Below are 230,686 nucleotides of genomic sequence, written 5' to 3' on the forward strand. Positions count from 1 at the left end.
GACGAAGCCGTCAACAGCCTCGTCGCCAGCTTCGTCATCGCCAGCAGGGCGGCGCATCGATCACGGGGACGGTGAGGCGAACCCCGCAACGACCTGACGGTCCGATCGACGGTGCGGTCACCGTGACCGCCACCGGTGAACCCACGATCAGTTGCGCCCCGGGAGTGCCCGCCCCGGGGCGCAACGTCCGTTCGGACCGTTTCAGGATTGCTCAGGCAGTGACAACGGCCAGCGCGAAGCCGTCGTACCCCTTGCTGCCGACGGTCTGGACGGCCGTGGCATCCAACGCTGGCTCGTCCGCCATCACGCGCAGCGCGCGCTGGATGCCCTGCACCCGCGGATCGCTGGACGACTCGTCGGCGATCTCGCCCCGCCGGACGACGTTGTCGACCACGATGACGCTACCGGCGCAGGCCAGCTTCAATCCCCACCGCACGTACTCCGGGGTGTTCTCCTTGTCCGCGTCGATGAAGACGACGTCGAAGGGCCCGGCGCCCTCGGTGGCGAGCGCTTCCAGCGTCTCAAGCGCCGCACCGATACGGACGTCCACCAGATCGGCAAAGCCTGCCCGGGCAATGTTGGCGCGGGCCACCTCGGCGTGGTGTGGCTCGGACTCCAGTGTCACCAGGTGCCCGTCCGGCGGAAGCGCTCGCGCGAGCCAGATCGTGCTGTACCCGCCGAGGGTGCCGACTTCCAGGATGGAGCGCGCACCGCGAAGCTGGGCCAGCAGCTGCAGCATCTTGCCCTGGTTGGGTGCGACGTGAATGGCTGGCAGCCCCGCGTCGGCGCTCGCTTTCAAGGCGGCGTCGAGCACGTCGTCGCTCGGGACGAGATGCTCACACAGATACGCGTCGACGTCGTCCCACGGTGTCTGGCTCATCGCTATGCTCCGGAATGAGTGGCCCGATATTTCCGTGATCGACACTATCCCGGAGGTTCGAACGATCGAGCCCGGACGTCAACGCCAGCCGTCCGGAAGAGCCGCGCGGACGATCAACATCTCGGCGTCATCTCGATAAGAAGAGCTACGGTCACGGGTCTCACCGACCGCATATAGCGTGCCGTCGTCTAGCGCGACCTTGCTGACGTGGGCCATGGCTGTTGCCGCCATGCCGTCGTGCATGACGACGGCGACCTGCCCGTACCGTGTCCTCTCGCTGTCGAGATCGAACGAGCCATCCGCCCCGGACGGCCGCCGAATGATCTTCTCGGCTACACGTTGCGCGCGATCACCGAAGTCACCCGACCACTCGAAGGCGTTCACGTCCACGGTGTCGTTCTCGAACGTCGAATCCAACACAACCAGGACGCCTCCGGACACATCCATACTCGAGAACGTCCAGGGGCCGCCGAATTCCGAGGCGTCGCGCTCGTCGTCAAACGGCTCTTCCGGAGCTTCCCTGTTGCCGGGGCGGACGGCGACACTCATCGTCCCGTCCGCGTCCACCGCCAGAATCGATGGTCGGGTACCGATGTAGACGGTGCCGTCTTCACCAGCCGCCAGAGCACCACCGGCACCGGCGTCCCGCAACGGCAGATCCACCGCCGCCAGATCGCGAGGGGGCGAGGCTTGTGTCTCGAACAGCTCGTCACCGGTCATGTCGAGCGTCGATGCACCCGCGACATGCTCGATCTCGCCGTCTTCCACACGCCGAGCGCGCGCCATGACGAGATCCTCCCCGTCTGAGTTCGCGCCGAAGAAGCTTTCCGTCCACACCACACGGCCCGCTCCATCGACAGCAAGGCTCTCGATCGAGCCCAACCCAGTCACCACGTCGCCCGATCCCCCTGAATAGTCCTCGGTGACGACCACCGGCTCAAGATCATCTTCGATCACGTGGTGAATTGCTTCGTCCTCGGCGACATAAATCTCGCCTCCTGGGCCGACAGGAGCTCCCTGTTAGACCGCCGATCAGCACTGGTCGGCGCCCACGTCTGGCATGGCGGAGAATGGGGTCATGCGCGTCGCACTCGTCCAGATGGCCGCCAGCACGGACCCAAATGCCAACCTGACGACGATCGAGAAACTCACGTCCGGCATCGAGGCCGACCTCGTCGTCCTTCCCGAAGCCGTCATGCACGATTTCGGCAATCCCGACACGCCCCTCGGTCCAGCAGCGCAGCCGCTCGATGGGCCGTTCGTATCCGCGATCGCCGGTCTCGCTCGCCAGCTCGACGCGACGGTGATCGCCGGAATGTTCGAGGTTTCCGGCGATCCGGACCGGCCCCACAACACGCTGGTCGCCCTCGCCCCGGACGGCACGCTGGCCGGCACCTATCGCAAGGCCCACCTGTACGATTCGTTCGGCTACCGCGAATCCGATCGGCTGCTGCGCGGCCCGGCCGAACCCGCGGTCCTGACCGTGAACGGCCACTCCCTGGGCCTGCTCACCTGCTACGATCTTCGATTCCCCGAACACGCCCGGGCACTCGTGGACGCCGGAGCCGACAACCTCGTCGTCCCCGCAGCCTGGGTGCGCGGCCCGCTCAAGGAAGACCACTGGGAGACGCTCGTACGGGCACGAGCCATCGAGAACACCGTCTACGTCGCCGCTGCCGCGCAGTGCGGGCGTGCCTACTGCGGGCGCAGCATGCTCGTCGACCCGCTCGGTGTCGCCGTCTCTGCCGCAGGAGAGGCCGAGGGCGTGATCGGCGGTGAGATCGACCTCCACCGCCTGGCTTCGGTTCGCGAACGCAACCCCGCACTACAGCACCGGCGCGCCTGGCCGACGTCGACGACGCACCACGAGCATGCCCAGCAGGATGGCTGACCACCGCAGCTCCACCGAACCCGGCGCATCCAGCACACGTGCGGATCGCGGAGCGGTGATCGTCGCCGGCGGGTCCGGAGCGCGGATGGGCGGCACCGACAAGCCCGGACTCGTTGCCGGTGGGCACACGCTTCTCGACATCGCTCTCCACGCGTGCGCGTCCTGCGCGGAGATCGTCGTCGTCGGCCCGCACCGGCCGACGACACGGCAGGTGACCTGGACTCGGGAAGAGCCGGCAGGAAGCGGTCCACTCGCCGCCGTCGACGCGGGGATGCGGCTCCTGTCCGAGCACATCACCACCGTGACGATCCTCGCCGCCGACCTTCCCTTCATCTCCGGCCGCGCCGTCGACCGCCTTCACGACGCCCTCAACTCCACCGGGGCCGACGGTGCCGTGCTCGTCGACGAGAACGGACGCCGCCAGTTCCTGACCACCGTCGTCGACCGCGGCGCGCTCGCCACCGCCCTCCACGCGCTCGGCGACGTGCACGATCGGCCACTGCGCCACCTCTTCGACCGCCTGCGCCTCGTGGATCTGCCCGACACGCGCACCGCCAAGGATGTGGACGTGCCCGCTGACCTGGCACTGTTGACCGCAAAGCCGCACGGAGGGACATCGATGACCATGGACACGTTTATCGCCGAGCTGTGCGAGAGACTCGGCGTTCCCGTCGACGACGTCGACGTCAATGCCATCCTGGATCTGGCCAAGGACGTGGCTCGCGGCGTCGAGCGGCCTGCCGCGCCGGTCGCCACGTTCGTCGCCGGATACGCCGCCGCCATCAAGGGTGGTGGGACCGAAGCTCTCGAGGAGGCCGTCGACACGATCGCGGCTCTCGCCGGGGAATGGGCCGACGCGACCGGCGAACCGCCACCCGAGCAGGCCCCACCGCTGCACGACGCGGCCGACGCCGAGACCCGGAACGCGGGGGCCTGATGCACGCCGTCGTCATCACCGAACCAGGAGAACCCGGCGTCCTGGCCTGGCACGAGGTTCCCGAGCCCGAATGTGGCTCCGACGAGGTCATCCTCGACGTCGCGGCGTCGGCGGTCAATCGGGCGGACCTCCTCCAGCGGCAAGGGTTCTACCCGCCGCCTCCCGGAACGCCGGAGTGGCCGGGTCTGGAGTGCAGCGGCACGATCAGCGCGGTCGGTCGTGACGTGACTGGCTGGTCGGTCGGCGATCGCGCCTGTGCCCTTCTCGCCGGGGGTGGGTACGCCGAACGGGTCGCCGTACCAGCGGGCCAGCTACTTCCCGTTCCGGCAGGAGTCGACCTCGTCACCGCGGCGGCGCTGCCGGAGGTCATGTGCACCGTGTGGTCGAACGTCGTCATGACGGCCGGCCTGTCGGCAGGCGACGTGCTGCTCGTCCACGGGGGCAGCAGCGGCATCGGCACCACGGCCATCCAGGTCGGGGTGGCGCTGGGTGCCACGGTCGCCGTCACCGCGGGAACGGCGAGCAAGCTGGAGCGCTGCGCCCAGCTCGGAGCATCCGTCCTGGTCAACTATCGTGAACAGGATTTCGTCCAGACAGTGCGCGAGGCGACCGGCGGACACGGCGCCGACATCGTCCTCGACATCATCGGTGCCAAGTATCTCGATTCGAACCTCGACGTCCTGGCCACCGGTGGCCGTATCGTCGTCATCGGCCTCCAGGGAGGTCGCAAGGCCGAGATAGATCTGCGCGCCCTGATGGGCAAGCGCGCTTCGCTCATCGGGAGCACGTTGCGAGCCAGGCCGAGCCGGGAGAAGGCCGCCATCATCGACGAGGTCCGGCACCATCTGTGGCCACTGATCGAGCGTGGTGCGGTGGTACCGGTCATCGACTCCACCGTGCCGATGCACGACGCCGCCACGGCTCATCAGCGAGTCCAGGACAGCGCCCATATCGGCAAGGTTCTGCTGACGCTCTGATCGGCTCCCTGCGGACGATCACGCCCGGCGTGTCCGGGCATTCCAACATGATCATTCTGAACCGGAGTGTCAATGTTGGCTGTGTCTGCGTCAAGATGGACGTATGACGGAGTCGAATGAAAACGCCGGGCAGTCGGACGAGCAGCAGTCCGGCGACAAGCCGCGAGTGCTCGTAGTTGGACCTGAGGGCATGGCCATGGGTTCTCCCGACGAAGGCAACGAAAACGAACAGAGCGAATTGACCGATCTCGTCGAACAGCCAGCGAAGGTCATGCGAATCGGCAGCATGATCAAGCAGTTGCTCGACGAGGTGAAAGCCGCGCCGCTCGACGAAGCGAGCCGACGCCGGCTGGGCGAGATCCACCGGAGGTCGATCGAGGAGCTCGAAGACGGTCTCGCGCCGGAACTCGTGTCCGAGCTCGAGCGCCTGGCCCTCCCGTTCGACCAAGACGCCGTGCCCAGCGAGTCCGAGCTGCGGGTCGCCAAGGCTCAACTGGTCGGCTGGCTCGAGGGATTGTTCCACGGCATCCAGACGACCCTGTTCGCTCAGCAGATGGCGGCCCGTGCCCAGCTCGAACAGATGCGCAAGGCGTTGCCGCCCGGTGTCCAGCTAGGCGGCCAGGGCGGCGCCCCCGGTGGCCAGCAGCAACAGCCCGGCGAGGGAGATCAGCGCAGCGGCATGTATCTCTAAGCCGAGCGGGACCGGGCCCGCCATCGGCGGAGCACCGGTCCCGCAGGTCGCTCACCAGCGAGGCGACATCCGAGATGCTTGCTGTCCCGTGCTCCGGGCTCAGCCAGACTGCACGGCCGACATGTGCCGTTCGATGAGGTCGCCCAGCCTGGGCAGGGCATCCTCGACATGCTTCTTGGCCTGCGGCCGTAGCCTCGCGTATGCCTTCTTGACGCTCTCCCGGCGCGAGTTCTCGGCGCGGTCGTCCGTCACGCCCAGCAGGGCATCGGCTACGTCCGACGAGTTGGCCACGAGATGGTCGGCAAACGAGCCCTCCCCCGAAGCTTGATGCTGAGCGTAGAACGGTTCGACACTGTCGACGAAGCGATCGAGCATGCTGTCCACGGCCTCAGAAACGAACGTCGAGTTCATCTTCTTGACGACCGCGTAGCCGCTCTTCACGGCCATACCGCCGACACCGTTCTTCTCTGCCACCTCGGCGTCGATGAGTTGCTCGATGTCCTTGATGACCGTTGCCCGCCGATCGGGAGCGAGCAAGGCTTCCTTCAGCACTTCTGTCATGTGTTGACGTCCTTCGCGTGTGGAGAATGACCTCGTTGCCCCCGTTCGTGGCAACTTTAAAGCACGCGCCTGAGCGACCATCGCCCGGGGAGGAACGTACGTGCGCGGTGCTGACCTCGAACAGGGCGGCCACGACAGCAGGCGGGGACGCGCTCGGACCGGAAACCTACCGATCGCCGAAAATGCCGTTGAGCAGCAGCGCCAGCCCGTCGTCGTCGACGCTTGCACACACGGCGTCGGCTATCGCCTTCACGTCATCGGGTGCCTGCCCCATCGAGACGCCCACGCCGGCCCACTGCAACATCTCCATGTCGTTGTAGCCGTCACCGATGGCCAGCGTGTCCGATGCGGGGCATCCGAGCCGTTCCGCGACCGTCACCAGGCCGGTCGCCTTGGAGATTCCCAGGGGCATGATGTCGAGCCACGCGGTGTAGCCGATCGCATAGTCGACACTGGGCAGCCCCGACGCGTGCGCCAGCTCGCGCAGCCGCGCGCGGTCACCGTTCGGCCACCGGACGACGACGCGCGTCACCGGGCCATCCAGCAGCGCGTCGTGGTCGACCACCGTCACCTCGCCGTCGAGCTCGCCCGCCGGGAAATCACCGGTGACCCGGAAGCCCACGCCGAGCTCCTCCACGGCGAGAAGGGCGTCGGGAATCGCTTCCGTGAAATACCGCACCGGGTCGCTGGCGTCGAATGTCACGACGTCGATGGGAGCCCGGATCGACATGTCCGCCACGACCGCCCCGTTCGAGCAGATGGCATACCCGTCGTGCAGGTCCAGCCAGTCCACCACACGCGTCGTGGAGTGCCACGAGCGTCCGGTCGCCACCACGATGTTCGCTCCCGCGGCGTGCGCGCGGCGCACCGCTTCCACGACGGCCGGCCGGGGCGGGACGTCGACACCCTCGTACGTCACCAACGTGCCGTCAACATCGAGCGCGATCGTGGACGGACGCCAGCCGTTCAGCCCGTGCACCTCCTACACCTCACGGCTCCGGGGTTCGAGCAGCTCCCGACCGCCGAGGTACGGACGCAACGCGGTAGGCACCGCCACCGTGCCGTCGGCACGCTGATGGTTCTCCAGGATCGCCACGATCCACCGCGTCGTGGCCAGGGTGCCGTTGAGCGTGGCAACGGGACGCGTCCCTCGCTCCGTGCGCTCACGTACACCGAGACGCCGCGCCTGGAACGTCGTGCAGTTCGACGTCGACGTGACCTCCATCCAGCGCGACTGCGACGGCAGCCACGCTTCGCAGTCGAACTTGCGGGCCGCGCTGGAGCCGAGATCACCGGCGGCGACGTCGATCACCCGGTAGGGAAGCTCCACCGCGGCGAGCATCTGCTCTTCCCACGCCAGCAGGCGCTCGTGCTCGGCTTCGGACTCCTCCACCGAACAGTAGGAAAACATCTCCACCTTGTGGAACTGGTGGACGCGGATGATGCCGCGCGTGTCCTTCCCGTGCGAGCCGGCTTCCCGGCGGTAGCAGGCCGACCAGCCGGCATAGCGCAACGGCCCGGCCGACACGTCGACGATCTCGTCCGAGTGGTAGCCAGCCAGCGAGACCTCGCTCGTGCCCACCAGGTAGAGGTCGTCGCGTTCGAGCCGGTACACCTCGTCGGCATGCGCCCCGAGAAAACCCGTGCCCGACATCACCTCCGGGCGGACGAGTGTCGGTGTGATCATGGGCACGAACCCGGCCTCGATGGCGGTGTTCATGGCCAGGTTGAGCAGGCCGAGCTCCAGTTGCGCCCCGGGTCCGGTGAGAAAGTAGAAACGCGACCCGGACACCTTCGCCCCGCGCGCGCTGTCGATCGCGCCCAGCGACTCGCCGAGGTCGAGATGGTCCCGAACCTGATCGAGTTGCGGCCGATCCCCCACCTCGCGGAAGACGACGTAGTCGTCCTCGCCACCGGCCGGCACGCCGTCGATGACGATGTTGGACGGCACCATCGCGAGCTCGTCGAGCCGGGCCTGGGCCTCGTCCGCAGCAGCCTCGGCCGACTTGACCTCGGCCGCCAGCTCCTTCGCCTTGTCCAGAAGGGCCTGCTTATCGTCGCCGGATGCCTGGGCGATCTCCTTGCTCAGGTTCTTCTGCTCGGCACGCAACCGCTCGAACTCGGCCAGGGCACCACGGCGCGCCTCGTCGGCGGCCAGAAGGTCGTCGACGACGTCCGGGCTCTCTCCGCGCGCTCGCTGGGAGGCACGCAGACGGTCAGGGTCCTCACGGATCGCACGAATGTCAAGCACGCACAAGAGCGTATCCGGCCACGAACCCCCGCCGACAACCGATTACCGGATCACCCGGTGTGCCGAACGGGCGATCGTCCCGAATGCCGTACTAGCTGCCGTTCCGCAGCGACTCCAGCCATTCCGCCGCGTGGCGGAAATCGTCGTTCGTCATGCCCCGTCCGATGGGCGGACGGACGCCGTCGGCACGCGGATACGAGCCCAGGTATCGCACCTCGGCACATACCCGGCGCAGGCCCATCAGCGCCTCACCGACGCGCGCATCGTTCACGTGTCCTTCGAAGTCGACGACGAAACAGTATCGGCCCATACCGTTGCCCGTCGGGCGAGACTCGATCCGGGTCAGGTTGACACCGCGAGTGGCGAACTGCTCCAGGATCTCCAGGAGCGCTCCGGGGTGATCGTCACGGATGTATGCGACCGTGCTCGTCTTATCCGATCCCGTCGCCCGTGGCGGTCGGCCGGCCTGGGTGAGCAGGACGAAACGGGTCATTGCCTCGTGATCGTCACCGATGTCGTCCGCCAGCGCCACCAGGCCATAGTGCTCGGCGGCAATCGGAGCTGCGATCGCGGCGTCGTACGGCGTGCCGTCGAGACTCGCTGACTGCGTGGCCACGGCCTCGGCGGCAGCCGACGTCGAGGAGCCGAGGCTTACCGGGACGTCCGGGAGGTTCTTGCTGAGCCACGTCCGGCACTGGGCCTCGGCCACCGGATGGGTGATCACGTGCCGCACCGCAGCGAGCTCGGTGCCCGGCCGGCTCATGAGCGTAAACGTCACGGGCAACAACAGCTCGGCCGAAATCAGTACCGGCTCGCCGCGAATCAGCTCGTCGAGCGTGGTATTGACCGATCCCTCGACCGAGTTCTCCAACGGCACCACCGCGCCGGCCACGTCACCCGAACGCACCGCGTCGATCGCCGCGTGCACGGTGCTGTGCGGTTCCAGCTCGGCATTCACCAGGCTGGGCAGGCGGCGGGCCGCCGCCTCGGCGAAACTTCCCTGGGGGCCGAGATACGCATAACGGTCGCTGCTAACAGGCACTCCAATACCCTATCGCTCCGTGCCCGGTCCCGCCCGGCAATCTCGCACCGCCCGGCACCACGCCCGATCCGCCACTCAGCGCAGCAACGATGGCGTCTCCCAGTCCTTGCCCAGAACGTGATGTTCGAGAAACGCCAGGATGGTCTCGTACCAGATCTTGGCGTGCTGCGGGGTGAGGATCCAGTGGTTCTCGTCCGGGAAGTACAGGAACTTGTGCGGCAGCGAATCGTCCTCGAACTGGTACGCCAGCTCGAACCACAACCGCAATGCCTGCCCGACGGGCACGCGATAGTCCTTGTCACCGTGGATCACCAGCATCGGTGTTTCGATCGCGCTGACGTGATGATGCGGCGAATTCGCCTCCGCCATCTGCGGTGTCATCTCGCGCACCCAGTACCAGGCGGCGTCCGTCGTCGGACCGAAGTCGTCCAGTGCCCAGAGGCTGGCATGGGTCACGATGGCGTCGAACCGGTCGGTCTGGCCAGCCACCCAGTTGGCCATGTAGCCACCGAACGAGCCGCCCATCGCCGCCGTGCGGTTGTCGTCGATGTCGCGGCGCGCCACCGTCGCATCCGTGATCGCCATGAGGTCGGTGAACGGCGCCTGACCCCAGGCGCCCCAGCCGCGCCGGATGAAGTCCAGCCCGTACCCGGTGGACAGCGCGGGATCGGGCAGGAGGACGGCATAGCCATGGGCGACCATGATCCACGGATTCCACCGCCACGACCACGCGTTCCACGAGTTCATCGGGCCACCGTGGATCCACAGCAGCATCGGCGCCGGAGCCTCGGGAGATGTGCCCTCCGGCAACGCGAGCCACGCCCGGATCCGCGTGCCGTCGTCGGCCGCCGTTTCGATCTCTTCCAGAGTGCCCGGCAGTTCCGGTACCGGCGCCGGTCCCCGCAGCGATTCGGAGTTCTGATCAGCCACATCCACCGCCAGCCGCACCGGGGCCATCGGCTCCACGTACGACGTGCGCAACGCGTAGACCCACTGCCCATCCGGTGCGACACAGACGTCGCTGTACGTGTAGTCGTCGGCGGTGAGGCGAGTCACCTGCTCGGTAGCCACATCGAGACGGAACACCGGTCCACGCCCGTTCTGATCCGCGGTGACGATCAGCGCGGTCCCGTCCGGTGTCCACTGCGGAGCGCTTCCTGGCCACAGGTCCCACGCCGCGGTCAGCTCGCGCACCGAGCCGTCGGCAACCGAGACCACGGCGATGTTACGATCACCCGGATCGTCAGAGGTACTGGACCGCTGCCGGATGACGGCCACGGTGGTCCCGTCCGGGCTGATCTGCGGTTCGCCGTACTCATAGTCGGCCTCGTCGGCGAGCATCCGCCGCTCGCCGGTCGTGGCGTCGAACGCCACGAGGGCCTGCCGGTAGCCGCCTCGTCGCGGCACGTTCCACGTCGAGACGATCAGCGTACCGTCGGCGCTGATGTCATAGCTGGCACGTTCGAATGCCCGTCCGGCATCCGGCGTGAGATCGCGCAGCTCGACCGCCCGCTCGTCGGCCGCGTCGTTGCCCGGTTCGAGCTGGCCAGCCAACAGCCGGGGGCGATCCGGGCCGAGATCGTGATCCCAGTACCGCACCGGATAACTCTCGTGCAGCACGGCCGAGACCTTCTTCTCCTTGCGCTCCTTGCGCTTCGCCTCATCGGACTCCGCATCCGTGGCCGAGGGGAACGTGTCCGAGGAGACCACGACCGTACCGGCCTCGCGAGCCACGGCGACGCCGCCTACGCCGCCCGGCCGCTTGGCCACGACACGCGCCTCGCCCCCGTCGGCCGGAAGGAGCCACAACATCGGCACTTCGTCATCGTCGGAGGACTCCGGATCGGGCCGAGCCGAACAGAAGAGGAGCGACCCGTCGGGCAGGTAGGCGGCGCCGCTCTCTCCTTTGGCACTACGGGTGAGCCTGCGCGCGGGTCGCTCACCGGCCGGGTCGACCTCCCACAGGGAGGTGACGTACCTGGTCTCCTCCGGGTTCAACGTCGCCACACCGGTGACGAGCCGGCGGCCGTCTGGTGACAGCGTGAGGCCACTCACGCGGGGCATGGCGACGTACGCATCGAGGTCGTGAAACGGCGTTGGGGGCGGCGAGGTCTCCGCGTCATTGTCGGTCATCTTCCTTGCTTATCACGACCAGCGGCCCGGCCCTCCGCCAGAACCACGCGAACACGGGCCAGACGGCTTGATGATCACCCCACGGGTCGACGTGCTCGAACCGTGGGGTCGAATCGATCGAGGGGATGTGCGCATATGGAGAGTGCCCCGGCGGGTAGGGACACGTCGGGGCCGTATGAACACTACGCCGAACATCCGGGGGTTAGCACTCACGGCAAGAGAGTGCTAATATGTGAGTAGCAACCACTGGTCGCCAGGACGACACCGCAGGCGACGGTGGCATCCACACCCAAGGTGGTTCCGCACAAGGCGTGGAACGAAAGATGTCAGGAGGTGGTTGGTGTGGTGACGCGCTTCGACCCGTTCCGCGAGATGGACCGTCTCGCCGAACAACTTCTCGGCTCCGCCCGCAACGTGGCGACGATGCCGATGGACCTCTACCGTGAGCAGGACCGGTACGTCATGCATTTCGACCTGCCGGGAGTGGACCCCGGCTCGATCGACGTCAACATCGAGGGCCGGTCACTGACCGTCAAGGCTCACCGGACGGGACGTTCGGAGGAGAACGTGCAGTGGCTCGCCCGGGAACGCCCCGTCGGAACCTACGCACGGCAGCTCAACCTCGGCGACGGACTCTCCCCGGATCAGATCGATGCTACGTACGCCGACGGCGTGTTGACGCTGACCATTCCGGTCGCGGAGGAAGCCAAGCCCCGCCGCATCGATGTCACGCGGGTCGATTCGACCCAGTCGGTGGGTAGTGGCAGTTCCGAACGTCAGGAGATCCAAACCTGAGACGGCGAAGCCGCTCAGTCAACGAGTCGAGTGCCGGCGGTGCGGATCCGGACATCGCGGGTCCGCACCGTCGTCTTTTCACCCCCTCCGTCGAGAGCTTCGAGCCGTCGGGGCAGGTCGATGTGCGCGAGCTCGCCTGCCGGCGACGGCGTTCGCGCGCGAAGACGCCTGGGAGACAACTGATGCTCGGACGGCCGAGCACTTGTGTGCTCACGTCATCCGAACCGGCTCGATGTTGTCGAGCTCGACGACGCTTCTGCGGCCCACTTCACGGCAGGCTGGGAACCAGGTTGCCGCTGTGTCGACGTCAGCAGCCCATGCGGTAAGCCAAACCGTGATGCCGTGGGTATTCACACGATCCCCCCGGACACGGGTACCGTGTGCGTAGCAGCATCGTGACAGACGTCACGGACGACACCGCCGGAGCGCCGGGGCCCCACCCCACGCCCCGTTGATCCGACGGTGACAACACGGCCAGGCTGGCGCGGCAATCCCGCGGAGCCGATGACGTGAAGGAGAGACATGACTGTCGACACGGCGGTTACCTCGGCGAGCGGAACAGCAGCCGACACCGAACTCGTCCAGCTGCTCACCCCCGAGGGCGAGCGAGTTCCCCACGAGCACTACGACACGCTGATCGACGACATCACGGCGGACGAGATCCGGGATCTGTATCGCGATCTCACCATGTCCCGGCGGATCGACAGCGAAGCCATCGCACTCCAACGTCAGGGCGAACTCGGCTTGTGGGCCAGCTTGCTCGGGCAGGAAGCAGCGCAAGTGGGCTCCGCCCGCGCCTTGCGGCCACAAGACCACGTCTTCCCCACCTATCGCGAACACGGTGTCGCCTGGTGCCGGGGTGTCGATCCGGCCCAGTTGCTCGGGCTGTTCCGGGGTGTGGATCAGGGGAGCTGGGATCCGAAGGAGAACAACTTCCATCTCTACACGATCGTGATCGGCGCCCAGACGCTGCACGCCACCGGATACGCGATGGGCGTACAGCGAGACGGCGCCATCGGCACCGGCGATCCCGAGCGCGACGCTGCCGTACTCGCTTACTTCGGCGACGGCGCCACCAGCCAGGGCGACGTCAACGAGGCGTTCATCTGGGCCGGCGTCAACAACGCCCCGGTGGTGTTCTTCTGCCAGAACAACCAGTGGGCCATCTCCGAACCACTGGAGCGCCAGACGCGGGTGCCGCTGTATCGGCGCGCGCACGGGTTCGGATTCCCCGGGCTACGCGTCGACGGCAACGACGTGCTCGCCTGCCTGGCAGTCAGCCGGGAGGCACTCCAGCGTGCCCGTGACGGCGAAGGACCGTCGTTGATCGAGGCTTTCACGTACCGGATGGGGGCCCATACCACCAGCGACGACGCGTCACGTTACCGGCTCGATTCGGAGCTGGAGAGCTGGCGCCTGAAGGATCCCGTCGAACGCGTCAAGGCTTACATGACGCGGGAGAAGATGGCCGACCAGGCGTTCTTCGACGGCGTGGAGGCCGAAGCGGAGCAGCTGGCCGAGCATTTGCGCACTACCTGCCGCTCCATGCCGGATCCACATCCCACCACGATCTTCGATCACGTCTACGTGGACACTCCTCCCACCCTGCGCGCACAGCAGGAGGAGATGGCCCGCTACCTGGACTCCTTCGTCGACGAGAAGGAGGCGCAATGACTGCGCTCACCATCGCCAAGTCCATCAACGCCGGCCTGCGTCGTGCCATGGACGCCGACGCCAAGGTGCTGGTCATGGGCGAAGACGTGGGCCGTCTCGGTGGAGTTTTCCGCGTCACGGACGGGCTGCAAAAAGACTTCGGAGAAGACCGGGTCTTCGACACGCCACTCGCCGAGGCCGGCATCATCGGCACCGCTATCGGGCTTGCCCTGCGGGGGTACCGCCCGGTCTGCGAGATCCAGTTCGACGGGTTCGTGTTTCCCGGCTATGACCAGATCGTCAGCCAGGTCGCGAAGATGCACTTCCGTTCGGGCGGGCGGCTGCGGCTGCCCATCACCATACGGATTCCCTACGGCGGTGGCATCGGCGCCGTCGAGCACCACAGCGAGAGCCCGGAAGGATACTTCGCCCACACCCCAGGGTTGAAGGTCGTCTCCTGCGCCAGCCCGGCGGATGCCTACTGGATGATCCAGCAGGCGATCGCGAGCGACGACCCCATCATCTTCTTCGAGCCGAAGCGCCGTTACTACGAGAAGGCCGAGTTCGATCTCGATCAGGAGCCCGATCTCCCGCTGAACGCTTCCCGCGTCGTCGCCGAAGGATCCGATGCCACGCTCGCGGCGTACGGGCCGATGGTGAAGACCTGCCTCGAGGCAGCCACGGCCGCGACCGACGACGGCCGCTCGCTCGAGGTCATCGACTTGCGCACGCTCTCCCCGCTGGATCTCGAGCCGGTCTACGCCTCGGTGCGGCGCACCGGAAGGCTCGTCGTCGTACACGAGGCCCAGCGCACACTCGGCGTGGGCACCGAGGTCGCCGCCCGGGTCACCGAAGAATGCTTCTACTCGCTCGAAGCGCCCGTCGTCCGGGTCACCGGCTACGACACGCCCTATCCACCGGCTCGGGTCGAGGAGGACTACCTCCCCGACCTCGACCGGGTGCTCGACGGCGTCGAGCGCGCCCTGAGCTACTGAAGGAGCGACGAGGTGACGAGCAGCAACGACAACGACGACCCCATGATCATGAACATTTATCGCCCTCATGGGGCGATAAATGTTCATGATCAGCGGATAGGGAGGGTGCAGGCGTGAGCGTGTCGCAGTTCAATCTGCCCGATGTAGGCGAGGGCCTCACCGAGGCCGAGATCGTTTCGTGGAAGGTCAAGCCGGGCGACGCGGTGAAGGTCAACGACATCATCGTGGAGATCGAGACGGCCAAGTCCGCCGTCGAACTCCCCAGCCCGTATGCCGGTGTCGTCGACAGCCTGCTCGTCGAGGAGGGCCAGACGGTGCCGGTCGGGACACCGATCATCGCCGTGAACACCGGCACCGAAACTCCCGTGTCCGACGTCGCCACCCCCGGCGCGGATCTCGGGGCCGAATCGAGCGGCAGTGACGCTGCCGCTCCCACCGGCACCGGCGCTGACGAGAAGGGCGCCACGGACACCGGCGCGGACACGCCAGCAGCCGAGGACGAACGCCAGCCCGTCCTCGTCGGCTACGGTCCCCGCTCCAGCTCACCCGGCCGGCGCCAGCGCAAACGGCCCGCGGCTGCCAGCGAGCCACCGCCGGATCAGCAGCGAGCCCAGCAGAGCGCGCATGCCGGGTCGGCGCAGGCTCCGGCGAGCGGCGACGGGCGGGCACGCGTCCTGGCCAAGCCGCCGGTGCGCAAGCTGGCCAAGGATCTCGGCATCGATATCTCCACGGTGACACCCACCGGACCCAATGGCACGGTCACCCGCGAGGACGTCCAGGCCGCCGCGGCTCCAGTGGCGGACACGGCCGACGAGGCGGTGCGCGAGCCGGCCGGCGTTTCCAGCGAGCTGGGCTGGAACGGCCAGCCTCGCACCGAGCGGATTCCCGTCCGGTCGGTGCGGCGCAAGACCGCGCAGGCCATGGTCGAGTCGGCATTTACAGCCCCACATGTCACGGAGTTCATCACCGTCGATGTGTCGCGTTCCGTGAAACTCGCCGAGCGGCTACGCGAGAAGCGCGAGTTCCGGGACGTGAAGCTGACCCCACTCGCACTGCTCGCCCGCGCGATGTGCCTGGCCATCCCGCGCACGCCGGAGGTCAACGCGCGCTGGGACGAGGACGCGGGCGAGATCGTCATGCAGCGCTATGTCAACCTGGGCATCGCGGCAGCCACCCCCCGAGGTCTCGTCGTGCCGAACATCAAGGAGGCTCACCAGCTGTCGTTGCGTGACCTTGCCGTGGCCATCAACGATCTGGCGTCGACGGCACGTGAGGGCAAGACCCCACCGGCCGACATGCAAGGCGGGACGATCTCCATCACCAACGTCGGGGTCTTCGGTGTCGACACCGGCACGCCGATCATCAACCCGGGCGAGGCCGCGATCCTCGCGTTCGGTGCGATACGCGAGCAGCCGTGGGTACACAAGGGCAAGATCAAGCCCCGATCGATCACCACGCTCGCGTTGTCGTTCGACCACCGGCTCGTCGACGGCGAGCAAGGGTCGCGGTTCCTCTCCGATGTCGCGTCGCTCCTGGAAGACCCCGCGAACGCGCTCGCCTGGAGCATGACCTAACCCACGCCACCACATCCGAATGATCATGTTTGGTACGTTTTCTCGGGCCATAACACGGCTGTAGACGTAGTACGGCCCGAGAAATCGTGTCACGGTACCCGACGCAAACGGCGGGCCGGAAATCCACTCGGGGATTCCGGCCCGCCGTTGTTTCGTCAACCGTGATCGATCAGCTTTGCTGCCGATCGGTCTTGCTGCCAGCCACTGGTGTCAGCCGCCGGTCAGCCGCGAGCGCGGAGCAGACCGCGACGCTGCAGGAACATCGCCGCAGCACCACCGAACATCGCGAGGATTCCCGTCCCGAGCAGCGTCGTCGATGCGACACCGGTGTCGGGCAGGTCTTCGTCTTCGTCTTCATCCTCTTCTGGTGTCTCGGTCGGCTCCGGGGTGTCCGTGGGCTCCGGCGTCTCGGTCGGTTCCGGAGTATCCGTGGGCTCCGGGGTCTCGGTCGGTTCCGGGGTCTCGGTGGGTTCCGGAGTATCCGTCGGTTCCGGGGTCTCGGTCGGCTCCGGCTCCGTGGCCGTCCAGGACACCTCACCGGTGACGTTCAGCTTCGAGTTCTCCGCCGAGGCGAGGATCAGCGACTGGGTGGGCGTGTTCTCGTAGTCGGCACCGATGAACAGCCGGCCCAGGCTCATGGTCACGTTGGCCGATAGATCGAAGGTGCCCGACCCCTCGGCGGCGTCTTCCGGCACGTCCGCGAAGATTTCCGCGCCGTCGCCGACCTCGGCGCCCAGCGGCTCGCCATCCTCATCCGCGAGCGTCACGCCTTCCGGAAGCGAGGAGGTGACCTGCACGGTCTCAGCCGTCGTGCCCACCTCGAACGGGCCGATCAGAGTGCCCGCCTCACCTTCGCGAGCGCCCGGGGTCAGTGACAGCTCCGGTTCGGGCTGATCCTCGATACCCTCGTTCGCATCTCCGGTCAGGTACTCGTACAGCGCGACGACATCTTCCCTCGATGCAGGATTGCCCGGCGTCTGGTTGTTACGCGCCAGCTCGGCGCCGTCGCTGAAGTGCCAGACCGCTGCCTGGGTGGCGGCGATCGCCTCCTTCTCGGCCAGGCCGTCACGGAACTCGTGGTCGATCTCGGCCTCGATGCCGCCGAGATCCACGGCCGGGTAGGAGTGGTGCAGGATCCAGTTGACCTTGTCCCGGTTCTGGTGGAACGGCGATTCCGGATCGGGATACGAATCCCAGTCCACCTCTTCCATGTCCGGGTGGTCGTAGTCGATCGGCATGTGCAGCTCGACACAGTAGGTCCGCAGCGACGCGCCGTCGGAGGTCGAAAGCCCGATCAGCTTGGTGGACTGCGAGTCATCTCGGTCATGCCGGGCCAGCCTGACCGGCAGACCCGACACGTCGTTGTCCTTCTCCAGCTTGGCGTTTATCCGAGCTTCCACGGTCTCGCCCTCGGCTGCTCCGGCCGACACCGCAGTGGCAGTGACACCGAAACCGACCATGCTGAGCGCGAGACCACCGGCTATAGCGGTAGTCCGGCGAGATGGGGGTGGCATGGTTCTCCTTTTCTGTTCCACCTGCCCACCTCGAGGGCGAGCAGGGTCATTGTTGTAAGATCACTCCCCCGCCGAGGGCAGATCTTACCGAACCACCCCAAGTAACGCGCTAGGGGATGTGCCGTGGTAATTCAGGCATCCTTTTCTTTGCCGAAATCTCGCCCGTGACCAGGCATAAAGTGCGTAGTTGACAGAACGTGCCTATGCAGCCACTGATCGTTAGCATAAGGTCGGGCTCGTGGCCGACTTCAACGAAGCGACGACCGTGAAGAACGTGGAGCCCGGCATCTACGAGGTCGAGATCGACAGCTCGTGGTCCGTCGGTGATGTCGCGAACGGTGGTTACCTTGTCGCGCTGATCCTCAAGGCGGTGGTTTCCGAATCACCGCATCCGCACCCGCTGAGCACGAGTTCCCATTTCGTGGCTCCGCCCTCGTCCGGCCCGGCCCGCGTCCGTGTCGATCTCCTCCGGGCCGGTCGCACCACCGCCACGCTACGGGCGACGCTCGTGCAGGATGACATCCCCCGCGTCGAGGCATTGGTCACGACCAGCACCTTGAGCCACGACGCCGACGTCGAGTGGGCCGGCCCGCCGCCCGAGCCGGTCGCCCCGGTGGACGAGTGCATCCCGACGGTTGTCGACCTTCCCGACGGCACGCACGTCGGCGTTCTCGATCATGTCGATCTGCGGCTCGATCCCCAGACGCTCGGCTGGTTCTCGGGACGTCCCGCCGGGCAGTTGTCCATGCGTGGACATGTCCGGCTAGCCGATGGCACGGAACCCGATCCGATCGTGCTGCCGCTGGCCGTCGATTCGCTGCCGCCTACGGTTTTCGGGCTCGGCCGGCTGGGGTGGGCACCGACGGTGGAGCTCACGGTGCTGACGCGCAGCCTCCCGGCGCCGGGCTGGCTGACGGTTCACCTGCGCGGCAGGTTGGTCCGGGACGGTTGGTTCGACGAGGAGGCGGAGGTCTACGACGTCACCGGCGCCCTCGTAGCACAGTCCCGCCAGCTCGCACGTGTCCGGGTGAGCTGATCACGGCAACGAGCTACGTGCGAGCACCGCTCGCTTGAGCATGGGCGCGAGCACGGCACGCCGAGCACCAGCGAGCTGGTCATGAGCGCTCCCGCACCACCCAGAGCGCCGCGGCGGCGACATCGGTGAGTTCGAGCTCGCCCGAACGTGGCTCCGTTCCCACCCGGAGCGTCGACGAGCCAGCGTAGGGGCGTCGGCGCAGGACTTCGATCCGCTGATCGAGAGTGATCTCATGGGCCGTGAAATAGCGGAGAAGCTCGGGCTCGTCGTCGCAGATGCGCGCGACGTATCCGGCGTCACCCGCCGACAGGGTGGACAGCCGCACCGCTTCGGGACGGTGGACCGTCCCGTCAGCAGCGGGGATGGGATCGCCGTGCGGGTCGCGCACCGGGTGGCCCAGCCGCTCGGACATCCGTTCCAGCAGCCGATCGGAGACGACGTGCTCCAGGTTCTCCGCTTCGTCGTGCACCTCGTCCCAGCCATAGCCCAGCTGCGCGACGAGGTAGGTTTCGACGAGCCGGTGCCGGCGCAGCATCCGCAGGGCAAGCCGCGTTCCGCTCTCGGTCAGCGCCACCGGGCCGTAACGCTCGTGGGTCACCAGGCCCTGATCGTGCAGGCGGCGCACCATTTCCGAGATCGCCGGGGCGCCGACGCCGAGGCGCGCCTTGAGATACGACGCGGTCACCGCGACGTCGTCCCATTCTTGCGCCGCGTAGATCACCTTGATGCAGTCCTCCGCGGCGACGGACACCCTGCCCGGGGAGGGGCGTTCATCGATCACGCCTCTCAGCCTAGCTAGCTGTCCTCACCACCGCTGTGCTGTCGTCTCCACATTCCTGTCATCGCGCGGCGTGCACGGCGAGGAGCAGGGCTGTGACGATCTCCGGATCGTCCAGCCGGTGCCCGAGCAGGGCCTCAGCCCGCTGCAACCGTTGATGCAGCGACTGCCGCCGCACGTGCAGCACGTCGGCGGCCCGTGTCGGGCTGCGACCGTGCCGGAGATAGACGTCGACGGTGCGTATCAGGTCACTACCGTGGGCGCTGTCCCAGCGACGCAGCGGCCCGAGAAGATCGTCGATCAGGTGCTCACGCGCCGTCCGGTCGAGCATGCCGACCAGCCGCTGCGCCACTGTCTCTCGCCACGTCCGCATTCCTGGCCGGGCGCACTCCACCGACGCCTGCGCTTCCCGCAAGGAACGGCCGGCCTCGGCCAGCGTCACGGGCGGGCCGACGACGCACGTCAGCTCCGGCCCCGTGTCGTAGTGCTCGGTCAGCGCCGCGACCACGTCCCCTGCCGGATCAGCATGCGTCTTGGCCGCGGCCACCACGGCCAAGACCTGTCCACCCACGCGACCGACCAGCGCACCACCCGTACGCGACCCGGCTGCCCGAACGGCCGCGATGATGCTCACCGGGTCGGGTGCGTTCGCCGCGATGCCCAAGACGGCGGCACCCTCCGGGGTGTGCAGGCCAGCCAGCCCGGCGCGCACGACGAGCTCGTGCTCGCTGACGGCGCTTCCGGCGAGCAGGTCTTCCAGGAGGGCGACGGCGGCCGATCCGGATTCCGCGGTGGAATCCCCGAGATGTGCGACGGCGACGGCCGCAGCCGCGGCGATCCGGCGCGCCACCTGCTGCGGTGCGCCTGCCGGGAGATGCGCGTCTGCAGCCGGTTCGCCGGTGAAGACATGCCCCCACACGTGCTCGTCGACGATCACCGGCGCATGAGCCGCAGCGGCAGCGATCACGTTGTCCAGCACGCGCTTCGAGGGCACTCCCGCCACGGCGACGGCTTGCCCGGCCGCCGTCGCGATGACCACGGGCTGACCGAGCTGCTCGGTCGCGGCCCGGGCGACGGCTGCGAGGCCGCCCTTGGCCAGTGCCGCGAGAAGCCTGTCGCTCAGCTGATCGGCTATCCGGAGGGCGGCGCCGTCCTGATCGACCAGGACGGTGTTGACGTCTCGGCATATCCGCTCGAACGGCACGACCTCGTCGAGGCGGACCAACGGCAGATCGCACCGCTCGGCCTCGTCGACGAGTTCCTCGGGCAGCGCTGGAAGTGAGCGTCCCACCTCGATCGCTATCGCGACGACACCGCGGTGTGTCAGTTCACGGATCCAGTGCCGCCGAGCGCCGGCGTCGGCGCCGGAGAGACCGAGGCCGGTGGTCAAGAGCAGCTCGCCGCCCGCCAGCAGTGGTCCGATCTCGAAGATCTCGCTCGAGTGCGCCCACGTAACGGCCCGATCGAGCCCCTCCGGACGGGTCATGAGCCGGGGCTCGGCGGCACGCACGGCAGGGAGGGCAAGAATGTCTCGAACCGTCATCGCCATACGCCGACGGTGCCCCGGATATGTGCAATCGTCAACGACGATCCGTCAGGAGACGTGTGAACGAATACTGACGATACGTCCGTTGTGGCTGCGTGTGCCGCGCCGCCAAGCTGTGGGGAATCAACCTCGCACCGGCCGGCCGCTAGACAGCATCACAGGTCAGCACCACCAACCGGCACCATCAACAACTCAGAAGGAGCGTGCGGATGCTCGACGACGCGACCATGCAGGCGTGGCTGCGCGTGGCCCTGGACGAAGCTCGTACCGGCCTGGCCGAGGGTGGGATACCTATCGGTGCTGCGCTCATCGGTCCCGACGGTCACGTTCTCGGCCACGGTCACAACCGTCGCGTCCAGGAGGGCGATCCCACGTTGCACGCCGAAACCGTCGCCTTCCGCAACGCGGGGCGGCGACGCTCGTACGACGGAACGACGATGGTGACGACCCTGTCACCGTGCTGGTACTGCAGCGGCCTGGTCCGCCAGTTCGGCATCTCCCGCGTCGTCATCGGAGAGGCCACCACGTTCACCGGTGGCCACGATTGGCTGGCCGAAAACGGCGTGGAGATCGTCATGCTCGACGACGCCGAGTGCGTCGAGCTGATGGAGCAATTCATCGCGGCCAACCCCACATTGTGGATGGAGGACATTGGCGATGACGGCGAACAGCCCTGACGGATCCGAAGCCAGAACGCACGCTGACTCCCACGTCGACCCCGACTATCCCATCGAGCCCGTTCCCGGGCACGCCCGCAAGTCTCTCTTCTCGCTCTCGATCGTGCTGCTGGGCTTCACATTCTTCACGCCCACGATGCTGGCCGGCGCACAGGTCGGTGCGGCATTCGAATTCTGGCCGCTCATGGGTGTACTGGCGCTGGGCAGCGTCGTTCTCGGTACGTACGTAGCGGTGATCAGCGGGATCGGCGCCCGCACGGGGCTAACCACGGTCATGATGTGCCGCTACGCGTTCGGCAACAGGGGCTCGAAACTGAGCTCACTGCTTCTCGGAGGCACCCAGGTCGGCTGGTATGGCGTCACGGTCGCCACGTTGGCCCAGCTCACCGCGAACGCGTTCGAGTGGGAGGGCGACGGCGTCGAGCGGCTGCTCATGGTGATCGGCGGCTTTCTCATGGGCGTGACCGCCTACTACGGCTACCGCGGCATGTACGGCCTGTCTCTCGTCTCCGTCCCGCTGCTTCTCATCCTGGTCGCATGGATCACGATGCGCTCGTTCGACGAGGTCGGCGGCATGTCGGGCATGCTCGATCAGGAGCCGACGACGACGATGGGTCTGGCACTCGCCGTGACGATCATCGTCGGCACCTTCGCGTCCGGAGGTACACAGGCACCGAACTGGACACGCTTCGCCCGCTCGCCAGGTCAGGGCTTCGGGGCCGCGCTGATCGCCTTCGTCGTCGGGCAGTTCCTCATGCTGTTCTGCGGCGCCATCGGCGCCATCGCCTTCGGGGAACCGGACTTCGTGCTGGTGCTGTTCCAGCTGGGCCTGGTCTTCTGGGGCCTGGTCTTCTTGCTCAGCAACCTCTGGACGACCAACGACAACGCCGCGTACAACTTCGGTGTCGCCGGCGCCGAGATCGCCAACTCACGCTCGAAGAAGCCGTTCGTCGTGATCGGCGTCGTGATCGGAACCGTGCTGGCCATCACCGGGATCTACGACAACTTGATCACTTACTTGAACTGGTTAGGCATCTTGATCCCGCCGATCGGGGGCGTGATCATCGGTGATTGGTGGTCCCGCTGGCGCCACAGCCTTCCCGCCCCGTCCACGCATGTGTTCCCGGCAGTGCGCTGGGAGAACGTGGCCGCATACGGGCTGGGGGCAGCGGTGGCCTGGATCTCCGACGAATGGACGTGGGGGATCCCGCCCATCAACGGGATCGTCGTCGCGCTCCTCGCCGCCGCCCTCGCCGCGCGTGTCCGCCGCTCCGAACCCGTCACACGGTGACGTCCAGCGCACCCACGATCGCGACGATCACCACGTGTCGCCGAGAAGAGCGAGGCGCATGGAACGTGCGCCTCGCTCATTGGCGGCCAGCCGCCACTCGAAGGCGGCGCACCAGTCCCCGGCGCGGCGCCACGAGATACAGGACGAAGAAGAGCGAACCCTGCGCCAGCACGACGGCGCCGCCGGGAGACACGTCCGCGTAGTAGGACACGTACAGTCCGGCCACCGAACATGCCACCGCCAGCAGCGGAGCGATCACCAGCATCCGTTCCATCCGGTTGGTCAGGAGGTATGCCGTGGCACCCGGAATGATCACCATGGCCACCGCCAAGATGACGCCGACGGCTTGCAAGGCGACGACGACGGTCAGCGCCAGCAGGACGAGCAGCAGCACCTGCAGCCGTCGTGGACTGATTCCGATCGCATGCGCGTGGTCCGGGTCGAACGCGTACAGGGTCAGGTCGCGATTCTTCACCAACAGCGCGCTGCCCGTCACGGCACCAATGATCACCACCTGCCACAGGTCCGTGTCCGAGACGCCAAGCACGTTGCCGAACAGGATGTGGTTGAAATCGACCTGGCTGGGCGTGGCCGAGATGAGCACGAGACCCAGCGCGAACAACGTCGTGAACACGACACCGATCGAGGTGTCCTCTTTCACCCGGGACGTCGAATGCACCGTTCCGATCAGCCACACGGCGACGCAGCCGAACACGAACGCGCCGATCGCGAACGGGAGACCTGCCATGTAGGCGAGCACGACGCCGGGAAGGACGGCATGCGAGACCGCGTCGCCCATGAGCGACCACCCGATAAGTACCAGCCAGCAGGACAGGACCGCACAGACCAGGCTGGCGACCACGGTCACAAGCAGCGCACGGCGCATTACCTCGAACTGCCACGGGCCGACGACGACATCGACGACGAACTCGAAAAGACTCACGCCACCACCTCAGGCTCCGTCGCTCCGTTCGGTCTCGGCGGGCATGAACGCCAGGGCGAGGTTCTCCGGCCGCAGCACCGTCTGCGGCGTGGAATGCAGCAAGACACGCTTGTGTAAGAGCACAGCTTCGTCGGCGATCTCCGGCAACACGTCGAAATCGTGAGTGGCGATGAGCACGGCGCAGCCAGCCGCGGCGCGGCTGCGCAACAGCTGGCAGATCGTCTCCACGGAACGCGCGTCCACGCCGGAGAAGGGCTCGTCGAGCAGCAACAACCTGGCGTCTTGCGCGATCGCGCGAGCGACGAATACGCGCTTGCGCTGCCCACCGGACAGCTCACCGATCTGGCGGGATGCGAGCCCGGTCAGATCTACCTGTTCGAGGGCGTCGTCGACAGCGGCACGGTCGACACCACGCGATCGCCGCAGCATGGACATCGTGCCGTAACGGCCCATCATCACGACGTCACGCACCCGCAAGGGAAACGACCAGTCGACGTTCTCTGCCTGCGGCACGTACGCGACCTCGCCGCGTCGTCGTCCGTGAGCGGGATCGCTCCCGAAGAGCCGCACCGTACCGGCCTGTGGACGGATCAACCCCATCATGGTCTTGAACAGCGTGGACTTCCCCGAGCCGTTCATGCCGATCAGGCCACACACGCGGCTCGATCCCACCGTGAGCGACACGTCGTGCAGCGCGAGCACATCGTCGTAGCGAACCGTGACGCCAGCGATATCAACGACGGGTCCATGATCGGCGACGTCCCCGGTGGCGGGGTCGCTGGCGTTCCCGATCGTCGTCCCGGTCATCGCTGTTCGCCTGCCACCTGCGCGTCGACCAGCCCTTCGATGATCGTCTCCGCGTCGTGCCGGATCAAATCGATGTACGTGGGAACCGGGCCACCGGCCTCGGACAGGGAGTCGACGTACAGCAGACCACCGAACTCGGCGCCCGACTCCCGGGCGACCTGCCGCTGCAGCCGATCGCTCACGGTTGACTCACAGAACACCGCCGGGACCCGCTTCTCACGGACGATCGTGATCGTTTCCGTGACCTGCCGCGGGGTGCCCGCTTCGTCACTGTTGACCGGCCAGAGATACCGCTCCTGCAGTCCCGCATCACGCGCCAGATACGAGAACGCCCCCTCACACGTCACGAGAACTCGTTGCTGCTCGGGCAGCTCCGCGACGGCCTCGACCAGCTCCTCGTGCACCTCACGGAGCTCGTCCGCGAAAGCGTCGGCGTTGCTCTCGAAAAGCTCGGCGTTGTCCGGATCGAGTTCGGCAAAGGCCTCCGCGATGTTCTCGGCATAGATGGCGACGTTGAGCGGCGACATCCACGCGTGCGGATTGGCCTCGCCCTCATACGTGCCGGACTCGATCGGGATGGTGTCGACGCCCTTGCTGACGACGACGCGTGGTGCGTCCACCTGTGCCATGAAATCCTCGAACCACAGTTCCAGGCCGAGGCCGTTCTCGAGCACCAGGTCTGCGCCGTCGACACGGCGAGTGTCGCTGGGTGTGGGCTCGTATCCGTGGACCTCGGCACCGGGCTTGACGATGGACTCGACGTTTATGGCGTCCCCTCCGACATTCCGGGCGATGTCGGCCAGAACCGTGAACGACGTCATCACCGTGGGCCGTTCGTCGTCGGAAGCGGAATCGGAGCCGAGTGCGAGCGCGCCGTCGCCGCACGCTGCGACGGCGATGGCGACGAGCCCCAGCAGTACGAGCCGTATTCGCGACATCAGAATCCGGACGGCGACACCTGGCGTGCGGCGGCCTCGTATTCCGAGATGATTGGCACGCGGCGATGAGCTATTTACGCGTAGCCGAATCAAATAGTTCGGCCAACCGAACTTCGCCGGAGACACGTACGCCCTTCCTCATCGCCCGAGATGCCTGATCTGGAACCAGGTTACCGCGCCCATGAGAACACACGGTGAGCGGCTGATAGCTGCCTCCCACGCGCGGGCGGCAGCTACCTCACCATGCACCCGCGTCATACCCGCACACACGCCATGCCCGCGGAGGTTCGTGTGCGCACGCCACGTCCCGGAACCCCGTCGAGGGGTCGAACGTCGCGTGCACACACGAACCTCAGGACGCGCCGCCCTCGGCTGCGTCCACGACCGCATCCACGAAAAGGAGCGCACGTGACATACCGAGCGGGTGCGGGGTGAAAGCCCGGTCAGCTGATCGCCAACTCGCGCTCCTGCGCCGCCGGCGCATCGAGAACGACACCCGCACCCACCGAGTGCGTGATGTGCATCGAGTGCAACGCCCGGTCAAACGCCTGCAGGGCTTCGTCAGTCCGCCCCAGATCCCGGTAGAGATCACCGAGTTCGCGCCACGCCGCGGCCGCGCGCCGGGAAGCTCCCATCGCCTCCAGCATGGACGCGGCCAGCGCACCCTCGCGTGCGCTCTGATCGACGTCTCCCTCGGCGCGCAGGACACGGGCCAGCACCAACCGGGCCCGCGCGGACTCCATGCGTGGCTGATCACCGAGATCCCGCAGCGCCTCCACGGCGGCCTCGTGCGCCTCGTCGAGACGGCCCAAGGCCAGAAGAGCGTCGGCCCGGGTGCTCTCGTAATGCCGGACGTCGTCCACTCCGCCGTGCATGGAGACCTCACCACGGACGGACTCGAGAAGGTCGAGCGCATCTGTCGGCCGTGGGTCCTCTCCCTGGAGGAGAAGCCACGCGTAGGCCATCCGCAGGCGAGCAAGGTTCCGGCGATCGTCACCCTCACCGAAGAGGGCCAGCGCACGATCGACGAGACTCAGTGCCTGCGCGAGATCACCACGAGACTCCGCGATCACCGAAGCGTTCCAGTATGCAGCGCCCCTCGTGTGTGGCGCGCCCATCTCGTCAGCGGCTCGGACCAGGTCAGAAGCCAACGTCCGCGACCGGACGATGTCGCCACGGCCGTGGTAGGCACTCAGCACCGTGCAGCCGAGCCGGACGTACTCATCGGTCCGCTCCAAGCCGAGCTCGGCGGCATCCCGCATCGCCTTCTCCCCGACCTGGATCGCCATGTCGAGATCGCCGGCGTTCTGGTAGCACCGCGACATCGCAAGAGCAATGTCGAGCCATGGCTGGACATCAGGCCGCTGCCGGGCTTCCTCCGCGAGTTCGTTGAGAAGCCCGATCGCACCTTCGATGTCGCCTTTGCGCTCCAATGCCTGCGCTTGGCCCAGACGCGCGCGACGAGCTTGTTCATCGTTGAGACCGGGGTCGCCAACCAATGTGGTGAACTCGTCATACGCGTCGGCCGCACGGCCGTCGTACAAGGCCTTCTCCGCACGGCCCAAGGCGAGGCGAGCCCGCGTACGCACTGAGGCGTCAACACCATCACGCAGGTACTCGACGTCAATGCGCAGCCGTTCCGCGATGTGCGCCAATGCCGCCGCTGCCGGCTGGCGCCGGCCGCTCTCCACAAGCGAGACATAGCTGGGAGACAGCATTCCCTCAGCGATATCTGCCTGTGAAAGGCCCAGCTCCAACCTGCGCGACCGGATACGCTGCCCGACGGGCGTCGGTTCCGGCGCCTCGTCAGCTGTTGCTAGTGGCTGCTCTGTCATGACACTATTGCACAACACGTAGTCATTTTTTGCTAGTCCTACTGAGTTTCGGAGGTCGATCGCAGTGGCTCGTCTGAGGCGCGTTCTGGCTGTCACGTTCACCGCTATTGTTCTGTCGGCCGGTGCAGCTACGGTCGCCGCTCCGGCTTCTGCCGATGAAATCCAGCCACAGTGGCCAGGTATGTGCTGCTGACAGCATTTGCATGGCGCGAATCGACCGGGCGCAGTAGGCTGTGACATGCGTGGACGATGTCCTGCGTCTCGCCCCCCGAACGCAGTGACGTCGTCCACGTCTTCGTGTCACGCGATCTTTGTGTCATAGGTCATAGTTGCCCACAGTCACCACACGACGCGGCGTGTTGTTGTCGTGACATTCTTCACCCACGCCATTCTGCGGCAATCCGGATCAAAAGATCATTTGCCTCTGGCTCGGCAACGCTGATCCGGCATCCCTCACCGCCGAAGGGTCGGACGATAAGTCCGGCCTCACCACATTTTTCGGCGAAATGATCCGTTTCTTCGCCGAGTTCCAACCAGATGAAGTTCGCCTCGGTATGCGGGATTCGCCATCCCTGTGCCCGCAGGGCCTCCTGCACCCGAGATCGTTCCTTCACCAGGCTCTCCACCCGCTGCATGAGCTCCGCTTCCCGATTCAACGACTCCACCGCAGCGGCCTGGGCCACACCCGAGACACCAAAGGGAACGGCCGTCTTGCGCAACGCGTCCGCCACGTCGTCGTGCGCGAACGCGAACCCGACCCGGAGGCCGGCAAGCCCGTAAGCCTTCGAGAACGTCCGCAGCACACAGATGTTGGGGTAACGCCGGTACAGCGCGAGCCCGTCAACGGCGCGCGCATCGCGGACGAACTCCCGGTAGGCTTCGTCGACCACCACCAGGACGTCGTCCGGCACGTCCTTCAGGAACTCGACCATCTCGTCGTGGTGGACGGCGGGACCGGTCGGGTTGTTCGGGCTGCACACCAACACCAACCTGGTCCGCTCGGTGATCGCATCACGCATCGCTTCGAGGTCGTGACGCGCATCCACAGTCAGCGGAACCCGCACCGAGCGTGCTCCCGAGATGCCCACAACGATCGGATATGCCTCGAACGAACGCCACGGGTAGATCACCTCGTCGCCCTCCGCCGCGCACGCCTGGATGACCTGCTGCAGCACGCCCACGCTGCCGGTACCCGTGGCGACATGTGCGGCGGGCACGTCGAACCGTCGAGCGATCGCATCCACGAGCCCGGTCGCAAACATGTCGGGATACCTGTTCATCGACCTCGAGGCCTCCTCTACGACCTCGAGGACGCCAGGCAGCGGTGGGTACGGATTCTCGTTCGAGGAAACCTTGAAGACCGGACCGGCGTCGGCCGACGACGAACCGGCTGCGGAACGTCCGGGCTTGTAAGAAGGTAGGTTCGCCAGCGCCTCGCGCAGGCGAACACGGCTGGTGTGCGGGTGTGGATCGCGGTCGTCTCGATCATGCGATGGCGTCATGTCGATGCACCATATACGCTCAGCCTTCGTGGTCTCTCTAATCGTACGAATCATCGTCAACGGACTGGCACTGTGGGTTGCGACCGAGCTGGTCAGCGGGGTCAACGTCACCGACACCGACACGGCGACCGGTCAAGTGATCACCCTGCTCGTGGTCGCGCTGATCTTCGCGATCGTCAACGCGATCATCAAGCCGATCGTCAAGTTGTTCACGTTCCCGCTGTTCATCCTGACGCTCGGGCTGTTCACGTTCATCGTCAACGCCTTGATGCTGTCCCTCACGGGATGGATCGCCGACGTGCTGAACGTGCCGTTCCAGGTCGACAGCTTCTTCTGGGATGCCGTCCTGGGTGCGTTGGTCGTGTCGCTGGTCAGCTGGATTCTCAATCTTTTGCTGCCAAAATAGATCCGAACGGCCGATCCGAGGTCTTCCGCTACCCTGTAGTGGTGCCGTATCTTAGGTCCGAATACGCACGACGATAGGCGGATCTTCAAGGGTCCCACGGGGGTCGTAGTGCTCAAGTTCTCAGCCCCTATGAGAATGTGGTGGACAACGACATGACGATCGGCCATGGTCCGGTAACGTCGCTCTTGGATGAAAGGCCGCCTGAAGGGCACCTCATCAACGACCTGCCCCGTCAGCACCGTTCTGCTGACTCGTCGCAGGGCTCCTCGTCGCAGGGCTCTTCGCCGCTTCATCAGCAGTATGAAGTGGTGTATGAGGATGTCACAGGTAATCCGCTGTTGGCCTTCTCCGACGGTCAATGGTGGGACGTCGCGGGCACGTCGCCACGTCCCGTATCGGTTCGATTTGCCTTGCGCCGCGATCCGTCCTGGGCGGGAGCCGTCGTACAGACCGTATGCCTGTGGATGCGCAGCAACCCGCAACACGAGCGCTCGTTCGATCTCGCGACCGAACTCGCGCTTGCCGTTGGCGAGCTCGCACGCCAGCTCGAGGATGACTGAACCCCGATACGGCGCGCATCCGGCATGAAAGTTTGTATCGTCTGCGCGGGCAACATCTGCCGCTCGCCCATGGCGGAGGTCGTCTTCCGCAGCCGCTTGGCCGATGTCGGCCTGCAGGACATGGTGGAGATCGAATCGGCGGGGACGGGCGCGTGGCACGTCGGCGAGCCTGCTGACCCACGAGCCGTCGACACGCTTCGGGCGCACGGTTACGAGCCAGGCCACCATCGTGCTCGGCAGTTCCAGAAGTCGTGGTTCGACGACGTGGACCTCGTGCTCGCCCTCGACAGTGCCAACGTCACGAACCTGCACCGGCTAGCACCGAACGAAGAGGCGCGAGCGAAGATCCGGATGCTGCGCGACGTCGGCTCCGAGGGACGAGACGGCGGAGACGCGGAGGTGGACGTCCCGGATCCGTACTACGGCGGTGACGGCGGATTCGAACTCGTCCTCCAGCTGGTCGAGCAAGCCGCCGATGACTTCCTGGACGCGATCCGTGACACGCGTGACGGACAGGTGCGTACGCCGAGCCGTTCATGAGCGTGATCAATTCTGGACAGCTCGCCGAGCTCCTGGGCATCTCCGTGTCCAGTACCACACCGATCGGTGGCGGCGATATCTGCGACGCCTATCGAGTCGAGACGAGCGACGGCCGCCAGCTGTTCGTCAAGACGCTGGCCGACCCACCCGACGGCTTCTTCGACATCGAGTCCCATGGCCTCCGCCGGCTGCGCGACGTGCCAGATGGTGTCGCGGTACCCGAGGTACTCGCCGCCAGCCGACATTGGCTCGCGCTGGAGTGGATCACTCAGACCGCCCCCTCGCGCAAGGCCGCCGAACGATTCGGCCGGGATCTCGCCACCACGCACCGCCGGGGCTACGAGGTCTTCGGCTCGTCGGCCGGCGACGGCTGGGTCGGCACTCTCCCCCTTCCAGGTGGACCATGGCCGGATTGGCCCACGATGTGGGCCGAAGGCCGGCTCGCGCCGTACCTGCGCCGGGCACGTGACCTCGGCGCCATCAACAACCGCGACATGTCCGACGTCGAGCGAGTCATGGATGTGCTTCCGGATCTCACCGGTCCGGCCGAACCCCCGTCGCTCCTGCACGGTGACCTGTGGGCCGGAAACGTCATGTGGGGCGACGACGGCCGGAACTGGCTCATCGACCCGGCGACGCACGGCGGACATCGCGAAACCGACCTCGCGATGCTTTCCTTGTTCGGCCTGCCCTATCTGGATCACGTGCTCGCCAACTACCACGACGCCTGGCCGCTGGCCGACGGCTGGCAACAACGTGTGCCCCTGCACCAGCTGCATCCCATCCTGGTGCATGCGGTGCTGTTCGGCGGGTCATACGGAGCCCGCGCGGGCCACCTCGCGCGCCAGGTTCTGTCGACCTTAGGGTGAAACCCCGATACCCCTGATGGTCTCCCAGGGGCCGGGTCCACCCTGCGCCGGAGGCGAAAGTTCATTTCCTAGAACGACCACATGGAGCTTGTCGGCACGATAAGTTCTGCGAGGAACATCAACCGGCGCTATCATCGCCAAACGCAGGAGACCATATGATCACCGCAGAAGGACTGCGAAAACGCTACGGGTCGAAAGTCGCTGTCGACGATCTCTCGTTCAACGTCCGTCCCGGCGTCGTCACCGGCTTTCTCGGCCCCAACGGTGCCGGCAAGTCGACGACGATGCGGCTGATGCTCGATCTGGATAACGGTGAAGGAGAGACACGGTTCGACGGACGCCGGTTCGCCGAGATCCGCCACCCGATGACCGAGATCGGAGCCGTACTCGAAGCGAAATCCTTCCACCCGACGAGGACCGCACGCAATCACTTGCGCATGCTCGCGGCAGGAAGCCGGCTCCCGAAGAAGCGGGCTGACGAGGTCCTGGAGTTCGTCGGCCTGACAGAGGTACGGAACAAGAAGCCCAAAGGCTTCTCGCTCGGTATGGCGCAACGCCTCGGTCTCGCCCAGGCGTTGCTGGGCGACCCCAACACGCTCATCCTCGACGAGCCCGCGAACGGTCTCGACCCACACGGCATCCACTGGCTACGCGACATGTTGAAGGCTCTGGCGGCCGAGGGCCGCTGCGTTCTCGTGTCCAGCCACCTGCTCTCGGAGATGTCGTTGATGGCCGATGAGTTGGTGGTGATCGGCCGAGGTCAGATGATCTTCAATGGCGATGTCGACGAGTTCGTCAAGAAGTTCACGCAGACCACCGTGCTCGTCAAGTCGCCCTCGGCTACGCAACTGACCGAGACGTTGCAGCAGATGGGCGCCGAGGTCGAACCGAACCCGGAGGGCGGACTGCTGGTCAGTGGCGCCGACGCGTCGGTCATCGGCGAGATCGCCCATCGCGACGGCATCATCCTGCACGAGCTCGCCACCCAGAGCGCCTCGCTGGAAGACGCGTTCATCAGCGCCACCGGCGCATCCGAGGAGTACGTCGCCCATGACGTCCGCGAAGAGGCCGCGTCCCTCGTCGACGGGCAAGGCGCCCACAACGAGACCGCGGGAGGTGCCGCATGATCGACGCACTGCGCTTCGAGTCGACCCGGATCCGCACGCTGCGGTCCACGTACTGGCTCATCGGCCTCGGCCTGCTCATCACGGCGGGGATCGCGGGCATCGTGGCGATCGCCTCCAGTGACGAACCGCTCGACGACACGTTGATCATGACCGTGCTCACGGGTGGCGGCGAATTCGCGACCTTCATTCCGATCTTCATGGCCATCATCGGCATCTTCGCGGTCGGCCACGAGTACCGGCACGGAACCATCCAGCCGACCTTGCTGGCCATTCCCCAGCGCTCCACGGTGCTGCTGTCCAAGATCGTGATTGTCTTGTTCACGTCGGCCGTGGTCGCCATCGTCTCGGTCGCGATCAACTTCGGGGTCGGGACGCTCTTCTGGGGCGAGGCACCCGACCTGACCGCTAGCCCGCTGAACGAGGCGGTCCCCGGCTACATCGTCATGGTCATGATCTATAGCCTGCTGGGAATCGCACTCGCCCAGTTGTTCCGCGGCATTCCCGCAGCGCTCGTCATCCTGCTGATCACGCCACTGTTGGTCGAGGGGCTCATCGCTGGTCTGTCGATGGTGCCAGCCCTCGACTGGTTGCAGCCCATCCTGAAGTTCCTGCCATTTGGAGCCGGTCAGCGGCTGCTCGCCGTGACCCCATACGATCCGCAAGGTGGCCCGGAGTTCGACTACCTGGACCGTTGGGCCTCCGGCGGGGTGTTCGCGGCGTTCACCGTGATCCTCCTCGCCGTCGCCTGGTACCTGTTCAAGAAACGCGACGCCTAACCCTTTCCGAATGATCATGTTTGGTACGTTTTCTCGGGCGGTGACACGTCTGCAGGCGTGTCACCGCCCGAGAAATCCTGTTACCGCAACCCTCGTCGGGCCGAACGACGTGTCCGTTCGAACGCCGCGCGGAATCGCTCACGTACCGTCGCGTCGTCGTTGAGGTCCTTCCAGACGAGCCGAGCGACGCCGTATCCCATGTCGCGCAGCATGTCCTCGCGTCGCTTCTCCCTCCACACGACCTCCGCCGGATCCTCTCCCGGGCCGAGATACGCGAAATACTTCGAGCGGCCATCGAACTCACCCAACGTATGCTCGGCTTCGAAGTAGAAGTCCGGCCGGAACGTCTCTCCGTTCGGCGCCTGGATCACGTACTGCAGGCGCGGTCGGGGCAGCCCGATCCTTTCGAACTGGACTCGAGCCCGCGACTCACCTACCGACTCGGCGTTGCCGTCAGCGAACTCCACGACGCGACCAGCTCCGCGTGCCCCACTCCAGGTCCGCATCCGCTCGAACGTCGCGAACAGCCCATCTCGGTCCTTGCCCGACCGTGCAAGCGCGCCGTCGGCTACCACGACACTCTGTTCGAACGGCGCCGTGCGCGCGATATCGACAGCCGTCCGCAACGGGCCGGTGACCGTGATGCCGTCGACGACGCACAGGTCACTCGGCGGGAGACGTGCCGCGTGATGCATCACGCCCGCCTCGAAACGCGACGCATGCCGATCTTGACGCGTGACATGTACGACGGTCAGGTCCAGGTCCCACACGGCCATCCCCAGCATGACCGCAGCCGACACGTGACTCGGTACGGCCGGCACTTTCAGCTGCTTCACCACTGCAATCGTCAGCACTCGATGTCGCTGGACGGCGTCCAGCGAATCCCACACGTGCGTCTCGACGTACGCACCGCGCCGGATGGCCGTCCAGTCGTTGCGTCGTATCCGTCGAGAGATCTCGTCGTCGGAGTATCCGGCAGCCAGAAGCTGTGAACGGAAGAGGATCGAGTGTTGCGCTGCGGCAAGGGGCTCTAGCCGAGATTCCATGCATGCGATCGTCGTGCGAGTGCGTAGTGAAAGGGAAGGCCGCTTCGAACGAATGTGGATAACTCACGACGACGCGGCGCCGAGCCTGTAGATAGTCCGCGTCGGCCCAGAACCGCTCTGACGGACACGGCTGATTTGGCCACTGAGCCCCGTGCCCTAACACGCCTTCTCGGGCCGTACTACGTCTACAGTCGTGTCACGGCCCGAGAAGGCGTACCAAACATGATCATTCGGACTCAGGTTAGATGGTGATGAGGTCCATCTCCGTGCGGAAGGTCACCGCCTGGAGACCTGGTTGGCCGTTCGGATTGATCCACGCCACTTCCACATCCTCAAGCGGATCCGATTCGGGTTCCCCCAGCCATTCGGCCACCCGGCGCGGATCGCCCGCGATCTCCAGACCGGTGAGCTGCACGCCACGGCCGCCCTTGGATGGGTGCTCGGCCGGTTCCGACTCCCACCGGACGAAGAACGGCAATTGGGGATCGTTGATCAACCCTTTGACACCGATCTGCTTCCACCGGAGCTCGAAGCCATCTGGTCGCTTCCGGTTGCCCTGTACCGCCGATCTGCCCAGCCGCTGCTCGATGGGCGCGAGATCGTCAACGGCCACCACCCAACCGAGCCAGCCGCCACCGGTCTCCGATCGGGCTTTGACGGCCTGGCCGAATGGCACCTGATCGGCAGCGGGATGGTCGAGGACGGCCACGACCTCCACATAGTGACCGCCCGCCAGAGGCAGCACCCGGTTGCGCGTACCGAACCGTGGATGCAGGCCGCCGTCGATGAACTGGACGCCAAGCTGGTCGGAAAGCCGCTGGGCGGTGGCGTCAAGGCCGTCCGGTCCCGCAGCGTAAGAGACATGATCGAGCCGCATGTCCGCATGTTCCCAGCTCTGATAACGATCTTGCAGGTCAGGCTGCCCTAACTTCCGGGTGACTCGATGTCCGACCTCCCGTCGCGATCATCCTCGCCTCTCGGGGATACGACATGTGATCGTCACTGGCGGCATAATAGTGACGGGACAGAATGGCGGTAGCGGTCAGGAGCCAAAAATGCACCATCCGGCGACCGGAACGACCCGCGAGGAGATCACCATCGGAGTCGTCGGCGCCGACGAAGTCGTGCGCAGGACCATGGCGGTCGCCCGGGAGAGCGGCAACACTTCGTGGCGGCTTGTCGCCGCGGTGTACGACGACGAACAGGAGGCGCACACGCAGGCGATGAAGATCGCCTCACGCGTCGATGTGTGCCTGTTTGCGGGTCCGCTGCCGTACGACGTCGCCACAAGCCGCGGAGACCTTCCCGTTCCCGCCACCTATGTACCGGTCGGAGGTTCCGCGTTCTACGCCACCCTTCTCCGCGGCGCGCTGAACGACACCTTTGACCCCCGATACCTCAGCGTTGACTCCGTGTCCGCCACCGACGTGCACACTGCCTATCGCGAGATCGACGTCGATTCGAGTCACGTTCACGTCCAGGAGTATGTCCGGCCCGAGTCGGCGAGCGAGTTCCTCGGGTTCCACCGCGATCTCTACGAGCGTGGAGAGACCACCGGTGCCATCACCACGGTGCCGACGGTCGCAACCGGGCTGGCCGACGCGGGCATACCGTCGCTGAAGATGACTCCGGCCGGCGTCACACTCCGCCATGCCCTGCAGACTGCCGCATTGATCGGAAGTGGCGCCAAGCTCGAGGAATCGCGGATCGTCACCATGATCGTGCGGGTGCCGAGCGGGGCACTTCCCGCACACGCCAGTCCGAGCAACTACTGGTACCAGGAGCTCAAACTCTCCTTACATCGTGAGCTGCTGCGCGACGCACGCCCCATGGACGCGGCGGTACTCGTGCGCGACGAGCACAGCTACCTCATCGTCACCACCATGGGCTCGCTGACCCTGGCGACCGACGACCTCACGGTAGCGCCGTTTCTGGGGCGGATCTCCGCTGAACTCGGCCTCCAGCTCGAGGTGGGGATCGGACTGGGGAGATCGACTCGGGAGGCAGAGCTCAACGCCCAGGCTGCGGTCGACAGGGCGGCGGCCGCCGGGGGCAAGAATGCGTACCTGGTCGGCCCCAGCGACACGACGTTGCAGCTCCCCGCCGCCCGACATGGCGAGGCGGCACCCGCGCCGCCACAACCGGCCAAGGATGCGAAGGCTGTCGAGATGCTCAGCCGGCTCGCCGAGAGACTCGAGTCCGACGAGGACGGCGAACGCATCGTGGATGCGGAGAAGGTGGCGGAGCTGCTCGGCGTGACGTTGCGAACGGCACGCCGGATGCTGCACACGCTCGTCGACGAGGGACTCGCCTGGCCGATGCCGCCCGCCCGGTCAAGCAAGGTTGGCCGGCCCCCGCGTCCTTACCAGTTGCTGATCGAAAAGATCCCGGACGAGCGCGGCTAGCCGATCCGGAACACGACGTCCGCGAGTACGCCGCGGCGCCTCGCGAGACTGTCGATTCCAGCAATAGGGGCGGCTGATGCCCGGGGGTTTCGGCCCGTGGCTAACCTACCCGCGATCGGATCGCCGCCACCGACAGGGCCTGCGACACCAACCATGCGTACGGCCTGCCATGCGACGCCAGCCAACGCGACCTGCCATGCGGCACCAGCCGTGCTTTGCGGTCGCCGGCGCGCCGGACGCACCGGCGCGTCCCGGTTTACGAACGAGAGCGACTATTATGGATAGAACTGAAATTGACTTATGGACGTTCTTAAATCAGACTGATGGCTGTCGGGCAGGTCACGTCGAGTACGCGCCGAACGGCAAGGGCGGCGACCGCGGCTTCCCCTGTCCGAAACCCGGAGTTGGTGCCCGACGGCGAGCGGGGAAGGTACATCGTGCGAACTGTCGAAGAACTCGAAGAGTGGCTGTCGCGTCCACGGCCGCCACTTGTGGATGATCTGCACCGGCTCGACGGAGACATCGTCGTGCTGGGAGCGGCCGGAAAGATGGGACCGAGTCTGGTGCGCTTGGTCAGCCGGGCACTGCGTGAGGCCGGAAGCGACGCTCGAGTCATAGCCGTGTCGCGCTTCTCCCAGCCCGGATCGGCCGATCCCATCCGTGCGGCCGGCGCCGAGATCCATCGTGCGGACCTCAACGACGACGACGCGATCGCCGCCCTTCCCGATGCCCGCAATGTGATCTTCCTCGTCGGCGCCAAGTTCGGAACCGCCGGCGACGAGGCGGCAACCTGGGCCACCAACACCTACCTCCCCGGACGCATCGCACAGCGCTACGCCGGGTCGAGAATCGTGGCCCTGTCCACGGGCAATGTCTATCCGCTGACTCCTACCGGCGGTGGCGGACCCAGCGAGGAGCATCCCGTCGACCCGGTGGGCGAGTATGCCATGTCATGCCTGGGACGCGAACGGATCTTCACCCATTTCGCCGGCGTTCACGCCAGCCCGACCGCACTGATCCGGTTGAACTATGCCGTCGAGCCGCGATATGGCGTCTTGGTCGACATCGCCAGCCAGGTTCGCGCCGGCCAACCCGTCGACGTCACCACCGGATACGTCAACGTCGTCTGGCAGCGGTACGCGAACGAGGTCATCGTGCGCAGTCTCCTGCACGCTGACGTTCCGCCGTTCGTCCTGAACCTCACGGGCCCGGAGACGGCATCCGTACGCGACATCGCGCACCGCTTCGCCCGTTCCTTCGACACCGTCGCCGAATTCACCGGGGCAGAAGCGCCGACCGCCCTGCTGTCGAACGGCAGGCGGTGTCACGGCATCTTCGGATATCCCGACGTCCCGCTCGACCAACTGATCGACATCACAGCCAACTGGATCGATGCCGATCTTCCACTGCTTGGAAAACCGACGAAGTTCGACGTACGGGATGGTCAGTTCTGATGACGGAGACGTCGCCCCACCCGATGACCAGCGACGAAGGACTCGAGGCATTCCGGACCGGCACGGTGATCCCCGCGCATCCGCTCGCTCTCGACGCCTCACGGCGCCTGGATGAACGGCGCCAGCGAGCGCTCACCCGCTACTACCTCGAAGCGGGTGCCGGTGGCCTCGCCGTCGCCGTGCACACCACACAGTTCGCGATTCACGAACCCGAACGGGGGCTGCTCGCTCCCGTGCTCGAACTGGCCGCCAGCACCGCCGCGGAGTACACCGACCGCTCCCCGGTACTGGTCGCCGGCGTCTGCGGCCCGACCGAGCAGGCCGTGGCCGAAGCCGAGCTCGCGGCATCGCTGGGCTACCACCTCACGCTGCTCGCGCCGTACGGCGCCACCGATTTGAGCGAGGAGGAGCTGCTCGATCGCACGCGCGCCGTCGGGGAGGTACTGCCCGTCATCGGCTTCTATCTGCAGCCGGCGGTCGGCGGGCGGACGTTGCCCCGGCCGTTCTGGCGGCAGCTCGCCGAGATCCCCTCGGTGGTGGGGGTCAAGGTGGCGCCGTTCGATCGGTACGCGACGCTCGACGTCGTGCACGGCATCGCCGACTCCGACCGCCACTCCGATGTCGCCTTCTACACCGGAAACGATGATCACATCGTGGGCGATCTGCTCGCGACGTACTCGACCGGCGCGGAATTCGTCGGTGGCCTGCTCGGCCAGTGGGCAGTGTGGACGCGCGGGGCGGTGCGGCTGCTCGAGCTCGCCCGCCGCGCGAAGAACGGAGACGACCAGGCGTTGCGCCAGGTCATGGACCTCGACACGGCCCTGACGGATGCCAACGCCGCCATCTTCGACGCGCTCAATAACTTCCGGGGCTGTGTACCCGGGATACACGAGGTCCTCCGCCGGCAGGGTCTACTGGAGGGGACATGGTGCCTGGACGAGAAGGAAACGCTGGGCCCGGGGCAGATGGCCGAGATCGATCGGGTCTGGCGCACCTATCCGTACCTGCGCGACGACGATTTCGTCGCGGAGCGGATCGATCGATGGCTCGCCTAGTCGCCTCGGGGAGCCCCGCATGACCGGAGGCATGACCCGCCCGATCTCCGTGGGGATCATCGGCCTGGGCCGCAGTGGATGGGACATCCACGCCGCGGGAGTGGCACGGCTGGACGCGTACGAGATCGTCGCCACCGCCGATCCCGTCCCCGAACGGCGCGCCGAGGCGATCGAGCGCTACGGCTGCACGGCGTACGGAACGCCCGAGGAACTCGTCGCCGATCCGTCCGTCGACGTGGTCGTGGTCGCCACGCCAAGCCATACACACCTGCCCCTGACGGTCAGCGCACTCGAAGCCGGCAAGCACGTCGTGGTCGAGAAGCCCATGGCACAGAGCACGGCCGAGGTCGACGCCATGGTCGACGCCGCCAGCAGCGCCGGGCGAGTGGTCACGTGTTTTCACAATCGCCGGTTCGACCCGTCGTTCCTGACCGTCCGTGACATCCTCGCATCCGGACGGCTCGGCGAGCTGATCTCGATTCGCCGCACGCTGCACCGCTTCGTGCGGCGGGCCGACTGGCAGACCCTCCGCGAGCTCGGCGGAGGGGAGCTGTCCAACACCGCCTCGCACCTGCTCGACCAGGTGTTGCTCCTCCTCGACGGCGAGCCCACCGACCTGTTCGCAGATCTGCGACGCACCGTGTCGGCCGGCGATGCGGAAGATCATGTCAAGTTGTGCTTCAAGACGACCACCGGACCGGTGGCCGATATCGAGTGCAGCACCGCCGTGGCCATCCCCCAGCCGGAATGGGCGATCACCGGAACGACCGGCAGCCTGACCGTCAGCGACGATCACCTCACGGTCCGCTGGTTCGACCCTTCCGGACTACCCGAGCCGACGCCCGATGCCGGAGCCGCCGCCGGACGTCGATACGGCAGTGACGAGCGGATCGAATGGTTCGAGGAGTCCGTCGACATCGACCCTCCCAGCGGTGAGCGAACGCTGCGTTTCTACGAGGCACTCGCCGACACGCTCCTGCATGGAGCGGAACTGGTGGTGTCCCCGCAGAGCGTGCGGCGCCGGATTGCCCTGCTCGAACACGCCCGGCAACGGGCTCATCGACCGTGATGGGATGACGTCCTCGACTCCTGGGTGAACTGCTCGATCAGAACGGGATAGCTCTGTTCTGCTTGGCCAGCAGTGATCGCCCGGTCCACCAGCGACTTGAACAGCCTCGGGAGCTCCGCGTTGACGCCTAACCGCTCGCTCTCCTCAACGAGGTGGGCCATGCCACCTGCATGGGTGGCGAGCGTCGCGTCGTCGGGCGGGTAGATGCCACTGTCGACCTGGTCGGCATAACCTGCCAGCCACCCGGCCGTTCCCTGCGCTATCTGCACCGCGAACGACGTGTAGGTGGACGCGTCGATGCCGGCGGTGCGGAGAAGGGCCACGCCATGGAGCCAGGCGTTCAAGACGCCCCACATCATGCTCAGGCCGGCGACGTCGTACAGCGCAGACAGGCCGTGGTCCGCACCGAGATAGGTGGCGGTTCCGAGCGCATCGAGGACGGACTGCTCTCTGTCGAAGGCGCTCTTGGAGCCGCTCAGCAGGATCACCGCCTCAGCGGTGCCGATGGTCGTCGGAACAGCCATGATCGCGCCGTCGAGATAGTGGGCACCTCGTTGCTCAGTCCATAAGGCCATATCGCGAGCCTGCGCCGAGTCGCCCGACGTGACGTTGACCAGGAGTCGACCGTCGAGCTCATCGGAGATTGAGGCGAAGGCCTGTTGGAGTGCTTGATAGTCAGAGACACAACTGATGGTCACCGGGCTCGCGTTGACCGCACTGTTGGCTGAGTCGGCAAGCAGTGCCCCCTGAGCCAGCAGTTCCTCTGCCTTGGCGGCCGTGCGGTTCCACACGGTGACCTGGTGTCCCTCCGCGAGCAGCGCGCCTGCCAGCGCCCTGCCCATGAGCCCGAGGCCGATGATTGTCACGTCAGTATCCGTTTGGGAAGCCATAGCAACATGGTGAACGTTGATACCGGTGTGAAGGTCAAGGAGGAACGGTGCACATTGGTGAATTGAGCCGTCGGACTGAAGTCAACGCCCATCAGCTGCGGTACTACGAAGCACAAGGACTGCTGGAGCCGGAGCGCACCACGGCCGGATACCGGGTGTACGACGAGGCAGATGTCGTCACGGTGAAACAGATCCGGCACCTCCTCGACGCCGGACTGTCCACCGATGACATCGCTTACCTGCTGCCATGTGCAACCGGGGAAACCCCCGAGCTCATCGGCTGCCCCGAACTCCTGGCAGCCATGCGGACCCGGCTGCGTCGCTTGGACGAGCAGGTAGACACACTGAACCGCTCCCGACAGGCGTTGGCCCACTACATCCACGAAGCCGGACGAATCGGCAGCGAGACCTACGGCCCCTTCGGCGCGACCGCACCGAAGGGGCCCACTCCACCGGTTACTTGATGCCCGTCATGGCGATGCTATTGACGAGGTAGCGCTGGAGGACGAAGAACACGATGATGCAGGGAATGACACTGATGGTCGCGCCGGCCATCAGCTCGGGGGTGGAGACGTCGGCGGTCCGGAGGGTGGCGAGACCGACCGTCAGGGTACGCATGTCATCGCTCTGGGCCACCACCAGCGGCCAGAGGAAGTCGTTCCAGTGCCACAGGAAGACGAAGATTCCCAGCGTCGCCAGAACGGGCTTGGTCAGGGGGAGCACGAGCTGGAAGAAGACCCGCCACTCGGGCGCCCCGTCGACCTTGGCCGCTTCGAAAAGTTCCTCTGGGAGGTCCCGGATGAACTGGCGCATGAGGAACACCGCCTGCGCGTTCGCCAGCGTGGGCACGATCAGACCCCAGTAGGTGTTGACGCCCTCGAGATTGGAGATCAACACGAAGTAGGGGATGATCATCGCTTGCACCGGGACCATCAGCGTCGCCAGGAACGACCACATCAGCACCTGGCGTCCCGGGAAGCGTTTACGCGCGAACGCGTAGCCCGCCATCGCGGCCGCGAGCAGGACGATGACGACGGAAACCACCGAGTAGATGATCGTGTTTATCGTCCACCGGATGAAGCCGCTGGCACCGAGCATCCGGCTGATGTTGTCCAGCGTGAGCCGCTCGGGTAGCTGTTGCGGGATGCCGGCCGAGTCGGCGGGCGACAATGCCAGAATCACCATCAGGAAGAACGGCGTGACGGTGATCAGCGAGATCACCAGCAACAGCATGTTGAGCGGCCAGCGCCGCCCACGCCATCGGCTCCGCCGCGGCGGCTGCTGCGTCATGGCCGAGGACGGCGTATCGGCCGTCGTCTTCAGAACGGTCATGCGTCAGGCCTCCCGATCAAGGAATCGGCGCTGGATGAGCGTGATGACAAGGACGATGAGGAAGATCACCACACCGATCGTCGCGGCATAACCGAAATCGAACGCCCGGAAGCCCTGATCGTAGAGCGCGTACACGAGGGTGTAGCTCGCCCGGGCCGGCCCACCGCCCGTCATGACGTAGATGGTGTCGAAGACCTGGAAGGACACGATCGTCTCGATCACGAGGACGAAGAACAGGACGGGCTTCAACAGCGGCAGGATCACTTTCCAGAAGCGCTGCCACGCGCTGGCGCCATCGACACGGGCGGCTTCCAGATACGAGTCTGGGATCGCCTTCAGCCCGGCCATCAGGATCAGCATCGAATACCCGAATCCCTTCCACGCGGAGACCACCGCCAGTGAGGGCAACACCAGCGCCGTCTCCTCTAGGAAGCCGATCGGGCCCGCTCCGAGCTCGGCCAGCAGCCCGTTGATCAGCCCGTCCACCTCGTAGACCCAGCGCCACACCAGGCCCGCCAGGATGAAGCTGGTCACGTATGGCAAGAACAGGGCGCCACGGAAGACGCCCTTCCACCAGACCACCGAGTTCAGCAACATCGCCGTCGCGAGCGCGATGACGATCGTCAGCGGGACGTAGATCGCCGTGTAGATCGCGGTCGTCTTCAGGCTGTCCAGAAAGACCTGGTCGGAGATCAAACGCTCGTAGTTCTCGAGCCCGACGAGGCTCCATTCCCCGCTGATCTTGTAATCGGTCAGGCTCATACCGATCGACCCGAAGGCCGGCATGAACCTGAAGACGATGAACAGCGCGAGCATCGGCAGCAGGAAGATCAGCGCCGTGGTCGGATCCCGCCATCGCCCGCGTCGGGCGCGCGGCCCGGTACCGGGCCGCGCGCCCTTTATACGGTGAGAGACGCCGTCACTCATTCGTCGAGCAGCGCATTCGCCTCGTCGGCCGCTGCCTCCAAGGCTTCCTCGGCCGTCGCGTCGCCACCCAGCGCCTCCTGGATCTGCGCGGCGAGGATCGACATGACCTGACGCGCATCCGGGTGCACCTCACCGCTGTTGACATGCGGCAACGCTTCCTTGAACACGCTGGCGTACTCCCCTGCGCCCTCCAGCTCGACCTCTTCGCTGGGCGGCAGGTACCCCGACTCGGACGCCAGGCCGGCGAGGACGTCCGGGCGCAGCATGTAACTCAAGAACGTCCGTGCTCCCTCGTTGCCCTCGGCCTTCTGCGCCAGGACGAGCCCGCCGGGATTGCCGAACGCTGCCTGACCACCCGGCCCTTCGAGTGGCTGGCCAAGCTCGAAGTCGTCTTCCCCGATCGCCTCGGCGAGACGCTCGGCCATCTGCAGGCTGGTGTGGTACGTCATGGCGGCATCTCCCGTGGGCATGCCGCGATCGTCGAACGTACTCGTCTTCGTCACAACGTCCGACGCGAGACCGCCGGCCTCCTGCAGGTCGAGCAGGAACTGGAGCGCGGCGACACCCTCCGGGCCGTCGAACGCGACCTCGGTACCGTCCTCGCTGAAGACGCTGCCTCCGGCCTGCCACAGCAGCGGGTAGAAGGTGAGGTTGAGGGTCTCTTCCGGGTTTCCGGCGTAGTCCAGCGTTGCGAACCCTTCGTCGGCGAGCTTGGGGGCGGCCTCGAGCATCTCGTCCCACGTCGTCGGTGGCTCCGAGATGCCCGCCTCCTCCAAGACCGCCGTGTTGTACGACGTCGTGTTGACGGTCTGATAGATCGGCACGCTGTAGACCTGGCCGTCGACGGTCATCGCCTCGACGGCATCGGGGAGCAGCTCGACCTCGCTGCCGTTCACGACCTCGTCGACCGGCAGTAGAGCATCTTGTTCGACGTACTGGGGAAGCTGATCTGGGATGAGAAGGATGATGTCGGGTCCGCTACCGGAGGCCAGCGCCGTCGTCACCTTCTCTTGGCGACCTTCCCAGGGCTGTAGTTCGATGTCGAGTTCGATGTCCTCGTGCTCGGCCTCGAAGTCGGCCTCGACACCTTCCCAGAACTCCGAGCTGGCCTCGTCGTCGGCAATGACCGGGTACATCCAGACCGTAACTTCGTCACTTCCGGATGCGCTCTCGCCCGAGCCGCCACATGCGGCGAGCGTGACGAGTGCGAGTGCGCCACCCGTCGCTATTACTGTCCTCATGTCCATGCCTTCCTTCCGCCGCACTGGGCTGACCAAGACTAGAGAATAATATCGGTCAACACAAAACTAGTGTTATGGTCATGCCGCGTCAACGGAGATGGGTGACACGGGCCACGCGGAAATCCACGCTTCCCGGGTGGCCAGATCCCGGATCACGATCGCCGTCTGTGTCAAATCTCCAGCGCACGACGCAGTCGTGCAGCGGCATCGCCGGGGTCGGACGCACGCGTGATGGCCCGCACGACGACGACGCGGCGGGCACCGGCATCGACGACCTGGGTGACGTTCTCGTGGTCGATACCGCCAATCGCGAACCAGGGCGTGCTGGGCTGCCGCGCGGCCACGGCACGGATGGTGTCAAGACCGACCGGCGAACGCCCCTCCTTGGTGGGCGTCGCCCAGACCGGTCCCACGCAGAAGTAGTCCACCTCGGGATCAGCCTCCGCAGCACCCGCCTGTTCGATGGTGCGTGTGGAGCGACCGAGTATGACGTCGGGACCGAGTAGCCGGCGAGACGCCGCGACCGGCAGGTCCCCCTGGCCGGTGTGGAAGACGGCGGCGCCGGTCAGGCGCGCTACGTCGGCCCGGTCGTTGACGGCCATCAGTGCACCATGCTCGTCTGCGATACGTGCCACGACGGGCTGCAGCTCCAGCTCGTCCCGGACGTCGAGCGTCTTGTCCCGCAGCTGCACGATGTCGACGCCGCCGCCCAACGCCGCATGCAGGAAATCTTCCAGATCGCCCTCGTCGCGCCGGGCATCGGTACACAGATAGAGACGTGCTGCGCAGAGCCGTTCTCGAAGTTCGACCGGATCCGTCGTCGTCATCGCTCGTACTCCAGAAATCGGTCCCGGCTCGGGTGAGCACACGGGGTATATCCGCGTGCGAGTCTGCCACGGTCACCGCCTACGGCGCCCAACGGCGTACTGTGGGAGGTGTGCACGGGAGCCTTCCCGCTGCCCGCTCAACCCGACAACCACAAATCATGATCATGAACATAAGTGGGGCTCACAGAGCGAGTAAGTGTTCATGATCATCGTTCAGTGGTGAAGGGGTAAGCGACAGCGGTGGGCTGAGAGGGCCGCACGGGCCGACCGTCCTACCTGAACTGGGTTATGCCAGCGGAGGGAGCATCACCATGCCGAACATTCACGTGCCGGGAGCAGTCCGGTTGCCAGCGTCCCCACGCATGGCACGAACGGGGTGCGCCCGGTGAACCACACCGACACCCCTGACAACACCTCTGACGTCCTCGTCGTCGGCTGCGGGATCGTCGGAGCCTCGATCGCGTGGAATCTCGCGCGCCGCGGTATCGCCGTCCGGTGCTTCGATCCCTCTCCAGGCAACGGCGCGACCTACGCGGCCGCAGGCATGCTCGCCGCCGTCAACGAGGGCACCTTCGGCGAGCACGAGCTCGCCCGGCTCAACGTCCGGTCGGCTGCGTTGTGGCCAGATTTCGCGCGCGAGCTGGCCGCCGAAACGTCGCATGCCGTGGGCCTTCGCGAAACCGGGACGCTGACGGTCGCCTTCGATGCCGATGACCACAAGCAGCTGCGGCGACTACTGGACCTGCGGCAACAGTGGGGACTCGACGCCCGTGAGATCGACGTGCCCGAAGCCCGGGAGATGGAGCCGTCGTTGGGCCCGAGGATCTCCGGCGCGATGTGGGCACCCGGCGACCATCTGGCCGATCCACGCAGCGTGCACCGCGCGCTCATCTCCGCGATCGAACGCCGCGGCGTCGAAATTGTCCACCGGCGTGCACAGACGTTACTGCAGCGTGCCGGTGGTGACACGGACACGGACCCCGTGATCGGCGTGGTCGACGACACCGGGGAACGCCACCACGCCCGCCTCGTCGTCCTGGCCGCCGGGTGGGAGAGCGCTGGCCTCGTGTCGCGCGCGATCGGCACGTCCGGTCATGTGCCACACGGTGCACGTGTCCCCACCCGCCCGGTCAAAGGCCAGGTGGTGCGGCTCGACGCCACGCACGAGCCCACATTCCTGCTTCGACGCGTCGTGCGCGGCATCGTGCAGGATCGCCAGGTCTATCTGGTACCCAAGGACGACGGCGAGATCGTCGCCGGCGCCACGAGCGAAGAACAGCCCGACGACCGGAAGGTGACCGCTGGCGGGATCTTCGCCGTCCTGCGTGACGCGCGGGCTCTGGTGCCTGGCATCGACGAGCTTCCCGTGACGGACGTGACCGCACGCGCCCGGCCGGGCAGTCCCGACAACATGCCGCTGATCGGGCCGACTTCCGTTCCCGGTCTGGTCGTGGCCACCGGCCACTTCCGCAATGGTGTCTTGCTCGCTCCGCTGACGGCATCGGCGATCACCGAGTACTGCGTCGACGGCGCGTTGCCGGACGCGGTCGCCGCAGCCATCCCCACCCGTTTCGCACCTTCTCCGCTGATCATGAACACAAGTGGCGCTCACAGCACGATAGGTGTTCATGATCAACGGGAAAGGGGAGAGGAGGACGGATGATGACAACACACGTGACGGTCAACGGGGAGGCCGTCGTTCTCGATGCGCCCACCTCGATACAGGAACTCGTCGCCCGCGTCATGAGCGAGCGCAACGAATCCGAGACCGCGACCGAGCGCGGGGGTATCGCCGTCGCCGTGAACAACGACGTCATACCCCGGGGCAGCTGGAGCACCACTCCGGTAAGGGCCGGCGATCGCGTCGAGATCCTGACGGCGACCCAGGGAGGATGACATGGAGACCGTCGACACCGGCGGGCCGACCGCAACCGAGGACCGAACCACGGCCGAAGACCCGCTCGTCATCGCGGGCGAATCGTTCGGCTCGCGGCTGATCATGGGTACCGGCGGCGCGCCCAGCCTTCTCGGGCTTGAGACTGCGCTGCGTGCGTCCGGAACGGAGCTCACCACCGTCGCGCTCCGCCGGGTGCACACCGGTTCCGAAGGCTCGATCTGGGACCTCCTGCGGCACAACGGCATCCGGGCACTACCGAACACGGCGGGTTGTTTCTCGGCCAACGAGGCGATACTCACCGCGAAACTCGCCCGGGAAGCGTGCGAGACCAACTGGGTCAAGCTCGAGGTGATCGCCGACGACACATCGCTGTTGCCCGATCCGATCGAGCTGGTGTCGGCGGCCCGCACGCTGGTCGACGACGGCTTTGTGGTGCTGCCCTACACCAACGACGATCCGATCCTCGCCCGCAAACTCGCCGACGTCGGCTGCTCGGCGATCATGCCCCTGGGCTCGCCCATCGGCACCGGTCTCGGCATCCTCAACCCGCGCAACATCGAGGCGATCGTGGCCGGCGCGCCGGTACCGGTGGTCCTGGACGCGGGCATCGGCACGGCGTCGGATGCCGCCTTCGCGATGGAGCTGGGCTGCGATGCGGTGCTGCTGGCCACGTCCGTCACCCGGGCAGCCGACCCGGCGCGGATGGCTCGGGCGATGCGCCAGGCGATCGAGGCCGGGCGGGATGCCCATCTGGCCGGGCGGATCCCGCGACGCGAGCAGGCATTGGCGTCGTCACCCACCGAGGGGCGCGCCAATCTCGATCTAGCGCTGTGAGCTCACCCGAGCGATCTTTCCGGGCGGCGGCGTTCACGTCGCGGAGTCCAGAGCCTTCAGCATGCGTTTGAGCGCCACCTGCCGGTAGGACGCGTCCATCAATTCTGCGATCTCGTCCCATTCCACCGGCCCGGCGGTGAAGTCCAGAGCCAACCAGCCACCCGGCCCGAAGTACGGTGGGCTGAAGATACGCCGATCTTCGGCAAGTGCCTGGCGATCGGCAGGATCCGGTTTGAAGATCACTGCGTAGGGCCGTTCATCGTCGCTGCCGAAGACGGCGAAGATCTTCTTACCGGCGCGAAAGGTCGGGCGTCCCCACGCCTCCACCTCGACTGCCTCGGGAAACCCCAGGCAGATACGCCGCACATCATCAAGATAGGGATCGTCGTCGCTGTACATCCGCGGATGTGCCATGAGCGTCACTCTAGCGGCACCCACCGACGGGGTCCCCGCGCGAATCCCTCGACCCGTGCGAATCCCTCGACCACCGCGGCGCGTCCCGCGCCATGCCGGCGGCGCCCACGAAGCGGTGCCATCCTCATGGCTCGTCCACGCCCACCAACGCGGCGAACGTCGTGCCCGTCAACACGCGCACGTCCCGGGCGAGGTGTGCCTGATCGGCATATCCGCTGGCCAACGCCGCGTCGGCACCCGCGAACCCGGCCCGTCCGATATCGAGAGCCCGGTTCAGCCGCACGATGCGGGCGAGCGTCTTCGGACCATACCCGAACGCGTCGAGGCACCGGCGGTGCAGTTGGCGCACGCTCAACCCCGCCCGTTCGGCAATCCGCTCCACGCTGTGACCACGTCCTACGTGCGACGCCGTCATGTCGGCCACGGGATCAGGAGGCCGGGTGTCGCGCAGCCGCTCGCTGACAACGGCCTCGAGTACCGTGGCCGGTGCGCGGGCATGGGCGAGGCGTTCCTCCAGCGACCTCGTCACGGCGGCAGACCAGAGCTGATCCAACGGGATGCGCTGGTCACGTAGTTCTCTCGCTGGCACGCCGACGACGCGAGGTCCGACGCCGCGGCCGAAGCGCAGTGCGGCATACGGCATGTCGGCTCGCCACGTGGCCAGGTAAGCCTTCGTATCCGGACCGGCGACGACCATCTGGCCACCCATCCAGATCAGGTCCATACACCCGTCGGGGAGCACCCGGTGCGCATCCACGGCGCCCGTGGACCTTCCCGTCCATGCGACCGTGTGCGAGATGTTCGATGGCCGCTCTCGGTATACCAGGTGCACCCGATCAGGATGGCACGGTTCTGCCGGTCGGTGCCACGCGTCGACAAGTCCCGTCACAGGGGTTGTCAAGTTGGCGGTCGTCTAAGAAACTGATTTTCAACCAGCGGCCAATATCGGACTTTTTTGAGAACGAGGAGGCATCGCTCATGGGTTCAGTCCGCAGTGCCCTCGCCGTGACAACCACGACATTGCTCACCGCGGGGATGGTCGGCGCTGCATCAGCGGGCGCCACGTCCGACCGCACCTCGCCGGCATCCAGCGCCGGCACGAGCGCGTCCAGCCAGTGCACGACCAATCCCGACGCCCCGAAGCACCAGTTCCGGGCGATGTGGATCTCCTCGGTCTACAACATCGACTGGCCAAGCGACAGCGGCCTCAGCGCCTCGGCGCAGCAGGACGAGTTCCGATCCTGGCTGGATCTCGCCGAGGCCAACAACATGAACGCCGTGGTCGTCCAGGTCCGGCCGACGGCCGACGCGTTCTGGCCATCCTCGTACGAGCCGTGGTCCCAGTGGTTGACCGGCACCCAGGGACAACATCCGGGCTACGACCCCCTGGAGTTCATGGTCGAGGAGGCACACGAGCGCGACATCGAGTTCCACGCGTGGTTCAACCCGTACCGGGTGGCCACGCACACCAACCGCAACGCCCTGCACAGCAGTCATCCGGTCCGGCAGAATCCCGGCTGGGCGTTCGAATACAACGGCCAGCTCTACTACAACCCCGGTATCCCCGACGTCCGTGAATTCGTCATCGACGCCATGATGGACGCCGTGACCAGCTACGACGTCGATGGCGTCCACTTTGACGACTACTTCTACCCGTATCCCTCGAGCGGCGAGTCGATTCCCGACCAAGCCACCTACGATCAGTACGGCTCGGGCTTCAGCAACATCCACGACTGGCGCCGCGACAACGTCAACCAGCTGGTCGAGGGAATGGGCGATGCGATCTCGTCGGCGAAGCCACACGTCAAGTTCGGCATCAGCCCGTTCGGGATCTGGCGCAACAGCTCCACCGACCCAGCAGGATCGGACACCAACGGGCTACAGTCGTACGACGCGATCTACGCCGACTCGCGCCGATGGGTCCAGGAAGGCTGGGTGGACTACATCAACCCGCAGATCTACTGGGAGATCGGGCACTCGGCCGCCGACTACTCCACCCTCGTGCCCTGGTGGTCCGACGTGGTCAGCGGCACCGACGTCCACCTGTATGTCGGACAGGCCGCGTACAAGATCGGTGACGGCGGGGCGTGGAACGACTCCGGCGAGTTGAGTGATCATCTCTACCTCAACCGGGACCACCCCGAGGTACAGGGCGACGTCTATTTCAGCGCGAAGGACGTGCGTTCCGACCCGCTGGGCGCCATTGGCCGGTTGACCGGCGACCATTACGGCCACCCGGCCATCATTCCGCCGATGCCCCATCTCGGCGGGAGTACTCCCAGCTCGCCGGTGATCAGCCATGCGCGGCACACGGGCAGCAGCGTCTCACTGACGATCCAGGGCAACGCTTCCTCGTACGCCATATACCGGTTCGACGCCACGGGCTCGAACGATCCCTGCGACTTCGAGGACGCCACCCACCTCGTAGGTACGGCGCGAGGGGATGGATCGGTGGCGACCTTCACTGACTCGTCGGCCGGTGATGGGACCTACACGTACTACGCGACGGCTCTTAGCCGGAACCACCTGGAGAGCAGCCCGAGTGATCCGGTTGAGGTCGAGCCCGGTAGCGGCTCCTGGTCCACCACGATCGACGCGACCACGCCTGGCGGCTTCACCGCCAGCGACAACTGGGGAACGTCGTCGTGGTCATCAGAACGGTACGGCGACGAGTATCGCTTCGCCGAGCCGGAATCGGTCAGCGACGCTGCGTGGTTCAGCGCCGACGTTCCCGCCACCGGGAACTACCGGGTCGAGGTCTGGTATCCCTCGAACGCCGACTACAACAGCGCGACGCCGTACGTGATCGCAACGACCAACGGTAACGAGGTGGTGGAAGTCGATCAGCGCTCGAACGGCGGGCAGTGGGTCGACCTCGGCACGTTCACGTTGTCCGGAGGTGACGGCAACGTCGTCGGGGTGAGCCGGTGGACGGCGACGAGCGGACTCGTCATCGCCGACGCCGTTCGCCTCACCCTCCAATAGCCGCACGTCACCAGAGCGTGGTGGGGAAGCGCCGCGACCCGGCGCTTCCCCACCGTTCCAGGTACTCGCTCGACATCTCGTGCTCTCGTACGTTCGAGATAGCATTACGTACGCACGAGTCAAGCTATTTGGCATATGGGATCCGAACGTCGTCAGCGTCGACAGCCAGCGACCCACGCACGCTCAACCATGCTCTATATTGCTGCGGGGAGAAACGGGAATGACATTCTCTAAATTGGCAAAGCATGAAGATGGAATCAGGCGCGCTAGATTCTAGCAATCGATCTTCATTGTGGCAATATGCAGCAGAGCGAGATAACGACTTGAAAATTTAAAAGGAAACGAGCTCGAAATCCGAGGACTCCCCGAAAAGGAAGTCGACATGTGGTTACATGCCACCTCAGCAGCTTCGGGATTTGCGCACGGTGGCAAGCCATCCGCCGCATTCATTATCGTTTGGTAGCAGGTGGAATTGTTTGTGATAATCTCGACTAGAGATGTTCACAAGGTCCAGCGAGGTGCCTGATGACTCGGAGGCCAGGTAGCACTACGGTCGAGGATAGACTGCGACGCCTCTCCCGTGCTCAGCGGGGAGAGGTGCTCTCTGCCGTTAACTCTGGCCGGGCTGTCCACGACCCAGCACTAGCGGACCTTGCAGTTGCCTTAGCCCGCCGTGAGCAAGAGGCGAATGGTCTGGGTCTTTACCGTCAATGGTGGTATCTGCTCGCTGCTGCCATCTTTATCACACTAGCGTTTATCGCCTATTCATGGATCGGCGCCGTGGTTATCGCCGGCGTCCTGGCTATCGCCCCGTTTCTGCTGCATCGTCGGGTGCTAGCCGCACGTCGAGCCGAGGCCGCGAACGCACATCCTGACAACGGATCGAGTACCTGACACCGCCACCATAGATCTCGTTAGTGCCGGTTCTGAGCGGGCCGCCTCGTGCTCTCGATTTGTGATGACGCAAACAGATCTCACGTTTTGCCATGCGCAATTATTATCGCTACACCACGCAGGCTTGATCGCTGGCAAGCGAGGCCATCTACACGCCGATCAGGTGCGCGGAAACTCGTCCCAGGCCGGTCCGGGCGGGGGCGCATCGTCGCGGGTGACGGCCGCTTGGATCAGCCCGTAGGGGCGGTCGTCGGCATGGAACACTTCACCCGCGTTGGCGATCCCGAACCTGTCGAGGTCGTACAGCAAGTGATGGTTGTTCGGCGCGGATAGCCGGACCTCGGCGATCTCGGGGTGCGCCTCGAGCACCGCCGAGCCCATCGCGTAGAGCGTCTGTTGCAGGGCCAGCGATTCCAGCTCGGCATAGGTGCGCATCATCAACGCCTTCACGTTGCCATAGACCGCGCCGTAGTCCACGTCGGTTGTCGCGTATCTCCACCACGCTTGCAGCGATGTCGCCATCACCCGATCCGTGGTGGGTTCGAGTACCGTGTACTCGTCTTCGAGGAAGCCCCAGAACTGCGACCCGGTGGACTTCAACAGCGCCAGGTCCTTGAATCCGGACACCACCCACGCACGCGGGCCAGGGGTCTCGATTCCCGCCGCCTCGGATCCGCCAGCGCCGGCTCCGGCCGTCCCCACCTCGACCGTCACCGCCGTGGTGCGGGTCTCCTCGCCAGCTCGAACCCAGGTGTGATCGTGGTCTTCCACCCGCTGCCACCGGTGCTCGTCGACGCTGATTCGAGCAGCATCGACGGGCTCGATCGATGCGACGAAGTGCCGGCCCAGGGCGAGCGCATACGTCTCTATCTGGTCGATCCCGTGTGTCTTGGCGAACGCGTAGCACGCGTGCTTCTGCGAATCCGTGGGGACGATGCGTGCCTGGTCGCCCACGGTGTGCGCGTCGGTGAAGTCACCGCGAAGGGCGGTCGAGACGGTCACGTCCTTGATCTCGTGCCGGGGCGTGTCGCGGTAGATCCGCACGACGCGGTTCTCGGCCTTGCCGTACTGGGTGGGTCCGAGCACGATCGCCACGGTCAGCTCCCGCGATAGGTCGAGTAGGCATATGGCGAGAGCAGCAGCGGGACGTGGTAGTGCTCGCTCGCGGCGACACTGAACGTGATCGTCACCTCCGGGTAGAAACCCTGGCGGCCCATGGTCTCGAAGTACCCGCCGGTGTCGAACACGATCCGGTAGTTTCCCGCCTGCAGCCGCACGTCCGCGAATTCCGGAATGCGGCCGTCGTCGTTGGTGATACCCGCGGCGACGCGCGTGCCGTCGAGCTCGGCGATGGTCACGGCCATTCCGACGGCCGGTGTGCCGTCGGCCGCGTCGAGCACGTGGGTACTGATGGTAGCCGTCATCGGCCTCGTTCACCCCTGCCTGTCGTCGAGCTGATCGAGCTGGTCGAGAAGGTTGGCCAGGCGGATCCGGTTGATCTTTGCCAGTTCGTCCATCACGACGACGCGCTCGGTCTCGGGGTCGTTGCCGAGGCGGGACGTGAGGATCGAGAGTAGCTCCTCCGCGGACTTGCCGGACGCGCACACCAGGTAGACGTGGCCGAACATCTCCTCGTACGCCCGGTTGCCCGCCACGATCCGTTCCTGCACGTCGGTACTCGCCGACGCCATTCCGCGCTGCTCGGAGGCTGACCAGGTGCCGGACGCGGGTCGGTCACCGATGCGGGGGTGGCCCGCCAGCGCCTCGTCCAGGTCCTCCCGACCCAGCAGGTCCACCGCCCGGTCCGAGGTGGCGAACAGGTCGTCGCGCTCGCGGTATGGCCGCCCGGTCGCGACCACGTCGATCCATCGCGTCGACGTGCAACAGTCCCGGAGGGCAGTCGCTGCCTCCATGTCGGACATGGCGTTGAAGGCCGCGAGTCCCGATTCCCCCGGCAACGCTTCAGCTTCAGCTGGCATCGGCACGAATCTACCCCCGATCGGGCTCCACGCCACGCAACCATCGTCTCCGCACGACACCGCGCAGCTCGTGACCGAGATATGGCGTGTGCGGGTGCCGGTGCCGGATACGTTCCGCCTGGACGGCGAACCTTTCGTCTGGGGCCAGGGCGACAAGATCGGCGTCGGCGCCGACACCGATCCGCCCCTTGCGCGGCATGCCTACCAGGTCGGCCGGTCCGGTCGACATCCACTGGACGACACGGGCAAGGTCCACACCGCGTTCGGCGGCGGCCGTCCAGGTCGCGGCAAAGCCGAACTGCAACGACGAGATGCCGCCCCAGGCCGCGTCGAGATCGCCCGTGTCCAGGTGTTTCAACTCCGGTGTCGACGGCGAATGGTCGGTGACGACGATGTCGAGCGTCCCGTCGAGCAGCCCCGCCCAGAGCCGCTCCCGATCGTCCCGGCCACGCACCGGCGGGCAACACTTGTACTCCGGGGCGCCATCCGGGATGGTCTCGGCGGCAAAGACGAGGTAATGCGGGCAGGTTTCGGCGGAGATGGGAACGCCTCGGCCCTTGGCGCGTCGAATCTCCTCGACGCCGGCACCCGATGAGACATGCACGACGTGCACGCGGCAGCCGGTCCGCTCCGCGACGTCCACCACCCGGCGGATCGCCGACACCTCGGCCTCGACGGGGCGTGAGGCGACGAATGCCTGGTAGCTCCGCCCTTCGGGAGGGGCAGCCCGTTCGAGCAGCCCGGGATCCTCGGCATGTACGAGCAGCACCCCATCGAGATCGGCGATCATGGCTGCCGCCGCGGACAGATCGGCGTCCGACAGCGGCGGGAACTCGGCGACGCCGGAGTCGGAGAGGAAACCCTTGACACCGGGTACGCCCGCCCCGAACAACGCGGGCAGCTCGCCGATGGTCGCGGGCGTGACACCACCCCAGAACGCGACGTCGACGCGGCATCGCCCTGCGGCGGCCTGTCGTTTCCGCTCCAGCGCGTCCACCGTCAGCGTCGGAGGCAGCGAGTTGAGCGGCATGTCCACGAGCGTGGTCACACCCCCGTCGAGTGCCGCCGCCGTCGCCGTGGCGAAACCCTCCCACTCCGTGCGGCCGGGCTCGTTGACGTGCACGTGCGTGTCGACCAGGCCAGGGGCCAGCACCTCGTCCGGCCCGGTCTCGGTGACGACGCGCGCCTCAGCCTCCGCCCTGTGGGATCCGTCGGACTCGTACGGTTCGATCGCGGTGATCACGCCGTTTCGAACCAGGACCGTCGCGGGCCGGACCTGTCCGTCGACGACGGCTCGCCACGCCCGCACCGCCAGATCGACCGAGTGTGGAGGGCTCACGGAAGGGCGACGGAGACGTACTTGGTCTCGAGGAATTCTTCGATCCCCTCGAAGCCTCCCTCACGCCCGATCCCGCTGGCTTTCACCCCGCCGAATGGTGCGGCAACGTTCGAGACGATCCCCGCGTTCAGCCCGACCATACCGGTTTCCAGCCCTTCACAGACCCGCAGCGCACGCTGCAGATCCCGGGTGTACACGTAGCTCACCAAGCCGTACTCGGTGTTGTTGGCCTGCACCAGGGCGTCGTCGTCGGAACCGAACGTGGCGATCGGCGCTACCGGCCCGAAGACCTCTTCGGTCAGGATGCGCGCATCCCGGGGCACGTTGCCGAGCACGGTCGGCTCGAAGAAATAGCCAGAATCTCCGGTGCGGGAGCCGCCCGTGGCCACATGTCCGCCGCGCTCGACCGCGTCGGACACGAGCGATTCGACCGTTTCTCGCTGCTGGGCATTGATGAGGGGCCCGACGTCAACGCCCTCCTCGGTGCCGCGGCCCACGCGCAGGCGCGACAGCCGCGCGGCGAGCCGCTCGGTGAAGTCGTCGGCGATCGACTCGTGTACGTGGAATCGGTTGGCGGCCGTGCAGGCTTCACCGACGTTGCGCATCTTCGCCAGCACCGCGCCGTCGACGGCGGCGTCGAGATCGGCGTCCTCGAACACGAGGAACGGCGCGTTCCCGCCGAGCTCCATGGAGGTGCGCAGCACCTGCTCGGCGGACTGCTCGATGAGCATGCGTCCCACCTGTGTCGAGCCGGTGAACGAGAGCTTGCGCAGCCGCGGGTCGCGGATCAGCGGCTCGGAGACGCCACGGGCGGACGTCGTCGGCACGACGTTGAGCACGCCATCGGGCAGCCCCGCCTCGGCCAGGATCGACGCGAGGGCGAGCATCGACAGCGGTGTCTCCGCAGCTGGCTTCACCACCATAGTGCAGCCGGCCGCCACGGCCGGACCGATCTTGCGAGTCCCCATGGCCATCGGGAAGTTCCACGGAGTGATGAACAGGCAGGGCCCGACCGGCTGCTGCATGGTCAGCACGCGGCTACCACCTGCGGGCGACGTCGAGTACCTCCCGGAGATCCGCACCGCTTCCTCGGCGAACCATCGGAAGAAGTCCGCAGCATAGGTGATCTCGGCACGGGACTCCTGCAGTGACTTCCCCATCTCCAGGGTCATCAGCAGGGCGAGATCGTCGATTCGGGCCATGATGGTCTCGTAGGCGCCCCGGAGTATCTCTCCCCGCGTACGCGGCGGTGTGGCCGCCCAGGACGCTTGCGCGCCAACCGCGGCCGCGAGTGCCGCGTCACCATCGTCGGGGGTCGCATCGGCGACGCTCGTCAGGGTCTTCTCCGTCGCCGGGTCCTCGACATCGAACCGTGCACCCGACGCCGACTCCCTCCACTTGCCACCGATGAACAACCCGGTAGAAACGTTGCTGACCACTGCTTGTTCGCGCTCGGACACGCACACACTCCTTTGGCTCGCCGACGTCGGTCACGTCCTGCTCGCCGTTCTCGAACGGGCATGCGCCACAGGACGTTACTGCTGTCACGCTAGCGCAGCGTCGTGATCGTGCCCCACGAGCAGTACCCAAGCCGGCCTTTCGGTATTCGGGCCACCATCCATACCGATCCTGTGGCACTCGCGTCGATATGACCCGCCCCGTACACTTTGACCCGTGCTCGCTCCGGCCTCCAGACGACCTGCTCTGCTTGCCAGCCTCAGCGTTGCCGGAGCCGCCATGGCTCTCGCGCTCACCACGTGGTTGTTTGTACTGCGCACATGGGATGGCCAGCAGCTCGACTGGATGACTTTCGAAGGGCTTGAGTCAGCCCGGCGCACCGGCGCGTGGAATGACCTGCGCGACACGCTGTCGACCCTGCGCGGAATCGCCCTGGCTGGATTGTCCATCTCCGCGGCACTCCTCGTCTTCCGCCGGCGTCACTGGATCGGCGCCGCACAGATCGCGATACTCGTCGCCGGCGCGAGCGCGACCACGTTCATGATGAACGCGCTGGCGTCCAGCGTCTTTCGGCCACATTCGGTACCGGTGTATCCGTCCGACGCGTCCGTGGACATGCTCACCACGCTGTTCGCCTGCGCCGGAGTGGCGCTCATCATCGCGGTTCAGCCCCGATACCGGCCGCTCGTCGCCGTCGTCGCCGCCATCGTCGTGACACCGCTGACCGCCGCGCAGATCGCGCTCTACGGGCAGCGACCGTCCCCGTTCGTCACGGCCCTTCTCGTCACTGCCGCCTGGGCCGGGTTCGCGACCGCCACGATCTGCGTTGCCCGCCGACGCCGCTATGGCGCGGCACCGCGTTCGTCGATGCCGGACCGCGACACCACCGCGATCGGCACCGTGGTACTCGTGCTCATCGGAACGATCGCGGCGTTCGGCTCCGTCGTGCTGATCGCCCAGTGGTACCGGGGAGACCTGCCCATCGGTGGCAGGTACGCCGACCAGATGATGGCCTTCCTCGGCGCCGCGCTCGCCATCGGCGCGACGGGATGCTTGAGCATCGCGGCCAGCCTGAGCATCGTGCAGGCCGGCGACGACGTCCGAACCAGCTCCGGGGACGAGCCCGACCAGACGGCCTCTAGGGACGACCAGGAGGCGCCGACATGAGGGATCCCATCACCAGGTGTGCCAGGGTAGCTGCATGGCACAAGACACACGTAGATCAGTTTCCATCCACCGCACGGCGGCCAAGCAGTTCGTCGCCACCAACGCTCGCGGCGGCGAACTCACCGTCGGCGAGGGCCGCGACGGCGAGTTCACGCCGGTAGAACTGCTCATGACCGCAATCGGCGCCTGCTCGGGAATCGACGTCGACATCCTGACCAGCCGGCGCTCGGAGCCGGAGTCATTCGAGATGGAGGTCAGCGGGGACAAGATCCGCGACGACGCGGGCAACAGGATGGAAAACCTCGAACTCGTCTTCCGGGTCCGCTTCCCGGACGGGCCGGACGGCGACGCCGCACGTGACGTACTCCCCGACGCCGTCACCAGATCACACGATCGCCTCTGCACGGTCAGCCGGACCGTGGAGCTGCCGTCACCGGTGAACGTCCGCACGGAGTGACGGCCAGCACCGCGAGCCTCAACGATCACCGATCGCGAAGATGCGCTCGATGACGGACATGTTGGCAAGCGCGTCGTCGGGCGGCGTCGGCACCGGTGAGCCGTCCCGTATCGCGCGAGAGAACAGCTCGCCCTGGATCCGGTACTGGTTCGCCGCCGGCACCTCGATGACCTCCGTACGCGGCGCCGTCGGCGGCGTGCCACCAGCAGTGTGCAGGATCCGGGTGGGCTGATCCGGCGGGATGTTGAACGGGATCTCGACCAGCAACCGGCCTTCCGTACCCAGCAGGTGAACACGCTGATCGGGCTCGAGCTGCGTGGAACACGTCAGCGTGGCATGCCGGCCGTCGAAGTCCAGGATCGCCGAGGTCAACACGTCGGTGCCGAAGTCGGGATGGCGGCGGATGCTCGCGTGAACGTCACTCGGTTCGGCGTCGAACATCATCCGGGCCACGTTGATCGGGTAGCACCCGATATCCATCAGTGCCCCACCGCCCAGCTCGGCGATGTTGCGGATGTTCTGGGGATCGGTGTTGTTGTAGGCGAAGACCGCCTCGATGGCACGCAGCTCCCCGATTCGCCCTTCGGCGACCAGCTCCCGGGCACGCACCCAGGACGGATGCAGGCGATACATGAACGCCTCCATCAGCGCCACGCCCGCTTGCTCGCAGCCCACGAGCATCGTGGCAGCCTCGGCCGAACTCATCGCCAGTGGCTTCTCGCACAGGACGTGCTTGCCCGCATGGGCCGCATGCAGGGTCCATTCCTTGTGCAAGTTGTTCGGAAGGGGGATGTAGACGGCCTCGATCTCCGGATCGGCGAGAAGCGCTTCGTAGGAGCCGTAACTGCGGCTGATCCCCAGCTTCGCCGCCGCCTCGGCCGCGCGATCGCCGTCGCGGGACGCGATGGCCAGAACCTCGCAGTTCTCGGCCTCCTGCATGGCAGGAATCACTTTGTTCAACGCGATCGCGGCGCAACCTAGTACACCCCAACGGACGGGATCGCTCATCCTTCCTCCATGTCGTTTGGCGACATCGTCAGCCTTACAAGACCGTCTGCGACGTTACCGTTTCTGATCGCCGTTGGAGACGAATGCCACTCATATCACGTGCTACCAGCGGTCGGTCGGGATGGCCCGCACGGATCATCGCCCCGCCCGGAAGCGGCAGCCATGACTCGGCTTCCCACCCCGCACCCGGGCACGGCGGTGCCGATGAGCCGACCGGGATATCGAACCATGGCTGATTACGAAGTGAGCACGGTTGGAAAACGGCGTGGCGAGCGCGGGTAGCGTACCCTTCCGTTGTGTCCGGGGTGCCCTCTAGTGTCGCCAGACATCATTCACCGTCGGCGGTGAACCGAATATGAACCGGATCGAGGGGGGCACATGGCCGACGAGGAGTCGGGTGGCCGGAAGGATCCCCCGCCACCTCCTTCACCTCCGCTGGCCGAATTCGACCCGGCCGAGCCAGAGGAGCCGCAGGATGGGAGCAGACCACCAGGAAAGCGCTGGGCATGGCCAGCGACAGTGGCAGCTGCCGCGGTGGTAGGCGTCGGCTCCGGGCTCGGCATCGGAACACTGATCGAACCCGATTACACCGAAACTGAGGAATACGCCGCCGCTCAGCAAGAATTCGCCGAACGCGAATCCGAACTCGACGACCGCACCGCAGAACTCGATCAGGCGGCCGAGGAGCTGGCCGAATTCCGCGAGAAAGTCGAAACGGTGGACGAGCGAAGCGCGGAACTCGACGAGCTCGAATCCAAATTGGACGAGCGGTCCACGGAATTGGACGAACGCTCCGAGCAACTCGATGAACGTGCCGAAGAGCTCGACCGACGCGAAGAGGAGATCACCGCTGCCGAGCTGGAGATCGAGGAGAACACGATTCCCGGTAACGGCATCTACCTGGTCGGAGAGGACGTTCAGCCAGGTAGATATCGGGGAAACACCGAGAGTGGGCGCTGCTATTGGGCTCGGCTTTCCGGAACCAGTGGTGAGTTCGACGAACTCATCACCAACGGCAGCGTACGCGGGCCTACCGTCGTGACCATCGCCTCAACAGACGTGGCATTCGAGACCAGCAGGTGCGGCGAGTGGACGCGCGTCGACTGACCTGCCCGGCGGGAACTTCGATATAGTTCACCATGGCACGCTGTCGTGAGGGGGTAGCGTATGCCAGGTGGGCGTGACCAAGTCGGACCGCTCGAACGGCTGACCCGGATCTTGCTCGCTCTGGACGATGCCGAGCCGCACGGACTCGACTCCGCAGAACTCGTCGGAATCGCCCGCTACGGCTCGGCGAGCGAGGCGATACGTCAGCTCAACCGCGATCTCAACGCGCTTCGGGCGATCGGATGGGATATCCGCAACGTCGGAGATCACGGCAAGGAGGGGCGTTATCGCCTGCACGCACGAGATACCCGGCTGCGTGTCGAGCTCGCTTCCGAGCACCAGGTGCAGCTTGTCCGGGCCGCTCTGGTGGCCGGTGCTACCGACTTCGGAGAGAAGCTGGGCGACGACATCATCGACTCCCAGAACCTCACAAATGCCCCGAGCCGGGTCGAGACCTCCGCAATCCACGCACACGATCCCCATCGCTCGGGACACGACGCCCTGGACAAGGCCGCCTATGCGGTGGAGAACCGATGCCTCCTCCGGTTCGTATACAAACGTCGCCGTCGCATCGTGCACCCCTATCTGATCCATCCGGGCGCGTCAGGCTGGTATCTCGTCGGCTCCGAGGACGGCGACACGACGACGAAGCGGTTTGTCACCGGCCGAATGTCGAGGGTCACGGTCGACGAGCCGGACACCGCGACGGTCTCCGACGATTCCCCGTATGACGAACTCAACCCCCTCACCTGGAAAATCGACGAGCCGACGGACGTCATCGTCGAGACGAGCGTCGAGCACGAGCCACACGTGAAGATGATGCTGGGCGCTCCTACCAGCAAGGCCGTGGACGGCGAGGTCGTCCGCCTCGTCATTCCCGTCACGCATCGTGCCGCGTTCCGGGCCCGGCTGTACGAGCTCGGCGAGCGCGCTCGCGTCTTGGCACCGTCCAACGTCCGCGCCGAGATCATCGCCGAGCTGGAACAGTTCGACCAGGTCAACCCGAACATCGTGACAATCGCAAGGAGCCGGTCATGATGTCGACGCCAGCCTATGTTCGGCGATTCGAGCGGGTGACCCGCACCCTGAACACGCTGTCCATGCACGCCAATGGTCTGCCGCTACATCAGCTGGCGTCGCGGCTCGAGGTCGACACCGAGACACTCCGCGAAGAACTGCTGGCCTACTACGTCGCCGAGCTCCCGCCATGGGTCAATCCGGCCCGCCAGCTTCGTATCGAGTTCCACGACGGCGAGGGCAACGATGCCGATCCCGCGACAGCCACTCACGTCTCCGCCGCTCCCGGCCAGACCCGTGAGGTCGGCGCCGACTACGTCAGCGTCACCGATCTCGCCCGGATCTACCGGGCCGGACAGGACCTCTTGGCGCTGGAACCGGACAACGCCGCCCTGGAGGGCGCCCTCGAGGCGCTCATGGGCTCCGCGCTGCAGGGCATCGGCTCCCGGCGCAGCGAGTGGCTCGCGGAGCTCGCCGCCACGATTGGCCAGGCCCTGCGAGAACGTCGGCGCATCCGGATCACCTACGCCCGGGCGTGGGAACCGGGAGTACGCGAACACGTCGTCGAGCCCTATCGGTTGACCAAGACCCGGCGTGGCTGGGAACTCGACGCGGGCGTCGGCGACCAGCACACGGGCACGTTCTTGCTCTCCGGTGTCCGGACGATCGACGTACTCGACGAGACGTTCGTTCGTCCCATCGACGCCGACGAACGCATCGCCGCGAATCGCCAGCTCCACGCCGTCGACATCATCCTCTCCCAGCAGGCGCGATGGGTCGTCGAGCGCTACGCCGAGGCTGCCGAGGTGATCCACGAGGACGACGACGAGATCCGGATACGCGCACACCTGTTGCCACCGGTGGAGCACCGGCTCGGGTTGGTTCTTATCGTCGCCGGGCCCAGCGCGTTCGTGTATAACCCGACCGAGCTCAGGGACGTGGGCACGTCGCTAGCGCGCAGCCTACTCCGGCATCACCGGCAGCCGGTCTGAGGAATGTATACAGCGGTCGGACCGGCTCGTTGGCCCGCGTGGTTGCCGCCTCGCTGACAGCCGGATCACGGAGCTAACACTCGGACTGCCATGTCGGTGGGGCTGGCTATGCTCGAAGCAGACGCGCCCAGTTCGGCGGCCTGTCAGGCTACGAAACAGAAGGGATGCCCCGCCGGATCGAGGTAGACCCGGAAGTTCTCTCCCGGCTGGAACTCCGCCTTCCGCGCACCGAGCGCCAGCACCTGTTCCTCGGCCGTGTCGAGATCGTCCACGTCGAAATCCAGATGAGCCTGCTGGGGATGCTCGACGCTGGGCCAGACCGGAGGCTGGTGCTCCGGCGCCTGCTGGAAGGCGATGGTGGCCCCGGAATCGCTGCGCAGCTGGACCCAGTCGCCGTCGTCGTCGTCGATTCTCCATCCGGTCACCGCGCTGTAGAAGGAGGCCAACGCCTGCGGGTCCGGGCAGTCGAGGGCGACGAGGCTGAAGCGTGCGATACCGTCCACGCACGAGAGACTAGACGGTCGCCGCGAGCCGGGCAAGAATGCCCGCGCGGGCTTTCGCACCCGCTCCGCCGACCGATGCTGAAACGTACACGATAGCGTCGTCGACTATGACGATCGTTCACGCCATCGAGAATGCCTGGCTCACGACCGGCGGCACCGGTGCGCAGAATTACGACGAGTTCGCCGATGACGCCGAAGTCACCGCGATCATCGAAGCCAATCCCAAGAGCGCGCTGGCGATCGAGATGCCGCACCGCGCCCCGGACACGGTCGGTACGGCGTTCGCCGACGCACTGCCCGACGCCGTCGAGCGCCTGCTGCGGGCCAAGACCGACGGTGATTACGCACCGGCAGACGACATTGTCGTCCTCTACCGGATCACCGATCCGTCAGGTGGAAAGCCTGCCTACGGAATGTTCTGCCTCGTGAACACCGACCAGATCTCCACCAGCGAGGAGGAGCCCGGGCTCGTTATCCGCAACGAGGACGTCTTCATCGAGAAGGTCCGGGAGCGCGTGGCGCTGGCCGAGACCACCGGGCACCTGCTCTCGCCGGTCCTGCTCATGCAGACGCGTCGAGGCGAGGAGCTGGAGGCCGAACTGGCCGCGGCCTGCGCAGACGCGGGCGAACCGGCAGCCACCGACGTCGACCATGCCGGCCGCACCCACGCGATCTGGCCGTTGCCGGCCGGGCCGACAGCGAGCCGGCTGTGTGAGCTCGCCGGCGGTGGCGAGCTGCTCGTCGCCGACGGCAACCACCGAACCTTGGCGGCCCAGAACGGTGGCCTGGCCCGGTTCCTCGCCGTCATCAGCACGCCGCAGTCGTTGACGATCCAGCCGTATCACCGCCTGGTTCGCGAGCTCGCGATGTCGAGCGAGGAGCTCGTGGACCGCCTGCGCCACGCCGGCGCCGAGGTCACGCCCCTACAGGAGGCACCGGATACGCCGGCCACCGCCGGAACGGTTCACCTGTATGCCGCGGGTTCCGGATACGCCGTGACGTTGCCCACACCGTCCGACGCCACGGTGACCGAACGCCTCGACCACGCACGGGTCGAGCGCGTGGTGCTCGCCGACGCACTGGGCCTCGACGCGGGCGACAAGCGCATCATCTACGTCGGGGGAGACTACCCGGCGGACTGGTTACGCGGTGAGGTGGATGCTGGCCGTGCCGACCTGGCCATTCTGATACCTCCGGTGCCCATGCAGGATTTCGTCGAGGTGAATCTCGCGCGGCAGAAGATGCCCCGCAAGAGCACGTGGTTCACGCCCAAAGCGCGGGCCGGGCTCGTACTGGTCCAGCTACGCCCGGATGCCTAGAGTGCGTGCAGGCACCCCGCGGGTGAACATGTCACGATGCTTATCGTGAGCACTCCACCCGACGAACGCTCCCCTGAACACGACGACGCGTCCAAGCCAGCTGGCTTCGTCCAGTCCCTGGAGCGTGGGCTGTCGGTGATCCGCGCGTTCGATGCCGACCATCCGCGACTGACACTCAGCGAAGTCGCGCGGATCACCGGGCTCACCCGGGCCGCCGCCCGGCGCTTCCTGCACACGCTGGTGGATCTGGGCTACGTGCACAGTGACGGCAGACATTTCATGCTGCGTCCGAAGGTTCTCGATCTCGGATATGCCTATCTCTCGAGCTTGAGCCTGCCCGAGGTCAGCCAGCCCCACCTCGAACGGCTGTCGGCGCGCGTCGGCGAGTCCGCGTCGGTCTCGGTGCTCGATGGGGGAGACGTCGTCTACATCGCCAGGGTCGCGACCAAGCGCATCATGACCGTCTCGATCAGTCTGGGTACGCGTTTCCCCGCCCATGCCACGTCCATGGGCAGGGTCTTGCTGGCCGCCCAGTCCGACGAGTGGCTTTCCGGATTCCTCGCGTCGACGAAGCTCAAGGCGCTCACGCCATACACCGTCACGGACCCGCAAGAGCTTCGCTCGATCGTGAACGACGTCCGCGAACAGGGATGGGCGCTGGTCGACCAGGAACTCGAGGAGGGCCTGCGCTCCATCGCCGCCCCCGTGCACGATGCACACGGCACGGTGGTCGCGGCGGTCAACATCTCCGCGCCAGCGCGCCGGGGAACCTCGGAGGACATCGTGCGTGACCTCCTGCCACCACTGCTCGACACAGCCGAACAGATCCGCGCAGATCTCCGTGCGCTGCGATGAGCCACGAGGCTAACCCCGTTGTTGCGTGACAACGTCTCATCTCGGTCCCTCCTGCCCATCGCGGCGGTGATCGCCGTCGGCATGAGCCTGCGTGGCCCTATCACCGCGGTGTCTCCCATCCTGACCGACATCCAGAGTGAGCTGGACGTATCAGCCGCCTCGGCCGGCCTCCTCACCACCTTGCCGGTGCTGTGTTTCGCACTCGTGTCCCCGCTCGTCGCCGCCGTGACGAAGAGGACCGGCGTCGATGCCGCCATCACCCTGAGCCTGGTGGTGCTGATCATAGCCGTGGCCCTGCGGCCCTGGGCCGGATTCGGCCTGATGCTCGTCACCACGCTGCTCATCGGTGCCGCCATCGCGCTCGGCAATGTCCTCGTGCCTGTCGTGGTCCGCCGGGACTTCCCCGAACGGCCCGGACCGATGCTGTCCGCCTCCACGACGTCGCTGATCGTCAGCGCCACCATTCCAGCAGCCCTGACAGCTCCGTTGGCGTCGGCCGTGGGCTGGCGCGCGGCACTCGCGCTGTGGGCCGCCCTGACCGTGCCGGCGCTCGTCCTGTGGATCGCCGCCACGAGAGACGCCGCGCCCGCCGCCGGGAAGTCACTGCCCCTCGAATCACCCGCTCTGCCGGTGTGGAGCCGGCTCACCGCGTGGGAGCTCGGGCTGTTCTTCGGATTGCAGGCTCTCCTCTTCTACGCGACCACCGCGTGGTTGCCGACCATCCTCCAAGATGACGCCGGATTCGACGCGACCACCGCGGGTACCGCGATGTCCACCTACCAGCTCTTGGGCATCGCCGGAGCCGTCACCGTACCCGTGCTCGCGGCACGCTCGCGGATCAGATACGCCTTGGTCGTGGTGCTCGCTGCCATGTGGATCGCGCTCTTCGCCGGCCTGCTGCATGCCCCTGATCTCTGGCCACTATGGTGCACGCTCGGTGGCCTGACACAGGGCGGATGCCTCGCCCTCGGAATCAGCCTCATCGCGCTGCGATCCACCAGCTCGCAGGCGGCCCGAGGGGTCTCCGCGATGGTCCAGACCCTCGGGTATGCCGTCGCCGCGTCCGGCCCGCTCGTCATCGGTGCGCTCTCCGCGCTCGCCGACGGTTGGACCCTGCCCATCTACGTGTTGATCGCGCTCTCCGTCGCGTGCGGCGTGCTCGGTGTCCGGGCGGCCACAAGCCAGCCCGTCGCATAGGTATGCTCGTCACCAGGCGATTCGGGATATTACGACGATCCGCTGCTCGATGTATGCACGGCGTTCCGGTTCAGTTCATCGATCGTTCACTCTCATCGGGCTTCCTTGAAGTGGATAGTCACATTCCGTACCGCTGTCGACGAAGGACCGGATCGGCACATGGCGAACATCGCCGCTTTCCGCGAGAGCATCAGTGACGTTCCCGACGTCACTCGCACGGCCGTCTCCCCCGCTGCCTCGATCGGCCCGACGCGGACCGAGCGCTTCACCCGATGGTTCCTCGTCGTCGCACTGATCTACCTGTTGATCTCGGCGGTCAGTGTGATCAGTTCCGGCTTCCGGACCGCTACCGGAGATCAGGCCGAGGAGCTGTTCCAGTTCGCGACCAATCCGTTCATCGGACTCGTGGTGGGCATCATCGCCACCGCGTTGATCCAGTCCTCGTCGACGGTGACCTCGATCATCGTCGGACTCGTCGCGGGAGGACTTCCGGTCAGCGTGGCCGTGCCGATGGTCATGGGTGCGAACATCGGCACCACCGTGACCAACACCCTGGTCAGCTTGGGATTCGTGCGGGAGAAGGAAGAGTTCAAGCGGGCCTTCTCTGCCGCGACCGTGCACGATTTCTTCAATCTCCTCGCCGTGGCGATCTTCCTGCCACTCGAGATCATGTTCGGCTTCCTGGAGCGCGTAGCGGTGCCTCTGGCCGAACCCCTCTCCGGGAGCGGCGACTACTCGGTGGACGACGCGAACCTGATCGGAATGGCCACATCGCCGATCAAAGAAACCGCCACCGGCATGATGAGCTTCTTGCCCTCGGCTGCCGCCGGTATCGGCATGGTCCTGATCGGCACGACGATGATCTTCATGGCGATCAGGTACCTCGGCAAGCTGCTCAAGAAGCTTCTCGTGGGCCGGGCGCAGCGGGTGCTCAACACGGCCATCGGGCGCGGTCCGGTAAGCGGCATGGTCTCCGGAGCGACAGCGACCGTGCTGGTGCAGTCGTCGACCACCAGCACGTGCCTCATGATCCCGCTGGCCGGCTCCGGAGCGCTGAGCCTGCGCCAGATCTACCCGTTCACCATCGGTGCCAACCTCGGCACGACCATGACCGCGCTGCTCGCATCGACCGCCGCGACCGGGCCCCTGGCGGTCCATGCCCTCGAGATCGCCCTGGTTCACCTGCTGTTCAACATCTTCGCCATGGTGGTCATCTTTGCCTTGCCGCTGCTGCGCAACGTCCCGATTCGCGGTGCCGAATGGCTTGCGGCACTGGCACTGAAGAACAAGACCTACGCCATCGCCTGGGTAGTTGTTACGTTCCTCGCGGTCCCCGCCCTCCTCATCCTCGCCTCGGCCCTCCTCTAACCCCCACACACCTCCGCTGATCATGAACACTAGCCGGCCCATGAGGTCGGCTAGTGTTCATGATCAGCGCACGTGGGGAAGGCGGCGGCAGATCATCATCTCCGTCGTCGGGCTCTCACGGAACCGGCGCACGAGTTGCCGCTCGATGGGATACAGTGCGGCTCCCGCGAGCCAGCCCGTCGGCGGCGTCAGCGTCGCGGCACGCAGCGCACCACCCCACGCCTTCCGCCACGGCGCAGGCGCATCGACCTGCGCGTTCATCAAGATCAGCATCGGAACTCGCCGCTCGATCTCGAAACCGGCGACCCGCAACACGGACGTCACCCACTCGATCGTCCGGCTGACCTGATGCTCGGTGTAGTCCGCGCGCCGATGCAAGAAGTTCTCCGAGAGGACGAATCGCCCGCCGGGACGCACGACGCGGCCGATGTTATCGATCGCGGCCTTGTAGCGCTCGTCATCGACGATATGGAACAACACGTCCATGCACGAGGCGACGTCGAACGACGCGGGCTCCAGCGGCCCGATGTCCTCGGTGATGTCCAGGCGCACGAACCGGGCGTCAGGGTAGCGTGCGCGCAACTGCTCGACGGCAGCCTCGGTCAGGTCGCTTCCTACCACGTCGCTCATTCCGAGCCGCTGCCATCCGTCGACGTAGAAGCCGGTGCCGGATCCGATGTCCAGCACCCTGCTCGAAGCATCCAGCCCGAGCGCACTCGTCTCCCGCGTGAAGACATTGCGCCGCACGCGATACATCCACCGGTTGAACGGTCTGCCCAGAGCCTTGTACCCCACGCCGCTCTCGGTCCAATCGTCGGCCAGGCGGCGTTCCCAGAAGTCCCTATGTTGATCATCGACGGTCATCACACTCAGCACCCTCGAATAACGAAAATATTAAGTATTGGTCACGAGTATGCCTGAGTTCGACGCGAGTTTGTAGGGGAGCCCGGCAACGAAAAAGAACCAGCCGGCCCCCTACGAGGGAGGCCGGCTGGTCCGTCAGAACGCTAATCGAACACGAACGCCCTGGTCAGAATGCCGGATAGGCGTTCTCCACCAGCATCTCGAACTGCTCGGGGAACCACCGCCCGGCATGCGGCGCGTTCGGCAGCGCGTTCGTCGGCTGCGACGGGTCGTAACTGTTCTCCCCTTCCGGATCACACATCGCATCGTGCTGCTTGTTCGGATCATCCGGGTCCGGCTCGAAGTCCGGATCCGAGACACCGTCCGACTCACCGGGAGGCTTCACCCACACGTAGGCATGGATGCCGTCCTCCGGAGATGTCTGCGGACGCTCACCAATGCCGGCTCCGTCCTGGTTGCACCAGCCGCCACGATGTGGACGCCGGTCGATACGGCTCTCGTCGACGTACGTGTTGACGTCTTCGGCGTCGCTGACCTCCGTGGGCCGGTCGGGTCCGCCCCAGCCGTTGCGGCTCGTGTCGATCAGCATGCCGAAGTCGTCCAGCCCTTCCTGGCTGAACGAGTCATGCAGAGCCTGCGTGAACGACAGCTCGTCGAAGTGCGGGTTCCACTCGTAGAAGTCCGCCGAACGGACCGGGTTGCCCCCACCGGGTGGCACCAGATCCGAGTCCGGAAGGAACGGTTCTTCGGTTGGTGTGTAGTTGGCGGAGTTGGTGATGAACCCGTTGATGCTGTCCAGCCCCGGTGCCGGGCCGTAGTACTGCTCGCTGGTCAGCATGTCCATGTAGAGGTTCACAGCATCGTTGAAGTTGTCATCCCAGCCGAGCCACCCGGAGTGGGCGATGTCGAGGTAGCTGTAGACGTTGTCGATGTCCGCGAACTCGTTGAGCGCGTACCGGATGCCATCGCGGTAGCCACCCTCTCCGTCAGCCTCCTGGCACGCCTCCTCGTCCAGGTTGGTCACCAGGTTCGGCAGCGAGTCCACCTCGATGACCGCCACGATCCGCAACGACGCGTATTCGGGCCGGCTGAGGATGTCCGTGATGACGTCGATGTACTCCTCTCGATAGATTTCGAACCCGTTCTCGCTGATGAGCAGCTCACCGTTGGACGCATCCGCGGCACAGTCACGGTTCGGGAGGTTATAGATCACGACCTGGAAGACCATCTCCCCGCCGCTGGCTTGCTGCTGTGCGAGCGCCTCGTCCAGGTGGCCTTCGAGGCCGATCCCGTCGGTGATCGCGCCTCGCCGATCCATCCACACGGCGGTGGGGTAGGTCGCGACCTCTTCCATGGCACTCGCCAGCTCCGGATCATCCGTCTGCGCTGCCTGGTCGAGTACCTGCTGGCCCCAGACCTCGTTGACGTAGACGTCCGCGCCCTCATAGGGGTTGGCCACCCGCTCACCGGGATCGCCGCCCTCCGTCACGGTCACCGATACCTCGACATCGTCGTAACCCGGAGCGCTCGCGGTCACGCTGCCGGAACCGGCCGCGACGCCGGTGACGCTCACCTGGGCACCGCTGTCGAACGTGTCGTCGTCCAGGACGAATGCGTCCGTGTCGGCCGTGACGCCACCCGACGTCGTGAGTTCGACGGTGACCTCGCTGCCGGGCGCCTCGTTCAGGGTGAACGTCACGTCGCCGGAATTCCCCTCGATCAGGGAAAGCGAGCTGGGACTGGCCAGGATCGCCGGATCAGCTTCCTCCACGACCGAGAACGAGACCGGCTCCGACTCCGTCGACTGCTGGGGGTCGCCGGCGTCGACGGCGACGGCCGTGGCTTCATGGGCACCGATCGCCAGGTCATCTACGGTCACCGTGTAGGGCTCCGTGTCGTCACTGCCCACGGCTTCACCGTCAACGTAGAACTCGACATCGGCGATGCCGGCCGGTGACGTCGCCTCGGCGGCCAGCTCCACCGACGTGCCCACCTCGAACTCCTGGCCCGCCGCGGGACTGGTCAGCTCGACGTCCGGCGGCGGATCCTCCCCGGGTTCGCCGTCGCACACGACGCCGTTCAGGGTGAACTCCTCGGGAGCACCCGCGTAGCCGGTCCCGTTGAACCCGATCGACACCTCGCCGCCGGCATCGATGCCGGAGTTCCAGCTCAGGTTGCTCGCGGTGACGTCCTGGCCGTCCTGCGACCAATCCGCGTTCCATCCCTGGCCGAGGGAGGCGTTTCCCGGCAGCGCGAATTCCAGCGTCCACCCGTCGATCGGGTCACCGACGTTGGAAATGGTGACCGAACCAGTGAAACCGGCTTGATCATCACCCCACTCGTTGACCTGGAAGTCGACCTCACAGGCCGTCTGTGCGTGCGCCGGCACGCTCGTGACGGCGGCAAGCCCTCCGGCCGCGAGCAGGATGGCCGCGCCACCGGCGACGCCTCGCCGCCATCGTGACCGACGTGGAACAGGATCCACTGTCATCTCCTCTCCTTTCTCTTCACGTGACCCCCGTCACGACATGTCGCAGGGCTCGCCATTGAGCGCGACATCCGTGGGCTCGCTGAAGGTGCCAGTCCACGAGCCGTTGAATCCGATCCCGGCCGAATCACCCGGGTCGATCACGGCGTTCCAGTCCGCGTTCACCGCCGTGAGGCTCGACCCGTCTTGGCTCCAGCCGGCCGACCATCCGTGGACCAGCTCGTGGCCGCTGGCAAGCTCGACATCGAGGCTCCAGCCATCGATGGCCGCATCACCGGTGTTGGTGATCTCCAGATTCGCGGTGAATCCCCCGGCTCCGGACCGTTCCTCCCACCAGTTCGCCGACACCGACACGGCACACGACGTGTCGCCGTCGTCGTTCCCGTCGTCGTCACCGTTGCCGTCGTCGTCGCAGTCGTAGACGGTGGCGCACTCGGCCGTCTCCGCGATGCCATCGGGACCGTGGAAGATCCGCTCACCCCACGAGGTCAGCTGATCCACGTCGAAGTTCTCGACCATGTCGAGGTAGCTGACTTCATCGCTGTTGCCGCTCCACGACCACCCCACATAGCCGAGGCCCAGCTCCTCGGCATGAGCCATGATCGCGTCTTCGGCCGGATCGCCATCGCTGTGCTGATGCCCGAACTCGCCGATCATGAGGGGAAGTCCGGCATCGACGAACGTCGTGAGGTAGTCCTCGACGGCGGTCTCGGTCTCGTACACGCCGTACATGTGGATGGAGAACACGGTGTTGGCGTGCGGGTCGGCCGCGAACACGTCGGCGGCCTCGTCGAGCATGATCTGCTGCCAGTCCTGACCCCAGTTCGGGGCGTCGACGACGAGCGTGTGGTCGAATCCGGCGTCCCGGAGGCGCCCGATCGCGTCCGCCGTGTCGGCAGCCCAGTTCGCGTTGGTTTCCTCGTCGTTTCCGTACGGCTCGTTGCCGATGTTGATGAGGACGTAGTCCTCCTGGCCCTCCACCGCGCTCTGGATGTCGATCCAGTAGTCGACGGCTTCGTCGAGCGTCGCAGCTTCTGACTCCTCCCCGTAGCCCGTGGTGTCGTGCACCTCGAGCATGCAGACGAGCTCGTGTTGCTGACATTCGTCGACGACGCCGGCCACGTCGGCAGCGTCGTTCGGTCCCCAGCGCTGGCCGCTGCCCAAGACGACGCGCACGGCGTTGGCTCCGAGCGAGGAGATGTCTTCAAGCGAACCGAGTTCCTGCCCGAACCAGGCATGCGGGTGGCTGACGCCGCGCATGACGAAGTCGTTGCCGTTCGCGTCGAGCAGCCGCCCGTCGCTCACGGTGAAACCGGCATCCGCGTGCGCGGCCTGAACGAAGACAAACGGGGCGGTCGCGAGCGCGAGTACCGCCGCGCTCGCCATACCTGTGCGTGGTTTCATGATCTGTCCTCGCGACCTCTCGTACTGCTTGCGCGTGCCCGCCATGGCGGGTGTGGAACGCCCCTGGGTGGGCGGAGGAGTATGTCTCGCCCGCCCAGGGGACGTGCGGCGATCTAGTCGTCGGGGAACAGGTGGGCGTAGTCCGCGAACGCGTTCGCGATGTCCATCTGGGCCCAGCTGCGGTGATACTCGAAGGTGGGAGGATCATCGGTCTCACCCGACGCGTAATCCAGCACCTGATCGATGTCCGGATCGTCCAGGTAGAACGACCGGAGATCCAGGAAGGTGACGCCGGGTTCGATCTCCTCACCATTGCCCATGACGCCTTGCCAGCCCTCCGGGATGAAGACGCCGGCCTCGGAACCCGCCGGTTCATCGTGCACGTCGAGGAAGCGCGAGTAGTCCTCCCGTTCCTCTTCGACGGCGATGCCTTGCTCATCCCGGTGCTCGTACAGCGCTTCGAGCAGGTCTCGCGACATCTCCTGCGCCTCGGTGTCGCCGGTCGCGGCGGCATACCACATCAAGGTCCGGGCGTACGCGGCGGCGACACCCACGTCCTGTCCGGTGTCAGTGACCTCCACCGTCAGGTTGGGGTTCGTGTGCTCCAGCGGATCGCCGTTCTCGTCCCACGTGTCCGGGTAGCCGGACCAATCCAGCGTCGCCGGGATCGCGAAGTCTCCTCCCTCGCCGATCTCGGTCTCGCTCATCGCCCACGGCACCCAGCGGTCGAGCACCTGCTGGGCACGCTCGTCACCGGTCAGATACAGGTACTCGGCAGCCCGCTGAAGCGACCAGACCTGCATTCCGAACCACTCGTTGCTGCCCGGATCCTCGTAGACGGGATGCTCGTCGTAGTACATCCCGTAAAAGGTCGGTCGCGGCGAACCATCGTCCATCGGCTCGGGCTCGCCGTAGTGGCCGCCCCAGCTGTTCGTGGCTCCACCCGCGATGGCGCCGGTGTCGGATTGCAGCCACAGGTAGAACTCGAGCGTACGCTCCAGGCTCTCCTCCCAGTCGTCCACGAACGTGGGCGATTCGGTTTGCAGCGCCGGTTCGTTCACCATGGCGTACGCGGACATCGGGTTCTGATAGCCGAAGTGGTTGTGGCTGGAACCGATGCGCCAGGACCACTCGTCCCCGGGGTACGAACCGCCCCAGGAGTAGTACCACGACAGCAGGTAGTGCGCCGAGCTACGGCCACTGCCCGCCGGGCACTCCGTCGCGCCGACACACTCGCCTATCTCCTTGAAATACTTGTCGAACAGCGAGTACCGCAGGTAGTCACCCATCGTCGCCGCATCGGCGACCGTGCTCGCGATGGCCGACTCGTTGCCCTGCTCGCGCGCCCAGGTCAGTGCCCAGTACGCCGCCTGCACGGCCCGGGCGTCGGCGTCCGGCGCGTTCGTGTACCGCCACTGCGTCGCGCCGCCATCCGGGTCTTCGACGAACAGATCGAGGAAGCCCTGCTCGCCGCCGAAATCGAAGGTTTCACACGACGGATGGGGAACCGTCTCCCAGACCGACTCCTGCTCGCCTCGCTGGAACGTGTTGATGTACGACGGCGACGTCGTGCCGTCACCGCAGTGGCCGTAGCCGTAGGTGTTGTCGACGTCCAGCAGCCAGTGCATACCGTAGATCTCACCGGTGCCGTGCGTGGCTTCGAGCTCGTCGCGGAGCGGATCCTCCCCGACGGGGACGTCCGAATCCAGCGCGCTCGGGTACATGCTCGGCTGGGGATGCTCGGCCGCGTAAATCGCGTCGCCGTCGACTCCCGCGCTGGGCTGATCGTCCGAGCCGGGAATGATGTAGGTCTCCATCGTCTCCCAGGCCTCGTTGAACGGCTCCCAGTCCTCGGTGATCCGTCCATAGTTGGCCTCCATCCACAGCCAGAAGCTGAACGCCTCCGACGTGGTCACGTGGCCGTAGTCGGGCGCCTCGACGATCAGCGTCTCGATGGAGTGGTACGGGATACCGTGCGAGCTGAAGTACCCCGAGTCGTGGATCTTCTCGTACTGCTCCATGAACCGGTCGACCCACTCCGGATCCACCTCGCCGTCGTCGGGAAGGGCGTTGGCGGTCACCGACGCGGGTGTGTGACCCGGAGCGTCGCTGGTGAACTCGGCGCTCTCACCGGCACTGCCCTCGTCGGCGGCCAGCACCACGTCCTGGGGCTCGTCCCAATTACCGGACGTGAACGTCAAGACGTCACCCTCGACGACGTCGATGCCGCTGCCACCGCTCGTGTGCTCGGTGGTGACGGTCACCTCACCATCCGGTTCCTCCGTGAGGCTTACACCGTAGCTCGCGGTGCTGCCTTCGACCACGCTCACCTGATCCGGCGTCGCCACCACGTCCGGATCGCCGTCGTCGGCCACCTCGATCGTGATCTCATCCTCGGCGGTCTGGTCCTGATCGTCCACCGCCTGTACACCCAGGACGTACGTTCCCTCGGACAGGTCCTCGTGCAGGAAGCTGTACGGGGCGGTGGTGTCGTCGCCGGCAAGGCTCCCGTCGAGATAGAACTCGACCCGATCGATCTCGCCGTCCTCGCTGCTCGCCTCCGCCTCGACCGTGACGTCGGCGGGTGCGGTGAACTCCGCGCCGTCAGCTGGACTGGCAATCGACACCTCGGGCGCCGTCGTGCCCGGGTCGTCGCCGCACAGCGTCCCGTTGACGAAGAACTCGTCCGGGTCTCCGGCATAGCCCGTGCCGTTGAATCCGAGCGTGGCCTGCTCGCCGGTGTCCAGCGAGTTCCACGACGGGCCGTGCGCGCTGACCTCTTGCCCGTCCTGTTCCCAGTCCGCGTTCCAACCCTGCACGAGCTGCGCATCGCCGGGCAGGTCGAAGCTGAGCGTCCAGTCGTCCAGGGGATCACCGAGGTTGGTGAGGACCACCTCGCCCGTGAATCCTCCGGAGCCGTCACCCCACTCGTCGGCCCCGAAATCGACGTCGCACGCCACCGCGGCGTGCGCCGTGCCGGGGATGGCCGTCAAACCAGCGGCCACCAGCGCGCCGGCCGCCAGGGCGGCGGCCGGGCGCCATCGTTTCTCTTTCGCCATGGGCACTCCTCGTCCGTCATGTCACGCGAGCGTCGGCCGATGCTGGAGTCTGTGTTCACGGCGACGAACCGGACAAGGCCCGAACCCGCCCGATCTGCCCGGCCCGCCGGTGACCTGCGGATACGCGGATCGTACGGAAGGAATGCGATGAAACATTCACGAATGCCGGCAGCACGCCGAGCCGCGACATGAGGGCTCGAACGCGGATCGGTTCGCTACCGATCGCGGACGTCCCGAGAGATCATCTGGCGTGAAAGTTTCACGAGAAAATATCTATCGACGCTGCTCACAGGATGACATCCCGCCTGGTCCCATCGCAGACCCCGCGATCGCGCGCGAAGCTGTAAACGTCCCCGCGGAGAGGAGAGAACCGTGCTGGAAGGAACCAGACGGCGCCGCGCTCGCCTTGCCTTCGTTGCCATGGTCACCGGGACGGGCATCGCCGCCGCCCTCGCCATGGTGGCCGCGCATCTCACGGTGAACGCGACCGCGGCAGAGGACGGGGCCTACGAGTGGGAGAACGTCGAGATCGTCGGTGGCGGCTTCGTCCCCAATATCATCTTCAACGCCACCGAGCCGGACCTGATCTATGCCCGCACGGATGTCGGCGGGGCATACCGGTGGCACGAAGACAGCCAGCACTGGGAACCCTTGCTGGACTGGATCGGCTGGGACGAGTGGGGCTGGAACGGTGTCTCCAGCCTCGCCACCGACCCGGTGGATCCGGACCGGCTCTATGTCGCGGCGGGGATGTACACGAACGATTGGGATCCGAACAACGGGGCGATCCTGCGTTCCGACGACCGCGGCGAGACGTGGGAGGCGTCGCCGTTGCCGTTCAAGCTCGGCGGCAACATGCCCGGGAGAGGCATGGGCGAGCGGCTGCGCGTCGATCCGAACGACAACTCCGTCGTGTACTTCGGGGCACCCGAGGGCAACGGGCTGTGGCGCAGCACCGATTCCGGTGTCACGTGGGATCCGGTCGAGAGCTTCCCGAACCCCGGCGGGTGGTCCGAAGATCCGGACGGCCCCTACGGCTACCTCTCCCACGAACCTGGAGTGGTGTGGGTGACCTTCGATCCACGCACCGGCACGCCGGGTGAACCAACGCAGACGATCTACGCGGGTGTCGCCGATCCGGACAACACCGTGTATCGCTCGACCGATGGCGGGCAGAGCTGGCACCGCCTGGAGGATCAACCCACCGGCTTCATGGCCCAGCAGGGGGTGCTGGACGAGGACGGCGGTTACCTGTACATCGCGACGAGCGACAACGGTGGACCGTATGCCGGCGACGACGGCGCGGTGTGGCGTTTCGACACCGCGACCGGAGAGTGGACCGAGATCACGCCCCTTCCGTTCGGTGGCGACGACCCCTACTTCGGCTACGCCGGGCTGAGTATTGACCGCCAGGACCCGGACACCATCATGGTGACCGGTTACAGCTCCTGGTGGCCGGACACCTGGATATTCCGCAGCACGGACCGCGGAGAGACGTGGCAGAGCTTCTACGACGTGTCGTGGCCGGAACGCGACAACCACTACACCCTGGACATCTCGGCCGCGCCGTGGCTGGACTTCGGTGGCGGCCAGCCGGAGCCGCCGGAGGAAACACCCAAGCTGGGCTGGATGACGCAGGGCCTGGCCATCGATCCGCACGATTCCGACCGAATGATGTACGGCACCGGTGCCACGATCTACGGCACGACGAATCTGACCGCGCTGGACAGCGGCGGCTCCGTCGACCTTCGGGTGATGGCCCACGGCCTCGAAGAGACGGCGGCGAACGCCCTCGTCAAGCCACCGGGCGGTGACCTCCTTTCCGGGCTGGGCGATATCGGCGGCTTCCGGCACACCGATCTCGACCAGGTGCCGCCGAGCATGCACCAGCAGCCTTATCACGACAACACGACGAGTATGGACTTCGCCCAGGGCGAGCCGGAGTGGATCGTCCGGGTCGGAGACACCGGAGACGACGCCGACGACGGGACGAGCCACATCGGGTACTCCAGCGACGGCGGGGCCAGCTGGTGGCCGGGAAGCGAACCCGGGGGTGTCACCGGTGGCGGCTCGGTAGCCATCAACGCCGACGCCAGCGGCGTCGTCTGGAGTCCCGACGGCGCCGGGGTGCACTACTCCACGAGCGTCGGCGGGGCCTTCACGCCCTCGACCGGAGTGCCCGACGGTGCCAAGGTGGCTGCCGACCGGGTGGATCCGGACACGTTCTACGCGTACGCGAACGGTTCCTTCTATGTCAGCGATGACGCCGGAGAGACGTTCACCGAAACCGCCACCGGCGTGCCGGATGACGGTTTTGTGGGTTTCTCGGCAGTGCCCGGCTCCCGGGGCCATGTCTGGCTGGCTGGCGAGACCGGACTGCTGCGGTCCACCGACGGCGGCGAGACCTTCACGCCGCTACCGGAGATCACCTGGGCCTACAACGTGGGCTTCGGTGCGCCGGCGCCAGGAGCTTCCCACCCGACTGTCTACACCGTGGCCACAATCGACGGCGTGACCGGCCTGTTCCGCTCCGACGATGCGGGAGCCAGCTGGGTACGCATCAACGACGACGAGCACCAGTGGGGCAACATGGGGGCCGCTCTCACCGGTGACCCGGAGATTTACGGACGCGTCTATCTCGGCACCAACGGCCGGGGTGTGATGTATGGGGAGCCAGACGGCACCAACCCGTCACCGACCCCCAGCCCGACACCTACTCCCACCACACCCGGGCCGCCCGGAGAGTGCACGGTGCACTATGACATCGCCGGAGAGTGGGACGGTGGGTTCCAGGGCAACGTCACGGTGACCAACGAGTCCGGGTCCGCCGTCGACGGGTGGACTCTGGAATGGTCCTTCCCAGCCGACCAGCAGATCACCCAGCTCTGGGGCGGTCACTACACGCAGACCGGCGCCGACGTGAGTGTCACCGACGACGGGTGGAACGCGACGATCGAGCCCGGTGACACGGTAAGTTTCGGATTCCTGGCCAGCTGGGATCGATCCAACCCCGAACCCACCGAGTTCACGCTCGACGGCCAGCCCTGCACGAGCGAGTCCGGCTAAGCCGGCCCGGCCGCCCGAGCCAGCGCCATGCGCCATCACGGACACAGGACGGTCACCATGTCAGACGCCGAGGTCTCCCCGTCGGCCGACGTAACGCGGCCTACGCGGAGTGCCGCACGACGAGCTCGGTCGGCAACGGCCGGCCGTCATCATCGCAGGCGTGACCGGTCATATCGGACAGCAGCAAGGTGGTGGCTCGGAGCGCGAGCTCCTCCACCGGCTGCCGTACCGTCGTCAACGGTGGATCGAGGTGCTTGGCGAAATGCGCGTCGTCGAAGCCGACCGCCGCGACGTCGTCGGGAACCCGCCGGCCCGTCCGCCGCAGTGCTTGCAGGGCTCCCGCGGCCATCGTGTCAGCGATCGCGAAGACGGCGTCCAGATGAGGCGAGCGGTCCAGCAGCCATCGCATGGCATGCGTACCGGATGCGTGGCTGAAGTCGCCATGGGCCACGGGTATGTCCTCGATACCCGCTTCGCGTAGCGTACGGACGAACCCGTCGAGCCGATCTTGCGCCGTCGGCATCCCCCGTGGCCCCGCGATGACGCCGATGCGCTGGCGACCCGACCTCAACAGATGCCGCGCAGCCTGGCGCGCACCATCCGCATTGTCAACGTCGACATACGGCACCGCCGCGCCCTCGGGCGGGCGCCCGGCACTGCGTACGGGAACGCCGGACGCGGCGAGCGCGACGGCCACCGGTTGCTGATCTGCCGCGCCGATCAGGAGGACCCCACCGTAAGCACCGGTGAGAAGAGACTGGACCGCCATCGCCCCCGTCGATGGAACGACCACCAGGGATGAGCCGCGCTCGCTGAGTGCCTCTTCACACGTGCCCAGCAGGCGCAGGTGGGCCGGATTGGTCAGTACTCGTGGGAGTGGTTCGCAGATCGCCGCAGCGACGACCTGTCTGGTTCGCATCCGGTCGAGGGTGTACATGGCACGGCGCCGGACGTAGCCGAGACGGGCCACCGCCTCGTTCACCCGGCGCCGTGTCGACGTCGTCACTCTCACAGAACCGGACAGGACACGTGATGCGGTTGCTGGCGACACCCCCGCAGCCGTCGCCACATCGGTCAAAGTTGGTGCGCCGGACATCTCGCCTCCGGGGAAGGTGAGAACCGATATGGGAGCGCTCCCATACTGCTGCACTATCAACTGTTTGTCAACGGGTGATTTCTTCACCGTGTCACGTTCGTGAAATCGCCGGCTCCGCCCTCGCCGGGTGGTTCGGTGAAAGTTTCACCGAACCACCCGGCGATTCCGGTGCTTCTCAGTGGTGCCGAAGAACGCACGGTGACGAGCGTTTGCACAGGTCACGGGACATGCCACGCGCCACGCGAGCAACGCACCGTCGGCGGACGGCATCGTCGGCCGCCGTCCACACCATGGCCACCGCGGCAGAGGGCGGGCATGGTCGTCATCCGGAACCCCTGTCCACCCCTGCGGAGTTGATTGCCATGCGCTTACGCTGCCGCTCCTTCGAGGTCGCCGCCACCAGTCTGGGGACGGCCGCCCTGGTTGCCAGCGGGCTCACCGTGGCGACGGTGCCCGCTTCGGCTGATCCGGAGATCGGACCGTCAGTCAAGGTCAACAACACCGGATACGCGCCCGGCCTGCCGAAAGAGGCGTCGGCGGTACACAGCTCGACCAGTCCCGTGCCCTGGTCGTTGCAGGATGCATCCGGCCAGAGCATCGCCGACGGCCAGACCACGGTCTTCGGCAACGACACGGCGTCCGGAGACCACGTCCACACGATCGACTTCACCCACGTCGACGACCCGGGCACCGGCTACACGCTCGTCGTCGACGGCGTCGAGAGCTATCCGTTCGACATCTCGGGCGATCCGTACCTCCAGCTGCGCTATGACGCCCTGGCCTTCTATTACCACCAGCGCAGCGGGATCCCGATCGAGGAACAATACGTGGGCAGCGAGTACGCGCGCCCGGCCGGCCACGTGAACGAGCCCCCGAACACCGGAGACAATGACGTGCCGTGCCGTCCGGCCGACCAGTGCGATTACACCCTCGATGTGCGCGGCGGCTGGTACGACGCCGGCGACCACGGCAAGTACGTCGTCAACAGCGGGATCTCGACCTGGCAGCTCCTCAACACCTACGAGCGCACGCTGCACGTCGACGACGCCGACTCCACCGCCCTGGGTGACGGCGAGCTGAGCATCCCGGAGAGCGGCAATGGCGTCCCGGACATCCTGGACGAAGCGCGATGGAACATCGAGTTCATGCTCTCGATGCAGGTTCCGGACGGGAACGATCTCGCCGGGATGGCGCATCACAAGATCCACGACGAGAACTGGACCTCGGTACCTACCCTCCCGCACGAGGACGCCGAGAACCGGTATCTCGCCCCGCCCAGCACGGCCGCCACGCTCAACCTCGCCGCCGTCGCTGCCACCTGTGCCCGGCTCTGGTCGGACATCGATTCCGGCTTCTCCGACACCTGCCTGACGGTGGCCGAGGACGCCTACGCCGCGGCGCAAGCCAACCCGAACATCATCGCGCCGAGCGACGACGATCAAGGCGGCGGCGCATACAGCGACAGCGATCTGTCCGACGAGTTCTACTGGGCAGCGGCCGAACTGTTCGCCACCACGGGTGAATCGCAATATCAGACCGATCTCCAGTCGCACGAGCTGTACTACGGCGAGAGCTTCTCCACACGTGGAGCCGACTGGGCGAACACGGGCCTGCTCGGCGACATCACACTCGCCCTCGTTCCGGGCACGCTGCCGTCGGGGGACGCCGAGTCGCTCCGCAACGAGTTCGCGTCCTTCGGCGACTCGCTGCTGGACCTGATCGACGGTCAGGGCTACCCGGCGCCGTATCAGGAGGAAGGCTCCGGCGGCCAGGAATACGACTGGGGATCGAACAACCTGGTCCTCAACAACGCCGTCGTCCTGGCCCTGGCGTTCGACTTCACCGGCGACACGCGCTACCGCGACGGCGTCTTCGCCACCATGGACTACATCCTGGGCCGCAACCCGCTGAACCAGTCGTACGTCACCGGGTACGGCGAGCAGGCGACCGAGAATCCGCACCACCGGTTCTGGGCCAACCAGGCAGACTCTTCCCTCCCCGGCCCGCCTCCCGGGGTCCTCGCGGGTGGGCCGAACACCGGCCTCCAGGACTCGCTGGCCGAGCAGGAGCTGGCTGGATGCAGCCCGCAGAAGTGCTACCTGGACCACATCGAATCGTGGTCGACCAACGAGGTGACCATCAACTGGAACTCGGTGTTGTCCTGGGTGGCGGTCTGGGCCGGTGAACACGTTTCCGGTGATGAGGATCCAGACCCCGACCCCCCGTCGCAGCCCGGTACCCCCGAGCCGTCGGATGTCACGGCATCGTCGGCCGCACTCGGATGGGAGCCAGGCGACGACACGGCAACCGCCTACGACGTCTATCGCGATCTCGGCTCCTCCGGCGACGAGCTGCTCGGCACGACGTCGACGACGTCACTCACGCTGACCGGCCTGGAACCGGAGACGGAGTACACGGTGTATGTCGTGGCTCGAAACTCCGCGGGCGAGTCGGACCCGTCCGCATCGGCCACCTTCACCACGCTTCCGGACAACGGGGATCCCGGCGACGACGAATGCCAGGTGACCTACGAGACGGCGTGGGACAACGGACAGGGCGAGTTCGGCGCGGACGTCACGATCACCAATCTGGGCGACCCGATCGACGGCTGGAGCCTCGTCTTCGACTTCCCGAACGATCAGAGCATCGATCACGGCTGGTCTGCGCAGTGGTCCCAGACCGGCAGCGAGGTCACCGTCGCCAGCGAGTCGTGGAACGGCCAACTCGACACCGATCAGTCGATCAGCGTCGGCTTCAACGGCACCTACGGCACCACCAACGACGATCCCACCGAATTCACCCTCAACGGCGCGTCGTGCTCGATCGAATGAACACGTCACTTCCAGTCCCTGGTAACCCCTCACTGAAAGGAGACGGTTTGTGGTGAGAACATTACGCAAAGCAGCTGCCACCACAGCCACAGCTGCCATCGCGTTCGCGGGCGCGATGCTCATCAATCCGGGCACGGCAAATGCCCATGGCGCCACGATGTTCCCCGGAAGTCGGCAGTACTTCTGCTACATCGACGGGCTGGAGGGCGGCTCCGGGGGCGATCTCGCCCCGACGAATCCCGCCTGCCAGGACGCCATGGCCGAGAGCGGCACCACGCCGCTGTACAACTGGTTCGGCAACCTGCACCCGTCGAACGACGGGGGTACTGTCGGATCGATCCCCGACGGGCGGATCTGTGACGGCGGTGACGCCGGGCCGTACGACTTCTCGCCCTACAACGAGATGCGCGACGACTGGCCTCGCACGCACCTCACGGCAGGAGACACGTACACGATCCAGCACAACAACTGGGCGCATCATCCCGGCGATTTCAACGTCTACGTCACCCAGCAAGGGTGGGACCCCTCGTCGGAGCTGTCGTGGTCCGACCTGGAGTTGATCCACACCGAGACCAACCCGCCACAGAACGGTGGGCCGGGCACGGACGATGGTCACTATTACTGGGATGTCACCTTCCCATCCGACCGGAGCGGCGATCACATCGTCTTCATCCACTGGGTGCGGTCGGACAGCCCCGAGGACTTCTTCAGCTGCTCGGACGTCGCGTTCGACGGCGGCAACGGGGAGGTGACCGGCATCGGCGGCGACCCGGGGAACGGCGGCGACCCACCCGAGGTGTGCCCGGACGAAGCACCGACGACGCCGGGCGAGCCGGTCGTCTCGGACGTGACCTCCGAATCTGCCCACGTCATGTGGTCACCCAGTGATGGCTGCGTGACGGCATACCAGCTGGTGAACACCGCAGATGGTGGTGAGCAAGTATTGGCAGAGGTCACCGGCGACCCGCCGGGGCAGATGACCGACATCACCGGCCTCGAGCCGAACACCTCGTATGAGGTGGCGGTACGTGCGGTCAACGACAACACGGGCGACGTGTCGAGCCTCAGCGCGTCCGAATCGTTCACCACCCCCGAGGAGGGCGAAGGCGATCCTCCGGAACCCGGGGAGTGCGTGATCGGCTACGAGGCCGAAGGCTGGGGCGATGATCCCGGATTCACCGCCAGCGTCACGGTCACCAATACCGGTGGGACGGACATCGACGGCTGGACGCTGGAATGGGACTACACCGCCGGGCAGACTGTGGAGGAACCCGGTTGGAGTGCTTCGGTCTCGCAGAGTGGCACCACGGTGACCGCGGAGAACGAATCGTGGAACGGCACGATATCGGCCGGGAGCTCCGTGACGTTCGGGTTCAACGGCACGGCTTCCAGCGCCGGTGACAACCCGGCACCCGAAGAGTTCACGCTCAACGGCATGGACTGCTCGGTCGAGTAGATCCGCACGCCGCTGATGTCCACTGAGCGGTGGGAGGGTTTCTTTTCGAAGGAATCCTCCCACCGCTTCATGCGAGCCGGCCCTCGCGGATCCGTCCCGTGAGAAGGCTCTCCCCGATCCATCCCGTGAGCCAGCCCGCGCGGATTCGGCCCGCAAGGGCCTGCCAGGGTAGACATGAGAATGAATCTCAATTATTATGTATGTGTTGGGGCACGGTTGGTCTCATGCCCGGGTGGACCGTGTCCCAACACTTTGCGCCCTCCTACACTGAAGGTGTGCCGACATACGCGTTTCACTGCCGAGCCTGCGACACGACGTTCGATGTTGCCCGCCCGATGGCCCAAGCGAACGCGCCCGCGAGCTGTCCTGACGGACACGAGGACACGGTGAAACTGCTCACCACGGTAGGCATTGCAAGCACCGGCAGCGCTCCCAGCCCCGCACCGGCTGGCGGGGGCTGCTGTGGCGGCGCCTGCGGTTGCGGCCACTGAACGCGCCCCTACCTCGGCACGCAGGATGCTTGCCGGACAGCGTGGCCGATCCCGCCGATCTCGTCGGCTGGGCGCATCCCGAAGATCATTGACGGCCGCACACACGTCCATGTCGGCCATCGTCAATGATCAGCACGGAACAGGGTAGGGAGGACCAGTCACTCCGAGATACCGTGAATCCCATACGGTGAAGGGCATGATCTGGAACATCAACACAGAGCTGGGATCACTAACCCTCCGTGAACAGATCGAGCCCGAAGACGAGAGTGACATCATCGCCCTGTTCCGTGCCTGTGACGACTGGTTCGAGGCCGCGACCGGCGGACCATCCGCGCCGGGCGACGTCCAGAGCCTGTTCTACTCGCTGCCCGAAGGCGCCAACATGAACGACAAGCGCCTGTTCACGCTTCGCGACGACGGCGACATCATCGGCCTCGTCGATGCCGTCCTTCATTACCCCAGTCCCCAGTCCTGCGCCATCGGCACCTTCCTGATCGCGCCGTCCTATCGCCGCCATCGTGCTGGAACGTTGGCCGCCCATCTACTCCTGGACGAGGCCCGATCCGCAGGCCTCGACCACATCACCGCCACCGTTCCCGATGGCTGGCGACCCGGTATTGAATTCCTGAAATCGCTCGGGTTTGAGATCGGCGACATCCAGCCCCGCAGCACCAACCGCCGCATACACGATCACGAGCCTCCCGTGCGACGAGCCACCCTGACCCTCGCGTCTCCAGGAACCTAAAAATCGATTGACGCACGCGCTGCGGCGCCGTAATCTGCCAAACTCTTCGCGACTGGACCGGCAGCCCGGGCCGTCGGAAAGATCCATCTTCCGCCGAGCCTTGAGGAGGCCGACATCTCATGGCTGCCCAGCCGCCCGCCACCCCCGAGGACGTTCTCGCCACCGAACGCGCCTACATGCGTCGCGCCCGGACGCTTCTCGGGGCGATGCGCGAGCGCACGGTGTCCCTCACTGCGCAGAGCGGTGACCACGTATCTACCGAGTATCTGAAGGCATCGCTGTACCGGCGAGCCAAGGCCCTGGAGGACGACCCGTCACTGCCGCTGTTCTTCGGCCGCATCGACCGGCTGCAGACCACGGAGCCGGGCAGCGACGCTCCTGCCGATGCCGAGACCTTTCACATCGGCCGCCGCCATGTGATGGACGAAGCCGGCGACCCCGTCGTCGTCGACTGGCGCGCGGACGTCGCCCGGGCCTTCTATCAGGCGACCCGCAGCGATCCGCACGGCGTGACGCGACGCCGTCGCTTCGGTTTCGCTGCTGGTGAGCTGACCTCTTTCGAGGATGAGCACCTCCTGGATCCCGATGAACCAGATACGGCGAGCCGGATTCTCGCCGAGGAAATCGAACAGCCTCGGGTGGGACCGATGCGTGACATCGTCGCGACCATTCAGCCCGAGCAGGACGACGTCGTGCGGTTTCCACTGGAACGTTCCGTGTGTGTGCAGGGCGCCCCGGGCACCGGCAAGACGGCCGTCGGTCTCCACCGGGCCGCCTACCTCCTGCACACGTACCGTGACCGGCTCCGCCGTACCGGCGTGCTGATCCTCGGTCCCAACCGTGCGTTTCTGCACTACATATCTCAGGTCCTGCCGGCGCTCGGCGAGGTCGATGTCCAGCAGATGACGGTATCCGAGCTCGTCGACCACGTGCCCATCCGTGGTCGGGATGACCTCGAAACAGCAGCCCTCAAGGGCGATCCGCGAATGGCGCACGTGATCCGTCGGGCTATCTGGTCACACGTGAACGACCCCGTCGAGCCGCTACACGTTCCTCGCGGCGCCCGCACGTGGCGTGTACCGGCCAGCGAGGCCGCTGAGACGATCGCCGCACTACGCGCCCGCGGCGACGGATACGCCACCGCACGCGCCCTGCTCGCACAGCGGCTGGCACATCGAGTCCTGCTGCGGATCGAGGCATCCGGACAGGTCACGGACGATCGCGTGCAAAACGCCGTGGCTCGCTCGCGGCCGATGAAAGCCTATGTCGACGCCATCTGGCCGGCCCTGGACCCGGCAAAGATCGTGATGCGCCTGCTGAGCGACACCGACTTTCTCGCCGATGCGGCCGCGGGCATCTTGCGCGACGACGAGCAGGACCTGATCCGCTGGTCCCGAGCCCCCAGGAGTGTGCGTTCGGCACCGTGGACCCATGCTGATGCCGTTCTGGTCGACGAAGCGACCGCGATGATGCAGCGATTCAGCGGGCTCGGTCACGTCGTCCTCGACGAGGCGCAAGATCTCTCCCCGATGGAATTGCGTGCCGTCGGCCGCCGTATCAGCGGATCGACCACCGTCCTCGGTGACATCGCCCAGGGAACGACGCCGTGGGCGACGCCGGCGTGGCCGGATGCGCTGGCCCACCTCGGCCAGGAAGATGCCCACATCGAGATCCTGCGTCAGGGGTTCCGGGTGCCGGCCACCGTCGTGGCATTCTCTTCCCGCCTGCTGCCCACCATCGCGCCCGAGATCGCTCCACCCGAGCCGGTACGCACCAACCGCGGTCAGCTAGAAGTGATCTCGGCGGGGGACGCGTCGTTCGTGTCCACAGTGCGCCGCGTTCGCGAACGTCCGGGCTCGCTTGGCGTGATCGCCTCCGATCCGATGGTCGACGAGGTCGGCCGATGGCTGCAGGAAGCTGGCCTGGCGTTCGGTCAGCTCGACGACGACGCCGCGTCCACGCTGGTCCCGGCGAGCCTGGCCAAGGGACTCGAATATGATCACGTCGTGGTCGTCGAGCCCGCCGCGATCGCCTCCGAGGAACGGTCCACCGGCGAACTCTCAGGGCTTCGCCGGCTCTACGTCGCCCTCACCCGGGCCGTCTCGTCACTCACGGTGGTGCACAGCGCGCCGCTTCCGGAAGCACTCCTCGACGCCGATGCTCACCGTGTTCCTTCGTCGTAGAGCACCTCTTCGGCGTCGGTGATCCGATAGGCGTAGCCCTGCTCAGCCAGAAAACGCTGACGGTGCTGGGCATACTCCTGGTCCAGAGTGTCGCGAGCGATCACCGAGTAGAACCGCGCCGTGCGGCCGTCCTGCTTGGGGCGCAAGAGACGCCCGAGCCGCTGCGCTTCTTCCTGGCGCGATCCGAATGTGCCGGATACCTGGATGGCCACGCTCGCCTCGGGAAGGTCGATCGAGAAGTTGGCAACCTTGCTCACCACCAGCGTCTCGATCTCGCCCGTCCGGAACGCGTCGAACAATCGCTGCCGCTCGCGGACGCTCGTGTCCCCCTTGACGACCGGCGCATCCAGCAGTTCGCCGAGCTCGTCGAGCTGGTCGATGTAGTGGCCGATGATCAGAGTTTGCTCACCGTCGTGCTGCTTGACCAACTGCTCGACGACGCGTGTCTTCGTGTCAGTACATGAGGCAAGCCGATAGCGCTCGTCGGGCTCGGCAGTCGCGTAGGCAAGACGCTCGCTGTCGGTGAGGGTGACCCGAACCTCGACGCAGTCGGCCGGCGCGATGTATCCCTGGTTCTCGATCTCCTTCCACGGAGCGTCGTAACGCTTGGGACCGATGAGGGTGAACACGTCACCTTCCCGGCCGTCCTCCCGCACGAGCGTGGCGGTCAATCCCAGCCGCCGCCGGGCCTGCAGATCGGCGGTCATCCGGAAGATCGGCGCGGGCAGCAAGTGGACCTCGTCGTAGATGATCAGGCCCCAATCTCGCGCCTCGAACAGCTCCATGTGGGCATATGCGCCCTTGCGGCGCGTCGTCAGAACCTGGTACGTCGCCACCGTGATGGGACGCACCTCTTTCTTGGTCCCGGAGTATTCGCCGATCTCGTCTTCGGTGAGGTTGGTGCGCCGGATCAGCTCGGAACGCCACTGCCGTGCGGCCACGGTGTTGGTCACCAGAATCAGGGTGGTGCATTGCGCGTACGCCATGGCCGCCGCGCCCACGAGCGTCTTGCCCGCACCACACGGCAGCACCACGACGCCCGAACCGCCGTGCCAGAAGCCCGACGCGGCATCGCGCTGGTAGGGCCGCAGCGACCAGCCCTCCTCGTTCAGCGTGATGGCATGCGCCTCGCCATCCACATACCCCGCGTAATCTTCGGCTGGCCACCCCAGTTTCACCAGGGCCTGCTTGAGATTTCCACGCTCGGACGGGTGCACGATCACCGTGTCGTTGTCGATGCGCGCGCCAACCAGCGGTGCGACCCGTTTAGACCGCAGGACCTCCTCCAACACCGGGCGGTCCGTGGCATGCAAGACGAGTCCGTGCGCCGGGTGAGACTCCAGGCGTAGCCGACCGTATCGGGCCATGGTCTCGGCGATGTCGACGAGCATGGCGTGCGGCACGGGGTACCGCGAGTATTGCATCAGCGTATCGACCACTTGTTCGGCATCGTGCCCGGCGGCCCGAGCATTCCAGAGTCCCAGGGGTGTCACGCGATACGTATGGACGTGCTCCGGTGCGCGTTCCAGCTCGGCGAAGGGCGCGATCGCCCGGCGGCAGGCCTCGGCCATCTCGTGGCCGGCCTCGAGGAGCAAGGTCTTGTCACTTTGCACGATCAGCGGTCCGTCGGTCACGCTCGCCATTCTCCTCTCCCGGCGCCGCGTGTCCACAATCCATGACTGCTCGTACGATCGCACCAAGGTCAGGTTTTGATTGCGTTGTGACGGGTGCCCTAGGTCAGATGATCGGTCTTGGGCACAATGAGCGCGATGCCCACACGAGATCGCCCCCCGCATCCGACCGGAGCCACCGCCATGGGCCGGTCGCGAGGGGGACCAGCGCCTGGCGCGTTCCGGCGCTTTCTCGGCTGGTCCATTGCCGGCGTTCTGATACCAGGGCTCGGCTTGCTCGCCGCCGGGAGGCGTTGGATCGGTTCCGCCATCCTCGCGCTCTTTCTCGGCGGGATCGCTGCCGCGGGCATCTACGCGTACCGGGCCGGAACGAACGGACTGGTACGGCTCGCCGCCGATTCCGAGCGAATGACCATCGTCGGATTCGCGCTGCTCGCTATCGCCACCCTGTGGCTGCTCAACGCCGTCGTCGGCTTCCACCTGCTTCAGCCCCCGGGGTTGCGCATCTCGCAGCGCCTCCTCGCCGTGTTGCTGGTGATCGCAGTCGCGTCCGTCGTGATCACCCCGATCGGTATCGGAGCTCGGTACGCGTCGACGCAGCGCGACTTCATCGAGTCGGTCTTTCCCGACGAGCGGGATCGGCACAGCCTGACCATTCCGGACAATTCCACGGACGAAGACCCGTGGGCAGGCAAGGATCGGGTCGACATCCTCCTTCTCGGATCGGACGCCGACGAGAACCGCACGGGTGTGCGACCCGACACGATCATGGTGGCGAGCGTCCACACCGAGACCGGCGACACCGCGCTCTTCTCGGTACCCCGCAACCTCCAGTACACCCCCCTGCCCGAAGGACCTCTGGCGGAGGCCTATCCGGACGGGTTTCGCGGAGTTCCCGAGTCCGAGTACTGGGTTTCTTCGATCTACAACAACCTTCCCGCCCAGTTCCCCGACTATTTCGAGGGAATCGAGGATCCCGGTGCGGAGGCGATGAAACTTGCCGTGGGCGAAGCCCTCGGGCTGGACATCGACTACTACATCATGGTGAATCTGGACGGTTTCGAGGCAATCGTCAACGCGCTCGGTGGCGTCGAGATCGACGTTCCCTATCGCATCCCGATCGGAACGCAGCTCACCAGCGCAGGGACGTGCACACCCGCCCGGGGCTGGATCGAAGAAGGTGATCAGCAGCTACTCAGTGGCGGCGAAGCGCTGTGGTTCGCTCGGGCCCGCTGCGGCCCACCGCCGGTATCCGACGACTACGAACGGATGCGGCGGCAGCGCTGCCTCATCGGCGCGATCGCTAACCAGGTCAATCCGTCTACACTGCTGACACGGTATCTTCAACTGGAGAGCGCCACGCGGGAGAACTTCTCGACCGACATCGGGCGGCAGCGGCTGGAAGACTTCGCCGAACTGGGATTGCGAGTCCAGGACGCCGAGATCCGGAGCCTCCCGTTCACCGATAAGATCGTCGACTACTACGAACCGGACTTCGAGCTGATGCGCCAGTTCGTCCAGGAGTCGATCGCCTCACTCACGGAACCGCCCGACGAGCATTCCCCCGATCAGAACGAGGGCACGGGCGACGTCGGCGAGGAGACGCCGGGCGACGTCGACGGCGAGCCGAACCCTGGGAGCGATCCGGGCGATCAACGAGAACCGGAGCAAGATCCCGGACAAGATGCCGGCCCAGGCGACCAGCCAGACCGAGGTGCCGAGCCCATCGACGAGGTCTGCTGACCGCTTCGGCTCACGTTTCCGCGGGGACCCGGGCGACACCGCTGATGCGGTGAACGGCGAAGGATCGTATCTCGTTGCTCCGATGGTCGAAGGCCGCCAGCCATCCGCCTTCCAGGCGCACCGGATCGACGACGCGTTCGCTGGTGGAACCGTGGTGATCGACGTAGCCGATCCAGACCGTCGATCCTTCTTCGAGCGCCCGTCGCAGATCGGTCATGGTCTGCACCGACGCGTTCTGCTCCAGCCTGCCCGGAACGGCGTCGGGAGGTCGCGCCGCAGACGAGCGGTCACCAGCCCGCAACGCCCGCACGGCGGCGGCCAGCACTTCCTCGGTGGGCGACGTGCGCTCTGCCGCCGGTTGGGGCGGAACGGTGCTCGGCGTCCGCCGCGGCTCGGATCGCGCGACGACGATCGAGCCGTCCGCGTTCTCGGGCGTCGGGGCGAACCCGAGCTGGCGCAACCGTTCCAGCAACGTGATGCCATCGAGCGACGACACGAGAACGGTCGGCGCCAATCGTCGCAGTCCCAGCGCCGACGCCTGCGGGCTCGCCATGATCTGGGCAAGCACCGCGTGATCGTCACTGCGGATGAACGACGACGCGGGCCCGACTCGCAGTGACCCGTGCCGGCGAGCGACATCGTCCACCAGGTAGGACAATGGTTGTGGAACCGGTGTCCGAGACACCGACGCGAGGAACTCGTGGACATCATCCGCCGTCCGGCCGGCATCGAGTGCTCGCCGGATGGAATCCTCGGTGAATCGGTGCACCGAAGCCCCGCCTCGGCTCTCGACCTCGGCGAGCAGGCCCAGCTCACGGATGATGTCCGAACGCAGAGGTCCGGGGGCCACGGCGGTCAGATCGGCTTGCAGGAGCACGTGGTCCAAGGGCTCGGGAAGGTGCGGCTCCAGCGCCGACGATGCGGCACTGCTGGCCCGCTCTCCCGTACCTCCGAGTAATGGCCGTGCGTACGAGGCCAATGCACCGCGGCCGGTGACCCCGAGCAGTTCGGCTTCCCGTAACGTCCACCCGACGAGATCATCGCGCAGCCGTCCTCCGCGGCGCGGCCGCCGCCAGCGTACCGCCGCTGTGACTCCGTCGCGGGTCGGCGCCGATCCGGGAGGGAGCCCGTTGAGCACATCGAGAACTTGAGCCCTGATCTCCGGGGCAACGGGGCGGTCGAGATCTCCGCCGAGGGCGGGAATCAGCCGGTCCCGGTCGTCTCGGGTGCCGACCAGCCCGGCGACCCGGCTTGTCGTCAGCCAGTCGCGGACGATGCTCACCCAGCGTTCGGCAATACTGCCGCGTTGCCACGTGTCGTACTCGCTCGTCGGAAGCCAGACGTCTTCGTCGTCCTGCGCCGTGGCAAGAAGGCCGCCGATGTACGTCAACTCGACGATCAAGGCCGCGCCGATCTCGTCGGTGTCCAGAAGCCCTGGCAATTTACGGAAGTCGCGCACCCCGAGCCCACCGGTACGCAAGACCGATGGCGGCGCTGCCGCCCAGGCGTCAAGCAGGGTCTCGATCTTTCGGACGATGTCGAAGGCGCTGGCCGCTCCCGTGCGGTCCACGAGGTCGGGATCGTGTTCCGTCACCTCCGGCTCCGGCGCGCTGACCTGGAAGTCTTTTCCTATGGTGCCGCCTCGGAGGTGCAGCCCGACTTCCCTGGGGAGCACGACGGCGTCGTCGCCGACCGGGATCAGGAGTCCGGTGGCGAGTAGATGATCGATAGGAGTGTGGGCGGAGTTTCGGTCGACGTCCCGCCGCGCGTTCTCCACCCGGCCCGTCGGTGGCCCGTCGGCGAGCACGTGCAGCGCGGGGATGGTCTCCGAGCCCAGTTCGTCGAGCAGGGCGCCCAACGCTCGCGGAGCGCTCACGTGTGCCGCGATGGTCGCCGCGTCCGCGGCGTGGTCACCGGCGAGCTGTAGCCCCAGACCTGTCCCAATCGTCGACAGCCGGGAAGCGGGTAGCGAGAGCAAGAGTTGGTGCACCGGCGGGCCAAGGCCGGCCGGGTGCGGTCCGATGATCTCGCCGATCACGCGAAGCAGGTGGATGTCCTTGTCGTCACCCCAGATCAACGCACGGGCTCGCAGCTGCTCCAATGCTTCGCCGATCGCGTCTGCGGGGCTGTCGAGCAACTCGTGCACAGCGGTGGCCGTCGTCGGATCCGGCAAGATCGTCAGAGCGTCGACGACGTGCAGTGTGAACCGGTCGAGCCGATCCAGGGCTCGGGTGGCCGAGGCGCGGGTAGCCGCCCGGGAAGCGAGCTGACCGATGTCCACCGGTACGGGGACGACCAGATCCGGCCGCAGGCGAAGCAGGGCCGCCAGCTCGTCGTCGGTCCGAGCCCGAAGGTCGTCGGCCAGACTCCGGGTAGGCGCGGCAGTCCTGGTCATCACTGCCTACGATACGTCCTCTGTACGGAACGGCGAGCCGGCGGACGAGGGACGAGGGAGCCGGCGAGCGTGACCATTCAGCCCGGAACGGCGAGCCGGCGGACGAGGCACGAGGGAGCCGGCGAGCGTGACCATTCAGCCCCGAACGGCGAGCCGGCGGACGAGGCACGAGGGAGCCGGCGAGCGTGACCATTCAGCCCCGAACGGCGAGCCGGCGGACGAGGGACGAGGGAGCCGGCGAGCGTGACCATTCAGCCCGCGTGGCCAGTCGCGAGGGAACGGGTGTTCTTAGAGGCGCCGGAGTCGTTCGAGGAGTTCCGCGCCACGTTCGGCGAATTCGCGCCGAGCTTCCTGGTCTGCCGCCTGCAGATCCGCGGTGATGGTGGGATCCACCGGCATCGCTTCGGGATTCCGTCGCTCGATATCCACCCTCCCGAGATTAGTCAATCTGTACACATCAGCAACCGGAGGAGTGATACGACTACTGACTGTTGATCATTACTTACTCTTCCGATACACGTTCTGGGTGATTGATCCCTGGGTGCCAGGTATGAGCGCCTTGCACGCTGACTCCACCCCAGAAAGCGTTTTCCGAGATCGATTAACGTGGATTCGCCGTGCATGGCAAAGCGTTCACCGCGCACGGCAGGGCCAGCTCACTGCGCACGGCAGGGCCGCTCGCCGTGCATGGCAGGGCCGCTCACCGCGCACGGCAGGGCCGCTCGCCGTGCATGGCAGGGACAGGTCAGCGGGCACGGCGGGGACAGGTCGGCGAGCAACAGACTGGAGAGTCGGCGTGGAGCCGACTGAGCAGTTAGCCGGCACGCGCAACGAGGTACAACAAGATCGACAGTCTGGGAAAGCGCCGGCCCCAGCCGCACGTGCGGGACGGCCGTGACTGCACACCGGCCACCCGTCGTTCAGGAATCGACATTAGGCGAGCATATGCCCCTAAATGGCCCACAAGATCATTAAATGAACTCTCTTCGCATGTACCGCAATGTCCCTTATTGAAAAACTGCTACATTCGAGAAAATCCGGATATCGAGTACCGAGTGAATGTTCACCTCGCGCTCGCTTCGAATCCGGTCCGAACGTCACGCGCGTGGGAAGACAACGCGCGGGCCGACACCGGGAAGCCCGGCAACAGCAGCCTCGTCGAGCACGATGTCACGTGCCGTCGGAGCGTCGACGCCACGCTCCACCATCCGCCGCGCGATCATTCCAGCCACCACGGGTGCGGAGAACGATGTGCCGGACCACAACACGTGTCCGGTCCTCAACTCGGCGCTCGTTCCATCCAGGTACTCGTATCGACCGTTCGGAAACGGTAGAATCGCATGCTCGCCGGTCGCGTAGACATCCACCCAATGTCCGACGTTGGACCATCCGGCGCGGGCGTCGCCACCCGTGGTGAGCGCGCCGACCGCCGTCGTCCACGGATAGGCGGCTGGCCAGAACGGCTTGTCCGAGCCCGCATTCCCGGCCGCAGCGATGATCACTGTGTTCGCATGGCGTCGCAGGACGCGGCGGTAGAACGCCGTGAAAGCCTTCGGGGACGTGCCGGCCCGGGTGTACATCCCGGCCTGGAGACTGATGACGTCCACCCCTATGGCAACGACTCGCTCAAGATCCTCGACGATAGTCAGCTCGTCCACAGCGCCGCCGACGAGGCAATCGTGGACCCGCACCGTTACCGAGTCGGAGCCGGACACCGACAGCAACCGGCCGGTCGTTGCGGTGCCGTGCCCGCCGTACGGGCGAATTGCGCCGTCGGCGTCGTACACCTCGTCGTCGGGCTCGAAATCGTCATGCACGGCACCGAAGCGCGAAAACCCGGAGGATTCCGCAACGGCCGGAACGTACCCCGTGTCGATGACCGCCAGCCGCGGGCGACCGGGCCCGTAGGGTTCACCGAGCAGGGGCACGGGCCCTTCCCACGGCAGCGGCTCGGTAACCGGACACATCACGACGTTGTTCTGCGTGTCCAGCACGTGGTTGAGCGAGACCGTGTCCTCGTCCACCACCTCGGTGAGCTGGCCCACGAGATCGTCCGCGTCCCGCGATCCGACGTCGAGGATCTTGAGGCCCACCGGTCCGTCCGCTATCGACGCCGGAGGATCCGCACCGATCTGGGTGAATGCCTCCAGGACGTCGGGCAGGTCGGAAGCATCACATATCACCTGGTGGTTCCGGTACAGGTAGGAGACTTCCGTGCCGCTGGAATCCCACCGCGCGGCCAACGGGAACTCCCGGCCACGTGTTCGCTCCGCGCTGTTTCGTTGCAGCCGTTCGACCTCACGCGCGAGCGCCTCGGGTCTACTGCCTCGCACTGCCATCATTCAGCCCCTCCGTCGAAACGCGTACAAGCCCGGGACGATACCGGACGTATCGGAACGAATAGCGGATCGACACCATTGCCCGCTCACCACCGCATCCCTCTAGCATCGTCAGGTGCGGTTCGGGCCTGACGAAATCGCGAACCTGCCGGCGCTTGCCATGTCCCATCCGAAGGCAGCGACGGAACGGGCTCGTGCAATATTGCATGCCCGTTCCCCGGCACGCGAGCGGACGTACGCGCTGCACGCGCTCGGAATCATCGAACGCGACGGGGGGCGTGTCGGACCCGCGTTGCGATATTTTCGCCGGGGCCTGCGGATAGCGGAGGCCGAGTCGCTCGACGATCGACGCGTCGAACTCGGTGCAAGCTTGGGGACGGCCCTCGCCTTGGCGGGCCGCCGGCGCGAAGCTCTCGATGTGTTCGAGGCTGCCCTCGACGGCGCCACGCGGCACGAACGCGCACGGGTACTCGTGCGCCGCGGTGCCGCGCGCACATTCTTCGGCGACCACACGGGTGCATTCGACGACAATGACGAAGCCGCCCGGATTCTCGGGGAACTGGACGAGCCGGTGTGGGAGTCCCGGGCACATCAGAATGCGGGTTCGGCACTGGTCAGCCTGGGCCGATTCGACGAAGGCGAAGCTCGCCTCGCACGGGCGCAGGCGATGGCAGAGCAACACGGCGACCATTACAGCGCGATCGTCGCACTCAGCAGCCGAGGCGACTGCGCACACCGGACCGGCCGCGTTCCCGATGCGCTGCGCATGCTCTACGAGGCCCGGCAGCGACACGAGCGTCTCGGCGTCGTCCCGCCCGAGATCCTGCGCGATCTCGCCGTCGTCCAGCTCTCTGCGGGATTGACAGAGGAGGCAGCGGCGGCAGCCGACCATCTCGTGGCCGTCCTGGAACAAGATCCCGCATCGGCGCTGCGGCGCGCAGACGGGTTCATCGCCGCCGCCATGGTCCATCTCGGGTCCGGCAATGCAGCACGTGCCATCGATCTCGCCCGCCGCGCCCGGAGATCCAGCCGGCGTCAAGGTCACGTCGAAGCCGAGCAGCACGCTCGGTTCGTCCTTCTCCGAGCACAGTTCGCCGCCGGAACCGTGACCAAGCGACATGCGCGGGCGGCTGCGGAACTCGCCGGAGAGCTCGGAGACCGATACGCCTCCGAACGGCTCGACGCGCTGGTACTCGCCGGACGGCTGGCCGTTGCTACCGGGCTCGACGACCTCGCCCGCTCGTGTTTCAGTGTCGCTGCTGGAGAGCGCCACCGGGGACCGGCGCTGCGCAGGGCAACCGCGTGGTATGCCCGGGCGCAGCTGGCGGCGTTGAACGGCGATCAACCCGGCATGCTCCGAGCCGGTACCCGTGGCCTGGACGTCCTCGACACGCACGCACTGTCCTTCGGCGCTCTGGAGCTGCGTGCCCGGGCGACGATTCACGGCACCGACCTGGCCGCGCTCGCGACCCGCCAGATGGCGGCCAACGGGACCCCGCGCCAGCTCTTGTACTGGATGGAGCGATGGCGCAGCACCGTGCATGCGTTGCCCGTGCCCCCGACGCCCGACGATCCGGTGCTTGCCGCTGAACTCGGCAGGCTGCGCGCGGCCAGTCGTGATCTGGCGTCAATGGCCGACGCCAGGCACGAAGCTCGCCGCAACACGGTCGAGGATCGGATCCGGCGCTACGTTCACTCCCGGCGCGGCGACACGTCCGCTCGACGACGCCGCTTCGACGTCGATGAACTGCTCGATGCCCTGGGTCGCGACACCACCATGGTCAGCATCATCGGCATCTCGGGTAAAGAGTTTCACATCACCGTCGCCCGACGGGGACGCGTCCGGCGTTTCCGGGGTGGCCGCGTCGATGACGTGTTCGCCGAGCTCGACCATGCCCGATTCGCACTGCGTTCCGTCGTGCTTGCCCCGGAACCCGCTGCCAAGGGTCTGCTGGAGGCGCTCGACTCGGGCCTCGCTTCCCTCGAACGCACCGTTCTCGGGCCCGCTGCCCGCGAGCTCGGCGACGGGCCGGTGGTGCTGGTTCCTCCCTCCCGGTTACAAGCCGCGCCCTGGGGAGCCCTTCCATCACTACGCCGGCTGCCCGTCGCTGTCGCTCCCTCGGCCACCGCGTGGTTGCGAGCACGCGAGGCTGCGAGCTCCGAGCGTGCGGAGCATACCGTGCTGATCGCCGGCGACGATCTCGAGTCCTCGGGTGCCGAGGTCCCCGTGCTGGCCAGCATGTATCCGGACGCGACGGTACTCACCGGCGACGACGCCACGGTAGACGCGGCCTTGCGAACCATGGACGGGGCGAGCCTGGTGCACATCGGCGCGCATGGCCGTTACCGCGGGGACAGCCCGATGTTCTCGTCGCTCGAACTGGCCGACGGCCCGATCACGGTCCTGGATGTGGAGCAACTGGCCCGCCCGCCGCATCGGCTGTTGCTCACCGCATGTGAATCTGGCGTCGGCTCTCCCACCGGCGATGACGAACTCCTGGGGCTGGCCAGCACGCTCTCCGCCCTGGGAACCGCGGGGATTCTGGCCAGCATCGTGCCGATCAGCGACGCGGGTTCGGTCCCGTTCAGCGTGGCCATCCACGAACGAGTACGTGCTGGCGACGACCTTCCCACGGCCCTCCTCGCCGCGCGTGAGGCCGCCGACGATCCGTTAAGCACGGCGACGTCGTGGTCGTTCCTCGGGCTCGGCGCTGCCTAGCCGATTGATTCCTGGAACGTTCCCGGCTCAGGGACCGCGGCCGACTTCGACACCCACACACGCGAAAACAGCGCCAGATTGGCGAATAAACGCACGTTTCGGTATCGAAGTCGGTGGACGCGCCCCGCGTTGCTGCGGACATCCGGACGCGGCCCAGAGCGTGGGATGACGAACCTCGTAAAGTATGGATATGCATTTAGTCGTCGGATTCGACCTGGATCTCACGCTCGTCGACTCCGCGGACGGCATCACCGCTTCCTTTGTCGAAGCAGCACGGCGCGTGGACGTGACGATCGATCCCGACGAGCTTCGCCCGCTGGTCGGCCTGCCGCTTCCGGACACGATGGCACGTTTCGTGCCTCGTGAGTCGTTGCCCACAGCTATTGCTGCCTACCGCGAGGTGTATCCGAGCTTGGGTGTCCCTGCATCGAAGCTGCTACCCGGGGCCGCAGAGGCCATTGCCGCCGTCACGGCGCACGGCGGGCGAGTGATCGTCATCAGCGCCAAGATTGCAAGCGCTGTCCGGCAGGTACTGGAACATGTCGGGCTGGAGGCGCACGACGTCGTCGGTGAACGGTTCGCCGAAACCAAGGGCGATGCCTTACGTGAACACGGCGCGGTCATACACGTGGGTGATCACCCCGGCGACATGATCGGCGCTCGTTCGGCCGATGTCTGTGCCGTCGGCGTGACCACCGGCGGCCACGACGCGGTCGCGCTACGCGAAGCCGGTGCCGACGTCGTCTTCACCGACCTTCTCGACTTTCCGTACTGGTTGGACGATTTCATCGCTGCCCGCGACACGAACGAGAATTGATCACCAGACGAGCCCGTCCGAACGGACGGGCGTGTTCCTCGGCTGGATCATCCGTCAGCCCAGGATGCACGGGGCCGGGCTGAACGACGGCGCCGCGATGCGCTCGGTAAGGTCGAGGAGGCCGTACCGATTCCGCCACGAACGTGACGTTACGGCACACGAAGGTGTCACGGCCCTCTGGGAACGGCACGCGAGTCACCGTAGGGTGGTGGTGTCGTGCCCGAGGGGCATGACGGTCCGACGTCCGACGACAAACGAGGTCTGCGGTGCCAACCGGCAAGGTGAAGTGGTACGACACGGAGAAGGGATTCGGATTCCTCTCCAAGGACGATGGCGGCGACGTCTTCGTGCACTCTTCGGTGCTGCCCGGAGGTGTCAGCACACTCAAGCCCGGCCAACGCGTCGAGTTCGGCGTGGCCGCAGGCAAGCGCGGTGAGCAGGCACTGTCCCTACGGGTGCTGGACCCTCCACCGTCGGTGTCGGCTGCTGTGCGCAAGAAGCCGGACGAGATGGTGACCATCGTCGAGGATCTGATCAAGCTCCTCGACGGGCTGTCCAATACGTACCGGCGCGGGAAGCATCCTGATCAGAAGACGGCGCGGAAGGTCTCGTCCGTGCTGCGCGCCGTGGCTGAAGATCTCGAGACCTGAGCTTATTCGGCTCGGTCCTGCGTCGACGTTCCCTCCGTGTCGGTCAGGGACTTCGGCCTGATCCGCGTAGCCCAGACAAGTCCCGCCACCAACACGCCGGCCACGATGCCCATCCCCAGGGGCGGCAGGAGCGGCAGCATGATGCCGACGCCCCCGCCGAGGACCCACGAGAGCTGAAGCGACGTCTCCGAGCGGGCGAACGTGTTGGAACGCATCCGGTCCGCCACTTCCCGTTGGATGATGGCGTCGAGGCACAGCCTGCCGAGTTGCTGCCCGAAGCCGGCCATCAGCGCGGCTACCATGACCGTCGCGAGACTCCACCAGATCGCCGCGACCACGGCGACGACGGCCGCGAGGCCGGCCAGCACGAGATTGGCCGTATCCGGGCTTCGCGAACGCACGAACGCACCGAACGACGTGCCGCCCGCGCTTCCTACCCAGGCAGCAGCGGCCACGATGCCGAGCAAGAAGAATCCGTCCAGTCCACCGACGGGTTCCTCGCGAAGGACGAAGGCGAAGAACATGATCAAGAAGCCGGAGTAGAACCGCAGGGCCGCGTTGGCCCGAAGGGCGCGAACTACGGCACCTCCGACGCTGAACCGGCGTCCCGGCTTCTTCTGCCGGAACTGTGCCTTGGTCTCGTCAACGGAGGAATCGACCTGCTTCGAAAGCAGCGTTGCCAGGATCGTCACCCCGGCGTATGCGACGAAGGCCGCCCGCAGGGGCCAATCGTCGCCGATCTGCGCCAGGCCGAGCCCGAGTGGCGCGCCCAGCATCGTGCCGAACGTCGCCGCGAGTTGCAGCCGGGAGTTGGCAGAGACCAGCGTGATCTCGGCGGGCAGGAGTCTCGGAACTGCCGCGGCGCGGGTGACCGCATAGGCCTTTTGCCCGACCAGGATTCCCAGGGCAGCGGGATAGAGCCACACTCCGGTATCCAGCACCGCGTCAGCGGCAATCCAGGCCAAGAAGCCGCGGACCGCGGCGGTCAGCCCGATGGCCCATCGGCGACCGTGGCTGAACCGGTCGAGAAACGGGCCGATCAACGGAGCGACGATCGCGAACGGTGCCATGGTCAGCGCGAGATAGAGGGCGACGTTCCCCCGCGCCTCATCGGTGGGCACCGTGAAGAAGAGGGTCCCGGCCAAGGCGATCATGACGAGTGCGTCCGCGAACGCGCTCAACGCGTTGAGCTCGATCAGCCGGGACAGCCCGGTCTGCCCCGCTCCCTTGGCCTCGGCCGCGCGATGCAATCGACCCGCGCCGTGCCGGGTCACCCGCGCCGTGCCCGCCGCCGCCTTCTTCGCGGCGCGCGCCGAGACGCCACCTACCCGCCGTGCCCGCGATCTCCCCTGCGGTCCGTCGCCGCGTGGCGGGGCGGGCTGGGTCGGCTCGTCATCAGCGTGAGGTGCTGGCGGACCGTGACGTTCGTCGGCGTCGCCGGTCCCGCGCGACGGAGGGGGGACTTCGGACACATCACCATCCAATCGCATCCGGCGCCCTCGGCACGAGAGAATCCCCCGGGAATTCGGCCTCCCACAACCCTTTCGAGTCCGGATGCCATCTCTGGACGCGATTTGAGATACTGGTGACTCGTGAGCTCCACTGCCAGCCGTGCCCGCACGCCAAAGGCCGATGCCGTCATCCAAGCGGCCGTCGAGCAGGCGCGCGCCGTCGCCCACGAGACCGGCGGCGCCGACGCAGTCGGTGAGCATCTGGGACACCGGGCCGAGGATCAACGCGTGCTCACCCACTACTTCGCCTGCACGCTACCCGGCTATGTCGGCTGGCGATGGGCGGTCACGATGGTCCGTGCCTCGCGCTCGAAGCGGGTCACCGTCAACGAGTGCGTGTTGGTACCCGGAGACGACGCCGTCCTGGCACCCGCCTGGGTGCCCTGGGAACAACGGGTGTCCCCGGAAGATCTCGGCCCCGGCGATCTCCTTCCCGTCGCCGACGACGACACGCGCCTGATACCTGGCTACACCTCAATCACCGATCCCGACGTCAACGATGTCGTCGACGAGCTTGGCCTGGGCAAGGAATGGGTGCTGTCTCGTGAAGGGCGCGACGCGGCGGCACAACGCTGGTACGACGGCGAGGCCGGACCGCACACCGAGCTGGCCAAAACCGCCCCCGGGCGGTGCGGCACGTGTGGGTTCGCGATCGCGCTGGGCGGATCGCTGCGCCAAGCGTTCAGCGTGTGCACGAACGAGCGGACACCGTTCGACGGGACCGTCGTCAGCCACGATCACGGCTGCGGCGGGCACAGCGACGTCCGGCTTCCCACGACCGCCGGCGAGACACCCGAGCACGTGGTTGACACCCTGACCTACGAGCTCGTCCCGCTCGAGTCCGGTCGATCGCGCTGACAGCCGGGAGATTCCGAAGCGACCCGGCCGGAGCCGACGCGTTCGCTCTCTCGCCTCCGCGACACCGATACTGACCTCGTGGACACATTGGGCACGCAGGCGATCCGGGAACGCGTGCTGGCGGCCTGGACCGCGTCGCCGGCTCGATTTCGCGAGGACGCCAACGCCGAGGAAGAGCTGGCTCTCGGCGCCTATCGGGACCGGCTCGTCGTGGAACTGGCTCAGAACGCCGCGGACGCGGCACTTCGGCACGGCACACCCGGACGGTTGCTCCTGCGCCTCGACGGCACCACCTTGCTCGCCGCGAACACTGGCGCGGCATTGGACTCCGAGGGGGTCGAAGGGCTGTCCACGCTGAGGGCGTCGACCAAGCGCGCCGTGGCGCCGTCGAGCGGGGACCGCCACAAGGACGACGAGGACGGCGAGCACGCCGCCACCGAACCCGTCGGGCGCTTCGGGGTCGGGTTCGCGGCGGTCCTGGCCGTGACGGACGAACCGCTGATCATCTCTGGGCATGACGTCGTGTACTGGTCCAGGTCCCGCACCCGCGACATCGTCGCGCAGCTTCCCGAGCTCGCTCCCCAGATCGCCGAGCGCGGGCGTGCCGTTCCCGTGCTCCGGCTGCCGTTCGCGACCGATCGGGAAAGCATGCGCGACGTGCTACCGGACGCCGTCCACATCCCCGGACTCGATCAGATCCTCGATACTCACGACACGGCGGTGCTACTGCCGCTGCGCGACGACGACGCGGTGGCGACCGCGCGGCGGCTGATCGATGCCATCGACGACGCGCTGCTCCTCGTCCTTCCCGCCCTTGGCGAGATCGTCATCGAGTCCGGCACCGGGCGCCGCACTCTCACCGCGAGCTCGGCGACCGTACTCGACCACGCCGGTGGAATCTGGGAGCGGCACGTCGGTGCGCGGCGATGGCGCCTGGCACATGCGACGGGCAGCGCATCGGCGGAGCTACTCGCCGACCGTCCGGTCGAGGAGCGCGCCCGGCCGCAGTGGTCGGTCACGGTCGCGGTGCCCGTGGACGACGGGGAGCACCCGGCGCGCCTTCCGGGCACCCAGGGGACAGCCGAGGGCGAGCGGCCGCCGTCGACGGTCGTCCACGCTCCGACTCCTACGGACGATGCCACCGCCCTTCCAGCACTTGTCGTCGGCACCTTCCCGCTCGACTCGACCCGAAGGCGCATCGCGCCCGGACCGCTGACCGACCATCTCGCGAGCCAGGTGGGTGAGACGTACGCGCGCCTCGTGGCCTCGTTCTCGGCACCGTCCGCGCTGGCGCTCGTCCCCGGACCGGTAGGTGAGAGCGAGCTGGACGCCAGCCTGCACCGCTCGGTACGCGAAGCGCTGTCGCGCACCCCGTTCGTCCCCGCCGCGCGCGCAGGCGAGGCGGGGAGCGAGACAGAGATCGTCGCGGGTAGGCGCCTGCGGCCGACAGAGGTACAGCTGGTCGACGGCCTGGAACGGGCAGCGGATCCATCCGCGCTGGCCACCGTCGTGCCCGGGCTGCCGGCTGCGGGCTGGTGGCAACGTGGACCATTGACCAGGCTCGGCGCCACGATCACCGCGCTGGCCGACCTGATCGACGAGCTCGCCACGGTGAACCTGCCCGCCTCCCGCTGGCGGGAGATCTACGCCGCGTTGGACGGTGCCGATCCGGAGGCGCTCGGGGCGCTACCCGTCCCCCTCGCTGACGGACGCCTGGGACGAGGACCCCGCGGCGTGCTCCTGCCCGGCGAGGTGGACGCGGACCTTCTCGCCACCTTCCAGCTCCGCGTGGCCGCACCGGAGGCCGTACATCCGCTGCTGGCCCGTCTCGGCGCGGTTCCGGCAACGCCGTCGTCCGTGCTGCGCGATCCATCGGTGCGCGCCGCCATCGACACCGCCGACGACGATCGTGCGCGCGAGCTCGCGGACGCCGTCCTCCAGCTCGTGGCAGCCGGTGACCTGACGGCTGCCGACGAGCCGTGGCTGGCCGAGCTGCCCGTTCCCGATGCGACCCAGACGTTGGCCCCCGCAGCCGAGTTGCTGCTTCCGGAGTCACCGCTGGTGGCCGTGCTCGATGTCGAACCCGCCGAGTACACGGTGGATGCCGACGTCGTGAACCGGCACGGGCGTGAGGTACTCCGCGCCGTCGGCGTGCGGGAGAGTTTCGCCGTCGTGCAGGAGAACGATGTCCCCCTCGATCAGGAGCTCTGGCACGATCTCGACGGCGAGGACACGTGGGTCGAGGCCACGCTGCGCGATCTCCCTGACGACGACCTGCCGCCCCTCATCCCGACGTTCCGGGCGATACGTGACCTCGATCTCGTCCATGATGGGTCCTGGGCCCGCGCGCTCGGCTTGCTGGCCAGCGATCCCGAGGCACGTCCGGCCATCGTCGAGCCCATGTTCGCCGTGACATCCGACGGCGTGCGCCACGCGGCCGAGCCATACAGCGCCTGGTGGTTGCGCCGACATGCGCGATGGGAGGGCTGGCGGCTGGACGAACTCTGCACCCATGACGCCACCCCGACGCTGCGTGCCTTGCTGCGCCCCGTGGCACTCGACACCGACCTGGCGATCGATACCACGTTCGCTTCAGCGCTCGGAATCGCCCGGTCGCTCGCCGACGTTCGCACTCGCACACTGCTGGAACGCCTTGGCGACCCGGCCGTTTCCCTGAGCTCCACCCAGCTGGTCGAGATCTACACCGAGCTCGCCACGCGGTCACCGGACACTGCCGAACCACCGCAGTGGCTGCGCGTCCCGGATGGCGCCACCACCCGGCTGGTCGACGCGCGCGATGCCGTGGTCTGCGCGGAGCCGCACTGGCTCCAGCTGGAACTGCCCGCCGTCGTTCCCGGCCCACCCCGCCTCGCCGACCTCTTGGAAATCGACCTGGCCGAGGAACGATACGACGCCGGGCCCAGCCACGACGGCCGGCAGCTGCCCGTGCCGGAGCTCACACATGCGGTCCTCGACGAAGCGCCACGCAGCTATGTGGAGCACGACGATCTCGTCGTCGCCGGCCAATCGGTCGACTGGTGGATCGACCGGGCGCACGGCCACAGCACGGTGCACGCGTCCACGCTGGACGGTCTCGCGCGTGGGCTCGCCTGGATGGCGGGCGCGTGGGAACGGCGATGGCTGCTCGCTCAAGTTTTGCAGGATCCAGCGGCACTGACCGTTGCGCTGCTGGAAGAGTCCTTCACCGACCGCGCCGAACGGCACTCCAACTCCTGGTGAAACGCTGCCGGCCCCGAAGCTTTCGGCCGATCGGTTCGCAGCCTCCCGTCGATGCCAACTAGGCTCTTCCTATATGGGGAAGGGACGACGTCGGACCCGAGAAGCATCGGACGTCCAGCCATTGGACGTCGACGGTGTCCGTACTGTCGCCATCCTCACCGTTCTGTGGGCCGTCGCTTTCGTCGTTCTGGCCTTCAACCGCGCACGGCTCGAACAGGCCGGTCATGGCTGGCTGCTCTGGACCTGCCTCGCCGGCGTCGGCGCCGGACTCCTGGGGATCGAGTACACGCGCAAGCGCCGAGAGGCGATCGCGGAAGCGGAGGACGAAGACGAGGTCGAGGTCGAAGACGGCGAGCCCGATCCCTTGCCTGCCGAGTCCGGCTACGAGCCCGGCCCCGTGACCGGCACCCCCGCGTACGGCACCACCCCCGCGCACGGCACCGAGCCGCCCGGAATGACGGACGACCATACCAACCGCTATCCCGGCGCTGGCGATCCCCACACGGATCCGGGCACCAACCAGGGCGCCACCGCCGGGCCGGGTCCGGTCGACACGTCTTCTCGCATACCCGGAGCACCTACCGAACCGGACCCGGCCGAGACACCCGACACACCGTCTCCAGCCCACACACCGATCCCGCCGGGCACAGGCGGCCCATCCGGCACGCCGCACACACCGGCCTCACCCGGTACGCCAGCCCCTCCCGGTGTGCCACACACGCCCGCTGCGCCGGGAAACGCGCACCCGCCGATGGACACGGGTGGAACGTCACCGAGCGCACCCACACGGCCGATCCAGAGCTCGCCAGCGGCCGAACCACCGGCGGATCCACCGTCGGATCCGCCGGATGGGAACGGCGGACCACCCGCTCACCCCGCGCAGCCACGGCGTCGCCGTTCCCGGGGTCCTGCACGTCCCGGACGCGTCGACGTCGCCGACGTGCCGGAGATGTTCCCCCCTGACGACACGGGTGACACGCCGACGTCCGAGGGCTCCGGCGAACGGGACCGAGGATCCGAACCCGGCTCGATATGGTCGGAGCTCATCGACACCGATGTTCCCAGGCAGCCGGATCCCGAGCCCACCACCGGGCTCTCCGATCCCGACGAGCCGCTGCTCGACGACACCACGCTTGGCGGTCGCCGGGCCAGGCGCTCCGACGCGGATTCCGAGGTCGACGACACGACCCGCGGCGGTGGCCGCCCTTACCGTGGCCGGCGCGCACGCCGCGACTCGGACAGCGCCTGACCTCTCGCCAAACCGTCCTGTCAGGAGCGTCTGTCACGTACGTGACTGGAACTTAGCAAGGGTAATAAGTTACAGTAACGAAAGTGTCAGCGACAGAGCCTGGTAATCAGCAAGCCTTGGGCAAGCTCAAGGTGCAGCATCCACGTACCCAGGCAGGGTTGGCCAGCTCGCTGCGGATCGCTATCGGCCGGCTGAACCGCCGTATCAGGAACGAGAAGGAAGACGATTCCCTCACGCTCAACCAGCTCTCCGCGCTCGGGGTGTTGGAGCGGCGCGGGCCGATGCCGGTTGGTGAGCTCGCCGCCCTGGAACGCGTCCGGCCGCCGTCGATGACCCGGATCGTCTCGGCACTGGAGGAGCTCGGCCTCGTGGTGCGCGAACCGCATCCGGTCGACCGCCGGCTGGCCGTCGTACGCATCACCGAAGCCGGACTCGGCCGCACCGCCGCGGACCGTAAACGCCGAGATGCGTGGCTCGCGCATCGGCTTCGTGACCTTACCCCCGACGAACGGAAACAGCTACGTGACGTACTACCGATATTGGAGAAGCTGAGTCGCTCGTGAGATCCATGTTCCGCTCCCTACGTCATCGCGACTACCGGCTGTACTGGTCGGGCATGCTGGTGTCCAACATCGGCACCTGGATGCAGCAAGTCGCGCAGCTCTGGCTCGTACTCGTCGTCCTCGATGGGGGAGCTCGGGCAACGGGTATCACGATGGGACTCCAGTTCGCCCCTTTCCTCCTCGTCGTGCCATTCGGTGGTCTCCTGGCCGACCGGCTGCCCAAGCGGCAGCTGCTGATGTTCACCAACGCCTTCCTCGGCAGTGTCGGGCTCGGGCTCGGCATCCTCACGCTCACCGGCGTCGCCGAGATCTGGCATGTCTACGTGCTCGCGTTCCTGCTGGGAGCCGCCAAGGCCCTCGACAACCCGGCGCGTCAGGCATTCGTCTCCGAACTGGTCGGCAAGGACGACCTCCCCAACGCCATCGCCCTGAACAGCACATCGTTCAACACCGCACGGCTCATCGGACCGGCCGTGGCGGGGCTGCTCATCAGCCTGCTGGGGACCGGCTGGGTCTTCATGATCAATGCCGCGACGTTCGCCTCCCCGATCATCGCCTTGTCCTTGCTGCGTTTCCGGCCGGAGAGAGCCGCCGGCCACGACGACACGGGGACGGCTCTCGGCCGGCTCCGCGAAGGCGTCAGCGTCGTCCGGTCCCGACCGGATCTGCTCATGGTCATGCTGGCCATCTTCGGGCTTGGCACGTTCGGCATGAACTTCGAGATGACGATGGCGCTCATGGCCACCGAGGTCTATGGCAAGGGCGCCGGCGAGTACGGCGCCCTCGGCTCGCTGCTCGCCGTCGGAACGCTCTCCGGGGCTCTCCTGGCCGCACGCCGCAAACACCCACGGCGCCGACTCATCCTGGGTGGCGCGACCGTGTTCGGAACGCTGCAGGTCGGGGCCGCGTTCATGCCGAATTACTTCCTGTTCGCCGCAGCGCTCATTCCGTTGGGCCTGATCACCATGACCGTGCTCATCGCGGCGAACACCTACGTGCAAATGACTGTTGCCCAGGAGGTCCGCGGGCGGGTCCTGGCCCTGTACATGATGGTCCTCATGGGAGGAAAGCCGCTCGGAGCGCCGGTCGTGGGCTGGGTGGCCGACGTCTTCGGCGCACCGTGGTCCTTCATCGGCGGCGGCACTCTCACCGTGACGTTCGCCATACTCGCCCTCGCGCTCTTCGCACCTCGCAGCGGTGTCAGGCTCCGGCCGCACATCCGGCCCCGTCCGGGCGTGGACGTAATCGTCAACATGCCCGTCCGCCGGCCACCGGATCGCACACCGCAGGAGGATGCGAAACCGCGCGCAGCCTGATATCGAGGGTTGGTACCTTCCATCGACGAAGTTGACTCGTGAGACTCTTCACCGCGATCGTCCCGCCGTCGGCGGCCATCACCCACTTGGCCGCTGCGGTCCAACGTGTCCGCGATGATCACCTGCGCTGGACGGACACGACGGCATGGCACGTGACACTCGCGTTCTATGGCGATGTCGAGGAAGCCGTGGTCCCCAAACTGGTCGAGCGCCTCACCCGGGCCGCACGCCGGTACGCGCCGATGGAACTCCAACTCGCCGGATCGGGCCGGTTCTCGCGCAGCGTGCTGTGGATCGGTGTCCACGGCGAGCGCCGCCCCCTCGGCCGGCTCGCATCGTCCATGGTCTCCGCAGGCCGGCGCTGTGGAATACCACAGCATCCCAAACGCACGTTCCGGCCACATGTGACCATCGCGCGTGCCGCCCGGCGAGCGGACCTCCGCCCCTATGTGTCATCCCTGGCCGACTATTCCGGGCCTCCGTGGGAGGCCGAGGAAGCAGCCCTGATCCAATCCCACCTCGGCGAGGGATCCGAGGGCCACCCCCGCTACGAAACGATCGCTCGCTTCCCGCTGGGCGCCTGAACCCCAGCGACACCACGGTCTGGTCATCGTGTCATGTGCTGGGCCGTCCTCAGCACCTCCATCAGCCGATCGACGCGATGACCACCACGGCAACCATCAGGATGAGAACGATCCCAACGATTCGCCGGGTGCTCTTTCGTTTCACGCTCGTCTCCTACGTGCCCGCTTCTCCCGAGAACGCCGATGCCTGTACCAGCGAGCATGTCACAAGCGTCGCTCCACGACGCGCCTGCACCAGGGCGCAGCCGTCGTTGGAATGCACCACCAGACAGCTCCCGGCCGTGCGCCGACCCTTGAGCTCACCTGACGCCCGGCTGGAATGCGGGCCGGAAAGGGCGGGCGGAAAACCACTACCTGTGGCACCGACAACGCGAAAAGGCGATAGTCAATCATCGTCCGGTCTAGCCGAGAATGGCCGAACGGACGATCGTGTCACCCGCAATCGCGGGTTTATGCTCTTCATAAGCGAGCACGACGGGGGATATCGCGAGCCCCTCCATTCGGAGGCATCCGGGGTTGACGCCCAGCCGCTGCGGCTCTCGCGCGGCTGGGCGCCCTCTCCAGCGGCCTCCAGCGGAATTGCCCGCTCACAACGGCTTCTCCCGCTCCACCATGACAGGACTCTCTGGTGAAGCGGGAGACTTCCACATATGAAGAAAGTGGGGTCCGGACGAAACTATCCGGACCCCACTTTTCTTGAGCGAGTGTGGGACAGGGACGCAAAGCGACCCCCTACCCCCGATCAATCACCGATTCGCTCGACGATCCAGTCGATGCACACCGTCAATGCCTCAACATCCGCGGGCTCGACAGCGGGGAACATCCCGACCCGGAGCTGATTACGACCCAGCTTGCGATAGGGCTCGACATCGACGATGCCGTTGGCACGCAGCGTCTTCGCGATCGCCGCAGCGTCGATCGATTCATCAAAGTCGATCGTCCCGATGACCTGCGAACGCGCCCCCGGGTCAGTGACGTATGGCCAGGTGTACGACGTCTTCTCGGCCCAGGCATAGAGCCTGCCCGCCGAATCGGCCGTACGCCCGACCGCGAAATCGAGACCGCCGTTGCCGTTCAGCCAATCGAGCTGCTCGGCGAGCAGGAACAGGGTCGCCACTGCCGGAGTGTTGTACGTCTGATCCTTGCGCGAGTTGTCGATCGCGGTCGGAAGATCGAAGAACGTCGGGATGTAACGATCCGAGGAGGCGATCTCGTCCACGCGAGCGAGCGCGGCAGGCGAGAACACGGCCAGCCACAGCCCGCCATCCGACGCGAAATTCTTCTGCGGCGCGAAGTAGTAGACGTCGGACTGGGTCAGATCGACCGGAAGTCCTCCGGCTCCACTCGTGGCGTCGACCAGCACCAGGGCATCTTCGGCACCCTCGACTCGCTGCACCGGTGCCATCACACCCGTGGACGTCTCGTTGTGCGGCCACGCATAGACATCCACGCTCTGGTCCGCTTGCGGCACCGGGAGTGTTCCCGGCTCTCCCTTGATGACCTGCGATTCATCCAGCCAGGGAGCCTTCGCCGTCACGGCTGCGAACTTCGACGAGAACTCGCCGAAGGACAGGTGCTGCGCCTTACGACGCACCAAACCGAACGCGGCGATGTCCCAGAAGGCGGTGGAACCGCCGTTGCCGATGACGACCTCGTAGCCGTCAGGAAGATCGAACAGGGCGGCGACACCCTGCCGTACTCGACTCACCAGGTCCTTCACCGCGGCCTGACGATGCGATGTGCCCAGCACCTGGCCGCCTTGCTCGGCCAGGGCGGTCAGCGCTTCCCGGCGAACCTTGCTCGGTCCCGAGCCGAAGCGGCCGTCTGCGGGCTTGAGATGTTCAGGAATCTGCAGTGCGGTGGTCATCCGATCCTCTCCGGTTGCTATCCGGGCGATGTGCTGATGTGTGACCACGCTGTCGTTCAGCCATTGTGCCGTATGTTCACTTCACAGCCCAGTCCGGGTTCCATCCGTCGACCGCGGCGGCTTCCCGCGGACCGGGCCCGCTGTACTTTGCCGAAGGCCGAACCAGCCGGCCAGTCTTCTTTTGCTCCAGGATGTGTGCGCTCCAGCCGGCCGTGCGGGCACACGTGAACATCGACGTGAACATCGAGGCGGGAATCTCCGCGAAGTCCAGGATGATCGCGGCCCAGAACTCGACGTTGGTCGCGAGCACCCGGTCCGGACGGCGGGCCGCGAGCTCGGCCAGCGCCGCCTTCTCGAACGCCTCGGCGACCTCGTATCGGGGCGCGCCCAGCTCCCGCGCGACCCGCCGGAGGGTTCGCGCACGCGGATCTTCGGCACGGTAGACGCGATGTCCGAAACCCATCAGGCGCTCCCCGCGATCGAGGACACCCTTGACGTATGCCGTAGCGTCGCCGATCCGTTCGATCTCTTCGATCATGGCGAGCACCCGCGATGGCGCGCCACCGTGCAGGGGACCGCTCATGGCTCCCACGGCCGCGGACATCGATGCCGCGGCGTCGGCCCCCGTCGAGGCCACGACCCTGCCAGTGAACGTCGACGCGTTCATGCCGTGTTCGGCTGCGGAGCTGAAATAGGCATCGACAGCCGCGACATGCTGGGGATCGGGGTCGCCCCGCCACCGGGTCATGAACCGGTCGACGATCCCGTTCGCTTCGTCGACACGTTTCTCCGGCACCATCGGCAACTCGATGCCGCGAGCCGACTGTGCCACGAACGAGAGCGCTGTGGCCGTCACCCGGGCGAGCTGATCACGCGCCTCCTCGGCGGAAACGTCCAGGAGGGGCTGAAGGCCCCAGGTCGGCGCCAGCATAGCCAACCCGCTCTGGACGTCGACGCGCACATCGCCGGTGCGCATCGGGACACGGAACGGCTCGTCTGGTGGCAGGCCCGGATCGAAACGGCCGTCAACGAGTAGCCCCCATACTCGCTCGAAGGGCACCCTGCCGACGAGATCGTCGATGTCGACACCGCGGTACCGAAGAGCGCCTCCTTCCTTGTCCGGCTCAGCGATCTCGGTCTCGAACGCGATGACACCTTCGAGACCGTGCTGGACCTCCGACATGTGCACTCCTTCGTGTCAGTCCCGCGCCGCGCCGGCGAACGGGACGAATACCCACCAGACCGAGTTTCCATCATGCCCCGGAGATAGTGAGGAGTGACAAGTTGAGATGTACATAATGTGTGTTTTCCCACAATTCATTGATACTTCATGCTAGGCATCCCCTGACGTGCCGACTTTCCCGGCATGCCCACGACACGGATAGGGAACGCCTGTCAGAGTGTGCATGTGACGAACACGCTGGGCCGCCTGCGACGTCGATATGCATCGACCCGCCTGCTGGAACAAGATCTGGCCGACGAACCCTTCACGCAATTCCGCGCGTGGCTGCACGATGCCGTCACGGCCGGGCTGAGCGAACCGAATGCGATGGTGCTGGCGACCGCGACGGCAGACGGCACGCCGAGCGCCCGCCACGTGCTGCTCAAGGAACTGGATTCCGAAGGATTCGTCTTCTTCACCAACCACGAGTCTCGAAAAGTGTCGGAGATCCACGAGAATCCACGAGTCTCCCTATGCTTTCCCTGGTTTCCGATGGAACGGCAGGTCGTGGCGTGTGGAACGGCCGCACCGGTCAGCCGGGAGGAGAGCCGGGCGTACTGGGTGACGCGCCCGCGCGAATCGCAGATCGGCGCATGGGCCAGCGCGCAATCGGCCGTCATCGATTCGCGTGCGGACTTGGAGGCGTCCGCGGCCGCCGTGGCCGCGAAGTATCCGCACGATCTTCCATTGCCCGACTTCTGGGGCGGGTATCGTGTCGTGCCGGACACTGTCGAATTCTGGCAGGGTGGCCCGGGCCGCCTGCACGATCGTCTGCGGTACCGGCGCGCCGGTGCCGGACTGCCAGATGATCAGACGGATGCGTGGACGATCGAGCGGCTGGCACCGTGAGTCTCGTCCATCGCGTTGCTGGCCGTCCCGGATTGCTGGCCGTCCCGGACGTTGTGCCCTCGGCAGCCATTCCTCCCGGACGAAGACAGCCCGTGGGCCGCTTCCGTGCACGAGGCACGGCCGGGGCGGACTGACCCCGGAGCCCACGGGCCGGGTGACTACTCCGTATTGCCAGCACACCTGCCGACAGAACGAGGCCACCTAGGTCCTCGATTCGGGCACGCTGCTAGCGAGCAGCCACCTCACGTGTCCAAGAGCTATTCATCTGCTGGACCACCTCCTTTCCCGTGTACTCGACACAGTAGACGCGACATATCCGGCGGGGCAATGGATTATCCGCACGGAGTTCACGTCGGCAGGGTGATCCAGGTGGCCAGCGCCCGGCCAAGCTCGTGGCCACCCGCGGAGTAGATGGTGGTGGCCGTCCAGGTCTTTCGGCCTTCACCGCCGAGGAGCTGTCCCATGACGACGCACACCTCGCCGGCACTCGGCGTTGCCTCGATCCGGGCGGCCATCCGGCCCAGCACCATGGGCCGCCCCTCGATCGGCGCGGTCCATCCACCCGGGCAATCGAGTCCGGCCCACACCCGGCGCACGTCACCGGCGTCGTCCTCGGAGACCGTCCAGAGACACGCGGTGCGTTCGCCGTCCAGCCGACCCGGAAACAGCCGCATGCCGTCGCCCGCCTCCCGGAGGGGACCACAGACGAAACACTCCGGGAAGGGGTGCTCGGCCAGGCCCGGGTATGCCGCCGACGCGGCACGCGCCTCGGCGACGTCGACGGGCGGCACCGCGACGGAACCCTCCATCGCCGACGGGGCCGGCACGCCCTCAGCGACCGTCTCGTCACCCTCGACGAGCCGCGCCCCGCCGTCGCCCGGCACGATCTCCAGCGGCACCTCCAGCGGTGGTGGTTTGCGCAGCGTCACCTCCACGACCGGGGCCTGCATGTGCGCCGCGACGAGACCGCAGACGTAGCCACCGTTGCCCGATGAGACCGGTCCGCGAAAGCGCCGGTCGATGCTCAGCCTCATGTCCATGACGGTAGCCGATCAAGGCCTGGTGCACGGGCAGCGCCGAGACGGTACGGTCTAGACCATGACCGTAATCGCTGGTGGCTCGGTGGTCACGTCCCATGGTCCCCTCGACGGCGGCTGGGTGCGTATCCAGGACGGCCGGATCGCCGCGATCGGCCAGGGCGCACCGCCGTACCCGGCCGATACGACCTTCGACGGGTGGCTCGTCCCGGGATTCGTCGACATTCACAGCCACGGCGGAGGCGGGGCGAGCGTCGTCGGAGGCGACCACGAGGACGTACGGACCTTTGCCGAGACGCATCGCAGGCATGGCACGACGACCCTCATGGCAAGCCTGGTGACGGGCTTCCCGGACGATCTGGAGCGCGACGTACATGCGCTCGCCGACATGGTGGACGACGGGCTGGTTGCCGGCATCCACCTGGAAGGGCCGTGGATATCACCGCAGCGGCGAGGCGCACACGACCCGCATGCCCTGGCCGCGCCGGACCCGTCGACGGTACGGCGATTGCTCGACGCGGGCCGCGGCCGGATCCGGATGGTGACGCTCGCCCCCGAGCTCGATCAAGGCATGGCGGCAGTTCGCGAGATCGCCGATACCGGCGCGATCGCCGCGATCGGCCACACCGACAGCTCGTTCGACGTGGCACGGGAGGCCATAGATGCCGGCGCCACCGTGGCCACGCACCTGTTCAACGCCATGGCGCCCGTCCATCACCGCAATCCCGGGCCGATCGTCGCGCTCCTCGATGACCCACGCGTCACCGTCGAGCTCATTCTCGACGGCGCGCACGTGCACGAGGCCATCGCGGCACACGTCCACCGGTCCGCCGGTGCCGAGCGCATCGCGCTGGTTACCGATGCGATGTCGGCCGCCGGTGCGGGTGATGGTGACTACGTCCTGGGCGATCTCGCCGTCCGGGTCGAGGACGGCATCGCCCGCCTCGTGGACGGGGGTTCGATCGCCGGTAGCACCCTCACCATGGATCAGGCCTTCCGATTCGCCGTCACGCGCGCCAACTTCTCGATCGCCGATGCGGTGCACGCCGCGTCGACCACGCCGGCGAGGGCCCTCGGCATCGCGCACCGCACGGGCGCCATCTCCGAGGGATATGACGCTGACCTCGTCCTCCTCGACGACGAGCTCACCGTCCAGGCAGTCATGGTGCGGGGTACCTGGGTCGCTTCCTGATCGCGCTCGCCGAAAGGCACGAGCCATCTGGCGTCCGGGCGAGATAAGGTTGGGCTGAAGTGCGGGCACGAACAAGGAGAGCGGTCCCGGTGAGCGACCTGATCGACACCACGGAAATGTACCTCAAGACGATCTTCGAGCTTGAGGAAGAGGGTATCGTGCCCCTGCGCGCGCGGATCGCCGAGCGCTTGCACCAGTCCGGCCCGACGGTCAGCCAGACGGTATCGCGGATGGAGCGGGACGGTCTGCTCCATGTCGACGAGGACCGACATCTCGAACTCACCGACAAGGGCCGGCTGCTGGCCACGCGCGTCATGCGCAAGCACCGGCTCGTCGAGCGGCTCCTGGTGGACGTCATCGGGCTCGACTGGGAACTGGTACACAACGAGGCCTGCCGGTGGGAACACGTCGTCTCCGAAGCCGTCGAACGACGTCTCGTCGATCTCCTCCACGAGCCGTCTACCGATCCTTACGGCAACCCGATCCCCGGCCTCGACGAGCTCAACATCGGCGAACACATCGAAGCCGCTCGCACGGGTACCTTGACACTTCGCCACGCCAGCAGCTCGGACGGCCGGGCCGTGACGATCCGGCACATCGGTGAACCGCTCCAGGTGGACGAGAAGCTGCTCTCGGATTTCCGGCGTGCCTCGATCATGCCCGGTTACACCGTCCGGGCGACGACCAAGGATTCCGGCATTCAGCTCTGGGGAACCGAGAGCGTCGATTTGGCCACGGCGGACGCGAATCACGTCTTCGTCAGTACCGGGTGAGCTGCGCGAGCGCTCCCCGCCGATCAACCCTCAAAGTTTGCGAACGTGCTGGACCAGGATGCCGGGCGCGCTTTCCGTGGTCTGTGGCTCCGGTGCCGGAACGCCCACCACCTCGACCTCGTCGCCGAGTTCTGCCGTGCTCGCGAACGGTCCAAGCAACTCGACGTGTCCTTCTTCGGTCTCGAGCTCAAGGACGCCACCCCGGCGTGCCGGCATCAGCTTGCCCCGCCGGGTCACGGTGGTCAGCGCATCCGAAGACGGCAGCGGCTCGCCGAACTCCTGAACGTCACTCATAGCGTCCGAGTATGAAGGTTCTGTGACCCTTGAGACTACTCACTTCCCCCGATCGGTGACGAGTCTCACTGGATAACCCCCATATATCGATCCCTCAATTGCACCAGAAATCAGAGCGAGAATGGAGCGCATGGACCTGCTCAGCCGCTGGAGTGCCGTTGCCGGCGATTCGCCAGCAGCGCGCCGCCGGGGGAGGGAATTGCTGGCGCGCTGGTCGCAACCACACCGCCACTACCACTCGACGGCTCACCTGCGAAACATCCTGGAGGCGCTCGACCTCCTGGCCGAGGAGATCAGAACACCGTCGACGGTCCAGCTCGCAGCGTGGTTCCACGACGCCGTCTACGACGGCAACCCCGGCGACGACGAGCGGGCGAGCGCCGCCCTGGCCGCGCACGTCCTCCCGACGATCGGGTTCACCCGGGCCGAGGCCGACGAGGTGGCCCGCCTGGTGCGGCTGACGATCGGGCACGATCCCGCGCCCGATGACGCCGACGGAGCCGCCCTGTGCGACGCCGATCTGTCCGTACTCGGCGCCGACCCGGACGGCTACGAGGCGTACACGCGGGCCGTTCGCCTCGATTACGCTCACGTGCCCGAGGACACGTTCCGCCGCGCCAGGGCCGCGGTCCTGGCGCAGCTACTGAACAAGGAGTCGCTCTTTCACACGCCGACGGGTCGCGCGCTCTGGGAAGGTGCGGCCCGCCGAAACGTCGGCGACGAGCTCCGCCACCTCCGCCAGTCCACAGGGCACGATCGCTAGCTCAGCGACAGGGCCCGGCGAATCCGCTGTTCGATCGGCGCGAAGATCGCGACCAGGATCGCCAGCACGGGCACGGGAGCGATCAGCCACAACGGGCGGCGCATCCACCATTCCGCCGTCGGCTCACTCACCGGCGTGAACCCGAGCCCTTCGGCTGCCAGGAAGGCGGCGAGCATCGCGGTCATGTGCCACAGGAAGACGGTGAGCAGGACACCGCCCAGGAGAACGACCAGCCGATACGGCACTCGCCGTTGCAACCAGCGGTTCAGGATCGGAGCCGCCAGCATGATCAGGCCAGTCTGGCCGATCGCTAGCGCAGCGATCACAGCGGTAGTGGGCCACATGGGACTAACCTGCTCGCCCGGGATGGAGACCATCGAGCGCGGGTAGGCATCGTGCACGGTGGCCAGTGCGACGATCGAATAGCCACCAACGGCCAGCGCGCACCGGCGCCAATACTGGTCGAGGTAACCGTCCCGCCACAGGTAGCCGAGCTGGTGCACGAAGATCCACACCACCGCCGAGTTCACGTAGCCCAGCCATTCCTGATCCCCGGCGAATCTGCCCACGTCGACGACGGCCACCGCGACGCCCAGAAACACCGAGCTCATGGGGCCGAACCGGCGATGCATACGGGCGGTCAGCGGCACCATGAGCGTGGCCCACGTATACGCCGCGAGGAACCACAGGGGCGTGAACACCAACGGCATGACGTTCAGCGCACCCGTGTAGTCCGGAATCGTAACTCGGGCGATGACGTCGATGATCACCCAGACGAGGATGAACACGAGCGCCGGAAGAACGAGCCGGCCCAGCCGCCGCCACACGAAGGCGAGCGTCCCCTGCCCGGAGCGCACCACCGAGTCCCATCCGGTCAGGTTGGCGAAGCCACCGATGATGAAGAAGATCGGCATGACCTGAAACAGCCAGGTGAGCAACCATCCGCCGGCCACATGCTCGATCGGGTTGGGGTTGACGATCTGGCCGTCTTGCCGATGGGTGATGGAAAAGACCCAATGCCACAGGATGACCACGCAGATCGCCGCGACGCGCAGGAAATCGGCGGCCCGGTTCCGGTCGGCAGGCGTCTCGTCGACACGCTCATCGACCTGGGCTATGACGCTTCGAAACCGCTCGGAAGAGCGCATACGTTCAGTGTGCCTTGCGACGACGCAAGCCGGACGCATTCAGCCGGGAGAGGAGTTCGCGCCCGCTGACCGGTTGCGCTCCCGCCGCGATCGCCGCCTCGTACATCGACGCCGGAACATCGTAGTGATCTCCATCGAAGCCGCGCTCCGGCAGCCCCAGCTGAGCCGCGAACGCGTGCAACTCCGCGTAGGACTCGTCCGATATCAAGTGCGACCAGAAGCGGCCGTGAGCAGGCCAGATAGGCCGATCGATCAAAATCACAGCCCCGCCACCGTATCATCGATGAGCGTCCGCCAGGAGCGTACGAGGCGCGCGTCGACGTAAGCCTTCCACGTTCGGTCGGGACGCGCCGCACTGCCGATGTGATACTTGCGAACACCGGCGCGCGCGAGCCACGGCACGTGTTCTGGAGCCAGACCACCGCCCGCCATCATCAGCTCGGCGACCACCGGCGAGTCCGCTGCCCTCTGGCACAGCTCATCCAGCCCATCTTTGACACCACGTACGGAACCCGCCGTCAGGACCGTGTCGACGCCCGGCAGCAATGCCACGACGTCCCACGCCCGGTCGTGATCCAGAGTGTGGTCGATGGCCCGATGAAACGTCCATGGCGCCCCGCTCAGTTCGTCTATCAACGTGGTCATCGCCTCGACGTCCACCTCAACGGAAGGGTTCAGGAAACCGAGCACGAAACCGTCGGCCCCTGCCGCGTAGAGCTGGTGTGCCGCTCCCATCAAGCGACTCAGCTCCGATCCGCTCGTGGCGAAGCCGTCGTTGGCCCGCAGCATGACTCGCAGCGGAAGATTACATTCCCGTTTCAGATCACGTACGGTCTGCACCGACGGCGTCAGGCCGTCGGCGTCCATGTCGGCCGCGACTTCGAGCCGATCCGCACCACCTTCGACCGCTCCTGCTGCATCTCCAGGCCCCAGAGCGATGACTTCAAGCAATGGCCGCACCACAGTGCACAGTGTGCCAGGTCGATCACATGCAGAGAAGGTGGCAATATCGGGGGATGTGACCAACGACAACGTCTTGCTAGCCGCCCGCGCTCGCGTCCTACGCGACATGACCAGCCATGGTGTGGACACCGCACGGGCAGTCGACATCCTCGACGAAGTACTGAGCGAGCGGCGCTGGTGGATCGAGCAATGGCCCGAGGGCTCCGATTACGTCGACGGCCAGGTGGCACAAGACGTGCAAGACCGGATGCTCGACGCGGGCCTGGGCCGCTGGCCGCGATGCACGTCGTGTGACGAGACGCAGCAGCACGAGTTGCGGATCGAGCCCGAACTCGGCCCCGAACCGCGATGGATCTGCGAGAAGGCCGGTATCACGGTCGCACCGCTGGGCTCTCTCACCTGACGCTCCGGGAATACTCCGGTCGCTGGCATTGTTAGCTCCTTCCTGCCAGCCAGACCAGCCCCTGGAGGTCATCGGTGGAGACGGAGCTCCTTCGCTCGTCAGTTACCTTTCAATCCCATGACCCACCACGAAGCGGGCGTTTCGTCCCGTCAGCTCCCGAGTCCGGCAGTCATTCCGAATGGTCCCTTGCCGAGGCCGTGCCCGCGCTGTGCTCGGTGGCACGGCCCGCACACCCGGTAGCGGAGTTCTGGCGGGCCGCCACCTTGACGGCTCTCACGCTGGTCAAACAGCGTCGGATCGAGCCATACGTGACCGGCGCCGGTGACGTCGCGTGGCGGCTCGCCGAACTGTCTCCCGCCGAGTTGCAACGGCTCCACGACCTGGAATCCAGCGCGCCCCCGGGAATCACCGACGTGCGTGCCTACCTGGACGCCGTCGCCGACTATCTGGCGAATCCGGACATGGCCGCAGGTGTGACGGTCTCGCTTCGGATCGAGCTTCCTGGCGGTCTCGCCGCCCTCGAACGTGACGAACCGGACGGGCGGTTCCTCGCGATCGTCCACACCCGCAGCGTCGCCGATCCGGAGCGCGCCGCCGACGCGGCGGATCTCTGGGAACACACGGACCAGTTCGGGCTCGGGGCGCGGGCCGCCACGATGCTCGCGCTGCGACGCGCAGCCTCCGCATGGCAGCCCTTGAACCGTCTCCTGCGCCAGCCCGTTCCCGGACAGCTGCTCCTCGACGACGACGAGATGGCCGACCTTCTCGGTGGAGGGGCCGAGCGCCTGGCCGACATCGGCGTCGAGGTCGCATGGCCGGTCGAGCTCGGCGCCGACCTGACCGCGACGGCCGTCATCCCGAGTGCCGGCCCGCTGGCGCCGGACCCCGGCCAGCCCGGCGCCGGGCCAGCTCCCGCCCTCCTGGACCCGTCCGAGACGCTGCACATGGGCTGGCGATTCAGCCTCGGGGGCGCCGAGCTCGATACGGAGGAACGCGAGGCCCTCGCCCGGGCCCGCCAGCCGTTCGTACGGCTGGGTGAACGCTGGACACTGGTCGACCCCCGCATAGCACAGCGGGCAGCCCAGACCGATCTCAAGGCGGTGAACGCCATCGAGGCGCTCGGGGCGGCTCTCACCGGAACCACGGAGATCGACGGCGAACGCGTCGCCGTCGACCCGACAGGATGGCTGCGCGTGCTCGTCGAGCAGCTGTCCGACCCCGAGTCGGGCACCGAACGTGTCGTTGCTCCCGCTGGCCTCACGGCCACCCTTCGCGACTACCAGCTGCGTGGCTTGCGCTGGCTGCACCAGCTGACCTCGATCGGGCTCGGTGCCTGTCTCGCCGACGACATGGGACTCGGCAAGACGATCACCGTCATCGCCCTGCACCTGCATCGCCAGAGCAATCCGTCGACCGCGGGTACCACGCTCGTGGTCTGTCCCGCATCAGTCATGAGCAACTGGGAGCGGGAGATCGCACGTTTCGCACCCGGCACTCCGGTCCGGCGCTACCACGGCTCCCGACGGCGGCTCGCCCGCGACCTCGAGGATTCTGCCGGTGGCTTCGTCATCACCACGTACGCCACGCTGCGCTCCGACGTTGCCGATGCCGTCGATCACGACGATGACGACGACGGCGCTACCCTCACGACGGCGCCGTGGAGCATGATCATCGCCGACGAAGCCCAGCACATGAAGAATCCGCAGTCCAAGACGGCGCGGGCCATGCGTTCCGTCCCCGCGCCAGCACGTGTCGCACTCACCGGCACGCCGATCGAGAACAATCTCTCGGAACTGTGGGCGATTCTCGACTGGGCGACACCGGGGCTGCTCGGCTCGCATGCGGCGTTCCGCCGCCGCTGGGCCGACCCGATAGAGTCGGGCCGCCTCGAGCCCGAACGCCGCCGCGCCGCCGACGAGGCGACGAAGCAGCTGAACCGGCTGGTCGGACCGTTCCTGCTGCGCCGGCGGAAGTCGGACCCCGGCATCGCGCCGGAGCTGCCGTCGAAGATCGAGACCGACCGGCCGTTCCCGCTCTCCGCCGAACAGGTAGCGCTTTACGACCGGGTGACACGGGAAACCATGGAGCGGATCAGGTCCAGCCGCGGGATGGAACGCCGCGGGCTGATCCTGGCGCTGCTGACTGCCCTGAAGCAGATCTGCAACCATCCCGCCCAGTATCAGAAGCAGCCGTTGGGTGCCGCCGGGCGGTCGGGAAAGCTCGATCTGCTGGACGAACTCATCACGAACATCACCGCCAGCGACGACGCGGTGCTGGTGTTCACCCAGTACGTGGCCATGGCCCGGCTGCTGGAAGAGCACTTCGCGCAGCGGGGTGTACCGGTCCAGGTGCTGCATGGCGGAACGCCGGTGGAGCAGCGAGAGGAGATGGTCCGCAGGTTCCAGGAAAGCCCACCCGCCGAGACGCCGGTTTTCGTGCTCTCCCTCAAGGCAGCCGGTACCGGATTGAACCTCACCCGCGCCGGCCACGTGGTCCACTACGACCGCTGGTGGAATCCGGCGGTCGAGGAGCAGGCCACTGACCGGGCATATCGAATCGGCCAGGATCGGTCTGTCCACGTGCACCGGCTGATCGCCGAAGGCACCGTCGAGGACCGCATTACCACGCTGATGCGGCACAAGCGCGAACTCGCCGACGCGGTGCTCGCCTCGGGCGAGGCGGCGCTGAGCGAGCTCTCGGATGCCGAGCTGGTCGAGCTCGTCCAGCTCCATCAGAGCTAGATCGAAGGAGCTGCACCGGATCCGCCAGAGATTCACCACCATGCGAGGACGTCACCGACATGAGTACACGTGCCCGAGGATTCTCTCCGTTCGCCGCCACCAAACGCCGCACGCGGCGGGCCCGGACGTGGCTGGCAAACGCGTGGATCGATGCGCTGGAAGACATGTCGCTCGACTCGGAGCAGCTACGCCTGGGACGCCAGCTGGCCCACAGCGGACACGTTGGCCCGATTACGGTCAGCCCCGGTCAGGTCTCCGCCGTCGTGCACGGGACGGATCATGTGCCGTATGAGGTAACCGTCACCCTGGCAGAACTCAGCGGCGAGGAATGGGAACGGCTGCTCGCGCGTATCGCCGCGCGCGCCGATCACGTCGCGGCACTGCTCGATGGGGCGATTCCCGACGAGCTCGCCGACACGGCCGACGACGCGGACGTCCGCCTTCTGCCGGGAGCCGGTGACTTGGAACCACGCTGCGACTGTCCCGAGTGGGGATATCCCTGCGAACATGCCGCAGCCGTGAGCTATCAGGCGTCGTGGCTGCTCGACCACGAGCCGTTCCTGCTGTTCTTGCTGCGCGGACACGAGCCCGAGGAGCTGCTGGCCGAACTCCAGCAGCGCAACTCCGGCCGGCAGGCGGGAGCCGTCCTGGACCCGGAATCGGTGGAGCGGATCGTCGATGCTGCCGCCGCTCGTGCCGACGAGCTTCTCTCTCCTCCCCCTCATGATCATGAACACTAATTTGGCCACACGGATCGGCTAGTGTTCATGATCATGGTCGGGGAGATGGTCTGGGAAGACGACGGTGCCCCGGCCGTGGAGACCGGGGCACCGTCGTCGTGCTCGGGCGAAAGGAGCGCTGGACTCAGAAGTCCATGCCGCCCATACCGCCCATGCCACCACTCGGGTCAGCGCCGGCACCGGCCTGCTGCTTCTCCGGCTTGTCGGCGATGACCGCTTCGGTCGTGAGGAAGAGACCCGCGATCGAGGCAGCGTTCTGCAGCGCCGAACGCGTGACCTTGGCCGGGTCGATGACGCCGGCTTCCAGCAAGTTCTCGTACTCGCCGGTCGCGGCGTTGAGGCCGTGCCCGTCGGACAGGCCCTTGACCTTCTCGACCACGACGCCGCCTTCGAGGCCGGCGTTGATCGCGATCTGCTTCAACGGAGCCTCGACGGCCAGCCGGACGATGTTGGCGCCGGTCGCCTCGTCGCCGTCGAGCTCCAGCTTCTCGAATGCCTTCTGGGCAGCTTGGAGGAGCGACACGCCACCACCGGCGACGATGCCCTCCTCGACGGCTGCCTTCGCGTTGCGAACGGCATCCTCGATACGGTGCTTGCGCTCCTTGAGCTCGACCTCGGTGGCCGCGCCCGCCTTGATGACGGCAACGCCACCGGCCAGCTTGGCCAGACGCTCCTGGAGCTTCTCGCGGTCGTAGTCGCTGTCCGAGTTCTCGATCTCGGCACGGATCTGATTGACCCGGCCCGCGATCTGGTCGGCGTCGCCGGCGCCCTCGACGATCGTCGTTTCGTCCTTGCTGACGACCACCTTGCGGGCCTGGCCCAGCATGTCCATGGTGGCGTTCTCCAGCTTCAGACCGACCGTCTCGCTGATCACCTGACCGCCCGTGAGGATGGCCATGTCCTGCAACATCGCCTTCCGGCGATCACCGAATCCCGGCGCCTTGACGGCAACGGACTTGAACGTCCCGCGGATCTTGTTGACCACCAGCGTGGCCAGCGCCTCGCCCTCGACGTCCTCGGAGATGATCAGCAGCGGCTTGTTGCTCTGCATGACCTTCTCCAGCAGCGGCAGGAGGTCCTTGACGTTCGAGATCTTGGACTCGACCAGCAGGATGTAGGGGTCCTCGAGGACGGCCTCCTGGCGCTCGGCGTCGGTCGCGAAGTAGCCCGAGGTGTAGCCCTTGTCGAAGCGCATACCCTCGGTGAGCTCGAGTTCGAGCCCGAAGGTGTTGCTCTCCTCGACGGTGATGACACCTTCCTTGCCGACCTTGTCCATGGCCTCGGCGATCAACTCGCCGATCTGGGAATCTCCCGCGGAAATGGACGCGGTAGCCGAGATCTGCTCCTTGGTCTCGACCTCCTTGGCCGAGGCAAGCAGCTGCTCGGCGACGGCCTCGACGGCCTGCTCGATACCACGCTTCAGCGCGACAGGGCTGGCGCTCGCCGCGACGTTGCGCAGTCCCTCACGCACCATCGCCTGGGCGAGCACCGTGGCAGTGGTGGTGCCGTCCCCGGCGACATCATCGGTCTTCTTGGCGACCTCCTTGACGAACTCGGCCCCGATCTTCTCCCACGGGTCTTCGAGCTCGATCTCCTTCGCGATGGACACACCGTCGTTCGTGATGGTCGGCGCGCCCCACTTCTTCTCGAGCACGACGTTGCGGCCCTTCGGGCCGAGAGTGACCTTCACAGCGTCGGCAAGTTCGTTCATGCCGCGCTCAAGGCCACGCCGTGCCTCCTCGTCGAAGGCAATCATCTTTGGCATGGGTTGGTCCTCCCGGTTGCGGGTGGATGGCCCGGTACGACGCCCGCGACGGACGGCCACGGTCATCCCGGATCCCTGCACCGGAACGCCGAGGCCTCGCCGACCCGGCTCCTATCACTCTCACCTTAAGAGTGCTAATGCCGTTTTAGCACTCTCCCCTCACGAGTGCAAGCCGCCGATGTGCACCTCGAACGTCACAGGTCACAAACCAAGAACGCCAAGTGCTGCCGCACGGCAGCCAGATGTCCGGCATCTACCGTGGCGACATGCTCCACAAGCCAGTGGCGTGGATGCATAGCTAGGCGGTCGGGCAAGAGTACGCCGTGCGGGGTATCGACGGCGAACGGTTGGAACCCGGCAGGTGGTGCCGACCGGACCACCGCAGTAATGACCTGGTTGAGCTGCGACGTGTTGTACGTCGCGTTGCTCAGCACGAGTCTCAGACTCTGATCTTCAAGGCGCCAGATCTCGCCGGGGTTCACGACGCGGCTTCGTCCTGCCACGAAAGGAGATCCCGCAGCGACCGTTCCTCGTCCCGATCCATGCGCGGCGGCATGGCCTGCGCCAGCAGGCGTCGATAATGCTCGTGCCGCAGCACCCGTTCGACGTACTCGGAGCGGCTCAGGCTGTCGGCACGAGCATCCGCGTCGACATACTGGAGCGTCTGCGGATCGATGGTGATCGTCATCTTCTCTCGTGCCATATCCACATCTTACTACTCGCCTTATTTCCGGTGGTATCACCGGAAACCGTGCAGCCCGCCATTGCCCCAGCGTGTCCGGTGGGGAACGGAGCGCCGAGACGCGGGCTCACTCCTGCGGATCGAGCCGTGGAAGACGGCGAATGCCGAAGCGGGCACGGAGGGCCCGGCGGGCGGCGTGCAGCCCGCACATGCCGTGCACGCCGGGGCCCGGAGGCGTCGACGCCGAGCACAGGTAGACCCCCGGAATCGGGGTCGCCCACGGGTTCCACCGCAGGGCTGGCCGGGCGAGCAGCTGCCACGTGGTCATGGCGCCGGCCGCGATGTCCCCACCGACGTAGTTCGCGTTGTGCTCCGGCATTCGAGCCGCCGGAATGGTTCGCCGGGCGACGACGACATCGCCGAACCCCGGCGCGAAACGCTCGATCTGGGCCTGCACCACCTCACCGACGTCGAGCGTCGAGCCCGACGGCACGTGAGCGTAGGACCACAACGGCCGCACTCCGCCCACCGCACGATCCGGATCGGTGACAGTCGGATCCGATACGAGCATCATGGGACGCTCGGCATGCCGGCCGGCCGCAACCTCCGCTTCCGCACGAGCCATCTCGGCTTGCGTACCACCGAGGTGTACCGTGCTCGCCCGTGCCACATCGGGGTGTGACCACGGCACCGGGCCGGACAGGACGAAATCCACCTTGGCCGCACCATCACCGTGCCGGAACCGCTCGATCGCGTGCCGGTACCGGGACGGCAGCGCGTCGCCGGCGATCCGGGCCAGCGTGCCCGGCGCCGTATCGAACAGGTACGCCCGAGCCTGCGGCAACTGGGCGAACGAGGTGATCTCGGCGCCGGTGACGACCTTTCCTCCATGAATCTGAAGATCGTCGACCATCGCATCGACGATGGCCTGGCTCCCGCCGACGGGAAGCGCCCAACCGGGAGAATGTCCCAGCGCGGCCAGCAGCACGGCGGTTCCCGAGGCCGGCAAGCTCGGCAGCGTCGATATCGCGTGTGCACCCACGCCCGTGAGCAGGGCGGGCGCTTGATCACCCGACCATCGCCGCGACCACAGGGCGGTGCCTTGTTCGAGGACTGCCCAGCCGAACTGGGCCGCCGTCAGGGGATCTTTTGGCAATCGGCGGAAGTCCGACATCCCGACGTCGACCACACCCGGCACGTGCCGCGTCAGCGGCTCGAACAGGCGGCGCCATGCCGGGCCGTCGACACCGAGCCCGTCGACGGTCCGTTCGAGATCGCGGTAGGCGATAGCCGCGCGCCCACCATCGAGCGGCTGAGCGTAGGACACCTCCGGAAATCGCAGCTCGACACCGCGAGCGCGCACATCGAAATCCCGGAAGAACGGTGACGCCGCGGCCATCGGATGGACCGCCGAGCACAGATCATGCACGATTCCCGGCGCCAGATCCAGGGAAAGCGTGCGGGCTCCGCCGCCGATGGTGGACTGGGCTTCGTAAACCCGCACCTCGAGTCCGGCACGAGCCATGGTCACCGCGGCAGCGAGCCCATTCGGTCCTGACCCCACCACGACGACGTCACACGACTCGGCTGGGCTCACCGAGACCCCCTCAGCTCAGAAATACGGACCCGGACCACCCGTCATCGTAAAGGGATACCGGCCGCCGTACGTGACATCTGGCCGGATTCACCGGAAACGACGTGTCAGTCGTCATGCGGTGTCGCGGTGTCCTCGTAGAACAGGCGACCGCTCGGACTGATCTTGACCGTCTTGTCCCTCAGGAGCAGGTCACGCAGCTCCTCTTCGGTCTTGCCGTTCTTCTGCGCGACGGCCGCGAGGTCCTCACCGAGCGCGTCGATCGCCTCCTGCCCGCCCAGCGGCTCTGGCAAGACATCTCCTCCGGCAAGCGAGGCTTCTCCGTTCACGTCGTCGCCACTTTCGGCATCGTCCCCTTCGGCATCGTCTTCACCTTCCTCGTCGCCCTCCGGCTCCGTGGGCTCCGGCGACGACTCCGGTACCGCAACCGTCTCATCGTCGCCATCCAACAGCCCACCCAGGGCGGCCGCACCGACCGCTACGATGAGCACGGCCGCAGCCGATACGGCGATCACGACGATCGTTTTGCGACGTTCGGTCATGGCCGACACATGAACCTCCAGCAGAGGATCTCCTCAAAACGGACACCAGTGTGACGGCCTGGTGCCCCCCACCGGTTCCATTCTGCTGTCGCTGATTCACCAAGAACTCGTTCCCACCCCGTTTCCCGGCAAATACGAACTGGGGCGCGAGGACGGATCCTCGCGCCCCAGTTGATCAGCTGTCAGGTGCTATATGCCCGGGACCGGATCACACGGTGACTCGGCGGGTCCGCGCATACAGGGCACCACCGACGGCCAGCAATCCGAGTCCGGCCGCGAGGGTGAGCAGGTTACCCGCACCGGTGTCGGGCAAGTCGTCTTCGCCCTCCTCGTCCTCACCGTCCTCGGTGCCGTCGTCCTCATCATCACCGGAGTCGTCCACGTCGACCGTGAAGTTCACCGGTTCCGTGCTCGGCGATGTCGCGTCACCGATCGTCTGTGTCGCCGTGACCGAGCACTCGCCGTTCGGCAGGCCCTCCTCCGGCGTGAACGACCATTCACCGTTCCCGTCGACGTCGGCATCACCCTCGACCGTGGTGCTGTCACCACACTCGATCGTGACGTTCACCGTGGCGTCCGCCACGCCCGTACCGGTGAAGGTGGGAGTGGCGTTCGTCGCGGTGTCGCCCTCTTCGGGCGTGGTGATGGCCGGAGCATCCAGCGGCACGGTCACCGTCACCGAGTCCGTGTTCGGATCCTCCATATCGGCAACCGTCTGCTGAGCCGTGATCGTGGTGTCTCCGTACGGCAGCCCGTCTTCGATCACGGCGTCCCAACGACCTTCGTCGTCGGCACTCGCCTCGGCGACGACCTCGTCGTCGACACTCAGGGCGACGGAGGCCTCGGGCTCCGCGGTCCCCTCGACCGGGAGATCGCCCCGCTCGACCTCGGCACCGTCCTCCGGCGACGCGATGTCCACCGGCTCTGCGTCGAACGGTTCGGCCTCACCCGAGATGCTGTAGAGGCCGAGGCTGCCGTAGTCGGAGTAGCAGCAGCCGTTCTCTGGGGTGTTGTCCTGGGGGTCACCCTGGCCGCGGCCCTCGACTGCCAGATAATACACACCGGCGTCGACCTCTTCGTCAACCGAGGCGTCCAAGCCGGCAGCCTCTCCGGTGCCGGGCACGGCCGACGTCTCCTGCTCTCCCTCGGCGACAACGTCACCCTCGGCGTCGAGCAGCGTCAGCTTGAGGTCGAGGTTGGGACGGTTGCCACCCGGCTCGACGCTCGCGGTGATCGGTCCACCGTCCGTGGTGAAGGTGAACACGTCCACATCACCCGCGGTCCCGACCAGGCCGTCTGCTGCGAACTCCCCATCGGAGTTGTCGAGCGACGTGGCGTCGTCGCTCGAATCACCGTGGGAATCCTGCACGTGATCGGTGCGGTCCGAGTAGTCCCAGCGGTCCGTCAGCTCCGGCCCGGGGGGATTACAGGTGTTGTCCTCGTTGGGTTCGAAGAACTCGTCCCCCGGTTGTGGGTTGTTCGGCTCTCCCGTGGTGCAGTACGGATCGGTCCAGCGGTTGCCGTTCTGGTCCAGCAGAATGAGCTGTTCCATGACCGCATCGTCAGCGGTCATCGTGGCGACGTCATCCTGCTCGGGGTTCGTCGCGTCGGCGTATTCGCCGTTCGACCACGTGGCGAGCGGGACGCCAAAGGGAGCACCCATGAGCGGACCCCAGAGCGCATCCGGCGCTGGCTGCGTCTGGCCGTAGTAGTACTCCTCGTCGCCGATCCCGTGGTGCTCGAGGCCGAGCTCGTGGCCGAGCTCGTGCGAAGCAACCATTCCGATGGACTCGCTGTTGTGATTTAGCTTGTCGGCCCAGACCAATGCAGGGGTGCCGACCTCCATGCCGTAGAGTCCCAGCCACGCCCTTCCGCTAGCGCCGGTGTGGATTTCCGAAGGGAACTCTTCACTGTCCGGAGCGACCAACAGGCGCGCGCCATAGGAATCGTCGTCCGCAGACGTCTTGTTCAGGGCATCGTCGCCGGGATCGGAGATGGTGACGTTGATGTCGAAGGGCGCGTAATTCTGCGCGACCCGTTCCCAGACCTCATGCTTGAAGTCGTCATCCACCTCGTATGGCGAGACCTCGATGGTGTCGACGTCGTATATACGGTTCCATTCCGTGTTTTCGATCGTGTCGCCGTCGAAGTCGATGTAGATCGTGTGCGAAGCATCGGGGCGCGAACCATCGATCGGGTTCCCCGGCACCTCCGCGTTCCCGATCTCAGGTTCGTGCACGTCTTCAGGCACGTCCCAATCGTCGACGAACGAGACGAAGCCAGAGGGAGAGACAACGGCTTGCTCGTTCTTCAGGTAGGACTCCAGCCGTTCCGCCGTCATCCCCGCACGTTCGGCGACCCGAGTCAGATCGGACTCGTCCAGCTGGCTGAGTGCCTCGGGTCCGCTCGACAGCGGCTCGACCAAGTCTCCCGCGACCTCGAAGTCGCCTGACCCCTCGGAGTCTTCTGATTCGTCTAAATCGATGTTTTCTGGTTTGATCTCGGCACCGGCAGCCGGCAGCGACGCGGCACCGAGCGCCAAAGCGCTGGCACCGGTCACAGCCACGGCGGCTGCCAGCCGCCTTCGCTGCGTCACTTTCACAGTGTTGATCTCCCAAATTCGCTCATACCAGGGCATAGGTTAGAGATGGTGCTACTAACCACCAGGAGGACGCTAGCAGATATGTCGGACAAGTCCAGACGCGGGCCGCCACGTGATACGCGCCATTTGTGGGCATATGCCGCGAGTGGCACGCGTCATGTCGAGCAGCACCGGGTGTCACGTGCGATGAACGGCATCACATACCGGGCCGCACTGGTCGGCAGCGGGGCGTCCTAACAGTTAAGCTCTAACCATGCATCGCAAGGCGCGGAGAGGTCGTCGCAGGGCGCCCAAGCGCAGTCCGGTCGCCGTGATCGCCGGGGTCATGGGTGAACTATTGCTGACTGCTGGCGCGATTGTCCTGCTCTTCGTTGTCTATACCCTCTGGGGTACCGGCCTGCAGACGGCGGCAGCACAAGATGATCTTCGAGAAGAATTCGACCTACAGATCCAATCCGACGACGAGGACGAGTCCGAGGACGAGTCCGAAGAGCCCGGAGATCTCGAACTCGGCGACGCATACGGCATCCTCCGTATCCCCCGGTTCGGCGAGGACTGGGAATGGCTCGTCGTCGAAGGTGTCGAGGACGACGACCTCAGAGACGGCCCGGGGCGGTATCCGGACAACGCTCATGCTGGGGAACTCGGTAATTTCGCGATTGCCGGCCACCGTTCCGGCCACGGCGAGCCGTTCGCGCCGTTCCCCGAGCTTCACGAGGGCGACATCGTCGAGATCGAGACGCGAACCGGTATCTACCAATACGAGCTGGACAGCGCGCCGAACGGGGATCCCGACGGCAACCGGATCGAGATTTCGGACAGCTGGGTCGTCGACCCCGTTCCCGGCGAGCCCTCCAGCACCGAACCCGAAGAGGCGCGGCTGACGTTGACGACATGCTGGCCACGGTGGGGGTCGTCACACCGCATGTATGCGAGCGGCGTACTCGTCAGCGAAGAGGAGCGTTGATAAGGAGATGTACGCGTGGGTCTGGCGCCATCTTCCAGGACCGTGGCCGGTCCGGCTGCTCATCTACCTGGCGATAATCCTGGGAATCATCGCCGCGCTCTTCTTCTGGGTATTTCCCTGGGTTGAAGAGACGTTCGGAATCAACCGCGTGACCGTCGACTAACGGATCGTCGCCGCGATCAGCAGCCGCCGGCCACGGCGGGGATCACCGACACCTTGGAGCCGGGAGGCGTGTGGGTCTGCAGGCCGGACGCGAAACGAACGTCATCGTCGTCGACGTACACGTTCACGAAACGCCGGATCTCACCCGTGTCGTCGAGAACCCGCGCGCCGATCCCCGGATACGACGCGTCCAGGGCCGTGAGGACGTCGGACAGCGTGGCATCGTCGGCCACGTCCACGCTCACGTCGGCCTCGCCCTTGGTGTAGGTGCGCAGGATCGTCGGGACTCGTACAGCAACACTCATCAGTTTTCAGCCTCCGGGACGAGGGCGCGGAACGCCTCGGTGGTCGGTGCAATGGTTCCCGCCGGTCCGACGACCGGCGTGACGGCGTCGAGCGTCTTCAACCCTTCCCCGGTGTTGAAGATTACCGTCTCCGCATCCGGGTCGAGCTTGCCTTCGCGAAGTAACTTGGCAAGAACGGCTACCGTCACGCCGGCAGCCGTCTCACCGAAAATACCTTCCGTTCGAGCCAGCAGGCGGATTCCGTCGATGACGTCGTCGTCGGTGACATCCTCGACCGCGCCACCCGTGCGCCGGGTCACGTCCAGAACATACGGGCCGTCGGCCGGATTACCGATGGCCAGCGACTTCGCCACGGTATCCGGGCGTACCGGACGCACCACGTCATGTCCAGCTTTATAAGCGGCCGCGACCGGCGAGCACCCGCTCGCCTGCGCCCCGAAAACAGCCGGCCCCCCGCCGGCTACCAGGCCGAGTTCGGTCAGCTCACGAAATGCCTTGTCGACCTTGACCAGCTGTGCACCGCTCGCCACGGGGATGACCACCTGTTCGGGAAGCCGCCAGCCAAGCTGTTCGGCCGTCTCGAACCCCAGCGTCTTCGAGCCCTCGGCGTAGTAGGGGCGGACGTTCACGTTGACGAACGCCCAGTCTTCGTATTGCCCTGCCAGCTCCGAGGCGAGCCGGTTGACATCGTCGTAATTGCCATCGACGGCGACCAGCGTGGTGTCGTAGACGGCACTGGTGACGATCTTCTGTTGTTCGAGATTGCTCGGGATGAACACGAAACTGCGAATGCCAGCCCGGGCGGCTGCCGCAGCCACGGCGTTGGCGAGGTTTCCCGTGGACGGGCACGCCAGCACCGAGAATCCGAGCTCACGCGCGGCTGCGAGGGCGACCGCTACCACGCGGTCCTTGAACGAATGGGTGGGGTTGGCGGCGTCGTTCTTGACCCACAACGCTTTCATTCCCAGCTCGCGGGCGAGGTTGTCCGCCTTCAGCAGTGGCGTGAACCCCGGCTCGGTGTTGGGAACTTCCGTGACGTTTCGCGGAACGGGCAGGAGATCCTTGTAGCGCCAGATCGATATCGGACCGGATTCAATCTTCTCCCGGGTGACGTCCCCGAAGTCGTACGCCACCTCCAACGGACCGAAGCACTCCAGGCACGCGTAGTACGGCCCGAGCTCGGTTGTAGCCGAACACTCACGACATGAGAGGTGGGTCGCCGGTCCGAGGTCGAGGGCGCTGGCCTCCGAACGCGTCGATGCCGGCGTGTCGGTGATGGTCATAAACGAAAACTCCTCCCTCATCTGTCCCGCGTGGCCAGCGGGCCGGACTTGGCACCACTCCCGCGCCAATGCGGGCGGTTGCCGGGGCTTCACCGGGCCGGTCCCTCTGCCCCTCTGGATGAGTACGTCCGCATACATTACGACGCCCACCCGCGACCTCGCGCCTCTCGTCCAGATCGTAAGACAAAATCGTCTCACTTCGTAGACAGATGGGCCCAATGCAGGAGAAAAGCCCTCTCGCCCTACCCGGTCGCCGAGGTCGCCCCGGAGCACGGACGTCACAGCAGGAGCTGGCGCAGCGCCTCCAGCACCCCTTCCGGACCCCGGACCACCAAGTCAGCACGATCCCGCAGTTCCGGCACCACGGCGTCCGCTTCGCTACAGATCACCATGCCGGTCACGCCCTCCCGCCGAAGAGCACTCACGGCCTCGACAGCAGGGAGATCTCCGATGTCGTCGCCGGCATAGACAACGGCCGAGGGCGACATCTCCGTCACCAGCTCACGCAACGTCGCCCCCTTGTCGACACCGGCTGGACGCAACTCGAAGACCAACCGGCCGGGCGTGAGCTCCAATCCCGTTTCTCGTGCGATCTCCGTGACATACGGCTCGATCGCCACCAGTGCCGCTGGTGGATCGGCCGCCCGGCGCGTGTGCACGGCTACTGAATGTCCCTTGTCCTCGATGCTCGCCCCGGACCATCGATCGGCTCGCTCGGGCCGCAGCAAGTCTTCGACCCGCGCCCGTGCCTCGGCGACGGCCGCCGCATGCGGCGGGCTCTCGAGCTCGCCGGAGGACCATCGTTCCAAACCATAGTGGCCGCACACGATCAGGCCAGGGACGGAAGAAAACCCGCCCAGCCGCACCGCCTCGGCGGCGGGTCGGCCGGTGATGATCGCCGTTCTCGCTACCCGGTTCGAGATGGCAGTCAAGACATCAGCGGCTCCCGGAGCCGCGCGAGCATCTTCCGGGCGCTCGACTATCGGCGCCAGCGTCCCGTCGAAATCGAGCGCGACGAGCGTCTCGGACAAGACGGGTGCGAGCATGGCAGCGAGCTCTGCGCGCCGGTCGCGGCCCGCGGTCACCCTCCGCCCTCGTCGTCCTCGTCATCGACGACCTCGAGGTAGTCGTCCACGAGGATCACGACCAGGCGATCCGGATTGACTCCCTCGATCGTGGGCTGCACCCGCCCGATCTCGGGAAACTGCTCCGAGAGCGCCTGGGCGTACTCCTCGTACCCGGGTGGGAAGAAGACGGTCGTCTCCGGGATCTCGCCGGAGTAGTACCCGGTGGCGGCGACCTCCCAGCCACCGTCCTCCAGACGATCCTGGGCCACGAGCTCCAACCCGTCGATCGTCGTCTGGTTCGCGATGCCCACGGGGGAGCGTAGCTCCGGTGGAGCCGTCACACCCTCGTCTTCGTCGGGCTCGTCGGGCTCATCCGGGTTCTCCGGCTCGTCGGTTTCTTCCGCATCCTCGCCAGAAGACTCCTCGTCATCGGGCTCGTCGGTGGCGTCATCGGGCGACTCGGTGGATTCCGTGTCCTCCGTCCCCGCATCGCCGTCCGTCCCGTCGTCGGTGCCCGCGTCGTCGCCGGCCGCCAGGTCATCCGTTTGGTCGCCGTCCGTGTCATCCCCGAAGAGGAAAAGTAGCGCGACCACGACACCCACAGTGCCGAGCAGCGCTACGAGCGACGGCCACGCCCGATCAAGTCGTTCGCGCATCGTCACGGAACCGTAGATTACGCCACGAGCCGAGCCGCGGGCACGAAGAACGATGTGGACGGCACGTCAACGGTCAGGCCTCCGGTGTGGCGCGCCGGGCGGTACGGGCGCGCGTACGCGACGAACGCAACCGCCGTAACCGTTTCACCAGCATGGGATCTTCGGCCATGGCCTCCGGCCGATCGATCAAGGCGTTGAGCACCTGGTAATAGCGGGTAGAGCTCATATCGAACTGTTCACGGATCACCTGTTCCTTCGAGCCGGCGTACTTCCACCACTGCCGCTCGAATCTCAAGATCGCTCGTTCCTGCTCGTCCAGCGCTCCCGACGGGGCATCCGCTACAGGCATTTCGGCAACCGTGTCCATATCGGCCATAGTAAACACACTGGCAAAACCACACGCGCTTCGACACAGTACGCCAGGTTTGCCCCTTCCCTCGTGAGGGTGTGGTGACGAAGGCAGGTACCGTAGAAGCGGACGAGGAGGCCATGTGGAAAGCACTGGAAAGAGCAGCTTCGTCGTTGTCGCCAACCGGCTCCCGGTAGACCGGGTGCTTGCCGCCGACGGCACCCCAACGTGGCGCCGCAGCCCGGGCGGCCTGGTCAGCGCCCTGGCTCCGGTGATGCGCAAGTATCACGGTGCCTGGGTCGGATGGCCGGGCTCGTCCGATGACGCACCGGGCTCATTCTCCAGCGAGGACATGGATCTGGTCGCCGTCTCGCTGTCGGCCGAAGAAGTGGCCATGTATTACGAGGGGTTCTCCAACGCGACCCTGTGGCCGCTGTATCACGACGTCATCGTCGCTCCCGAATATCACCGCGAATGGTGGGACGCGTACCGCCGGGTCAACGAGCGGTTCGCGCGCAAGGCGGCGGACGTCGCCGAGCACGACGCCATCGTCTTCGTGCAGGATTACCAGCTCCAGCTGGTTCCGAACATGCTGCGCCAGCTTCGCCCCGACCTGAAGATCGGATTCTTCCTGCACATCCCGTTCCCTCCCGCCGAACTCTTCGCCCAGCTACCGTGGCGCCGGCAGATCCTCGAAGGCTTGCTGGGCGCCGATCTCATCGGGTTCCAGCGCGAAGGCGCCGCCCATAACTTCGCGGCTCTGGCCGATCGATACACCGAGGCAACCGCAGAAGACCATCGGATCCACACCGCCGACGGCCGCAGCGTGCGTGTCCAGCAGTTCCCCATTTCCATCGACGTCGCCGAGATCACCGATCTGGTCTCCGAACCCGACGTCGTCATGCGTACCGCACATATTCGCGAAGAGATCGGCTCTCCAGAGCACATGTTGCTGGGAGTCGATCGCCTGGACTACACCAAGGGCATCGGCCACCGGCTCAAGGCCTTCGATGAGCTGCTCGCCGGTAAGGAGATCACTCCCGACGACGCCGTTCTCGTCCAGGTCGCCACGCCCAGCCGCGAGCGGGTCGAGGCCTACCAGACACTCCGCGACGAGATCGAGCTCCAGGTCGGGAGGTTGAACGGCGAGTACGGACGTATCGGCCAGCCGGCGGTGCATTACCTGCACTCCTCCTACGAACGCCCGGAGTTGGTCTCGCTGTTGCGAGCCGCCGATGTCATGGTCGTTACACCACTACGCGACGGTATGAACCTCGTCGCCAAGGAATACGTGGCCGCCCGCACGGACCTGCGTGGAGCGCTGGTGCTCTCCGAGTTCGCCGGGGCCGCTGACGAGCTCGGTGACGGCGCGTTCCTGGTCAACCCGCACGACATCGACGGACTCAAGCGAACCCTTCTCGCCGCAATGCGTATTGACGACGCCGAGGCCGAGCAACGGATGCGGGCGCTGCGCGAGCACGTCCTCCACTACGACGTCACACGCTGGGCAGAGGACTTCGTGGCAACGCTGCGCGCTACGTAAGCGCGTCACCCGCAGCCGCTATTCGCGCTCGATCTCGGTGTAGGCGAGCCACGCCTGGGTGTCGGCCGCATCGAGGGGCTCACTCGTCGGTTCGGCCACGGGCTCCTGCTCGTCCAGGATCGCCAGGCTGGCTTCGGCCTGTTCGACGCGAGCGAGTTCCCGGTTTGCCAGGGCGATCAGGGTGCGCAACCCGGAAGCTCCGAACCGGTCACGCACAGTCTGAACGGCATTCTCGACCACGGGTTCGGTGTCGGACGCGGTGGTTTCGGATTCGTTCATCATCGAAAACTCTCCTCCTCGTCTTCGCGCCCGCATTACCGTACCGTGTGACATGCCTCCACCAGTGACCGATTCGGCTGTCACGGCGTGGCGCAATGATGTTCATCATGGAATAACATCCACGCTGCCATCAAATGGACAGGCAGTGATAATCGATAACACAGGGGCCAAAGTGGCGAAGATCGACCGTCTCGACACCGGCACGGCGTCGTGACACGTGCGACAGTATCCAGCAAGATATGCAGCGGGCCGGCCGGGCAATACGGGGGAGCATTCCGGCCAGACGAAGGTCCGGCCGCTGTTCACGGTCCGAGTACGGGTGATCACGTGTTCCCTCGCAGGTTCGCGCTCGTCCGGCACGTCGATCTCACCGGCGTGTCCGGCGTCGGCGTGGTCGCGTACGGCGTGATGTTCGCCGACGGACACGTAGCCCTGCGGTGGTGTTCGGACCATCCGGCGACGAGCCTGTGGAACTCCATCGACGACCTGATGGCGGTCCACGGACACGGCGACTCGACCAGCGTGCAGTGGATCGACAGTGCCGAGGATCGCCTCCAGGAAGCCATCGACTCCCTCAACGCGCCGCAGCAAGGACGCCGGGCCCGGCGTGCTCCGCGACAGCTCAACCCCGCAGCCGCAGAGGAACCGAGTCCCGCACCCCCTCCGCCGCCTCGCGAGGAGTCACCCCCACCGGACGAAGATTCGCCCCCACCGGTATCGGTGCACGCCGCTCCCTCGATTCCCCCGGAAACCCAGCAACGAGCAGACAATACGGGGCGGGACGCCGAGCGTGAAGAATCATTTTTACCCGCTCAACGCCGAACTGGGGGCCGGCACCGGCGCCGCCAGGAGCCAGGCGAGGAGTCCGCCCACCGGAGATGACCCGCGTGCCGCGCCAGGTGCGCGTCGGTGACGCGCGAGCCGTCAGCTACGTCGGCTGCAGCTCGACCCGGAACTGGTACCGGTCACCGCGGTAGACCGAGCGGACGAACTCGACCACATGGCCATCGCGGGAACGCGACGTCCGCTCGAAGAGGAACGCGGGCGAATGCAGCGGGACTTCGAGAATCTCCGACTCCCGCTCGTCGGTGACGGTCGCCTCGATGTTCTGCACTCCGCCGGCGATGGCGATCCCGTACTGCTCGTGCAGCAGCTCGTAGAACGACGCGTCGTCCAGCTCGTGCCCTTTCAGACCCGGCGCCACCCGGCCCGGTACGTGCAACGTCTCGAGCGCCATCGGTGCCTCGTCGGCCATCCGTAGCCGCACGACGCGGAGCACGGGATCGCCGGTGGAGATCTCCAGTCGCTTGGCGAGTTTCGGGCTGGCTGACATCTCACCGGTATCGAGCGTCTGGCTCGACGGCGTCGCGCCGCGCTGGCGCATGTCTTCGGAGAACGACGAGACCGCCAGGCCCTGGGCGATCTTCGGCCCGGCCACGAACGTACCCGCGCCATGCTTGCGCATCAGGCGCCCTTCACGAACCACTTCCTCGATGGCACGGCGTAGCGTCATCCGGGCCACCCCGAACTGTGGAGCGAGCGCCCGTTCCGGCGGGAGCGCTTCGCCGACGTCCATTTCCGCGATCAGATCGAGAATCTGGTCCCGGACCGAGAGATACTTCTTCGCCACGCTGCCCCTTCCGATCAGATGCCTGTATTTTCCCGCCCCTTGTCAAGTGTCACAGCAAGGGGAGGGCAGGCAGCGCGCCGCAGGTCGAAAATAATTCTCCGCCGGGTCTGGACGGATCTGGTACGGATCATCCAGACTGTGGGCCACCCATATTGGTCTAGTCCACTGAGGAGGATCCTCCATGGCACGATCACTTCGTAGCCGCATGTTCACCTCGATCGGGGTGGCTGCGGCAGGTCTCCTCGCCACGACGATGGCGGTGCCGTCGACGGCATCCACGAGCGATGATCCACCCGAAGAGTGGCGCAGCTACTGGGTCGACGCGTTCAACCCGGGGATATACAGCCCGGAAGAAGTCGACAAGCTCGTCGACGACGCCCTGGCCATCAATTCCAACGCCATCATCGTCCAGACCGTCCGGCGTTACGACTGTTTCTGCAACGACGCGCTGTACCCGCGTACCGATGCCGCAGTCGACGCCGAACCCTACGATCCACTTGCCGAGATCATCGAGAAGGCCCACGATGCGGGCCTGGAAGTCCATGCGTGGGTCAACGTCAACACGCTGTGGAACCTCGCCGATCCTCCGAGCTCGCCAGATCACGTCTTCAACCAGCACGGTCCAGACGCCGAGGGATCCGACCGCTGGCTGAACAAGATGGAGGACGGAACCGAGTTCCAGGGCAACAACGCCTACATCGATCCAGGTCATCCCGACGCGGTGGAGTACATCGTCGAGGGAGTCCAGAGCATCGTCCGCGAATACGACGTGGACGGGATCAATCTCGACTACGTCCGCTACCCCGATTTCAGCTCGTCCACAGAGCACAGCGATTGGGGATACAACGACGTCTCCGTCGCCCGCTTCCAGGAAGCCACGGGACGCGACGACGTTCCCGAGGCGTCGGACGAGGAATGGAACGACTGGCGCCGCGACCAGGTGACCAATCTCGTGCGCAAGATCTACCTTGGCATGTGGGAGGTCGATCCCGAGGCGCGGCTATCCATGGACGCGATCACCTATGGCTTCGGCCCACAGTCCGTCGGTGGCTGGGAGCAGACCCGCACCTACGCCGAGGTCCTCCAGGACTGGAAGGGCTGGCAAGACGAGGGAATCATGGACACGGTCGTGGCCATGAACTACAAGCGCCAGTGGATGGACGACCAGGCGCAGATGTTCGCCGAGTGGAACGAAGTCCTCGCTGACTGGCAGGGCGACCGGCAATCCGTCTCGGGTCCCGCGCTGTATCTCAACGAAGTCGAGGACAGTCTCGAGCAGGTGAACGAGCTCCGGGAGCCCACCGAGGCCGGCAATACCGTCGCTGGCTGGAGCGGATACTCGTACGCCAACCCCAGCCAGACCGCCACGGGAAGTTCGCAAGAGGTGAAGGACGCGGAACGCGACGCCCTGGTGGAAGCCTTCACCACCGGAGACGACGCGCCCTTCGCCGAGCCGGCCGCGGTGCCGACGATGCCCTGGAAGGCCGAGCCCACCGACGGGCACATCACCGGTGAGCTGGTGACCCGCAGCGGCGAACCGCTCGACCAGGTCGAGCTGACCTTGCGCCCCCTGACCGGCGGAGGCGAGAAGCAGACACGCCTCAGCGACGGTTCCGGCTGGTTCGGATTCGCCCACGTCCCCGAGGGCCACTACCTGATCGAGGTTGACTTGCCGGACGGCGTCGTCGGCAAACCGGTCGCCTCGGCACGCGTGAATGCCGGCGAGATCACCACGACCGACATGTCACCACTGATCCGGTTACAGTGATGTCTCACCCGAGCGGATGGATTCCCGCTCGGTCTCCGTGATTCGATGAAGGCGCCGGCCACCGATAGCTGCGGCCGGCGCCTTCTTACGAGTTGGCCCGCCGCGTTGTATCGTGAGTGCCGCCCGTGGAAAACGTAGGAGGTGCACCCGTGGTCGAAGGCCGTATCGCGCGGCACCGACGCTCGGCGGGGTGGCGGCTTCCCGCGCTGTTGCTGACCGGCCTCCTCATGATCATCACCACGGGCCTACCCGCCACGGGTTCGCCGGACTCCGAAGCGGAGAGCAACGAGTTCAGCGGCACGACCTTCACGGCACTCGACGGAACACCTGCGCCGACCATCACGGGTCTGGCGCCCAACAGCGAGTCGGATCTCGTGCCGCCCCCGTCCCAGGGCCATGAGCTCACCGCGCTCGACCTCTATCCACCCCAAGACCACGCCACTGGCCGGCACGTGGCGATCACCGAGGCCGTCGGCAACACCGGCCATCCCGACCGGGCGCCTCCCGGCGCCGGGCAGCTGTAGACGTACTGCCCGGCCCTTCGCCCGGTAGCTCGCCGCGTCAACACCCACCAGGCGAGTTCCCTACCGGGCGGTCTTTCCTGGAGTTTCTTCGTGGACAATTCGACCGCGTTCTACCTCGTCTTTGCCGTCGTGGCTGCCTGTACAGCCACCTACGGGTTCTTCCGGCAACGCGCGATCAAGAAGGGAAATCGGAACGTCGTCGAGACCGGTCGCACGCTCCGCGTGATCGTCGCCTTCCTGGTCCTCGGCGCGTCCGCATGGGTCACCATGACGGCGAGCCCGAATCTCGGCCTCGATCTCGAGGGCGGCGCGCAGATCACCCTGGAGGCCGAAGACGGGCCGGAGGCCGAAGCCAACGCCGAGAACACTGACCGGGCCCTCGAAGTCCTTCGCCGGCGCGTGGACGCGCTGGGCGTGTCCGAGCCCTCGCTGACTCGCTCCGGCGAGAACCGGATCATCGTCGAACTCCCCGGTGTCGAAGATCCCACCGAAGCGGCGGAGACGTTGGGCCAGACCGCGCAGCTCACCTTCCATTCGGTCCTGGGGTACGCGAGCCAAGAGGAGCTCCAGAACGGCGGCGCGGACTCGGGCGCCGACGATTCGAACTCCGAGAACTCGAGCTCCGACGATACGTCCGCAAACGACGAGGACGCGGACACCGAGGAAGCCAACGCGAGCGATGACGAGGGCGCCGGCGACGAGGCCACGGGAGACGAGGAGAGCGGCGGCTCGGCCGGCGCTGCCGACGAGTTCGACCCTTCCGCCGAGGAGTCCGTGATCGCCGACGAACGCGGCCAGCCGTTGCTGCTCGACTCGTTTGGGATGACCGGCGAGGAAGTCTCTTCCGCCACCGCACAGTTCGACGCCGAGCAATATCAGGGCTGGGTGGTCCACGTCGACTTCACCGGCGACGGCAGTAGCGAATGGGCAGACCTGACCGGTCACGCCGCCTGTTTCAACGAAACCGACCCCCAGCGCCGCGTGGCGATCGTCCTCGACGGCGATGTGATCTCGTCGCCGACGGTGCAAGACGCGGCGTGCGATGTCGGCCAGCAGGGCGGCACGACTCGCATCATCGGAGATTTCGACCAGGAATCCGCCGAGGAGCTGGCGGCACTGATCGAAGGGGGTGCGCTACCGCTTCCGGTGGAGATCATCGAGCAGCGCGTCGTCGGCCCGACGCTTGGTGAGGCAGCGATCTCCGCGAGCGCGTGGGCGGCCATCATCGGCATCTCGCTCACGGCGGTATTCGTCGTCGTTACCTACCGGCTGATCGGCCTGATGGCCGTCGGCGCACTAGTCGGTTACGCCGCGATGGCCTTCGCGGCGCTGACTGCGGTCGGGGCCACCTTGACGCTGCCCGGCCTCGCCGGATTCGTGCTCGCCATCGGCATGGCCGTCGACGCCAATGTGCTGATCTTCGAACGAGCGCGGGAGGACTACGTCGACGGGGGGACGAGTCTGCGCAACGCGCTCCCCAGCGGGTTCAAGAAGGCGATTTCGGCGATCGCCGACGCGAACGTCACTACCTTGATCGCTGCTACTCTGCTGTTCTTCCTCGCCGCCGGCCCGGTCCAAGGTTTCGGTGTCACCTTGACGATCGGTGTCGTCGCTTCCCTGCTCGCAGCTCTCGTGCTCACCCGGGCGCTGGGCGAATGGCTGATCAGCCGGCCGTGGGTGCGGCGCAATCCCGGGGTCAGTGGCCTCGCCAAGCACACCCGGGTCCGCAGGTGGCTGCGCGAGCGCAGCCCGGATCTGATGCGGCGTTCCCGCCAGTTCCTGGCCGTATCGCTCATCGCCGTCGCCGTCGCCGGGGCCGGAATCGCCATGCGTGGGCTCAATTTCGGCATCGAGTTCACCGGCGGACGGATCGTCGAGGTCCAGCCAGAGGAGCAGGTCGACATCGAGGATGCCCGCGACGTCGTCACCGAGGTCGGCTTCCCGACCGCGATCGTCAACGAGTCGGGAGGCGCCGGCGAGGACGCCATCTCGGTGCGAGCCGCCGACATGGGCGACACCGAAGCACAAGAGATCATCGGCGCCATCTCCGAGCTGGGCAACGGTGGTGACCTCATCCGCGACGAGATGATCGGCCCCAGCCTGGGAGAAGAACTCCAGCGCAACGGGCTCATCGCGCTCGCCGTCGCGCTCGCGGCCCAATTGTCGTATCTGGCGATCAGGTTCAGATGGACATTCAGCACCGGCGCGGTCATTGCACTGTTCCAGAACGTGATCATCACCATCGGTGTCTTCGCCTGGCTGGGCAAACCGATCGATGGAATCTTCCTCGCGGCGATTCTCACCATCATCGGCTACACGGTGAACGACTCCGTCGTCGTATTCGACCGCATCCGCGAAGCGTGGCGGGGTCGCCGGGGTGAGAATTTCGGCGGGATCGCGAACACGGCCGTGCTCGATACCTTGCCCCGTTCGGTGAACACCGGCCTGAGCACGCTGTTCCCGCTCATCGCTCTGTTCGCGCTCGGAGGCGACTCGCTCTCCGATTTCGCCTTCGCGCTGATCATCGGGATCCTCATCGGCACCTACTCCTCGAACTTCACCGCCACACCGCTGGCGGTCGAGCTGGAGAGCCGGTATCCAGCTCCGGAGCCGAAGGAGAAGGACGAAGTCACCAAGGGCAACCGCGAGGACCCCAACTACGGCGCCGTCGTCTGACCCCTACCACCCCGCCTCCCGTGATCATGAACACTAGTCGGCCCATGGGCGGCTAGTGTTCATGATCACGGGAAGCGGGGTGGTAGCGTTTTTACGTACGCCCGAATAGCTCAGCTGGTCAGAGCAACCGCCTTGTAAGCGGTAGGTCGCCGGTTCGAATCCGGCTTCGGGCTCCACCTGCGAAAACATCGACCTGTGCCTGAGCACAGCGCTTGACGATCGCATAACACAAGGACACCTGCCCCCCATGGACGATGTCTTCAGGGCCTGCCAGGCGAGCTTCGACCTTGCCCTGGAGACCGACGGCAAGTCCGACAAGACGCGCGAGAACTACGGCCGTGCTGTCCGCCAGTTCGCCGCGTAGTTGCGCGCCAACGGTCTACAGGCCGATGTCAACCGGGTCAAGGTCGATCACGTGCGCCGCTGGCTGACCAGTTTGCGCGGCCAGGTCGCCGAGTCCACCGAAACGACAAGGGCAAGCCGCGGAGACATTCCTGGAGCCACGCAATTGTTCGGTCGATGGCGCTTCGACGAACAGGCACTCGAAGCTTGGATCGCATCTGAGACGGCGCGTGACCCATGGGCCGGACCCCGGCCAAGGGATCCCGAAGGGCCGCCCTCACATGCGACGCTCCCGCAGGTGGAAGCCGTGAGAAGCCCGACGCTGGAGCCGATGTACGTCAGCCTCAAAGCCCGCCGCCGAGTTCCTCGACTTCTGTACCGGCGCGTGACCGAGCTCGCGCACATGTACATTTTCGACGTCCGCTATCTGGGCAGCCGACGCCTGGTGAACTTGGCTGGCCGATCGATCCGCCGCACTCGTACTACTGATCCATCCTCACCGCCGACCGAATGCCAACTACGGGGGAAGTCGACCGAATGGACCATCCCAATGCCCAAGCTCAGTTACACGCCACGCGAGGCCGCCGACGAGACCGGTATCTCCGAGGAGACGATCCGTGCCGCGATCCGCGCTGGTGATCTGCCGACGGCGCCAATCGTCGTCAACGGCCGGCAGATCCGCAGACAAATCATCCTCCACGAGGACCTGGTGCACTGGCTGACGGCGGAACGTAGGTGATCGAGGGTGGCTCAGTACCTCACCGCCGACCAGATGACTGCGGTTCTCCACGTCCACCCGTCGACCGTGCGTCGCTGGGCCGAAGGGGAGAAGATCCCCGCGGTCAAACTTCCCGGCAACGAGGACGGCAACGGCCGTACCCGCTGGCGGTCGACAAGGACCGCGTCATCACCCGCCTGTCTACCGATGTAGCGGATCCGTGGGCACGCACCGGAACGCAAGGCATCGGGCGGCCACGTCGAGACCGGTAGGACTGTACCTCCTGGTTGTGCCAAGATGACCCTGTGAGCGCTGGCGGCCTACCCGAGCAGCCCTGCCCACCCGGGCGGGGTAAGACTCGGGAGGACACACCATGCAACGCTCCACCCCAAGGCGTCTGATCCGCCGCACGCCACGGTTTGCCGTCACCCCTGACGGCGTCGTCATCATTCGCCGACGCCCGTTCGTCGCCACGTGCCACGCTCTCGGCGATGCCATCGAACGCCTCGACCGTCTCCTCGACAACATTCCCGCGTACCTGCACGACGGCCACCACCGTCGGTGGTGGCGTCACGGACAGTGGGGATGCCGGCTGCACTTTTCGCGCGTCTGGCTGCCACTGCAGGATGTCTAACGCCGTTCAGCGTCCGCCCTCACCACGATTCGACGTATTGAGCTGCAGTGATGTTCTGTCTGCCGATAGATGTACGCTGCGGCAGCATGGCAGATTGGGTTGCACTGTTCATCGCCCTGGCGGCGCTCACATTCACGATTGCGAGCTTCTGGTGGCTCAATACGCGGCGCGGCCGGCTGGAATCGTACGAACCGCACAGCTTCGCGGCCCACGTTTCGAAGGAACGAGTGCTGTTGAGGCTTCCGCTCGTGTTGTTCAACACGGGAGCCCAGCCGATCGTGGTGCAAAATCTCCGCGTTCGGTTCCCCGAAGAGGACCAACCAGATATGGCGCTGGACTGGAACAACACACGCACGCAGCTCAAGCCAGTACAAGACGACCACGAGGACTTGCGCGCCGTGTTTGCGGTTCCCGGACGCGCAGCAGTACAGAAGTTCGTCGAGTTCGCCGGGTCCTTTCCTGGCGTGGTGCCCCGCGGGCGAAACTACGACGCTCTCGTCGAGGCGAAGCTGGGGCATGACCCCGATTGGACGTCACTGCTGAGGTTCACGCTCTATGCGGTGCACATCAACAGCCCCACGCAGTTCATAACCTACAGCAACACTGCAACGCTTTGCTCTCCCGACGAGCCCGAGAAGGCCAAGCAGACGGCGGAGTCATTGTTGCGGAGGTTCGGGGTAGCACACTGACCCCAGCCAACAGATCCCGCCGCCGTCGTCAACGATCTCCGGCTCGGCCGAGTGCGGGGCGTACGTCTTGCCGTCGTATGAGCATCGTTGACGACCGTCTTCTGATCTACGCCCAGCACAGATCCGATCGCCCGCGTGGACATGCCCTCGCTGCGCATCTCCGCGACGATCTCGCGCGGCGCTGCTTTATCGTCAGCTCTCCGCTGCGGGTAGCTCGTTCAGTACCTGATGCGCCACATCAGGCCGTCGCCGGATGGCAGCACGGAGCTGTATCTCCAGGAACCTGTCGCGGTTCTCCTGGACCACCTGCTCCCACCCATCGCGACCAGTTGCGAACTTCTCCACGATCAGGAACTCGACGATGTCCTCCAGCGTGGGACGGTACCGCCGCCCGCCGACCGGGAAGTGCAGCTTCTCCAAGCCAGCGACTCTGCGCACTCCGCTGGCCTTGGTCATGCTCTTCAAGGCTGGCGAGGTCCCGTATACCTGGAGGTGTGCCTCGGGGTACGTATCCTTGCCGCGCTCGTAGTCGTAGTGACACAGGCAGTCCTGCCGTCCTTCATCTGCGTAGACGCCGCAGAATGAACTCACGACCATCAGGTGGCCCGATTCGCCGAGGTAGCAACGATACTGCAGGTCAAGCCAGGCTTTGGGCTTCTTGTTGTTGGGTGTCAAAGGTAGAGGCGAGGGAGCAAGGAGAGGGTCAGAAGGTCTCAGACCAGGCGCGACTGTGACGACGTCGTTGGGCACTGGGGTTGCGGAAACCTTGGCGCCGTTGCACACCGTCGTGTTCAGTAGACTCTGAATCTGTGCTGCGAACTCTTGCGCCTGCCTCCGGAGATCAGTGCTCTTGGCCACCGATCGCAACCCAGAGCATGTGAGCGCGGGGAGAGCTGAACTCGCGACGACGGGCCTGCTCTGCAAGCTCGTCGTAGGTCAGCCCCAGTGAATTCAGGGCGCGCTTCTTTGCAGCGTCGAACTGGGCATCAGTCAACTCGATGACGTCGACGTTGTCTGCATCCGTCCGGCCGACATGCATGACGCTCATTGCACACCCTTCCTGTTATCCCCGTGTCTCTACTCTTACAGCCTCGCACTGACAAAACAAGGTTCGCAGTCACTCGATTCCTCCATGGTGACAGGGAGCGATGCCCTTTCCGACCTGCTCGGACGGGGCATCGCTGATGCTGGTCAGGCTCTACAGCCTGGTTTCGCCAGGGATGGTGTGGCTGTTGCGACGGGAGGCCTGACGACCTTGCTCAGCCAGTCATGCTCTTGGCGATAACGGCGCCCATCACTTCGGTCATGACGTCCTTGCCGACGCTCAGAACGGAACCGGCAGCCCGCCGGAGCGCGCTCTTCTCCTCGGGCGGCCATGTACGTGCCACGCGGACGTTACCGTCACGGACGCCCAGTGAACAGGGGCCAGGAAGCAAGAGACAAGGCGGCCGCCACAGCTGGCGCGTTGGGACACTGACCGCTACCTCTGGCTGTGGGACCTCGACGGGGCATAGCGCGTGCGCTATCATCAAGTGGTGGGTGAGGAAGCCTGGACGCTCAGCAGACAGCTAGGCGACGGGCTACGAGAGTTGCGGTTTAGCTGTGAAGGCGTGCACCGGCGCGTCACGTACTACCTGCACCCTGAGAAGCGAGCCATCACACTGACCACGTTCCGGAAACAGCGACAGAGCGAACGTCATGAGGTCGAGCGGGCACGAAAAGCGATGCGCCGCGACCGGGAGAGGAGACGGTGAGCATGGCACACACCCTAGGTGAGGTCCGCGCCGCGCATCCGCCCGCGGACCCGGACGACTACGAGCGGGCGTACGCAACGTCGGCGCTCGCGCTGGACCTGGCGCGGCTGGCCTACCGGATGCGTGAACAGGCTGGGATCTCCCAGCGTGAGCTGGCGCTACGGATGCATACCACCCAGTCGGCCATAGCCCGCCTGGAGAGCGGCGGCGTTGTCCCCCGGCTTGACCTGCTCGCCCGACTGTCAAGCGCCACAGGCGTACCGCTACGCCTGGACACCGGTACCAGCAGCGTCGACCTGGGCGACACGGCCCACCTGGTCGCCTGATCTAACCGTTCCTTCCCGACCGCTCTTACGTTCGCGCACCTCCAACGCGTCCCCGCGCACACCGTCAGCCGCAGGCGCCGCTTGTCTCGTTCCTGGCTTCAGTCGTCGCGCCCGGCACCCCGATCGGGTGCGCTCATGTCGCCCGTCGCGGGCGTGCCATGGGCGAGCCCGTAGCGCAGATACACGGCGCCCTTCGGACTTGCTGCCGGCGGTTCGAGGAGTGTGACGTTCGCGGGTACCGCGCCACCGTCGAACACCTTCTTCCCGACGCCGAGTACGACAGGGTGCACCCAGAGATCGAGACGGTCGAAGAGCTTCTCGCGCAGGAGAGTCTGCACCAGATTCAGACTCCCGACGACCTTCACGTGCTCGTGCCGGTCACGGATCTCGCGCACCGCGCCGGCCAGATCCGGGCCGAGCTGCGTGGACCCGGCCCACGAGAGGTCGGGCCTGCCGCGGGAGGCCACGTACTTCGGGACACTGTTGAAGAGCGTGGCGATCTCGTTGTCCTTGCTGCCCTCCTGATACGGCCAGTAGGCGGCGAAGATGTCATACGTCCGCCGGCCGAGCAGAAGGGCGTCCGTGCCCTCGTACGCAGCGACGATCTGCTCCCCGACGACGTCGTCCAGCAAGGGCGCCTGCCAGCCGCCGAAAGGGAACCCCACCGGGTCCTCGTCGGGGCCGCCGGGCGACTGCCCAACGAGGTCGAGGGTTGCGAACAGTTCGATGTGGATGAGGCCCATGCTTGCTCCCGATGGGTTGGTTGTCTTCGGTCAGGAGATAGACCTGTCGGCGCCGGCAGAATCATCGCTGCGACGGCACCCGGCTTCGCTACTCGTCGACCGCCTCGCACGTTGCGCGAGTTGCCGGATCCCGCACGATGTGGCCGCGGCGTACGGATTTACGAGATGTCAGTCTTGTCCCTATTTGCCGGAGTCAGTACATTAAGGCGGATCCACGGGGGACACCCAGAGTCGGATCGAGGTCCGGCCCCGGGCAACCCCCGCGGCGGACCTCAGAACTCCAGGAGGGTCCATGGTCCGCCCATCCGCCATTCGCCGCTACATCGGCGTCATCGCAGCATTGCTGTTGCCAGCCAGCCTGCTCGTATCGCTGACCGCACAGGGGAACGAGCCCGAACTCGCCGACGACACGGTGGCGGAGTACACCCCACCGGGTCATCTCGAATACCCCGAGGTCGTCGCCATCACCGTCCCAGACCGCACCGCCCTCGACGCCCTGGTGGACACGGGAGTCGACCTCGCAGAGCACGTCGAAGACACAGCGGCGGGCCTGCGCGTGGAGGCTATCGTCACGCCATCCGAGCAAGACTGGCTCCGCTCGGCCGGGTTCGACGTCGGCGAGCCGCTGCTGACCGAGGACGACTTCACGGCGCTGCAAGAGGAGCGGCAGGAGACAGTAGCCGAGATCGAAGCCGCCGAGGAGCGGGCCATGCAGTCCGGCGACGACCTCCGGGTCCAGCGGGCGGCCTGGTTCCGCAATCATGACGAGACGTTCGTCCAGTTCGAGGTGTGGTCGGAGGCCGGCTCGGCGTCCGCCGACGTGACCCTTGAGGTGAGTCTCGACGCTGGACCCGGGACCGAGATCGGCGACGGGACAACGTTCACGCTGTCCAGGTTCGTCGACGCCGGGCACTACATGTTCCACCGGACAAACCTGCCGCGGCAGGAGAGCCCGGTTCCCTCCCGGGCACGGATCACCAGCATGCTCGACGGCGAGGTGATCGGCGAAGTGGAGACGGACGTAACCGAGTTCCTGGACGGGGAATACCCGAGTGGTCCCGGCGCACCGAAGGAATGGGGTGACCTGGCCACCGGGTTCATCGACCACTACGTGGACGCCACCGAAGCAACGGCGACGATCGAGGAGCTGGCCGCGGAACATCCCGAGCTCGCCGAGATCGTCGAGCTGCCGAACGAGACGAACGGCTACCGGCGCAAAGCGCAGGCCCTGTTCCAGCCACCCTCGCCCACGTTCACCATCGACCCGCCCTCGTCGGCGGCTGGTGCGTACGACGTCGTCGGCGCCTCGTTCGGCGGCACGACACCGTTCCGTGGCACCCCGGGCGACGTCGTTCTGGTGGACGACGGCACGGACAACCCGACCGAGGGATGCAGCCCGCTGGTCGATTTCGAGGCCGGCAGCATCGCGCTGATCGATCGCGGGAGCTGCCCGTTCGTCACCAAGGTGCGCCATGCTCAGGAGGCCGGCGCCGTCGCGGCGGTGGTGGCCAACAACGTCCCGGGCGACCCGTTCGCGATGGGCGGGAACGCACCGGAGGTCACCATCCCCGCCGGAATGGTCTCGCTGGACGACGGCAACACGATCAAGGCGGGCCTACCCGCCGCTGGCACCCTGCGGCGCCCTGACCTCGATCCACACCGCGTCGTCGTCGAGTCGCTGGCCTGGGGCCACGAGGGCGGCAACGACATCTCCGTGGAGATGGCCGACCCCGGCGAACCAAGCCAGCCGCTGAAGGTCGACGTCGACGGCGACGACATCGACGTCAGCCTCGCCACCGACGCCGACGGTGCGATCACCAGCACGGCGGCCGAGGTAGTCGACGCGATCAACGCCGAAGCCGGCGAGCTGGTCGAGGCCTACACGTTCCGCGGCGACGACGGCGATGGGGTCGTCTACCCCTGTACCGCCGACGAATGCTACGGGGAGCCCGGCACGCCGCACCTGTCCGACTTCCTCTCGGCTCCGGACGACGTCTCCCGTGAGCCCTTCACCGTCAAGGCCCTGCGTATCGGCAAGCAGCGGGACGGCTCGAACGTGGGCGTGCTGCTCTACTCGCAAGAACACGCCCGCGAGTGGGTCACCCCGCTGGTCGCGTTGGAGACCGCAGAGCGGCTGCTGCGCAACTACGAGAGCAACGAGACAATCCGGAAGCTGGTCGACAACTTGGACGTCTTCATCGTCCCCTCGGTCAACCCGGATGGCTCGCACTACTCCATCCACGACTTCGCGCTGCAGCGGCGGAACATGACCAACCACTGCCCGCGTGACGGCGTGTCCGACCCGCTGGGCCGCAACTCGTGGGGTGTCGACCTGAACCGCAATTTCCGGGTCGGCAACATTCACCAGGGCTTCAGTGGAGCGTCGACGTCTTGCACCAGTGACGTGTTCGCCGGTCCGGAGCCGTTGTCGGAACCGGAGGCACGGAACGAGACCTGGCTGGCGGAGGAGCATCCGAACATCCGGTTCGCGATGAACACGCACACCCACGGCGGATACTTCATGTGGGCGCCGGGCGCATACCGGCTACCTACCCGCGACGGTCTGGAGCGGCCGAGCTTCGGCGTGGAAAACTACTTCTACGAGGCCTCGGACATCATCCTCAACCGGATCAAGGAACACCGCGGTACTAGCGTCTGGTCGAGCCGGGTCGGTCCCATCAGCGACGTACTGTACTCCGCGGCCGGCAACTCGGGAGACGACCACTTCTACGAGAACGACATCTTCGCGTGGAGCTTCGAGGCCGGATCGCCGCTGTGGACCGGGAACGGGTGGTCCAGCGTCGGCTTCACGCCGCCCTTCGAGGAGGGCCGGGAAGAAGCGATGGAGTTCTCGCACGGCTGGATCGGCATCCTGGAAGTCGCCTACCGCTACAGCCGGGACTGGGTGCCGCCGCGCTCGAATCTCTCGCCCGGAGCGGGCACCTACGAGGGGCCGGTCGAGCTGGCGTTCGACTTCAGCGAGCCGGTCGACATCTACTACACGCTCGACGGCAGCCGTCCCACATACGACTCGCCGCGGATCGAGTTCGCCGGTCCCCGTCAGGGCCAGGAGCCGATCACCATCACGGAGACGACGACCATCAAGTGGTTCGCCGTCGACGTGGCCGGCAACACGCAGAACTACTACAAGCCGGACGGACCCGGCCGGAACTACCGGCGAGCCACCATCGTGATCGACGACTAACGGCCCGTCACAGGTGGGACCTCTCCCGCTCGCATACGGTCGGCGAGAGGTCCTACCTCTATCGACTATCCACCGAGCGGGTCACCTGCTAGCCTCCGGTACAGTTTCGTGCGGCTTCGTCGCCATGGCCGTGTCCAGAGATCGTGAGGATTGTTGAATTGTCGTCGTTTTCCGAGCGCGTGAGCGCTACGTCGTCGAGCACGGGAAGCTTCTCCCTTGCCGACAATCTGTGGCTGATCGGCGTGATCGCCCTCGCCGGCGCCGCCGTGTGTGGGTATTTCGTCTTCCGGCAGCGGTCCCTGCAGAAGGAGATGATCGAGACGGAGACGTTCTCGGTCTCGGAAGTGCAGGACATGCAGTCCGCAGCAGCAGATGCCGCCGGAGAGGGGTACTTCCGGCAGAAATGCGAGATCGTCGGTACCGCGCAGCCCGGGCCCGAGGGGCCCATCAAGTCGGAACTCTCCGAGACCGAATGCGTGTGGCACAAGCACGTAGTGACCAGGAAGTACTGGACCACCGAGCGACGTCGGGATTCGAACGGCCATTACCGGGAGCGGCAGGTACAGCGCACCGAGAAGCTCGTCGAGCGGGAAACCGAAGAACCGTTCGTCGTCGCCGACGAGACCGGGCACATCGCTGTCCGGCCAGAGGGCGCGCTGGAGGACGTGGAGAAGGCGACGGACCGTTTCGAGCCGCACGACGAGTCGTCGAACCAGTCCGAGCTCGCCATCGGATCGTTCAAGCTCTCCATTCCCACGAAACAGCGTGAAGGCACCGTCGGGTACCAGTACGAGGAGTGGATACTGCGTCCGGGACAGAAGCTCTACGTGCTGGGCGAGGCCACCGACGAGCCGGGCGAGCTGATGATCGCCAACACGTCGCTGATCTCGACGAAGGACGAGCAGACGCTGCTGCGTGAAACGCGTTCCAAGCTCCGCCTGTTCTCGGGGGGTGCGGCACTGGCTGCCGCCATCGGGGTTGTCATCATCCTGGTCGATCTGCTCGGCTGATCAGGCCAGCCGACCCGCGCTTACGCTGCTGGTCACGGCCGCGTTCAGGAACGCCAGCGACGGTTCCGGCGCCGGCGCTCGATGACCTCCCGGATCGGAGGGACGACGACGCCGTGGGCGGCCATCCTCCTCCGCACCAGGCGGCGAGTGCGGAGGATACCGATGAGGCCGGTCAGCCAGATCACGTAGTGCAGGCATAACGCGACGCGGAGATCATCGAGTCCGTAGGTGCTGGCTCCGCCCGTACGTATGTCGATGACCAGGCCGATAGCCAGGATCGTTACGAGTGCCGCGGTGAAACCCCCGACGTTGACCATGCCGGTGGCCGTACCGAGCCGGTTCGGCGGGTTGAAGGTGCGGGCGAAATCGAAGCCGATCATCGATCCCGGGCCGCTGAGGGAGAGCGACAAGATCAACAGGACGAGCAGCCAGAGCGGAGCCTCCCCTGGCCAGGCCAGCACCGCCGTCCACGCTGACGCATTCGCCAGGACGACCCCGAGAACCAGCCACGACCGCCGCAAGGGGTGGCGCTGGACGAGCACGCCCACGACGGGCCCAGCTGCGGCACCGGCCAGCACCATCAGGGTCAGAAGCGAGCCGGCCGTACCTTCCGAGAGGCCCTGACCTGCCACCAGGAAGGGGAATCCCCACATCATGGCGAAGACCATTCCAGAAAAGCCGGTGGAGAAATGCGTCCACAATCCCAGCCGCGTACCAGGATGCTGCCATGCCTTCAGCAGATCACTACCGACTCCAGCCCAGGTGATGCGCTGCACGGGCCGGGTGCGCACGTCCGGCGAATCCCGCAGCAGGGCAATCGCGAGCACCGCGATGAAGACGCTCACGCTCGCCACCGAGCCGAACGCCGGCGTCCATCCCCACATGTCCAGCACGAGCACGAACGGCACTGCGGAGAGCACCTGACCGAGCTGGCCGATCAGCCCGGTGAGTTGGGTCAGAAGGGGAACTCGACCAGGCGGGAACCATGCCGCGACCAGCCTGAGCACGCTGACGAACGTCATAGCATCGCCAGCGCCGACGAGAACTCGCCCGCCCATGGCGACCTGCACCGAGGCCGCTACCGCCAGGACGAGCTGGCCGAGGGCCATCACGACGGCTCCGATGATCAGCAACCGTCGCGGGCCGATCTGATCGAGAAGGATGCCAACCGGAACCTGGAGGCCGGCATAGACGAGGAGCTGCACGACCACGAACGACGCGAGGACACTCGCCGTCGTTCCGAACCGTTCGGCCGCAGCCAAGCCGGATACGCCGAATGACGTGCGGTGCAGGACGGCGACGATATACGCCACGAGCCCGACGCCCCACACGGTCCAGGCGCGCCGCGAGGTTGACATCGGTCATCATTGTCCCGCATCCACGGTGCTGTCGCATGCCGCCTTGCGGGACACTCCGACCGATCAACGTCAAGTCACGTTGCCGCCTTCGTGATGTACGACGACAGGGAATCCCGCTCGACCTCGAGTTCGGTGATGCGGCTCTTGACCACGTCACCGATACTCACGATCCCCACCAACCGGCCATCGGCCAGCACGGGAACGTGCCGGAAGCGTCCTGTCGTCATCACCCTGGATAGCTCTTCGAGATCCGTGTCGGGAGTACAGGTCTGAACCTCGGACGTCATGATCGCCGACACCGGCTCGGACAGGATCGACACGTCATAGCTAGCCAGCGCACGCACAATGTCCCGCTCGGAGACGATGCCGTCGACCAAACCGTCTCCGGCCGACACCACAACGGCGCCGATGTGGTGGTCGGCCAGGACTGCGAGCAGGGTACGGACATCGTCCTCGGGGCTGACACTGACGACGGAGTTTCCCTTGATCCCAAGCAGATCCGATACGTGCATGGGAGCCTCCTCGGATTTGCGGAGTACACACCGTGTCCTTGCACGGTAAGGGGTCCACACGCGTCGCGAAAGACTTTCGTGGAGATCCGATCCCTCCCGGCCGGTTCCGGCGAAAGCCAGGCCCACGTGACTCGTCTCACGACGGCCAGGTATCGTCTTTTAGACATACGCGCAACGATGCACGTATTTCATCCACTTCACTACGGATCGTCCGGCACGTACCTGCCGGTGAAGGGAAGTAACACCATGGCCACAGTCACGTACGACAAGGCAACCCGGATCTACCCGGGCCAAGACGCACCCGCGGTCGACAATCTCGACCTGACCGTCGAGGACGGCGAATTTCTCGTTCTCGTCGGCCCATCGGGCTGCGGAAAATCGACCAGCTTGCGGATGCTCGCCGGTCTCGAAGAAGTCGACACCGGCGCGATCCGGATCGGTGACCGCGACGTCACCCACATACCGCCCAAGGACCGGGACATCGCCATGGTGTTCCAGAACTATGCGCTCTATCCGCACATGACGGTTGCAGCGAACATGGGCTTCGCGTTGAAGATCGCTGGCACTCCCAAGGCCGAAATCCAGCGACGCGTGATGGAAGCAGCGAAGCTCCTCGACCTCGTCGAATACCTCGACCGCAAGCCCAAGGCACTCTCTGGTGGTCAGCGGCAACGTGTGGCGATGGGCCGGGCGATCGTCCGGGAGCCGCAGGTCTTCCTCATGGACGAGCCGCTGTCCAATCTGGACGCGAAGCTCCGCGTGTCCACCCGTACCCAGATCGCCTCGCTCCAGCGCCGGCTCGGAATCACCACGGTCTACGTCACGCACGACCAGATCGAAGCCATGACGATGGGCGATCGCGTGTGTGTCCTCAAGGATGGTGTCCTGCAGCAGGTCAACACACCGCTGGCGCTGTATGACAAGCCTGCCAACGTCTTCGTCGCGGGTTTCATCGGCTCGCCGGCCATGAACATCGCCACGTTCGACATCGTCGACGGGAAGGCACAGCTCGGCGAGGCCAGCGTTCCCGTCCCCACCTCGGTGCTCAGCGCGGTTTCGGCCGAGGATTCGTCCACCCTCACCATCGGGTTCCGCCCCGAGTCACTGGTGCCGGCATCGAGTGACAACGGCGGCGGTGGTATCCCCGTCACCGTCGATCTGGTCGAAGAGCTCGGCGCGGACGCCTACGTGTACGGGCACCCGACCGGCCCCGCAGCCGCCGAACAGGTCGAGCGGATGCGCAGCGAGGCCGTCATCGCCCGAGTCGAGCCCCGCATGGCACCGAACAAGGGTGACAAGGTCGTCTTCGCGGTCCGCGAGGGCGAGTCGCACTTCTTCTCCGCCAAGACGGGCGAGCGCATCGAACCCTGATCCGTCTCGCATGACATCGTTCGGCAGGGGGCGCTCGACGCATCGGCGCCCCCTGCCGAACGATGCGACGGGTGCCGCTCTCAGACGCGCCGTCGCACCGGACGCGGGAGAATCGCGAGAATATGGCGTATGGAACTGCGCATCCTGGCCACACCCTTAGAACAGCAGGAACTACTCGATCTTCCGTGGGACATGCCGCTCGAAGAGTGGCCCGAGTGGTATCTGGTTGCGCTGCCACGCGGTATTTCCCGGCACGTCGTACGGTTCACCAGGTTGGGGCAGCAGATCTATGCGCTGAAAGAGGTCGTACAGTCTTTCGCGGATAGGGAGTATCGCCTCCTACGCGACCTCGAACGCCTCGACGTACCCGCCGTTCAGGCCGTCGGCGTGGTCAGCGGGCGGGAGGCACCCGGCGGTGAGCCTCTCGATGCCATCCTGGTCACTCGTCACCTGCAATTCTCTCTTCCCTACCGGGCGCTCTTCGCCCGGATGATGCGCCGGGACACTGTCGAGCGCCTGATCGACGCCCTCGTGGTTCTGGTCGCCAGGCTGCACCTGCTCGGTTTCTACTGGGGAGATTGCTCGCTTTCCAACACGCTCTTCCGCCGCGACGCGGGGGCGTTCGCCGCGTACCTGGTCGATGCCGAGACGGGAGAGCTACACGATCGGCTCAGTGACGGCCAGCGGGCACACGATCTGGAGATCGCACGGGTCAACATCGCCGGAGAGATGATGGACCTGGCGGCCTCCGGACACCTCGACGACACGGTCGATCCCATCGCCATCGGAGACCATGTCGTGGAGCGTTACGAGGCCCTGTGGGCGGAGCTGACCGAATGGGAGTCATTCGACGTCAACGAGCGCTGGCGGATCGCGCGCCGGGTGGAGCGCCTCAACGAGCTCGGTTTCGACGTCGCCGAGCTCGACATCGTCACCGACATCGGTGGCCGCACCGTTCGGGTACAGCCCAAGGTCGTCGATCCCGGCCATCACTCGCGTCGCTTGCTCCGGCTCACCGGGATCGATGCGCAAGAGAATCAGGCCCGCCGGCTGCTAAACGACCTCGACGCCTATGCAGCCGAGACCGACCAGCAGGGCGAAGACGAGGCGATCGTGGCGAATGCCTGGGTTCTCGACTGCTTCGAACCGGTTATCCGCGGCGTGCCCCGGGAGCTGCGCGGAAAGCTCGAGGCACCGGAGATCTACCACGAGGTTCTCGAACACCGGTGGTATCTCTCCGAAGAGGCCGGACACGACGTGGGGATCATGGAAGCCACCCGGGATTACGTCAACTCCGTGCTCCGGCACAAGCCGGACGAGCTGGCGGTACTCGGCGGGACGAGTGCGGATCCCGAGGACACGCAGCCGCTCGGCATACCGTGGAACGATCTTCGTTGAGCGCGCCGATGACACGAGGTTGCTGCGCGCTCGAACGCCGGGATGCTATTTTCTCTCCGGCATAGCTGACGTCGTGGAGATATTCGGAGATATTCGTGAAGTTCACTGCACGCTTGACTGGGAGGTGCATGGCAGCGCTGACCAGTTGTGCGGTCGGGGGAGCGGTGACGCTGGTCGCGGCCACCATGCCGGCCGCAGCTCAGGAATCCGTCGAGACCGACAACTACCGCGCTCCATCCGCACCTCTTGTCGGAGGAAATGCCGCGTACGAGTACGCGCCGTCGGTGATGTACGAGGACGGCATGTACCGCATGTGGTACTGCGCCCAGGTCCCGCACAACAATGTGGCGGGCGACGACATCCTCTACGCGGAGTCGGCCGACCCGGACGGACCCTTCACCGCGCCCGGCGGTGGGGACCCGCAGCTGGTCTTCGAAGGCCGTGGCGACGGCAGCAGCTTCGACAGCCAGCACACCTGCGACCCGTCCGTCGTGAAAGTCGACGGCACGTACTACATGTACTACGGCGCCGCGATCGACGACGGCGAGACCACCATGGGTGTGGCCCGCAGCGCCGACGGCATCGAGTGGGAACGCATGGTGGACGAGCCGATCGTCGCCCCGGCACACCAGGCAGACCACGGCAACGATTACGGCGCCGGTCAGCCGAGTGTCACGTACGTAGACGGCCAGTTCTACATGCTCTTCACCGACACCACGGGTGCCGGCGCCGATCCGAACAACGGCGCGGGCCAGTTCGCCTGGCGCTCGCCCGACCCCACGTTCCAGACAGATGTGGAAGTGTTCACGGCCGAGGGGTGGCAGGAGCGGACCTCCGCGAACTCGCGTAGTTTCTCGGTGGTCAACGGATTCTCCGTCGACTGGCAGTACTCGGATGCGCTCGAAACGTTCATCATCGCTCACCACAACGACGAAGGCGTCACGACGCTCACCTTTCTGGACGGCGAGAATCTCGCCGAGCACTCGTACGAACAGGTGAACGTCGATGGAGCATGGGCCGAGGGGCCGGGCATCGTTTCCACTCCCGCGCAGCACGCGATCGACGATCCGCAGGGCGAGTGCGGGCGCGTGCTGGTCGACCTGATGCATGCCAGCCACGGCGAGCCCCCGCAGGATCTGGTGCACAAGGGGATCGACGTCATCGCGCCGATCGACTGTGAGCCGGAACCGACCCCGACGCCCACGTCGACCCCGACCCCCACGCCAACCCCAACGACCACACCAACGCCGACGCCCACTCCGACACCGACGTCGACGCCCACGCCGACCCCGACGGATGAGCCCACCGAGGATCCAACCGAGGAACCCACGGACGAGCCCACCGAAGAACCCACGGACGAGCCCACCGACGATCCGTCCGATGACGAGGACGACGACTTGCCGGACACCGGAAGCGAGACCGGCATCGTGGCGGGTGCCGGCATGGCGTTGCTGGCTGGTGCCGGCGTGTTGCTGTACGTGACACGCCTGCGCACGCACGGGAGTGCCTGATTCGCTCTACCGTCAGCCACGGAAACGAACAAGCCGGGGCGGGCCCGTAGATACGGCCCGCCCCGGCTCATGTCCGGCTCGTCACCCGTTCACGTGCCATTGCGCTCTAAGTCGCGCGCGATGACCAGCCGCTGTATCTGGTTGGTTCCCTCGAAGATCTGCATGACCTTCGCCTCCCGGAAGTACCGCTCCACGGGGTAGTCACGCACATAGCCCGCCCCGCCGAAGACCTGCACGGCATCGGTGGTCACCCGCATCGCGTTGTCGGTGGCCACGAGCTTGGCGACGCTCGCTTGATGCCGGTACGCCAGCCCCGCGTCACGGCGGGAGGCAGCCGTCAGGTACAGGGCCCGGGCCGACTCCACCGCAGCCGCCATGTCAGCCAGCATGAATCCCACACCCTGGTGCGTGATGATCGGCTGGCCGAACTGTTCGCGTTCCTTCGCGTAGGACACGGACGCTTCGAGAGCCGCCTGGCCCAATCCAGTCGCGATAGCGGCGATCCCCAAGCGACCGGAGTCCAGTGCTTGCAATGCGATACCGAAGCCGTCGCCCTCGTCACCCAGCCGTCGCTCGGTGGGCACGCGCACCTCGTCCAGATATACGAGGGTGGTCGGTGACGCGTTCAGCCCCATCTTTCGCTCCGGCGTTCCGAAGGAGAGCCCGCCGGCATCGGCTGGAACCAGGAAGCATGAAATCCCGCGCGAACCGCCGTCCGACGTGCGGGCGAAGACAGTGTAGAAGTCGGCCTGCCCACCGTGCGTCACCCACGCCTTGGTGCCCGTCAACACGTAGTGCTCGCCATCCCGGACGGCACGAGTGGACAACGCGGCAGCGTCCGAGCCGGCATGTGGCTCGGACAGACAGTACGCCCCTGACAGCTCGCCGCTCACCATGTCGGGAAGCCACCGTTTGCGCTGTTCTGCCGTGCCGAATGCCGCCAGCGGCCAGCATGCCAGGGTGTGCACGCTCACGCCGAGCGCTACCGTCGCCCAGCGCATGGCCAGCTCTTCGAGTACCTGAAGATAGACCTCGTATGGCTGGGCGCCCCCGCCGACGTCGTCGTCGTATGGCAGACCCAGTAGCCCAGATCGGCCGATCAGCCGCAGCACGTCTCGCGGGTAATCGCCGCTGGCTTCCGCAGGATCCGCGCGGGGCCGAAGCTCGGCGTCGCCGATGTCGCGAACGAGCGTGAAAAGGTCGCCCACCTCGGGGGTCGGCGTGATGCGCGCAACGGGCATGTCGTCATACCTCCAACGGCTCGCCGCCGGACGGAGGTCATCCACCGGCGGTGGTCGTCCATTCGACCAGTACGTGTGCACGGGTGGTGACCCGAATCACACACGAACCGGAGCACGACAGCATACCTCAGCCAGACCAGATATCAGCGGCGGGCGCGGGCAATCTCATAAAGCGCAACACCGGCGGCCACCCCGGCGTTCAACGACTCGACCTCCCGAGCGATCGGGATCCGCGCGACGAGGTCACACGACTGCGTCACGACTCGGGACATGCCGGCACCTTCACCGCCGACGACGAGGCACAGCGGCTGGTCGAGCACGGCAGCGTCGGCGACGTCGATCTCGCCCGCCCCATCCAGGCCGACGACGAACAGTCCCGCGTCATGATAGGCACGCAACGTACGCGCCACGTTCGTGGCTCGCGCCACCGGGGTGCGCGCGGCGGCGCCGGCAGAGGTCTTCCACGCCCCCACCGTCATCCCGGCACTGCGGCGCTCGGGAACGACCACGCCGTGGGCACCGAACGCTGCGGCCGAACGAACTACGGAGCCGAGATTGCGCGGATCCGTCACACCGTCGACCGCGACGATCAGCGGGGCCTCGGCCGCGTCGTACGCCGACTCGACGAGCTCGTCGGGATGCGAATACTCGTACGGTGGCATGGTCAACGCCACACCCTGATGCACGGCATCACCGGTCAGCCGATCCAGCTCGGCACGCGGCGTCTCGAGCAACGGCAACCCTCGCTCGGACGCGGCACGCAGTACCTCCCGCACCCGGCTGTCACTGTCGATGCGTTCGGCAACATACAGCGCCTTGACCGGAACTTCTGCTCGCAACGCCTCAACCACGGCGTTGCGTCCCGCGACCGTCTCGGCCGAGGCGGCACGGCCACGCGCGCCCGCTCCTCCCGATCGCTTCGGCCCCTGCTGCTTCTTCTTCGCCGCCTTGCGTGCGGCCGGATGCCCGGTGCGGTCCTCGGCACGGGGCGTCGGCCCCTTGCCCTCGAGGCCACGTCGACGCTGACCGCCGGAGCCGACCTGCATCCCCTTCTTGGTGCCCGGCTTGCGCACCGCGCCTCGACGGCGGGAGTTTCCTGGCATCAGTCGGCGCTCCTCGAACTGTCGGCGAAGTACCATCGGCTACCCGACGGTCCGTCCTCGACGACGATACCCAGCGTGTTGAGGTGATCGCGCAGCGCGTCCGCCTGGGCGAAGTCCTTGCGCGCGCGAGCTTGCTGGCGCTGATCGAGGATGGTCTCCACGAGGCCGTCGATGACGTGCCGCAGCCGCTCACCAGCACTTCCGACGGAGTCGAGCCCGAGCCACGGTTCGGCGAACGGATCGAGCCCCAGAACCTGCAACATCGCTCGGACATTCGCCAGGTTCTCGGCCAAGCCGGCCGAATCCCCTGCCGTGAGCAAGCTGTTGCCCTCCCGGACCGCATCGAACAGCACCGAAAGCGCCTGCGGCACCGCGAGATCGTTGTCCATGGCCGCTGCGAACTGTTCCGGAACACGGAGGGCGGGTTCGGTAGCTCCAGCCACTTCCATCGCCCGGTACACGTATCCCTCGATCCGGCGAAAGGCCGCGGCGTCGGCCGCCATCGACTCCTCGGAGAAGTCGATGTTGCTCCGGTAGTGTGCCGCGAGCAGGTAGTAGCGCAGCTCGATAGGCCGGATCCGGCGCACGACGTCCGCGACGAGCAACGAGTTGTCCAGTGACTTGCTCATCTTCTCGCCGGACATCGTCACCCAGGCATTGTGCATCCAGAACCTGGCGAATCGCTGCCCCGCGGCCCGCGACTGCGCCAGCTCGTTCTCGTGGTGGGGGAATCGCAGGTCGATTCCCCCACCATGGATGTCGAACTCGTGCCCCAGGTACTTCGCGGCCATCGCCGAGCACTCGAGATGCCAACCCGGCCGTCCCCGGCCGAAGGGAGTGGGCCACGAGGCCGACTCCGGCTCGTCCGGTTTGTGACCCTTCCACAACGCGAAATCGCGCGGGTCCCGTTTGCCGCGCCCTTCGCTGTCACCGGCCGGCTCCATGTCGTCGAGGCTCTGACCCGACAGCTCGCCGTATGCGGGCCACGAATGGACGTCGAAGTACACGTCTCCCGATCCATCCTCGGCCGGATAGGCATGACCGTTCTTGATGAGCATCTGCATCAGCTCGACCATCTCCGGCACGTGTCCCGTCGCCCGCGGCTGATATGTGGCCGGCATGCATCCGAGCACCTCGTAGGCGGCGTCCAGGGCACGCTCGTTCTCGTAAGCCCATGCCCACCACGGCCGACCGGCGTCGCCGGCCTTCTGCAAGATCTTATCGTCGATGTCCGTGATGTTGGCGACGATGGTCACCGAGAGACCCTGGTACTCGAACCACCGGCGAAGCACGTCGAACACGACTTCCTTGCGGATGTGCCCGATGTGCGGTGGTCCCTGCACGGTCAGACCACAGTGGTAGATGCCCACTTTTCCCGGCTGGACGGGAACGAAGTCACGTATCTCTCGCGTGGCGGTGTCGTACAGGCGAAAACTCACCGGACAAGGGTATAAGACATGTCGGCCGGAATTGAGGCGTGGCCGAGCACTCGGTCCCAGACACGACGCCGAACACTACGAGGCGGAGCGAACAGCTGCTGGACGTGATATCGCACGAGGGCCTCGGCGTCCTGCTCGGTTCGGTCATGGCCAGCGCAGCCGTCCTTCTTCTCGCCGCCACGGTAAGCCATGACGCTTCCCGCGCGCCGGGATGCCCGGCACGAAACCTAGCTGATCGTCAACGATCGCCTACATGGACGTGTGCGCGTCCGACCGCCGTACGTGCCGCTTCATCTTCGTGGAGAATTGGACGTCGAGTAACGAACAATCGTTACGCTTACCGGTACTGCCAGCTTCGCCAGAGTCATGACATCCGTGGAGCGCTGCTCGTGTCCGACGTCGATCGTTCCGCTGCCGACTCGTCCCGACGCGTTCAGCCCGTTTCAGGTCGACGGAACACACGAGCATGGTGGATTCCACCGGTGCTCAGCTTCATTCTGACCGGAGCCATTCTCGGACTCATGACCTGGCAGGTCGTGGTGCGGGGGCCGTTTGTCGCCTGGGACTGGCCGTTGCATCGGTACGTGGATCCGATCCAGCCGTCAGGTCTGCCCCGCGAGCTCTTGAATCTCGTCGCGAGCCTCGGGGGCCAGCGCCTGTACACCTTGCCGATTCTCGTCGTGGTCGGTGCGTGGGTGACCTGGAAACAACGCAGCCCACGAGTGCTTGTCGCCATCGGCGCCGGACTCGCAACGGTGTTCTTCGTGGGATACTGGATCAAGTTCAGTCTTGCCCGGACCCCGCCGCACACCGGCATCGACATCCTCCACGGTCAGGGGCAAGCATTCCCCTCCGGGCACACCGCCAACGCCACGCTCACCTGGATACTCATCGTGATCGTGCTCTTCGGGGCACGCGGGTGGTACCCGAATCGGCGCCTCTTCCGGCGCTGGCTCGTGGCGGCGCTCCTCCTGGTCTTCATCTCCGGCATGCTGATGACGCTGCTCGACTATCACTGGCTCAGCGACATCCCAGGGGGATGGATGCTCGGTGCCCTGGCGCTGTCCGTCTCGACCGCCATCTTGCGCGCACCCGTTCCCTGGCCGCGCCTGAGCTGGCCACCCCGCTGGCGTTCAGATCATCACTAGGGCGACCGCCACTGCCGCGAGGCCCTCTCCCCGGCCCGTCAGGCCCAAGCCGTCGCTCGTCGTCGCGCTCACGCTCACCGGAGCGCCCACCGCCTGCCCGAGCACGTCTTCGGCCTCGGCCCGACGAGTACCGATCCGCGGCCGGTTGCCGATGACCTGAACCGAGACATTCCCGATCGTCGCGGGCTCGCGCCCCACCAGCCGCGCAACCTCGGCCAGCAACGCCACGCCGGAAGCATTCGACCATCGCGGATCGTCGGTACCGAACACCGTTCCCAGGTCGCCGTGACCGAGAGCGGAGAGGAGCGCGTCACACGCCGCGTGCGCAACGACGTCGCCGTCGGAGTGACCCGCGCAACCAGCCGGCTCGTCAGGCCACCACAATCCGGCAACCCAGCACGGACGCTCCGGCTGGAACGGATGAACGTCGACGCCCACCCCCACGCGCGGCGTCACGAACTGGCCCGCCGTGCCAGGAGTGCTTCGGCGAGAAGCACATCGAGCGGGTGAGTCACCTTGAATGCCTCCGAGTGCCCGGGAACGATGTGGACCTGGTGGCCCGTTCGCTCGACGAGGCTCGCGTCATCCGTGGCGGGCTCGTCCGGCGCGGCCGCGCGGTACGCATCCTCCAACACCTCGCGGCGGAATCCCTGTGGTGTCTGCACCGCCCGCAGCACCGTACGGTCCGGGGTCCGCACGACTACTCCCCGATCGTCCACTTCGCGTAGGGTGTCGACGACAGGAAGGCCCGGAACCACGGCATCGTGGCCACCGGCGACGGCGGAGACCACATCGCCGAAGAGCGCCGGCGGGGTCAGGCAACGGGCCGCATCGTGGACGAGCACGATGTCGATATTCCCGGGCAACGCATCCATGGCGCGACGCACCGAGTCTTGCCGGCGCTCGCCACCTTCCACGACGCGAGCCTCCACGGTGTCCGGTAGCTCGTATTCGAGTTGCTCGTGGATACGCGTCTCCCAGCGGCTCGGCGCGGCGATCACGATGCTGGACACCGTACCCGAGCCCACACCAGCACGCAGCGCATGCGCCAGTACCGTGGTCCCACCGATGGCGTGTAAAGCCTTCGGCAGCTCGCTTCCGAGACGCGTGCCCATGCCAGCGGCCGGGATGATCAATCCCACCTCGGCCACCGCCACCTCCATGTCGCCCGTCGAAGCCCCGGGCTGCCCGGGCCGCTCGTGGCGACTCGGCCAGCCCGAGACAACCTACCTGACCATCACGAAGGTGGAACGCATGCCCTAGCCGGCGAGGACTTCGTCGAGCAGTGTCTCGGCTTTGTCCTCGTTGGTATGTTCGGCCAGCGCAAGCTCGGAAACGAGAATCTGGCGGGCCTTGGCCAGCATGCGCTTCTCACCGGCCGAGAGGCCACGGTCACGCTCCCGGCGCCAAAGGTCGCGGACGACCTCGGCCACTTTGATCACGTCACCGGAAGCTAGCTTTTCCAGGTTTGCCTTGTACCGACGGGACCAATTCGTGGGTTCCTCGGTGTGTGGAGCGCGCAGTACCGAAAAGACTCGGTCGAGTCCTTCCTGATTGACCACGTCCCGAACGCCGACCATGTCGACATTGTCCGCCGGAACCTTGACGGTCAGATCACCTTGGGCGACCTTCAAGACGAGGTACTGGCGTTCCTCTCCTTTGATGACCCGAGACTCGATCGCTTCAATGAGCGCAGCCCCGTGGTGCGGGTAGACAACCGTCTCGCCGACCTTGAAAGTCATATGTTCCTGTCCCCTTTCCCGGAACAAGGATAGCACGTCTCTGCTAGACCACTAGAGCATTTATGCTGGTCAGAGCGGAAGCTAGGGGTTGACAATCGGCCATCGGCGTGTTCCCGACATTTCCCGCAGTACATCAGTGCCGGTCGCAAGCTTGATGACCAGGCGACGGACGTCTCGAAGCCACCAGCTACCCTTGACGGCGGCCGGTCGTGAAGTTGCCCATCGTACGAGGAGTAGCCCGGTGAAGTCTGCCGTTCGCCGCCGCGTGCTAGTCGGCGTCCCGATCCTTGCTCTCGCCCTTGGAGGGTGTGCGGTCCAGGAACAGACCCAGGGCTGGTATCCGCGATACGACGGGGTGACGGCCGAGGCGGGAGACGTCGGCATTCGCAACATCGTCGTCGTTTCCTCCAGCGATGGGCGCGCCACGCTATTGGCTATGTTCGCCAACGACGGCGCAGATGATCAACTCGTCGGTGTCAATGTAGCCGACACGTCCGCGACGCTACCGGATGGGCCCGTCGACATCCCAGGAGACGGCTACGCGACGCTCGGCCCGGACGGCACCCGGATCGAGCTGACCGACGTCGATCTCGATCCGGGCCTGCTAACCGAGGTCGAGTTCCGGTTCGACCGCGCACCACGCACGGCGGTGAACGCACTCGTCTCGAAGGCGGAGGACCGCTACGCCCACATCGAGTTCCCCGAACGCGACAGTTCCGGCGGGCCGGACGAGGCGGACGACGGCGTGGACGACGAGACGGGCCAGCCCGAGGAAAGCGACGAGACAGGGCAGCCCGACGAGGACGCCACCGATCAGGACGACGGCTAGGGCATCATCCGTCGACAGAGATCGCGTCGGCACGTCCGCGAGAACCTCGTGACGGGTACGCTCGATGGATGAGTAACCGCTCTCTGAACGGCCCCCGGGAGGATCCAGCCCCCGCCAACGAACCGGTCACGATCGGACTCGTCGCCCGCGCCGCGAACGTGTCACGGGCGACGGTGTCCCGGGTCATGAACGGCAACACGAAGGTGGCCCCGCACCTGGCGGACCGGGTCCGCCAGGCTGCCCAGGAGCTCGGCTACGAGCCCAGCCCGGTCGCGCGCAGCCTCGCGCTCGGCCGGACGGGAATCGTGGCCATGCTCGTTCCCGATCTCGGCAATCCGATGTTTCAGGGAATCCTGCACCGTCTCACCGAAGCCGCTGGCGATCAGAATTACCGGCTGCTGGTCGCGGACTCGAACGAGAACCTCCAGGAGGAGCCCCTGCTCGCCATCGAGGCGCGGCGCCGCTGCGATGGCCTGGTGCTCTGCGCTCCTCGCATGCCAGATGAGCAGCTACGGGAACTCGCACCGCGGCTCTCCCCCTTCGTGCTCATCAATCGCGAGTTACCCGAGTCCCCCGCCCCCACGCTGACCATCGATTTTTCCGCCGGTATCCGTGACATCCTCACGCACCTCCTCGGCCTGGGACATCGCCGGCTGGCGTACCTCGCCGGCCCGGATACGAGTGCATCGAACCACGCCCGGCTCGAGACGCTGCGCACGAGCGCGGGGAAGGAGTTCGACCTCGTCGAACTCCCGTGTGGTGCCGCCTTCGCCGATGGCCATTCGGTAGCCGATCAGCTCGTCGACATCGACGTGACGGCAGTGATCGCGTACAACGACCTGGTCGCCTTCGGTGTCCTCAGCAGGCTTCATGAACTCGGTATCAGCGTGCCGGCACAGATGTCGGTCGTCGGATTCGACGACATCGAGTTCGTCCGTTACACCACACCGCCGCTGACCACCGTGTCGGTCCCGCTCGATCAGCTGGGACCACAGGCCTGGAGCCGGCTCTGGGCCTTGATGCGAGAGGTTACGGTCGAGCCGGACGTGCGCTTTCGCCCACGGCTCGAGGTCCGCGGCAGCACGGGACCAGCTCCACGCGACTGACCTGCACATTCGCCACGCTGGTACGCTTTCTGGTCGGAACTCCACGGACGATGCTCGCTCGGCTTGAAACCGGTTTCTGATACGCTGGCCGGACTGTGGCCACGCAGACGATCGCTGCCGCGAGACATGTCGCTGAAGGAGTGGTATGACCGAGAAAGACGGTTCGGACGATCGCCTGTTCCCTACGGAACCGTCGGTCCGTTCCATCGCGAAGGAACTATACTCGCAGGTCAAAGACGTCCCACTGATCTGTCCGCACGGACACGTCGATCCGCGGGTCTTCGCCGACAACGCACCGTTCCCGGACCCTGCCTGGCTCTTCATCATCCCCGACCACTATGTCCACCGGATGCTTCACTCCGCCGGCATCAGCCATGCCGCACTGGGCCTTCCCGGCGTCGACGGGAGGCGCGGGGAGACCGACTCCCGACGCATCTGGCGCATCCTGTGTGAGAACTGGCACCTCTTCCGCGGCACGCCTAGCCGCCTCTGGCTGGAGATGGAGCTGTCCGAGGTGTTCGATGTCCATACTCCGCTGTCCGCCGCGACTGCTGACGAGATCTTCGACCAGCTCACCGAACGACTGAACGAGCCCGAGTACCTGCCCCGGGCACTGTTCGAGCGATTCAATATCGAGGTACTCGCCACCACCGACGACGCCACCGACGAACTCGCTTCCCACCGGAGCATCGCGGACGATCCGTGGCCCGGCCGCGTCATCCCGACCTTCAGACCGGACAAGGTCATCGATCCCGAACGGCCGTCGTTCCACGACTCGATACGTACGCTCGCCGAGATCACCGGCGAGGACACCACGTCGTACCCGGGATATCTGGCCGCCTTGCGGCAACGGCGGGAGTACTTCCGCGGCTTCGGCGCGACCGCCACCGACCACGGTCATCCCAGTGCGCTCACCGCCGAACTCTCCAACACCGAGGCCGAGCACCTCTTCAAGCGCATCATCGAGGGCGATTTCGGGCCGCAGGACGCCGAACTGTTCCGTGGTCACATGCTCATGCAGATGGCTGCCATGAGCCTGGACGACGGCCTGGTCATGCAGATCCATCCGGGATCGGCACGCAACCACGATCCGGCCCTCTTCGCTCGATACGGGCCGGACCAGGGCGCCGACATCCCGGCGCCGACGAACTATGTCGACCATCTCAAGCCGCTGCTCAACAGATTCGGAAACGAGCCCTCGTTCACCGTTGTCGTCTTCACTCTCGACGAGGCCACGTACTCCAGGGAACTCGCGCCGTTGGCCGGTTACTACCCCGCGATGCAGCTGGGGCCCGCCTGGTGGTTCTACGACAGCCCGCACGGGATCCGCAGGTACCGGGAACTGGTGACGGAGACCGCCGGATTCTTCAACACCGCGGGCTTCAATGACGACACCCGCGCTTTTGCCTCGATTCCGGTGCGTCATGACGTCGCCCGGCGCATCGACTGTGGATATCTGGCTCAGCTCGTGGCCGAGCACCAGCTGCCCCTGGACGAGGCGCACGCCACCGCGTATGCCCTGGCCTACGGCCGGGCCAAGGAGGTTTACCGACTGTGAGCTCCGAACGCCTCGGACTCGCCACGCTCGACGCCCTCCCCTCTACTATCCGGCCCGGCTATGATCCCCGCGATCTCGCGATCGGACTCGTGCATCTCGGTGCCGGTGCGTTTTTCCGCGCGCACCAAGCCATGTACACCGACGCCGTCGTGGCTGGCGGTGATCACCGATGGGGAATCTTCGCCACCAGCCAGCGCTCACCCACGGTCTCGGACATCCTGAATGCGCAGGACGGCCTCTACGGCGTCCTCGAACGCTCGACCCGGAACGGGGCACGTGGCGCGGTCGTCGGTGCGGTCCGGCGTGCCGCGTGCGCTTCCGCCGATCCGCATGCGGTGGTCGACGCCATCGCCGATCCGGCCGTTCACGCGGTCACGCTGACCGTCACCGAGAAGGGCTACCGCGCCCAGGAGGGGCAGCTGGCCACCACCGACCCGGAGATCGAAGCCGACCTGGCTGGGCGCCCACCGCTCACCGTCGTGGGTCAACTGGTGCGTGGCATGCAGAAACGCGACGCGGCCGGCGCCGGGCCGATCGCGCTCATCTCGTGCGACAACCTCAGCGACAACGGTTCGGTGCTGCGACGACTCGTCCACCAATTCGCCGATCGCCTCAACGGAAACGCTGCGCCGAGGATCGGCGAGTACATCGAACGACACGTGACGTTTCCGTGCACGATGGTCGACCGCATCGTCCCGGCGACGACCGACGCCGACCGCGCCGACGTCGAACGCCTTCTCGGTGTCCGCGACGATGCCTGCGTCGTCGCGGAACCCTTCAGCCAATGGGTCATCGCCGACGAGTTCCACGGCCCCCGGCCAGCGTGGGAGCGGGCCGGAGCCGTGCTCACCGACGACGTCGCCGGCTACGAACAGGTCAAGCTTCGCCTGCTCAACGCGACACATTCGCTCATCGCCTACCTCGGGGGCATATCCGGATACGCGACCATCGCAGAGGCGCTGTGCGATCCGTCAATCGAGTCGGCGGCACGCAGGCTGATCGACGACGACCAGATTCCCACACTGCGCGCGCCGAACGGGCTCGATCTACGCGCCTACCGCGAGGACGTACTGTCCCGGTTCGCCAATCCAGCGCTGGGCCACACCACGGCCCAGGTCGCGATGGACGGCAGCCAGAAGTTGCCGCAACGCGTGCTCTCGGCTGTTCGACAGCGTCGTGCCGCTGGCGCCATGCCCGCCACGGCCGCCCTGCTTGTCGCGGCGTGGATGCGCTTTCTCCTCGGCCGCGACGACCAGGGGCGCCGGCTGGAGGTATCCGATCCGCTCGCGGATCGCCTGGTGCCGCTGCTCTCTCGCCCCGCACCAGCACGCGAGGTAATCCGTGACACCGTCGAGATCAGCGGGGTGTTTGGCCCCGACCTCTGCGCCGACGAGGACCTTCTGGACACGATCGCCGCCTGGTTCGACGCACTGTGCAACCACGGCGTGGCCGAAACCCTGCGAGGAGCGTGATCATGGAGACGAGAACCCGCTACGCCGTTGTCGGTCTGGGCTCGCGTTCCACGATGTTCACCCGTGCATTGCTGGATGCCCACCGCGACAGCGGACAGCTGGTCGGGCTGTGCGATGTCAACGGCACGCGGATGAACCACCACAACGCACGGTTCGCCGACGAGTTCGGCCTCGATCCGGTCCCGTGCTACGACGCCGCGGACTTCATCCGCATGCTCGATGAGCAGCAGGTCGACGCCGTGGTCGTCGCATCTGTCGACCGCACACACGATCACTACATCGTCACCGCGATGGATCACGGCTGTGACGTGATCACCGAGAAACCGCTCACCACCGATGAGACGAAATGCCAGCGGATTCTCGACACCCGGGCACGCACCGGTCGGGGGCTCACGGTGACGTTCAACTATCGCTACGCACCTCGCAACAGCGCGGTTAAGGAACTCCTCGCGTCCGGAGCGATCGGAGATGTCCAGTCCGTACACTTCGAGTGGCTCCTCGACACCCGGCACGGCGCCGACTACTTCCGCCGCTGGCATCGGGACAAGCGGAACTCCGGTGGCCTGATGGTCCACAAGTCCAGCCATCACTTCGATCTGGTGAACTGGTGGCTCGACGCCGTACCCCGTACCGTGTTCGGCTTCGGCGATCTGCGCTTCTACGGGTGGGACAATGCCGAGGCACGCGGCCAGCGAGGGCGCGGCTATCGAAATCTCGGCCGCCCCGATCTGAGCGACGATCCCTGGGCCATCGACCTGTCTGGCGACCCGGAGCTCCGGGCGTTATATCTCGATGCGGAACACGAGGACGGCTACGTGCGCGATCGCGACGTCTTCAGCGACGGCATCAGCATCGAGGACGACATGGCCGTTCTCGTCCGCTACGACACCGGTGCCACCCTGAGCTATCACCTCACGGCGTACTCGCCGTGGGAGGGATATCGCGTCGGCCTCAACGGCACTCACGGACGGGTCGAGCTCCAGGTGGTCGAGCGGTCCTACGTCAGCGGCCAGGTCATCGATCCGAATGCCGCGGGCGCCGATCAACCCGGAAACGAACCGATCGACCACACGCGGCTGACGGTCCAGCCGCTGTGGGCACCGGCCCGCACCGTTCCCGTCGAGGAAGAAGGGGGCGGAGGTCACGGAGGGGGTGACCGGCGGCTGCTGGCCGACATCTTCGGCCGGGACACCGATCCTGACCCGCTCGGACGCGCGGCCGGTCACGTGGACGGCGCGCTCGCGATGCTCACGGGCACCGCCGCGAACCGTTCCTTTGCCACTGGACTTCCCGTGCAGGTCAGTGATCTCGTCACCTTCCCTCAATCCGACCGAGCGGCACTCGACGAGTCAGTGCGGCGCCGGGCGGTGTAGAAACCCGTTGGCCGGAAACGGAGTACCGGTTCCTCGTATTCTTCCAGCGCATGGGCGATCCACCCGATATTGCGGGCCAGAGCGAAGATGGCCTCACCGGCATCCGGGCGCATGTCGTGAATGTGCATCATGGCCGCGAGCGCGAGGTCGACGTTCGGCGGCCACCGTTCGCCACGCGCCATCTCCTCCGTCAGCGTGTCCACGGCCCGGAGGACCGGGTGGGCTCCTTCCTGCTCACGCAACATCGAGAAGATCATCTGTGCGCGTGGATCGACGTCCTGGTAGACGCGATGCCCGAATCCCGGAATCTCCTCGCCACCACGCAGCCACTCGGCCAGGGCAGCAATCGGGTCGGCACGAGCTTCTGCCAGGAACCGGTACGAGAGCGTGCTCGATACGCCGTGGTAGCGCGCGTCGAGTGCGCCGAGCCCGGCAGAGACGACCGCGTAGGGATGCGCACGAGCGCTCGCCGCCACCCGTGCCGCCACGGTCGACGCAGCGAGACCATGATCCGCCAACAAGATCAGCGCCGCGTTAAGCAGCCCTGGTGGCATGGGGCGATCCGTCAATGCCGGCCACAGCCGTTCGGCGAGACCGGTACCGGTCGTGGCCGGGACCGCGAGCACGTCCGTCAGAGCCCCCACCAGGGCTCCGGCACCCGGCAGGATCCGCTCGGGTGAGAGATCGAAGCGGAGAGGATCGGCGGCACCCAGGACGACGATGGCAACGCGAAGGCCGTCCGTGAGCCGAGCGGTGGACGGCAAGGAAGCGACCGCGGAGCGCGCCACGTCGACGATTTCGGCCGGCGCCGTGCAGCGCACACCCTCCGCGAGAGCTCCCGTCCACAGAAGGTGGGCCACCGACTCCGGGGACGACGTGGTGGCGAGCTCGGTAGCGTCGTGGCCACGATAGTGGAGCCGGTCGTCTTCGACGACGGAAATCCCCGTCCCGATCCGTTCGACCACCCCGGATGCCGATCTGCTGTGGTGCGTGCGCTCGGCCAATCGCTCCACGTCCTGGTACGCGAACAGGCTCCCCCGCCGATCCCGGGCCCGGACACTCTTGAGCAGACCGCGGCTGACGTAGGCGTAGACGGTTTCCGGCTTGACTCCCAGCCGGTTCGCGGCCTCCGCCGTCGTCAGATAACGCTCGTCTCGTTCCACGATAGTGACCTTCTCGCAGTTTATATTGACTGAATCAACATTGACACTTCTCTGGTCAAGGGATCAATGTTTATCACAAAACAAGGAGGTGCTTCGTGCCGACGACGACCGACGAACTGATCGACGTACCCCACGGTTTACGGAATGTGGTGGCCGCGCACACCGAACTGGGGGATGTGCGTGGTCGCGAGGGCTTTTACCACTACCGCCAGTACTCGGCCATCGAGCTGGCGCAGACGGTGTCCTTCGAGGACGCCTGGTACCTGTTCGCGAAGGGCCGGCTCCCCGAGCCTGCCGAACGCACCGAGTTCATTGCCACCATCGCGCCTCTGCGGGTACTTCCAGCCGAGCTACGTGAGATCCTGCCGACGCTCGCTCACGCGGGCGAGCGAGGCGCTCCGCTCACCGCGTTGCGCGCCGCCCTCTCGTTCCTCGGCTCGACACGCGATCTGGCTCCCCTGTGGGATCTCGATCCCGCGAAGCGCGAGCACGACGCCCTGCTTCTCAGTGCGTTGACACCAACCTTGCTCGCCGCGCTGTACCGGCTCCGATCGGGCCAGCAACCGTTGGAACCTCGCGATGATCTGTCCGCCGCGGCCAACTGGCTGTACATGGTCACGGGCGAGGTCCCGGACCCGGCGCGGGAGAGGGCCGTCGAGCGGTATCTGATAGCCACGATCGACCACGGGTTCAACGCCTCCACGTTCGCCGCACGAGTCGTCGCTTCGGCGGGTGCCGACATGGCTGCCGCAGTGAACGCGGCACTCGGCGCGTTTTCCGGTCCGCTCCATGGCGGCGCTCCCGACCGGGCTCTGGACACCATCGAAATGATCGGCGCGCCGGAAAACATCGATCCCTGGATACGGGCACGCATCAGCGCTGGAGACCGGATCATGGGCTTCGGACACGCTGTCTACCGCACCGAGGACCCGCGTGCCCGCATGCTGCGCGACACCGCACTCGAGCTCGGAGGCGAGCTCGCCGATTTCGCCACCACGGTGGAACGCCGCGTGGTAGAGATACTCGCCGAGGTCAAACCCGGCCGTGAGCTTCGCGCCAATGTCGAATTCTATGCGGGGGTGGTGCTGGAGCAATGCCGCATACCACGCGCGATGTTCACCCCGACGTTCGCGGTGAGCAGGGTCATCGGCTGGTGCGCCAACATCCTCGAAGAAGCAGCGCAGGGTAAAATCATCCGACCTGCAGCGCGCTATGTCGGCCCCGAACCTTCGGTGCCGGATTAACGCGACAGCCGTCGTACCTGAGCCTCCCTGACCCTCGTCGTGCGGTCGTTCGTCGCTCGACGGCCCCCGGGCTAGACCTCGAACTTGTAACCGAGCCCCCGAACCGTCAGCAGATATGTCGGCGTGGCCGGGTCGGGTTCGATTTTTGCCCGCAGGCGTTTGACGTGCACGTCCAGGGTCTTGGTGTCACCCACGTAGTCGGCACCCCAGATCCGGTCGATGAGCTGCGCACGTGTCAACACGCGGCCCGTGTTGCGCAGCATCAACTCCAGCAGCTCGAACTCCTTCAGGGGAAGCTGGACCGACTCCCCGCCGACCGAGACGATGTGCCGGTCCACGTCCATACGTACCGGGCCGGCCTCAAGGACGGCCGGGCTCGTCTCGGTCGGCTCGCTGCCCCGGCGTAGCACCGCTCGGATGCGAGCGACCAGTTCTCGCGACGAGAACGGCTTCGTGACGTAATCGTCCGCGCCCAACTCGAGACCAACGACCTTGTCTACCTCGGAGTCCTTGGCCGTCAACATGATCACGGGAACTTTGGACCGTTGCCGCAGCTGGCGGCACACTTCGGTACCGGGCACGCCGGGCAGCATGAGGTCGAGCAGCACGAGATCCGCGCCCACTCGGTCGAATTCGTCGAGCGCCTCGTCACCCCCTGACGCGACGGATACCTCGAATCCTTCCTTCTTGAGCATGTAGGACAGTGCGTCGCTGAAGGACTCCTCATCCTCGACCACGAGCACTCGCGTCACGGCGCCTCCCTAGCAGCATGCGAAACGACTCCGGACGGTTGCCCGGGCCGGTACGGGTGGAGCGGCAGGCGCACGGTGAAGGTCGATCCCGCCCCTTGCACGCTCCACACCTTCACATCGCCGCCATGGCTGGCGGCAATGTGCTTGACGATGGACAGTCCGAGGCCGGTGCCCCCCGTTTCCCGGGAACGTGCCGGATCCACGCGGTAGAACCGCTCGAAGATCCGGTCGAGGTCCGCCTCGGCGATACCGTAGCCCTGGTCGGTCACGCTGATCTCCACCACGTCGTCACGTCGGCGAACGCCGACGGAGACCTTCGCGCCTTCCGGGCTGTAACTGACCGCGTTCTCGACAAGATTCCCCACGGCGATGACGAGCTGCTGCTCGTTGCCCAGGACTTGCAGCCCTTTCGTGCCACCCGTCGTGAGCCGGATGTCGCGGTTCTCAGCATCCACCCGGCTGCGATCCACCGCGGCCGAGACCACGTCATCGATCTCCACGGGATCGGGAGACTGGACGGGATCGTCGTATTGCAGCCGCGACAGGTCGATGATCTCTTGAACGAGGCGGGTCAACCGCTCACCTTCGCGCTGCATACCCTGGGCGAACCTGCGCACGGCTTCGGGGTCGTCACTGGCTCCTTCCACGGCCTCGGCCAGCAGCATCATCGCGCCCACCGGAGTCTTGAGCTCGTGCGACACGTTGGCGACGAAGTCCCGCCTGATCTCGTCAACCCGGATCTCGTGCGTGCGATCCTCCACCAGCGCGAGCACCAGCCGATCGCCGAGTGGCGCAACGCGGGCGAGGACATGGAGGGTCTGCGTGCTGTCCTGCGAGCGCGCCACCTCGAGTTCGAGCTCTCGGATCTGCCCATCGCGGCGAACTTTCGAGGTCAGCTCCAGCAGCTGGGAGACGGTAATCCGGTCTTGCCGGACCAGACCGAACGCGTACGCGGACGGGCTGGCCTTGACCACGTTGGACTCTTCGTCCAGGACGATCGCGCTAGACCGCAGGATCGCCATGACCTCGTCCGCACCTTCTGGCATCGGCGACGTACGCGGAACGGGCGGAACGCTCGGCGTATGCCGACGGGCCAACATCGTCCAGGCGGCGGCGAAGCCGACCAGAAGGCCGACGACGGCAGCTAGCACTCCGGCAGTGAGGGCCTCCACATTCACCGATGGTAAGCCCACACACAGCCGTAATTGCACGATGCCGCCATGTCGCCGGGAATGAGCGGGAATGTTCACCCGATCTTCCCGCCTGGTTCACCTCACCCGCCGCGAGGTGCCACCCGAAGACGCGGGAACCGGAACGCGCGCCGACACGTGGAATCCACCGGCCGCTCAGGACCGGTACACAATGACCTTGTCGCCCACCTGGACCTGCTCGAACAGGGATGCGATCCCCGCCTCGTCGCGGACGTTCACGCACCCGTGCGAGGCGCCATCGTAGCCGTTCGCGGCGAAATCGGGCGAGTAGTGCACCGCCTGCCCTCCGCTGAAGAACATGGCATACGGCATCGGCGTGTCGTAGAGCGACGACACGTGGTCCCGCGACTTCCACCCCACATCGAACGCGCCTTCCCGGGTGGGTGTCAGCTCGGCGCCGAAGCGCACATCGAACGTCATCTGCACGGCACCATCGACGACCCATCGCAGGCTGTTCGTGGTCTTGTCGATGCACATCACCCGTCCGGTAGTGCACCGCGGGTCGAGGACGCCAGAGTCACCGCCGTCGCCGTCCTCGCCATCGTCGTCCTCCGGCGGCCTGTTGTGCATCTCGTCGTCGGATGGCTGCCTGGTCAATCCGGTGAGCTGGTCCCACGTCTGCTGATCGACGGTTCCGGTCGCCGGCAGTCCACGTTTCTCCTGGAAACCGGCAACCGCCGAGCTGGTCATGTCGCCGTAGTTCGGCGTGACATCACCGGTGAACCAGTCAAGCTGGGCAAGCCGGGCTTGCAGTTCACGCACCTGGTCGCCGCTGTCGCCCGGGCTCAAGATCGGAGGGCCGACCCGGTCGTCCATCTCGTCTTCCGTGGGCTCCCGAGTCAGGGAGAGCAGCTCGTCCCACGTGTCCGGATCCACGTCGCCCGTCGGTTCCAGGCCAGCCCGGTCCTGAAAACCACTGACGGCATCGGCCGTGGGGGCGTCATAGGTGCCCGTGATACCCGAGGCGTACCAGCCGAGCTGGGTCAGCCGGGCCTGGAGCTCCCGGACGTCATCGCCTTCGTCTCCCGACTGGAATACCAGATCCGCCCCGACCGTGGCGGCGACGTTCGGCGTCGACACGGACGCCGACATGGACGACGTGGTGCTCGCGGGTGGGGGCGACGTGGCGGTATCGGCCGCGCCGTTTGCCAGGCTCGAAGCCATGGAACGCGCGCCGTCCAGATCGGCCTCGGACGCTGCCACCGAGGCCGTCTCGTCCTGTCCCAGCTGGCTCATGCCATAGGCACCTCCGGCGCCGATGACAGCAACAGCCAGTACGGCGACTATGCCCCCTCTGGACCTTGCACGAACCACGAATACCTCCTCGTTGACGACGAGGCGACCGCGTACGCCGCCCCCGAGAGGATGACGCATATCCTCGCCCGAAGGTTGCGCCTCAAACACCAGTTGCGAGATTACAACTTGGTTTCGGAGCGCTCGCGCAGGTTTGACCACGGCACTCGCCGCGTCCGGCACAGCGGAAGAGGATCGTCCATCTCGGTGTTGTTCGGGTCAGCGCACCGTGACGGTCAACCGGAAGGGGATGGCGAACGTGTCTGGCGCCGCTCGTACCGGCGCGCCTCGGCGCATAGCGATGCTCAGCGTCCACACGTCACCGCTCGATCAACCCGGCGGCGGCGACGCGGGCGGGATGAACGTCTACACGCTCGAATTGGCCCGACAGCTCGCGGCGTCGAACGTCGAGGTCGAGATCTTCACCCGGGCCACCTCCTCGGACCTTCCGCCGTCCGTAGAAGCTGCGCCGGGCGTCACCGTCCGGAACGTGATCGCTGGCCCGTACGAATCCCTGACCAAAGACGATCTTCCGTCGCAGCTCTGCGCGTTCACATCCGGCGTACTGCGGGCCGAAGCGAACCGCGAGCCCGGCTGGTACGACCTCGTCCACTCGCACTACTGGCTCTCGGGCCAGGTCGGGTGGCTGGCCACGGAGCGGTGGGGGGTCCCGCTGGTGCACACGATGCACACGATGGCCAAGGTCAAGAATCTCGCGTTGGCCGACGGTGATCGCCCCGAGCCGCACACCCGCGAATACGGCGAGGAACAGGTGGTGGCGGCCGCACACCGGCTGATCGCCAACACCCACGACGAAGCCGCCCAGCTCACCCAGCTCTACGGGGCAGAACCCGAGAAGATCGAGACAATCTGGCCGGGCGTCGATCTCGACGTTTTCACTCCCGGTCCGCAAGCGAGCGCGCGTGCCCGGCTCGGCCTTCCCGAGGATGCCGTCGTCTTGCTGTTCGCCGGGCGCATCCAGCCGTTGAAAGCACCGGATGTGCTCGTCCGCACCGCCGCCCGGCTCGTCGCCGTCGACCCCTCCCTGCGTGAACGCCTGGTGGTGGCGATCGTCGGGGGGCCATCAGGCACCGGGCACGAGCGTGCCACCGATCTGCATCGCCTGGTCGGCACGCTCGGTCTGGATGACGTCGTCCGCGTACATCCACCGGTGAGCCAACAGCAGCTGGCCGAGTGGTATCGCGCGGCCGACCTGACCGTCGTGCCGTCGTACAGCGAGTCGTTCGGCCTCGTCGCCGTGGAATCCCAGGCCTGCGGCACTCCCGTGGTCGGTTCCGCGGTAGGCGGGCTGCGCACGGCGATCGCACATGATCGTTCAGGGCTCCTGGTTACCGGCCACGATCCGGGTGCATGGTCACGTGCCATCATCGACCTGCTCGATCATCCCGAGCGCTTCCGGCAGCTGCGCACCGGAGCCGTCGAACACGCCTCCCGGTTCGGGTGGGACGTCACAGCGGCACGTACGCTGGAGGTCTATGCTGAGGCGTGGCAACGTCATCGTGCGGATCAACTCGGGATGGTGAGTTGTTCGTGACGGCTACCGACATCATCCGCGAATATCTGGCGACCACCGGACAGCCCTGGAACGAGACGGCACCGGGTGCCTTCTCCGTCGAGCTGCCCGGCGAGCGGAAACTCAAGACCGCTTGCAGCCTCGCGGTTCGAGACCACAGCCTCGTGGTGAACGCGTTCGTCGCCCGCTGCCCCGACGAGAACCACGAACGGGTACATCGCTGGCTGCTCGAACGCAACGCCCGGCTGCCCGGGATCGCCTTCGCCGTCGACCAAGCCGGCGACATCTATCTCGTGGGCCGGCTTCCGCTCGAGGCCGTCACGCACGACGGGCTGGACAGGCTGCTCGGGGCCGTCCTCGATGCGGCGGACTCATCGTTCAACACCATCCTCGACATGGGCTTCGCCGACTCGATCCGTCGGGAGTGGGCGTGGCGGCTGGCACGGGGCGAATCGACGCGCAACCTCGACGCCTTCGCACACCTCCGCCCGACCGATCGCTGACGGACTCACCCGCGCTAGGCTCGCTGTTATGACCTACCGCTTGTTGTTACTTCGTCACGGCGAGAGCGAATGGAACGCGAAGAACCTCTTCACAGGCTGGGTCGACGTCGAGCTTACGGCTGCCGGTGAGGCCGAGGCACGGCGCGGCGGAGAACTGCTGGCCGAACGGGCCATCTTGCCCGATGTCGTACACACCAGCGTCTTGCGCCGGGCCATTCACACCGCCGACATCACGCTCGACGTGGCCGACCGGCATTGGATCCCGGTGCGCCGGTCGTGGCGGCTCAACGAGCGTCATTACGGGGCACTACAGGGAAAGAACAAGAAACAGACACTGGAGCGGTACGGCGAGGAGCAGTTCATGCTCTGGCGGCGCTCGTACGATACTCCGCCCCCGCCCATCGCCGACGACGACGAGTACTCCCAGGTCGCCGATCCCCGCTATGCGGATCTCCCTCCCGAGCTCATGCCACGGACGGAGTGCCTGAAGGACGTGCTGGAGCGGTTCCTGCCCTACTGGTATGACGGCATCGTGCCGGACCTGCGGCGCGGGGCTACGGTGGCTGCGGTGGCCCACGGCAACTCGCTGCGCGCGCTGGTCAAGCATCTCGACGGGATATCCGACGACGACATCGCGGGCCTGAACATCCCCACCGGCGTCCCGCTGCTGTACGAACTCGACGAGTCGATGCGCCCGGTGCGGGCCGGCGGTGAGTACCTTGACCCCGAGGCGGCGAAAGCGGCCATCGAGGCGGTGAAGAACCAGGGACGTTGATCCCCGTCGCGTGGCGGGCCGGGAAATGGACTTGAGTCCGGAGCGGACGACGATAGAATAGTTGCAGTCCGCAACTGATCACCACGTATCAACGCTGTTCTTCCGGGAGATTCCCTGTGCCGCCCCGCACTTCGGCAAATTCGCCGTCCCCCTCATATCCGCCTCAGCCCTCAGAATCGCCATCCAGCGCGGGTTCCTCGGATCTGTCGTCCGGGTCACATACCGTCCGCCACGGTCGCGGACTCCAGACCGACCCGTCATTAGACCAAAGGTCTAATGACGGGCGGAGGGCGGGCCCGCCAGGTCCTCCGGGCACTTTCCGTCGCCTCGCGCCGTACCTGCTCCGGCATCGAGCCACCCTCGCGCTATCAATCTTGTTGGCGCTGCTCTGGGCCGGCACGGTCGCCGCGGTCCCTGTCACCCAGGGACGGATCATTGACGACGCGATCATCGGCAGCGTCGTGCCGCTGGCACCCATGCTGCTCTTCCTGGTCGCCATGGCATTCGCGCGGTTCCTGTTCTCCAGTGGGTGGCGCTATGTCGGAGGAAAGACCGCGTTCCGCATCCAGGACGATCTCCGCTACGACGTCTACGACACGCTGCAACGCCTCGACTTCACCGGTCACGCACAGCTGCAAAGCGGTCAGCTCGTCTCGCGCATCAGCAGCGACCTGCGCTACGTGCACATGCTGCTCAGCTGGATCCCCCAGGTAGCAGGGTCCCTGCTGTCCGCGTCCCTCGCCATCGGGATCATGTTCACGCTGTCCCCTGAGGTGGCATCCCTCGTCGTCGCCGTGATCATCACTGTCTTCGTGGTCACCAATCGCCAGCGGCGCAAGGTATATGCCGCCGGATGGGACGCCCAGCAGCGTGAAGCCGAGATGACCACCCGCGTCGAGGAGGCCGTCACGGGAGTCCGCGTCGTCCGGGCGTTCGGCCAGCAGCCGACGGAGACGGCCCGGCTGCACGCATCCCTGCTCGACATGTTCGCCGCCCGGGTACGCGCCGTCCGGCTGCGTGCCCCGTTCATGGCGTCCCTGCAAGGTGCACCGTTGGCCGGGCAGGTCCTCGTGCTGCTCGTCGGCGGCCTCCTCGTCCTGAACGGGCATCTCACCGTCGGTGTCTTCCTCGCCTGCACGGGTTACCTGGCCGAGCTGGTCGGTCTCGCCCGGGTCGCGGGAATGGTCTTGACGAACGCGCCGATGTGCCGCGCGGCCACCGAACGAGTCGGCGAGTTGCTCGACCTCCGGCCGGACATCACCGAGCCGAACCGCCCTGTGGACGTCCAGCCGGCCGGCGGAGCGGTCTCGTTCCACGACGTCCGCTTCGCCTATGCCGACGGTGACGGTCATCAGGTACTGCGCGGGTTCACCCTCGATGTCCAGCCGGGCGAGACGGTGGCGCTGGTCGGAACGTCCGGGTGCGGCAAGTCCACCGCGCTGACCATGCTGCCACGGTTCTTCGACGCCGATGCCGGCACGATCACCGTCGACGGTATCGATGTCCGGCGCTGGTCACTGCCCAAACTGCGGCGCCGGATCGGCGTGGTCTTCGAGAACAGCTTCCTCTTCTCCGACAGCATCGGCGCCAACATCGCCTACGGTCGGCCGGATGCCTCCCCGGAGGACATCCGCGCCGCCGCCCGCGCCGCCGCAGCGGAGGAGTTTATCGACGAGCTACCCGAGGGCTACGACACGGTCGTCGGCGAGGAAGGCATCACGTTGTCGGGCGGCCAGCGACAACGTGTCGCCCTGGCCCGGGCGATCCTCGCCGATCCGGACATCCTCCTGCTCGACGATGCGACGTCGTCGGTGGACGTCGCCGTGGAAGAACGGATCCACGCGAATCTCCGGCCGTTCCTTGCCGAACGCACCGTGCTGCTCGTCGCCTATCGCGAGTCGACCCTCAAGCTGGCAAACCGTGTCGTGCTCGTCGACGACGGCCGCGTGATCGACCACGGCAGCCATCACGAACTGCTGGCTCGCTCGGCGCTGTATCGCGAGCTGTTCGGCGACGAAGAAGCCGTGACCGGGAACGACTCGACAACCCTGATCGGGCAGGCTCGCCTGGGAAAGTTCGAGGCCACCGCCTCGGCGTGGGAATCCCGCCAGGATGCCACCGGCCGGCTGCCGGCAGCCGAGATGGAGATCCCGCCGAGCGTCGCGGAGCAGATCGCCGCGCTCCCGCCGCCCAAGGACTCCACCGGCGTCGACTTCGACCACGAAAGCGGGACGCGCGGCCCGCTACGGCTAGCGTCCTTCGTCCGGCCCTACGCCGGCGGGCTGCTCGTGGGCATGGCGCTGGTGATCCTCGAGGCGGCAATCGTCTTGGCCAACCCGATGCTCGTGCGCCGCGCGGTGGACGACGGCATGCTCGCCGGGTCGATGCCGGTGCTGCTCACCATCTGTGCGATCGCCGCCGGGCTCGTGGGTGCGCTCTGGTGGGATCAGCGCACCGGCCTGCTGTGGACGGCGCGCAGCACCGAGCGACTCCTCCTCGCCCTCCGCGTGCGCATCTTCGGCCAGCTCCAACGGCTCGGCATGGACTACTACGACCGCACCCAGGCCGGGCGCATCATGACCCGGATGACGTCCGACGTCGACGCGATCGCGCAACTGTTTCAGATCGGATTGATCAACACGGTGGTCAGCCTGACGACGTTCGCGGGGATGTCGGTGGTGATCGTCGTCCTCGATCCGTTGCTGGCTCTGGTCGTCCTCGGCGTCGTGCCATTCGCCGTGCTCAGCACGTGGTGGTACCGCCGGCGGGCGTCCGTCGCCTACGATCAGGCGCGCGAGCTGATCTCGCTGATCAACGCGAACATCCAGGAAAGCATGGCAGGTATCCGGGTCACGCACGCCTACCTGCGCGAGGCCGTCAACCTGGATCGCTTCGCCGCGCTGGGGCACCGGTACGTCGGCTACAGCCTGCGTGGACTGTTCGCCACGTCGGTTTATGTCGCCACAATCGAGTTGCTGTCGGTTCTGGCTATCGCGGCGGTCCTGGGCGTGGGTGCCACACGCATCGAGTCCGGAACTCTGGCCCTCGGTACGCTCGTGGCCTTCCTGCTCTATCTGGCCCAGGTCTTCGCCCCCGTACAGCAGCTGTCCCAGGTATTCGACATCTACCAGCGGGCGCGCACCGGCCTGGTCCGGGTACGCCGGCTGCTTGCCCTGGAGCCGTCGACGCCGGTGGTACCCGAGGCCGAGCCGGTCGACTCGCTGCAAGGCGACATCCGCTTCCACCGCACCCGGTTGCGCTATGCCAGCGCGTCCGTCGACGCCATTCGCGATGTCGATCTCCACATCCCGCCCGGGGAACGGGTCGCCTTCGTGGGACGCACCGGGGCGGGCAAGTCGACCATGTCCAAGCTGATCGCCAGGTTTTACGACCCCACGGGAGGAACGGTCCTCGTCGACGGCCGGCCACTCGACGCGCTCGACGTCACCAGCTACCGGCAACGCCTCGGCTACGTGCCACAGGAGCCGTTCCTGTTTTCCCGGACGATCCGCGAGAACATCGCCTACGCCAAGTCCGAGGCCAGTGACGCCGAGGTCGAGGCGGCGGCCCGTGCGGTCGGGGCGCACGAGTTCATCCAGCGACTCCCCGGCGGCTATCACCACGTGGTCGCCGAGCGCGGCCGCTCGCTGTCGGCGGGGCAGCGCCAGCTGGTCTGCCTGGCCCGCGCCTTGCTGCACGATCCGTCGATCTTGATACTCGACGAGGCCACGTCGAACCTGGACCTGGCCAGCGAGCGACAGGTCAACCGGGCGATGCGGGCCGCGTCGGCGGGCCGCACCACGCTGGTGGTCACTCACCGGCCGCAATCGCTGCACTGGGTCGACCGCGTTGTCGTCGTCGCCGATGGGAAGGTCGCTGGCGACGAGCCGGCACACGAATACGTCGCGCGGGTGCTGCAACCAGCCGGCTGAGCACCTCGCGCATCGAGGTCAGTCCAGCCAGCCCGACCAGTCGATCCCGGAACGCGGTTCGAACCGGGTGATCGGCTGGGTCGCGCGGACCAGCGCCCGCCCTTCGGTTCGGGTACGGATGATCCCCGCCGTACGCGCCTGGACGAGGAGGTTGCCAAGGGCGGTGGCCTCGCTCGGGCCCGCCAGGACGGGCAGCCCGGTAGCGTCCGCCGTCAGCTGGGCCAGCAGCTCGTTCTGCGATCCACCACCGACGAGATGGACCACGTCGACCTCGTGTCCGGACAGCCGGATCGCGTCGCGGACCGTGCGGGCGTGTCCGAGCGCCAAGCTGTCGAGAATGCACCGCACGAGCGCCGGCCTCGTCTCGGGTACCGGCTGACCGGCGTCGGCACACAGCTTCCGGATGCGTGCCGGCATGTCGCCCGGCGGAGTCAACTCGGGTGACTCGGCATCGAACACGCTGCGCAACGCTGGCTCGCGTGCCGCCGCCTGCACGAGTTCGCCCAGGTTGATCGTCCGTGCCGACTCGCCCTGCGCCTTCCACTTCCGGAGGCACTCCTGGAGCGGCCACAAACCCATGACGTTGCGTAGATAGCGGATGGTGCCGTCGACACCGACCTCGTTCGTGAAGTTCGCCGTGGCGCTCTCGTCGCTCAGCACCGGAGCGTCCAGCTCGACGCCCACGAGCGACCAGGTACCGCACGAGATGTAGGCGAACCGGCGATTCTCGGCCGGCACCGCGACGATCGCCGATGCCGTGTCGTGCGAGGCCACGCCGCCGACCTGGATCCGGCCGTCGTCCCCGACACGTTCGCGGATCGCCGGGAACAATGATCCGCGCGGCGTACCGGGATCGTAGATGTCGGGGAAGATTCCGACGGGCAGACCCAGCTCCCTGGCCAGGCCCACCGCCCATTCGCCCGTGACGACGTCGTACAGCTGGGTGGTCGACGCGTTCGTCCGTTCGGCTCCCACCGCACCGGTCAGCGAATGTACGACGAGATCCGGCATGAGCAGCATCGTCGCCGCCCGCGTGAGCCGGTCCTCCTCCTCGGCGAGAAGCTGGTACAGGGTGTTGAAAGGGAGGAACTGCAGGCCGGTGATGCCGTACAGGTGGCCATCACCGAGCCGCTGCCGGACGGTGTCCATGATCCCGTCCGTCCGCGAATCCCGGTGGTGGACGGGTGGTCCCAGCAAGCTGCCGTCGGAATCGAGCAGCCCGTAGTCGACGGCCCAGGAGTCGATCCCCACGCAGGCCAGCGACTCGTCAGCAGCGCGGGCTGCGGCCACGCCCGCGACGACGCCGTCGAGCAGCGTGTCGACGTCCCACACCAGACGGCCGTCCCGGTCGGCCGGCCGGTTGGGGAAGCGATGCACGAGCTCGGCGTCCAGGTGGTCCGGCCCGATGTGGCCGAGCATGACGCGCCCGCTCGACCCTCCCAGGTCCGCGGCCGCAGCGGTCAGCGTCTCCGTCATCGGGCATCACCGCAGGAACGCAGCCGCCACCCCGGCATCCACCGGGACGTGCAGACCGGTCGTGTGGCTCAGATCGCCACCGGTGAGCGCGAACACGGCATTGGCAACGTGCTCGGGCAGGACTTCACGCTTGAGCAGCGTGCGCTGGGCATAGAATTCGCCCAGTTTCTCTTCCGGCACGCCATAGACCGCTGCCCGCTGTGCACCCCAACCACCTGCGAAGATGCCCGAGCCACGGACCACGCCATCCGGGTTGATCCCGTTCACGCGGATACCGTGCTCGCCCAGCTCGGCGGCCAGCAGCCGTACCTGGTGGGCCTGGTCGGCCTTGGTGGCGCCGTAGGCGATGTTGTTCGGCCCGGCGAAGACGGAATTCTTGCTCGTGATGTAGACGATGTCGCCCCCGAGTCCCTGTTCGATCATGACGCGGGCGGCCTCCCGGGACACCAGGAACGAACCCTTCGCCATGACGTCGTGCTGCAGATCCCAGTCGCGGGCCGAGGTCTCAAGCAGCGGCTTGGATATGGACAGCCCGGCGTTGTTCACCACGAGATCGACACCACCGAACGCGCGGGCGGCCTCGTCGAAGGCGGCCGCGACCCGCGTTTCGTCGGTGACATCCACCTGTACCGGGACGGCGACGTCGCTGTTGCCGATCTCGGCGGCGGTCTCCGCCGCCGTGTCGCCGTTCAGGTCGGCGACCACGACGCAGGCGCCTTCGTCAGCCAGGCGCTTGGCCACGGCCTTGCCGATCCCGGAACCAGCGCCGGTGACCAGGGCCACCCGGGTCGCCAACGGCTTGGGCGGTGGCATCCTCCGCAGCTTCGCCTCTTCGAGCTGCCAGTACTCGATCCGGAACTTCTCGGCTTCCGGGATCGGCGCGTAGGTGGAAAGCGCCTCCGCGCCCCGCATCACATTGATCGCGTTGACATAGAACTCGCCAGCCACCCTGGCGGTCTGCTTGTCCTTGCCGAAGCTGAACATGCCCACCCCGGGCACGAGAACGATCGCCGGGTCCGCCCCTCGCATGGGCGGGCTGTCCGGCGTCGCGTGACGCTCGTAGTACGCCCGGTAGTCTTCCCGATACTCCGCGTGCAGCTCCCTCAACCGGGCGGTCATCTCGTCGAGCGATGCCGTCACCGGAAGGTCGAGAACCAGCGGGCGGACCTTGGTGCGCAGGAAGTGGTCCGGGCACGATGTGCCCAGTGCGGCAAGCTGTTGCAGTTTCTCCCGCGCCAGGAAATCCAGCACCACGTCGTCGTCGGTGAAATGACCGACCTGTGGCCTGTCCGTCGCGGCAAGCCCACGGATCACCGGCGCCAGCGCCGCAGCCCGCTCGCGTCGCTCGTCGTCGGGAAGCGCCTCGTGTCCGGGAACGACGGCACCGAAGGGCGCGTCCACGCCACGCTGCGCGATGAACTGCTCGGCCGTGCGGATGATCTCCAGAGTGCGTGCCTCGCACTCCGCACTCGACTCTCCCCATGCCGTGATCCCGTGCCCGCCGAGGATGCAACCGACCGCCTGCGGGTTGGCCGCCTTGATGGCAGCGATGTCCAACCCGAGCTGAAACCCGGGACGACGCCACGGAACCCAGACCACGCGGTCACCGAAGCACTCCTTGGTGAGCGCCTCGCCGTCGGCGGCCGTGGCCAGGGCAATGCCGGAGTCCGGATGCAGGTGATCAACGTGGGCGGCCTCGACCAGGCCGTGCATGGCCGTGTCGATCGACGGGGCCGCACCGCCCTTGCCGTGCAGGCAGTAGTCGAAGGCGGCGACCATCTCGTCCTCCCGGTCAACGCCGGGATAGACGTCGACGAGGGCACGCATCCGGTCGAGGCGGAGCACGGCAAGACCGCTCTCCGAGAGCGTACCGAGATCGCCGCCGGAACCTTTCACCCAGAGCAGCTCCACCGACTCGTTCGTGACCGGGTCGACGTCCGCGCCCTTCACGGATGTGTTGCCACCGGCGTAGTTGGTATTGCGCGGATCGGAGCCGAGCCGATTGCTGCGCTCGAGGAGCGCCGCGACATCCGCATGTGTCATCCCGCATGTCCCTTCATCTGAATCGCGCCCGGTGCCGTTCGCCGCGTCATGCGCCCCAGCCGGCTTGCTGACCACCTACGCGCTGCTCGGCGATCTTCTCGGCGTACCCGGACTGGTAATAGGCGCCGAGCGGATCCGCCTCGAATCCCTGCTCCGCGCGCAGCTCGGCCAGCAGCGGGCGAAGGTCAGAATAGAACGCATCCATGAAGATCTCGTTCGCGTCCAAGACGTCGCCATTGCGCTGGGCCGCGGTCAACGCACTGGTGTCGACCGTCATGGCTCTAGCGGCCATCTCCTGGACCGTGAGTACGGACCGGATGATCGCCGGGATCTTCGGTTCGATGTTGTGGCATTGGTCGAGCATAAACGCCAGGCCCGCCTCCGGTCGGTGCGCGCCCGCAGCGACGATCTCGTACATGATGCGGAACAGCTGGAACGGATCGGCCGCGCCCACCATGAGATCGTCGTCGGCGTAGAACCGGGAATTGAGGTCGAATCCGCCGAGTTTGCCTTCCCGCAGCAGGAAGGCCACGATGAACTCGATGTTCGTGCCCGGCGCGTGATGACCGGTATCGATCACCACCTGCGCCTTCGGCCCAAGCCGCAGGCAGTGAGCGTACGACGTTCCCCAGTCCGGAACATCGGTGGTGTAAAAGGAGGGCTCGAACAGCTTGTATTCCAGCAACAGGCGCTGGCCCTCACCGAGGCGCTCGTATGCTTCGGACAGCGCTTCGGACAGGCGATCCTGGCGAGCGCGGATACTGTCCTGACCGGGGTAGTTGGTGCCGTCGGCGAACCACAACTTCAGCGTGTCCGAGCCGGTCGCGTCCATGACGTCGACGCATTCCAGCAAGTGATCGGTAGCTTTGCGGCGTACGGCGGGGTCGGGATGGCAGACGCTGCCCAGCTTGTAGTCGTCATCCTGGAACACGTTGGCGTTGATCGCCCCGATCTGCAGCCCCTGGTCACGTGCATGCTTGGCGAGCTGGCCGTAATCGTCGACCTTGTCCCACGGGATGTGCAGGGCGACGGTGGGGGCAGCACCGGTCAGCCGATGCACGACGGCAGCGTCGTCGATCTTCTCGTAGGGATCACGCGGCACACCGGGTTGCGTGAATACCTTGAATCTGGTCCCGGAATTCGCGTACGCCCATGATGCCGTCTCGACCTTGACTCCAAGAAGCGCCGCTTTGACCTCGGCTTCAGTATCCATGCCTGCCACTCCCTCACGGATTTCGTATGATTCGCCGGCGACCGCCACCCAGACCAGCTAATGAAACGTTTCATACAACCTACGGCCACTCGTCTGAGCTGTCAAGATGCGCCTACGTGCCGGCCGTTTGATAGAACCATCGCGTACGATCGGCATACGTGGCGCTCGGCTCGGGTCTGGAGGCCAATCACGTGAAACCGTCTGTCCCCAACATCCGGCAGGTCGCCGAATACGCGGGAGTCTCGGTGGGGACCGTCTCGAACGTGCTCAACCGGCCAGACCTCGTAGCGCCCTCCACACGTGAGCGGGTGCAGGCCGCGATCAAAGAGCTGAACTTCGTCCGGAATGATTCCGCCCGGCAGCTTCGCGCGGGTCGCAGCCGCACTTTGGGTCTGGTCGTTCTCGATATCTCCAATCCCTTCTTCACCGACGTCGCCCGCGGCGTCGAGGAAATCGCCAATCACAACGGATTGGCGGTCATCGTGTGCAACAGCGACGACGACACGGAGAAGGAGTCATCGCATCTCGATCTCCTGAACGAGATGCGCGTGCAAGGAGTGCTGATCAACCCCATCGAGGGTTCGGATAAGAAGATCGAGATGTTACGCGAACACGGCACTCCCGTCGTGCTATTCGATCGTCAAGCGGCGTCGGAGGGCGAATGTTCGGTCGCGGTCAACGACCTGCTGGGGGGTCGCCAGGCTCTCACCCACTTGATCGACACCGGCCACCAGAGGGTGCTCTTTCTGAGCGGCCCGTTCCATCTCCGTCAGGTGCAAGAACGCCACGAGGGAGCCGTTGCCGCCGTCGAAGCAAGCTCCACGCCTCTCGACCTCGACGTCATGACCACACCGACACCGAACGTGACCACCGGACGCTCGGCAGGAGATCGGATCGCCGCCATGCCACCGTCGACGCGGCCGACCGCCGTGTTCTGCGCCAACGATCTCCTTGCTCTCGGCCTGCTCCAGGCGTTGACGCACGCCGGTCTCCAGGTGCCACACGACATCGCCATCGTCGGCTATGACGACATCGACTTTGCGGCAGCCGCCGCCGTGCCATTGTCGTCGGTCCGGCAACCTCGCCAGCAGCTCGGACGTACCGGCGCTGAACTGCTGCTCGACGAGACCACCAACCCCGATCACGAACACCAGCAGGTGACGTTCGAGCCCGAGCTCATCGTGCGGCGCTCGAGTGACCTCCAGCGATCGTGAGCAACGCTCACCTCAAGCGGGCAGCCCGGTAGAAGCCGTCAATATGCTCGGCCACCAGCGTGGCGGCTCGCTCGCCCGCACCGGAGCGCACGGCCTCGAATACGGCTCGATGCTCCGCGCGAAGATCGTTGGCGACCGCCGGCCAGTCGGAAATGTCGGCGACGGCGGCCATCACATAGCTGTGGATGGCCTCCCGCAACGCGGCCATGACGGTCGAGACCAGCACATTGCCTGCCATCGCGACCAGAGAGACGTGGAACTCCGCATCGAGCACGTGGAAACGCTCCGGCGATAGCTCCCGATCGTCCATGGCGTCGAGCAGCTGTGCGACCCCGGCCAGCTCGCCGTCGCTGGCCTTGCCGCTTGCCTCGCGCACCGCCCACGATTCGAGCAATATCCGCGTCTGGACGACATCGGCGATCGGTATATGGCTCGTCGCCACGTGCAGCCGAAGCGCCGAGGCCAGGGGAGAACGCGGTTCGGCCACGATCAACGCACCCGCATCCGGTCCCGACCCGACGGCCGTGCGCACGATTCCCATGGCCTCCAGCACCCTGACCGCCTCACGCACGGACGTGCGGCTCACACCCATGTCCTCGGCAAGCGCCCGTTCGCCGGGGAGTCGCGCACCGATACCGAGCCGCCCTCCGGCGATCTCGGCCTCTATCCGTTGCAGGACGAGCTCGTAGGCCTTCACGGGAGCCACCGTACGTTGTGTGGTCCAACCACAGCGTTTAAGGTATGCATGAACCACATGTGGTCGGACCACACGTGCGGATGCATGCTGCCTGTGCCGACCTGCCGAAGCCACCGGTGGAGTGACCGATGACCCAGCGCCAGATACCGAAATGGTCCGAGCTCAAGCCGCTGTTGCGTACCCGGCGCATCACGACCAATCCCACCGAACGGCGCCTGGAACGCGCACTGACCATAGCGGATCTGCGCCGCATCGCGCGGCGCCGCACGCCACGCTCGGTCTTCGACTACACCGATGGCGCCGCCGAGTCCGAGATCAGCCTCCGGCGTGCCCGGCAACTCTTCCGCGACGTGGAGTTACGGCCATCGGTACTGCGTAACGTATCCGACGTCGACACCACTACCACGATGCTGGGGAAACCCAGCGCGCTGCCGTTCGCTTTCGCCCCAACCGGCTTCACCCGGATGATGCATCACGAAGGCGAGAACGCCGTCGTCCGCGTGGCGGAACGGACGGGCGTGCCCTACGCCCTCTCGACAATGGGCACGACGTCGATCGAAGACGTGGCGGCAGCAGCACCCGACGCACGCAAATGGTTCCAGCTCTACGTGTGGAAAGACCGCGCGGCGGGAGAAGACCTCGTCAAGCGCGCCGCCGCGGCCGGATACGAAGCTCTCATGTTGACCGTGGACGTGCCCGTAGCCGGGGCCCGGCTACGGGACACCCGAAACGGGTTCACCATTCCGCCCTCCCTGACACTGAAGACCGTTGCCGACGCGGCCCTGCACCCCGCGTGGTGGATCAACCTGCTCACCACCGAACCGCTGACCTTCGCCTCCTTGTCGTCCTGGGATGGCACGGTGGCCGATCTGCTCAACACGCTGTTCGACCCGACGATGACCGTCGACGACCTCGCCTGGATACGTTCGATCTGGCACGGGCCACTCATCGTCAAGGGAATCCAGACCACCGAGGATGCCCGCCGGGTGACCGACGCGGGCGCCGACGCCGTCGTGATATCCAACCATGGCGGGCGCCAGCTAGACCGCGCGCCCACGCCGCTGCGGGTGCTGCCCGACGTGGTCTCGGCCGTCGGCGATCACACCGAGGTCTACGTGGACACCGGGATCACGAGCGGTGCCGACATCGTGGCTGCCCGGGCGCTCGGCGCCACCGGTTGCCTGGTGGGCCGCGCCTATCTCTACGGGCTCATGGCCGGCGGGGAGCGTGGAGTTGCCCGCGCGACCGAGATTCTGGCTGCCGAGATACGGCGGACCCTTCAGCTACTCGGTGTCCGAACGGTTGCCGAGCTGACCGCCGACCACGTACGGCTCCCATAACGATGGGCATACCCCCGCGCGACCCGAGAAATGTCACGCACTATAAACTCGCATTCGCTGAGTAAACCACGGTAATCGACAAAGAAGACTATGACTTCCTGGGGAAATAGCATGCGACTCTTGCGCCTCGGAGCGGCCGGACACGAATATCCCGCGGTCAGTATCGACGACGCTTCCACACAACACGCCGCCACATTCGATCTGAGCACCATCACGGCAGATGTGGACGCTGATTTTCTCGCTGCCGACGGAATCGCCCGCACGCGCGCGGCCCTGGCGTCGAACGAGCTCGCACCGATAAACGTCAGCGGCACACGAATCGGGGCCCCCATCGCGCGCCCCGGAAAAGTGGTGTGTATTGGACTCAACTACCGTGACCACGCCGAGGAAGGCGGCCAAGCCATCCCGGCGGAGCCGGTCTTGTTCATGAAGGCACCGAATACCGTGGTCGGCCCCTACGATGACGTTCTGATACCGCGGGCGAGCACCAAGACCGATTGGGAGATCGAACTCGGTGTCGTCATTGCCAAGACCGCCCGATATCTGGAATCTCCGGCCGCCGCACGTGAGGTCATCGCCGGATACGTCATCTCCCACGACGTTTCCGAGCGCGAGTTCCAGCTCGAGCGTGGTGGGCAATGGGACAAGGGTAAGTCGTGTGAGACGTTTAATCCGTTGGGTCCCTGGCTGGTGCCGATCGAGGATATAACCAACCCGGACAGTCTACGCATGCGGCTGTGGGTCAATGGCGAGATACGTCAAGACGGCAGCACGTCGGCTCTCATCTTCGGTGTCGACTACGTCATCTGGTATCTCAGTCAGTTCATGGTTCTCGAACCGGGAGATCTCATCAATACGGGAACGCCTGCCGGGGTGGCACTCGGGATGCCCGACCAGCCTTATCTCAAGCCCGACGACGTCGTCGAACTCGAAATCGATCAGCTCGGTCGCCAGCGGCAGGTCTTCGTTCAGGCATGACCGCGCAAAAGTCGGGCTCCCGTCGATCGACGGGAGCCCATGTACGTCGTCACCACGCTACGTGCCGGCTATCGCCGCGCACGCGCACATCACGAACGGCTTGCCTCGTACTTCTCCATGATATCCGCCGGGATACGGCCACGATCGGACACCTTCAGGCCCTGCGCCCGGGCCCACTCGCGCACCGCGGCGGTGTCGGTGCCACTGCTGCTGCTACTACTGCGGCTGGACGAGGACGATTTTCCACGCCCGCGAGTGCGCTTGGCTCCTCCGGCCTTGCGAGCCGAGGCGACATAAGGGGCAAGCGCCTCGCGTAGCTGGGACGCGTTTTCCTTCGACAGGTCAATCTCATAGCTCGAACCGTCGAGGCCGAAACTGACTGTCTCCTCAGCTTCGCCCCCATCGAGATCGTCGAGAAGTATGACTTGGACCTTCTGGGCCATGACTGGTCCCCTTCATGAGTATAGGAACTGTTGATTGCGGCTCGAGTCTCTATTAATACGCCACTATTAGCCAAAATTCAATCAGCTTCTAGACGTTGCTGGCAGCTAAGGACAACACCGTACTCAGCTAATACGGCGAAGCATCCGAACGTTGCCCAGAGTGTTTGGTTTGACCCGATCCAACTCCAGGAACTCCGCTACTCCTTCATCATAGGAACGGAGTAACTGCGCATATACTTCCGGTGGCACCGGAGTATCTTCGACCGACTCGAAGCCATGTTGGGCAAAGAAGCCCACCTCGAACGTGAGGCAAAACACACGGGTCACACCGAGTTCCCGAGCTGTCTGGAGTAGACGATCGAGTAAAGCATGCCCGACACCGCGTCCTTTCCACTCCGGACGCACGGCGAGTGTACGGACCTCCGCTAGATCTTCCCACATCACGTGTAATGCACCACAACCGATCACTTCGGCGTCGGAGTGGCTCTCCGCGACCCAGAACTCTTGAACATCTTCGTAGAGCGTGACCGTTTCTTTGGACAGCAGGATCCGCTTCCGCGCGTAATCGTCAAGTAGCTGACGTATCACTCGAACATCTGCGGTACGTGCCCGCCGGACAAAGAACTCCGACCCGTCCGGGGCGGCCGCCGACGACGTATTCACTCCGGTTTCACCAAAGGGAACAAGATAGTTTCGCGGATACCGGCACCGGTTAACAACATCAAGAGCCGGTCGATGCCCAATCCCATACCACCGGTGGGTGGCATGCCGTACTCCAGTGCCCGCAAGAAATCCTCATCGATCTGCATCGCCTCGGGATCCCCGGCCGCCGCTAGACGTGCCTGCTCCTGTAGCCGCTCGCGCTGAATGATCGGATCGGTAAGCTCCGAATACGCGACACCGAGTTCGACACCGGCCACGATGAGATCCCACGCCTCGGTTAGCCGCGCGTCATCGCGGTGCGGCCGCGCGAGCGGACGTACCGCAGCCGGGTAGTCGCGGACGAACGTCGGCGTCATCAATGTGTGCTCGGCAAGCTTCTCGAAGAGTTCCAGGACGAGCTCGCCATGCCCCCACTCGGGGTGGACGGCAACCTCATGCTTGCTGGCGAGCTCGCGCAACCGTTCCGATGGTGTATCGACGGTCACCTCGTCACCGACAGCCTGAGAGACCGCCTCGTGCAAGGTGAGGTGTCGCCATGGTCGTTCGAGATCGATCTCCCCACCGTGGCCGTCGGGTACCTGGGTACGTTCGACGGCACGTGCCGCATCCAGGACGATCTCACGTGTCAGCCGGGCCATAGTGTCGTAGTCGGCGTAGGCCTGGTAAGCCTCAAGCATCGTGAACTCGGGGCTGTGGGTGGAATCGACGCCCTCGTTGCGAAAGATCTGGCCTATCTCGTAGACGCTCTCGACACCACCGACGACGGCTCGCTTGAGATGAAGCTCCAAGGCGATCCGCAACGTCATCGGCATATCAAAGGCGTTGAGATGCGTCTCGAACGGACGCGCGCTCGCACCACCGCGGATCGCCTGCAGAACCGGCGTTTCGATCTCGATGTAACCCGCGCGCTCCAGCGTCTCGCGGACAGAGCGCATCACCCGGGCCCGAGTACGAACGATGTCCCGAGCGGCGGGGTTGACGATCAGATCGACGTATCGCTGCCGGATCCGGGTCTCTTCGTTCAGCGATCGATGTTCCACGGGCAGGGGACGAAGCGCCTTGGACACGATAGTCCAGGTGTCGGCCATCACCGACAGCTCACCACGCTTGCTCGTGACGACCTCACCGTCGAAGCCGACATGGTCGCCGATGTCGACGAGATGCTTCCACGAGTTCAACCGCTCCTCGCCCACGCGGTCCAGCGACAGCATCGCCTGTAGCTCCGTTCCGTCGCCTTCGCGGAGCCGGGCAAAGCACAGCTTTCCGGTATTGCGCAGAAAGATCACCCGACCAGCGACCGACACGCGTTCACCGGTCTCCACCCCCGGCGCGAGATCCGGATATGCCGACCGAACACCCGCGAGCGTATGGGTGCGAGAAAACTGCCGAGGATACGGCGGGACACCGGACGTGAGGAGCTCCTCGCGCTTCTGCCGGCGAATCCTCATCTGTTCCGGCAGATCATGGTCCTCAGCTCGGGGCTCTTCACTCATAGACCACCAGCCTAGTGTCCTGCTTCCGCCGGCCGTATCCCGGTCAGCTGGCGACGGCCGGATCCTGGCCGGGGCCGTACCCATTGCAGCGCCGCACTGTGCGTGTCACGCTTCAAGCCAGGAGGTGAGGTCGATGAACGCAGTGGACGTCGTCGACCGGGGAGGGCAGGAGATCACGATATACCTGTCCGGCCGTATCGACGAAACGCTGTCCGAAGAGCTGGACGAAGCCATCGACGAGGTGGCGGGGCTCGAACGGATCCATGGCCTGGGCCAGGCCATCGTGGACATGCATCTGGTCACGGAACTCGACAACGCGGGATTGGCGTTTCTCGAGAAGCTCACCGAACGCGGCCACACGGCTGGCTTCGACGTGTCGTTCTCCACCATGACCGGGGCCGCCCATCGAGCCGTCGAAGCCGCCGGCTGGAGGTTCATGGAGGCAAGCCCGCCACTGCCGCCCCGGTGACGTTGTCATGTGGCGAGAACGTTGCGCTCGTACGCCAGGCTGAGACCGAGGAGGGTCAGCCACGGATCGTGATGCTTGACGGTCGACATCTCGTCGAGAACCGACGGTGCCAGCCCGCCGGTCGCGATCACCGGCAACTCCTCGGTCGGAACGCCTAGCTCGCTGGCCATCCGCGCGATGATCCCGTCGGCCAGGCTGCTGAACCCGTAGAGCGTGCCCGATTGCACGGCCTCGACGGTGTTCTTGGCGATCACCGATCGTGGACGTGACAATTCGACCTGCCGTAGCTGGGCGCCGGCCTGCCCGAGGGCTTCCAGGGACACGCCGATTCCCGGGGCGATGGCGCCTCCGACATACTCTCCCCGGGATGACACGACGTCGAACGTGGTTGCCGTCGCAAAGCTCACGACCAGGCACGGAGTGCCGTAGAAGTGTGCTGCCGCCAAGGCGTTCAGCACCCGATCCGTCCCGACTTCGCGCGGATTGTCGGTCATTACCGGAATTCCGGTACGCACACCCGGTTCGACCATGACCGACGGCAGGTCAGCGTAGTAGCGTGCCACGAGCGCTCGCATCGTCCGGCGGACCGACGGCACGGTGGAACAGACCACCACTCCGTGCACCGTGTCTTCCGCGCCTGCCATCAGCCCGCGCAACAAGGCCATGAACTCGTCGGCGGTACGTTTCGGCACGGTCGATACCCGCCAGTGGTGAACGACCTCGCGGTCGTCGATCAGCCCGATGACGGTGTCGGTGTTGCCGGCTTCGATTGCGAGCAGCATAGTCAGGTGACGATCGAGTTCTCGGACGTATCGCGGCCGGGTACACCGGCGTCCGAAGCCGCCGGCGTGAACCACGAGTTGGCGGTGTTCGCCTCGGGCTCGGTAAAGCCGACCTGCTCGATCTCCAAGCTGACGTCGAGCGCCCGCGCCGAGTGCGTGAGCCCGCCGACCGAGATGTAGTTGACGCCGCTCTCGCCATAGGCTCGGGCGTCCTGAATATTCAGACCACCGCTGACCTCCAGCTGCGCCCGCCCCCCGACTGCGGCCACGGCTTCCCGCGTCTGATCGACGGAGAAGTTGTCGAGCAAGATTAACTCCGCGCCGGCCTCGACCGCCTCGACGGCGCCGGCAACGTCGTCGACCTCCACCTCGACCGGGACGTCGGGAGCAGCCGCCCGTACTGCCTGGAGCGCCGCAGTGATGCCACCAGCGGCGGCAACATGATTGTCCTTGATGAGCGCCATGTCCGACAGCGACGAGCGGTGATTCTCGCCGCCACCGACGCGCACGGCATACTTCTCCAGCGGACGCAACAACGGCGTGGTCTTGCGGGTGTCCCGGATCGTCGCACCGGTACCGCTGACAGCATGCACCCATTGGTTGGTGGCCGTGGCGATGCCGGACAACCGTGAGCCCAGGTTCAAAGCGGTACGTTCCGCCAGCAGGATCTGCCGGGTGGGGCCGACAACGGTCAGCAACGGCGTCCCCGGCTCGACCCAGCTACCTTCTGCCATCCTGCGCTGGATCTCCATGCCATCGCCAGATGCCTCGAATGTCGCTTCGACAACGGGCAGACCGGCGATCACACCGGCACTCTGGGCAGACAGCGTCGCACGGGCCCACTGCTGGGGGGAGATCGTCGCCTCCGAGGTGACATCGGCCCCACCTGCGAGATCCTCTTCGAGAGTCGCCCGCACCAGGTCTTCCACGTAGAGCGGGTCGAGTCCTGCGTCACGCAGAGAACTCGTCACCGGCTCAGCCAGACTCATCACATCTCCCTCATCGGCTGAAATTCCGTTTCCAGGACCCCGTCCGGGGTCAACACGCTGGCAAGATGTCCCCGCCAGCGTTCGTCATCGCGCTCCGGAAAGTCCTCGCGCCAATGGCCACCGCGGGTCTCCTCACGCAACACGGCATGATGTCCGAGCGTAGCGGCCACCGCGAAGACATTGGTGGTCTCCCACGCCTCCGGCGTGGGAATAGCATTTTCCCGCTCGAGACGCAACGTGTGCAGCCGATTTCGAAGCGTGCCCAGCGACGACGCCGACCGGATCACGCCCGCGCCAGCCGTCATCGCAGCCTGGATGAACGGCAACGCCGACGCCTCCAGCAAGGCCGGCGTACCACGTCGTTCCTCGGGCTCCGACCACGCGACATCCGCAAGATTCTCAGCGAGATCGATGGCGATCCGATGCCCCCACACCAGCCCTTCGAGCAGCGAGTTCGACGCGAGCCGGTTCGCCCCGTGGACTCCCGTCCACGAGGCCTCCCCACACGCGTACAGGCCGGGAACCGTCGTGCGTCCACAGGCATCGGTACGGATCCCACCACTGGCATAGTGCTGCGCCGGCGCCACGGGCACCATGTCGGTGACCGGATCGACACCGTGGGCACGGCACCGCGCGACGATGGTAGGGAACCTGCTCTCCAGAAACTCGGCGCCGAGGTGCCGGGCGTCCAGCCACACATGTTCGGCACCGGTCTCGGCCATCGCCGTCACGACGCCCTTGGCCACGACGTGCCGCGGTGCGAGCTCGGCCAGCTCGTGGCGGTCGACCATGAACCGTCGGCCCTCGACGTCACGAAGCAGCGCACCCTCCCCGCGCACCGCCTCCGAGATCAACGGTTGCTGGCCCTTCGCCGAATGTCCCAGCCACAGCACCGTCGGATGAAACTGGACGAATTCCAGATCGACGATCTCGGCTCCGGCTCGCAACGCAGCCGCGACCCCGTCACCTGTGGAGACGGGAGGATTCGTCGTCGACGCGTAGACCTGCCCGATGCCTCCCGCTGCAAGGACGACTGCCCGCCCCAGGGCCGCACCGAGCCCATCGATCCGGCCGGCACCAATCACATGCAGGGCCACGCCGCACGCTCGCCCGCGCGCATCCGTAAGCACATCTGTGACCAGGGCGTTCTCAATGACCTGGATCCCCGGGTCCTCCTCGACGGCGCGCAGCGCTTCGATGAGTGCCCGCGAGATCTCCTGGCCGGTGGCATCGCCGCCAGCGTGCGCGATGCGGTCACGGCGGTGACCGCCCTCACGAGTGAGCGCGATCGTCCCGTCGTCAGCACGTTCGAACTCCGCGCCCAGCGCCGCCAGCTCGCGGACCCGCCGCGGACCCTCGGTGACCAGCGTACGGACAGCATCCTCGGAGCACAGACCCACACCGGCAACGAGCGTGTCGTGCATGTGCTGTTCCGGCGTGTCCTCGGGACCCAAGGCAGCGGCGATACCGCCCTGAGCCCACGCCGTGGCGCCCGCAGTCAGGCTCGTCTTCGTCACCAACAGCACCCGGCCGGCCTTGCGGGCCTCGAGAGCCGTCGTTAAGCCCGCGATGCCACTGCCGACGACGACGACGTCGGCATATTCGGCCCAGCCCGGACTCTCGGTGAGGAGCTGACGCGGCAGTCGGATTTCCGTCACGACGGAAAAGCCTACGGCTCTCGGCCCCATTCATGCTCTCGCGTCCTGAAGAGTGAACGACGCCACCTCGGATACCGACACCGTCGATCGCTATCGCGACGACGTCACCGACGACTGCGACTCCGCGACCGGGACCTGGAATTCCTGCTCGGTGCTCTGCGGATCGAGCTCTCCCTGTGGCTCACCGTTGGCGAACCACTCGATCGTCCAATGGCTTTGCACCTGAACCGGCGTCGCCTGGCCGGGATGGCTCGCGCTCGACCTCTCGAAGGTCAGCGCACAGTCCGTCTCCTCACCTTCCGACCACTCGACACCGAAGCCGCCGACGGTGCCGAGAAGCTGATCTCGCCGAGCGTTGCCTGCACCGTTGCGGTGTTTCCGCCAGCCTCGGCGTGGACCTCCAGCTCCACTGGTCCGTCGTCGAGCCAGAACCAGGTGTCGATGTTCACCAGCGTGGCGCCGTCACCGTCGCGCTTCGGGTTCCAGGACACCTCCGGTTCCGGCAGTTCCATCGCCTCGTGCGCGTACTCGACCAGCACCTCGGGTGGTACGTCCGGCACCGGCTCCGGGTCACCTGGCTCGACGTACATGGGTGGATTCTCCTCGAACCACTCGTCCACGTAGTCTGCGAACTCACCGATGACGTCGCTCTCAAACCGAGCGCTGCTGCAATTACCGGTCCACCAGTAGCCCTCGTCGTCGTTCTCGTAATCCTCCCAGTTCTCGAAACGGTCGTGATCGTGCTCCTGCGGATAATTGTCCGGCCCTATGGGATTGTTGATGAATTGCTCGTAGACCTCGGCGCCCGTCTTCCATCGACTGTAGAAGCACGGGGGGAGCTTCCGGATGGTCTCGGGCGGGATCTCGTAGCCGTCACCGCCTTCGCTGACACCCGAACCCCATACGGTGACGTCGATGTATCCGTTCTCGGCGCCGCCGGCACGAGGGCGCCACCGACCAATGCTGCCGACATCGCGCCGCTCGCGGCTACGCGTGCCGATATCGAACGCTTGGAACGTGCCAGGTACGTTAGTCTTCGCATCGTTCATCCTCATTGATGTCGTTCCTGTTGATCAGCCAAACGCCCCCGTTGTTCGTCAGCTCGACATGTACGGGCGCGGTCGATTCTTCTCCAGGCTCGACCGCCGGGCGCTCGCCGTCGTCGTCGATCATCGTCAAGTCTGACGCGTCGGCGCAGCCGCCGAGGACGACCATGTGGTCACCACGTTCCTCGATAGTCAATTCGACAACGAACTCGCCGCCGAACCGGATCCCGTTCTCCTCCTGGTAGTCCAGAGAACTCTCCATACGCTCGACGACCTGCCGCGTGCCGAAATCCTCCACGGCCTTGTCGATCTCGACCTCGCGCAGCGACGTACGCCATCCGCGGTAGAACTCGATATACGTGGCCACGGCCGCCGCGGCATCCTCGGGAATCTCGTCCGGTTCGACGATGGTGAGCCCGGCATCCGGGAACTCGTGTGTCTCGCCGCCCGCCGGCGGCTCCTCGTCATCAGAAGCGGCGTCGCCGGTATCCCGGTCCGCGTCGTCTGGATCCGCGTTATCCGAGTCTGCATCATCGGAGTCCGCATCGTCCGGACTCGCGCCGCCGGATGCTGGCTGTTCGGTCTCCGTCGCGACGGCATCGAGCCCCGGAGGTTCGGTGCCGTCGTCCCCGCAGCCGGTCAGAACGACGGCGATCATCGCCGACGCACCGGCCGCGCGATACGTCCGGCTGACCGCTCCGGTCTTCACGAACAGCCTCCAAACACGCAGAGATCGCGACAGCCCGTATGGAGCCACGATCGCGTTCATGAAAGCCTGACGGCTGCATCATGTCAATAAGCGAGCGCTACCGGATCGCAGAGAGCTCACACCGAGAGCGTCACGCCGACGTTGTCGATCAGCCGTGTGGATCCAATCCGGGCCGCCACGAGCAGCCTGGCGTCGCCCTCGATTGCCTCCGCGGTCAGGTCCGGTGTGCGCAAAGCCAGATAGTCGATTTCCAGATCCGGATGCGCGTCGAGCACCGACTGCGCGGCTGCCAGCACGGCAGACCGTCCCTGGTCCGCTGCCCGAACGCCCTCAGTCAGTGCGGCCGACAGCGCTCGGGCGATGCTCCGCTCGTCGGCCGAGAGATAACGGTTGCGGCTCGATAGCGCGAGCCCATCCGCCTCCCGCACCGTCGGCACGCCCACGATCCGGTATGGCATGTCGAGGTCGGTGACCATTCTCCGGATCAGGGTGAGCTGCTGGTAGTCCTTCTCACCGAACACGGCGTACGTTGGCGCGGTGAGATTGAGCAGTTTGGCGACGACGGTGAGCACGCCGGCGAAGTGGGTGGGCCGGACCGCACCTTCCAGCTCTTGACCCAGATGTCCGGGCGAGATGGTGACGGACGGCTCACCGTCTGGATACATCTCGTCGCGCGGGGGCGCGAACACGATATCCACACCCTCCGCGGCGCACGCGGCGAGATCCGCGTCGAAGGTGCGCGGATAGCGACCGAAATCCTCGCCGGGACCGAACTGCAGCGGGTTGACGAATATCGTCACCAGCACCCGGCCCTCGTCGCCGACGATTCGGCGTGCGGCGCGGACGAGTTCGAGGTGTCCGTCGTGCAGTGCACCCATGGTCATGACGACGGCACTCTCGCTGTCCACATCCGCGAGTACGGTTGCCAGCTCGGTACGAGTCCGCGCGACCACAGGCTCGCTCATGCTCGTCCCCCTTCTCGCATTCGTCGGCACGGGTGACCAGGTGACGGTGGACCATAACGCCACCCATCGCTGATCATGAACACTTTGACCGTCCATGGACCGTCAAAGTCTTCATGATCAGCGGGTTCGGGTTGCGAGGATCTCCAGGAGCGACTCGGCGTCGCTCGCCTGCAACCGTCCGGACGCGAGCGCCCGCGTTGCCGTGCGGCGGGCGAGCGCGGTGTACACCGGCTCCAGTTCCGGCGTGACCCGCCGGATCTCCCGGAGATGATCGGCGACGGTGCCGGAGTCACCACGCGACACCGGCCCCGTCAGGGCGTCGTCGCCCTGCCGCAGCGTGTTGTCCAGCGCCGCGGACAACAGGGGCGCGAGCACCTGATCCGGCTGTTCGACGCCCGCGGCACGCAGGAGATCCATCGCATCGTTGACCACGGTCACCAGGTGGTTGGCCCCATGTGTCAAGGCCACGTGGTAGAGGCCCCGGTACTCCTCGGGCACCCGCACCGGATCGGATCCCATCTCGATCACCAGGGCCTCCGCCACCGGCCACAACGGCTCCGGGGCGGTCACCCCGAACGTCGCTCCTTCCAGCCGCTGCACGTCGACGGACGTCCCGGTGAACGTCATTGCCGGATGCAGCGCGAGGGGAAGGGCGCCGGCTCGCGTGGCCGGATCGAAGACGCCGATGCCCATGCGGCCGCTGGTGTGGACGACGAATTGGCCAGCTCGCACCGTATCGGTGGAGACAAGCCCGTCGACGAGACCCGGCAGCACGTCATCTGGCACGGTCATGAGGACCAGGTCGGAACGCGCGAAGACCTCGTCGATCTCGACCAGTGACACACCCGGCAGCAGCGCCTCGGCCCGCTCACGGCTCGCGTCGGACACTCCGTACCCGGCGACGACGCGGTGACCGCTCCGATTCAAGGCGGCACCCAGCACAGCACCGACACGACCGGTTCCGACCACACCGACGTTCAGCCGAGCCGGCCGCGACTCGCCCGCTTCGCTCACGTCGCCAGACTATCGCGGCGGGGGTGGCGCCGACGTCGCACCGATACGCGTCGTGATCGCGAGTTTCACGTCCTCCGGGTGACGCCCGGCGAGAAGCTCGGCGACCATCCTGCCCGCCATGCGGCCCTTCTCCACGACGGGCTGTTCGATGGTGGTCAGTACCTGCGAGCCGAGCCACGGCGTGTCGATGCCGTCGAATCCCACGACGCTCAGATCTTCGGGAACTCGCAGGCCACGTGCGTGGGCCGCGCGGATCGCGCCGACGGCCAGCAGGTCGCTCTGGGCCAGTATCGCCGTGGGACGCTCGCCCGTGTCCAAGAGATGGGCGGCCATCTCCTCTGCTTCTTCGATGAGGTTGGCCGCTGCCTCCACGGCCGGTATCGGACCGAAGACCTCCTCGACCCCGGCCAGGCGCCGTTCGGTGTCTGCGAATCCGATGGCCTCCCTTCGTGCCTGGTCCACCGGCCCACGGCGACCGTCGGGACGCAACGGCAGAGTCAGAGTAGCGACCTTCTCGTGCCCGAGTTCGGCGAGGTGGCGCGCCAGGGCGCGCGCACCCCCGAAATCGTCGATGCCGAGAAAGGCGACGTCGTCGCGAAGCGGGCCGTCCACGGCGACGACGGGAATTTCCCGCTCCAGGAAGTGATCGACGAGTGGATCGTCATTCAGGCCACAGGCAGCGAAGATGGCGACGTCCATCGGCATCTGTTTCACCTGGTTCGCGCTGGGCCCGCCGAGCTCGGCCTCCCCGGAGAGCAGCAGCAACCCGGAATCCAGGGATGTCAGCTCTTCGGCCAGGCCGTCGAGCAACCCGACCATGACCGGATCGCGGAACGCGTACAGCAGCCGCTCACCGATGAGCACCGCCACGATCCCGGAGCGGCGCCGTCGCAGCGACCGGGCCATGGGGTCCGGACCCGAATAGCCGAGTTCGCGCGCGGCCTCGAGCACTCGCTGGCGCGTGGCCTCGGCTACCGGTCCCGCACCGCTGAAGGCCAGCGACGCGGTGGAGGGCGACACCCCTGCGCGGGCGGCCACCTCGGCGAGTGTGGCCCGGTTCGGACTCACTGGCGTTCACCCCCGCACATATCCCTCCACCTGCGCAGTTGCCTGACGTGCGGCATGAATGTCATGATATCGAATCGATTCGGTCGAATCGATTCGACCTCCAGTAGACGGAAATCTGGACGACCTCATGGCCCTGCACTACCACGAGCCCTCGCACCCGCCCCGGCACATACGTCACGCACGTACTGCAATATTTACCGTCTTCGCCACCAACGGCTTCGGCTTCGCCTCGTGGATGGCCCGCATACCGCACGTGCGCGACGCACTCGATCTCGAACCCGGGGAGCTCGGCCGCCTCCTCCTCGCCCTGGCCTGCGGCGCCGTCCTCGCGCTGCCCACGGCGGGCTTCGTCGTCGGCTGGCTCGGCGCCGCTCGTACGGTGGCCATCGGTTCGCTGGTCGCCGGCAGCGGCCTGATCATCTCCGCCTTCGCCGCCGACGTCATCGGCAGCGTTGCCGTCACCGGAATCGGGCTCTTCGCGCTCGGCTACGGCACCGGCTCGTGGGATGTGGCCATGAACGTCGAGGGTGCCGCCGTCGAACGGCTGCTCGACCGCCACATCATGCCGCGATTTCACGCTTTGTTCAGCCTCGGCACCGTCGTAGGTGCCGGGCTCGGTGCCGGGCTCACCTGGCTGGGCGTGTCCGTGGCGGTCCATCTGACCACGATCGGGGCCGGAGTCGTCGTCGTCACGTTGCTGAGTACCCGGCATTTCCTTCCCGCTCGCACGCCGGCCGAGCGCGACGCCACGGGTCCCACGATCTCGGCCTGGCATGCCTGGCGCGAGCCGCGCACGTTGCTCATCGGAGTCATGGTGCTGTGCTTCGCGCTGATCGAGGGCATCGCCAACGATTGGCTCGCCGTCGGCCTGGTGGACGGATACGGCGTCGGCAACGCCACGGGAGCAGCCGGATTCGCGATCTTCGTCGCGGCCATGACGGCTGGCCGCCTCGGCGGCCCGTGGGTGCTGGAACGCTATGGCCGCCCCGCCGTGATCCGGGCGAGCGGCATGACCTCAGCCGCCGGCGTGCTCATGGTCGTTTTCGGCGGCACACCGGTCGTCGCGGTGGCCGGAGTCCTTCTCTGGGGATGCGGCGCCGCTCTGGGATTCCCCGTGGGGATGAGCGCTGCTGCCGACGATCCGCAACGCGCCGCCGCCCGGGTGGCGGTCGTGTCCTCCATCGGCTACACGGCCTTCCTCGCCGGACCGCCCCTGCTCGGCTGGATCGGGGATCACGAAGGTGTCCTGCGCGCGCTGCTCGTCGCCGGCGTGGCCGGCGTCGTCGGCAGCGCTGTCGGGGTCGCCGTACGCGCCGCGCGACCGTCCTCAACCTCGGCCGGCTGACGAGTCCCGGCCAGAGCCGCGAGCCGGAGAGGCCGAGATATGACGCAGCCAGAGCAGCCCGGCGATCGGCAGCACGAGCGGGATGAAGAGGTACCCGCGGCCGTACATCGACCACACAGTGTCGTCCGGAAAGTTCACGGCACCCGTCGCGGTGATGGTGCCAATGACGAGCACGCCGACCAGCTCGATCGTCACGGCGGCCGACGCCACCCAGCGCGCTGCACGGCTCCGCTTGGCCAGCGCAACCGTCGCGACGACGTACACGACAGCGGCACACGCCGACAGCACGTAGGCGACCGGGGCGACGTCGAACCTCGTCACGATCTGATACACAGCGCGGGACGTAGCGGCGACACCGAAGAGCGCGTACACGGCAACGAGCAGCCGCCCCGCACCCATTGGCGCCGGGTCAGACGACACTCGGGACCCCTTCCCAGATGTCCTGCAGGCGCACCACGAGCGCCGCAACGACCAGCGCGGCAAAGACCAGAACGCCCGTACCCCACCGCGACTTCTCCACGAGCGCCCACAACAGCGTTGCTGGCATGAGGAGCAGCGTGAAGATCAGATAGCTGATGAACAAGGCCATGTCGGCCGGACCGTCACCTGCGATCATGATGATGACGGCGACGATCGCCTGCACGAGAAGGAGCACCTCGATGACACCGGCACCGATGACGAACCACTCGCGTGGGTTCCGATCGGCGACAAGCATCACCAACGCCCACGCCGCGAAAACCAGCGACGCGGCGACGATCGGATAGCTCACTACGTCGACCACGGTGACCTCGTCAGGGAAGCCGGGCCAACTCGTCGGCGAGGTCGTCAAGGCCCAGAGAGCCGAGCGAGAGCGACGCCATGTGCCAGTCCTTGAGATTGAAATCCGCGCCGCGTGCCTTCCGCGCCGCCGCGCGGCCTTCCAGCCAGGCTCGCTCGCCGAGCTTGTAGCTGATCGCCTGCCCGGGCCGCCCGAGATAACGCACGATCTCGGAGTCGACGAACTCCTGTCCACGTCCGCAATTGCGGCTCAGAAACTCCCGGCCGAGCTCCGGCGTCCACGTCGCGCCGGGATGGAACTCGGAATGACCGGGAATCGGCAGCTCGAGATGCATGCCGATGTCGATAATGACCCGGACCGCACGCAGCATCTGCGCGTCCAGGTATCCGAGGCGATATGCCGGGTCGGTCAGGTAACCGAGCTCATCCATCAGGCGCTCCGCATAGAGTGCCCAGCCTTCGGTCATGGCGCTGACCGAACCGACACTGACCTGGTAGCGGGAGAGCTGGTCTTGCAGGTAGACCCATTGCGCGAACTGGAAATGATGTCCCGGGACACCTTCGTGGTACCAGGTGCTCACCACACTCCACGTGGGGAACCGCTGTTTGCCCAGCGTCGGCAGCCACGTGCGTCCCGGTCTTGAGAAGTCCAGCGAGGGACGCGTGTAGTACGGCGCCGCCGCACCGCCCGGTGGGGCGATCATCGCTTCGACCTGCTTGATCGGCTCGGCGAGGTCGATGTACGCGCCATCGAGATCGGCCATCGCACCGTCCATGAGGTGCTGCAGCCAGCGCCGCATCTCCTCCGCGCCTTCGATCACCTCACCATGTTCGTCGAGGTGCTGCATCACATCCTGCGGGCTCGCGCCGGGGCGGATCGCCTCGGCGGCCTCCACCATCTCCTGGCGCAGCCGGTGATACTCCGACCAGCCGTACGCGTAGGCGTCTTCGAGATCCAGCTCCGAACCGGTCCAGTAGCGCGCCCACCGCGCGTACCGTTCTCGTCCAACGGCATCCGGCACGCCCGCCGCGGCGGGTGCGTAGGTCTGGGCGAAATAGTCTCGCAGCTCGGCAAGTGCCTCGGAGGCAACCGCCGCAGCGGTCGAGAGCTCCTGCTTCAGCCCTTCCGGTCCGGCACTGACGAAATCCGCGTACCACCGGGCTTCGATCCACGAGGTGAGCTGCTCGATGACGGTCTCCACCTGGCGTGGAGCCGCGAGGAGACCGCGGGACATACCTTCGTCGAGCGACGCGCGGTACGAGCGTGCGGCCCGGGGAACGTTCCGGAGCCGGCGTGCAATCGCCGCCCAGTCGTCCTCCGTATCAGCCGGCATCAGAAGGAAAACCGAACGCAGCGTCTGCGGCGGTGAGAACAGATTATCGACCTCGCGCAGGTTCTCGCCGTCGTCGTGAATGGCCAGCGTCGCCGTCAACCGCTCGCGAAGCAGGCGGGCGGCGCGCCGTTCGACCACCGGCAAATCCGGTCCATCCAGCACCTGGAGCTCGGCGAGCACCGCGCGTTGCGCGCTGGCACGGGCTTCGAGCCCGTCGGGCGAGTAATCCGGCAAGGCATCGTTCCCCGGCCGGATTCCCAAGGCCGTTCCGATCACCGGATTCAGATCCGCCAGCTCTTCAACGTAACGGTCCGCGAGCTGGCGCGGCGTTGCGACTTCGTCCACCTGCACAAGCCCATCTTCCCCGATGCTCGGCCTACGCCGGCCCACGGGTTCACCACCCGGGCGATGCTACGGGGCTAGCGGCCGTCGGGCATCGCCGACGGTGTGGCCGCCGGCGTTCCCCGGACTTGCTCCTGCGCACCTGGAACGGGTTCCGCGGGATCGGCACCGAGACCGACGATGCGGTTGAGCTCGTCGACATGGACGACCTTCGGCTGCATCCTCCGGGCCTCGGCATCGTCGACCATGGCGTAGCTGATCAGGATGACGAGATCGCCAGGCTGCACGAGCCGTGCCGCTGCGCCGTTGATACCAATGACCCCGGATCCCCGGTCACCGGAGATGGCGTAAGTCGTCAAGCGCGCACCGTTGGTGATGTCCACGATATCCACCTGCTCACCATCGAGCAGGTCAGCGGCATCGAGGAGGTCCTGGTCTACGGTGACCGATCCCACGTAGTGCAGGTCGGCACGCGTCACTGTGGCCCGGTGGATCTTGCTCTTCATCATCGTGCGAAACACGTTGTCTTTCATCCTTTCGGCTCACTCGTTCGATGCACCCGGCTGGGTGTCACCGTCGGTGTCACCGTGGGAAACACGCGAGGCATGCTGCGCCATCCATTGTTCCGGAATATCCGAGCGTCGCGCGAATCGGGCTCGTTCGGCTTGTTCCTGGACGAACTCGAACGCCTCGGTTGGTGGTCGATGCCGGATCGTCGCGTTTACCGGTCCCGGTGTCGTGTCGACATGGGCCGACGCCAGCCGCAACGCGCGCTGCACCGGGCCCTGGGTGACCCGCACGCTCTGTGTCTTGGCATGCGGAACGATGATCAGCCGCCGGACGAACCGGCCCTCCCGGACCACCACCATGGTCTCGCCGGCACCGTACGCCAGCCGCCTCCTCTGGATGGGGCGCAGCCATCGTGCTCGCTTCGGGGCAGGATGAAGCGGAACCGACTCGACGTCCACCCCTGCGCACACCTGGCGGACAATGGCCATAACGTCGGGCATCGGAGCGACCGGCAATAACACCGACGTCACCGTGGTGCCGTTCGACGCGGCTCCCGCGTAGCCCGCGACATCGACGTGCACCTCGGCCCAACCCTTCGGCCGCCACAGGAGCGGCTGGCGGATCAAGACACCCTGGATACGCCCGGGCGGAACCGTCTGATGCTGCGTGTCGAGAAGTCCTTTGCGGATGCGGTACCCATCCGGAGACTCCGCCAGGGTGAACCCGAAGTTCCTGCCGAGCTGTGTCCACACCATGTAGACCGCGGCGATCACACCCGGCAGCATTGACGTGGCGAGCCCGACGCGGGCCGCGGACGGTCCGAAGACGAGAAGTGCGGCGAGCAGCGCCACCAGTGCCACGGCCAGGATGAATCCCACCGACAAGATCGTGGACCAGACCAGCCGATCGAGCGGGACGTTGTGCACCGGCCGTTCGGGCGCTTCCGGCGTGTCAGCCTCGATACCCGCAGCACGGGCCAGGAGTTCCGCACGCAACCGGGTGGCGTCATCGAACGACAGATACCGCAGCGGCGCATCGGACTCGCTACCGCCCGCCACCTCCATGCGCAGCTCGGCAACGCCCAAAAGCCGCCCAACCAGCGGCCGGTTCACGTCCACGGCCTGCAAACGATCCATGCGTACCCGGCGGGACCGCCGCATCAGCACGCCGGAATCGATACGAAGCGCATCACCGTCGAATCCATACCGGGTGAACCACCAGGACACCGCCCCCGCGGCCGTCGCCAATAGGGCGAAGCCGAGGCCCAGAACCACGTACAGAGTGACCGGTGCCGGGTTACGCAAGGCATTCTGCCCGATGATCACGATGGCACCGGCCAAGTACGCCCACCCACGCAACAACGGCGTGAGCGGGTGCAGCCGCCGGAAATGTTCCGGCGTCGCCATGCGCGCTTGCGTCGGGCTATCCATCGGTTGACTCAAAGACCCGCCGCCTTGGCTTCTCCGAGTGCCGACAACCGATCGCGCAATCTCGCGGCCTCATCGGCCCGGAGGCCGGGAATCCGCGCATCACTTGCCGGCGAGGCCGTGTGGAGCTGGACCGTGGCCAAGCCGAACTTGCGATCCAACGGTCCCGAGTTCACGTCGACGAACTGCATGCGCCCGTACGGAACCACCGTGAGTTCACGGAACATGACGCCATGGGTCACCAGCAGATCGTCCTGGCGCTCGGCGTAGCCCCACGCCCGCCAGATCCGTGGTATCAGCCAGACGTTCCAGGCCGCGACCAGTACCGCCGCGACGACGACCAGCACGGCAGCCCAGCTGCCCAACAGGAATCCCAAGCCGATCGCGGCCACGGGAGTGACGATCACCAGGGATGCACCGAGCACGATAAAACGTACTGTCACGAGCTTGCGAGATACCGCCTGCCACTCTTCTCCCGGCGGCATGAATAGCTGCTCCACGACACGGCAGGCTACCCCTAGAGCATGCCGGATTTCTCCTCCCCTGGCGTTCGTGGCACCAGTTCTCCCGCACGAATCGCCACCGGCAGCGTATTGCCGGGCGGAGGCAGCGGACACGCCCACGATTCGGTGTACGCGCACGAGGGGTTGTAGGCGAAGTTCAGATCGACGACGAGGTCCGCGGCCGGGTCACCGCCGAGGTCGGCTCCCTTCACGGTGTCCAGCACATAGCGGCCCCCTCCGTACGCCGATGCGCCGCACGAGGCGTCTTTCATCGGCACGAAGATGCCTCCCCCGTAGGAGTCCAGCCACCAGACGTCGAGATCTCCCACCGGCAACCGCACCCGCCCTATCAGCTGAAACGGGACGATGCCGTCGGTCCCGGTGGACACGTCGATCCATTCCGGAGGCACGTCGGTCTCGACGGGGGCCTCGAATCTCAGGGAGGGATCGTACCTGGCATAGCTCAGGCCAGCGAAGCTGGCACGATGCTCGGGCGGGATCGGCGACGCCGGATGTTCGCGAAACAGGGTGTCCCGCCCCCGGATCCACAGCTCGTGTCCGGCGGCGGGATCCGAAGCCGCACGTACCTCGCGGTACAGCGACGCCACCCGGCGACGCCAATCGAGTACGTCGAGCGGAGTCAGAGTAAGCCCTCTTCCTCCAGGTAGGAACGGGCCACGTCTTCAGGAAGCTGGCGCTCGGCATCGACCCGGGCATTGAGGACGGCCAGGTCCTCGGTGGTCAGCACCCCGGAGAGCTCGTTGAGCGCGTCGACCACCTGCTGATCTTCGGCGACCTCATCGCGCATCACCGGGACGAGGTTGTCGGCGAGCTGCAATTCTTGATCATCTTCGAGGAGCACCAGGCCCAAACCCTCCAGCGTGCCATCCGTCGTGCCGACCAGGCCCAGATCCGCCGTGCCGTCCGCGACCGCTTCCTTGGTCTGCGGACTGCCGAACCCGAGCGGGAGGATCTCGGAGAATTCCAGACCATACTCGGACTCCAGACCGGGCTTGCAGAACGGGCGGTCCGGGCATTCCTCGACAGCGGCGAACACCAGCGGCTCGCCGAGCTCTGCGAGATCGGAGAGCGTTTCCAGGCCGTGCTCCTCCGCGAAGTCTTGCGAGACCGCGAAGCCGTTCTGGCTCGATGCCTCCGCCGGTTCCAGAACCGTCAGTCCCGCATCCTCGGCCAGCGGCCGCATGGCCGCCACCGTCTCGTCCTTATCCGTCGTGGCCAGCGGCGAGTCTTCGGGCGCGTCGGGGCCGTTCGCCTCGACGTTGAGGTACTCCGCGAATGTCGCCGCATACTCGGGCACGATATCGATCTCGCCGCTCATGAGAGCTTCGGCATAGATCTCGCGGTTGTCCGCCTCCTGCGTGGTGACGTCATAACCGACGTCCTCCAGAAGTGCCTTGTAAACCTCTTGCATGATCACCATTTCGGTGAAGCTCGCCCCACCGACCGTCAGGCTCTCCCCGGAAACGTCGGAATCGCCTTCGTCACCTTCGTCTGCGCCATTGTCCGTGCCGGTAGTTACATCCGTCTCGTCGCCTCCGCACGCCGCGAGGAGAAGCATGAACGCGGCACCACCCGCAAGAATCGAAGAGCTACGTCGCCTGGTCATCTCGGTTGACCAACCTTTCTGTGCATTCGCCTTTTGTGTCCCGCGGGGCGTCCTTGCCACCGCGCGTGTCCGGCGAGCCCTGCGACGCAGCGCCCGCATAGAACAGTCAACTACTTCGCACCGACAGAATCTTCCGCATACTGATCATCCGCATCCCATTTGTCGTCGGTTGTCGGCCGACCCGACACTCGTCGCCGTTCGATCCGCCGCAAGGGATCGACACGTCGCTGCGCCCATTCCATCAACGCCTCGATGAGCAGGGCCATCACGGCGACGAGGATCGCGCCAGCGATCATCTGGGCCCGGTCGCCGCGCCCGAAGCCCGCCGTAATGATCCGGCCCAGGCCGCCGCCGGCCACCAGCGCGGCGATGGTCGCGGTCGCGAGGATCTGCACCGCCGCGAGCCGCACCCCATTCATGATCAGCGGCATGGCCAGCGGGAGCTCCACCGTCCTGACCACCTGTCCCGCGCTCATTCCCATGCCCCGCGCTGCATCGACAGCGTCCCGGTCCACCTCCCGCATGCCGACGTAGGTGTTCGTCAGGACCGGTGGCATGCCGAACAGCACCAGCGCGATGATCGTCGACCAATCGCTCAGACCGAGCGGGGTCATGAAGAGCAACACCAGGACGGCGAACGTGGGGATCGCACGCCCGACGTTGCTGATGTTGATCGCCAGGGTTCCTCCACGCCCGATATGGCCGAGCCAGAGACCGATGGGGATGGCGATCACGCAGGCGATAGCCAGGGAAGCGCCGGTGAGCCACAGGTGTTCGACGAACCGCACCGGCACCCCGTCGGAGCCCGACCAGTTCTGGGCATCACCGATCCAGCGCCACGCGTCCAGGAAATCGTCCATGTCACGTCACCACCCGGTGCCGCCACGGCGTACTCAGTCGCTGCACCGTCACCAGGAGGAGATCGGCGACGAGAGCCAGAACCACCACCAACACCGATGATGTCAACACCTCGGCGCGGAAGTTGCTGCGCAGGCCACGCAGGATCAGCTCACCCAGGCCACCATGCCCCACAATCACTCCGAGCGTGGTCATCGCAATCGTCGAAACCGTCGTCACCCGGACAGCCGCGATGATGGTCGGCAACGCCAGCGGCAACTCCACCTGGCGCAACAACCGGAACGGTCCATACCCCATCCCGATAGCTGCCTCACGGACATCGCGCGGCACACCGTCCAGACCGGTCACGATGCCACGCACGAGGATGGTCAGCGAGTACAGAACGAGCCCGACGATTACCGTTGTCGACGTCAACCCCGTAACGGGAAACAACAAGCCGAACATGGCCAGTGACGGCACCGTGTACAAGACGGTGGAGGTGCTCGTGATGAACGTGGATATGTTGCGCCACCGGCGAGCGGCCAGCGCGAGAGCGAGGGAAACGAGGAAACCGGCCAGGACCGCCATGACGGTGATCCAGACATGTTGTTGAAGTGCCTCGATGATGTCTCCTGAGCGACTCCGGACGTACTCCGGACACACCCAGTCGTTGCGCACCATACAGTTCTCGGGGATGGTTACGGTATGAACGGCGCGGGACATGCCCATTCTGACGACGGTACAGAACCGGCGATGATTCGTCTCGATGGCGTCTCGAAACGCTATCCGGACGGGACGGTGGCCGTGCACGAACTCTCCCTGGACGTGCGCGCTGGTGAACTCGTCGTGCTGGTGGGCCCGTCCGGATGTGGCAAGACGACGACGATGAAGATGGTCAATAGGCTGGTCGAGCCGACCGGCGGGCGGATATTCGTCAACGGAGCTGACGTCACCGCCACCGACACGGTCAAGCTACGCCGCGGAATCGGTTACGTGATCCAGAACGTCGGCCTCTTCCCACACCGGTCGATCGAGGAGAATGTGGCAATCGTCACAGAGCTGACCGGTTGGTCGAAGTCACGTCGGCGGAAGCGAGCTCACGAGTTAATGGAGCTCGTGGGGCTCCACCCCGGGACGTACGCCAAGCGGTACCCACACGAACTCTCGGGTGGTCAGCGTCAGCGCGTCGGCGTAGCACGGGCGCTGGCCGCCGATCCGCCCGTTCTTCTCATGGACGAACCCTTCAGCGCGGTCGATCCGGTCGTCCGGTCGCAGCTTCAGGACGAGTTCCTGCGCTTACAGCACGATGTCCGCAAAACGATTCTCTTCGTGACCCACGACATCGAGGAAGCGGTACGCCTGGGCGACCGTATCGCGGTGTTCGCGGATGCGGGACGGCTCGAGCAATTCGACACGCCCGCAGCGGTTCTCGGGGCACCCTCCACGCCGTTCGTCGCCGACTTTGTCGGCGCTGACCGTGGACTCAAGCGCCTGTCGGTCACCCCGGTCACCGAGGTCGACATCGAGCAGCCTCCGGTGGTCCACGAGGATGACGAGCTGACCGTCGCTGGAGCGGTCATGGGGTCGGCACGCTGGGCCGTCGTACTCGACGCCGCCGGAGGCCTGGCGGGCTGGGTCGGTCACAACATGACCGACGGGCCAGGCGTCGTTCGTGATCGTGCCCGGCGCATGGACGCCTGGGTCGCCCTCGGAGACAGTCTCAAGGTCGCGTTCTCCGAAATGCTGCAATGGAATGCTGGCTGGATCGCCGTCCTCGACGAGACCGATCGTTTTCTCGGTGTCCTCACTCCGTCGACACTTCATGCCGCGCTACGCCGTTCGGTGGAGGCGGAGAACCAGGACGTCGACCCCAGCGAAGTCGATCTCATCACGGTCAGCGACAGCTGATCTACTCGCCGGCGCCGACACGTCGTCAGCTGCCAAACGTGATCAGGTGCCGGACGCTGATCGGGTGCCGGACGCCTTTCGCCCTACGGGGATTTCTCGGGCCGCAACACGTCTACAGGCGTGTTATGGCCCGAGAAAACGTACCAAACATGATCATTCAGAACGGGGGTCAGGCGGTGCGTTCGTCCGCATCGGCATCGGCCGGGCCGGCGCGACGCATGCGCTGCTTGTCGTCCCATGCCACGAGGTCCACCACCGTTGGCGCATCGGAAAGATCGGGCCAAAGATCGTTCCAGTCGGCTCCCTCGGCTCGCTGGGCAAGCTGATTGCTCGGCGTGGACGCACCGGGCCGACCGTGCTGCGAGTAGTTCAGCTCGACTTCCAGCTTGTTCACCTGAGTGCGCATCGCGTCGATGCGTTCGGCCGCGACATCGAGTAAGCCGACCATGTGACTGGTGAACTGGCGATGCTCTTCTGAATATCGAGCATGGGTATCGGAGTACTCCGCCGCCTGATCTGCCCGCACCGCCGCGAGCTCCACGCGAAGGCGGCGTTCAAGGCGGACCGCAGCCACACCGAGCACCACCGACGCAGCTACGCCGACAGCGGCGGCAGCGAACGGCCACACGCCATCCATCCGGATGGACATCGCGGCACTCAGAGCGGTCAGCACGGGCATGAGGACCGCCAGAACGCGAATCGTCGTCAGGCGGCGGCGATGATGGACAGAGGCCATGTGGCTAACCGTACCGGGAAGTACTGCGGGAAACCGCTGCCACACGCCGACAAATCCCGCGAGATTGAGGGTGTTGTGACGTGTTCGCCCGATTTCGCCGACCCCTGATCGCGCCACGATCCGACATCTCGCACGAATCGCCACGAAGGTAATTGCACGACCTTACCGACGCGAAAATCAGCGACTCGCCGTGGGCCCATGATCCAGATAACTCATATCTGAGATAGAGTCCAGGGCTCGTGGTCGACGATTACCCCAGCCGAATCGGCTCCTTGATACGTGACTCCCGGCTCCACCGGGGATGGACGCAAAGCCAGCTCGCCGAGGAGCTAGGCACCAGCCAAAGCGCTGTCAACCGGATCGAACGCGGACAGCAGAATCTCAGTCTGGAGATGATCGCCCGCATCGGAGAAGCTCTCGATCGCGAGATCGTGTCAGTAGGACCGCCCAAGCCCACCCACCTCCGGGTCACCGGTGGGCAGCAGCTTTCGGGAAGCATAGCCGTCAAATCCAGCAAGAACGCCAGTGTCGCGCTCCTGTGTGCCAGCCTGCTCAACAAGGGGATCACCATCCTGCGGGGGATCGCGCGCATCGAAGAGGTCAACCGCATCATCGAGGTGCTCGAAAGCATCGGGATCCAGACCCGCTGGCTCAACGAGGGGCGGGACGTGGAGATCGTGCCTCCCGAGCGCCTCGACCTGGAGAGCATGGACGTCGAGGCGGCTCGCCGTACCCGCAGCGCCATCATGTTCTTGGGTCCGTTGCTACACCGGGAGGATCGGTTCAAGCTCCCGTACGCCGGTGGTTGCAGCCTCGGCACCAGGACCGTCCAGCCGCACATCGCCGCTCTTCGTCCCTTCGGCCTGGAAGTCAAGACAACCGGTGGTTTCTACCACGCCGAGGTTGACCGGCCGGCCAGCCCCGCACGGCCCATCGTGCTGACCGAACGAGGGGACACGGTCACCGAGAACGCGCTGATGGCCGCGGCCCGGAACGATGGCATGACGATCATTCGCAATGCCAGTTCCAACTACATGGTCCAGGACCTATGTTTCTATCTGACTCAACTCGGCGTGAAGATCGAAGGAATCGGCACGACGACGCTGATCGTGCACGGAGTCCCGGAGATCGACCAGGATGTCGACTACGCGCCTTCGGAAGATCCGATCGAAGCGATGAGCCTGCTCTCGGCGGCAATCGTCACCTCGTCGGAGATCACGATCACCCGTGCACCGATCGAGTTCCTCGAAATCGAACTCGCGCTGCTGGAGGAGATGGGGCTCGATTATGAACGAAGCCTGGAATACCTGTCCGGCAACGGCGAGACCCGGCTCGTCGACCTGACGGTGCGGCCGTCCCTCCTGCGCCCGCCAAACGACAAGATCCACCCCATGCCCTTTCCGGGGCTGAACATCGACAACCTACCGTTCTTCGCTCTCATCGCGGCGACGGCCAGCGGGTCAACACTGATCCACGATTGGGTCTACGAGAACCGCGCCATCTATCTCACCGAACTCACGAAGCTCGGCGCCAAGGTAACCCTGCTCGACCCACATCGCGTTCTCGTCGAAGGGCCCACCCGGTTCTCGGGAACCGAGGTCATCTGCCCGCCCGCGCTCCGTCCGGCTGTGGTCGTGTTGCTGGCCATGCTTGCCGCAAAGGGGACATCCGTGCTGCGCAACGTCTACGTGATCAATCGGGGGTACGAAGAGCTCGCGGAGCGGCTTTCGGTACTCGGAGCGACCATCGAGTCGTTTCACGACGGCTAGCTCCACCCGGGCGACGTGACCCCACACTGGAGCGTCCGATTCCCGCTAGTATGCGGTCTCCGGATCGCGCACACTGGAACACGTGCTCACCGACGACGTTCGCTATCGCGCAGTGCAGAGCCGAGATGCGCGATTCGATGGCATCTTCTACCTCGGCGTCACCTCGACCGGTATCTATTGCCGGCCCAGCTGCCCGGCACGCACGCCGCGTCGGGACAACGTCCGCTTCTACCGATCGGCCGCCGAAGCCCAGGCCGCGGGGTTTCGTGCCTGCCGCCGGTGCCGCCCGGACACCACCCCTGGCTCGCCCGAGTGGAACGTTCGCGCCGATGTCGCCGCTCGCGCCATGCGCTTGATCGCCGATGGTCTCGTCGACCGGACGGGCGTCAGCGGCCTGGCGGCCCGGCTCGGCTACAGCCAGCGCCAGGTTCACCGGACCCTCGTGGACGAGGTGGGAGCCGGCCCGATGCGCCTGGCCCGCGCCCAGCGGGCACACACGGCCCGAACGTTGTTGGAGACGACACGGCTGGACATCTCCGAGATCGCCTTCGCCGCCGGTTTCGCAAGTATCCGGCAGTTCAACGAGACGATTCGCGAGATCTACGCCTGTACGCCCAGCGCGCTGCGCGCTCGGGCACCCGGCCACGCGTCGCCACAGCACGGCATCAGCAGCGCCGCTGGCACCATCGAGCTTCGACTGGCGTACCGGCAACCGGCCGATTTCGACGGGCTCCTGAGGTTCCTCGCCGACCGCGCGGTGCCCGGGGTCGAAGAGGTCGTCGGTTACACGTACCGGCGCAGCCTCTCCCTGCCGCATGGTGCTTGCGTGGCCGAACTCAGCCCGGAGAGCCGCTGGGTCCGCGCCGTCCTCCACCTGTCCGATCCGCGTGACCTCCCGGTGGCCGTCGCGCGGTGCCGGCGGATCCTGGACCTCGATGCGGATCCGCGGGCGGTCGACGACGCCCTCGGCGAAGATCCACTGCTGCGTCCGCTCGTCGACGCCGCGCCGGGTCGTCGGGTACCAGGAACCGCCGACGGAGCCGAGCTCGCCGTCCGGGCCGTGCTAGGTCAGCAGATCTCGGTGGCCGCGGCCCGCACCCACGCAGCACGACTCGTGCGCGCACACGGCACGCCACTCGATGGTCCCGTTGGGAACGTCACCCACATGTTTCCCACGGCCGATGTGCTCACCGCTCCCGACGCCACGGCACTCCGAATGCCAGCGAGCCGGCGCCGCACGCTCGCAGAACTCGCCACCCGGCTGGTGGATGGCCGGCTGCGGCTGGATCCCGGTGCCGACTGGGACGAAGCGGGCCGCCAGCTGCTCGGCGTCCCCGGCATCGGCGCATGGACGGCCGGATACGTCCGCATGCGCGCTCTCGGTGATCCAGACGTGTTCCTCTCCACCGATCTGGCCGTGCGGCACGCGCTGGCACGCCTCGGTTTCTCCGGCGGGACACGCGAGATCACGGCGCGGGCCGAGCGATGGCAGCCCTGGCGTTCCTACGCATTGATGCACGTCTGGGCGGCCACGAACACCATGAAAATCGAGAAGGAGAAGTACTCATGCCCACCTATTGGAGCGAAACCGACAGCCCGCTCGGCACATTACTCCTCACCGCCGACGACACCGGCCTGACCGGCCTGTACATGGAGGAACACCGGCACGGACCCGGTGGCGTCCAGCCAGGCTGGATACGCGACGATTCCCGGTTCGACGACGCCCGGAAACAGCTGCACGCGTACTTTTCCGGAGAGCTGCACGAGTTCGACCTTCCCCTCAATCCGGCCGGAACCACGTTCCAGCAGGAGGTCTGGACGGCGTTGCGTGCCATCCCCTATGGCGAAGTGCGTAGCTATGGGGACATCGCGGAACAAATCGGCAAGCCCGGAGCAGCACGCGCCGTGGGGCTGGCCAACGGCCGGAATCCGATCGCCATCATCGTTCCATGTCACCGCGTGATCGGCGCCTCGGGCCAGCTCACCGGCTACGGGGGAGGCGTCGACCGCAAGCGGCGCCTCCTGGACCTCGAATCCACAGCCACACAACCGATCTAGGGATACGGCTCCGCCCGCTCGGCCGGGACTACCAGTGCCAGCCGAGCCGGCGGAGCTCGGCTTCCAGCATCAACGTGCGTACTCGCGGCTCGGTATCCGGAATGGGCACACCAGCCATCCGTGCGGCGTCGCACAGCAAGCCGTCGTAAGCGGTGGTGGCCGCGACCAGATGGAAACCGCGAGCCCAGCAACGGCGAGTATTCTCCAGCGTATGGATTTCTGCCGCGACGCGGCTGAGCCGGTACTGGATGGCCAGGGTGTCGAAGGGATCCGAGCCAGGTTCCGGCTCCTCGACGGGCCGCCGCAGGCGCAGGGCCCGGAACAGGTCTACGAGACTCGTCCTCATCAGGCCTCCCGCTACCGAGGATAATCAAGATCTCGCGCGCGGGCAGCACCGCGAGCACGACGATTCAGGCAAGCTCCTTCGCGTACATCACCGTGCTGCGCTCGCGGACGTAGCCGAGCCGTTCGTAAAGGCCCAGCGCACCTGTCGGGTTCTCGGTATCGACATCGAGCCCCGCGTATTCGAGACCGGCGTCGGCGTAGGCATGCATGGCGGCGGTCAGCAACGCTTCCGCGATCCCCCGCCCGCGGTACTCGCGCCGAACGGCCAGCAGGTCGGTCCAGCCCTCGGTGTATCCCTGGGGTTCCCAGTCCTGCTCGTAGCGGCCGGAGATGAGATATCCGACCACGCGGTCACTCGGCGGATCGACGGCGACGAAACTCCAATCGGCCCGGAAACTCTCCGCGTCCACGACGCTCAGCGTCCACTCTTCGGAACTGAGCGGGTTCGATCCCCAGTGATCCACCGCGAACGACTCGTTGTGGGTGAGCCGGACATCCTCGTCTCGGGCACGGTCGTACAGCTCGATCCGCACGTCGTCCACACCGACCTTCGGCAATGGCTGCGACAGGTCGCGTCGCATCTCCACGTACCAGCGCAGCGCGGAATACCCGGCCCGCTCCACCAACGATCTCGTGGTGGCCTGGTGCTCGTCGACGAAGACGCGCAACCGAGCAGGCCCCGTGGACCCGGCTGCCACCAGTTGTTGCCGCGCACGCGCCTCGCTCCAGGCGAGCAACGCACGACCGATGCCGCGCCCGCGATCTGCCGGGTGTACTCCGCCAAGCAGGATCGGCGCCGGCGTTCCCTCGTCAGCGGGCCGGAATTCGGTGCGTGCCCATGCACGCATCCGGCCATGCTCGTCGAACCCGCCGATGAAGTCTCGTTCCGGATCTCGCCAGCTACCCGTGAACAGCGTCGTCAGCTCATGCTCCGCGGTTCGCTCCACGGCATCGTCGTGATCTTCGATCGTCTTCTTGAGATGAAACCAGGCCGGAACGTCGTCAACCGTCAACGCTCGCCACGTCAGGCCGACATCGGGGGGTAGCGACGGAAGGCTCTCAGGCACGACTTCACAGTAGATCCGCGGCCGGGCACGTCCAACCCATTTTCGTCTCGACTACTCCTGCTCGATCATGACGTGGGTCGGAAACTGCCTGCCGGCATATCTGCCGATCGACCACGTCGAGTAAGCGTCGACACCCGCGCTCACAGCGCCACCCAGCACCGGCACCCGTTTGGCGAAGATCAAGGTCGCGTGCTTGCCACCGATCCGGGAGGCAAGCTCCTGTGCCACTCGCGTGGTGATCCGCTCCAGCATGGCGGACGTGATTTCGGTCTTACCGACGGCGACCTCGTGCGGGGAAGCGGGCAGGCCCCCCTCCCGTGCGATGGCGGCTCCATCCTTACCCGGCAGCGTCATCAACGCGGCCGCACGCACCCGGGGATCGTTGATGTCATAGCCCCGCAGGTGGGCAATCGCTGCCGCCATGCGCAGGTGGAGAACCGCGATGCCGGCGATGTTGGCGGGAATGGCCACCGGCATGGTGACGACGCCGCCCACATTCGCGACGAATCCCTGGACACCGGCGAGCCGGACGTGTTGCTCGATCAGGTCACGGATGGCGTGATCCACGTCCCGGCGCCGTTCCAGATGTTTGCGAGCGACCTCGCGGGCACCGGGAAAGCCGTTGAACCCATCGATGGCCTTGTCGACGAACTGATGCGCGCTGCGAGCCGCGACCGCCGGCGCCGACCGGCGGGCCGCCTGGTTACTTGCCCATGCCGTCATGTTTGCCCGAAGACCCATGGTTTTCAGCTTACGCCGACACTCACCTCATGTCTTCGACGTCCACCACGACCACCGAGTAATTGTCGTGTGCACCAGCACCGCGCACGTGAGAGACCAGTTCATCCAGCACGTCCGTGGCCGATTCTTCCAGCGCCGCTCGGTGCAGTGCACCATGGTCGAGAGATCCGGTGATGCCGTCGGTGCATAGCAAGAACCGCTGGCGTGGATCGAGATCGAAGGCGATGACGTGCGGTTCCGGTACACCCGTTCCGTGTCCAAGTGCCTGGGTGAGATACGGCGTCGGCCGCCCACCCGGACCGGCGAGGTTGTCGTCGGTCGACACCTGCTCGAGAGTGTCGTCGGCGATCCGGTACACGCGGCTGTCGCCAACGTTGAAACAGGTTACCCCCGACGGATCGAACACCGCTCCGGCCAGGGTCGTCCCCAGTCCTGCCAACCGCGGATCCTGGCCGAACTGCGCGACCTGTCGATCGATCGCCACGACGCCGTCGGCGATGTCCCCGGCAGAGTGCCAGTCCGGACCCCGGGCCGCAACTTCGGTCAGCGCGGCACGGCTGGCGACGTCTCCACCCGCGTGCCCTCCGAGGCCGTCCGCGACCGCACACACCATCGGCTGGTTCGCCGACATCTCCAGCAGCGTGGCGACACCCTGGTTGGATTGGCACATCCACGTGCCGATAAGCACCGCATCTTCGTTCTGGGTACGGACCAGGCCACGGTCAGTCACCGCCCAGACACGTATCCGCAGCATAGCGCCGTACCTCCAGATACAGCCGGCGACAAGTCCGGCTCTCGGCACTTTTCCGACATTCGAAGTAAAGCGATCATCCCCTAGTGGCCCGGGGTTGTGAAGAGCGCGTAACGTACGCGTCGACACGAGGCCCACGAAATACGCTTGTGGTTTGGGGAGTACCCGGAACGCCAGAGCAGGACACGGAGGGAGCGAAGAGAGAAGGTGCCCGTCGAGCCACCCCCCACGCGATGGGAACTGCCCACCGTGAATGCCGACTGTGACGATCTCGTCGGGCTCGGCGCCGACCTCGAACCCGGCACATTGCTGGCCGCATACCGGTGCGGGCTGTTCCCGATGCCGGTCGATCGCCTCTTCGGCCGATCGAGCCTGGCCTGGTGGTCACCCGATCCGCGGGGTGTGCTGCCGTTCAACGCACTACGGATCACCAGATCGTTGCGCCAGGCCTGCAAGCGTTTCGAGATTCGCGTGGACACCGCCTTCGACGCGGTGGTCGAGGCATGTGCCGATCCCAGCCGACCAGGTGCCTGGATCACCGACGAGATCCGCACCGCGTACGGCCGCCTGCATCGCCTCGGCTGGGCGCATTCCGTGGAGGCCTGGACACCAGACGGCCGGCTCGCTGGCGGCCTGTACGGTGTCGCCATCGGCGGCCTGTTCGCCGGTGAATCGATGTTCCACGCTCGTGAGCGGTGGGGGCGGGACGCGTCCAAGGTCGCGCTCGTCGCATTGGTCGAGATGCTCAAGGCCGACGGCGCCGCCGGTCGGCTGCTCGATGTCCAGTGGGGGACACCGCACCTGAGACGCCTCGGTGTCGTGGAGATCTCGCGCGAGGAATACCTGAGCCGACTTCGCGCGGCCCTGCGGCTGGATCTGCCGGCCGTATTCGGCCACACCCCTCGCTCCGCCCACTCATCCGGGCCGAGCGCGGGCATTCGCCGCGAGAGCAGTGCATGATAGCTATATGCCCGAACTACCAGAGGTAGCGGCATTGGCCGGATTCCTGCGCGAGCGTGCCGTCGGCACACCCGTCGCGAAGGTCGACGTCGCGGCCGTGAGCGTACTCAAAACATTCGATCCTCCCATCACGAGTTTGGGTGGGCTGACCGTCACCGCGGTGGATCGGCACGGGAAGTTCCTCGACATCGACTGCGACGGGCTGCACCTCGTCATTCATCTCGCCCGGGCAGGATGGTTGCGCTGGAGCGACTCCTTACCGACCCGGCCCCCGAAGCCCGGCAAGGGTCCGCTGGCCTTACGGGTACGTCTCGCCGACGGCTCCGGCTTCGACCTCACCGAGGCGGGAACTCACAAGAAACTGTCGGTCTACCTCGTGCGCGACGTCGCAGACGTCCCCGGAATCGCCCGCCTGGGCATCGACCCATTCGACGACGCGTTCACCGTGGACGCCTTGCGTCAGCTCTTGCACGATGCCGGCCGGGCACAGATCAAGGGAGTGCTGCGAAACCAATCGGTCATCTCCGGGCTGGGCAACGCCTATTCAGACGAAGTCCTGCACGCCGCGCGGCTCTCTCCGTTCCATGCCGCATCCACGTTGACCGACGACGAGATCACCAGGCTGCACGCCGCCATCGTCGGCGATCTCACGACCGCCGTCGAGCGTGCCGATGGGCTGGCGGCTCGCGATCTCAAAGACACGAAACGCACGTCGTTGCGCGTGCACGGCCGCACCGGTGAGGCCTGCCCGATCTGCGGCGACACGATTCGCGAGGTATCGTTTGCCGATTCCAGCCTTCAGTACTGTCCGGGCTGCCAGACTAACGGCAAGGTCCTCGCCGACCGCCGCCTTTCCCGCCTGCTGAAATGATCGTGAGGACACCCGGTGCATTGACATGAACGTAGACTCCACGCCACGCAGCCCGACCATGGCCGATGTCGCAACTGTCGCCGGAGTGTCGCACCAGACAGTGTCGCGCGTTCTCAACGACCATCCCAATGTCCGATCCTCCACACGCGAACGCGTTCTCGCCGCGATCTCCAAGCTCGGATACCGGCGGAACTCCTCGGCGCGCGCGCTCGTGACCAGGCGGACGAATACGCTCGGCGTCGTCGCCCTCGACACCACTCTCTACGGGCCGGCCAGCACCCTGCTCGGCATCGAGTGGGCGGCACGGAACGCCGGATATTTCATCAGCATCGTGAGCTTGAAGAAGATCACCCGCAGCGGGGTCGACGAGGCGCTGGAGTACCTCGCCGAACAGTCCGTCGACGGGTTCATCGTGATCGCACCGCACCGGTGGGCCGCGACAGCTCTGGCCGGCCTACCCGCGCAGCTCCCGGCCGTCGCCGTCGAGGGGGGAGAGGCAGGTGCGCTGCCCGCCGTGGCCGTGGACCAGGTCGCCGGAGCGTCGCTGGCCACCCAGCACTTGCTCGACCAGGGGCACGAGACCGTCTGGCATGTCGCGGGGCCGACGGATTGGCTGGAGAGCGAGGGCCGGGTGCGCGGTTGGAGGCAGACGCTGGAAGCCGCGCAGGTGCCGCAGCCAGAATTGATCTACGGCGATTGGAGTCCTCGCTCGGGGCACGAGGCCGGACGCGTGCTGATGGACAAGCTGCGGAACCGTGCCACCGACCCCACGGGTACGTCGGATCCTCCACTCAGCGCCGTCTTCGTGGCAAACGATCAGATGGCCCTGGGATTGCTTCGCGCATGTCACGAAGCCGGAGTCCGAGTGCCCGAGGACATCAGTGTGGTCGGATTCGACGACATTCCCGAAGCTGAATTCTTCAGTCCTCCCCTGACCACGGTGCGACAGGATTTCGCCGAGGTGGGCCGGCGCAGCCTCGACATGTTGCTGGCGCAGATCGAGGGCGGGGCCAAACGAGGCGAGGAACACCGTGCGATCGTGGCACCGGAGTTCATCGTTCGCGAAAGCACACGCGTCCACCAGGACGTGTCCTAGCTCCCGCAGCCGTGGTTCGTCACTGGTGGTGTGGAGATTCGTGGCTACCCTCCCGCCATCACAACGCCCGGATGCCGTACCAGACGGGACGGGGCTACCGTCACGACTGCGAGCGAAGTACGCTGTGGCGTATTGTGAGCGCTAACATTGATCCCGACTGGCCCCGGACTCACGGGAGGAGGCGGATATGTTCGTCGTCGGCGTCGACTTCGGGACCCTGTCCGGGCGTGCCGTCGTAGTGCGAGTCTCCGATGGTGCCGAGCTCGCGAGCAGCGTCCACGACTATCGGCATGGCGTCGTGGACGAGGTGTTGCCGCACAGCAGTGAGGAGCTCCCGCCCGACTGGGCGTTGCAAGTTCCCTCCGACTACATCGACGTATTGAAGACAGCCGTACCCGAAGCGGTGCAGGCAGCCGGTATCGATCCGGCACAAGTGGTCGGTATCGGCACCGACTTCACCGCGTGCACGGTCCTGCCCACGCTCGCCGATGGAACACCGTTGTCCGAGCTCCCGGAGTTCGCCGATCGCAAGCATGCCTACGTGAAGCTCTGGAAACATCATGCCGCGCAGCGGCACGCCGACCGGATCAACACGCTCGCCGCCGAGCGAGGCGAGTGGTGGCTGCCGCGGTACGGCGGCCTCATCTCCTCCGAATGGGAATTCGCCAAGGGCCTTCAGGTATTAGAAGAAGATCCACACGTGTACGCGGCGATGGAGCGCTGGGTGGAGGCCGCGGACTGGATCGTCTGGCAACTCTGCGGTCACTACGTACGCAATGCCTGTACCGCCGGGTACAAGGCGATCTACCAGGACGGCTCCTACCCGTCGCGTGAGTTCCTTGAGGCGCTGAACCCCGAGTTCGGCGACTTCGTCACCAGCAAGGTAGAACAGCCCATAGCCCAACTGGGTGATCGCGCCGGCGCGCTCACCGCCGAAGCCGCGGCGTGGACCGGACTTCCCGAGGGGATCGCCGTCGCCGTCGGGAACGTGGATGCCCACGTCACCGCACCGGCCGTGCAGGCGGTCGAACCCGGACAGATGGTCGCCATCATGGGCACCTCCACGTGCCACGTGATGAACAGCGACGTGCTGGGCCAGGTGCCCGGGATGTGCGGCGTCGTCGACGGCGGGATCGTCGCCGGGCTGTGGGGCTACGAGGCCGGGCAGAGCGGCGTCGGCGACATCTTCGCGTGGTTCGTCGACAACCACGTCCCACCCGGCTACGTCGACGAAGCCGAACGACGCGGGCTCTCCGTACACGAGTACCTCACGGAACTAGCTGCCCGGCAGCGTGTCGGTGAGCACGGCCTGGTGGCGCTCGACTGGCACAGCGGGAACCGCTCCGTGCTCGTCAACCACGAGCTGTCCGGTGTCGTCGTCGGGCAGACACTGAGCACCCGACCCGAGGACACGTATCGAGCCCTGCTCGAGTCGACCGCGTTCGGCACCCGCACCATCGTCGAGACGTTCCAGCAGGCCGGAATACCCGTCACCGAGCTCGTCGTTGCCGGTGGGCTGCTGAAAAACCAGTTCCTCATGCAGGTGTATTCCGACATCACGGGCCTGCCGTTGAGCACCGCCAGCTCCGAGCAGGCCCCCGCGCTCGGAGCGGCCATCCACGCCGCTGTCGCTGCCGGCGCTTACCCCGACATCCGGGCGGCGGCAGGAGCTATGGGCAAGGTCGCACGCAACGTCTACACGCCGGATCCCGGTCGGCAGAAATCCTATGACGCCCTGTTCGCCGAGTACACACGCCTGCACGACTACTTTGGCCGGGGCGGGAACGACGTGATGCATCGGCTACGAGAGATCAGACGAACCGGAGTCCCAGAATCACTGGAAGGATCGGGATGAACAGCGAGCCGGCTGTCGAGCGGGTCCGTCGCCAGGTATGCGCGCTACACGCCGAGCTCGTGCGGTACGGCCTGGTCGCCTGGACCGCGGGCAACGTGTCCGGCCGGGTTCCGGGTGCCGACCTGTTCGTGATCAAACCGAGCGGTGTCAGCTACGACGATCTCACCCCCGAATCGATCGTCGTATGTGACCTCGACGGCCATCTGGTCGACGGGGTACATACGCCGTCGAGTGACACCGCCGCGCACGCGTACGTCTATCGGCACATGCCCGACGTCGGTGGTGTCGTACACACCCATTCGACCTATGCTTCGGCATGGGCAGCGCGAGCCGAACCCATTCCCTGCGTATTGACGGCCATGGCTGACGAGTTCGGCGGTGAGATCCCCGTCGGGCCGTTCGCCCTCATCGGCGACGACTCCATCGGCCGTGGCATCGTCACGACTCTCGAAGCACACAACTCGCCAGCCGTGCTCATGCAGAATCACGGAGTCTTCACCATCGGCGAGGACGCGCGATCCGCGGTGAAGGCCGCGGTCATGTGCGAGGACGTGGCGCGCACCGTGCACGTCGCTCGCCAGCTGGGTGAGCCCATCCCGATTCCGGACAGCGACGTCGCGAAGCTTCACGACCGTTACCAGAACGTCTACGGCCAAGGCTGATCCAGCCCGATCGGAGGAGATGACATGGAGTCCGACGTCGCCGAGGTATGGTTCCTCACGGGAAGCCAGGGGCTGTACGGTGAAGAAACCCTGCGCCAGGTCGCCGACCAGTCGAAGCGCGTTGCCGCCGTACTCGACGAGGCTCGCGAGATTCCGGCCACGATCGTATGGAAGCCGGTGCTGACCAGCGCGGAGGAGATCCGGCGCATGTGCTCCGAGGCGAGCACCACGGACGCGTGCATCGGCGTCATCGCGTGGATGCACACCTTTTCGCCTGCGAAGATGTGGATCAACGGCCTGCGGATTCTGGACGTGCCCCTGCTGCATCTCCACACCCAGGCCAACGCCTCGCTGCCGTGGTCCGAGCTCGACATGGACTTCATGAATCTCAATCAGGCCGCGCACGGCGACCGCGAGTTCGGTCATATCCAGTCTCGCCTGGGCACCACTCGCACGGTCGTAGCAGGTCACGTCGGCGATCCGGCCGTGATCTCGCGGGTCGCGTCGTGGACGCGTGCCGCAACCGCACGCGCGGAGATCAGATCCCTGCGGCTCGTGCGGTTCGGCGACAACATGCGCAATGTCGCCGTCACCGAAGGGGACAAGGTCGAAGCCCAGATCCAGTTCGGCGCCTCGGTGAACACGTACGGCGTCAATGATCTCGTTGCGGTCGTCGACGCCATGCCCGATGCCGACGTCGACGGCCTCGTCGCCGAGTACGACGACACGTACGAGCTCGCACCGGAGCTGCGCAAGGGTGGCGATCGAAGGGAGTCCCTGCGCGACGCCGCACGGATCGAAGCGGGCATGCGGCAGTTCCTGAACGATGGTGGCTATCGAGCCTTCACCACGAACTTCGAGGACCTCGGCGGTTTGCGTCAACTTCCGGGGATAGCCGTGCAGCGGTTGATGGCCGACGGCTACGGCTTCGGCGCCGAGGGCGACTGGAAGACGTCCGTCCTGCTGCGTGCCGTGAAGGCGATGGCGTCCGGACTACCGGGCGGGACGTCGTTCATGGAGGATTACACCTACCACTACGCGCCCGGGGAGCCCAAGATTCTCGGCGCGCACATGCTCGAAGTGTGCCCCAGCATCGCCGGGCAGGTGCCATCGGGGGAGATCCATCCCCTGTCAATCGGCGACCGCGACGATCCGGTGCGGCTCGTCTTCGATGCCCTGCCCGGGCCGGCAGTCGTCGTCGGGTTGGCGGACGTGGGAGATCGTTTCCGGTTGGTCGCGAACGAGATCGACGTCGTGCCGCCCGACGAGCCCTTGCCCAGGCTGCCCGTGGCTCGCGCGGTATGGAAGCCCCGTCCGGATCTCTCGACGTCGGCGGAGGCGTGGATTACTGCCGGTGCACCGCATCACACGGTCCTGTCCTCGGCTGTGGACCTGGAGACGCTGAACGATTTCGCCGAGATGTCGGGCACCGAGTTCCTGGCCATCGACGGCGGCACGCGGATACGTGACTTCATCAAGGAGATCCGCTGGAACCATGCCTACCACCGCCTTGCCCGCGGCCGGTGAGGAGCTCCACCGGACCCCTACTCTCCGGCGGCCAGGTAGAGCAACGCACGACCGTAGGCCTCCTCTGCCGTGAGCGCGTCGCGGACGACGTGCTTCCCGTCGACGTTGAGGGTCACGGCGTACTGCCCGTTCTGACGAGCCAGC

The 230,686-nt window shown here is 66.2% G+C and carries 212 protein-coding genes, 1 tRNA gene and 1 riboswitch (2 of these 214 running past the window's edge); of the genes, 104 read left to right on the forward strand and 109 right to left on the reverse strand.

The window, feature by feature from the left end; translation table 11 throughout:
• Positions 1 to 97 carry the end of an ammonium transporter gene (locus DPM12_RS03330; RefSeq protein ID WP_112256853.1) on the forward strand. Its footprint begins 1,283 nt before the window's first position, so the window shows 97 of its 1,380 coding nt (coding positions 1,284–1,380); the start codon falls outside the window, past its left edge; the stop codon is at positions 95 to 97.
• A 114-nt stretch (positions 98 to 211) separates the two neighbouring features.
• Here DPM12_RS03330 and DPM12_RS03335 read toward each other — a convergent pair whose 3' ends face one another.
• Both DPM12_RS03335 and DPM12_RS03340 read right to left on the reverse strand, forming a co-directional pair.
• Positions 212 to 880 carry an O-methyltransferase gene (locus DPM12_RS03335; RefSeq protein ID WP_112256854.1) on the reverse strand — a complete coding sequence of 223 codons (669 nt, stop codon included), beginning with the start codon at positions 878 to 880 and terminating at the stop codon, positions 212 to 214.
• Between the two features lie 78 nt (positions 881 to 958).
• Complete coding sequence (locus DPM12_RS03340) at positions 959 to 1,837, reverse strand: hypothetical protein (RefSeq protein ID WP_112256855.1); 879 nt, start codon at positions 1,835 to 1,837, stop codon at positions 959 to 961.
• 121 nt (positions 1,838 to 1,958) lie between these two features.
• Here DPM12_RS03340 and DPM12_RS03345 point away from each other — a divergent pair, with 121 nt between their 5' ends.
• The 4 genes from DPM12_RS03345 (at position 1,959) to DPM12_RS03360 (ending at position 5,376) form a co-directional block, all read left to right on the forward strand.
• On the forward strand, positions 1,959 to 2,771 hold the full coding sequence (locus DPM12_RS03345; protein ID WP_112257120.1) for a carbon-nitrogen hydrolase family protein: 813 nt from the start codon (positions 1,959 to 1,961) through the stop codon (positions 2,769 to 2,771).
• Positions 2,764 to 3,708, forward strand: coding sequence for an NTP transferase domain-containing protein (locus DPM12_RS03350; protein WP_158542712.1), 945 nt, complete (start codon positions 2,764 to 2,766; stop codon positions 3,706 to 3,708). The genes DPM12_RS03345 and DPM12_RS03350 overlap by 8 nt, the downstream gene beginning before the upstream one ends.
• Complete coding sequence (locus tag DPM12_RS03355) at positions 3,708 to 4,685, forward strand: NAD(P)H-quinone oxidoreductase (protein ID WP_112256857.1); 978 nt, start codon at positions 3,708 to 3,710, stop codon at positions 4,683 to 4,685. Before DPM12_RS03350 ends, DPM12_RS03355 begins: the two co-directional genes overlap by 1 nt.
• Positions 4,686 to 4,788: 103 nt before the next feature.
• Positions 4,789 to 5,376: a bacterial proteasome activator family protein gene (locus DPM12_RS03360; protein ID WP_112256858.1), complete on the forward strand. Its 588-nt coding sequence runs from the start codon at positions 4,789 to 4,791 to the stop codon at positions 5,374 to 5,376.
• 99 nt (positions 5,377 to 5,475) lie between these two features.
• On the opposite strand, the gene DPM12_RS03365 is transcribed toward DPM12_RS03360, so the two are convergent.
• The 5 genes from DPM12_RS03365 to DPM12_RS03385 all read right to left on the reverse strand — a co-directional run bounded on the left by DPM12_RS03365 (position 5,476) and on the right by DPM12_RS03385 (position 11,363).
• Positions 5,476 to 5,937: a DUF6918 family protein gene (locus DPM12_RS03365; RefSeq protein WP_112256859.1), complete on the reverse strand. Its 462-nt coding sequence runs from the start codon at positions 5,935 to 5,937 to the stop codon at positions 5,476 to 5,478.
• Positions 5,938 to 6,103: 166 nt separating this feature from the next.
• Complete coding sequence (locus DPM12_RS03370; protein ID WP_211658334.1) at positions 6,104 to 6,916, reverse strand: HAD family hydrolase; 813 nt, start codon at positions 6,914 to 6,916, stop codon at positions 6,104 to 6,106.
• A 3-nt stretch (positions 6,917 to 6,919) separates the two neighbouring features.
• Entirely contained in the window at positions 6,920 to 8,188 is a 1,269-nt protein-coding gene (gene serS, locus DPM12_RS03375) for a serine--tRNA ligase (RefSeq protein WP_112256860.1), read from the reverse strand.
• A gap of 91 nt (positions 8,189 to 8,279) precedes the next feature.
• Complete coding sequence (pheA, locus tag DPM12_RS03380; RefSeq protein WP_112256861.1) at positions 8,280 to 9,230, reverse strand: prephenate dehydratase; 951 nt, start codon at positions 9,228 to 9,230, stop codon at positions 8,280 to 8,282.
• A gap of 75 nt (positions 9,231 to 9,305) precedes the next feature.
• Positions 9,306 to 11,363, reverse strand: coding sequence for a prolyl oligopeptidase family serine peptidase (locus DPM12_RS03385; protein ID WP_112256862.1), 2,058 nt, complete (start codon positions 11,361 to 11,363; stop codon positions 9,306 to 9,308).
• A 342-nt stretch (positions 11,364 to 11,705) separates the two neighbouring features.
• Between DPM12_RS03385 and DPM12_RS03390 the strand changes: the two genes are divergently transcribed.
• The 4 genes from DPM12_RS03390 (at position 11,706) to DPM12_RS03405 (ending at position 16,380) form a co-directional block, all read left to right on the forward strand.
• A complete protein-coding gene (locus DPM12_RS03390) occupies positions 11,706 to 12,158 on the forward strand; it encodes an Hsp20/alpha crystallin family protein (protein WP_170313660.1) in 453 nt (150 codons plus the stop codon).
• 522 nt (positions 12,159 to 12,680) lie between these two features.
• Positions 12,681 to 13,832, forward strand: a complete 1,152-nt coding sequence (pdhA, locus tag DPM12_RS03395; RefSeq protein ID WP_112256863.1) for a pyruvate dehydrogenase (acetyl-transferring) E1 component subunit alpha — start codon at positions 12,681 to 12,683, stop codon at positions 13,830 to 13,832.
• Positions 13,829 to 14,806 (forward strand): alpha-ketoacid dehydrogenase subunit beta, encoded by a 978-nt coding sequence (locus DPM12_RS03400; protein WP_112256864.1) that lies wholly within the window; start codon positions 13,829 to 13,831, stop codon positions 14,804 to 14,806. Before pdhA ends, DPM12_RS03400 begins: the two co-directional genes overlap by 4 nt.
• Positions 14,807 to 14,919: 113 nt before the next feature.
• Entirely contained in the window at positions 14,920 to 16,380 is a 1,461-nt protein-coding gene (locus DPM12_RS03405) for a dihydrolipoamide acetyltransferase family protein (RefSeq protein ID WP_112256865.1), read from the forward strand.
• Between the two features lie 221 nt (positions 16,381 to 16,601).
• On the opposite strand, the gene DPM12_RS03410 is transcribed toward DPM12_RS03405, so the two are convergent.
• A complete protein-coding gene (locus DPM12_RS03410) occupies positions 16,602 to 17,894 on the reverse strand; it encodes a thioester domain-containing protein (protein WP_112256866.1) in 1,293 nt (430 codons plus the stop codon).
• A gap of 238 nt (positions 17,895 to 18,132) precedes the next feature.
• Between DPM12_RS03410 and DPM12_RS03415 the strand changes: the two genes are divergently transcribed.
• The gene (locus tag DPM12_RS03415; protein WP_112256867.1) at positions 18,133 to 18,930 is read left to right on the forward strand and encodes a thioesterase family protein; all 798 of its coding nucleotides are present in this window, start codon (positions 18,133 to 18,135) and stop codon (positions 18,928 to 18,930) included.
• A gap of 79 nt (positions 18,931 to 19,009) precedes the next feature.
• On the opposite strand, the gene DPM12_RS03420 is transcribed toward DPM12_RS03415, so the two are convergent.
• On the reverse strand, positions 19,010 to 19,711 hold the full coding sequence (locus tag DPM12_RS03420) for a metal-dependent transcriptional regulator (protein WP_245951192.1): 702 nt from the start codon (positions 19,709 to 19,711) through the stop codon (positions 19,010 to 19,012).
• 58 nt (positions 19,712 to 19,769) lie between these two features.
• Positions 19,770 to 21,257 carry a PucR family transcriptional regulator gene (locus DPM12_RS03425; protein WP_112256869.1) on the reverse strand — a complete coding sequence of 496 codons (1,488 nt, stop codon included), beginning with the start codon at positions 21,255 to 21,257 and terminating at the stop codon, positions 19,770 to 19,772.
• Positions 21,258 to 21,463: 206 nt separating this feature from the next.
• Here DPM12_RS03425 and DPM12_RS03430 point away from each other — a divergent pair, with 206 nt between their 5' ends.
• On the forward strand, positions 21,464 to 21,931 hold the full coding sequence (locus tag DPM12_RS03430) for a nucleoside deaminase (protein WP_112256870.1): 468 nt from the start codon (positions 21,464 to 21,466) through the stop codon (positions 21,929 to 21,931).
• Positions 21,912 to 23,222 (forward strand): cytosine permease, encoded by a 1,311-nt coding sequence (gene codB / locus DPM12_RS03435; protein WP_112256871.1) that lies wholly within the window; start codon positions 21,912 to 21,914, stop codon positions 23,220 to 23,222. The genes DPM12_RS03430 and codB overlap by 20 nt, the downstream gene beginning before the upstream one ends.
• 76 nt (positions 23,223 to 23,298) lie before the next feature.
• On the opposite strand, the gene DPM12_RS03440 is transcribed toward codB, so the two are convergent.
• The 5 genes from DPM12_RS03440 to hisC form a co-directional block, all read right to left on the reverse strand.
• The gene (locus DPM12_RS03440) at positions 23,299 to 24,108 is read right to left on the reverse strand and encodes a metal ABC transporter permease (protein ID WP_112257123.1); all 810 of its coding nucleotides are present in this window, start codon (positions 24,106 to 24,108) and stop codon (positions 23,299 to 23,301) included.
• A 66-nt stretch (positions 24,109 to 24,174) separates the two neighbouring features.
• Positions 24,175 to 24,972, reverse strand: coding sequence for a metal ABC transporter ATP-binding protein (locus DPM12_RS03445; protein WP_112256872.1), 798 nt, complete (start codon positions 24,970 to 24,972; stop codon positions 24,175 to 24,177).
• Positions 24,969 to 25,910, reverse strand: coding sequence for a metal ABC transporter substrate-binding protein (locus tag DPM12_RS03450; RefSeq protein WP_112256873.1), 942 nt, complete (start codon positions 25,908 to 25,910; stop codon positions 24,969 to 24,971). Before DPM12_RS03450 ends, DPM12_RS03445 begins: the two co-directional genes overlap by 4 nt.
• A gap of 443 nt (positions 25,911 to 26,353) precedes the next feature.
• A complete protein-coding gene (locus DPM12_RS03455; protein WP_158542714.1) occupies positions 26,354 to 27,745 on the reverse strand; it encodes a helix-turn-helix domain-containing protein in 1,392 nt (463 codons plus the stop codon).
• A gap of 377 nt (positions 27,746 to 28,122) precedes the next feature.
• Positions 28,123 to 29,247 (reverse strand): histidinol-phosphate transaminase, encoded by a 1,125-nt coding sequence (hisC, locus tag DPM12_RS03460; protein ID WP_112256875.1) that lies wholly within the window; start codon positions 29,245 to 29,247, stop codon positions 28,123 to 28,125.
• Between the two features lie 28 nt (positions 29,248 to 29,275).
• Here hisC and DPM12_RS03465 point away from each other — a divergent pair, with 28 nt between their 5' ends.
• The 6 genes from DPM12_RS03465 to DPM12_RS03490 all read left to right on the forward strand — a co-directional run bounded on the left by DPM12_RS03465 (position 29,276) and on the right by DPM12_RS03490 (position 33,525).
• Positions 29,276 to 29,653 (forward strand): phage holin family protein, encoded by a 378-nt coding sequence (locus tag DPM12_RS03465; RefSeq protein ID WP_112257124.1) that lies wholly within the window; start codon positions 29,276 to 29,278, stop codon positions 29,651 to 29,653.
• A 140-nt stretch (positions 29,654 to 29,793) separates the two neighbouring features.
• Positions 29,794 to 30,213 (forward strand): hypothetical protein, encoded by a 420-nt coding sequence (locus DPM12_RS03470; protein WP_112256876.1) that lies wholly within the window; start codon positions 29,794 to 29,796, stop codon positions 30,211 to 30,213.
• Positions 30,214 to 30,237: 24 nt separating this feature from the next.
• Positions 30,238 to 30,753 carry a low molecular weight protein-tyrosine-phosphatase gene (locus DPM12_RS03475; protein ID WP_112256877.1) on the forward strand — a complete coding sequence of 172 codons (516 nt, stop codon included), beginning with the start codon at positions 30,238 to 30,240 and terminating at the stop codon, positions 30,751 to 30,753.
• On the forward strand, positions 30,750 to 31,622 hold the full coding sequence (locus DPM12_RS03480; protein ID WP_112256878.1) for a fructosamine kinase family protein: 873 nt from the start codon (positions 30,750 to 30,752) through the stop codon (positions 31,620 to 31,622). Before DPM12_RS03475 ends, DPM12_RS03480 begins: the two co-directional genes overlap by 4 nt.
• Before the next feature lie 155 nt (positions 31,623 to 31,777).
• Positions 31,778 to 32,749, forward strand: coding sequence for an ABC transporter ATP-binding protein (locus DPM12_RS03485; protein ID WP_112256879.1), 972 nt, complete (start codon positions 31,778 to 31,780; stop codon positions 32,747 to 32,749).
• Positions 32,746 to 33,525 (forward strand): ABC transporter permease subunit, encoded by a 780-nt coding sequence (locus DPM12_RS03490; protein WP_112256880.1) that lies wholly within the window; start codon positions 32,746 to 32,748, stop codon positions 33,523 to 33,525. Before DPM12_RS03485 ends, DPM12_RS03490 begins: the two co-directional genes overlap by 4 nt.
• Positions 33,526 to 33,605: 80 nt before the next feature.
• On the opposite strand, the gene DPM12_RS03495 is transcribed toward DPM12_RS03490, so the two are convergent.
• A complete protein-coding gene (locus DPM12_RS03495) occupies positions 33,606 to 34,571 on the reverse strand; it encodes a type IV toxin-antitoxin system AbiEi family antitoxin domain-containing protein (protein ID WP_112256881.1) in 966 nt (321 codons plus the stop codon).
• 241 nt (positions 34,572 to 34,812) lie between these two features.
• Positions 34,813 to 35,448: a VOC family protein gene (locus DPM12_RS03500; protein ID WP_112256882.1), complete on the reverse strand. Its 636-nt coding sequence runs from the start codon at positions 35,446 to 35,448 to the stop codon at positions 34,813 to 34,815.
• Positions 35,449 to 35,626: 178 nt separating this feature from the next.
• Between DPM12_RS03500 and DPM12_RS03505 the strand changes: the two genes are divergently transcribed.
• The 4 genes from DPM12_RS03505 (at position 35,627) to DPM12_RS03520 (ending at position 40,554) form a co-directional block, all read left to right on the forward strand.
• The gene (locus DPM12_RS03505; protein WP_112256883.1) at positions 35,627 to 36,976 is read left to right on the forward strand and encodes a transcriptional regulator; all 1,350 of its coding nucleotides are present in this window, start codon (positions 35,627 to 35,629) and stop codon (positions 36,974 to 36,976) included.
• 437 nt (positions 36,977 to 37,413) lie between these two features.
• Positions 37,414 to 38,430 carry an NAD-dependent epimerase/dehydratase family protein gene (locus tag DPM12_RS03510; protein ID WP_211658337.1) on the forward strand — a complete coding sequence of 339 codons (1,017 nt, stop codon included), beginning with the start codon at positions 37,414 to 37,416 and terminating at the stop codon, positions 38,428 to 38,430.
• Complete coding sequence (locus tag DPM12_RS03515) at positions 38,430 to 39,485, forward strand: dihydrodipicolinate synthase family protein (RefSeq protein WP_211658339.1); 1,056 nt, start codon at positions 38,430 to 38,432, stop codon at positions 39,483 to 39,485. The genes DPM12_RS03510 and DPM12_RS03515 overlap by 1 nt, the downstream gene beginning before the upstream one ends.
• A gap of 19 nt (positions 39,486 to 39,504) precedes the next feature.
• Entirely contained in the window at positions 39,505 to 40,554 is a 1,050-nt protein-coding gene (locus tag DPM12_RS03520; RefSeq protein WP_112256885.1) for a Gfo/Idh/MocA family protein, read from the forward strand.
• On the opposite strand, the gene DPM12_RS03525 is transcribed toward DPM12_RS03520, so the two are convergent.
• The gene (locus DPM12_RS03525) at positions 40,542 to 41,444 is read right to left on the reverse strand and encodes an NAD(P)-dependent oxidoreductase (RefSeq protein ID WP_112256886.1); all 903 of its coding nucleotides are present in this window, start codon (positions 41,442 to 41,444) and stop codon (positions 40,542 to 40,544) included. The two genes, DPM12_RS03520 and DPM12_RS03525, sit on opposite strands and share 13 nt — an antisense overlap.
• A 47-nt stretch (positions 41,445 to 41,491) precedes the next feature.
• Between DPM12_RS03525 and DPM12_RS03530 the strand changes: the two genes are divergently transcribed.
• Positions 41,492 to 41,908, forward strand: a complete 417-nt coding sequence (locus tag DPM12_RS03530) for a MerR family transcriptional regulator (RefSeq protein ID WP_112256887.1) — start codon at positions 41,492 to 41,494, stop codon at positions 41,906 to 41,908.
• Here the strand turns inward: DPM12_RS03530 and DPM12_RS03535 are convergent.
• From DPM12_RS03535 to thiE, 4 genes are all read right to left on the reverse strand, one after another.
• The gene (locus tag DPM12_RS03535; protein WP_112256888.1) at positions 41,901 to 42,776 is read right to left on the reverse strand and encodes a carbohydrate ABC transporter permease; all 876 of its coding nucleotides are present in this window, start codon (positions 42,774 to 42,776) and stop codon (positions 41,901 to 41,903) included. The genes DPM12_RS03530 and DPM12_RS03535 overlap by 8 nt on opposite strands.
• A gap of 3 nt (positions 42,777 to 42,779) precedes the next feature.
• The gene (locus DPM12_RS03540; RefSeq protein WP_112256889.1) at positions 42,780 to 43,703 is read right to left on the reverse strand and encodes a carbohydrate ABC transporter permease; all 924 of its coding nucleotides are present in this window, start codon (positions 43,701 to 43,703) and stop codon (positions 42,780 to 42,782) included.
• Positions 43,700 to 44,944 (reverse strand): ABC transporter substrate-binding protein, encoded by a 1,245-nt coding sequence (locus tag DPM12_RS03545; RefSeq protein ID WP_211658343.1) that lies wholly within the window; start codon positions 44,942 to 44,944, stop codon positions 43,700 to 43,702. Before DPM12_RS03545 ends, DPM12_RS03540 begins: the two co-directional genes overlap by 4 nt.
• A gap of 170 nt (positions 44,945 to 45,114) precedes the next feature.
• Positions 45,115 to 45,771 (reverse strand): thiamine phosphate synthase, encoded by a 657-nt coding sequence (thiE, locus tag DPM12_RS03550; protein WP_112256891.1) that lies wholly within the window; start codon positions 45,769 to 45,771, stop codon positions 45,115 to 45,117.
• 385 nt (positions 45,772 to 46,156) lie between these two features.
• Between thiE and thiO the strand changes: the two genes are divergently transcribed.
• Genes thiO through DPM12_RS03565 form a run of 3 tightly spaced genes read left to right on the forward strand, consistent with a single transcriptional unit; the run spans position 46,157 to position 48,502 of the window.
• The gene (gene thiO / locus DPM12_RS03555) at positions 46,157 to 47,434 is read left to right on the forward strand and encodes a glycine oxidase ThiO (RefSeq protein WP_112257126.1); all 1,278 of its coding nucleotides are present in this window, start codon (positions 46,157 to 46,159) and stop codon (positions 47,432 to 47,434) included.
• Positions 47,431 to 47,667: a sulfur carrier protein ThiS gene (thiS, locus tag DPM12_RS03560; RefSeq protein ID WP_112256892.1), complete on the forward strand. Its 237-nt coding sequence runs from the start codon at positions 47,431 to 47,433 to the stop codon at positions 47,665 to 47,667. The genes thiO and thiS overlap by 4 nt, the downstream gene beginning before the upstream one ends.
• A 1-nt stretch (position 47,668) precedes the next feature.
• The gene (locus DPM12_RS03565; protein WP_112256893.1) at positions 47,669 to 48,502 is read left to right on the forward strand and encodes a thiazole synthase; all 834 of its coding nucleotides are present in this window, start codon (positions 47,669 to 47,671) and stop codon (positions 48,500 to 48,502) included.
• 33 nt (positions 48,503 to 48,535) lie between these two features.
• Here the strand turns inward: DPM12_RS03565 and DPM12_RS03570 are convergent, their stop codons facing one another.
• Positions 48,536 to 48,916, reverse strand: coding sequence for an MmcQ/YjbR family DNA-binding protein (locus DPM12_RS03570; RefSeq protein WP_112257127.1), 381 nt, complete (start codon positions 48,914 to 48,916; stop codon positions 48,536 to 48,538).
• A 124-nt stretch (positions 48,917 to 49,040) separates the two neighbouring features.
• Positions 49,041 to 49,805: a helix-turn-helix domain-containing protein gene (locus DPM12_RS03575; RefSeq protein WP_342778737.1), complete on the reverse strand. Its 765-nt coding sequence runs from the start codon at positions 49,803 to 49,805 to the stop codon at positions 49,041 to 49,043.
• Positions 49,806 to 49,894: 89 nt separating this feature from the next.
• Between DPM12_RS03575 and DPM12_RS03580 the strand changes: the two genes are divergently transcribed.
• Positions 49,895 to 51,901, forward strand: coding sequence for a family 10 glycosylhydrolase (locus tag DPM12_RS03580; protein WP_164465268.1), 2,007 nt, complete (start codon positions 49,895 to 49,897; stop codon positions 51,899 to 51,901).
• A gap of 1,053 nt (positions 51,902 to 52,954) precedes the next feature.
• Here the strand turns inward: DPM12_RS03580 and pucL are convergent.
• Genes pucL through DPM12_RS03605 form a run of 5 tightly spaced genes read right to left on the reverse strand, consistent with a single transcriptional unit; the run spans position 52,955 to position 57,573 of the window.
• Positions 52,955 to 53,890, reverse strand: coding sequence for a factor-independent urate hydroxylase (gene pucL / locus DPM12_RS03585; protein WP_112256894.1), 936 nt, complete (start codon positions 53,888 to 53,890; stop codon positions 52,955 to 52,957).
• A 2-nt stretch (positions 53,891 to 53,892) separates the two neighbouring features.
• Complete coding sequence (gene uraH / locus DPM12_RS03590) at positions 53,893 to 54,219, reverse strand: hydroxyisourate hydrolase (protein WP_164465267.1); 327 nt, start codon at positions 54,217 to 54,219, stop codon at positions 53,893 to 53,895.
• 9 nt (positions 54,220 to 54,228) lie between these two features.
• Positions 54,229 to 54,774, reverse strand: a complete 546-nt coding sequence (gene uraD / locus DPM12_RS03595) for a 2-oxo-4-hydroxy-4-carboxy-5-ureidoimidazoline decarboxylase (protein WP_112257131.1) — start codon at positions 54,772 to 54,774, stop codon at positions 54,229 to 54,231.
• Positions 54,775 to 54,784: 10 nt separating this feature from the next.
• Positions 54,785 to 56,113 (reverse strand): allantoinase AllB, encoded by a 1,329-nt coding sequence (allB, locus tag DPM12_RS03600; RefSeq protein WP_211658347.1) that lies wholly within the window; start codon positions 56,111 to 56,113, stop codon positions 54,785 to 54,787.
• On the reverse strand, positions 56,110 to 57,573 hold the full coding sequence (locus tag DPM12_RS03605) for an NAD-dependent succinate-semialdehyde dehydrogenase (protein WP_112256895.1): 1,464 nt from the start codon (positions 57,571 to 57,573) through the stop codon (positions 56,110 to 56,112). The genes allB and DPM12_RS03605 overlap by 4 nt, the downstream gene beginning before the upstream one ends.
• A 214-nt stretch (positions 57,574 to 57,787) precedes the next feature.
• On the opposite strand from DPM12_RS03605, the gene DPM12_RS03610 reads away from it, so the two are divergent.
• Positions 57,788 to 58,738 (forward strand): hypothetical protein, encoded by a 951-nt coding sequence (locus DPM12_RS03610; protein WP_123788321.1) that lies wholly within the window; start codon positions 57,788 to 57,790, stop codon positions 58,736 to 58,738.
• Positions 58,739 to 58,772: 34 nt separating this feature from the next.
• A complete protein-coding gene (locus DPM12_RS03615; RefSeq protein WP_112256897.1) occupies positions 58,773 to 59,195 on the forward strand; it encodes an OsmC family protein in 423 nt (140 codons plus the stop codon).
• An 18-nt stretch (positions 59,196 to 59,213) separates the two neighbouring features.
• On the opposite strand, the gene DPM12_RS03620 is transcribed toward DPM12_RS03615, so the two are convergent.
• Positions 59,214 to 60,203: a Gfo/Idh/MocA family protein gene (locus DPM12_RS03620; protein WP_112256898.1), complete on the reverse strand. Its 990-nt coding sequence runs from the start codon at positions 60,201 to 60,203 to the stop codon at positions 59,214 to 59,216.
• A gap of 378 nt (positions 60,204 to 60,581) precedes the next feature.
• Between DPM12_RS03620 and DPM12_RS03625 the strand changes: the two genes are divergently transcribed.
• The 3 genes from DPM12_RS03625 to DPM12_RS03635 are packed head-to-tail and all read left to right on the forward strand — an operon-like array spanning position 60,582 to position 63,319.
• On the forward strand, positions 60,582 to 61,310 hold the full coding sequence (locus DPM12_RS03625; RefSeq protein ID WP_112256899.1) for an Rnase Y domain-containing protein: 729 nt from the start codon (positions 60,582 to 60,584) through the stop codon (positions 61,308 to 61,310).
• A 60-nt stretch (positions 61,311 to 61,370) separates the two neighbouring features.
• Positions 61,371 to 62,348: a helix-turn-helix transcriptional regulator gene (locus DPM12_RS03630; protein ID WP_112256900.1), complete on the forward strand. Its 978-nt coding sequence runs from the start codon at positions 61,371 to 61,373 to the stop codon at positions 62,346 to 62,348.
• A complete protein-coding gene (locus DPM12_RS03635) occupies positions 62,345 to 63,319 on the forward strand; it encodes a helix-turn-helix transcriptional regulator (RefSeq protein WP_112256901.1) in 975 nt (324 codons plus the stop codon). Before DPM12_RS03630 ends, DPM12_RS03635 begins: the two co-directional genes overlap by 4 nt.
• A gap of 143 nt (positions 63,320 to 63,462) precedes the next feature.
• Here DPM12_RS03635 and DPM12_RS03640 read toward each other — a convergent pair whose 3' ends face one another.
• Positions 63,463 to 63,822, reverse strand: coding sequence for a VOC family protein (locus DPM12_RS03640; protein WP_112256902.1), 360 nt, complete (start codon positions 63,820 to 63,822; stop codon positions 63,463 to 63,465).
• 107 nt (positions 63,823 to 63,929) lie between these two features.
• Between DPM12_RS03640 and DPM12_RS03645 the strand changes: the two genes are divergently transcribed.
• The 4 genes from DPM12_RS03645 (at position 63,930) to DPM12_RS03660 (ending at position 68,561) form a co-directional block, all read left to right on the forward strand.
• On the forward strand, positions 63,930 to 65,141 hold the full coding sequence (locus tag DPM12_RS03645) for a DUF1015 family protein (RefSeq protein ID WP_112256903.1): 1,212 nt from the start codon (positions 63,930 to 63,932) through the stop codon (positions 65,139 to 65,141).
• A gap of 36 nt (positions 65,142 to 65,177) precedes the next feature.
• Entirely contained in the window at positions 65,178 to 65,996 is an 819-nt protein-coding gene (locus tag DPM12_RS03650) for an IclR family transcriptional regulator (protein WP_112256904.1), read from the forward strand.
• An 18-nt stretch (positions 65,997 to 66,014) separates the two neighbouring features.
• Positions 66,015 to 67,193 carry an MFS transporter gene (locus DPM12_RS03655; protein WP_112256905.1) on the forward strand — a complete coding sequence of 393 codons (1,179 nt, stop codon included), beginning with the start codon at positions 66,015 to 66,017 and terminating at the stop codon, positions 67,191 to 67,193.
• A gap of 159 nt (positions 67,194 to 67,352) precedes the next feature.
• Positions 67,353 to 68,561, forward strand: a complete 1,209-nt coding sequence (locus DPM12_RS03660; RefSeq protein ID WP_112256906.1) for a Na/Pi symporter — start codon at positions 67,353 to 67,355, stop codon at positions 68,559 to 68,561.
• Between the two features lie 63 nt (positions 68,562 to 68,624).
• Here the strand turns inward: DPM12_RS03660 and DPM12_RS03665 are convergent, their stop codons facing one another.
• The 4 genes from DPM12_RS03665 to DPM12_RS03680 all read right to left on the reverse strand — a co-directional run bounded on the left by DPM12_RS03665 (position 68,625) and on the right by DPM12_RS03680 (position 76,376).
• Entirely contained in the window at positions 68,625 to 69,425 is an 801-nt protein-coding gene (locus tag DPM12_RS03665; protein ID WP_112257133.1) for a class I SAM-dependent methyltransferase, read from the reverse strand.
• A gap of 166 nt (positions 69,426 to 69,591) precedes the next feature.
• Positions 69,592 to 71,916 carry a glycoside hydrolase family 6 protein gene (locus DPM12_RS03670; RefSeq protein ID WP_112256907.1) on the reverse strand — a complete coding sequence of 775 codons (2,325 nt, stop codon included), beginning with the start codon at positions 71,914 to 71,916 and terminating at the stop codon, positions 69,592 to 69,594.
• Positions 71,917 to 71,946: 30 nt separating this feature from the next.
• The gene (locus DPM12_RS03675) at positions 71,947 to 73,317 is read right to left on the reverse strand and encodes a cellulase family glycosylhydrolase (protein ID WP_112256908.1); all 1,371 of its coding nucleotides are present in this window, start codon (positions 73,315 to 73,317) and stop codon (positions 71,947 to 71,949) included.
• Positions 73,318 to 73,430: 113 nt separating this feature from the next.
• Complete coding sequence (locus tag DPM12_RS03680) at positions 73,431 to 76,376, reverse strand: glycoside hydrolase family 48 protein (RefSeq protein ID WP_112256909.1); 2,946 nt, start codon at positions 76,374 to 76,376, stop codon at positions 73,431 to 73,433.
• A 420-nt stretch (positions 76,377 to 76,796) separates the two neighbouring features.
• On the opposite strand from DPM12_RS03680, the gene DPM12_RS03685 reads away from it, so the two are divergent.
• The gene (locus tag DPM12_RS03685; RefSeq protein WP_112257134.1) at positions 76,797 to 79,442 is read left to right on the forward strand and encodes a cellulose binding domain-containing protein; all 2,646 of its coding nucleotides are present in this window, start codon (positions 76,797 to 76,799) and stop codon (positions 79,440 to 79,442) included.
• A gap of 100 nt (positions 79,443 to 79,542) precedes the next feature.
• On the opposite strand, the gene DPM12_RS03690 is transcribed toward DPM12_RS03685, so the two are convergent.
• Positions 79,543 to 80,538, reverse strand: coding sequence for a LacI family DNA-binding transcriptional regulator (locus DPM12_RS03690; protein WP_112257135.1), 996 nt, complete (start codon positions 80,536 to 80,538; stop codon positions 79,543 to 79,545).
• A 290-nt stretch (positions 80,539 to 80,828) separates the two neighbouring features.
• Between DPM12_RS03690 and DPM12_RS03695 the strand changes: the two genes are divergently transcribed.
• From DPM12_RS03695 to DPM12_RS03715, 5 genes are all read left to right on the forward strand, one after another.
• Entirely contained in the window at positions 80,829 to 83,369 is a 2,541-nt protein-coding gene (locus DPM12_RS03695; protein WP_211658352.1) for a glycoside hydrolase family 9 protein, read from the forward strand.
• Positions 83,370 to 83,421: 52 nt separating this feature from the next.
• Positions 83,422 to 84,825: a lytic polysaccharide monooxygenase gene (locus DPM12_RS03700; protein WP_123788253.1), complete on the forward strand. Its 1,404-nt coding sequence runs from the start codon at positions 83,422 to 83,424 to the stop codon at positions 84,823 to 84,825.
• 275 nt (positions 84,826 to 85,100) lie between these two features.
• On the forward strand, positions 85,101 to 85,316 hold the full coding sequence (locus DPM12_RS24225) for an FmdB family zinc ribbon protein (RefSeq protein WP_112257136.1): 216 nt from the start codon (positions 85,101 to 85,103) through the stop codon (positions 85,314 to 85,316).
• Between the two features lie 196 nt (positions 85,317 to 85,512).
• Entirely contained in the window at positions 85,513 to 86,061 is a 549-nt protein-coding gene (locus DPM12_RS03710) for a GNAT family N-acetyltransferase (RefSeq protein ID WP_123788251.1), read from the forward strand.
• Between the two features lie 119 nt (positions 86,062 to 86,180).
• Complete coding sequence (locus DPM12_RS03715) at positions 86,181 to 88,244, forward strand: HelD family protein (protein ID WP_112256913.1); 2,064 nt, start codon at positions 86,181 to 86,183, stop codon at positions 88,242 to 88,244.
• On the opposite strand, the gene DPM12_RS03720 is transcribed toward DPM12_RS03715, so the two are convergent.
• Complete coding sequence (locus DPM12_RS03720) at positions 88,223 to 89,887, reverse strand: DNA repair helicase XPB (RefSeq protein ID WP_112256914.1); 1,665 nt, start codon at positions 89,885 to 89,887, stop codon at positions 88,223 to 88,225. The genes DPM12_RS03715 and DPM12_RS03720 overlap by 22 nt on opposite strands.
• A 126-nt stretch (positions 89,888 to 90,013) precedes the next feature.
• Between DPM12_RS03720 and DPM12_RS03725 the strand changes: the two genes are divergently transcribed.
• Positions 90,014 to 91,618, forward strand: a complete 1,605-nt coding sequence (locus DPM12_RS03725; protein WP_158542716.1) for an LCP family glycopolymer transferase — start codon at positions 90,014 to 90,016, stop codon at positions 91,616 to 91,618.
• Between the two features lie 10 nt (positions 91,619 to 91,628).
• Here the strand turns inward: DPM12_RS03725 and DPM12_RS03730 are convergent, their stop codons facing one another.
• From DPM12_RS03730 to DPM12_RS03735, 3 genes are all read right to left on the reverse strand, one after another.
• Complete coding sequence (locus DPM12_RS03730) at positions 91,629 to 94,013, reverse strand: helicase-associated domain-containing protein (RefSeq protein WP_112256916.1); 2,385 nt, start codon at positions 94,011 to 94,013, stop codon at positions 91,629 to 91,631.
• Positions 94,014 to 94,301: 288 nt separating this feature from the next.
• The gene (locus DPM12_RS23055; RefSeq protein WP_158542718.1) at positions 94,302 to 94,442 is read right to left on the reverse strand and encodes a hypothetical protein; all 141 of its coding nucleotides are present in this window, start codon (positions 94,440 to 94,442) and stop codon (positions 94,302 to 94,304) included.
• 668 nt (positions 94,443 to 95,110) lie between these two features.
• Complete coding sequence (locus DPM12_RS03735; RefSeq protein ID WP_112256917.1) at positions 95,111 to 96,355, reverse strand: S8/S53 family peptidase; 1,245 nt, start codon at positions 96,353 to 96,355, stop codon at positions 95,111 to 95,113.
• Positions 96,356 to 96,467: 112 nt separating this feature from the next.
• Between DPM12_RS03735 and DPM12_RS03740 the strand changes: the two genes are divergently transcribed.
• The 3 genes from DPM12_RS03740 (at position 96,468) to DPM12_RS24230 (ending at position 100,538) form a co-directional block, all read left to right on the forward strand.
• A complete protein-coding gene (locus DPM12_RS03740) occupies positions 96,468 to 99,071 on the forward strand; it encodes a CHAT domain-containing protein (protein ID WP_112256918.1) in 2,604 nt (867 codons plus the stop codon).
• A gap of 190 nt (positions 99,072 to 99,261) precedes the next feature.
• A complete protein-coding gene (locus tag DPM12_RS03745) occupies positions 99,262 to 99,888 on the forward strand; it encodes an HAD family hydrolase (protein ID WP_211658356.1) in 627 nt (208 codons plus the stop codon).
• Between the two features lie 266 nt (positions 99,889 to 100,154).
• Positions 100,155 to 100,538, forward strand: coding sequence for a cold-shock protein (locus DPM12_RS24230; RefSeq protein ID WP_112256920.1), 384 nt, complete (start codon positions 100,155 to 100,157; stop codon positions 100,536 to 100,538).
• A 2-nt stretch (positions 100,539 to 100,540) separates the two neighbouring features.
• Here the strand turns inward: DPM12_RS24230 and DPM12_RS03755 are convergent, their stop codons facing one another.
• On the reverse strand, positions 100,541 to 102,010 hold the full coding sequence (locus DPM12_RS03755; protein ID WP_158542720.1) for an MFS transporter: 1,470 nt from the start codon (positions 102,008 to 102,010) through the stop codon (positions 100,541 to 100,543).
• A 120-nt stretch (positions 102,011 to 102,130) separates the two neighbouring features.
• On the opposite strand from DPM12_RS03755, the gene DPM12_RS03760 reads away from it, so the two are divergent.
• From DPM12_RS03760 to thpR, 6 genes are all read left to right on the forward strand, one after another.
• Positions 102,131 to 102,907 (forward strand): DUF3027 domain-containing protein, encoded by a 777-nt coding sequence (locus DPM12_RS03760; protein ID WP_112257137.1) that lies wholly within the window; start codon positions 102,131 to 102,133, stop codon positions 102,905 to 102,907.
• Positions 102,908 to 102,985: 78 nt separating this feature from the next.
• A complete protein-coding gene (locus tag DPM12_RS03765) occupies positions 102,986 to 106,147 on the forward strand; it encodes a sacsin N-terminal ATP-binding-like domain-containing protein (protein ID WP_112256922.1) in 3,162 nt (1,053 codons plus the stop codon).
• A gap of 73 nt (positions 106,148 to 106,220) precedes the next feature.
• Positions 106,221 to 107,396, forward strand: a complete 1,176-nt coding sequence (locus DPM12_RS03770) for a DUF2530 domain-containing protein (protein WP_112256923.1) — start codon at positions 106,221 to 106,223, stop codon at positions 107,394 to 107,396.
• A gap of 83 nt (positions 107,397 to 107,479) precedes the next feature.
• Complete coding sequence (locus DPM12_RS03775) at positions 107,480 to 107,959, forward strand: MarR family winged helix-turn-helix transcriptional regulator (RefSeq protein WP_211658358.1); 480 nt, start codon at positions 107,480 to 107,482, stop codon at positions 107,957 to 107,959.
• A 5-nt stretch (positions 107,960 to 107,964) separates the two neighbouring features.
• Positions 107,965 to 109,275: an MFS transporter gene (locus DPM12_RS03780; RefSeq protein ID WP_211658359.1), complete on the forward strand. Its 1,311-nt coding sequence runs from the start codon at positions 107,965 to 107,967 to the stop codon at positions 109,273 to 109,275.
• A 38-nt stretch (positions 109,276 to 109,313) separates the two neighbouring features.
• Positions 109,314 to 109,859 carry an RNA 2',3'-cyclic phosphodiesterase gene (thpR, locus tag DPM12_RS03785; RefSeq protein WP_112256925.1) on the forward strand — a complete coding sequence of 182 codons (546 nt, stop codon included), beginning with the start codon at positions 109,314 to 109,316 and terminating at the stop codon, positions 109,857 to 109,859.
• Between the two features lie 742 nt (positions 109,860 to 110,601).
• Here the strand turns inward: thpR and serC are convergent.
• Both serC and DPM12_RS03795 read right to left on the reverse strand, forming a co-directional pair.
• Complete coding sequence (gene serC, locus DPM12_RS03790; RefSeq protein ID WP_112257139.1) at positions 110,602 to 111,726, reverse strand: phosphoserine transaminase; 1,125 nt, start codon at positions 111,724 to 111,726, stop codon at positions 110,602 to 110,604.
• Positions 111,727 to 111,802: 76 nt separating this feature from the next.
• Positions 111,803 to 112,909: a citrate synthase 2 gene (locus DPM12_RS03795; RefSeq protein ID WP_112256926.1), complete on the reverse strand. Its 1,107-nt coding sequence runs from the start codon at positions 112,907 to 112,909 to the stop codon at positions 111,803 to 111,805.
• A gap of 225 nt (positions 112,910 to 113,134) precedes the next feature.
• On the opposite strand from DPM12_RS03795, the gene pdxH reads away from it, so the two are divergent.
• Positions 113,135 to 113,797 carry a pyridoxamine 5'-phosphate oxidase gene (gene pdxH / locus DPM12_RS03800; protein ID WP_211658361.1) on the forward strand — a complete coding sequence of 221 codons (663 nt, stop codon included), beginning with the start codon at positions 113,135 to 113,137 and terminating at the stop codon, positions 113,795 to 113,797.
• 347 nt (positions 113,798 to 114,144) lie between these two features.
• Here pdxH and DPM12_RS03805 read toward each other — a convergent pair whose 3' ends face one another.
• Positions 114,145 to 114,831, reverse strand: a complete 687-nt coding sequence (locus DPM12_RS03805; RefSeq protein WP_211658363.1) for a hypothetical protein — start codon at positions 114,829 to 114,831, stop codon at positions 114,145 to 114,147.
• A 64-nt stretch (positions 114,832 to 114,895) separates the two neighbouring features.
• On the opposite strand from DPM12_RS03805, the gene nagA reads away from it, so the two are divergent.
• Positions 114,896 to 116,026 (forward strand): N-acetylglucosamine-6-phosphate deacetylase, encoded by a 1,131-nt coding sequence (gene nagA, locus DPM12_RS03810; protein ID WP_112256929.1) that lies wholly within the window; start codon positions 114,896 to 114,898, stop codon positions 116,024 to 116,026.
• An 89-nt stretch (positions 116,027 to 116,115) separates the two neighbouring features.
• Entirely contained in the window at positions 116,116 to 116,799 is a 684-nt protein-coding gene (locus DPM12_RS03815) for an iron-dependent transcriptional repressor DtxR (protein WP_112256930.1), read from the forward strand.
• A 30-nt stretch (positions 116,800 to 116,829) separates the two neighbouring features.
• Here DPM12_RS03815 and DPM12_RS03820 read toward each other — a convergent pair whose 3' ends face one another.
• Entirely contained in the window at positions 116,830 to 117,093 is a 264-nt protein-coding gene (locus DPM12_RS03820; protein ID WP_112256931.1) for a hypothetical protein, read from the reverse strand.
• Between the two features lie 130 nt (positions 117,094 to 117,223).
• On the opposite strand from DPM12_RS03820, the gene DPM12_RS03825 reads away from it, so the two are divergent.
• Complete coding sequence (locus tag DPM12_RS03825) at positions 117,224 to 117,856, forward strand: HD domain-containing protein (RefSeq protein ID WP_211658365.1); 633 nt, start codon at positions 117,224 to 117,226, stop codon at positions 117,854 to 117,856.
• Here DPM12_RS03825 and DPM12_RS03830 read toward each other — a convergent pair.
• The 3 genes from DPM12_RS03830 to DPM12_RS03840 are packed head-to-tail and all read right to left on the reverse strand — an operon-like array spanning position 117,853 to position 119,967.
• Positions 117,853 to 119,004 carry an acyltransferase family protein gene (locus tag DPM12_RS03830; protein WP_158542722.1) on the reverse strand — a complete coding sequence of 384 codons (1,152 nt, stop codon included), beginning with the start codon at positions 119,002 to 119,004 and terminating at the stop codon, positions 117,853 to 117,855. The genes DPM12_RS03825 and DPM12_RS03830 overlap by 4 nt on opposite strands.
• Before the next feature lie 4 nt (positions 119,005 to 119,008).
• Entirely contained in the window at positions 119,009 to 119,266 is a 258-nt protein-coding gene (locus tag DPM12_RS03835; RefSeq protein ID WP_112256934.1) for a DUF4031 domain-containing protein, read from the reverse strand.
• On the reverse strand, positions 119,263 to 119,967 hold the full coding sequence (locus tag DPM12_RS03840) for a copper homeostasis protein CutC (protein ID WP_245951195.1): 705 nt from the start codon (positions 119,965 to 119,967) through the stop codon (positions 119,263 to 119,265). Before DPM12_RS03840 ends, DPM12_RS03835 begins: the two co-directional genes overlap by 4 nt.
• A 55-nt stretch (positions 119,968 to 120,022) precedes the next feature.
• Here DPM12_RS03840 and DPM12_RS03845 point away from each other — a divergent pair, with 55 nt between their 5' ends.
• From DPM12_RS03845 to DPM12_RS03855, 3 genes are all read left to right on the forward strand, one after another.
• On the forward strand, positions 120,023 to 120,370 hold the full coding sequence (locus DPM12_RS03845; protein ID WP_112256935.1) for a hypothetical protein: 348 nt from the start codon (positions 120,023 to 120,025) through the stop codon (positions 120,368 to 120,370).
• A gap of 74 nt (positions 120,371 to 120,444) precedes the next feature.
• On the forward strand, positions 120,445 to 123,111 hold the full coding sequence (locus DPM12_RS03850) for a DEAD/DEAH box helicase (protein ID WP_112256936.1): 2,667 nt from the start codon (positions 120,445 to 120,447) through the stop codon (positions 123,109 to 123,111).
• 59 nt (positions 123,112 to 123,170) lie between these two features.
• The gene (locus DPM12_RS03855; RefSeq protein ID WP_112256937.1) at positions 123,171 to 123,851 is read left to right on the forward strand and encodes an SWIM zinc finger family protein; all 681 of its coding nucleotides are present in this window, start codon (positions 123,171 to 123,173) and stop codon (positions 123,849 to 123,851) included.
• 124 nt (positions 123,852 to 123,975) lie between these two features.
• On the opposite strand, the gene groL is transcribed toward DPM12_RS03855, so the two are convergent.
• The 6 genes from groL to DPM12_RS03885 form a co-directional block, all read right to left on the reverse strand.
• Positions 123,976 to 125,616 carry a chaperonin GroEL gene (gene groL, locus DPM12_RS03860; RefSeq protein ID WP_112256938.1) on the reverse strand — a complete coding sequence of 547 codons (1,641 nt, stop codon included), beginning with the start codon at positions 125,614 to 125,616 and terminating at the stop codon, positions 123,976 to 123,978.
• 194 nt (positions 125,617 to 125,810) lie between these two features.
• Positions 125,811 to 126,119 (reverse strand): hypothetical protein, encoded by a 309-nt coding sequence (locus DPM12_RS03865; protein ID WP_123788245.1) that lies wholly within the window; start codon positions 126,117 to 126,119, stop codon positions 125,811 to 125,813.
• Positions 126,095 to 126,319 carry a hypothetical protein gene (locus tag DPM12_RS03870; RefSeq protein WP_123788244.1) on the reverse strand — a complete coding sequence of 75 codons (225 nt, stop codon included), beginning with the start codon at positions 126,317 to 126,319 and terminating at the stop codon, positions 126,095 to 126,097. Before DPM12_RS03870 ends, DPM12_RS03865 begins: the two co-directional genes overlap by 25 nt.
• A 106-nt stretch (positions 126,320 to 126,425) precedes the next feature.
• Complete coding sequence (locus DPM12_RS03875) at positions 126,426 to 127,895, reverse strand: phytoene desaturase family protein (RefSeq protein ID WP_112256941.1); 1,470 nt, start codon at positions 127,893 to 127,895, stop codon at positions 126,426 to 126,428.
• Between the two features lie 104 nt (positions 127,896 to 127,999).
• A complete protein-coding gene (locus DPM12_RS03880; RefSeq protein WP_112256942.1) occupies positions 128,000 to 128,434 on the reverse strand; it encodes a hypothetical protein in 435 nt (144 codons plus the stop codon).
• Between the two features lie 208 nt (positions 128,435 to 128,642).
• Positions 128,643 to 131,030, reverse strand: a complete 2,388-nt coding sequence (locus DPM12_RS03885) for an Ig-like domain-containing protein (RefSeq protein WP_158542724.1) — start codon at positions 131,028 to 131,030, stop codon at positions 128,643 to 128,645.
• A 259-nt stretch (positions 131,031 to 131,289) separates the two neighbouring features.
• On the opposite strand from DPM12_RS03885, the gene DPM12_RS03890 reads away from it, so the two are divergent.
• Both DPM12_RS03890 and DPM12_RS23395 read left to right on the forward strand, forming a co-directional pair.
• Positions 131,290 to 132,003, forward strand: a complete 714-nt coding sequence (locus DPM12_RS03890; protein ID WP_112256944.1) for a class E sortase — start codon at positions 131,290 to 131,292, stop codon at positions 132,001 to 132,003.
• A 7-nt stretch (positions 132,004 to 132,010) separates the two neighbouring features.
• Entirely contained in the window at positions 132,011 to 132,166 is a 156-nt protein-coding gene (locus DPM12_RS23395) for a hypothetical protein (RefSeq protein WP_164465266.1), read from the forward strand.
• A gap of 16 nt (positions 132,167 to 132,182) precedes the next feature.
• On the opposite strand, the gene DPM12_RS03895 is transcribed toward DPM12_RS23395, so the two are convergent.
• The 5 genes from DPM12_RS03895 to DPM12_RS03915 all read right to left on the reverse strand — a co-directional run bounded on the left by DPM12_RS03895 (position 132,183) and on the right by DPM12_RS03915 (position 135,825).
• Entirely contained in the window at positions 132,183 to 132,470 is a 288-nt protein-coding gene (locus tag DPM12_RS03895) for a ubiquitin-like small modifier protein 1 (RefSeq protein WP_112256945.1), read from the reverse strand.
• Positions 132,470 to 133,753: a threonine synthase gene (gene thrC / locus DPM12_RS03900; RefSeq protein WP_112256946.1), complete on the reverse strand. Its 1,284-nt coding sequence runs from the start codon at positions 133,751 to 133,753 to the stop codon at positions 132,470 to 132,472. Before thrC ends, DPM12_RS03895 begins: the two co-directional genes overlap by 1 nt.
• A gap of 14 nt (positions 133,754 to 133,767) precedes the next feature.
• Positions 133,768 to 133,878: riboswitch (SAM riboswitch) on the reverse strand.
• Positions 133,879 to 134,031: 153 nt separating this feature from the next.
• Positions 134,032 to 134,838 (reverse strand): trehalose-phosphatase, encoded by an 807-nt coding sequence (otsB, locus tag DPM12_RS03905; RefSeq protein ID WP_211658369.1) that lies wholly within the window; start codon positions 134,836 to 134,838, stop codon positions 134,032 to 134,034.
• A complete protein-coding gene (locus tag DPM12_RS03910; RefSeq protein ID WP_123788242.1) occupies positions 134,835 to 135,476 on the reverse strand; it encodes a LytR C-terminal domain-containing protein in 642 nt (213 codons plus the stop codon). Before DPM12_RS03910 ends, otsB begins: the two co-directional genes overlap by 4 nt.
• A 73-nt stretch (positions 135,477 to 135,549) precedes the next feature.
• Positions 135,550 to 135,825: a DUF3263 domain-containing protein gene (locus DPM12_RS03915; RefSeq protein ID WP_211658371.1), complete on the reverse strand. Its 276-nt coding sequence runs from the start codon at positions 135,823 to 135,825 to the stop codon at positions 135,550 to 135,552.
• Positions 135,826 to 135,967: 142 nt separating this feature from the next.
• On the opposite strand from DPM12_RS03915, the gene DPM12_RS03920 reads away from it, so the two are divergent.
• Positions 135,968 to 137,368 (forward strand): alpha,alpha-trehalose-phosphate synthase (UDP-forming), encoded by a 1,401-nt coding sequence (locus tag DPM12_RS03920; RefSeq protein WP_112256949.1) that lies wholly within the window; start codon positions 135,968 to 135,970, stop codon positions 137,366 to 137,368.
• Between the two features lie 18 nt (positions 137,369 to 137,386).
• Here DPM12_RS03920 and DPM12_RS03925 read toward each other — a convergent pair whose 3' ends face one another.
• Positions 137,387 to 137,650: a hypothetical protein gene (locus tag DPM12_RS03925; RefSeq protein WP_112256950.1), complete on the reverse strand. Its 264-nt coding sequence runs from the start codon at positions 137,648 to 137,650 to the stop codon at positions 137,387 to 137,389.
• A gap of 324 nt (positions 137,651 to 137,974) precedes the next feature.
• On the opposite strand from DPM12_RS03925, the gene DPM12_RS23525 reads away from it, so the two are divergent.
• Positions 137,975 to 138,529 carry a hypothetical protein gene (locus DPM12_RS23525; protein ID WP_211658372.1) on the forward strand — a complete coding sequence of 185 codons (555 nt, stop codon included), beginning with the start codon at positions 137,975 to 137,977 and terminating at the stop codon, positions 138,527 to 138,529.
• A 46-nt stretch (positions 138,530 to 138,575) separates the two neighbouring features.
• Here the strand turns inward: DPM12_RS23525 and DPM12_RS03935 are convergent, their stop codons facing one another.
• Positions 138,576 to 139,277, reverse strand: a complete 702-nt coding sequence (locus DPM12_RS03935) for a GntR family transcriptional regulator (protein WP_211658374.1) — start codon at positions 139,275 to 139,277, stop codon at positions 138,576 to 138,578.
• Positions 139,278 to 139,458: 181 nt separating this feature from the next.
• Here DPM12_RS03935 and DPM12_RS03940 point away from each other — a divergent pair, with 181 nt between their 5' ends.
• From DPM12_RS03940 to DPM12_RS03970, 8 genes are all read left to right on the forward strand, one after another.
• The gene (locus DPM12_RS03940; protein WP_211658376.1) at positions 139,459 to 141,045 is read left to right on the forward strand and encodes a family 10 glycosylhydrolase; all 1,587 of its coding nucleotides are present in this window, start codon (positions 139,459 to 139,461) and stop codon (positions 141,043 to 141,045) included.
• Between the two features lie 149 nt (positions 141,046 to 141,194).
• A complete protein-coding gene (locus DPM12_RS03945) occupies positions 141,195 to 141,569 on the forward strand; it encodes a hypothetical protein (protein ID WP_112256952.1) in 375 nt (124 codons plus the stop codon).
• A 267-nt stretch (positions 141,570 to 141,836) separates the two neighbouring features.
• The gene (gene secD / locus DPM12_RS03950; protein WP_425467554.1) at positions 141,837 to 144,245 is read left to right on the forward strand and encodes a protein translocase subunit SecD; all 2,409 of its coding nucleotides are present in this window, start codon (positions 141,837 to 141,839) and stop codon (positions 144,243 to 144,245) included.
• A 99-nt stretch (positions 144,246 to 144,344) separates the two neighbouring features.
• Positions 144,345 to 144,421: transfer RNA gene (locus tag DPM12_RS03955), tRNA-Thr, on the forward strand.
• Between the two features lie 188 nt (positions 144,422 to 144,609).
• Positions 144,610 to 145,326, forward strand: coding sequence for a helix-turn-helix domain-containing protein (locus DPM12_RS03960; RefSeq protein WP_112256953.1), 717 nt, complete (start codon positions 144,610 to 144,612; stop codon positions 145,324 to 145,326).
• A gap of 6 nt (positions 145,327 to 145,332) precedes the next feature.
• The gene (locus DPM12_RS23060; RefSeq protein ID WP_158542726.1) at positions 145,333 to 145,518 is read left to right on the forward strand and encodes a helix-turn-helix domain-containing protein; all 186 of its coding nucleotides are present in this window, start codon (positions 145,333 to 145,335) and stop codon (positions 145,516 to 145,518) included.
• 160 nt (positions 145,519 to 145,678) lie between these two features.
• Positions 145,679 to 145,939: a hypothetical protein gene (locus DPM12_RS03965; protein WP_112256954.1), complete on the forward strand. Its 261-nt coding sequence runs from the start codon at positions 145,679 to 145,681 to the stop codon at positions 145,937 to 145,939.
• An 86-nt stretch (positions 145,940 to 146,025) separates the two neighbouring features.
• Positions 146,026 to 146,628: a hypothetical protein gene (locus DPM12_RS03970; protein ID WP_123788238.1), complete on the forward strand. Its 603-nt coding sequence runs from the start codon at positions 146,026 to 146,028 to the stop codon at positions 146,626 to 146,628.
• 192 nt (positions 146,629 to 146,820) lie between these two features.
• Here DPM12_RS03970 and DPM12_RS03975 read toward each other — a convergent pair whose 3' ends face one another.
• The 3 genes from DPM12_RS03975 to DPM12_RS24050 all read right to left on the reverse strand — a co-directional run bounded on the left by DPM12_RS03975 (position 146,821) and on the right by DPM12_RS24050 (position 148,016).
• Positions 146,821 to 147,303, reverse strand: coding sequence for a hypothetical protein (locus DPM12_RS03975; protein ID WP_123788237.1), 483 nt, complete (start codon positions 147,301 to 147,303; stop codon positions 146,821 to 146,823).
• 166 nt (positions 147,304 to 147,469) lie between these two features.
• A complete protein-coding gene (locus DPM12_RS03980; RefSeq protein WP_112256957.1) occupies positions 147,470 to 147,676 on the reverse strand; it encodes a hypothetical protein in 207 nt (68 codons plus the stop codon).
• A gap of 211 nt (positions 147,677 to 147,887) precedes the next feature.
• Positions 147,888 to 148,016, reverse strand: coding sequence for a hypothetical protein (locus DPM12_RS24050; protein ID WP_281269621.1), 129 nt, complete (start codon positions 148,014 to 148,016; stop codon positions 147,888 to 147,890).
• A gap of 147 nt (positions 148,017 to 148,163) precedes the next feature.
• Here DPM12_RS24050 and DPM12_RS24235 point away from each other — a divergent pair, with 147 nt between their 5' ends.
• On the forward strand, positions 148,164 to 148,382 hold the full coding sequence (locus DPM12_RS24235; protein WP_211658380.1) for a type II toxin-antitoxin system RelE/ParE family toxin: 219 nt from the start codon (positions 148,164 to 148,166) through the stop codon (positions 148,380 to 148,382).
• A 2-nt stretch (positions 148,383 to 148,384) separates the two neighbouring features.
• Complete coding sequence (locus DPM12_RS03990; protein ID WP_112256959.1) at positions 148,385 to 148,708, forward strand: helix-turn-helix domain-containing protein; 324 nt, start codon at positions 148,385 to 148,387, stop codon at positions 148,706 to 148,708.
• Positions 148,709 to 148,806: 98 nt separating this feature from the next.
• Here the strand turns inward: DPM12_RS03990 and DPM12_RS03995 are convergent, their stop codons facing one another.
• Positions 148,807 to 149,451 (reverse strand): dihydrofolate reductase family protein, encoded by a 645-nt coding sequence (locus tag DPM12_RS03995; protein WP_112256960.1) that lies wholly within the window; start codon positions 149,449 to 149,451, stop codon positions 148,807 to 148,809.
• Between the two features lie 292 nt (positions 149,452 to 149,743).
• On the opposite strand from DPM12_RS03995, the gene DPM12_RS04000 reads away from it, so the two are divergent.
• Positions 149,744 to 152,656: a M14 family metallopeptidase gene (locus DPM12_RS04000; RefSeq protein WP_112256961.1), complete on the forward strand. Its 2,913-nt coding sequence runs from the start codon at positions 149,744 to 149,746 to the stop codon at positions 152,654 to 152,656.
• A 158-nt stretch (positions 152,657 to 152,814) separates the two neighbouring features.
• Positions 152,815 to 153,666, forward strand: coding sequence for a GIDE domain-containing protein (locus DPM12_RS04005; RefSeq protein WP_112256962.1), 852 nt, complete (start codon positions 152,815 to 152,817; stop codon positions 153,664 to 153,666).
• A 44-nt stretch (positions 153,667 to 153,710) separates the two neighbouring features.
• On the opposite strand, the gene DPM12_RS04010 is transcribed toward DPM12_RS04005, so the two are convergent.
• Together DPM12_RS04010 and DPM12_RS04015 are read right to left on the reverse strand one after the other, a co-directional pair.
• Positions 153,711 to 155,024 (reverse strand): MFS transporter, encoded by a 1,314-nt coding sequence (locus tag DPM12_RS04010; RefSeq protein WP_112256963.1) that lies wholly within the window; start codon positions 155,022 to 155,024, stop codon positions 153,711 to 153,713.
• Between the two features lie 74 nt (positions 155,025 to 155,098).
• Positions 155,099 to 155,536, reverse strand: a complete 438-nt coding sequence (locus DPM12_RS04015; RefSeq protein ID WP_112256964.1) for a CBS domain-containing protein — start codon at positions 155,534 to 155,536, stop codon at positions 155,099 to 155,101.
• A gap of 246 nt (positions 155,537 to 155,782) precedes the next feature.
• Between DPM12_RS04015 and DPM12_RS04020 the strand changes: the two genes are divergently transcribed.
• The 3 genes from DPM12_RS04020 (at position 155,783) to DPM12_RS04030 (ending at position 159,816) form a co-directional block, all read left to right on the forward strand.
• Positions 155,783 to 156,907 (forward strand): ABC transporter ATP-binding protein, encoded by a 1,125-nt coding sequence (locus tag DPM12_RS04020; RefSeq protein ID WP_112257144.1) that lies wholly within the window; start codon positions 155,783 to 155,785, stop codon positions 156,905 to 156,907.
• Between the two features lie 129 nt (positions 156,908 to 157,036).
• A complete protein-coding gene (locus DPM12_RS04025; RefSeq protein WP_112256965.1) occupies positions 157,037 to 158,305 on the forward strand; it encodes a DUF4032 domain-containing protein in 1,269 nt (422 codons plus the stop codon).
• 128 nt (positions 158,306 to 158,433) lie between these two features.
• A complete protein-coding gene (locus DPM12_RS04030) occupies positions 158,434 to 159,816 on the forward strand; it encodes an LPXTG cell wall anchor domain-containing protein (RefSeq protein WP_112256966.1) in 1,383 nt (460 codons plus the stop codon).
• A gap of 89 nt (positions 159,817 to 159,905) precedes the next feature.
• Here DPM12_RS04030 and DPM12_RS04035 read toward each other — a convergent pair whose 3' ends face one another.
• The 3 genes from DPM12_RS04035 to cysS all read right to left on the reverse strand — a co-directional run bounded on the left by DPM12_RS04035 (position 159,906) and on the right by cysS (position 163,599).
• Positions 159,906 to 161,057: an acyl-CoA dehydrogenase family protein gene (locus DPM12_RS04035; RefSeq protein ID WP_112256967.1), complete on the reverse strand. Its 1,152-nt coding sequence runs from the start codon at positions 161,055 to 161,057 to the stop codon at positions 159,906 to 159,908.
• 143 nt (positions 161,058 to 161,200) lie between these two features.
• Positions 161,201 to 162,160, reverse strand: coding sequence for a 23S rRNA (guanosine(2251)-2'-O)-methyltransferase RlmB (gene rlmB, locus DPM12_RS04040; RefSeq protein ID WP_112256968.1), 960 nt, complete (start codon positions 162,158 to 162,160; stop codon positions 161,201 to 161,203).
• Positions 162,160 to 163,599, reverse strand: a complete 1,440-nt coding sequence (gene cysS / locus DPM12_RS04045; RefSeq protein ID WP_112256969.1) for a cysteine--tRNA ligase — start codon at positions 163,597 to 163,599, stop codon at positions 162,160 to 162,162. Before cysS ends, rlmB begins: the two co-directional genes overlap by 1 nt.
• 482 nt (positions 163,600 to 164,081) lie before the next feature.
• Between cysS and DPM12_RS23065 the strand changes: the two genes are divergently transcribed.
• Positions 164,082 to 164,747, forward strand: coding sequence for a phosphatase PAP2 family protein (locus tag DPM12_RS23065; protein WP_158542728.1), 666 nt, complete (start codon positions 164,082 to 164,084; stop codon positions 164,745 to 164,747).
• Here DPM12_RS23065 and ispF read toward each other — a convergent pair.
• The 3 genes from ispF to DPM12_RS04065 all read right to left on the reverse strand — a co-directional run bounded on the left by ispF (position 164,733) and on the right by DPM12_RS04065 (position 166,489).
• Complete coding sequence (gene ispF, locus DPM12_RS04055) at positions 164,733 to 165,203, reverse strand: 2-C-methyl-D-erythritol 2,4-cyclodiphosphate synthase (protein WP_211658382.1); 471 nt, start codon at positions 165,201 to 165,203, stop codon at positions 164,733 to 164,735. The two genes, DPM12_RS23065 and ispF, sit on opposite strands and share 15 nt — an antisense overlap.
• A complete protein-coding gene (ispD, locus tag DPM12_RS04060; RefSeq protein WP_112256971.1) occupies positions 165,200 to 165,910 on the reverse strand; it encodes a 2-C-methyl-D-erythritol 4-phosphate cytidylyltransferase in 711 nt (236 codons plus the stop codon). Before ispD ends, ispF begins: the two co-directional genes overlap by 4 nt.
• 96 nt (positions 165,911 to 166,006) lie before the next feature.
• Entirely contained in the window at positions 166,007 to 166,489 is a 483-nt protein-coding gene (locus tag DPM12_RS04065; protein ID WP_112256972.1) for a CarD family transcriptional regulator, read from the reverse strand.
• Positions 166,490 to 166,730: 241 nt separating this feature from the next.
• Here DPM12_RS04065 and DPM12_RS04070 point away from each other — a divergent pair, with 241 nt between their 5' ends.
• The 5 genes from DPM12_RS04070 (at position 166,731) to DPM12_RS04090 (ending at position 172,827) form a co-directional block, all read left to right on the forward strand.
• Positions 166,731 to 167,318 (forward strand): hypothetical protein, encoded by a 588-nt coding sequence (locus tag DPM12_RS04070; RefSeq protein WP_112256973.1) that lies wholly within the window; start codon positions 166,731 to 166,733, stop codon positions 167,316 to 167,318.
• Positions 167,319 to 167,386: 68 nt separating this feature from the next.
• The gene (locus tag DPM12_RS04075) at positions 167,387 to 168,424 is read left to right on the forward strand and encodes a LacI family DNA-binding transcriptional regulator (protein ID WP_112256974.1); all 1,038 of its coding nucleotides are present in this window, start codon (positions 167,387 to 167,389) and stop codon (positions 168,422 to 168,424) included.
• A gap of 145 nt (positions 168,425 to 168,569) precedes the next feature.
• A complete protein-coding gene (gene uxaC / locus DPM12_RS04080; RefSeq protein WP_112256975.1) occupies positions 168,570 to 169,982 on the forward strand; it encodes a glucuronate isomerase in 1,413 nt (470 codons plus the stop codon).
• Entirely contained in the window at positions 169,979 to 171,454 is a 1,476-nt protein-coding gene (locus DPM12_RS04085; protein ID WP_112256976.1) for a mannitol dehydrogenase family protein, read from the forward strand. The genes uxaC and DPM12_RS04085 overlap by 4 nt, the downstream gene beginning before the upstream one ends.
• Positions 171,455 to 171,456: 2 nt before the next feature.
• The gene (locus DPM12_RS04090) at positions 171,457 to 172,827 is read left to right on the forward strand and encodes a Gfo/Idh/MocA family protein (protein WP_112256977.1); all 1,371 of its coding nucleotides are present in this window, start codon (positions 171,457 to 171,459) and stop codon (positions 172,825 to 172,827) included.
• On the opposite strand, the gene DPM12_RS04095 is transcribed toward DPM12_RS04090, so the two are convergent.
• Positions 172,776 to 173,990: a citrate synthase gene (locus DPM12_RS04095; protein WP_211658386.1), complete on the reverse strand. Its 1,215-nt coding sequence runs from the start codon at positions 173,988 to 173,990 to the stop codon at positions 172,776 to 172,778. The two genes, DPM12_RS04090 and DPM12_RS04095, sit on opposite strands and share 52 nt — an antisense overlap.
• Positions 173,991 to 174,085: 95 nt before the next feature.
• Here DPM12_RS04095 and DPM12_RS04100 point away from each other — a divergent pair, with 95 nt between their 5' ends.
• On the forward strand, positions 174,086 to 175,234 hold the full coding sequence (locus DPM12_RS04100) for a citrate/2-methylcitrate synthase (protein ID WP_112256979.1): 1,149 nt from the start codon (positions 174,086 to 174,088) through the stop codon (positions 175,232 to 175,234).
• Between the two features lie 71 nt (positions 175,235 to 175,305).
• On the opposite strand, the gene DPM12_RS04105 is transcribed toward DPM12_RS04100, so the two are convergent.
• The 3 genes from DPM12_RS04105 to DPM12_RS04115 form a co-directional block, all read right to left on the reverse strand.
• Positions 175,306 to 175,986, reverse strand: a complete 681-nt coding sequence (locus tag DPM12_RS04105) for a response regulator transcription factor (protein ID WP_112256980.1) — start codon at positions 175,984 to 175,986, stop codon at positions 175,306 to 175,308.
• Positions 175,983 to 177,158: a sensor histidine kinase gene (locus tag DPM12_RS04110; protein WP_211658388.1), complete on the reverse strand. Its 1,176-nt coding sequence runs from the start codon at positions 177,156 to 177,158 to the stop codon at positions 175,983 to 175,985. The genes DPM12_RS04105 and DPM12_RS04110 overlap by 4 nt, the downstream gene beginning before the upstream one ends.
• 174 nt (positions 177,159 to 177,332) lie before the next feature.
• Complete coding sequence (locus DPM12_RS04115) at positions 177,333 to 178,433, reverse strand: L,D-transpeptidase family protein (RefSeq protein WP_211658390.1); 1,101 nt, start codon at positions 178,431 to 178,433, stop codon at positions 177,333 to 177,335.
• A 307-nt stretch (positions 178,434 to 178,740) separates the two neighbouring features.
• Here DPM12_RS04115 and mshA point away from each other — a divergent pair, with 307 nt between their 5' ends.
• The 4 genes from mshA (at position 178,741) to DPM12_RS04135 (ending at position 185,234) form a co-directional block, all read left to right on the forward strand.
• The gene (gene mshA / locus DPM12_RS04120) at positions 178,741 to 180,045 is read left to right on the forward strand and encodes a D-inositol-3-phosphate glycosyltransferase (RefSeq protein ID WP_112257148.1); all 1,305 of its coding nucleotides are present in this window, start codon (positions 178,741 to 178,743) and stop codon (positions 180,043 to 180,045) included.
• Positions 180,042 to 180,527 carry a type III secretion system chaperone family protein gene (locus DPM12_RS04125; protein ID WP_245951196.1) on the forward strand — a complete coding sequence of 162 codons (486 nt, stop codon included), beginning with the start codon at positions 180,042 to 180,044 and terminating at the stop codon, positions 180,525 to 180,527. Before mshA ends, DPM12_RS04125 begins: the two co-directional genes overlap by 4 nt.
• Before the next feature lie 28 nt (positions 180,528 to 180,555).
• Entirely contained in the window at positions 180,556 to 181,302 is a 747-nt protein-coding gene (locus tag DPM12_RS04130) for a phosphoglyceromutase (protein ID WP_112256982.1), read from the forward strand.
• 374 nt (positions 181,303 to 181,676) lie between these two features.
• Positions 181,677 to 185,234 carry an ABC transporter ATP-binding protein gene (locus DPM12_RS04135; protein ID WP_123788236.1) on the forward strand — a complete coding sequence of 1,186 codons (3,558 nt, stop codon included), beginning with the start codon at positions 181,677 to 181,679 and terminating at the stop codon, positions 185,232 to 185,234.
• Between the two features lie 18 nt (positions 185,235 to 185,252).
• On the opposite strand, the gene DPM12_RS04140 is transcribed toward DPM12_RS04135, so the two are convergent.
• The 3 genes from DPM12_RS04140 to rhaI are packed head-to-tail and all read right to left on the reverse strand — an operon-like array spanning position 185,253 to position 189,966.
• The gene (locus tag DPM12_RS04140) at positions 185,253 to 186,710 is read right to left on the reverse strand and encodes a rhamnulokinase (RefSeq protein ID WP_112256984.1); all 1,458 of its coding nucleotides are present in this window, start codon (positions 186,708 to 186,710) and stop codon (positions 185,253 to 185,255) included.
• Positions 186,711 to 186,716: 6 nt separating this feature from the next.
• On the reverse strand, positions 186,717 to 188,753 hold the full coding sequence (locus tag DPM12_RS04145; RefSeq protein WP_112256985.1) for a bifunctional aldolase/short-chain dehydrogenase: 2,037 nt from the start codon (positions 188,751 to 188,753) through the stop codon (positions 186,717 to 186,719).
• 46 nt (positions 188,754 to 188,799) lie between these two features.
• Positions 188,800 to 189,966 carry an L-rhamnose isomerase gene (gene rhaI, locus DPM12_RS04150; protein WP_112257149.1) on the reverse strand — a complete coding sequence of 389 codons (1,167 nt, stop codon included), beginning with the start codon at positions 189,964 to 189,966 and terminating at the stop codon, positions 188,800 to 188,802.
• 158 nt (positions 189,967 to 190,124) lie between these two features.
• Between rhaI and DPM12_RS04155 the strand changes: the two genes are divergently transcribed.
• Positions 190,125 to 191,180 (forward strand): LacI family DNA-binding transcriptional regulator, encoded by a 1,056-nt coding sequence (locus DPM12_RS04155; RefSeq protein ID WP_245951197.1) that lies wholly within the window; start codon positions 190,125 to 190,127, stop codon positions 191,178 to 191,180.
• Between the two features lie 7 nt (positions 191,181 to 191,187).
• On the opposite strand, the gene DPM12_RS04160 is transcribed toward DPM12_RS04155, so the two are convergent.
• Positions 191,188 to 191,877, reverse strand: a complete 690-nt coding sequence (locus DPM12_RS04160) for a FadR/GntR family transcriptional regulator (protein WP_112256986.1) — start codon at positions 191,875 to 191,877, stop codon at positions 191,188 to 191,190.
• Positions 191,878 to 192,005: 128 nt separating this feature from the next.
• Between DPM12_RS04160 and DPM12_RS04165 the strand changes: the two genes are divergently transcribed.
• Both DPM12_RS04165 and DPM12_RS04170 read left to right on the forward strand, forming a co-directional pair.
• Positions 192,006 to 193,217, forward strand: coding sequence for an alpha-hydroxy acid oxidase (locus DPM12_RS04165; protein ID WP_112256987.1), 1,212 nt, complete (start codon positions 192,006 to 192,008; stop codon positions 193,215 to 193,217).
• Positions 193,218 to 193,328: 111 nt separating this feature from the next.
• Complete coding sequence (locus DPM12_RS04170) at positions 193,329 to 194,195, forward strand: fumarylacetoacetate hydrolase family protein (protein ID WP_112256988.1); 867 nt, start codon at positions 193,329 to 193,331, stop codon at positions 194,193 to 194,195.
• Positions 194,196 to 194,284: 89 nt separating this feature from the next.
• On the opposite strand, the gene DPM12_RS04175 is transcribed toward DPM12_RS04170, so the two are convergent.
• The 3 genes from DPM12_RS04175 to lysS all read right to left on the reverse strand — a co-directional run bounded on the left by DPM12_RS04175 (position 194,285) and on the right by lysS (position 196,794).
• Complete coding sequence (locus DPM12_RS04175; protein WP_112256989.1) at positions 194,285 to 194,638, reverse strand: histone-like nucleoid-structuring protein Lsr2; 354 nt, start codon at positions 194,636 to 194,638, stop codon at positions 194,285 to 194,287.
• Positions 194,639 to 194,761: 123 nt separating this feature from the next.
• The gene (locus DPM12_RS04180) at positions 194,762 to 195,301 is read right to left on the reverse strand and encodes an amino-acid N-acetyltransferase (protein WP_112256990.1); all 540 of its coding nucleotides are present in this window, start codon (positions 195,299 to 195,301) and stop codon (positions 194,762 to 194,764) included.
• Positions 195,298 to 196,794, reverse strand: a complete 1,497-nt coding sequence (gene lysS / locus DPM12_RS04185; RefSeq protein WP_164465265.1) for a lysine--tRNA ligase — start codon at positions 196,792 to 196,794, stop codon at positions 195,298 to 195,300. Before lysS ends, DPM12_RS04180 begins: the two co-directional genes overlap by 4 nt.
• A 133-nt stretch (positions 196,795 to 196,927) precedes the next feature.
• Here lysS and DPM12_RS04190 point away from each other — a divergent pair, with 133 nt between their 5' ends.
• Positions 196,928 to 197,263 (forward strand): STAS domain-containing protein, encoded by a 336-nt coding sequence (locus DPM12_RS04190; RefSeq protein ID WP_112256991.1) that lies wholly within the window; start codon positions 196,928 to 196,930, stop codon positions 197,261 to 197,263.
• 5 nt (positions 197,264 to 197,268) lie between these two features.
• Here DPM12_RS04190 and DPM12_RS04195 read toward each other — a convergent pair whose 3' ends face one another.
• The 9 genes from DPM12_RS04195 to DPM12_RS04230 form a co-directional block, all read right to left on the reverse strand.
• Positions 197,269 to 198,045: a type III pantothenate kinase gene (locus DPM12_RS04195; protein ID WP_112256992.1), complete on the reverse strand. Its 777-nt coding sequence runs from the start codon at positions 198,043 to 198,045 to the stop codon at positions 197,269 to 197,271.
• A gap of 2 nt (positions 198,046 to 198,047) precedes the next feature.
• Positions 198,048 to 199,034: a carboxylating nicotinate-nucleotide diphosphorylase gene (nadC, locus tag DPM12_RS04200; RefSeq protein ID WP_112256993.1), complete on the reverse strand. Its 987-nt coding sequence runs from the start codon at positions 199,032 to 199,034 to the stop codon at positions 198,048 to 198,050.
• Positions 199,034 to 200,722: an L-aspartate oxidase gene (locus tag DPM12_RS04205; protein ID WP_112256994.1), complete on the reverse strand. Its 1,689-nt coding sequence runs from the start codon at positions 200,720 to 200,722 to the stop codon at positions 199,034 to 199,036. Before DPM12_RS04205 ends, nadC begins: the two co-directional genes overlap by 1 nt.
• 60 nt (positions 200,723 to 200,782) lie before the next feature.
• Positions 200,783 to 200,914: a hypothetical protein gene (locus tag DPM12_RS24055; protein ID WP_281269623.1), complete on the reverse strand. Its 132-nt coding sequence runs from the start codon at positions 200,912 to 200,914 to the stop codon at positions 200,783 to 200,785.
• A 50-nt stretch (positions 200,915 to 200,964) separates the two neighbouring features.
• Positions 200,965 to 201,747 (reverse strand): hypothetical protein, encoded by a 783-nt coding sequence (locus DPM12_RS04210; RefSeq protein ID WP_123788235.1) that lies wholly within the window; start codon positions 201,745 to 201,747, stop codon positions 200,965 to 200,967.
• Positions 201,722 to 202,447, reverse strand: coding sequence for a hypothetical protein (locus DPM12_RS04215; protein WP_123788234.1), 726 nt, complete (start codon positions 202,445 to 202,447; stop codon positions 201,722 to 201,724). Before DPM12_RS04215 ends, DPM12_RS04210 begins: the two co-directional genes overlap by 26 nt.
• Before the next feature lie 116 nt (positions 202,448 to 202,563).
• Positions 202,564 to 203,412 carry a pantoate--beta-alanine ligase gene (gene panC / locus DPM12_RS04220; protein ID WP_112256997.1) on the reverse strand — a complete coding sequence of 283 codons (849 nt, stop codon included), beginning with the start codon at positions 203,410 to 203,412 and terminating at the stop codon, positions 202,564 to 202,566.
• 117 nt (positions 203,413 to 203,529) lie between these two features.
• A complete protein-coding gene (locus tag DPM12_RS04225) occupies positions 203,530 to 204,426 on the reverse strand; it encodes a Rossmann-like and DUF2520 domain-containing protein (RefSeq protein ID WP_112256998.1) in 897 nt (298 codons plus the stop codon).
• Positions 204,427 to 204,435: 9 nt separating this feature from the next.
• On the reverse strand, positions 204,436 to 205,494 hold the full coding sequence (locus DPM12_RS04230; RefSeq protein ID WP_112256999.1) for a LacI family DNA-binding transcriptional regulator: 1,059 nt from the start codon (positions 205,492 to 205,494) through the stop codon (positions 204,436 to 204,438).
• 127 nt (positions 205,495 to 205,621) lie between these two features.
• On the opposite strand from DPM12_RS04230, the gene DPM12_RS04235 reads away from it, so the two are divergent.
• On the forward strand, positions 205,622 to 206,839 hold the full coding sequence (locus DPM12_RS04235; protein ID WP_112257000.1) for an MFS transporter: 1,218 nt from the start codon (positions 205,622 to 205,624) through the stop codon (positions 206,837 to 206,839).
• On the opposite strand, the gene DPM12_RS04240 is transcribed toward DPM12_RS04235, so the two are convergent.
• The 10 genes from DPM12_RS04240 to DPM12_RS04285 all read right to left on the reverse strand — a co-directional run bounded on the left by DPM12_RS04240 (position 206,822) and on the right by DPM12_RS04285 (position 214,925).
• The gene (locus DPM12_RS04240; RefSeq protein WP_112257001.1) at positions 206,822 to 207,238 is read right to left on the reverse strand and encodes a hypothetical protein; all 417 of its coding nucleotides are present in this window, start codon (positions 207,236 to 207,238) and stop codon (positions 206,822 to 206,824) included. The genes DPM12_RS04235 and DPM12_RS04240 overlap by 18 nt on opposite strands.
• A 10-nt stretch (positions 207,239 to 207,248) precedes the next feature.
• Positions 207,249 to 207,620 carry a hypothetical protein gene (locus tag DPM12_RS04245; RefSeq protein ID WP_112257002.1) on the reverse strand — a complete coding sequence of 124 codons (372 nt, stop codon included), beginning with the start codon at positions 207,618 to 207,620 and terminating at the stop codon, positions 207,249 to 207,251.
• Between the two features lie 10 nt (positions 207,621 to 207,630).
• Positions 207,631 to 209,295 (reverse strand): DUF885 domain-containing protein, encoded by a 1,665-nt coding sequence (locus tag DPM12_RS04250; RefSeq protein WP_211658399.1) that lies wholly within the window; start codon positions 209,293 to 209,295, stop codon positions 207,631 to 207,633.
• 74 nt (positions 209,296 to 209,369) lie between these two features.
• Positions 209,370 to 209,813, reverse strand: a complete 444-nt coding sequence (gene panD / locus DPM12_RS04255) for an aspartate 1-decarboxylase (protein WP_112257152.1) — start codon at positions 209,811 to 209,813, stop codon at positions 209,370 to 209,372.
• Between the two features lie 21 nt (positions 209,814 to 209,834).
• A complete protein-coding gene (locus DPM12_RS04260; protein WP_112257004.1) occupies positions 209,835 to 211,232 on the reverse strand; it encodes a PH domain-containing protein in 1,398 nt (465 codons plus the stop codon).
• A gap of 8 nt (positions 211,233 to 211,240) precedes the next feature.
• Positions 211,241 to 211,729 (reverse strand): PH domain-containing protein, encoded by a 489-nt coding sequence (locus DPM12_RS04265; RefSeq protein ID WP_211658400.1) that lies wholly within the window; start codon positions 211,727 to 211,729, stop codon positions 211,241 to 211,243.
• Between the two features lie 17 nt (positions 211,730 to 211,746).
• Positions 211,747 to 212,340: a DUF1684 domain-containing protein gene (locus DPM12_RS04270; protein WP_211658402.1), complete on the reverse strand. Its 594-nt coding sequence runs from the start codon at positions 212,338 to 212,340 to the stop codon at positions 211,747 to 211,749.
• Positions 212,341 to 212,372: 32 nt separating this feature from the next.
• The gene (locus DPM12_RS04275) at positions 212,373 to 213,359 is read right to left on the reverse strand and encodes an ABC transporter substrate-binding protein (RefSeq protein WP_112257007.1); all 987 of its coding nucleotides are present in this window, start codon (positions 213,357 to 213,359) and stop codon (positions 212,373 to 212,375) included.
• A 110-nt stretch (positions 213,360 to 213,469) separates the two neighbouring features.
• Complete coding sequence (locus DPM12_RS04280) at positions 213,470 to 214,219, reverse strand: ABC transporter permease (RefSeq protein WP_112257008.1); 750 nt, start codon at positions 214,217 to 214,219, stop codon at positions 213,470 to 213,472.
• Between the two features lies 1 nt (position 214,220).
• The gene (locus tag DPM12_RS04285; protein ID WP_211658404.1) at positions 214,221 to 214,925 is read right to left on the reverse strand and encodes an ABC transporter permease; all 705 of its coding nucleotides are present in this window, start codon (positions 214,923 to 214,925) and stop codon (positions 214,221 to 214,223) included.
• 24 nt (positions 214,926 to 214,949) lie between these two features.
• Here DPM12_RS04285 and DPM12_RS04290 point away from each other — a divergent pair, with 24 nt between their 5' ends.
• Positions 214,950 to 216,104, forward strand: coding sequence for an ABC transporter ATP-binding protein (locus DPM12_RS04290; RefSeq protein WP_112257009.1), 1,155 nt, complete (start codon positions 214,950 to 214,952; stop codon positions 216,102 to 216,104).
• Positions 216,105 to 216,273: 169 nt separating this feature from the next.
• On the opposite strand, the gene DPM12_RS04295 is transcribed toward DPM12_RS04290, so the two are convergent.
• Positions 216,274 to 216,840, reverse strand: a complete 567-nt coding sequence (locus tag DPM12_RS04295; RefSeq protein ID WP_123788233.1) for a hypothetical protein — start codon at positions 216,838 to 216,840, stop codon at positions 216,274 to 216,276.
• Positions 216,841 to 217,079: 239 nt separating this feature from the next.
• On the opposite strand from DPM12_RS04295, the gene DPM12_RS04300 reads away from it, so the two are divergent.
• The 3 genes from DPM12_RS04300 (at position 217,080) to DPM12_RS04310 (ending at position 220,667) form a co-directional block, all read left to right on the forward strand.
• Complete coding sequence (locus DPM12_RS04300) at positions 217,080 to 218,609, forward strand: helix-turn-helix domain-containing protein (RefSeq protein ID WP_112257011.1); 1,530 nt, start codon at positions 217,080 to 217,082, stop codon at positions 218,607 to 218,609.
• Positions 218,610 to 218,691: 82 nt separating this feature from the next.
• The gene (locus tag DPM12_RS04305) at positions 218,692 to 220,248 is read left to right on the forward strand and encodes a DNA-3-methyladenine glycosylase 2 family protein (RefSeq protein ID WP_112257012.1); all 1,557 of its coding nucleotides are present in this window, start codon (positions 218,692 to 218,694) and stop codon (positions 220,246 to 220,248) included.
• A complete protein-coding gene (locus DPM12_RS04310; RefSeq protein WP_112257013.1) occupies positions 220,176 to 220,667 on the forward strand; it encodes a methylated-DNA--[protein]-cysteine S-methyltransferase in 492 nt (163 codons plus the stop codon). Before DPM12_RS04305 ends, DPM12_RS04310 begins: the two co-directional genes overlap by 73 nt.
• 28 nt (positions 220,668 to 220,695) lie before the next feature.
• Here the strand turns inward: DPM12_RS04310 and DPM12_RS04315 are convergent, their stop codons facing one another.
• From DPM12_RS04315 to DPM12_RS04330, 4 genes are all read right to left on the reverse strand, one after another.
• A complete protein-coding gene (locus tag DPM12_RS04315; protein WP_112257014.1) occupies positions 220,696 to 221,013 on the reverse strand; it encodes a hypothetical protein in 318 nt (105 codons plus the stop codon).
• A 64-nt stretch (positions 221,014 to 221,077) separates the two neighbouring features.
• A complete protein-coding gene (locus tag DPM12_RS04320) occupies positions 221,078 to 222,079 on the reverse strand; it encodes a GNAT family N-acetyltransferase (protein WP_211658405.1) in 1,002 nt (333 codons plus the stop codon).
• Between the two features lie 51 nt (positions 222,080 to 222,130).
• Positions 222,131 to 222,820, reverse strand: a complete 690-nt coding sequence (locus DPM12_RS04325; RefSeq protein WP_112257016.1) for an EcsC family protein — start codon at positions 222,818 to 222,820, stop codon at positions 222,131 to 222,133.
• Between the two features lie 22 nt (positions 222,821 to 222,842).
• Positions 222,843 to 223,574 (reverse strand): PP2C family protein-serine/threonine phosphatase, encoded by a 732-nt coding sequence (locus DPM12_RS04330; protein WP_112257017.1) that lies wholly within the window; start codon positions 223,572 to 223,574, stop codon positions 222,843 to 222,845.
• Positions 223,575 to 223,820: 246 nt separating this feature from the next.
• Between DPM12_RS04330 and aat the strand changes: the two genes are divergently transcribed.
• The 6 genes from aat (at position 223,821) to araA (ending at position 230,542) form a co-directional block, all read left to right on the forward strand.
• Positions 223,821 to 224,531, forward strand: a complete 711-nt coding sequence (gene aat / locus DPM12_RS04335) for a leucyl/phenylalanyl-tRNA--protein transferase (protein WP_211658407.1) — start codon at positions 223,821 to 223,823, stop codon at positions 224,529 to 224,531.
• A gap of 7 nt (positions 224,532 to 224,538) precedes the next feature.
• A complete protein-coding gene (locus DPM12_RS04340) occupies positions 224,539 to 225,402 on the forward strand; it encodes an Fpg/Nei family DNA glycosylase (RefSeq protein WP_112257019.1) in 864 nt (287 codons plus the stop codon).
• Positions 225,403 to 225,427: 25 nt separating this feature from the next.
• Positions 225,428 to 226,498 carry a LacI family DNA-binding transcriptional regulator gene (locus tag DPM12_RS04345; protein ID WP_211658409.1) on the forward strand — a complete coding sequence of 357 codons (1,071 nt, stop codon included), beginning with the start codon at positions 225,428 to 225,430 and terminating at the stop codon, positions 226,496 to 226,498.
• A gap of 187 nt (positions 226,499 to 226,685) precedes the next feature.
• On the forward strand, positions 226,686 to 228,353 hold the full coding sequence (gene araB, locus DPM12_RS04350; protein WP_112257020.1) for a ribulokinase: 1,668 nt from the start codon (positions 226,686 to 226,688) through the stop codon (positions 228,351 to 228,353).
• Positions 228,350 to 229,015 carry an L-ribulose-5-phosphate 4-epimerase gene (locus DPM12_RS04355; protein ID WP_112257021.1) on the forward strand — a complete coding sequence of 222 codons (666 nt, stop codon included), beginning with the start codon at positions 228,350 to 228,352 and terminating at the stop codon, positions 229,013 to 229,015. The genes araB and DPM12_RS04355 overlap by 4 nt, the downstream gene beginning before the upstream one ends.
• A gap of 24 nt (positions 229,016 to 229,039) precedes the next feature.
• Positions 229,040 to 230,542 (forward strand): L-arabinose isomerase, encoded by a 1,503-nt coding sequence (gene araA / locus DPM12_RS04360; protein ID WP_112257022.1) that lies wholly within the window; start codon positions 229,040 to 229,042, stop codon positions 230,540 to 230,542.
• A 17-nt stretch (positions 230,543 to 230,559) separates the two neighbouring features.
• Here the strand turns inward: araA and DPM12_RS04365 are convergent, their stop codons facing one another.
• Positions 230,560 to 230,686: the end of a pilus assembly protein CpaE gene (locus tag DPM12_RS04365; RefSeq protein ID WP_112257023.1), read on the reverse strand. Its footprint extends 275 nt past the window's final position; the window shows 127 of its 402 coding nt (coding positions 276–402); its start codon lies off the right edge, out of view; the stop codon is at positions 230,560 to 230,562.

Source organism: Phytoactinopolyspora halophila, from assembly GCF_003287285.1.
In the GTDB taxonomy this organism is placed as follows: Bacteria; Actinomycetota; Actinomycetes; order Jiangellales; family Jiangellaceae; genus Phytoactinopolyspora_A; species Phytoactinopolyspora_A halophila.

Coding starts and splice junctions, on each gene's coding strand:
- DPM12_RS03570 (WP_112257127.1), bottom strand. CDS start 48,916: ATGGCACATCCGCGGATGTACAGCGACGACGATCCCTATCTTGATGAT.
- DPM12_RS04090 (WP_112256977.1), top strand. CDS start 171,457: ATGGAGACGAGAACCCGCTACGCCGTTGTCGGTCTGGGCTCGCGTTCC.
- rlmB (WP_112256968.1), bottom strand. CDS start 162,160: ATGCCAGGAAACTCCCGCCGTCGAGGCGCGGTGCGCAAGCCGGGCACC.
- DPM12_RS03795 (WP_112256926.1), bottom strand. CDS start 112,909: ATGTCGGAGGTCCAGCACGGTCTCGAAGGTGTCATCGCGTTCGAGACC.
- DPM12_RS23395 (WP_164465266.1), top strand. CDS start 132,011: ATGTACGCGTGGGTCTGGCGCCATCTTCCAGGACCGTGGCCGGTCCGG.
- DPM12_RS03410 (WP_112256866.1), bottom strand. CDS start 17,894: ATGCCACCCCCATCTCGCCGGACTACCGCTATAGCCGGTGGTCTCGCG.
- DPM12_RS04330 (WP_112257017.1), bottom strand. CDS start 223,574: ATGCTGCGGATACGTGTCTGGGCGGTGACTGACCGTGGCCTGGTCCGT.
- DPM12_RS04295 (WP_123788233.1), bottom strand. CDS start 216,840: ATGGCCTCTGTCCATCATCGCCGCCGCCTGACGACGATTCGCGTTCTG.
- DPM12_RS03535 (WP_112256888.1), bottom strand. CDS start 42,776: ATGACCGTTCTGAAGACGACGGCCGATACGCCGTCCTCGGCCATGACG.
- DPM12_RS03965 (WP_112256954.1), top strand. CDS start 145,679: ATGCAACGCTCCACCCCAAGGCGTCTGATCCGCCGCACGCCACGGTTT.
- DPM12_RS04235 (WP_112257000.1), top strand. CDS start 205,622: ATGGCCCTGCACTACCACGAGCCCTCGCACCCGCCCCGGCACATACGT.
- DPM12_RS03855 (WP_112256937.1), top strand. CDS start 123,171: ATGAGTACACGTGCCCGAGGATTCTCTCCGTTCGCCGCCACCAAACGC.
- DPM12_RS03520 (WP_112256885.1), top strand. CDS start 39,505: ATGACCGGAGGCATGACCCGCCCGATCTCCGTGGGGATCATCGGCCTG.
- DPM12_RS03805 (WP_211658363.1), bottom strand. CDS start 114,831: ATGAGGCTGAGCATCGACCGGCGCTTTCGCGGACCGGTCTCATCGGGC.
- DPM12_RS04205 (WP_112256994.1), bottom strand. CDS start 200,722: ATGGGGCCGAGAGCCGTAGGCTTTTCCGTCGTGACGGAAATCCGACTG.
- DPM12_RS03425 (WP_112256869.1), bottom strand. CDS start 21,257: ATGGCGATGACGGTTCGAGACATTCTTGCCCTCCCTGCCGTGCGTGCC.
- DPM12_RS03990 (WP_112256959.1), top strand. CDS start 148,385: ATGGCACACACCCTAGGTGAGGTCCGCGCCGCGCATCCGCCCGCGGAC.
- DPM12_RS03725 (WP_158542716.1), top strand. CDS start 90,014: ATGCCCACACGAGATCGCCCCCCGCATCCGACCGGAGCCACCGCCATG.
- DPM12_RS03730 (WP_112256916.1), bottom strand. CDS start 94,013: ATGACCAGGACTGCCGCGCCTACCCGGAGTCTGGCCGACGACCTTCGG.
- hisC (WP_112256875.1), bottom strand. CDS start 29,247: ATGACGCCATCGCATGATCGAGACGACCGCGATCCACACCCGCACACC.
- DPM12_RS04325 (WP_112257016.1), bottom strand. CDS start 222,820: ATGGGTCTTCGGGCAAACATGACGGCATGGGCAAGTAACCAGGCGGCC.
- DPM12_RS03540 (WP_112256889.1), bottom strand. CDS start 43,703: ATGAGTGACGGCGTCTCTCACCGTATAAAGGGCGCGCGGCCCGGTACC.
- DPM12_RS03715 (WP_112256913.1), top strand. CDS start 86,181: ATGGCTGCCCAGCCGCCCGCCACCCCCGAGGACGTTCTCGCCACCGAA.
- DPM12_RS03870 (WP_123788244.1), bottom strand. CDS start 126,319: ATGGCACGAGAGAAGATGACGATCACCATCGATCCGCAGACGCTCCAG.
- DPM12_RS04020 (WP_112257144.1), top strand. CDS start 155,783: ATGGCCACAGTCACGTACGACAAGGCAACCCGGATCTACCCGGGCCAA.
- DPM12_RS04075 (WP_112256974.1), top strand. CDS start 167,387: ATGAGTAACCGCTCTCTGAACGGCCCCCGGGAGGATCCAGCCCCCGCC.
- DPM12_RS03455 (WP_158542714.1), bottom strand. CDS start 27,745: ATGACAGAGCAGCCACTAGCAACAGCTGACGAGGCGCCGGAACCGACG.
- DPM12_RS03830 (WP_158542722.1), bottom strand. CDS start 119,004: ATGCGCTCTTCCGAGCGGTTTCGAAGCGTCATAGCCCAGGTCGATGAG.
- DPM12_RS03485 (WP_112256879.1), top strand. CDS start 31,778: ATGATCACCGCAGAAGGACTGCGAAAACGCTACGGGTCGAAAGTCGCT.
- DPM12_RS04275 (WP_112257007.1), bottom strand. CDS start 213,359: ATGACCAGGCGACGTAGCTCTTCGATTCTTGCGGGTGGTGCCGCGTTC.
- DPM12_RS03665 (WP_112257133.1), bottom strand. CDS start 69,425: ATGACCGTCGATGATCAACATAGGGACTTCTGGGAACGCCGCCTGGCC.
- DPM12_RS04115 (WP_211658390.1), bottom strand. CDS start 178,433: ATGAGCCAGCTGGGACAGGACGAGACGGCCTCGGTGGCAGCGTCCGAG.
- DPM12_RS03335 (WP_112256854.1), bottom strand. CDS start 880: ATGAGCCAGACACCGTGGGACGACGTCGACGCGTATCTGTGTGAGCAT.
- DPM12_RS04010 (WP_112256963.1), bottom strand. CDS start 155,024: ATGTCAACCTCGCGGCGCGCCTGGACCGTGTGGGGCGTCGGGCTCGTG.
- DPM12_RS03475 (WP_112256877.1), top strand. CDS start 30,238: ATGAAAGTTTGTATCGTCTGCGCGGGCAACATCTGCCGCTCGCCCATG.
- araB (WP_112257020.1), top strand. CDS start 226,686: ATGTTCGTCGTCGGCGTCGACTTCGGGACCCTGTCCGGGCGTGCCGTC.
- DPM12_RS04165 (WP_112256987.1), top strand. CDS start 192,006: ATGACCCAGCGCCAGATACCGAAATGGTCCGAGCTCAAGCCGCTGTTG.
- DPM12_RS03480 (WP_112256878.1), top strand. CDS start 30,750: ATGAGCGTGATCAATTCTGGACAGCTCGCCGAGCTCCTGGGCATCTCC.
- pdhA (WP_112256863.1), top strand. CDS start 12,681: ATGACTGTCGACACGGCGGTTACCTCGGCGAGCGGAACAGCAGCCGAC.
- DPM12_RS03365 (WP_112256859.1), bottom strand. CDS start 5,937: ATGACAGAAGTGCTGAAGGAAGCCTTGCTCGCTCCCGATCGGCGGGCA.
- DPM12_RS04285 (WP_211658404.1), bottom strand. CDS start 214,925: ATGGGCATGTCCCGCGCCGTTCATACCGTAACCATCCCCGAGAACTGT.
- DPM12_RS03980 (WP_112256957.1), bottom strand. CDS start 147,676: ATGAGCGTCATGCATGTCGGCCGGACGGATGCAGACAACGTCGACGTC.
- DPM12_RS03495 (WP_112256881.1), bottom strand. CDS start 34,571: ATGGAATCTCGGCTAGAGCCCCTTGCCGCAGCGCAACACTCGATCCTC.
- DPM12_RS03565 (WP_112256893.1), top strand. CDS start 47,669: ATGGAGACCGTCGACACCGGCGGGCCGACCGCAACCGAGGACCGAACC.
- lysS (WP_164465265.1), bottom strand. CDS start 196,794: ATGAGTGAAGAGCCCCGAGCTGAGGACCATGATCTGCCGGAACAGATG.
- groL (WP_112256938.1), bottom strand. CDS start 125,616: ATGCCAAAGATGATTGCCTTCGACGAGGAGGCACGGCGTGGCCTTGAG.
- nagA (WP_112256929.1), top strand. CDS start 114,896: ATGACCGTAATCGCTGGTGGCTCGGTGGTCACGTCCCATGGTCCCCTC.
- DPM12_RS03360 (WP_112256858.1), top strand. CDS start 4,789: ATGACGGAGTCGAATGAAAACGCCGGGCAGTCGGACGAGCAGCAGTCC.
- DPM12_RS04170 (WP_112256988.1), top strand. CDS start 193,329: ATGCGACTCTTGCGCCTCGGAGCGGCCGGACACGAATATCCCGCGGTC.
- DPM12_RS03670 (WP_112256907.1), bottom strand. CDS start 71,916: ATGACAGTGGATCCTGTTCCACGTCGGTCACGATGGCGGCGAGGCGTC.
- DPM12_RS03490 (WP_112256880.1), top strand. CDS start 32,746: ATGATCGACGCACTGCGCTTCGAGTCGACCCGGATCCGCACGCTGCGG.
- DPM12_RS04175 (WP_112256989.1), bottom strand. CDS start 194,638: ATGGCCCAGAAGGTCCAAGTCATACTTCTCGACGATCTCGATGGGGGC.
- DPM12_RS04240 (WP_112257001.1), bottom strand. CDS start 207,238: ATGGGTGCGGGGCGGCTGCTCGTTGCCGTGTACGCGCTCTTCGGTGTC.
- DPM12_RS03660 (WP_112256906.1), top strand. CDS start 67,353: ATGGCGAACATCGCCGCTTTCCGCGAGAGCATCAGTGACGTTCCCGAC.
- DPM12_RS03940 (WP_211658376.1), top strand. CDS start 139,459: ATGGCACGATCACTTCGTAGCCGCATGTTCACCTCGATCGGGGTGGCT.
- DPM12_RS04210 (WP_123788235.1), bottom strand. CDS start 201,747: ATGAGGATGAACGATGCGAAGACTAACGTACCTGGCACGTTCCAAGCG.
- DPM12_RS03620 (WP_112256898.1), bottom strand. CDS start 60,203: ATGAGCGATCCCGTCCGTTGGGGTGTACTAGGTTGCGCCGCGATCGCG.
- DPM12_RS04310 (WP_112257013.1), top strand. CDS start 220,176: ATGCCCACCTATTGGAGCGAAACCGACAGCCCGCTCGGCACATTACTC.
- uraH (WP_164465267.1), bottom strand. CDS start 54,219: ATGACGGCTACCATCAGTACCCACGTGCTCGACGCGGCCGACGGCACA.
- DPM12_RS03440 (WP_112257123.1), bottom strand. CDS start 24,108: ATGCGCCGTGCGCTGCTTGTGACCGTGGTCGCCAGCCTGGTCTGTGCG.
- codB (WP_112256871.1), top strand. CDS start 21,912: ATGACGGCGAACAGCCCTGACGGATCCGAAGCCAGAACGCACGCTGAC.
- DPM12_RS03615 (WP_112256897.1), top strand. CDS start 58,773: ATGGCACAAGACACACGTAGATCAGTTTCCATCCACCGCACGGCGGCC.
- DPM12_RS03710 (WP_123788251.1), top strand. CDS start 85,513: ATGATCTGGAACATCAACACAGAGCTGGGATCACTAACCCTCCGTGAA.
- DPM12_RS04000 (WP_112256961.1), top strand. CDS start 149,744: ATGGTCCGCCCATCCGCCATTCGCCGCTACATCGGCGTCATCGCAGCA.
- araA (WP_112257022.1), top strand. CDS start 229,040: ATGGAGTCCGACGTCGCCGAGGTATGGTTCCTCACGGGAAGCCAGGGG.
- DPM12_RS03890 (WP_112256944.1), top strand. CDS start 131,290: ATGCATCGCAAGGCGCGGAGAGGTCGTCGCAGGGCGCCCAAGCGCAGT.
- DPM12_RS03675 (WP_112256908.1), bottom strand. CDS start 73,317: ATGAAACCACGCACAGGTATGGCGAGCGCGGCGGTACTCGCGCTCGCG.
- DPM12_RS03895 (WP_112256945.1), bottom strand. CDS start 132,470: ATGAGTGTTGCTGTACGAGTCCCGACGATCCTGCGCACCTACACCAAG.
- DPM12_RS03720 (WP_112256914.1), bottom strand. CDS start 89,887: ATGGCGAGCGTGACCGACGGACCGCTGATCGTGCAAAGTGACAAGACC.
- DPM12_RS03345 (WP_112257120.1), top strand. CDS start 1,959: ATGCGCGTCGCACTCGTCCAGATGGCCGCCAGCACGGACCCAAATGCC.
- uxaC (WP_112256975.1), top strand. CDS start 168,570: ATGACCGAGAAAGACGGTTCGGACGATCGCCTGTTCCCTACGGAACCG.
- panC (WP_112256997.1), bottom strand. CDS start 203,412: ATGAGCGAGCCTGTGGTCGCGCGGACTCGTACCGAGCTGGCAACCGTA.
- DPM12_RS03970 (WP_123788238.1), top strand. CDS start 146,026: ATGGCAGATTGGGTTGCACTGTTCATCGCCCTGGCGGCGCTCACATTC.
- DPM12_RS03680 (WP_112256909.1), bottom strand. CDS start 76,376: ATGGCGAAAGAGAAACGATGGCGCCCGGCCGCCGCCCTGGCGGCCGGC.
- DPM12_RS03500 (WP_112256882.1), bottom strand. CDS start 35,448: ATGCGGCTCGATCATGTCTCTTACGCTGCGGGACCGGACGGCCTTGAC.
- DPM12_RS03925 (WP_112256950.1), bottom strand. CDS start 137,650: ATGATGAACGAATCCGAAACCACCGCGTCCGACACCGAACCCGTGGTC.
- DPM12_RS04025 (WP_112256965.1), top strand. CDS start 157,037: ATGGAACTGCGCATCCTGGCCACACCCTTAGAACAGCAGGAACTACTC.
- DPM12_RS04145 (WP_112256985.1), bottom strand. CDS start 188,753: ATGACACATGCGGATGTCGCGGCGCTCCTCGAGCGCAGCAATCGGCTC.
- DPM12_RS03505 (WP_112256883.1), top strand. CDS start 35,627: ATGCACCATCCGGCGACCGGAACGACCCGCGAGGAGATCACCATCGGA.
- DPM12_RS03450 (WP_112256873.1), bottom strand. CDS start 25,910: ATGTCGCGAATACGGCTCGTACTGCTGGGGCTCGTCGCCATCGCCGTC.
- DPM12_RS03770 (WP_112256923.1), top strand. CDS start 106,221: ATGGGGAAGGGACGACGTCGGACCCGAGAAGCATCGGACGTCCAGCCA.
- rhaI (WP_112257149.1), bottom strand. CDS start 189,966: ATGGATACTGAAGCCGAGGTCAAAGCGGCGCTTCTTGGAGTCAAGGTC.
- DPM12_RS03780 (WP_211658359.1), top strand. CDS start 107,965: ATGTTCCGCTCCCTACGTCATCGCGACTACCGGCTGTACTGGTCGGGC.
- DPM12_RS04140 (WP_112256984.1), bottom strand. CDS start 186,710: ATGACGGAGACGCTGACCGCTGCGGCCGCGGACCTGGGAGGGTCGAGC.
- DPM12_RS03735 (WP_112256917.1), bottom strand. CDS start 96,355: ATGATGGCAGTGCGAGGCAGTAGACCCGAGGCGCTCGCGCGTGAGGTC.
- DPM12_RS03400 (WP_112256864.1), top strand. CDS start 13,829: ATGACTGCGCTCACCATCGCCAAGTCCATCAACGCCGGCCTGCGTCGT.
- DPM12_RS04190 (WP_112256991.1), top strand. CDS start 196,928: ATGAACGCAGTGGACGTCGTCGACCGGGGAGGGCAGGAGATCACGATA.
- DPM12_RS03695 (WP_211658352.1), top strand. CDS start 80,829: ATGGCCACCGCGGCAGAGGGCGGGCATGGTCGTCATCCGGAACCCCTG.
- uraD (WP_112257131.1), bottom strand. CDS start 54,774: ATGCCAGCTGAAGCTGAAGCGTTGCCGGGGGAATCGGGACTCGCGGCC.
- DPM12_RS04260 (WP_112257004.1), bottom strand. CDS start 211,232: ATGGATAGCCCGACGCAAGCGCGCATGGCGACGCCGGAACATTTCCGG.
- DPM12_RS03545 (WP_211658343.1), bottom strand. CDS start 44,944: ATGAGGACAGTAATAGCGACGGGTGGCGCACTCGCACTCGTCACGCTC.
- thrC (WP_112256946.1), bottom strand. CDS start 133,753: ATGACCATCACCGACACGCCGGCATCGACGCGTTCGGAGGCCAGCGCC.
- DPM12_RS03525 (WP_112256886.1), bottom strand. CDS start 41,444: ATGGCTTCCCAAACGGATACTGACGTGACAATCATCGGCCTCGGGCTC.
- DPM12_RS03385 (WP_112256862.1), bottom strand. CDS start 11,363: ATGACCGACAATGACGCGGAGACCTCGCCGCCCCCAACGCCGTTTCAC.
- DPM12_RS03355 (WP_112256857.1), top strand. CDS start 3,708: ATGCACGCCGTCGTCATCACCGAACCAGGAGAACCCGGCGTCCTGGCC.
- DPM12_RS03580 (WP_164465268.1), top strand. CDS start 49,895: ATGGGTTCAGTCCGCAGTGCCCTCGCCGTGACAACCACGACATTGCTC.
- DPM12_RS04315 (WP_112257014.1), bottom strand. CDS start 221,013: ATGAGGACGAGTCTCGTAGACCTGTTCCGGGCCCTGCGCCTGCGGCGG.
- DPM12_RS03915 (WP_211658371.1), bottom strand. CDS start 135,825: ATGCCTGTAGCGGATGCCCCGTCGGGAGCGCTGGACGAGCAGGAACGA.
- DPM12_RS03745 (WP_211658356.1), top strand. CDS start 99,262: ATGCATTTAGTCGTCGGATTCGACCTGGATCTCACGCTCGTCGACTCC.
- DPM12_RS04280 (WP_112257008.1), bottom strand. CDS start 214,219: ATGGACGATTTCCTGGACGCGTGGCGCTGGATCGGTGATGCCCAGAAC.
- DPM12_RS03690 (WP_112257135.1), bottom strand. CDS start 80,538: ATGTCCGGCGCACCAACTTTGACCGATGTGGCGACGGCTGCGGGGGTG.
- DPM12_RS03630 (WP_112256900.1), top strand. CDS start 61,371: ATGCCAGGTGGGCGTGACCAAGTCGGACCGCTCGAACGGCTGACCCGG.
- DPM12_RS04290 (WP_112257009.1), top strand. CDS start 214,950: ATGATTCGTCTCGATGGCGTCTCGAAACGCTATCCGGACGGGACGGTG.
- DPM12_RS04035 (WP_112256967.1), bottom strand. CDS start 161,057: ATGCCCGTTGCGCGCATCACGCCGACCCCCGAGGTGGGCGACCTTTTC.
- mshA (WP_112257148.1), top strand. CDS start 178,741: ATGGCGAACGTGTCTGGCGCCGCTCGTACCGGCGCGCCTCGGCGCATA.
- nadC (WP_112256993.1), bottom strand. CDS start 199,034: ATGAGTCTGGCTGAGCCGGTGACGAGTTCTCTGCGTGACGCAGGACTC.
- DPM12_RS03825 (WP_211658365.1), top strand. CDS start 117,224: ATGGACCTGCTCAGCCGCTGGAGTGCCGTTGCCGGCGATTCGCCAGCA.
- thiE (WP_112256891.1), bottom strand. CDS start 45,771: ATGACGACGACGGATCCGGTCGAACTTCGAGAACGGCTCTGCGCAGCA.
- DPM12_RS03515 (WP_211658339.1), top strand. CDS start 38,430: ATGACGGAGACGTCGCCCCACCCGATGACCAGCGACGAAGGACTCGAG.
- DPM12_RS03910 (WP_123788242.1), bottom strand. CDS start 135,476: ATGCGCGAACGACTTGATCGGGCGTGGCCGTCGCTCGTAGCGCTGCTC.
- serC (WP_112257139.1), bottom strand. CDS start 111,726: ATGACCACCGCACTGCAGATTCCTGAACATCTCAAGCCCGCAGACGGC.
- DPM12_RS03820 (WP_112256931.1), bottom strand. CDS start 117,093: ATGAGTGACGTTCAGGAGTTCGGCGAGCCGCTGCCGTCTTCGGATGCG.
- DPM12_RS04345 (WP_211658409.1), top strand. CDS start 225,428: ATGAACGTAGACTCCACGCCACGCAGCCCGACCATGGCCGATGTCGCA.
- DPM12_RS04340 (WP_112257019.1), top strand. CDS start 224,539: ATGCCCGAACTACCAGAGGTAGCGGCATTGGCCGGATTCCTGCGCGAG.
- DPM12_RS04030 (WP_112256966.1), top strand. CDS start 158,434: ATGGCAGCGCTGACCAGTTGTGCGGTCGGGGGAGCGGTGACGCTGGTC.
- thiS (WP_112256892.1), top strand. CDS start 47,431: ATGATGACAACACACGTGACGGTCAACGGGGAGGCCGTCGTTCTCGAT.
- DPM12_RS03350 (WP_158542712.1), top strand. CDS start 2,764: ATGGCTGACCACCGCAGCTCCACCGAACCCGGCGCATCCAGCACACGT.
- DPM12_RS03685 (WP_112257134.1), top strand. CDS start 76,797: ATGGTCACCGGGACGGGCATCGCCGCCGCCCTCGCCATGGTGGCCGCG.
- DPM12_RS03880 (WP_112256942.1), bottom strand. CDS start 128,434: ATGACCGAACGTCGCAAAACGATCGTCGTGATCGCCGTATCGGCTGCG.
- DPM12_RS03995 (WP_112256960.1), bottom strand. CDS start 149,451: ATGGGCCTCATCCACATCGAACTGTTCGCAACCCTCGACCTCGTTGGG.
- DPM12_RS04130 (WP_112256982.1), top strand. CDS start 180,556: ATGACCTACCGCTTGTTGTTACTTCGTCACGGCGAGAGCGAATGGAAC.
- DPM12_RS04065 (WP_112256972.1), bottom strand. CDS start 166,489: ATGACTTTCAAGGTCGGCGAGACGGTTGTCTACCCGCACCACGGGGCT.
- ispD (WP_112256971.1), bottom strand. CDS start 165,910: ATGGAGGTGGCGGTGGCCGAGGTGGGATTGATCATCCCGGCCGCTGGC.
- DPM12_RS03625 (WP_112256899.1), top strand. CDS start 60,582: ATGGCCGACGAGGAGTCGGGTGGCCGGAAGGATCCCCCGCCACCTCCT.
- DPM12_RS04195 (WP_112256992.1), bottom strand. CDS start 198,045: ATGCTGCTCGCAATCGAAGCCGGCAACACCGACACCGTCATCGGGCTG.
- DPM12_RS03645 (WP_112256903.1), top strand. CDS start 63,930: ATGACGATCGTTCACGCCATCGAGAATGCCTGGCTCACGACCGGCGGC.
- DPM12_RS03635 (WP_112256901.1), top strand. CDS start 62,345: ATGATGTCGACGCCAGCCTATGTTCGGCGATTCGAGCGGGTGACCCGC.
- DPM12_RS03430 (WP_112256870.1), top strand. CDS start 21,464: ATGCTCGACGACGCGACCATGCAGGCGTGGCTGCGCGTGGCCCTGGAC.
- DPM12_RS04015 (WP_112256964.1), bottom strand. CDS start 155,536: ATGCACGTATCGGATCTGCTTGGGATCAAGGGAAACTCCGTCGTCAGT.
- secD (WP_425467554.1), top strand. CDS start 141,837: ATGACGGCGAGCCCGAATCTCGGCCTCGATCTCGAGGGCGGCGCGCAG.
- DPM12_RS03445 (WP_112256872.1), bottom strand. CDS start 24,972: ATGACCGGGACGACGATCGGGAACGCCAGCGACCCCGCCACCGGGGAC.
- DPM12_RS04355 (WP_112257021.1), top strand. CDS start 228,350: ATGAACAGCGAGCCGGCTGTCGAGCGGGTCCGTCGCCAGGTATGCGCG.
- DPM12_RS03650 (WP_112256904.1), top strand. CDS start 65,178: ATGCTTATCGTGAGCACTCCACCCGACGAACGCTCCCCTGAACACGAC.